The organism is Streptomyces sp. NPDC001927 (assembly GCF_053594455.1).
Window position 1 is genome coordinate 279,852 of the sequence record NZ_JBSFEN010000007.1, and the last position, 208,847, is coordinate 488,698.

Here is a 208,847-nt window from a genome sequence, read left to right on the forward strand (position 1 = left end):
ACCAGTTCCTCCGCGGTCCGGCAGCGGTCCAGGAGTTCCTTGACGTGGTTCCTGGTGCCCCGCAGGGGCTCCAGGGTGGGGACGCGCTGGAGGGAGTCGCGGCCCGGGAGGTCGAAGATGACCGAGTCCCAGGACGCGGCCGCCACGTCGTCGGCGTACTGCTCCAGACAGCGGCCCCGGAAGTAGGCCCTGGTGTCCTCCGGGGGCTTCGTCTCGGCCCTCTCGACCTCGGTCTCGTCCAGGAGCCGCTTCATGCGCCCTCGGGCCACCAGACGGTTGTACAGGCCCTTCTCGGGGCGTACGTCCGCGTACTGGAGGTCCACGAGGTGCAGGCGGGCGGCGTCCCACTCGAGGCCGTCGCGGCGCCGGTAGCCCTCCATGAGCTCCCGCTTGGCGATCCAGTCCAGTTCGCCGGCGAGGCTCATCGGGTCGTTCTCGAGCCGGTTGAGGGTGTCCTCCCAGCGGATCAGGACGTCCTTGGTCTGCTCGTCGGCGTCCGCGCCGTAGCGTTCCTCCACGTACTTCCTGGCCAGCTCGAAGTACTCCATCTGGAGCTGGACCGCGGTGAGTGTGCGGCCGCTGCGGAGCGTGACGAGGTGCTGGAGTCCGGGGTCGTGGGAGACCTGGTGGAGGGTGCGGACGGGCTGGTCGACGGCGAGGTCGACGTTGATGAAGGAGTCCTCGATCATGGACAGGACCAGCGCCGTCGTGCCCAGCTTGAGGTACGTGGAGATCTCTGAGAGGTTCGCGTCGCCGATGATCACGTGGAGCCTGCGGTACTTCTCCGCGTCCGCGTGCGGTTCGTCGCGGGTGTTGATGATGGGGCGCTTCAGGGTCGTCTCCAGACCCACCTCGACCTCGAAGTAGTCGGCGCGCTGGCTGATCTGGAAGCCGTGCTCGCGGCCGTCCTGGCCGATGCCGACGCGCCCCGCGCCGGTGACGACCTGGCGGGAGACGAAGAACGGGGTGAGGTGGCGGACGATGTCCGAGAAGGGCGTCTCCCGCTTCATCAGGTAGTTCTCGTGGGTGCCGTAGGAGGCACCCTTGTTGTCGGTGTTGTTCTTGTACAGATGGATGGGCTGGGCCCCGGGCAGCTGGGCTGCCCGCTCGGCGGCCTCCGCCATGATCCGCTCGCCGGCCTTGTCCCAGAGGACGGCGTCGCGGGGGTTGGTGACCTCGGGGGCGCTGTACTCGGGGTGGGCGTGGTCGACGTAGAGCCGGGCTCCATTGGTCAGGATCACGTTGGCGAGGCCGATGTCCTCGTCGGTGAGCTGGCTGGAGTCGGCGGCCTCGCGGGCGAGGTCGAAGCCGCGGGCGTCCCGCAGCGGGTTCTCCTCCTCGAAGTCCCAGCGGGCGCGGCGCGCCCGGTGCATCGCCGCCGCGTAGGCGTTGACGATCTGGGACGAGGTGAGCATGGCATTGGCGTTGGGATGGCCCGGAACGGAGATCCCGTACTCCGTCTCGATGCCCATTACTCGCCGTACGGTCATGCGGCCCTCCTTGCCCGGCGGCGCTCCCCATCGGGTGCGGCGCTACAAGTACCGACGAGCCTAGAGCGACTCCGCGCCGGTGGGGAGATCGATTGCGTCATTCCCGCGGGATGTCGCGGGGAAAAGCGTCCGGCTGCGGAGGTCCGAGGGTCCGGACCTCCGCAGCCGGTGTGCGATCTACAGGTACTGACCGGTGTTGGCCACCGTGTCGATGGAGCGTCCGGTGTCCGCGCCCTGCTTTCCGGTGACGAGGGTGCGGATGAAGACGATCCGCTCGCCCTTCTTGCCGGAGATCCGGGCCCAGTCGTCGGGGTTGGTGGTGTTGGGCAGGTCCTCGTTCTCCTTGAACTCGTCCACGCAGGCCTGGAGGAGGTGGGAGACGCGGATGCCCTTCTGGTTGTGGTCGAGGAAGGCCTTGATGGCCATCTTCTTGGCCCGGTCGACGATGTTCTGGATCATCGCTCCGGAGTTGAAGTCCTTGAAGTAGAGGACTTCCTTGTCGCCGTTGGCGTACGTGACCTCGAGGAAGCGGTTCTCCTCGGTTTCGGCGTACATCTGCTCGACCACGGACTGGATCATTCCGTGGGCCGCGGCCTCCTTGGACCCGTGGTGCTCGGAGAGGTCGTCGGAGTGCAGCGGGAGCGTGGCGGTGAGGTACTTCGCGAAGATGTCCTTGGCGGCCTCCGCGTCCGGGCGCTCGATCTTGATCTTGACGTCGAGCCGGCCGGGCCGCAGGATCGCGGGGTCGATCATGTCCTCGCGGTTGGAGGCGCCGATGACGATGACGTTCTCCAGGCCTTCCACGCCGTCGATCTCGGCGAGCAGCTGGGGGACGATCGTGTTCTCGACGTCCGAGCTGACTCCGGATCCACGGGTGCGGAAGAGGGATTCCATCTCGTCGAAGAAGACGATGACGGGGGTGCCCTCGCTCGCCTTCTCCCGGGCACGCTGGAAGACGAGGCGGATGTGCCGCTCGGTCTCGCCGACGTACTTGTTGAGGAGCTCGGGGCCCTTGATGTTCAGGAAGTAGGACTTCCCGGCGGGCTGCCCGGTCACCTCGGCGACCTTCTTGGCAAGGGAGTTGGCGACGGCCTTCGCGATCAGCGTCTTGCCGCAGCCGGGCGGGCCGTAGAGCAGGATGCCCTTCGGGGGCCGGAGCTCGTGTTCCTTGAAGAGGTCCGGGTAGAGGTACGGGAGCTCGACGGCGTCGCGGATCATTTCGATCTGGCCGCCGAGGCCGCCGATCTTGTCGTAGTCGACGTCGGGGACCTCTTCGAGGACGAGTTCCTCGACCTCGCTCTTGGGGACCACCTCGTAGACGTAGCCGGAGCGGGGTTCGAGCAGGAGGGCGTCGCCGGGGCGGATGGTGATGTCCAGCAGCGGCTCGGCGAGCCTGACCACCCGTTCCTCGTCGGTGTGCCCGACCACCAGGGCGCGCTCGCCGTCCTCGAGGATCTCCTTGAGGGTGACGATGTCCCCGGCGCGCTCGAATTCCATGGCCTCGACCACGTTGAGCGCTTCGTTGAGCATGACTTCCTGGCCGCGCCGGAGCTCTTCGAGCTCGACGCTGGGGCTGACGTTCACCCGGAGCTTGCGGCCGCCGGTGAAGATGTCGCAGGTTCCGTCCTCGACGGCCTGCAGGAAGACTCCGAAGCCGGCCGGCGGCTGCGCGAGCCGGTCGACTTCCTCCTTGAGAGCCACGATCTGGTCGCGGGCCTCACGGAGTGTGTTGGCGAGCCGCTCGTTCTGTGCGGACACGCCGGCCAGGTTTGTCTGCAGCTCGACGATCCGCTCTTCGAGAATCCTCGTATGACGCGGAGAGTCGGCGAGCTTGCGGCGCAGGACGGCGATTTCCTGCTCGAGATAGGCAACCTGGCCGGCGGGGTCTTCAGACCCCCGCCCCGGCCGGATGCCGCGGTTGATGTCGTCGTCGTGGGCTGCCACGGTCCTCACCTCCTCCAAGGGGAGCTGGACGCTTCCTGACCCTACCTGCGTGGGTGTCGATTGAAACCCCTAGATCAATAAAGACTGTCGGGGTGTGTCCGATCTTCACCCTTGCGCTTCCCCTCACGCCAGGTGAATACCCACCCATCAACATCGGAAAGCGGGCGGTTGTATCGTCATCAGTGGTCAACACCCGTCAGGCTTGGCCGGACTTAGAAGAACGATCTTTTTTCGACGCTCAGGAACGGCAGGGGACATGACGGTGCGGAACGAGGCCCCGACGGAGGGCGCCGGCGAGGCGCTGGAGGTCTGGATCGACCAGGATCTCTGCACCGGGGACGGGATCTGCGCGCAGTACGCTCCCGAGGTCTTCGAGCTGGACATCGACGGGCTCGCGTATGTGAAGAGCGCGGACGACGAGCTGTTGCAGGACGTGGGGGCGTCGACCCCGGTGCCGCTGCCGCTGCTGCAGGACGTCGTGGACTCCGCGAAGGAGTGCCCGGGCGACTGCATCCACGTGCGCCGGGTTTCGGACAGGGTCGAGGTCTACGGCCCTGACGCCGAGTGACCGATCACACACTCCGCGCGTCGGCGCCGGCGGTGCGTACGAAGCTTCCGCCCTGCCAGCGCCAGCTGACGTCCTCGCGCTCGTCGGGGCAGCAACTGGGCACCTCGGGGGACGAGTAGCCGAGCAGGGTGGCGGTGACCGCCCTGTCGCGTACGACGAGGCCGGTGACGTTCTTCTGCTGGGTGGGCTCGACGAGCGTGGCGACCACGCGCGCGTGCGGGCCCGTCTTGGCGTGGGTGAGGACGTAGACGGCGTGCGGGGGTGTGCCCGAGCCGGCTTCGCAGTGTACGACTGCGACGGTTTCGGGTTGTCCGTCGCCGTCGAGGTCCCCGCTCGCGCGCTGCGCGACCTTGACGGGGGCTCCCCCGCACTCCAGCGGATAGTCGGCCGACGACGCGTCGGGGGCCGGGCGCGTGGTGGCGGGTTCGCCGCCGGGGGCGGCGGAGGTGGCGGTGGCCGCGCCGGGTTGCAGCAGGCCTGCGGCGGCGACGACGGCGGCCATGGCGGTCGCGGTGGCCAGCCAGTGCACCGGCCGGGCGTGGGTGTGCGCGAGGTCCGGGACGGCGGGGTGCTGCACGCGGGCTGTCTCCTGTGAGGATGGCGCGGAAGGAGTTGCGGGCATCGTGCCACACGTCACAGGCGGGTGGAACAGGTGGGGTGCGGGGTGTACCGCAAAGATGCCGAACGTGAAGGTGCCGCCGTCGAGTTCCCTGCCCTGGGGCCGGAACTCGACGGCGGCACGCGTTCGTTGTCGGGGCGTCAGCCCTTGTTGGGGCCTTCGTAGTCCTCGCCGTAGGCGCCCTTGGCGGGGCGACGGCGGCGCATGGGGGGCTCGACACCGTCGGCGAGGCGCCGGGCGGTGACGAGGAAGCCGGTGTGCCCGATCATGCGGTGGTCGGGGCGGACGGCCAGGCCCTCCACGTGCCAGTTGCGGATCATGGATTCCCAGGGCTGCGGTTCGGCGTAGCAGCCGAACTCGCGGATGGATTCCACGGTGCGCGCGAGCTGGGTGGTGGTCGCCACGTAGCAGCAGAGGATGCCGCCGGGGACGAGGGCCTTGGAGACGGCCTCCAGGCACTCCCAGGGGGCGAGCATGTCCAGGATGACGCGGTCGACCTCGGTGTCGGACAGGTTGTCCTGGAGGTCGCCGACGGTCAGCTGCCACGCGGGGTGCGGACCGCCGAAGTACCGCTCGACGTTGCCCTTGGCGATCTCGGCGAAGTCCTCACGGCGCTCGTAGGAGTGCAGCATGCCGCTGTCTCCGATGGCGCGCAGGAGGAAGCTGCTGAGAGAGCCCGATCCGACGCCGGCTTCCACGACGCGGGCGCCGGGGAAGATGTCGGCGAATGCCAGGATCTGCCCCGCGTCCTTGGGGTAGACCACGGCGGCGCCGCGGGGCATGGACAGGACGTAGTCGGGGAGCAGGGGGCGCAGCGCGAGGTAGGCGACGTTTCCCGTGGTACGGACAACACTGCCCTCGGGAGCACCGATCAGCTCGTCGTGGGGGAAGGAACCCTTGTGGGTGTGGAAGTTCTTCCCGGCCTCGAGCGTGAACGTGTAGTGGCGTCCCTTGGGGTCGGTGAGCTGGACCTGGTCCCCGACCTTGAAGGGCCCGCGACGGCGGGCGGCACCGGTCGGTTCGGACATGTGACCAGAGTACCGGGGTTATGCGGAGGGTCTTGCCATGGCCTTGACGAAGGCGCGTTCCACGTCGGCGGTGGAGAGGACTCCGTAGATCTCGCCGGTGTCCTCGACGACCAGGTATTCGGTGGCGGGGCTGGCGCGGAGGTGGTCGAGGAGGGGCTGCCCGGTGAGTTCGGCGGGGACCCGCATGCCGTCGGTGAGGTCCTGGGCGAGGGTGCTGATGGCGACCCAGGGGCGGCGGTGCTGGGGGACGCCGGCGATGGCGCTCTCGCGGACGAGACCGGTGGGGTTGCCCTGGCCGTCGATGACGACGAGGGCGCGGGCTCCTGCTTCGTTGGCGCGGCGCAGGGCCTCGGAGAGGGGGGTGGCGGGTTCGACGGGGATGGCGCGCCGGGTGAGGGTGCGGGCGCGGAGCTCCGGGAGGTGTTCGCGCAGGCGGGCCATGCGGAGGCTGTTGCCCGCGCCGGTCCAGATGATGGCGGCGAGGATCGCGGCGAGGAGGGCGTCGGTGACGGTGTCCATGCCGCTGATGTCGTCGGTGGAGTTGCCGAGGAGACCGGTGCGGGTGAGCAGGGGGAGGCCGATGAGGACGGCGACGGCGAGAGCGCGGCCGACCCAGGCGGCGGCGATGGTGCCGCTCATCGGCTTGCCGGTGATCTTCCAGACGACGGCGCGGAGCATGCGGCCGCCGTCGAGGGGCAGTCCTGGCAGCAGGTTGAAGATCGCGACGATGAGGTTGGAGATCATCAGGCCGGCGAGGAGGACACCGGGGACGGTGCCGGGCTCGACGGCGTACATCGAGAGGTAGAAGACGCCGGCGAGGACGAGGGAGAGCAGCGGGCCGACGAAGGCGAGGACGAACTCGCGGCCCGGGGTCTCGGTCTCCTTCTCGATCTCGGAGACACCGCCGAAGAACTGGAGCTGGATACGGCGCACCGGGAGCTTGAAACGGAGCGCGGCGATGGTGTGCGCCAGTTCATGGACGAGCACGGAGGCGTAGAAGGCGATGGCGAAGAAGAGGGAGACGAGATAGCGGGCGGCGCCCAGGTCGGGCAGGACGCGCTGGATCTGGTCGCCGAAAACCCAGGTGATGAGGGCGGCGACCAGGAACCAGCTGGGGGCGACGTAGACGGGCACGCCGAAGGGGCGGCCCATGAGGATCCCTCCGCCGGGTTCCTCGCCGCGCCGTTTGCCGGAGTCGGCGCCGGGCGGCGGTTCCGCGTCGCCGGACCGCGGCCGCTGGTTCTCGCCGCGCTCGTCGTCCTGGTTCACGGGTTCCTCTCGTTGCCTTCCGCTCGACCCCTGTCGTGCGTCACTCTTCGATCATGCAGCGTGACGGGGTCTGGCGTCGATGGTATTCGGCTCGCTGTCGGTGGCGGGTCGTAGGGTCTGTGTCATGAGTACGAGCGAGCAGCCGGCGGTGGGACCCAGGGCGCCCATGTCGTTGTCGCCTTCCCGGGCGAGCGACTTCATGCAGTGTCCCCTGCTGTACCGGTTCCGGGTGATCGACCGGTTGCCGGAGAAGCCGAGCGAGGCGGCGACGCGGGGCACGCTGGTGCACGCGGTTCTGGAGCGGCTTTTCGATCATCCCGCGGTGGAGCGGACGGCGCCGCGGGCGAAGGCGCTGATTCCGGGGCAGTGGGACCGGCTTCTGGAGTCCAAGCCGGAGCTGGCCGAGCTGTTCGAGGAGGACGCGGAGGGGGAGCGTCTGGCGGGCTGGCTGGTCCAGGCCGAGCAGCTGGTGGAGCGCTGGTTCACGCTGGAGGATCCGACGCGCCTGGAGCCGGCGGAGCGTGAGCTCTTCGTGGAGACGGAGCTGGAGTCGGGGCTGCGGCTGCGCGGGGTGATCGACCGGGTGGACGTGGCGCCGACGGGCGAGGTGCGCATCGTCGACTACAAGACGGGGAAGGCGCCGCGGCCGGAGTACAGCGAGGGCGCGCTGTTCCAGATGAAGTTCTACGCGCTGGTGGTGTGGCGGCTGAAGCAGGTGGTGCCCCGCCGGCTGCAGCTGGTGTACCTCGGCAGTGGGGATGTGCTGACGTACGACCCGGTGGAGGCGGACCTGCTGCGGGTGGAGCGGAAGCTGCTGGCGCTGTGGGAGGCGATCCGGCTGGCGACGGAGACCGGTGAGTGGCGGCCCCGGCCGACGAAGCTGTGCGGCTGGTGCGACCACCAGGCGGTCTGCCCGGAGTTCGGTGGGACTCCCCCGGTGTATCCGCTGGAGATCCGGCGGGCGGACGGCGGGGAGATCAGGACGGAGAGCGGCTCGGAGATCCCGACGGACAGCGGCGCGGAGATCCGGACCGAGGGCGGCGGGGAGATCCGGGCGGAGATCGTTTCCGCGCGCCCGCCGGAGTCGGACGATTCGGGGCAGGGCAGAATGGGGCCGGTCCAGCCCGCGCCGTGAAGGAGTTCTCGTGGCTATCCGCGTCCTACTGGTCGATGACCAGCCGCTGCTGCGCACCGGTTTCCGGATGATTCTGGAGGCGGAGCAGGACATCGCGGTCGTCGGCGAGGCCGGGGACGGCCTGCAGGCGCTGGACCAGGTACGGGCGTTGCAGCCCGATGTGGTGCTGATGGACATCCGGATGCCGCGGATGGACGGCGTCGAGGCCACGCGGCAGATCACGGGTCCGGGCCGGGACGGTCCGGCGAAGGTCCTGGTGCTGACGACGTTCGACCTGGACGAGTACGTGGTGGAGGCGCTGCGGGCGGGGGCCAGTGGCTTCCTGCTGAAGGACGCGCCGGCGAACGAACTGGTGCAGGCGATCCGGGTGGTGGCGGCGGGCGAGGCGATGCTGGCGCCGTCGATCACGCGCCGGCTGCTCGACAAGTACTCGGCGCATCTGCCCTCGGGCGACGAGCAGGTCCCGGACACCCTGAACACACTGACCGAGCGTGAGGTCGAGGTGTTGAAGCTGGTGGCCCGTGGACTGTCGAACGCGGAGATCGCGGCGGATCTGTTCGTCAGCGAGACGACCGTGAAGACGCATGTCGGCCATGTGCTGACGAAGCTGGGGCTGCGGGACCGGGTCCAGGCGGCGGTCTACGCGTACGAGAGCGGTCTGGTGCGCCCCGGGGCGCAGTAGGCGCCGAAACGGAACCCGAACCGAACCCGAAACCGAAGCAAGGGGCCCGGCGCGCGTGTCGCGCGCCGGGCCCCTTCGCCGTGGGAGCGGGGTCAGCTCTTCTTCAGCTCCCAGAAGCGGAAGACGGTGGAGGCGTCGAGGGTCCAGTCGAGGCCCGTGACGCCGTCCCGGGCGACGGCGTACTGCTTGCCCTGCCAGAGCGGCAGGAGCGGCAGCTCCTCGGCCACCAGGTCCTGGATCTTGCCGAAGTCCAGGTCCGTGCTGGTGCGGTCGGCCGCGGCGGAGGTCTTCGGCAGGAGGCTGCCGGTGATGGTGGCGTTGGTGTAGTTGTTGTCGAGGACGTTGCCCTCGCCGAAGAACGGCGCGGTGAAGTTGTCGGCGTCCGGGTAGTCGGGCACCCAGCCCTTGACGTAGACGCCGTACTTGCCGGCCGCGATGTCCTTCTCGTACTGCTCGAACTCGACGGACTTCACCTCGGCCTCGAACAGGCCGCTGGTGTTGAGCTGCTCGGCTATCGCCTTGAGTTCCTGGTCGGTCGAGGGGCCGTAGCGGCTGGGCGTGGACCAGAGGGTCAGCTTCACCTTGTCGGTGATGCCGGCCTTGCGGAGCGCCTTCTTGGCCTTGGCGGCGTCGGGGCGGTCGCCGTAGGTGTCGATGAAGGCGGTGTTGTGGCCGGCGACGCCCGCGGGGACGATCGAGTACAGCGGCGTGGCAGTCGACTTGTAGACGTTCTGGACGAGCGCCTCGCGGTCCACGAGGTGGGCGATGGCCTGGCGGACGCCGAGCTTGCCGACGACCGGGTCCTTGACGTTGAAGACGAGGTGCTGGACCTCGGCGCTGGTGCCCTGGACGACCTCGACACCCTTGTCGTCGGTGCTCGCGGAGGCCTCGAGGGCGGCGATGTCGTCGGCGGCGAGGCCTCGGTAGGCGATGTCGATGTCGCCCGCGGACAGCGCCTTGGAGAGGGCGGCGCGGTCGCCGCCGTACAGCTTGAGGGTGACGCCGCCATTCTGCGCCTTGGCGCTGCCGGTGTAGCCGCCGTTGACGGAGAAGACGGCCTCGGTCTCGCTGATGGACTCGAGCTTGTACGGGCCGGAGCCGACGGCCTTGCCGTCGGTGCGCAGCGCGTCCTCGGAGTACTCGCGGTGGTCGACGATGGAGCCGGCACCGGAGGCGATCTTGCTCGGGAAGGTCGCGTCGGGGGTCTTGAGCCGGAAGACCACGGTCTTGTCGTCGGGGGCCTCGATGGACTTGATCGAGGAGAGCAGCGGCGCCGGTCCGGCCGGATCGTCGATCTTCAGCGCCCGGTCGAAGGAGAACTTGACGTCCTTGGAGGTCAGCGGGTTCCCGTTGGAGAACTTCAGGCCCTCGCGCAGGGTGCAGCGGTAGACCGTGCTGCCGCCCTCGAAGCCGCACTTCTCGGCGGCTTCCGGCTGGGGCTCGGTGCCGCCCTTGGGGAAGGCGAGCAGGGACTGGAAGACGTTGTTGAACAGCAGCCAGGAGCCGGGGTCGTAACCGGCGGCCGGGTCGGTGGCCATGACCTCGTCGGACATGCCGACGAGGACGTTGGAGCCGGCGCCGGCGCCGCCACCCTGCTGGGTTCCGCAGCCGCTGAGCAGCGCGGCGGACAGGCCCGCGGCAAGGGGTGCCGTCAGCCACTTGTTGTGCTTCACAGAACGTGCCTCTTGATCTCTTGCCGGACCGTCGCGCGCGGGTGCGCGGCCGGTGGAGCCGAACTGGGTGGAGGGGTCAGGCGTTCCTGCGGGCCAGCTCCCACAGGAGCAGGTCGGAGGAGGTGTTCAGCGCCCATTCGACGCCGGTCACGTCGTCGCGGGCGGCGACGTACTGCTTGCCCTGCCAGAGCGGCAGGACGGGGACGTCCTGGGCGACGATCTTCTGGATCTGTCCGAAGACGGGGCCGGCGGCGGTGCGGTCGGCCGAGCGGCGCGAGCGCGGGATCAGCTGGTCCCGTACCGAGGCGTTGACGTAGGGGGTGTTGAGGAAGTTGTCGGCGTCGAGGAAGGGGGCGACGTAGTTGTCCGGGTCGGGGAAGTCGGGGAACCAGCCGAGGCCGTAGACGGGGAAGTCGCCGCGCTTCTGCGCGGGCCGGAAGGTGGACCACTCGCTGCCCTCGACGGTGACCTTGAAGAGTCCGGTGGCGTTGAGCTGGTCGCGCAGCGCCTCGAACTCCTGCTTGGTGCCGGAGCCGTAGTGGTCGGTGGTGTAGTGCAGGGTGAGCGCGACCGGGTCGGTGATGCCGGCCTTGCCCAGGATGCCGGCGGCCCGGCTCTTGCTGGGCTCGCCGTAGGCGTCGAAGAAGGCCGTGGAGTGGCCGGTGACGCTGGAGGGGATCAGCGAGTAGAGCGGCTGGGCGGTGGGGCCGTAGACGGCGTTGACGATCGCGCCACGGTCGACGACGGCGGCGATGGCCTGCCGGACGGCCTTGTCCTTGACGGACGGGGCGTCGGTGTCGAAGGCGAGGTAGCGGATCTCCAGGCCGGGGACCTCGGTGAGGTCGATGCCGTCCTTGGGCTTCTCGGTGAGCGTCTTGACCTGCTCGAGCGACATGGCGCGGGTCATCATGTCGATGTCGCTCTTCTCCAGGGCCTGGCCCATGGAGTCGGCGTCGGCGAAGGAGCGCAGCTCGACCTTGTCGTTGCGGAGCTTGATGTCGCCCTTGTACGCGGGGTTCTTGGTGAAGACGGCCTTGACGAAACGGTCGCCGTCGCGCTCGGTCTTCATGGTGTACGGGCCGGAGCCGTCGACGTCGAAGCCGTCGCGGAGCTTCTTGCCGTCGTACTTGTCCTTGCTGAGGATGCCGGCGACCGGGGTGGAGAGCTTGTACGGGAAGGTCGCGTCGGGCGCCTTGAGGTGGAAGACGATGTCGCGCTCGCCGTTGGTCTCGACGGTGTCGATGTTGGCGAGGAGGGCGGCGGTTCCGTTGTCGGACTTGATCGCGAGGACGCGCTCGACGGAGAACTTGACGTCGGCGGCGGTCAGCGGCGTGCCGTCGGCGAAGGTGAGGCCTTCGCGGAGCGTGCAGCGGTAGCTCTCGCTGACCCGGTCGCTGAAGGAGCAGCTCTGGGCGGCCTCGGGGACGGGCTCGCCGCCGCCGCGCGGTACGTGCATCAGGGTCTGCACGGTCTGCCGGAGGATGTTCCAGGTACCCGTGTCGTAGGCGAAGGCCGGGTCGAGGGGGGCGGGGGCGTCGCTGGTGGCGACGAACTGGTCCGTGGTGCCGACGACGATGGCTCTGGACTCGTCCGCACCGCCGCAGGCGGTGAGCAGGGGGGCGAGCAGGCCGGCTACGGCCGGCAGGGCCAGGGTCTTGCGGCGCATCAGGGGACTTTCTCCTCATCCGGCACTGGGATACAGGCGTGTACGGACACTCCACCGCTTCCGCCCGGTCGGGGCGGGCGATCGGGCCGGGATGGTGAGCGATCGGTCCTGTGTTCGCGGCGACTTGGATGGGCCGCCGGAGCGCGGAAAGGCGCGGCGAAGTACTCGCGAAAGATTAGTGCGAGCGGCCGTGGCGGCCGACCGCCGCAGGCCCGCCTCGGATGCGGATAGTGATCATGAATACGGGGGGCTCGATAGTCATGCGCGGGTATGAATGAGCAAGGAAGGCGCGAATCGGGACAGACGTCGAGCCGCAATCCCGGCATTACGGATATCGGACGCGAGACAGCCGCCCGGGGTCCGGCACGCTGCGTGACGAAGGTCACGCGCGTGGTCCGTACCGCGGGCGGCCGCCTCTCTGCTCGGGGGGCCGCTCAGGGGCCGGTGATCAGCGTGCGCAGGAAGGGCACGTCCACGTCCTCCAGGGAACGGACCACGACCCGCCCCGGGGAGGGGGCGATCGGGGCGACGGAGGGCACGGCGACGACCCGGCAGCCCGCCGCCTCGGCGGCCGCGACGCCCGTCGCGGTGTCCTCGATGACGGCGCACAGGGCCGGCTCCGCGCCGACGCCGATCGCCGCCGTGAGGTAGGGCTCGGGGTGCGGCTTGGTGCGCTCCACCTCGTCGCCGGCCACGGTGAGCGCGAAGCGGTCGCGGCCCAGGGAGGCGAGGATCCGGTCGATGATGCGGCGGTGCGAGGCGGAGACCAGGGCGGTCGGGATGTTGTGCCGGGTCAGCTCGGCGAGGAGCCGCTCGGCGCCGGGCATCAGCGGGACGCCCCGGCCGATGCGGTGCTCGAACTTCTCGTTGAGCAGGACGGTGAGCTCGGCGAGGGTGATGTCGGCGCCGGTGGCCTCGATGAGGTAGCCCGCGCTGCGGGTCATGGGGCCGCCGACGACGATGTCGCGCCAGGACTCGTCCAGCCGGTGTCCGAGGTCGGCGAAGACCTCCACCTCCGCGTCCCACCAGAAGCCCTCGGTGTCGACCAGGGTCCCGTCCATGTCGAGGAAGACCGCTTGCAGCGCGGAGCTTCCGTTGGCGCGGACAAGGGACGCGGGGACCGTACTGGTCATCCGGCACACCTCCATGGAGGGACGAGAAGGCCGGTCACCCTCCCCGGTACGGGGGTGGGTGACCGGCCTGCACTGGACCGACCAGTGTACGTCCGTAGGACGCGAGGTGCGCTGATTTACTCCCGGGGCGGGGGTTACCGCGCGTTGAAGTACTTCGCCTCGGGGTGGTGGATCACGATGGCGTCCGTGGACTGCTCGGGGTGGAGCTGGAACTCCTCCGAGAGGTGGACGCCGATCCGCTCCGGCTGGAGCAGGTCCGCGATCTTCGCCCGGTCCTCCAGGTCCGGGCACGCTCCGTAGCCGAGGGAGAAGCGCGCGCCCCGGTACTTGAGCGCGAACATGTCCTCGACGTCGGAGGGGTCCTCGCCCGCGAAGCCGAGCTCGGCGCGGACCCGGGCGTGCCAGTACTCGGCCATGGCCTCGGCGAGCTGCACGGACAGGCCGTGGAGCTCCAGGTACTCGCGGTAGGAGTCGGAGGCGAACAGCTTGGCCGTGGCCTCGCCGATCTTCGAGCCGACGGTGACGACCTGGAGGCCGACGACATCGGTCTCGCCGGACTCCTCGGGGCGGAAGAAGTCCGCGAGGCAGAGGCGGCGGCCGCGGCGCTGGCGCGGGAAGGTGAAGCGGGTCCGCTCGTTACCGGCCTCGTCGAGGATGATCAGGTCGTCGCCCTTGGACACGCACGGGAAGTAGCCGTAGACCACGGCGGCTTCCAGGAGGTTCTCGGTGTGCAGCTTGTCCAGGAGGCCGCGCAGCCGGGGCCGGCCCTCGGTCTCGACCAGTTCCTCGTACGTCGCGCCGCCCGCGCGGGCCTGCTTCAGCCCCCACTGGCCCTTGAACAGGGCGCCCTCGTCCAGCCAGGACGCGTAGTCCTTCAGCGGGATGCCCTTGACGACGCGGGTGCCCCAGAACGGCGGGCTGGGGACCGGGTTGTCGACGGCGACGTCGGAGCGGCCGCCCGGCTCCGGCTCCTCCACCTGCAGGACGGGCGTGTCGCGCTTCGCGACCCGGCGCTGCTTGAGCTCGGGCAGGGTGGCGCCGGGGACGCCGCGCTTGACGGCGATGAGCGCGTCCATGAGCCGCAGGCCCTCGAAGGCGTCCCGGGCGTAGCGGACCTCGCCCTGGTAGATCTCGTGCAGGTCCTGCTCGACGTAGGCGCGGGTGAGCGCGGCGCCGCCGAGGATCACGGGGTACTTGGCGGCCAGCTCGCGCTGGTTGAGCTCCTCCAGGTTCTCCTTCATGATCACCGTGGACTTGACCAGCAGACCGGACATGCCGATGACGTCGGCGCTGTGCTCCTCGGCGGCCTCCAGGATCGCGGAGACCGGCTGCTTGATGCCGAGGTTGACGACGTTGTAGCCGTTGTTGGACAGGATGATGTCGACGAGGTTCTTGCCGATGTCGTGGACGTCGCCGCGCACGGTGGCGAGGACGATCGTGCCCTTGCCGTCGGCGTCCGTCTTCTCCATGTGCGGTTCGAGGTAGGCGACGGCCGTCTTCATGACCTCGGCGGACTGGAGCACGAAGGGCAGCTGCATCTGGCCCGAGCCGAAGAGCTCGCCGACGACCTTCATGCCGTCGAGGAGGGTCTCGTTGACGATGTCGAGGGCGGGGCGCTCCTGGAGGGCCTCGGCGAGGTCGGCCTCAAGGCCGTTCTTCTCGCCGTCGATGATGCGGCGCTTGAGGCGCTCCTCCAGGGGCAGGGCGAGGAGTTCCTCGGCCTTGCCGGCCTTCAGGGACTTGGTGGTGGCGCCCTCGAAGAGCGCCATCAGCTTCTGCAGCGGGTCGTAGGCCGGTTCGTCCCCCTGCTGGGCGCGTCGCCGGTCGTAGATCAGGTCGAGCGCGGTGGTGACCTGCTCGTCGTCGAAGCGGGCGATCGGCAGGATCTTGGAGGCGTGCACGATCGCCGAGTCGAGGCCCGCCTTGACGCACTCGTCGAGGAAGACGGAGTTCAGCAGGATGCGGGCGGCCGGGTTGAGGCCGAAGGAGATGTTGGACAGGCCGAGCGTGGTCTGGACGTCCGGGTGGCGGCGCTTGAGTTCGCGGATGGCCTCGATGGTGGCGATGCCGTCCTTGCGGGACTCCTCCTGCCCGGTGCAGATGGTGAAGGTGAGGGTGTCGATGAGGATGTCCGACTCGTGGATGCCCCAGTTGCCGGTCAGGTCGTCGATGATCCGCTCGGCGATGGCGACCTTGTTCTCGACGGTGCGGGCCTGGCCCTCCTCGTCGATGGTGAGCGCGATGAGCGCGGCGCCGTGCTCCTGGGCCAGCCGGGTGACCTTCGCGAACCGCGACTCCGGACCGTCGCCGTCCTCGTAGTTGACGGAGTTGATGACGGCGCGGCCGCCGAGCTTCTCCAGGCCCGCCTGGAGGACGTCGACCTCGGTGGAGTCGAGGACGATCGGCAGGGTGGAGGCGGTCGCGAAGCGGCCGGCCAGCTCCTCCATGTCGGCGACGCCGTCCCGGCCGACGTAGTCGACGCAGAGGTCGAGCATGTGCGCGCCCTCGCGGATCTGGTCACGGGCCATCTCGACGCAGTCGTCCCAGCGGCCCTCCAGCATGGCCTCGCGGAACTTCTTGGAGCCGTTGGCGTTGGTGCGCTCGCCGATCGCCATGTACGAGGTGTCCTGGCGGAACGGGACCGTCTGGTAGAGCGAGGCGGCGCCGGGCTCGGGGCGCGGGTCGCGGACGGTGGGCGTGAGGTCGCGGACCCGCTCGACGACCTGGCGCAGGTGCTCCGGGGTCGTACCGCAGCAGCCGCCGATGAGGGAGAGTCCGTACTCGCGGACGAAGGTCTCCTGGGCGTCGGCGAGCTCGGTGGCGGTCAGCGGGTAGTGCGCGCCGTTCTTGCCGAGGACGGGCAGGCCGGCATTGGGCATGCAGGAGAGCGGGATACGGGAGTGGCGGGCGAGGTAGCGCAGGTGCTCGCTCATCTCGGCCGGGCCCGTGGCGCAGTTCAGGCCGATCATGTCGATGCCCAGCGGTTCGAGCGCGGTGAGCGCGGCGCCGATCTCGGAGCCGAGGAGCATGGTGCCGGTGGTCTCGACGGTCACGGAGACGATGAGCGGCACGTCGATGCCGAGGGCGTCCAGGGCACGGCGGGCGCCGATGACGGAGGCCTTGGTCTGCAGGAGGTCCTGGGTGGTCTCGACGAGCAGCGCGTCGGCGCCGCCGGCGATCATGCCCTCGGCGTTCTGCTGGTAGGCGTCGCGCAGCAAGGTGTAGGGGGCGTGGCCGAGGGTCGGCAGCTTGGTGCCGGGGCCCATGGAGCCGAGGACCCAGCGCTGCTGTCCGGTGGAGGCGGTGAACTCGTCGGCGACCTCGCGGGCGATCCGTGCGCCGGATTCGGAGAGCTCGTACACCCGCTCGGGGATGTCGTACTCCCCCAGGGCCGCGTGGTTGGCGCCGAAGGTGTTGGTCTCGACGCAGTCGACGCCGGCGGCGAAGTACTCCTCGTGCACCGAGCGGACGATGTCGGGCCGCGTGATGTTGAGGATCTCGTTGCAGCCCTCGAGGTTCTGGAAGTCCTCGAGGCTGGGGTCCTGGGCCTGGAGCATGGTGCCCATGGCTCCGTCGGCCACCACCACACGGGTCGCGAGTGCCTCGCGGAGTGCTGCGGCGCGGGTGCGGCTGTCAACGGAAGGGGTCGGCGACGAGGCCATGGATGAGCTCCCTGGGATGCGACGGCTGTCGGCTTTGCACCCTCGGCGGAGGGTGCACGGGGCCAGCGTAACCGCGTGGACGCCGGGGTGGACATCGCGTTCCACTGGGCGGACGGCATCCTGTCTCCCGGGGACTCCCGGTCGGACCCGTTCATGACCGACACTGTGTAGGTAACGCTCGGTCGGCATCGACCGATAGTGTTCAGCATTGTCGAACAGCATGATCCACGCGATCCTGTCCTTCAGGATCCACGGGGAGACCCCGGGGTCGTGGACACATGGACAGGGAGAAAGGCCGGGCGATGGCGAAGAACATCCAGTCGCTTGAACGGGCGGCGGCGATGCTGCGACTGCTCGCGGGCGGCGAGCGCCGGCTCGGCCTCTCCGACATCGCCTCGTCCCTGGGCCTGGCCAAGGGCACGGCCCACGGCATCCTGCGCACCCTGCAGGCCGAGGGCTTCGTGGAACAGGAGGCGGCCTCGGGCCGCTACCAGCTGGGCGCGGAGCTGCTGCGCCTGGGCAACAGCTATCTGGACGTGCACGAACTGCGCGCACGAGCGCTGGTCTGGACGGACGACCTGGCCCGCTCCAGCGGCGAGAGCGTCCACCTGGGCGTGCTGCACCAGCAGGGCGTCCTGATCGTCCACCACGTCTTCCGGCCGGACGACAGCCGGCAGGTCCTGGAGGTGGGGGCCATGCAGCCGCTGCACTCCACGGCCCTCGGCAAGGTCCTCTCGGCGTACGACCCGGTGGCGCACAGCGAGGTCCTGGAGGTGCCGCGCGAGGGCTTCACGCCCCGTACGGTCACCGACCTGAAGGAGTTCGAGACGCTGCTCGACACGACGCGGGCCAAGGGCTGGGCCGCGGACGTGGAGGAGACCTGGGAGGGCGTGGCGTCGGTGGCCGCCCCGATCCACGACCGGCGCCGGATGCCGGTGGGCGCGGTGGCGATCACGGGCGCGGTGGAGCGGGTCTGCGGCGACGGCGGCGAGCTGCGCTCCGAACTCGTCGCGGCGGTACGGGACTGCGCCCGCGCCGTCTCCCGCGATCTGGGCGCGGGACGCTTCTGATCCACTGAGCCGGGGCGTCCGCCCAGGCAGGAATACCTGATCAACCCGTCGGTAACGATCCAGTTATCGGCGGGTTTTTCGTTCCCCCAGCCCTTGACGCGCTGTTAACCGGAGGGCAAAACTTCCGTGCATCGGTCGGCATTGTCGAACACCTACCGGCAATACGCGCTAGAGTGTGGCAGTGCCAAGGGCCGGCAACGCCCTCATAGGAGGGCGCGGACCACCGGAGGGACCCGGGGTTCGCCTTCCCCTGGACGAAGGACAAAGGAGTCGCGGGTGTCCAGCTCCGACATCTTCATCGGCGAGATCATTGGTACCGCCGTACTCATTCTGCTCGGCGGCGGCGTCGTCGCCGCCGTGGTGCTCAAGCGCTCGAAGGCTCAGAACGCCGGATGGCTCGCCATCACGTTCGGCTGGGGCTTCGCGGTCATGACCGCCGTGTACATGACGGGTACCCTCTCGGGTGCCCACCTGAACCCGGCCGTCACCGTCGGCATCGCCCTCAAGGACGGGGACTGGAGCAACGTTCCGGTCTACTTCGCGGGCCAGATGCTCGGCGCCATGCTCGGCGCGGTCCTGGTGTGGATCGCCTACTACGGACAGTTCCAGGCCCACCTCACGGACCAGGAGATCATCTCCTCGCCGCCGCACGAGGAGGGCATGGTCGACCAGAAGGCCGCGCCGAACGCCGGTCCGGTGCTCGGCGTCTTCTCCACCGGGCCCGAGGTCCGAGTGGTCTGGCAGAACCTGGCCACCGAGATCATCGGCACGGTCGTGCTGGTCCTCGCGGTGCTCACCCAGGGCCTCAACGACAGCGGCAAGGGTCTCGGCGTCATCGGCGCCCTGATCACCGCGTTCGTCGTGGTCGGCATCGGCCTTTCGCTCGGTGGCCCGACCGGTTACGCCATCAACCCGGCCCGTGACCTCGGCCCGCGCATCGTGCACGCCCTGCTGCCGCTGCCGAACAAGGGCGGCTCCGACTGGGGCTACGCATGGATCCCGGTCGTCGGCCCCCTGGTGGGTGGCGCGATCGCCGCGGGTATCTACAACATCGCGTTCGCCTGAGCCGTCCTTCTTCCAGACTTCTCCCTTGGAGCACACCATGACCGACGCACACACCGCCGGCCCCTTCATCGCGGCGATCGACCAGGGCACCACCTCCAGCCGCTGCATCGTCTTCGACACCGACGGCCGGATCGTCTCCGTCGACCAGAAGGAGCACGAGCAGATCTTCCCGAAGCCGGGCTGGGTCGAGCACGACGCCTCCGAGATCTGGACCAACGTCCAGGAAGTGGTCGCCGGCGCGATCAGCAAGGCCGGCATCACCGCCGCGGACGTCAAGGCCGTCGGCATCACCAACCAGCGCGAGACCACGCTGCTCTGGGACAAGAACACCGGTGAGCCCGTCCACAACGCCCTCGTCTGGCAGGACACCCGCACCGACGCGCTGTGCAAGGAGCTCGGCCGCAACGTCGGTCAGGACCGCTTCCGCCGCGAGACCGGCCTGCCCCTCGCCTCGTACTTCTCCGGCCCGAAGGTCCGCTGGCTGCTCGACAACGTCGAGGGCCTGCGCGAGCGCGCCGAGCGCGGCGACATCCTCTTCGGCACGATGGACTCCTGGGTCATCTGGAACCTCACCGGCGGCGTCGACGGCGGCCACCACGTCACCGACGTCACCAACGCCTCGCGCACCATGCTGATGAACCTGCACACCATGGCCTGGGACGACAAGATCCTGCAGTCCATGGAGATCCCGGACGCCGTGCTGCCGGAGATCCGCTCCTCCGCCGAGGTGTACGGCACCGTCAAGGGCGGCGTCCTCGACGGCATCCCGGTCGCCTCCGCGCTCGGCGACCAGCAGGCCGCCCTCTTCGGCCAGACGTGTTTCGCCGAGGGCGAGGCCAAGTCCACGTACGGCACCGGCACGTTCATGCTGATGAACACCGGCGACAAGATCATCAACTCCTACAGCGGCCTGCTGACCACCGTCGGCTACCAGATCGGCGACGCGAAGCCGGTGTACGCCCTGGAGGGCTCGATCGCCGTCACCGGTTCGCTGGTGCAGTGGATGCGCGACCAGATGGGCCTGATCAAGTCCGCCGCCGAGATCGAGACCCTCGCGTCCTCGGTCGAGGACAACGGCGGCGCCTACTTCGTGCCCGCCTTCTCCGGCCTGTTCGCCCCGTACTGGCGCTCCGACGCCCGCGGTGTGATCGCCGGCCTCACCCGCTACGTCACCAAGGCGCACATCGCCCGTGCCGTCCTGGAGGCCACCGCCTGGCAGACCCGCGAGATCACCGACGCCATGACGAAGGACTCCGGCGTCGAGCTGACCGCGCTCAAGGTCGACGGCGGCATGACCTCCAACAACCTGCTGATGCAGACCCTCTCGGACTTCCTCGACGCGCCGGTCGTGCGCCCGATGGTCGCCGAGACCACCTGCCTCGGTGCCGCCTACGCCGCCGGCCTGGCCGTCGGCTTCTGGCCCGACACCGACGCCCTGCGCGCCAACTGGCGCCGCGCGGCGGAATGGACCCCTCGCATGGACGCCGACAAGCGTGAGAGCGAGTACAAGAGCTGGCTCAAGGCCGTCGAGCGGACCATGGGCTGGATCGAGGACGAGGAGTAGATCGACATGACCACCCTGCAGAGCGTCCCCGCCCTGGGGACGCGACCGGCTGCCGGTTCCCTGCCGAGCCGCGCCGAGACTCGGGAGCAGCTTTCCAAGGCGACGTACGACCTCCTGGTGATCGGCGGCGGCATCCTGGGCATCTCCACCGCCTGGCACGCCGCGCAGTCGGGCCTGCGGGTGGCCCTGGTGGACGCCGGCGACTTCGCCGGCGCCACCTCCTCCGCCTCCTCCAAGCTGCTCCACGGCGGACTGCGCTACCTGCAGACCGGCGCGGTCAAGCTGGTCGCGGAGAACCACTTCGAGCGTCGTGCGGTCTCCCGCCAGGTCGCGCCGCACCTCGCCAACCCGCTCACCTTCTACCTGCCCGTCTACAAGGGCGGCCCGCACGGCGCCGCCAAGCTGGGCGCCGGTGTCTTCGCGTACTCCGCGCTCTCCGCCTTCGGTGACGGCGTCGGGCACCTGCTCAGCCCCGCCAAGGCCGCGCAGGACGTGCCGGAACTGCGGACGGACAACCTGAAGGCCGTGGCCGTGTACGGCGACGACCAGATGAACGACGCCCGCATGGCGCTGATGACGGTCCGCGCCGCGGTCGAGGCCGGCGCCGTCGTCCTCAACCACGCCGAGGTCACCGGGCTGCGCTTCACCCGCGGCCGGGTCACGGGCGCGGAGCTGAAGGACCGTACGAGCGGTGAGGAGTTCGGCGTCACCGCCCGCCTGGTGCTGAACGCGACCGGCCCGTGGGTCGACCACCTGCGGAAGATGGAGGACCCGAACGCGGCGCCCTCCATCCGGCTCTCCAAGGGCGCGCACCTGGTCCTGAAGCGGACCTCGCCGTGGAAGGCCGCGCTCGCGACCCCGATCGACAAGTACCGGATCACCTTCGCCCTCCCCTGGGAGGACATGCTGCTGCTCGGCACGACCGACGAGGCGTACGAGGGCGACCCGGGCCAGGTCGAGGTGACCGAGAAGGACACCGCGCAGATACTCGACGAGGCCGCGTTCTCCATCCGCGACCAGCAGCTCTCGCGCGATCTGATCACCTACGCCTTCGCGGGGCTGCGGGTGCTGCCGGGCGGTCCCGGCGACACCTCCAAGGCCAAGCGCGAGACGGTCGTGACCGAGGGCCGCGGCGGCATGCTGTCGGTGGCCGGCGGCAAGTGGACGACCTTCCGCCACATCGGCCGTACGGTCATGAAGAAGCTGGAGTCCCTGCCGGGGCACCCGCTCGGCGAGGACTACGAGTCGGTGTCGACGCTGCCGAAGCGGCTCCCGCTGCCCGGCATCGCCAACCCGAACGCGGTCGCGCACCGGCTGCTCGTCGACGGCCCGGCCCCCGGCCCGCGGATGGCCGCCGACACCGCCAAGCACCTCGCGACGCACTACGGTTCGCTCGCCTTCGACATCGCGCGGATGGCGAACGAGAACCCGGCGCTCGGCGAGCGCGTCCACCCGGACGCGCCGGAGATCTGGGCGCAGGTCGCCTACGCCCGGGACCACGAGTGGGCCGAGACGGCGGACGACGTGCTGCGCCGCCGTACGACGCTGACGATCCGGGGCCTCGCGACGGACGAGATCCGGGGCAAGGTCGACGAGATGCTGCGCAAGTGACGCGCTGATCTGATGACGTAAGGCTCGGTGTAAGGGGCGGTCTCCCTGGAGGCCGCCCCTTACGCATCCGTGTGCCGAGGCCAGTTCCTGGGTAGTCGATCAAGGCCGCGAACGGCTTTCGGTGGTGCACGAGGGCTGCGGACGGGCCCCCGGAAAGCCGTAAGGTTGGTCCGTACGACTGGAAAGACAGGAACGACAGCAACGTCGAAAAGGAGGCGCTGGGTGATCGAGCTCGAGGGGGTACCCGAGCTGATCGACCCGGTCATGGTGGCCGCGTTCGAGGGCTGGAACGACGCCGGCGACGCCGCCTCCACCGCGGTCGCCCACCTGGACCGGGAATGGAAGGGCGAGGTGTTCGCGGCGCTCGACGCCGAGGACTACTACGACTTCCAGGTCAACCGGCCCACGGTCTGGCTGGACAACGGCACCCGGAAGATCACCTGGCCGACGACCAGACTCTCCGTGGTCCGGGTCGGCGGCGAGAAGCCGCGTGACCTGGTGCTCGTGCGCGGGATCGAGCCGTCGATGCGCTGGCGCTCGTTCTGCAACGAGATCCTGGGCTTCGCCCATGAGCTGGGCGTGGAGATGGTGGTGATCCTGGGCGCGCTGCTCGGCGACACCCCGCACACCCGGCCCGTCCCGGTCAGCGGGGTCACCTCCGACCCGGACCTGGCCCGGACGATGGACCTGGAGGAGACCCGGTACGAAGGCCCCACGGGCATCGTCGGGATCCTCCAGGAGGCCTGCACGCACGCGGGCGTGCCCGCGGTCAGCCTCTGGGCCGCCGTGCCGCACTACGTCTCGCAGCCGCCCAACCCCAAGGCGACCCTGGCGCTCCTGAACCGCCTGGAGGACCTGATCGACCTGCGCATCCCGCTGGGCGAACTGCCCGAGGACGCGCGGGCCTGGCAGCTGGGCGTGGACCAACTCGCCTCCGAGGACAGCGAGGTGGCGGAGTACGTCCAGACGCTGGAGGAGGCGCGGGACACGGCGGAGCTGCCGGAGGCCTCGGGCGAGGCCATCGCCCGGGAGTTCGAGCGCTATCTGCGGCGGCGCGACGGCGGCCCGGGGCAGGGTCCGGGGCCGGCGGGACCGGGCATCGCCACGGAGGGCGGGGACACCTCGTACCTGCGGGACACCGGCGGCGGCCGGACCCGCCCGCCGAAGCCGGAGCAGCCGGGACCGGAGGCGCCGCCGGAGGCAGGGCCGGAGTCCGCGCCCGAGACTCCCCAGCCGGACGCTCCCGAGGACCGCGAAGGCGACGACCAGGACTGAGTCGTACGGGAAAGGGGGCCGCACCGATCACGGTGCGGCCCCCTTCGCGTTCCCGCTCGGCCGTCAGGCGCAGTCGAAGCGGGCGGCCGCCCAGTCTCCGTGGTCACCGCTCTTGGAGCCGTTGGTGTCGGTGATCCGCAGCCGGACGTGCCGGGCTCCGGTGACGTCCACCTGGACGGGCAGCGTCGCCGAGGCTCCGGTCAGCTTCGGTGAGGTCCACAGGACCTTGCCGTCCGCCTCGACCGAGAACGCCACCTCGCCGTAGCCGTTGATCTCGTCGTCGATGCCGACGTCGGCGGTGAAGGCGGTGCAGCGGCCGCCGAGGTAGACCTCGATGTCGGAGTCGGCGTGGGCGCCGATGCCCTTCTCGTAGGTCGTGCCCGCGAGGGTCAGAGTCCGGCCGTCGCTCGCGCCCGACTCGCCGTTGGAGCGGTCGCGTTCGGGCGGTCCCCAGCCGTTGGTGGACCTCAGCCAGGTCAGGTCGCTCGCCCAGACGTCGGCCGAGGGCGGCTCGGGCATCACCCCGACGGCGAACCGCTGGACGGCCGTGCGGTCCTGGTTGGCGGCGCGGTGGCGGACGCTCGCGGTGAGCGTGGCCTCGCCCGGCTTCGCGTCCTTGGCCGGGGTGACGGAGACCTCGACCCGCTTCGTGGTGCCCGCCGGGATACGGGCGACCGGGGCGGCCGGGGTGACCTGCCAGCCGGCGGGGGCCGTGAGCGAGACCTCGACGCCGGTGGCGTCCCTGGTGCCCGCCGTCACGTCGACGGCGACGGTGCCGGGCGCGCCCGCGCCCAGCTCCTGTCCGGCCGGGACGGCGGCGGTGGCCGCGGCGCCCGGGACGGCTCCGCCGACCGCGCTGGTGTCCTCCAGTTCGAGGGTGAAGGCGCGGTCGGTGCGCTGGGCGGGAGTCTTGACCTTCACCACTCCCCCGCGGTCGTCGCGGTCGTACCACCAGCCCTGGCCCGCGGCCTCGTAGGCGGCCTTGGAGGTGAGGCGGGGCAGTTCGCGCCCGCCGAGGGAGACCCCGCTCGGGGCGTCGCCGGTGTGGACGGTGAACTGGTAGGGCCGGGCGGTGGACTTGCCCGCGAAGGAGCCCTTGCTCGCGCCGATCCGTACGGTCACGTCGCCCGCCCCGCGCTGCGGCGCGCGGACCTCGGCGGTCTGGGTGGCGTACTGGCCGGTGCGGTGGGCGCGGGTGACGCCGTCGTCCTCGTACAGCTCGAAGGACGAGGTGCCCTGCGGGTAGATGTCCCAGGCGAGCGCGGAGCCGGGGGTGCGTTCGGTGTACGAGCGGATGCCGCCGGGCCACATCGGGACGGTGGCGCCGGCCCGGACGAAGAGCGGCAGGGTGTCGAGCGGGGCGCTGTAGTCGTCGACGGTGAGCGGGCCCTGATAGGTGCGGCCGCTCCAGTAGTCGATCCAGGTGCCCTCGGGCAGGTAGATGCCGTCGCGTTCGGTGGCGTCCTGGTAGACGGGGGCGACGAGGAAGTCCTCTCCGCTGAGGAACTCGTACTTGGCCGTGTCCGAGGCCGCCCTGGGGTCGTTCGGGTACTCCAGGACGAGCGGCCGGGCGAGGCCGACGCCGGTCTTGGTGGCGCGGTGGGCGTGCGAGTAGATGTAGGGCAGCAGCGACTCGTGGAGCTTCAGGTAGTCGCGGTTGATCGAGGTGTACGGCTCGCCGTAGCGGAAGGGCTGCTTGTCGTCGGCGGCCCAGCCGTCCATGGTCATGGTGACCGGCAGGAACATCTTCCACTGCAGGTCGCGGGTGTACGTCTTGGCGCTGCCGCCGAAGATGCCGTCGACGTCGCCGGTGGTGTACGCGAGTCCGGACATGGAGGCGCCCGCGTAAGTGGGGATCTGCCAGCGGATGTACTCCCAGGTGCCGGACTGGTCGCCGGACCACTGCACGCCGCAGCGCTGGGCGCCGGACCAGCTCTCGGGGGCCCAGGTGAAGCCGCGGGCGTCGCTGTGCGCCTCGATGCCGGCGTAGGCGTCCTTGCAGCCGTCGAGGGCGAACTTGTAGCCGGGGCCGACCCATGCGACGTCGAGCTTGGCGACCCGCTGACCGGCCTTGACCTGCTCGCCGAGCTTGTCGAGGCCGTCCTCGGTCCACAGCCCGAGCTGCATGCCGCGGTCCTTGAGGCCGTCGGCGGTCTCGGCGAGGTCCTCGTAGCCGCAGCCGTAGCCGTCGTTGACGAGCATCCAGCCGTTGGGCATGTCGTTCTGGACGTAGCCGTCGGCGACCTTCAGGGCGTCGAGGGTGTGGCGCTCGCCCCGGTTGGCGTTGTGGAGGTAGCAGTCGGCGTCGCCGATCTCCAGACCGTAGACGGGCGGCAGGAACGGTTTGCCGGTCAGGTTCGTGTACTGGCCGATGACGTCCTTGAGCGCGTCGGAGCCGGAGCCCGTGAAGTAGTAGGCGTCGAAGCGCTGTTCCTTCGCGCTGGTGGTGACGGGCTCGCCGAAGGCGTAGGTGTTGGGGGCGTAGGTGTTGCGGTAGACGCCGTAGCCGGCCGAGGAGAGGTAGAACGGCACGGAGTTGGGGTGGCCGCCGTCGTTCCAGTTGTAGTCGACGCCGACCTCGACGGTCTTGCCGCGGTGCGAGGTGTTGCCGCGCCCGTTCTGCATCCCGGCGCCGTAGAACTGCTCGTCGGCGCCGCGGGCCAGGGACTGGGTGGTGCGCTCCTGGGTCCAGCTGAGACCGGTGGTCTCGGACCAGAGCGGGGTGCCGTCGGCGCGGTACGCGGCGAAGCGGAGCGGCGACTTGTAGGCCCGCAGGGTCACCTTCGCGGAGGTGAGTTCGTAGCGGTCGCCGCGGTCGCGCCAGCGGGTCGGGGGCGGCGCGCCCTGCGACTGGACGATGTCCTGTCCGGTGGGGTCGGTGAACGTGCCGTCGGGGGCCAGTTCGATGCGGAAGGTCTCGTCGGTGACGAAGCTGACGCGGGCCTGGGCGCTGCCGGCGGTCAGCCGGTAGACGGCGCCGTCGGCCTGGAAGCCGGTGACGTCCCCGACGGTGGTCGGTGTCGGCTCGTCGGCGGACGGCTCCGCGGACTGGGCGCTGCCGGGGCCCGCGAGCACCGCGAGGAGCCCGAGCACGGCGCCGGCCAATGCAGCCTTCATGCGCAATGTTGATTGCATGGAGGGTATTTAGCGCAGAAACGAGCATCAGGGCCAGGACAAAACGGAACCGCCCCCGGACTTCGTGAGAAGTCCAAGGGCGGTTCGCGTCAAGGCAGTTGTACGGCGGGAGCTACAGGGCCACTCCGAGCAGGGCGTCCACGGTGCGGGAGACGAGACCGGGCGCGGACTCGTCCGTACCGCCCTCGGCGTGCTGCCGCTCGGCCCACCGGTCGACCGCGGCGAGCGCGGCCGGCGCGTCGAGGTCGTCGGCGAGCGCCTCGCGGACCTCCTCGACCAGCGCGTCGGCGGACGGGCCGTCGGGGCGGGAGACGGCGGCGCGCCACCGGTCCAGGCGGTCCACGGCGTCCTGGAGGACCTGGTCGGTCCACTCCCAGTCGGCGCGGTAGTGGTGCGAGAGGAGCGAGAGCCGGATGGCGGCCGGGTCGACGCCCTGGCGGCGGAGCGCCGAGACGAAGACCAGGTTGCCCTTGGACTTGGACATCTTCTCGCCGTCGAGGGCGACCATGCCGGCGTGCACGTACGCCTTGGCCATGGGGAACTCGCCGGTCAGCGCCTGCGCGTGGGAGGCGCCCATCTCGTGGTGCGGGAAGATCAGGTCGGAGCCGCCGCCCTGGACGTCGAAGCTCATGCCGAGGTGGTCGAGGGCGATCGCGACGCACTCGATGTGCCAGCCGGGGCGGCCGGGGCCGAGGCTGCCGCCGTCCCAGCTCGGCTCGCCCTCGCGGGCCGCCATCCAGAGCATCGGGTCGAGCGCGTTCTTCTTGCCCGGGCGGTCCGGGTCGCCGCCGCGCTCGGCGGACAGGTGGCGCATCAGCTCGGTGTCGTAGTTCGACACCTGCCCGAAGTGCGGGTCGGCCTCGACGGAGAAGTAGATGTCGCCGTCGAGTTCGTAGGCCGCGCCGGAGTCCCGGAGCCGCTCGACGAGCGGCACGATGCCGGGTATGGCCTCGACCGCGCCGATGTAGTGCTGCGGGGGCAGCATCCGCAGGGCGGTCATGTCCTCGCGGAAGAGGGCGGTCTCGCGCTCGGCGAGGCCGACCCAGTCGACGCCGTCGCGGATCGCGCGCTCCAGGAGCGGATCGTCGACGTCGGTGACGTTCTGGACGTAGTGAACCTGCCGCTTGGTGTCGAGCCACACGCGCTGAACGAGGTCGAACGCGTTGTAGGTCGCCGCGTGACCCATGTGGGTCGCGTCGTACGGCGTGATGCCGCAGACGTAGATACGGGCGACGGGACCGGGGGCGAGGGTCACTCGGCCACCGGTCGCGGTGTCGTGGATCCGGAGGTCGCGGCCCTTGCCGGGCAGGGCGGGGACCTCAGAAGCGGGCCAGGCATGCATGACCTGAGCGTAACCGGACACTCGTTCCGGATACGAACCGGATGCGGGATCTTGGCCGACGAGGCGCTCTTGCAGCTCGCGGCCGTTCATGCATACCCCCTGGGGGGTACGGCCCTCGGAGGGGCTTGGCCGGATTCGATCGGTCGGACGGAGCCCAGGGCGGCGCGGGCGCCCGGAGGTCAGACCGGCGGCCAGGGGATCGCCGGCCACTGCCCGGAGGGCTCCGGGTGGCGGCCGGTGGTGCGCAGGGCGCTGACACGGCGGCGCAGGGCGTCCACCTCGGCGGCCGTGAGCAGCTCCGCCAGTCGGGTGGCGAGCGGCGTCCCGGGGGCGAGGGAGCCGTCGAGCCGCTCCAGGACCGCGGTGGCCTCGGCGGGCAGCTCCTCGCCCGCCCAGCCCCACAGCAGCGTCCGCAGCTTGTCGTCCACGTGGAAGGTCACCCCGTGGTCGATGCCGTAGAGGCGGCCGTCCGGCGCGGGCAGCAGGTGCCCGCCCTTGCGGTCACCGTTGTTGATGACGGCGTCCAGGACGGCGAGCCGGCGCAATTCGGGGCGGTCGGCGTGGACGAGCAGGGCGGTGCGGTCCTCGCCGACCTGGGCGGGCCCGACGGCCTTCCACCCCTCCCCCGCCTCCTCGTCCTCGGTGAGGGCCAGCAGGCTCGCGCCCGGGTCGGCGTCGATCCACAGCTGGACCATGCCCTCGCCGTACGGGCCGTCCCGCAGCACCGTGGGCGGCACGAGGCCCCAGCCGGTGGCCTCGGAGAGCTCGTAGGCCGCGACCTCGCGCTGGGCCAGGGTGCCGTCGGGGAAGTCCCAGAGGGGCTGCTCGCCGGCGACGGGCTTGTAGACGCACTCGGCCTCGGCGCCGTCGAGGGAGACGGCACAGACGAGCACCGCGTTGGAGGCCTCGCGGACCTGGCCGCGCACGGTCAGCTCGCCCTTGGTGAGCAGGTCGACGACCGCCCGGTTGTCGAGGCCGCTCATGCTCCGCGTCGGTATCCGTTCTGGCGGGGGCACACATGGCCCTCGGGGTCGAGCGGCAGGCTGCACAGCGGGCACGGCGGGCGGCCGGCGTTGACCACGTCGAGGGCGCGCTTGGCGAAGGCCCTGGCCTGCGCCCCGGTGAGGCGGACGCGCAGCATCGGCGGCCCGTTCTCCTCGTCCTGGAGCAGCCGTTCCTCGGCGGCGGCGAGGTCCTCCTCGGACTCGGCCTCGAGTTCGACCAGCGCCTGCGCCTCGACGATCATGCGCTGCTCCTCGCCGTCCCAGGCGAGCGCCATGGTCCCGACCCGGAACTCCTCCTCGACGGGCACGTCGAGGGGCGCGGTGTCGGCGATGTCGGTCGGCGCGACGGCCGGGACGGGCGCGTTGCCGCCGGTGCGGCGGACCACCTCGTCGAGGAGTTCGTCGATGCGTTCGGCGAGCGCGGCGACCTGGGTCTTCTCCAGGGCCACGCTGGTGACCCGGCCGGCCGCGGACGCCTGCAGGAAGAACGTACGGCGGCCAGGCAGCCCGACCGTGCCGGCCACGAAACGCTCCGGTGGGTCGTAGAGGAACACCTGACGGGACACGTCCCTGACTCCCTTGGGTCTCGGCAGTGATGGAGGCCCGCGCTACAGCGGCCCGTCCACCCTACTGCGCGGATGGATCACGGTGCGCCCGCACCGCCCCCGACCTCGGCGGCCCCGTTCGGGTCGGCGCTCGCCTTGGGCGCGAGGGCCGCGAAGTCGCCGGTGTCGCCGAGGCGTACGAGGAAGGGGCGCAGCCGGGTGTAGCGGATGACGGTGACGGAGCACGGGTCGACGTGGATGCGCTGGAAGAGGTCCAGGTGCATGCCGAGGGCGTCGGCGACGATCGACTTGATGATGTCGCCGTGGGAGCACATGGCGTAGACGGCGTCCTCGCCGTGTTCGGCCTCCACGCGCGCGTTCCAGTCCCGTACGGCGTCGACGGCGCGGGCCTGCATGGCGCGCATCGACTCGCCGCCGGGGAAGGCGGCGGCGGAGGCGTGGGCCTGGACGACCTGCATGAGGGGCTCGTCGGCCAGTTCGGCGAGCTTGCGGCCCGACCAGTCGCCGTAGTCGCACTCGCTGATCCGCTCCTCGGTGTGGAGCGGCAGCCCGGGCCGGGCGTCCAGAAGGGGCCGCAGGGTCTCGCGGCAGCGCTGGAGCGGGCTGGTGACGACGGCCGCGAGCGGCACCCCGTCGAGCCGCCCGGGCAGCGCGGCGGCCTGCGCGAGCCCCCGCTCGTCGAGCGCGACCCCGGGCAGCCGCCCGGCGAGGACCCCGGAGGTATTGGCGGTGGAGCGTCCGTGCCGGACGAGAAGAAGCGTGGCCATGGCGGCAAGAGTAGGCCTACGCACGCGCGCGTGCGGGGTGTCCGCGGGTGCGGGCGGGCCTTGTACGGGGGAGAATGCGGCGCGTGATTGTGGACTCTGCCATCTACCGGGACGGGCGCCGCACGGACGGCCCCGCGGACCTGTCCGACGCCCTGGCAGAGGCGCGGGCGACCGGGAACGCCTTCCTCTGGGTCGGGCTCTACGAGCCGACGGAGGCCGAGTTCGACCATGTCTCCGACGAGTTCGCCCTCCATCCGCTGGCCGTCGAGGACGCCCTGAAGGCCCATCAGCGCCCCAAGCTGGAGATCTTCGACGATTCGCTCTTCGTCGTCCTCAAGCCCGTCGTGTACGAACCGGAGAGCGACCGGGTCTCCCTGGACGAGCTGATGCTGTTCGTGGGCGACTCCTTCGTGGTCACCGTCCGGCACGGCGAGGGCGCGCCGCTGGCGGCCGTACGGCGCCGTCTGGAGGCCGAGCCCGACGTCCTGAGGCACGGTCCGACGGCCGTCCTGTACGCGGTCAGTGACGCGGTCGTGGACCACTACATCGACGTCGCCGGTGAACTCCAGGTCGACCTGGAGGAGCTGGAGGCGGACGTGTTCGCCCCGGTGGGCGTGGGCCCGTCGAACACGGCGGAGCGGATCTACACGGCCAAGCGGCAGGTCCTGGAGTTCCGGCGCGGCACCGGGCCGCTCGCCGGCCCGATGGCCCGTCTCGCGGCCGGGGACGTGCCGTTCGTGCACGAGGGCTCGCAGCCCTTCTTCCGCGACGTCAGCGACCACCTCATCCGCGCCAACGAGCAGGTGGAGGGGCTCGACCGGCTGCTCTCGGACGTCCTTGCGGCGCACCTGGCGCAGATGGGCGTGCGGCAGAACGACGACGTGCGGAAGATCTCGGCGTGGGCCGCCATGGCCGCGGTCCCCACGATGGTCGCGGGGATCTACGGCATGAACTTCGAGCACATGCCGGAACTGACGTGGACCTGGTCCTATCCGGCCCTGATCCTCATCCTGATCGGCATCGAACTGGGCCTCTACCGGCTGTTCAAGCGCCGGGGCTGGCTGTAGTCCCCGCGGCCCCGGCGCGCATCCGGTCCGGCCGTTCTAGAACGCGGGGGCCGGGGTCGCGGGGCCGCCCAGGGCGTCCCGGCGCTCCGGCATCTTGAGGTCGACCATCTTGTGCCAGCCGGCGAGCCGTTCGTACCCGTACATGCCGTGGATCCCGGTGGCGAGCGCGCTCGCCTTGGCCTTCGGCCACTTCAGGATGCGGCCCATGTGGCTCATCACGGCGAGGCTGACGTCGCGGTAGACCTTGATCTCGGCGAGCGCCGACTCGCGCAGGGTGCGCTGGATGAGCCGGCCGTGCCCGGCGTACGCGAGGCGCAGCAGCTCCTCGTGGCAGTACGCGAGATGGTTCGCCTCGTCGTTGTCGATCATGTGGATGGCCTTGCCGAGCTCGGGATGGCTCCCGAAGTACGTGACCAGCATGTCCATCTGGTCGGCGGCCCGCTGCTCGGTGACCCGGCTGTGCGCGAGGTAGACGATGATGTCCTCCTCGCTCAGCGGCTCGTCCCGGCGGAGCTTGTCGTGGGCGAGGCCGATGCCGCCCTGTTCCAGGAGCATCGTGTAGTCGGTGTCGGGCGGCACCGGTACCGGTTCGAGGCCGCGCTTCTTCAGCAACGCGTTGAAGATCCGGCCGTGTTTGTCCTCGTCGGCGCCGTGCCGGGTGATCTTCGGGGCCAGGTCCCGCATGCCGGGGGCGACGAGGGCCGCGATCCGCGCGTTCTCCCAGCCTCCCTGGGACTCGCCGCTGGCGGCGATGGAGCAGAAGAGCTGGAAGGACTCGTCGTTGTCGATGATTTCCTGGAACAGGCTCTTGGCCGTGAGCATTGCAGCCACCTCCATGCGGGCGTCCGCACGCCGCACGTCCGCAGAGAACGAGTCAAGTGCGGTACGGCCGGGTGGGCAACAGGAGGGGCGGGCCGTTCGGCTGAAAGAAGGAGCGTTCCGCCAGTAACCGTGCGCCCCGTGGAGCGTTGTGCTGCATGACGGCCGTGGCGGGGAAGACCCCCCGAGCCCCCACCACGGCCGCAGACTTTCCGGCTAGGCCAGGCCCGCGTGCTCCAGGGCCTCGGTGCCCGCCCGCAGCGCCGCCAGCCTCTCGTCGAGGGTGAAGCCGGCCGGGGCCAGGGTCAGGGTCGTGACACCGGCCTCCGCGTAGGCCTTCATCCGGTCGGCGATCCGGTCCACGGAACCCAGCAGCGTGGTCTGGTCGATCAGCTGGCGCGGGACGGCGGCCGCGGCGCCCGTCTTGTCGCCCGACAGGTACTTGTCCTGGATCTCGGCGGCCTGCTTCTCGTAGCCCATGCGCTGGGCCAGCTGGTTGTAGAAATTCTGCTTCCGGCTGCCCATGCCGCCGACGTACAGGGCGGTGTACGGGCGGAAGATGTCGGCCAGGGCGTCGATGTCGTCACCGAGGGCGATCGGGAGGGTGGGGTGGACGTCGAAGCCCTCCATCGTCAGGCCCGCCTTCTCGCGGCCCGCGCGCAGCGGGCGCAGCGCCGTCTCCTCCAGGTGCTCGGCGGAGGGGAAGATCAGCAGCGCGCCGTCGGCGATCTCGCCGGTCTGCTCCAGGTTCTTCGGGCCGATCGCGGCGATGTAGAGCGGGATGTGCTCGCGCTGCGGGTGGACGGTGAGCTTGATGGGCTTGCCGGGGCCTTCCGGCAGCGGGAGCGTCCAGTGCTCGCCCTCGTACGTGAGCCGCTCGCGCGACATGGCCTTGCGGACGATCTCGACGTACTCGCGGGTGCGGGCCAGCGGCTTGTCGAACTTGACGCCGTACCAGCCCTCGGAGACCTGCGGGCCCGACACCCCGAGGCCGAGGCGGAACCGGCCGCCGGAGAGCGAGTCGAGGGTGGCGGCGGTCATCGCCGTCATCGCGGGCTGGCGCGCCGGGATCTGCATGATCGCCGAGCCGACGTCGATCCGCTCGGTCTTGGCGGCCACCCAGGAGAGCACCGTGGGCGCGTCGGAGCCATAGGCCTCGGCGGCCCAGCAGACGTCGTAGCCGAGGCGGTCCGCCTCCTGGGCGACGGCGAGATTGTCGCCGTCCATGCCCGCGCCCCAGTAGCCGAGGTTGATGCCGAGCCTCATGACCACACCCTCTTTACCGATCAGTAACGTCCCTTGGGCCGGACTCTAGCGCGCGGGTCACGGATCCGTCAGGGGGAGGTTGTCCACAGGCTCTCTCCGCGTGGGGTCTTGGCCAGTAATCTCGCGCCCATGGAGCAGAGGCATCTCGGACGTACCGGCCTGCGCGTGTCCCGGCTCGGGCTCGGCACCCTCACCTGGGGCCGGGACACCGACGAGCACGACGCCGCCGACCAGTTGAAGGCGTTCTGGGACGCGGGCGGCACGCTCGTGGACACGGCGGACGTGTACGGCGGGGGTGAGGCCGAGTACGTGCTCGGGCAGCTCATGGAGCGGCTGGTTCCGCGGCGGGATCTGGTCATCTCCACCAAGGCCGGCAGCGTGCCCGACCCGTACCGGCGGATGGACGGTTCGCGCGGGCATCTGCTGGCGGCGCTCGACGCGTCCCTGGCCCGGCTCGGCACGGACCACGTGGACCTGTGGCAGCTGCACGCCTTCGATCCGCACACCCCGCTGGAGGAGTCCCTCCAGGCGCTGGACATCGCCGTGAGCAGCGGCCGCGCGCGGTACGTGGGGGTGTCCAACTTCTGCGGGTGGCAGCTCGCGAAGGCCGGCACCTGGCAGCTCGGCGCGGCCGGTGCGGGGCGGACCCGGCTGGCGGCGACCCAGATGGAGTACTCGCTGCTCCAGCGGGGCGTCGAGCGGGAGGTGCTGCCCGCGGCCCTGGACCTGGGCATAGGCCTCCTGCCGTCCTCGCCGCTGGGGCGCGGGGTGCTGACGGGCAAGTACCGCACGGGCACGCCGACGGACTCGCGGGGCGGTTCGGAGACCATGGCCCCGTTCGTGGAGCCGTATCTCGACGAGGCCGCGAGCCGGATCGTCGACGCGGTCGCCACGGCGGCGGACGGCCTGGCGACGACCCCGCTCCAGGTGGCGCTCGCCTGGGTCCGCGACCGGCCCGGCGTGACCGCCCCGGTGGTCGGCGCGCGCAACGCGCAGCAGCTCACGGCCGCTCTGTCAGTGGAGAGCCTTAGTCTTCCTGACGAGATCTGCCGGGCGCTCGACGATGTGTCGGCGCCCGTGCACCGCTATCCGGACCAGGACTGGAGCACCTTGTGACCGAGCCTTCGCGGGAGACCCCGCCCGAGGCCACCGAGCCCGAGCCGGGCGAGACCGACGAGGCCGCGGCCGAGCAGGCCCCGGAGACCGCCGAGGGCGGGACGACGGGTGCCGACGGGAGTGCCGACACGGGCGCCGACGGGGAGGCGAAGGCCGCCGAGGTGTCCGAGGCGCAGGCGGAGCTGGCCGCGCAGCGGGAGCTGCGGGCCCGGATCGAGCAGCGCAAGGCCGAGAAGGCGGCGCCCGTGGAAGCGGGCGCGAAGCTGAGCGGCACGGCGGCCGATCTGCTCGCGGCGGTACGAGCGGTGGAGAGCGGTACGAAGTCGGGCAGCACGTTCTTCGAGGCACCGCAGCCCGCACCCGCCTCCGCGCCCTCTCCCGAGCCGCGCCGCACCGCGCCCGTCCCGGGGCCCGCCACGCCCGTCCCGGCCGCCCCCGCGGGGCCGGCGCCCGTGGCCGCCCCGGAGACGCTGGCGGCCGTGCGAGAGGTCCTCGCGCGCGGTGGGGCGCCGGAGTCGCTGACCGGCCAGGTCGCCGCCACCCTGGGCGAGGGCGCCGCGGAGGCGTTGCGGGAGGACCCGTGGCAACTGCTCACCGTGCCCGGAGTGCGGCCCGAGCACGCCGACGGCTTCGCCCGGGCCCTGCTCGGCGCGGAGTGCGGGCCCGACGACCCCCGCCGGGCGGTCGCCCTGGTCGCCTGGCTGCTCGAACGGGCCGCGCTGAAGGGCCACACGGCCCTGGAGGACACCGCCGTACGGACCGGGCTCACCGGCCTTTCCGTGTCCGACCCGGACGAGGCGATCCGGACGGCGGCCGCCGAGGGAGCCGTGCTGCTCTTCCAGGAGGAGCAGGCCCCCGAGGAGTACGAGGACGAGGAAGGGGCCGACGCCGAAGGCCCCGAGGGCGGCGAGCGCGCCGAGTCGCCCGAGGCCGAGGAGCCCGACCTGCCGGCCCTCCTGGGGCTCGACCGGTACGCCATGGCCGAGGAGAGCCTCGCCGACGGTCTGGCCCGGCTGGTCAAGACCGTCTCCGCGGAGGTCTGGGAGGGCCCCGAGCTGGTCCGCGCGGCCGGCGCGCACGGTCTGGTCCTGCACACCGGGGGCGAGGCGGCCCGCAGCGAGCCGGTCGCGCTCGCCGAGGCCGCCCGGGAGCGGGGCCTGCGGGTCGCCGTGGCCGCGCACAGCGAGAACGGGGTCGAGCGCCTCGGCGCGGAGGCGGTGACGGTCACCGCCCTGGTGTCCGGCGCCGCCGGTCCCGGCCGGGACGAGGAGGGCTCCCTGGCCCTGGACCTGCTGGTGGTCCTGGACGCGCCCCAGCTGGACGTCGAGAGCGCGACCACGCTCGTCGAGTCCCTGCCCGACGGCTGCCGTCTCGTGCTCAGCGGGGACCCCGGTGTCCTCGGCTCCGCGGGCGCCGGCCGGGTCTTCGGCGATGTGCTGGCGGCCCGGGTGTGCCCGACGGTCGCCTCCCGCCTCCCCGACCCCGGCCCGATCGGCGAGCTGGTCTCGGGCATCGGCATCGGCGAGCTGAACCAGGTGGAGGCGCCCGGCAAGGAGGTCGTGATCGTCCCGGTCCGGGACGCGGGCGAGGCGGTCCACCGCACGGTCCAGCTCGTCGCCGACTCGATCCCCCGCGCGTTCGACGTGCCGGCCGGGGAGACCCAGGTGATCACGGTCGGTCACGGCGGCTCGGCGGGCACGCGCGCACTCAACGGGGCGCTCAAGGAGCGGCTCAACCCCGGACCCGGCCGCTTCGGCGGCTTCGATCCGGGCGACCGCGTGGCCTTCGTGCCGGCCCCGGGGCGCACGGTGACCGGGACGGTCGTGGGCGCCGACGCCGAGGGCCTGCGCCTGGAGTGCGCGGGCGAGCCCCTCGTCGTAGCGAAGGAGCGGGTGGAGTCCGCGCTCCGGCACGGCTGGGCGCTCACGGCTCACCAGGCCGCCGGGATGCGCTGGCCCGCCGCGGTCGTGGTGCTGCCGGGCGACGCGGCGCAGGGCCTCGACCGGGCCTGGGTGTACACGGCGTTCGGCCGGGGCGAGCGCCATCTCTCGGTCGTCCACGGCGTGGACCAGGCCCTGCCCCGCGCGGTGGCCGAGGGCGTACCCCCGGAGCGCACGACGCGGCTGAGGCCGCTTCTGGAGGCCCTGTTGGCGGCCTCGGAGGACTGAGACGACGGAGGGGCGGGGCACCCCACGGTGCCCCGCCCTCCGTCGTGCTCCGCGGTACGCCTCAGGCGTCCTGCTCCTCCAGGTCGTCGTCCAGCTCGTCGTCGAAGACGGCGCTGACGTCGAAGCGGCAGACGATCCGCTCCGGATCGGCCTGCTCGAAGGGGGCGTTCAGCCACTCCCCCGCCTCGGGCAGCTCCTCCGCGGCCGTGACCCAGAGCGTGGAGTCGCCCTCCTCCAGGCCGAACTCCTTGTGCCGCGAGGCGATTTCGTCCGGTTCGTACTCCCCGAAGAGCACACCGAGCGCGGCGTGCGTGCTGACACCGGCGCCGGCGCCCGCGTCCGACCCGTCCTCGTCGCCCTCCAGATCGGTGATGCGCTGTGCCTGGGCGAGCAGCCGCTGTGGTTCGACGACGGCGTAGTCGCGACGGATCAGTACGCTCAGGGCGTGCGGCTCCTCCGGTCCGGCGTAGGGCGGGAGCGAGTCGTCGGCGCCCGGGATCTCGAACGGGGTGACCTCGTCGTAACGGTCGTAGAGCCGCTCGTCGTAGGCCTCGGCGGCCGCGGCAAGGGCGTTGAAGGCTTCATAGACGGCCGGGTCGTCGTCCCCCGAACGACGTTCGACCGCCTCAAGGTGACGGTCCAGTGCGGTTTTGACCGCCTCGGCGGCGGCGCGTACCTCGGCAGCGGTCGGCTGCGCAGCATCAGACATGGGACGCACGCTATCCGTACCGGGCCTGTGCCCGCACAATAGATGCGATGCCGGAATACGAATTTGTCGACGTGTACGTGCCGCGCGGTGTCTCCCGCAAGGAGGCGACGCGGCTTCTGACCGACCATGCCGAGTACGGCCACTGGGAGTTGGACCGCCTGGTCCTGCACCGGGACGGCAGCCGCAGGGTGCGGCTGCGCCGGCGCATCATCCGTCAGGTCCGCGCCACCTGGTGACATGAGAAGGGGCCCCGCCGTGCGGGGCCCCTCTGCGTCACGCGGTGGTTCTAGACCTGCGCGGACCGGCGGGAGCGGCGGTAGAGCACCGATCCGGCGAGCAGCATCGCGGCGCCGGCCGGGACGGCCACGCCGAGCGGACCGGAACCGGTCTGCGCCAGCTCCTCGGTCGCCTCGGGCTGCGTGATCGTGTGCGTACCGGGCGTGTTCGGGCCGTTCGGCGTCACGTTCTCGCCGGAGTCGCCCGGGCCGCCGGGGGTGCCGGGCGTGCCAGGCGTACCGGGGTTGCCGGGCGTGCCCGGGTTGCCCGGCTCACCAGGGTTCCCGGGGTTCCCCGGCTCACCGGGGTTGCCGGGCTCACCCGGGTTGCCCGGCTCACCAGGGTTGCCGGGGTTTCCAGGCTCGCCCGGGTTCCCGGGGTTCCCCGGGTTGCCCGGCTCTCCCGGGTGGCCCGGGTGCGTGGGCTCGATGCCGTTGCCGCACTCGTTGCCGAACGCCGGGTTGATGGCACCGACGACCGAGACGCTGTTCCCGCAGGCGTTCACGGGGGCGTCGACCGGCACCTGGATGGTGTTCCCGGAGGCGACGCCCGGGGAGTTGCTCGTCCCGCCCTCGGCCGAGGAGCCGCGGTGCTTGCCCGTGCCCGGCTTGGAGACGTTGGCGCACTTGTTGCCGAACGCCGGGTTCATCAGACCGACGACGTTGACGGTGTTTCCGCAGACGTTGACCGGCGCGTGCACCGGAACCTGGACGGTGTTCCCGGACGCGACGCCCGGGGAATTCGAGGCCGCGCCGTTCGCACTCGAATCGGCATTCGCATAACCACCACCGAGGGCGATGACTCCGCCCGCGGCCGCAACGGTGATCAGGCCCTTGCGTGTGACCTGTCGCATAGCTTGTTCCCTGCCTTTTCGGCTTCTGCCTTCTGGCTTCAGAAGAGGGGCCACCGAGCCCGAACGCCCGGGGCGGAATGCCCGCCGGCCCCGGAGTGCATGGCACGCACTCCGGGGCCGGCCTGGCTCAGACCCTCACGGGTCGAGGCACAACGTCAGGCGTTGACGCAGGTGTTGCCGAAGGTGGGGTTCAGCAGCCCGATCACGGAGACCGTGTTGCCGCACACGTTCACCGGGACGTGGACCGGCACCTGGACGACGTTGCCCGAGAGCACGCCGGGGGAACCGATGGCGGCACCCTGGGCACCCGAGTCGGCAACGGCCATGCCCGCACCCGCGAGAACGAGACCGCCGGTGGCAGCCGCAGCAGCGACGACCTTCTTGATCATTATTCCTCCTTGTTGGCAATGCGATCCCAGCCGCGGACCGCACCACCTGTAACGAGGGGGAAGTAATGGGGCTACGAGCCTATGAGTGCATTCACTCTTTCCGGTCTAAGGCGTACGTGCGGCCGATTATCGGAGACAGGTGAACGAGATGCGGTTCAGGAGGCGTCGATGAACCGGTCGAGCACACGGACGCCGAACTTCAGCCCGTCGACCGGCACTCGCTCGTCCACGCCGTGGAACATCCCGGCGAAGTCCAGCTCCGGCGGCAGCTGGAGCGGCGCGAAGCCGAAGCAGCGGATGCCGAGGTCGTCGAAGGACTTGGCGTCGGTGCCGCCGGAGAGCATGTACGGCACCGCCCGGGCGATCGGGTCCTCGGCGCGCAGGGCCAGCTGCATGGCGTCCACGAGGGCGCCGTCGAAGCTGGTCTCCAGGGCCTTGTCCCCGTGCACGTCCTCGCGCTTGACCCGGGGGCCGAGGATCCGGTCGAGGTCGGCCAGGAACTCCTGCTCGTAGCCCGGCAGGAACCTTCCGTCGACGTGGGCCGTGGCCTGGCCGGGGATGACGTTGACCTTGTACCCGGCGCCGAGCATGGTCGGGGCGGCGGAGTTGCGCAGGGTCGCGCCGACCATCTTGGCGATGCCGCCCAGCTTGGCGAGCGTCGCCTCCATGTCCTCGGGGTCGAGCGGGGTGCCCAGCGCGTCGGAGAGCTCGTCCAGGAAGGACCGTACGGTCTTGGTGACCCTCACCGGCCACTGGTGGCGGCCGAGGCGGCCCACGGCCTCGCAGAGCTCCGTGATGGCGTTGTCGTTGTTGGTCATCGAGCCGTGCCCGGCCGTGCCCTCGACGGTCAGCCGCATCCAGTGCATGCCCTTCTGGGCCGTCTCGACCAGATAGAGCCGCAGGTTCTCGTTGACGGTGAAGGAGAAGCCGCCGACCTCGCCGATCGCCTCCGTCACCCCGTCGAAGAGGTCCCGGTGGTGGTCGACCAGGTGCCGGGCGCCGTAGGTGCCGCCCGCCTCCTCGTCGGCGAGGAAGGCCAGGACGATGTCGCGCGGGGGCTTGCGGCCGCTGCGCATCCGGTCGCGGACGACCGCGAGGGTCATCGCGTCCATGTCCTTCATGTCGACCGCGCCCCGGCCCCAGACGCAGCCGTCGGCGACCTCGCCGGAGAAGGGGTGGTGGGTCCAGTCCTCGGCGTTGGCCGGCACGACGTCGGTGTGGCCGTGGATGAGCAGGGCCGGCCGCGACGGGTCCTCGCCCTCGATCCGGGCGACGGTGGAAGCCCGCCCCTTGTGCGACTCGATGATCTTCGGCTCGAGACCGACCTCCGCGAGCTTCTCGGCGACGTACTCCGCCGCCGCACGCTCGCCCGGGCCGGAGTGGTCGCCGTAGTTGCTGGTGTCGATGCGGATGAGGTCACGACAGAGGTCGACGACCTCGTCCTCGCCGGTGACGCTCCGGCCCGTGTTCGACTCGCTCACGCTGCTTCCTCCCACTACGTGCCCCACGTGCTTGCTGGTGGACGCCCCCATCCTCGCGCGCCCAACCCCCGGGGCCCAAGGGCGGCCGCCGGCCGACATCCGCCCGTCACACGGTTTCGGCCCGAACGGGGGTGGTGATCGACCACCTCCAATGTTTGCTATGGTTTTCCACGTCGGAACGGCCGAGCGGCCGGAAAGACAGACACCTTGTCCGGGTGGCGGAATGGCAGACGCGCTAGCTTGAGGTGCTAGTGCCCTTTATCGGGCGTGGGGGTTCAAGTCCCCCCTCGGACACCAGCGAAGGACCCCACGTCATGTGGGGTCCTTCTCGCGTTGGAGAGGCGATGGGACGGAGAACGAAGCGGCCGGTCGCGCCGCTCCCGCAGCGGGACGGGATCGACCCCGTGCGGCTGCGGCTGCCCGAGGCCGCCGAGGAGGGCTGGGCGACCGTCGGGGCGTACCTCCGGGAGCGGTACGGCGGGGCCGTCGGGGACGCCCGGGTCCGGGAGATGGTGCGGGACGGGCGGTTCGTGCGCGCGGACGGACGGCCCGTCGGCGAGGACGAGCCGTACGCGGAGGGGACGTACCTCTGGTTCCACCGGGACTTCCCCGCCGAGGAGCGGGTGCCGTTCGAGATCGGGGTCGTGCACCGGGACGAGCGGATCGTCGTCGTCGACAAGCCGCACTTCCTGGCGACGATGCCGCGCGGGCGGCATGTGACCGAGACCGCGCTCGCACGGCTGCGGCGGGAGCTGGGGGTGCCGGAGCTGCAGCCCGCGCACCGGCTCGACCGGCTGACGGCGGGGCTCGTGCTGTTCGTGGTGCGGCCGGGGGACCGGGGGGCGTACCAGACGCTGTTCCGGGACCGGCTGGTCGGCAAGGAGTACGAGGCGGTGGCGGCGTACGACCCCGGGGTCGCGCTGCCGGTGACCGTACGGAGCCGGATCGTCAAGGAGCGCGGGGTGATCGCGGCGCGGGAGGAGCCGGGCGAGCCGAACAGCGAGAGCCGGATCGAGCTGGTCGAGCGGCGGGGCGGGCTCGGTCGGTACCGGCTGCTGCCGATGACCGGGCGGACCCATCAGCTGCGGGTGCACATGGACAGCCTGGGGCTGCCGATCCTGCACGACCCGGTCTATCCGGTGGTCCGGGAGGACGGCCCCGAGGACTACACGCGGCCGCTGCAACTGCTCGCGCGGGTACTCGAGTTCACCGACCCGGTGACGGGGGTGGAGCTGCGCTTCGAGAGCGGGCTGCGGCTCGACGGGATGGACACGGACGCGTAGGGCCTGTCCGACCCTGATCCGCCGGACAGGCCCTGGACGCGGGAGACCCCCGCAGGCCGCCGCCTGCGGGGGTCTCGTCGCCCCGTGGGGGGTCTCAGTCCTGGCGCGTCGCCGCGGTCGCGCGGACCCGCTTGCGGACCAGGAACCAGCCGCCGACCAGCGCGGCCGCGATCAGCGGGAGGCAGTTGACGGTGGTGCGGCTGATGCCGCCGTCCATCCACATCAGGACCAGCACCGAGCCGAGGAAGACCAGCGTGACGATCTGGGTGTACGGGGCCCAGGGCAGCTGGTAGCCGGGGCGGGTGACCCGGCCTTCCTTGGAGCGGTTCACGAAGAGCAGCGAGCAGACCATGATCATGGCCCAGGTGCCGATGATGCCGATGGAGGCGAAGTTCAGCACGAGCTCGAAGGCCTCGCCGGGCATGACGTAGTTCAGGCCGACGCCGAGGACACCGAAGGCGGCGGTCAGCAGGATGCCGCCGTAGGGGACGCCGCCCTTGTTCATGACGCCGGTGAACTTGGGCGCGGAGCCCGACAGCGACATGGAGCGCAGGATCCGGCCGGTGGAGTACAGGCCCGAGTTGAGGCTGGAGAGCGCGGCGGTCAGGACGACCAGGTTCATGACGCCCGCGGCGCCGGGGATGCCCAGCTTGTCGAAGACGGTGACGAAGGGGCTCTGGTCGCCGGAGTACGCGGTGTACGGCAGGAGCAGCGCGAGCAGGACGACGGAGCCGACGTAGAAGAGGCCCACGCGCCACATGATCGAGTTGATCGCCTTCGGCATGATCTTCTCGGGGTTCTCGGTCTCGCCGGCGGCGACGCCGCACAGCTCGACGGAGGCGTACGCGAAGACGACACCCTGGATCAGCAGCAGCATCGGCATGACACCGCTGGGGAAGATGCCGCCGTTGTCGGTGATGGTGGAGAAGCCCGGGGTGTGGCCGCCGACCTCGTGCGAGGTCACGATCAGGAAGATGCCGATCAGCATGAAGGCGACGAGCGCGCCGACCTTGATGATCGCGAACCAGAACTCCATCTCGCCGAAGTACTTCACGGAGATGAGGTTGGCGGCGAGGACGACCGCGAGGGCGATCAGGGCGAGGATCCACTGCGGGACGTCGCTGAACATGGCCCAGAAGTGGGCGTAGGTCGCGGCCGCGGTGATGTCGGCGATGGCGGTGGTCGACCAGTTGAGGAAGTAGAGCCAGCCGGCCGTGTAGGCGCCCTTCTCGCCCATGAACTCACGGGCGTAGGAGACGAAGGCGCCGGAGGAGGGGCGGTAGAGGACCAGCTCGCCGAGGGCCCGCACCACGAAGAAGGCGAAGACGCCGCAGACGGCGTAGGCGATGAAGAGGGACGGTCCCGCGTTGGCCATGCGGCCACCGGCGCCGAGGAAGAGGCCGGTGCCGATCGCGCCGCCGATGGCGATCATGTTGATGTGCCGGGACTTGAGGTCCTTGCGGTATCCGGCGTCACCGGCGTCGACGTGGGGGGACGCTCCGGTGGCCGCCGCCGGTGGCGGCGTGGCGGACAGCGTGTCGGCCGCAGAGGGGGTGCGGTCACTCATGGAGTTGTTCGCCTTCGTGAGGGGGAGGGTCTGTGCGGTACCCGGCCGCGCGCGCGTGGAGATCGTCCACGGCTCTTACGGCCAGCGCACATCGTCACGGCACGGCGGGATTTCAGCAGTGGCCAATGTCACTGAACGCCCTTATTTGAGCTACTTCTGAGGTTGCTCGGGCGAGAATGTCCGGGGTACGCCGGACTTACGGGGCGAGAACGTCCAGTTCCTTGAGGGCGCCGACGGCGATCTGACGGGTCAGCTCCTCGGCGCGGACCGCGTCCCTCTCGCGTACCGCCTCGGCGACCTGGACGTGCAGGGTGACGGCGGCCGGGTCGGGGTCCTCGAACATCACCTGGTGGTGCGTGCGGCCGGTGAGGACCTCGGCGACGACGTCGCCGAGCCGGGCGAACATCTCGTTGCCCGAGGCGTTGAGGACGACCCGATGGAAGGCGATGTCGTGGACGAGGTACGCCTCCAGCTGCCTGCCGCGCGAGGTGGCGACCATGCCGAGGGCCTGCTCGGTCAGTTCGCGGCACTGCTCGGGGGTGGCGTGGGTGGCGGCGAGGCCCGCGGCGACGGGTTCGACGGCGGAGCGGAGCACGGTGAGCGAGCGGAGCTGGCGGGGGCGGTCGGCGCCGGCCAGGCGCCAGCGGATGACCTGGGGGTCGTACACGTTCCACTGGGCGGTCGGCAGGACGATCACGCCGACGCGGCGGCGGGACTCGACGAGATGCATGGACTCCAGGACGCGGACGACCTCGCGGACGACGGTGCGCGAGACGTCGAAGCGCTGGGCGAGTTCGTCGGTGCGCAGCACGCTGCCGGGCGGGTACTCCCCCGCGGTGATCGCGAGACCCAGGGTGGCGAGGACGTGCGGATGAAGCCCCTGGGCCGGTGTCGTCATGGGGGTCAGCCTACGCGGCGACCAAGATCGGGAACAAAAAGTATGACTTTAATGTCACAGACCCTTGAATACGTCGTACCCAATGGGTTTCATGAGCGCGACGGATCGATGTCGAAGAAGACAGCGAGGCACCACCCCATGAGCACCACCTCCCCGACGGTCCCCCGGGTCGTCGTCGTGATGGGCGTCGCCGGCACCGGCAAGACGACCATCGGCCCCCTGGTCGCGGACGCGCTCGGCGTCCCCTATGCCGAGGGCGACGACTTCCACCCGGCGGCGAACGTCGCCAAGATGTCGGCCGGCGTCCCCCTTGACGACGCCGACCGCGGCCCCTGGCTCGACGCGATCGGGCGCTGGGCGCACGGCCGGGAAGGGCTCGGCGGGGTGGTGAGCAGCTCCGCGCTCAAGCGGATCTACCGGGACCGGCTGCGCGCGGCCGCCCCGGGCGTGGTCTTCCTCCATCTGACCGGCGACCGCGAGCTGATCGAGGGGCGGATGGCCGAGCGCAAGGGTCACTTCATGCCGACGGCCCTGCTCGACTCGCAGTTCGCCACGCTCCAGCCGCTGGCCGAGGACGAGGCGGGTGTCGCCGTCGACGTCTCCGGCTCACCGGAGGAGATCGCGGCGCGCGCGGTCGCGGCCCTCGGCCGCCTCGTCGACTGACCGCGCGTCCGGTACGTCCCGGCCGGCCGCGCGTGCCGTAGGCCGGTTTGTTCGGCGTCGGCCGCGAATCCCGACTCCCTCGCACAACCCCCGTACGCCCGCATCCCCCTGCCCCTCACCCCCGTCCCCGTAAGGAACCACCGTGACCAGTCTCAGCGTCGAGATGCTGGCAGCGGACGCCGTCGAGCCGATCACCTCGGCCGGCAACGCCCAGCTGGGCTTCGCCGTGCTCGCGGGTATCGCCCTCATCGTCCTGCTCATCACCAAGTTCAAGCTGCACGCCTTCCTGGCCCTGACCATCGGCTCGCTGGCGCTCGGCGCCTTCGCCGGTGCGCCGCTCGGCGCGACCATCGACGCGTTCACCACCGGTCTCGGCAAGACCGTCGCGGGTGTGGGCGTGCTGATCGCGCTCGGCGCGATCCTCGGCAAGCTGCTCGCCGACTCCGGCGGCGCGGACCAGATCGTCGACACGATCCTCGCCAGGGCGAGCGGGCGGGCGATGCCGTGGGCGATGGTCCTGATCGCCTCCGTCATCGGGCTGCCGCTCTTCTTCGAGGTCGGCATCGTCCTGCTGATCCCGGTGGTGCTGCTGGTCGCCAAGCGCGGCAACTACTCGCTGATGCGGATCGGCATCCCCGCCCTCGCCGGTCTGTCGGTCATGCACGGGCTCATACCCCCGCACCCCGGCCCGCTGGTCGCCATCGACGCGCTCGGCGCCAACCTCGGTGTCACGCTCGCCCTGGGCGTCCTGGTCGCGATACCGACCGTGATCATCGCCGGTCCGCTGTTCTCGCGTTACGCGGCCCGCTGGGTCGACATCCCGGCCCCCGAGAACATGATCCCCACGCGTCCCTCGGAGGACCTGGAGAAGCGTCCCGGCTTCGGCGCCACCGTCGCGACCGTGCTTCTGCCCGTCGTCCTGATGCTGGTCAAGGCGCTCGTCGACATCGTCGTGGACAACCCCGACAACGGGCTGCAGAAGGTCACCGACGTCATCGGCTCGCCGCTCATCGCGCTGCTCGCGGCCGTGCTCGTCGGCCTGTTCACGCTGGGCCGCGCGGCGGGGTTCACCAAGCAGCGGCTCTCCACCACCGTCGAGAAGTCCCTCGCCCCGATCGCGGGCGTGCTGATGATCGTCGGCGCGGGCGGTGGCTTCAAGCAGACCCTGATCGACGTGGGCGTCGGCCAGATGATCCTGGACTTCTCCAAGAACTGGTCGATACCGGCGCTGCTCCTCGCCTGGCTGATCGCCGTGGCGATCCGGCTCGCGACCGGCTCCGCCACCGTGGCGACGATCTCGGCGGCCGGGCTCGTGGCCCCGCTCGCCGAGGGCATGGGCACGAGCGAGACGGCACTCCTCGTCCTTGCGATCGGCGCCGGCTCGCTCTTCTTCAGCCATGTGAACGACGCCGGTTTCTGGCTGGTGAAGGAGTACTTCGGCATGAACGTCGGCCAGACGATCAAGACCTGGTCGGTGATGGAGACGATCATCTCGGTCGTCGGCATCGTCTTCGTCCTGCTGCTGTCGCTGGTGTTGTAGCCGCACTCCCCCTCCGTACGGACCGGGTTCGGGCGCCGCTCAGGCGTTCCGGACCCGGTCCGTACGTTCCGGCCCAACTCCAGCGCCTCGTCGGGTTCGCGGACCGCCTGCTGGAAGTCGACGAAGCAGGAGTCCGCTCCGCCGGCCCGGACGCCCGCCAGGACGGCCGCGACGGCGTCGGCCGTCATGTCCGGGGTGGCGTTGAACCGGATGTGGCGGCGCAGCGCGTCGGGGTCCCGGCCGGCCTCGTCCGCGGCGCGGCGGGCGATCTCCCAGAGGCCGGCGGCGGCCTCCGGCGGCAGGACCGCGCCGACCCAGCCGGCCGCGCGCCGGCCGACCCGGCGCAGCGCGGCCGGGCTGAAGCCGCCGAGGTAGACCGGGGGCCCGGCGGGCTGGGCGGGGCGGAGGCCGACGTACGCGCGGGGGATCGTCCAGTGCGGGCCCTTGTGGCCGAACTCCTCCTCGGTCCAGATGCCCCCGAGGATGTCGAGGATCTCGTCGAGGTGGGCGCCGCGCCGCCCGAAGTCGGCGTTGACCGCGGTGTACTCGTCGCGGAGCCAGCCGATGCCCAGGCCGACGTCGAGCCGGCCGCCGCTCAGCCCGTCGAGCGAGGTGAGGCTGCGGGCGAGCAACAGGGGCGGATACCAGGGGGCGTTGAGGGTCGACATGCCGAGCCGGGCGCGCCGGGTGGCGGTGGCGGCGACCGTGAGGACGGTGAGCGGGTCGAGGAACGTCCGGTACTCCTGGGGGTACGGGTTCTCGGGGGTGTGGCCCGGGTAGATGTCGCTCGGCGCGACCGGGGTGAGCGAACGGTCCCCCACCCAGAAGGAGTCGAAGCCCGCCTCCTCGGCATCGCGGGCGAAGCCGGCGATCGTCTCGGGGCGGGCGTGCGTTCCGTACTGGGGCAGTGCGATGCCTATCTCCATGCCCCTCATGGTGAGTTGGGGGCGGCCGGCGCCACGAAGGGGTGGGCGCGTGAGCCGCGCCACACGGACGGGCGCGGACGTTCGACGACCGCGCCTCCGCCGTCGCCTACCTCAGAGCCTGGCCCGCCGCCTACCCCACCGCCCGGGCCGCCGCGCGGCCCGCCGCTCGGCCCGAGAAGATGCAGCCGCCGAGGAAGGTGCCCTCCAGGGAGCGGTAGCCGTGGACGCCTCCGCCGCCGAAGCCCGCCGCCTCGCCGGCCGCGTACACGCCCTCCAGTACCTCGCCGCCCTCCCTCAGCACGCGCGACGACAGATCGGTCTCCAGGCCGCCGAGGGACTTGCGGGTGAGGATGTTCAGGCGTACGGCGATCAGCGGACCGGCCTTGGGGTCCAGGATCCGGTGCGGGGACGCCGTACGGATCAGCTTGTCGCCCAGGTACTTGCGCGCGCCCCGGATCGCCGTGACCTGGAGGTCCTTGGTGAAGGGGTTGGCGATCTCGCGGTCCCTGGCCGTGATCTCGCGGCGCAGCTCCGCCTCGTCGATCAGCGGCTCGTCCGTGAGGGCGTTCATGCCCCGGACGAGGGCGGACAGGTCGTTCTCGACGACGAAGTCGACGCCGTGGTCCATGAACGCCTGCACCGGGCCCGGTACGTCCGCGCGGGCGCGGCCGATGACGTCCCGGATCGACTTGCCGGTGAGGTCCGGGTTCTGCTCGGAGCCCGAGAGGGCGAACTCCTTGCCGATGATGCGCCGGTCGAGCACGAACCAGGTGTGGTCGTGGCCGGTCCGCATGATGTGTTCGAGCGTGCCGAGGGTGTCGAAGCCGGGGAAGAGCGGGACGGGCAGCCGGCGGCCGCGCGCGTCCAGCCAGAGCGAGGACGGGCCGGGCAGGATGCGGATGCCGTGCTTGGCCCAGATCGGGTTCCAGTTCTCGATGCCCTCGGTGTAGTGCCACATCCGGTCGCGGTTGATGTGGCGCGCCCCGGCCTCCTCGGTGATGCCGAGCATCAGTCCGTCGACATGGGCGGGGACGCCCGAGAGCAGCTTCGCGGGCGGGGTGCCGAGGCGGTCGGGCCACTGCTTGCGTACGAGGTCGTGGTTGCCGCCGATGCCGCCCGAGGTGACGATCACCGCCTGCGCCCGGAGCGCGAAGGAGCCGGTCACCTCCCGGCTGCTCGCGGTGCCGCGCTCGGCGGTGGACGGCTCAAGGATCTCGCCGCTGACGGTGTCCACGGCGCCGGCCGTGGATCCGAGGGCGGTCACCCGGTGCCGGAAGCGGAACTGGACGAGGCCGCGGGCCACGCCCTCTCGCACGCGCTGCGCGAAGGGGGCGACGAGGCCGGGTCCCGTACCCCAGGTGATGTGGAAGCGGGGCACCGAGTTGCCGTGCCCGGTCGCGTCGTACCCGCCGCGCTCGGCCCAGCCCACCACGGGGAAGAACCGCACCCCGCGCGCGTGCAGCCAGGACCGCTTCTCGCCGGCCGCGAAGTCGACGTACGCCTCGGCCCACTTCCGCGGCCAGTGGTCCTCGGGGCGGTCGAAGCCGGCCGTGCCGAACCAGTCCTGGAGGGCGAGCTCGTGGCTGTCCTTGATCCGCAGCCGACGCTGCTCGGGCGAGTCGACGAGGAAGAGGCCGCCGAAGGACCAGTGGGCCTGGCCGCCCAGGGACTGTTCGGGCTCCTGGTCGAGCAGGATGACGCTCCGCCCGGCGTCCACGAGCTCGGCGGTGGCCACCAGGCCGGCGAGGCCGGCCCCGATCACGATCACATCAGCGTCGTACGACATGGACCGAATCTTGGATACACGGATGTATCGAGTCAACCGTCCGGACCGTCCCGACCGCGTGCACACCCCTCCCGTTTTCTAATGTCGAGCATTAATATGGTCGGCATGGCGAGGACGTCAGGGCCCGAGACCCGGGACAAACTGATCCGCGCGGCGGAGGAACTCTTCGCGGCGCAGGGCGTCGACGGCGCCCAACTGCGGGACATCGTGGCCCTCGCGGGCCAGAGCAACCCGTCGGCCGTGCAGTACCACTTCGGCTCGCGCGCGGGCCTGCTCGACGCGGTGATGGCAGGCCGCCAGAGACGTACGGAGCAGGTCCTCGAACCGCTCCTCGCCGAGGCGCCCGACGAGCCGCACGCGCTGCTCAGGGCCCTGGTCGGCGCCGAGGCGAGCGAGCTGCGCACCGAGCGCGGCCGCCGCTGTCTGCGGATCTCCGCCCAGCTCAGCCACGAGAGCGGGGTGCGCACCCGCACGCCGCACCCCACGCTCGACGGCACGGTGTACTGGCGGCTGATCGAGCGGGTCGAGGCCTGTCTGAGCGGTCTGCCCGAGCCGCTGCGGCTGGAGCGGCTCGACCTGGCGCTCACCGTCGTCGGCGCCGCCATGGCCGACCGGGCCCGGCAGTACCTCGACGGCACCGTCCCGCTGACGGACGAGCAGCTCTTCCTCGCCGACCTCGTCCAGACCACGACGGCCCTGCTGCAAGCACCGCCGCCGCCCTCGATGCCCTCGATCCGAAAGGACCTCTCATGACCGAGAACCCCCGCCTCCACGACCTCACCGGCAAGACCGTCCTCATCACCGGAGGCGCCCGCGGCCTGGGCGCCGAGGCCGCGCGGCAGGCCGTCGCCGCCGGGGCGAACGTCGTGATCACCGACGTGCTCGACGACGAGGGCAAGGCGACCGCGGCCGAGCTGGGCGAGCGGGCGCGCTTCCTCCACCACGACGTGACCTCCGAGGAGGCGTGGGCGACGGCCGTCGCGTACGCGGTCGCCGAGTTCGGCGGGCTGCACGGCCTGGTGAACAACGCCGGGATATCCAGCGGGGCCTTCCTGGAGACCGAGTCCGTGGAGAACTTCCGCCGGGTGCTCGACATCAACCTGACCGGTGTCTTCATCGGTATGAAGGCCGCGATCCCGGCGATGAAGGAGGCCGGCGGCGGCTCGATCGTCAACATCTCCTCGGCCGCCGGTCTGATGGGCCTCGCGCTCACCGCCGGCTACGGCGCCTCGAAGTGGGGCGTACGGGGGCTGACCAAGATCGGCGCGGTGGAGCTGGGCACGGCGCGGATCCGCGTCAACTCGGTCCACCCGGGCATGACGTACACCCCGATGACGGCCGTGGTCGGCATCGAGAAGGGTGAGGGGAAGTACCCCAACACCCCGATGGGGCGGGTCGGGGAGCCCGACGAGATCGCCGGCGCGGTGGTCTTCCTGCTCTCGGACGCGGCCTCCTACGTGACGGGAGCGGAGCTGGCCGTGGACGGCGGCTGGACGACCGGGCCGACGGTGAAGTACGTCATGGGTCAGTGATCCGGTCATGAGTCAGTGATCCGGTCACGGATCGGTGATCCGGGAAGGGATCAGTGATCTCGTCATGGGTCAGTGATCTGATGGGGGTATGAATCCCGCCGAAGAGGTCCTGGACGTCGTCGACGAGCGCGACGAGGTCGTCGGGCAGGCCCCGCGCGCCGAGGTGTACGCGCGGGGCCTGATCCATCGCTGCACGTTCATCCAGGTACGGGACGCCGAGGGCCGGATCTTCGTGCACCGGCGCACGCCCGGGAAGCTGGTCTACCCGTCGATGTACGACATGTTCGTCGGCGGGGTCGTCGGCGCGGGCGAGTCGTACGACGACGCGGCGCTGCGCGAGGCAGAGGAGGAGCTCGGCGTCTCCGGTCTGCCGCGCCCCGAGCCGCTGTTCCGGTTCCTGTACGACTCCGGGGGCGTCGCCGGGAAGTGGTGGTCGGCGGTCTACCAGGTGCGGTGCGAGCTGCCGGTGGACCCGCAGGTGGAGGAGGTCGCCTGGCACGCCTTCCTGCCGGAGGCGGAGGTGGTCGCGCGGCTCGGGGAGTGGGCGTGGGTTCCGGACGGTCTGGCCGCGTACGAACGGCTGCGCGCGCACCGCGGTTAAGGTGCCCGGGTGAGTGACTTCGTGCAGAGTCTGCGGCTGTGGTTCGCGCCGCAGCGGATCCGTGACGAGGGCGAGACCCCGGACTACCGGTTCTCGCTCGCCAACGAGCGCACCTTCCTCGCCTGGATCCGGACCGCGCTCGCGCTCGTGGGTGGCGGCTTCGCCGTCGACCAGTTCCTGCCGGACCTGCGCTGGGGCGTACGCGTCGGGCTCGCCCTCGCCCTGCTGGCGGCGGGCGTGCTGTGCGCGCTGCGCGCGGTGAACCACTGGGTGCGGTGCGAACGGGCGATGCGGCGCGGGGAGGACCTGCCGGTGTCGCGGTTCCCGACGGTGCTGAGCCTCGCGGTGGCCCTGGTGGCCGTGGTGATGGTGGTGGTCATCCTCTTCGGCTGGGCCGGCCGGTGACCGAGGGGGCGGCGCCCGCCCGGGATCCGGGGCTGCAGCCGGAACGGACCCGGCTCGCATGGCGCCGTACGACGCTGACCTGCACGATCGTGGCGGTGCTCGGCGCGAAGTCGGCGATCAGGGACGAGATCACGGCGGCCGGGGTGGCGGGCGCGGCGGGGGTGGCGCTGGTCTGGGTCGGTTTCCTCGCGGTCGCCCACCGGCGGATCCGCTCCCTGGACGCGGCGCGGCCGAACCCGCTCTCGCGCCGGGGCGCGCTGCTCGCGACGGCGTGCACGGTGGCGCTCGCCGCCTTCGCGGTGGCCGTGGTGCTGTAGGCGGTCCTGTGGTGAGGGCCTTCAGTCCGACCAGGCCACCGTGACGACGACCTTGCCCTGGAGGCCGCCCTCCTGGTTGGCGCGCTGGGCGTCGGCGGCCTGTTCCAGGGGGAAGGACCGGGCGACCCGTACGGAGAGCACGCCCTCGTCGACCAGACGGGCGAGCGCGGCGAGGTCCTCGGAGTTCGGGCGGACCCAGAAGTAGCGGCCGCCCAGGCCGATCACCTCACCGTCCGCGATGGAGGCGAGGCGGCCCTCGGGGGCCAGGACGTCCGCGGTCTTCTTGAGGAAGGTGCCGCCGATGGTGTCGAAGGCCGCGTCCACGCCGTCGGGCGCGAGGGAGCGGACCTGCTGGACGAAGGTGTGCTCGTCGTAGACGACGGGCTCGCCGCCCAGCTCCTCGACCCGCTCCTGGCCTCCCTCGCGCACCGCGCCGATGACCCGGCAGCCGACGTGGCGGGCGATCTGGACGGCCATGGAGCCGACGCCGCCGGCCGCCGCGTGCACCAGGACCGTGTCGCCCTCGCGGACGGCGAGGGCCTGGTGGAGCACCTGGTAGGCGGTGAGCCCGGCCAGCGGGAGGGCGGCGGACTCCTCGAAGCCCACGGTGCGGGGCTTGCGGGCGAGCGTACGGACGGGGGCGGCGACGTACTCCGCGAAGGTGCCGCGGGAGAGGAAGTCCTCGCGGACGTAGCCCATGACCTCGTCACCGACCGTGAACTCGGTGACGGAGACGCCGGGCTGGACGACGACGCCGGAGACGTCCCAGCCGGGGATCACCGGGAAGACGGCGTCGATCATCCCGTCCAGGTAGCCGGCCTGGGCCTTCCAGTCGACGGGGTTCACGGCCGCCGCCCGTACCTTCACGAGGACGTCGTCCGGGCCGACCTTCGGGTCGGGCCGTTCGCCGTACTCGAGCACCTCGGGGCCGCCGTACCGGCTGTAGCTGATCGCCTTCATACCCCGAACGATCACGGCGGCCCCCGTCCCCCGCAAGCCGGATACCCCCGGCAGAGCGGTAGCGCGCCTGGTCAGCCGCCCAGCGCCGCCGGCGGAGGGAGCAGGGTGCGCGGGTCGTGGCCGGCGTGCCAGAGGCCGATCAGGAAGGCGGTGGCGGCCTCCAGGAGGTCGGCGCGGCCGAGCGGGCCCGCGACGAGCGGGACGCAGCCCAGGTCCTTCACCAGCGTGGCGACGAGGGCCAGGGCCTTCTCGTCGTCGCCGCAGAGGGGGACGGTGAGCGGCCCGTCGGCGAAGACGGGTGGCGTACGGGCCCAGACGGCGGGCGTGACGTGGTTGAAGGCCTTCACCACGCGGGCGCCGGTGGCGGCCGCGATGGTCCGGGCGGCGCCGGGGCCCTGGCCGGTGGTGAGCACGAGGCCGGGTCCGATCGCGTTGGTGCAGTCGATGAGGACCGGGTCGTCCGGCAGCGCGCCGACGCCCGCGAGGACGTCGAGCACGGCGTCGTACGGGAGGGCGAGGAGGGCCGCGTCGCCGAACCGGGCCGCGTCGCCGAGGCTGCCCGCGCGGGCGCCGATCCGGGCGGCGAGCGCGTCCGCCCCGGCCGCCGTCCGTCCGCCGACGAGGATCTCGTGGCCGGCCCGGGCCCACTGTCCGCCGAGTGCCTCGGCCATGTTCCCCGTACCGAGAATTCCGATGCGCATGTCCGCCTCCCTGTGGTCGTGTTGAGCGATGCGAACGACGCTAGAGGGGCCCTCGGTTACCGAACGGTGCGTGGGGCGGAGGCCGCGGTGACCGACCGGCTGCTCGCCGACTGCCGGGCCCGGCTCGGGTTCGATCTGCTCGCGAATACCTGGAACGCCGTGGTCCTCTACGCCCTGGCCGACGGGCCGCGGCGCCCGCGTGAGCTGCGGGCCGGGATCGGCGGGATCAGCGCCAAGGTGCTCACCGAGACGCTGCGTCGGCTGGAGGGGTACGCCCTGGTGGAGCGGCGGGCCTACGACGAGTCGCCACCCCGTGTGGAGTACGCGCTGACCGGCCTCGGGCGGACGCTCCTCGGGCCGATCGAGGCGTTGGGGCGGTGGGCGGCGGAGTACGGCGAGGCGTTCGCCGACGCACAGGGGTGGAACCAGGACGAGTCCGACATTCAGGGCTAACCTGAACCACGTCACATCACACCCCCACAGAGGCGATGTCATGACCCTTCTCCACCAAGAGCACCCCACCCACGAGCACGACCACGGCCCGGCCTGCGGCCATCCGGCCGTCGAGCACGAGGGGCACGTGGACTACGCCCACGACGGGCATCTCCACCGGGAGCACGACGGCCACTGGGACGAGTGCGAGCGGACGCAGCACCAGTCGCACGACGGGCACACGCACCAGCACGGGCCCGCGTGCGGGCACGAGGCGGTGTCCCACGGCGACCACGTCGACTACATGCACGACGGGCACCGCCACGCGGCGCACGACGGGCACTGGGACGACCACTGAGTTTTCCCCGGACCGGGCCCGACTGGCAGGCTGCCACCTGTCAGTCGGGCCCGTTCTCGTCGTCCGGGGGTCTCCTTGTCCGCCAACGCCAACGCCAACGCCAACACCCACGCCAACACCGGCGCCAGTGCCAACGCCGGCGCCGCACCCTCCCAGCCGTACGTCGTCGCGCTCGCGCCGGACGTGTTCGCCTTCGTCCAGCCCGACGGCGGCTGGTGCCTGAACAACGCCGGGTTCCTGGGCGACGCCCGCGAGACCCTGCTCGTGGACACGGCCGCCACCGAGCGCCGGGCCCGCCTGCTGCGCGCGGCAGTGCTCGCGGAGGAGCTGCCGCTCCCCCGGACGATCGTCTCGACCCACCACCACGGCGACCACACCTACGGCAACGGGGTGTTCGCGCCCGAGGCGCGGGTCGTCGGCCACGACAGCTGCCGGACCGAGCAGATCGCCGCCGGGCGCCAGCTCCATCTGCTGTGGCCGCAGACGGACTTCGGCGCGGTGGAGGTGACCCCGCCCTCCCTCACGTACAGCGAGCGGCTGACCCTGTACGTCGGTGAGCTGGAGGTGCGGGTCCTGCACCCCGGTCCCGCGCACACCACCGGCGACTCGATCGTCCATGTCCCGGAGCGGGGCGTGGTGTTCACCGGGGACCTGGTCTTCGAGGGCGGGACGCCGTTCCTGCCGATGGGTTCGCTGGCGGGCTCGCTGCGCGCCCTCGACCTGCTGCGCTCGCTCGACGCGCCGACGGTGGTGCCGGGGCACGGGCCCGTGACGGACCCGTCGGCGTACGACGCGACGGAGCGGTATCTGCGCTGGGTGGCCGAACTGGCCCGCGAGGGGTACGCGAAGGGCGCGACACCCCTGGAGACGGCGGGCGGGGCGCAGCTCGGGGAGTTCGCCGCCTGGCGGGAGAGCGAGCGTCTGGTGGCCAACCTGCACCGCGCGTACGCGGAGTTGAGCGGCCTGCCGGAAGGTTCGCCGCTGAATCCGGTGACGGTCTTCGGGGACATGGCGGCGATGAACGGCGGCGTACCGGTGGCCTGCCACGCGTAACCCCGGCCCGGGTGCGCGCTCCCGGAGGGCCTTTCGGGCCGCGTCGGCCGTCCCCAGGGGCCGGACACTCTGCCCCGCCGTACCTGGCGGGGCGTCACCGCCCGCGGGTATACCGGGAAGCAGACGTCCGGCGCCCGAAGGGACCTTCATGTACGACCGAGCGAGCAGCCGAGCGAAGCAGCGGCGGGACGCCTCGGCGGACCGCACCTCCCTCGACCCGGGCCCGGCGGCGGCGCCCTCCGAGTCCCTGCTCGACCTCCAGCGCTCGGTCGGCAACGCGGCCGTGGTCCAGATGCTGCGCCGCGCCGGCGCCGGCCAGGACGAGCACCGGCACGGGGCGGGCTGCGGCCACGAGGAGGAGCAGCCGGCGGTGCAGCGCTCGGCGGTGCACGACGTCCTGCGCAGTGGCGGCCGGCCGCTCGACAAGGGGAGCCGCTCGGACATGGAGGCGCGCTTCGGGGCCGATTTCTCCGACGTCCGCATCCACACCGACTCCGCCGCCCAGGCCTCCGCCGCCGAACTCGGCGCCGCCGCCTACACCTCCGGCAGCCACATCGTCGCCGGGCCGTCCGGCATCGACCGGCACACGCTCGCCCACGAGCTGACCCACGTCCTCCAGCAGCGCAAGGGGCCTGTGGCCGGGACGGACCGGGGCGACGGGCTGAGCGTCAGCGATCCGTCGGACCGGTTCGAGCGCGAGGCGGAGGCCAACGCGCACCGGGTGATGAGCCGCCCGGCGCCGGCGGCCGCCGCTGCCGGGGAAGCGCAGGCCGCGCCGACGTCCGCCGGGACCGGAAACGTCCAGCGCGCCCCCCAGCACCCGGGCAAGATCGACGACGAGGTGGTGCGGCTGGTCGCCCAGGTGGAGCCCCTGCTCGACGAGTACCTCGCCGAGTACGACAACTGGGAGGCGAATCACACCAGCGGGAAATGGGTCATGCTCAACGGGGATCTCAACGACGCCGTCGAGTACGTCCAGAGCCTGGTGGGTGCGCCGCAGGGGCGTGACAAGGCCACCGTCCTCGCGGACTTCGAGGCGAAGACCCGGACCAAGGTGGAGACCACCTCGTCGGAGACGATGGCGACCAGCCGGGCGACGGCGCTCATCGCGAAGCACAAGCTCGTCCTCGGCCGCACCACCGACACCGGTCCGTGGGCCGCGTACCAGCAGCAGAAGCCGCAGGTCGGTGACCGGCTGCCGCAGGACGCGCGGATGGGCCGGCGGCTGAACACCGGCGCGTGGTCCGTCCCCGTCAACTACGCCTTCATGGACGGCGGCATCGCGGAGCACGCGGTGTTCAAGATCGTCACGTCCCTCGGCGCGCAGATCGAGGGCATGCTCATCGGCGGGCAGCTCACCGCGGCCAACTTCTGGCAGGAGATCGAGAGCCTGGGCGACAGCGCGCTCTGGGACAGCAACAAGTCGGCCGACGAAGGCGGGCCCCAGGCGATGCTGGGACACGAGATCCTCCAGCTCATCGAGTCCGGCTACCAGTTCTTCGGCCGGGAGAGCGGCTACGCGCAGGGCAACGCCCGGTTGGTCGCCGTCCATCCGGCCCGGCCTGCGCCCGCGCCCGGGGACAAGACGCAGCCGCTCACGCTTCCCAGCCCCTAGGTCGCAGCCGTCGCAGCGCCGCCGCGTCGTCGCGGTCGCGGTGGGTGCCGTCGTCGTCGAGCCAGCGGCGGTGCAGGGCGGCGAGTGCGGCGCGGTCCAGTTCGACGCCGAGGCCCGGCGCGTCGGAGACCGCGAGGTGCCCGTCCCGGAACGCGGGGCGGGTGGTGACGACGTCCTCGGTCTGCCACGGGTAGTGGGTGTCGCAGGCGTGGTCGAGGTGGGGCAGCGTCGCGGCCACCTGGGTCATGGCCGCGAGGCTGATGCCGAGGTGGGTGTTGGAGTGCATGGAGAGCCCGACGCCGTACGTGCGGCAGAGCGCGGCCAGTTCGCGGGTGCGGTGCAGCCCGCCCCAGTAGTGGTGGTCGCAGAGGACGATCCGTACCGCGTCCCGGGCGAAGGCCTCGGGGACCTCCTCGAAGGTCGTCACGCACATGTTGGTCGCGAGCGGCACGTCCGTGCGGGCCGCGATGTGGGCCATCGCGTCCGTGCCGGTCGCCGGGTCCTCCAGGTACTCCAGGAGGTCCTTCAGTTCGCGCGCCACGTCGAGCGAGGTCTCCGTGGACCAGGCGCCGTTGGGGTCGAGCCGGAGCGGCCGGCCGGGGAACTCCTCGGCGAGGGCCCGGATCGCGGCGATCTCCTGGTCGGGCGGGAAGACCCCGCCCTTGAGCTTGAAGGACCGGAAGCCGTACGCGCGGTCGAAGCGGCGGGCCTGCGCCACGATGCCGGCCGGGTCGAGCGCCGGGCCCCAGTCGTCGGTCCCGGCGTACTTGTAGAAGAGGTACGCGCTGTACTCGACGGAGTCGCGGACCTTGCCGCCGAGCAGCGCGTGCACGGGCAGGCCGAGGCTCTTGCCGAGCGCGTCCAGACAGGCGACCTCGAAGGCCGAGACGACGGAGAGGCGGAGCTTGTCGGCGGTCTGGACCCCGCGCAGGCCGCCCGCGTCGACCCGCTCGTCCACGGCCCCCGAGTCCCCGCACACCCGCTCGGCAAGCGCGAACAGGCCGTTCACGTCCGTGACCGGCTGCCCGGGGAGCGCCTCGGCCAGCGGCCGGGCGAGCTCCAGGTACTTCCCGTCGCCGTACGTCTCGCCAAGGCCGACCACTCCGCCCCGCGTCACCACCTCGACGATCAGGCGGGGCGTGAAGGGCTGATGCACGCCCTGGGTGTTGAGCAGCGGCGGGTCGGCGATCAGGATCGGGGTCAGCCGGACGTCCTCGACAAGCAGCTCTGGATTCATATGTGAACCATATTCATGGTTCCGATCCGTCGCCAGACCGCGCGCGCCGCTTTCCCTCGCGAACCCTGGACGACATACCGACTGGTCGGTCATCATGAACGCCGACCGGTCCACCACCCCCGTCCCCGGAGGTACGCACGATGAGTTCAGCCCCGCCACCAGGTCTCGACCCCGAGCAGCTGCGCGGATTCCTCGACCGGGAACGGCCGGGACTCGTGCGCGGCCCCCTCGACGCCCGGCTGATCGAGGGCGGCCGGTCGAACCTGACGTACGTCGTCTCCGACGGCACCGACCGCTGGGTGGTCCGCCGGCCTCCGCTCGGCCATGTCCTCGCCACCGCGCACGACATGAAGCGCGAGCACCGGGTGATCAGCGCCCTGCACACGACGGCCGTGCCCGTCCCGGAGACCGTGCTCCTCTGCGAGGACGAGTCCGTTCTCGGGGCGCCCTTCTACGTCATGGAGTTCGTCGACGGCACCCCGTACCGCTCCGCCGAGCAGCTCGCCCCGCTCGGCCCCGAGCGCACCCGCGAGGCCGTCCTCGGCCTGGTCGACACGCTCGTCGAGCTGCACGCCGTGGACCCGGCCGCGGTGGGGCTCGGCGACTTCGGGCGGCCCGAGGGCTTCCTCGACCGGCAGCTGCGCCGCTGGGGCAAGCAGCTCGACGCCTCCCGCAACCGGGAGCTCGCGGGCATCGACGAGCTGCACGCGGCGCTCGGCCGCGCCCTCCCGGCCTCCGCCGCCCCGGCCGTCGTCCACGGCGACTACCGCCTGGACAACGTCCTGATCGGCGCGGACGACCGGATCAAGGCCGTCCTGGACTGGGAGATGTCCACGCTCGGGGACCCGCTGACGGACCTCGGCCTGCTCGCGATGTACAGCGCGAAGCTCGACCTCCCGCACTCCCCCGTCTCCACGACCGCGGGTGCCGCCGGGCACCCGGACCCCGCCGAGCTGATCGAGCGGTACGCCGTCCGTTCCGGCCGCGACACCTCCGCCATCTCCTGGTACACGGCCTTCGCCTGGTTCAAGCTCGCCGTGATCCTGGAGGGCATCCACTACCGCTACACCCTCGGCCAGACCGTCGGCGCGGGCTTCGACCGCATCGGCGACCTCGTCCCCGTCTTCATCGAGCACGGCCTCACCACCCTCCAGGAAGGCTGATCCGCCATGGACTTCGCATTCGACGCGCGCACCGAGGAGCTGCGGGAGAAGCTGCTCGCCTTCATGGACGAGCACGTCTACCCGGCGGAGCAGACCGCCCACGAGCAGCGGGCGCTGCTCGCCTCGCCGTGGGACACCCCGGCCGTCGTGGAGGAGCTGAAGGCCGAGGCCCGCCGCCAGGGCCTGTGGAACCTCTTCCTGCCCGACGCCGAGCACGGGGCCGGCCTCACCAACCTCCAGTACGCGCCGCTCGCCGAGATCACCGGCCGCAGCCCGCAGTTGGCCCCGACCGCCCTCAACTGCGCGGCGCCCGACACCGGGAACATGGAGGTGCTCGCCCAGTTCGGCGACGAGGCGCAGAAGAAGCAGTGGCTGGAGCCGCTGCTCGCCGGGGAGATCCGCTCGGCATTCGCGATGACGGAGCCCGAGGTGGCCTCCTCGGACGCGACCAACATCGAGACGCGGATCCTGCGCGACGGCGAGGACTATGTCGTCAACGGGCGCAAGTGGTACATCTCCGGGGCGATGAACCCCGACTGCAAGATCTTCATCGTCATGGGCAAGACCGACCCCGACGGCACGGACATCCGCCGCCAGCAGTCGATGATCCTCGTGCCCCGCGACACCCCGGGCGTCGAGGTGCGGCGGGCGATGCAGGTGTACGGCTACGAGGACCACTCGCACGGCGGGCACGCCGAGGTCCTCTTCCACGACGTCCGCGTGCCGGCGACGAACCTGATCGGCGAGGAGGGCGGCGGCTTCGCCATCGCCCAGGCCCGGCTCGGCCCCGGCCGGATCCACCACTGCATGCGGCTGATCGGCATGGCCGAGCGGGCGATCGAGCTGATGTGCCGCCGGGCCGTCTCCCGTACCGCCTTCGGCAAGCCCATCGCCCAGCAGGGTGTGGTGCAGAACTGGATCGCGGACGCCCGGGTGACGGTCGAGCAGCTGCGCCTGCTCGTCCTCAAGACCGCCTGGCTGATGGACACCGTGGGCAACCGGGGTGCGCACACGGAGATCCAGGCCATCAAGATCGCGACCCCGCGCGCGGTGGTCGACATCCTCGACAGGGCCGTCCAGGTGCACGGCGCGGGCGGCGTGTCCCAGGACTTCCCGCTCGCCGAGCTCTGGGCCGGCGCGCGGACGCTGATGATCGCGGACGGGCCGGACGAGGTGCACCAGCGGTCGCTGGCGCGGCGGGAGCTGAAGAAGTACCTGTAGGGCGCGTTACGGCCGCAGGGCGCGCAGCAGCAGGTCGGCGAGCTGGTCGGCGACCTGCTGGGGCGTCATCGGGCCGTCCGGGCGGTACCAGGTGGACAGGTGGTGGACGGAGCCGAAGTGGTAGTCCACCACCAGGTCCGCCGGGGTCGCCGACGAGAAGACCCCGGACCGCTGGCCCTCCTCGATGAGGGCACGGAAGCGCTCGTGGTACCGCCGCCGCTCGGCGCGGACCTGCTTGTTCTTCTCCGGGCTGAGGTGGTGCATCGAGCGGAAGAAGATCGAGGCGTCGTCGAGGTTGTCGATGGTGGTCACCACGACGTCGGCGGCCGCGTCCCGCAGCCGCTGCTCCACCGGCGCGTCGGCGTCCGCGAACGCGTCGAGCCGCTCCTGCTGGAGCCGCAGCACGCGCGCGTAGACCTCCTGGAGGAGGTCCTCCTTGGAGCCGAAGTAGTGGTAGAGCGCGCCCTTGGTGACGCCCGCCGCCTCCACGATCTCCTGGACGGAGGTGCGGTCGTAGCCCTGCTCCGCGAAGAGCCGGGTGGCGGCGGCCAGCAGCCTCTGGGGGACGGGGGTGCCGCTCCCGTCCGTCGTCCTGGCCATGCGCCGCCGCCTTTCCCTGGTGATCACCGTGGGTGTCGTGAGGTGTGTCGTGTCTACCGGTGGGAACGGAGTTCCCTCCGGAGGATCTTCCCACTTGTCGTCTTGGGCAGCTCCGCCAGGATCTCGACCTCGCGCGGGTACTTGTACGCGGCGAGCCGCTGCTCGCAGTACGCGGACAGCTCCGCCGGCTCGACGGCGGAGCCCGGGCGCAGGCTCACGTACGCCTTGACCGTCTCGCCCCGGTAGGCGTCCGGGACGCCGACGACGGCGGCCTCGCGGACGGCCGGGTGGGTGTAGAGGACGTCCTCCACCTCCCTGGGCCAGACCTTGAACCCGGAGGCGTTGATCATGTCCTTCTTGCGGTCGACGACGTAGAGCCAGCCGTCCGCGTCCATGAAGCCGATGTCCCCGGTCCGCAGTTCCCCTTCGGGGAACGTGGTGGCGGTGGCCTCGGGGAGCCGCCAGTAGCCGGGGACGACCTGAGGGCCGCGCACGGCGATCTCGCCGTGCGCGCCGAAGGGCACCTCGGCGCCGGTCTCGTCGAGGATCCGAACGAGCGTGTCGGGTCCGGGGACGCCGACGGAGAGGGTGCCGGAGGCGGGGTCGACCGGGGCCTCCTTCTCGGGCGGCACGGCGGCGCAGGGGGCGGTGCACTCGGTGAGCCCGTAGCCGTTGCGGATGTACGGGCCGAAGCCCGCGCGGAACTTCTCCACCAGGGCCGGCGGGACGGGGGCGCCGCCCGAGGAGACGACCAGGAAGGAGGCGAAGTGGTCGCGGGTCGCGCCGGGGTGCGCCGCGAGGGCCATGAAGGCGGTGGAGGGGCCGACCGTGTAGGCGGGACGGTGCTCCAGAAAGGCGTCGAGGACGACGCCGGCGTCGAAGCGGTAGGCGAGGACGAGGGTGCCGGCGTTGCCGAAGCAGGCGGCCAGTTCGCAGACGAGGCCGGTGATGTGGAAGAGCGGGGCGAGCGCGAAGTACCCCGCGCCTTCCGGTACGGGGTGGCCGGTGCGCTGGCGTTCGGCGTTGTGGGCGATGCCCCGGTGGAGGTTGAGGGCGCCCTTGGGGGTGCCGCTGGTGCCCGAGGTGTAGCTGATCAGGGCCACGTCCTCGGCGGTGAGCTCACGGCCCCCGGGGGCGGGGTGTCCGGCGCGGGCGACGGCGAGGAGGTCCTCGGCCTCCGTCTCCACCCGGTCGAAAGCGAGGACGCGCGGGTCGTCGCGGGTCTGGAGGTCGCGTTCGCAGGCCGTGAGGGAAATCCGTACGCCGGCGTCGGCGGCGGTCTCCCGCAGGAAGCTCGCCCAGGCGCGGTCGGAGCAGACCAGGGCGGTGGCCCCGGAGTCCCGCAGGGCGTGCCCGACCTCGCCCGCCTTGTACATGGGGTTGAGCGGGACGACGGTCGCGCCCGCCTTCCAGGCGCCGAGCAGGGCGAGGACGAAGTGCGGGCTGTTCTGGAGCATGATCGCGACCCGGTCGCCCTTGGCGAGACCGCGCGCGGCGAGATGCCCGGCGACGGAGTCGGAGAGCGCGTCGGTCTCGCGGTAGGTCAGCCGGCCGTCGAAGTAGGCGAGAGCCGGGTGTTCGGGGGCCCGGGCGACGGCGGCACGGAAGGCGTGCAGCGGGGTGGCGGGCGGGGCTATCGGCGCGCGCTGGGCCTCGGAGAGCTGGGAGAGCCAGGGCATGGCGGCGTAGAGGGACTCGGTCGGGTGGGCGGGCTGCTCGGCCGGGGAGCCGGACTCGGTCGCCGTCATGCGCGGGCACCTTCCCACTTCCGCTGGATGTGGTTCATGTTCCCGAGCCAGCGCTCGGGGTCGGCGGCGCGGGCCTGATAGAAGTCGGCGACCTCGGGGTGCGGGAGGACCAGGAAGCGGTCGGCCTCGATGGCGTCGAGGAGGGAGTCGGCGACGTCCTCGGGCTCGATCGCGGTCGGGGCGAGGACGAGTTCGCCGGCCGATCCGGCGGCGGTGAGCATGCCCGTACGTACACCCTGCGGGCAGATCGCGTGGACCTTGAGGCCCCGGTGGCGGTAGGTGAGGGAGAGCCATTCGGCGAAGGCGTACGCGCCGTGCTTGGAGACGCTGTACGGGGCCGCGCCGACCATGGTGAGCAGCCCGGCGGCGGAGACGGTCGAGACGAAGCGGCCGCTGCCGCGCTCGAGCCAGTCGGGCAGCAGGGCGCGGGCCGCGCGGACATGGGCCATGACGTTGACGTCCCAGGCGGCGGCCCAGACGGCCTCGTCGGCGAAGGCGTCGCCGCCCGAGGCGAGTCCGGCGTTGGCGCACCACACGTCCACGGTGCCGCCGAGGGCCTCGCGGGCCTCCTCGACGATCTCCGACGCGTCGCCCGGGACGGCGGTGGCGCCGATCTCCTCGGCGACGGCCTTGGTGCGGTCGGGGTCGAGGTCGTTGACGACGACCCGGGCGCCCTCGGCGGCGAACCGGCGGGCGAGCGCGGCTCCGATCCCGCCGCCCGCACCCGTGACGACCACTCCAGAACCCTGCACCGTACTCATCGGGACCCGCCTCTCCGTTGCGACAGTACGAGCAGACTAACCAGTCGGTATGTCGTGGCGAAAGTCCCCTGCGGTCCCCTGTGCACGCCTCGTTCCCAGGGGCGGTCAGGAGCGCTAGCGTGCGTGGCCATGTCGGGGAAGGCGATCAAGGAGGATTCCGCATGAGCCTGTCGAGCCCGTCCAGCCTGTCGAGACGCGGTCTGCTGGCCGCCGGCGGCGCCCTCGGGATCGGTGCGATGGCCGCCCCCGCGGCCGAGGCGCACGACGGCGGCGGCGGCCGGCGGGTCCGTACCGGATTCGAGCGGCTTGCCGCCGACGGGTACCGGGCGCTCGCCGGGGAGCGCGTCGGCGTCGTCACCAACCCGACCGGGATCACCGCCGACGTCCGCCACATCGTCGACGTCATGCATGCCGACGACCGGGTGGACCTGGTGGCGGTCTTCGGCCCCGAGCACGGCTTCCGGGGCACGGCGCAGGCCGGCGGCTCCGAGGGCCGGTACGACGACCCGGCGACCGGGCTGCCCGTCTACGACACGTACCTGAAGAGCGGGCAGCCGCTCGCGGACGTCTTCACGGCCTCGGGCGTGGACACCGTCGTCTTCGACATCCAGGACGTCGGCGCCCGGTTCTACACGTACATCTGGACCCTCTACGACTGCATGGTGGCGGCCGAGCTGGCGGGGAAACGGTTCGTCGTCCTGGACCGGCCGAACCCGGTGACCGGGCGGGCCGCGCTCGGCCCGGTCCTCGACCGCGCGTTCGCGACCTTCGTGGGACGCGAGCCGATCGCACAGGCGCACGGGATGACGGTCGCGGAGCTGGCGCAGCTGTTCAACGCGGAGTTCCTGGCCCGGCCGGTGGAGCTGGAGACCGTACGGATGTCGGGGTGGCGGCGCTCGGACTTCTTCGACGCGACCGGGCTGCCGTGGGTGCCGCCGAGCCCGAACATGCCGACGGCCGACACCGCGCTCGTCTACTCCGGCACCTGCCTCTTCGAGGGCACCAACCTCTCCGAGGGACGCGGCACCACCCGCCCCTTCGAGCTGCTCGGCGCGGAGGGGATCGACCGGCGGTGGGCGGAGGCCGCGAACGGACTCGGGCTCGCCGGGGTGCGGTTCCGGGAGGCGTACTTCGCCCCGACGTTCTCCAAGTTCCAGGGGAAGACGGTCGGCGGGGTCCAGGTGCAGGTGCACGACCGGGCCGCCTTCGACCCCGTACGGACCGGGATCGGGCTCCTCGTGAGCGCCACGCGCGCGTGGAGCGGTTTCGCCTGGCGCCCGGACAACTGGATCGACAAGCTGACGGGCTCGACGCGGGTACGGACCCTGATCGACGCGGGCGCGGACGTGGACGAGGTGGTGGGGGCGTGGGACGCGGACCTGGCCGCGTTCCGGGCGGTACGGAGGGAGTACCTGCTGTACCGGTGACGGGGGCTCCGACGGGCCCTGCGACGGGGGCCGGTGACGAGCCTGGCGACGGGGGATATCCCCCGGTTCGGTCGGGGTGTGGGCAGGTTGGCGGCGGGCGGTGCACCGCCGCCAGGCTTGCCCCATGAAAACGATCACTCGACACCGCTTACCGCTGGTGGGCGCGGCCGTCGCCCTCTGCCTCGCCGCGCTCGCCCCGGCCGGAGCCGCGCGGGCGGACGCCCCGGCGGCCACGTCCGACCCCGCCCGTGAACTCGCCCACAGCGCCCGCCCCTTGACCGACCTGCGCCCGCTGGACCGGATGATCGGCTCGGCCAAGGTCGTCGGGATCGGCGAGGCGACGCACAGCTCGGCCGAGTTCTTCGAGACCAAGCACCGGATCTTCGAGCACCTGGTGGAGCGGCAGGGCTTCACGACCTTCGCCCTGGAGGCCAACTGGTCCGCCGGGCTGCGCATCGACGACTACGTACGGTTCGGCAAGGGCGACCCGAAGCGGATCCTGGACGAGGAGTTCCAGAACGCGTACCGCTTCTGGAACACCGAGGAGTACCTTGACCTGATCGTCTGGATGCGGCAGCACAATGTGCGCCACCCGGACCACCCGGTGCGGTTCATGGGCAACGACCTGGGCTACGCGGGGCCGGAGCTCTTCGACGAGGTCACCGGCTATGTGGCGGCCGCGTATCCCCGGCTGCTGCCGCGCTTCCAGGAGCTGTACCGGACCTCGCGGCCGGTCGGTTCCGTCGACGCCTGGATGAACGCGTACATGGCCAGGCCGCTGGAGGAGCGGCGCCGGATGGCGGCGGACGTGAACCGCGCGCTGGCCCTGCTCGAGCGTCAGAAGCCGGGCCGGGACCGCGAGAAGCACACCTGGATGGTGCAGAACGCCCGCGCGATCGCCCAGGTCGGCACCGAGATGGCGCACGACTTCTCCAGTGCCGGCGGGGTCGCCGAGGCGATGCTGTACCGCGACCGGATCATGGCCGAGAACACCGTGTGGTGGCAGCGGGCGACCGGCGACCGGATGGTGCTCTCCGCGCACAACGGGCACGTCGGCTACGAGACGACGAAGCCGGACCAGTACCCGCGTCTTCAGGGCGCCTTCCTGCGCGACGCGCTGGGCCGGGACTATGTGAGCGTGGGCGCTTCGTTCGGGAAGGGCTCGTTCAACGCGCACGACACGGGGGCGCCGGGCGAACCGATCAAGCGCTTCACCGTCGGGCTGCCTGGTGCCGGGGACAGCAGCGCCGAGACCCTGGACCGCGTCTCCCCGCGCCCCTTCTACCTGGACCTGCGGACGACGACGCCCGCCGCCCGGAGCTGGCTGAACGTGCACCGGCCGGCCTGGCTGGTCGGCACCGCGTACCCGTGGCCGGGCAACCAGAGTGCGGTGCGGCTCGCCACCGCGTACGACGTGCTCGTCCACTTCCCCGAAGTCTCGGCGGCGCGCCTGCGCTGAAAACCTGGCCGTCCCTCCGTGCGCGCAGGATGCTGACGCGGGAGAAGTCACCCCAGGGGCTTCCTGGGAATGCTTCCTCAGAGTGCTTCCTCGACGCGGAGGGACGGGCAGACGATGGCCGGGATGAGTGTGGAGCCGTACCGCGAGATCACCTTCGACAAGGACGGCGACGGTCGGGCGGGCGGGCGCGAGGCGCTCGCCGGCCTGGCCTCCCAAGGGGTCACGGATCTGGTGGTGTTCGCCCACGGGTGGAACAACACCCCTTCCGTGGCGAACGGGTTGTACTCCCGGTTCTTCGCCCCGTTCCCGGACGCCGTGGGACGGGGCGCTCGCGTCGGGTACGCGGGGGTGGTGTGGCCGTCGATGATGTTCTCGGACGAGCCGATCCCCGACTTCGAGTCCGTGGCGGCCGTGCACCCCGGCAAGGAGGCGGTGGTGGGGCGGATCGCCACGCTGCTGGCCGAACAGCCGGACGACGAGGCGGGGTTCGCCGAGTTCGGGACGCTGCTCCGGGCACTGACCGACACCACCGGCGCGCAGGGCTTCCTCGACAGCGGTCGGACCGTGCCCGACTTCCTGCTCGCGGACACGGTGGCGGTCTGCGCGATGTTCACCGACGCGCTGGAGGAGGCGGCGGGTCCTGGCTCCGTACCGACCCCGCGCGAGGCGTTCGGCGGGAGACTGGCGCGGTACTGGAAGGGCGCGAAGGAGGCGCTGCGCCAGGCCACGTACTACACGATGAAGCGACGGGCCGGCGTGGTCGGCGAGCGCGGCCTCGGCCCGCTCCTCGGCGAGGTCGCCCGCTCCTCCCCCGGTCTACGGTTCCACCTCGTCGGCCACAGCTTCGGCGCCCGCCTCGTCGCGTACGCCCTGCGGGGCCTGCCCTCCGGGGCCCGGAACGTGGCGTCGATGACGCTCCTCCAAGGCGCCTTCTCCCACTACGCGTTCGCGGCGCGCCTGCCGCACGACCCGGGGCGGGGCGGCTCCCTGCGCGACCTCCAGCAGCGGGTCCGGGGCCCGGTGGTGGCCTGCTACTCCCGGCACGACACCGCGCTGCGCGTCTTCTACCCCCTGGCCTCCCGCCTGGCCAGGGACGCCGACTCCCTGCTCGGCACGGACAAACGCTGGATGGCCGTCGGCCACGACGGTATCCAGGCCGTCCCGAACACCCCCGCCCTCCCCCTGCCCCGCGCCTTGCGTGACGGCCTCCCGACCTCGGGCTGCGTGAGCGTGGACGCGGCGGACGTGGTCGGCGAGCACAGTGACATCTGCCACCCGGAGCTGGCCCGGCTCGTGGTGTCGGCGGGACGGATCGGGGGGCGGTAGGTCGGGTCTCGCGTGGGTCGGGTCTCGTGTGAGTCGGCGCTCGCGTCGGCCGGCTCCCGCCTGGCTCAGCTCTCGGGCGCGCGGGCGAGCAGCCGCTCCATCGTCGCCACGGGCAGCGCGGGGTGCGCCGCGGCCGATCGGACGACCCTCGGGTCCGGGTGCGTGAGCAGGTCCTCGGCGACGTCGGGCGGCAGGGCGGGGTGCGCCGCGATCGGGCGGACGGCCTTGCGCGCGGGGCCCGCGACCCCGGCCATCCGGCGCAGCAGCGCGCCGGGGCAGCCGGGGTTCCCCGCGACGGCCGCGTAAACGGGCGGCCCGTGGCGTTCGACCAGGTCCGTGAGCCGGTCCTCGGTGAGCCCGGGGTGTGGCGCGATGCGCTGGACGACCCCGAGGTCGGCGTCGGCGGCGAGCCGGTCGACGAGGGCGGGCGGAAGGTCGGGGCGGGCGGCGACGAGCGCCCGGACCTGGGCCACCCGGCTCGCCGCCAGCTTCGTGAGCTCGGCGTCGGTGGCGGCGAGGATCCGGGGCAGCGCCTCACGCGGGAGCCGCCGGCGGCCCGCGTCCGCGGTGAGCAGGGCGAGCGGGACGGCCGGGTTCTCCGAGACCGCCCGGCGGACGACGGGCTCCGGGTCGTCGGCGAGCCGGAGGAGCAGGGGCGCACCGATGCTCGGGTTGCGGGCGAGGGCCTGCCGTACGAACGCGTCCGGATGGGCCGCCAGGCGCGCGTGCAGGGAGACCGGGAGGTCGGTCCGCTCCGCGATCTCGGCGTGCAGCCAGGCGATCTCGACTGCCTCGACCTTCCCGGCTTCCTCGGCTTCCTCGACGTCCTCGGCCTCCTCGGCCGCCTTCGCGTCGAGGAAGGCCTCCAGGGCGGCGGGCGGTACGGAGGGGTTGGCGGCCGCTTTGAGCCGGATGCGGCGGACGCCCGGCGTGTGGTCGGCGCAGCCCTCGGCCCGCCGCCGGCAGGCCCCGCAGCTGGTGGGTGCGGGCCGGCCGCCGTCGGCGAGGAGGGCGGCGAGGAGGGAGGGCGGGACGCGGTCGTTTTCCGCGAGGGCCACGCGCACCGGCACGAGGGGGTGGCGGGCGAGTTCCGCGGCGAGGTCGGCGGGCAGCTCGAGAGCCTCCGCGGCCCGCTCGACGACGGTCGGGTCGGGGTCCCGGGCGAGGGCGACCAGGACCTCGGGCGGGAGGCCGGCGTCGAAGGAGGCGAGTTCCCAGCGGACCTCGGGATCCGGGTGACGGGCGAGCTCCCGTATCGCCGCCTCCGGTGCCGTCCCGGCCCTGGCGGCGGCGAGCAGCAGGGTGGGGTCGTCGCGTGGCACCTCGGCCCAGGGGACCTTGCCGTGCTCGACGAGGGTCCAGAGGTCCACGTCGTCGTACGCGCGGAGGGTGCGGGCCTGGGCCTCGGTCAGGTCGTCGCGCCAGGTCAGGGTGAACCGCACGTCCTCGTCGCCGACCGCGGCGAGGCGTTCGAACAGGTGCTCAGGCAGCGCCGGATTGGCCGCCAGGCCCTCCCGTACGTTCTGCATCAGACTCCCCCCGCGCGCCTCTGATGGGCCCCATCGAATTTTCGATGGAACACGAAGGGCCGGTCGTTCGTCCATTCCATAACGTCCTTGACGCCGAAGTACGAGCGACGGAGGTGCGGAGCGATGGCGGGTTTCCGGAGTCTTGCGAGACAGGTGCGCGATACCGGGAGTGACACGGCGCTGCGGAGGTATTCGCTGCGCAAGTGCCTGGAGCGGTTCGCGCCGTACGGGCACCGAGCGACCTGGGACCACTTGTGCCACCGGCACAGGTTCGGGCCCGAGGACCGGGAGCTCGATCCGGGGCGGCTGGTGGCCGCACTGGAGGAGCTGGAGGAGGCGCGGGCGGTGTGGCTCGCGTACGAGAAGGAGTTCGCGGCGCGACGGCGGCGCGAGAAGCACGAGGGGCTGCGCCGGCCGGGCGCGCTCGACGACTGGCACCGGCGGACGTGGGGTGGCAACGGGGTCGCGCGCTGCGACGACCCGGCGGTGCATCCCTCGGAGCCGCTGGCCGAGGTGTTGAAGCGGCTGATCGCCGCCCTGGAGTCCGCGCCCGGGGAGCACTGCCCGGTGTGCGCGGGGGACCGTATCGAGTGGCGGCCGGATCTGGTCGACGAGCCGTGGTTCGGCCCCGTGTGCGGGGCGTGCGGCGTGGTCGTGCCGCGGGCGGTCCTGACGACCGGGGCGCTGGCACGCGCCCGGGGCGGCAGCGGGGTCGAGTCCCGGCTGGCTTCGGTGGCATGAGGAACGGTGCGTGACGCTTGGTGACGAGCGACCGTGAGGGACGAGCTACGGGGCAACGGGGGACACGGGGGAACATCGTGATCCAGGTCTGTCTGAACGGGACGCGCGGGCCCGGGGATTCGGCCGCCGTGCCGATGTCGCCCGGTGCGATGGCGGAGGAGGCCGCGCGGGCGGTCGCGGCGGGGGCGCGGGACGTCCATGTGCACCCCAGGACGCCGTGCGGGAGCGACACGCTGTCGCCCCGGGTGCTCGCGGAGACCCTGACGGCGATCCGGGGAGCCGTCGAGGTGCCGGTGGGCGTGACGACGGGCGCCTGGGCCGAGCCCGATCCCGTACGGCGGGTGGAGCGCGTCCGGGCCTGGACGGTCCTGCCCGACCACGCGTCCGTGAACTGGCACGAGCCGGGCGCCGAGGAGCTCGCTGCCGCGCTCCTGGAGCGGGGCGTGGGCGTCGAGGCGGGCCTGTGGTCCGGTACGGAAGGCCCCGCGCGGTTCCTCGGCTCACCGCTGGCGCCCCGGGTGCTGCGGATCCTGGCGGAGGTGACCGACCCGGACGCCGCGACCGCCGAGTCCACGGCCCTCGCGCTCCTGGCGACCCTGGCCGACTCCGCCCACGGAAGGCCGGTCCTCCTCCACGGCGAGGACGCCGGCGCCTGGCCCGTCCTGCGGCTGGCCCGCCGCCTCGGCCTGGACACCCGGATCGGACTCGAGGACACGCTGCTGCTGCCCGACGGCAGCCGCGCGGGCTCCAACGCCCAGCTCGTCACGGCCGCGGTCGCGGCCGGCTCGACCGGCTGAAGGGGCCACGGAGCGCAAACCATTGGCCCGGGACCGTTCCGTTCCCGCAGAGTGTCCTGCGACGAGAACGCCAACCGAGTCTCCGGAGCCCTGACATGTCGACGCTGCGCGTCACCGCCGAAACCCTGGCCGTCCACGCCCATCCGAACGCCGATGCGCTGGAGCTCGCCCAAGTGGGCCTCTACCGCGCCGTCGTGGCGAAGGGCGCGTACCGCAGTGGCGATGTCGCCGTCTACATTCCGGAGCAGGCCGTGCTGCCCGCCTCGCTCGTCGACGAACTCGGCCTGACCGGGCGGCTCGCCGGGAAGGCCTCGGACCGCGTCAAGGCGGTGCGGCTTCGCGGTGAGGTGTCGCAGGGCATCGTGTGCCGCCCGAAGGCGCTGGCGGACGTGGACCTGGTCGCGGCGGCCGCCGAGGGGACCGACTTCGCCGAACTGCTCGGGATCACGAAGTGGGTGCCGCCCATCCCGCCGACGATGAGCGGGGACGTGGAGGTCGCGCCCGACCTGCTGCCGTGGGTCGACATCGAGAACCTCCAGCGGTATCCGGGCATCTTCGAGCCCGGTGAGCCGGTGGTCCTGACGGAGAAGCTGCACGGTTCGGCCTGCCTCGCCACGTACTTCGCGGAGGACGGGCGCGTCCAGGTCTCCTCGAAGGGCTTCGGCTCGAAGGGCCTGGCGCTCCAGGAGGACCCGCGGAACCTGTACTGGCGGGCCGTCCTCGGCCACGGCGTCCCCGAGGTCGCCGCGCGGCTCGCCGAGCGCCTGGGCGCCCGCCGGGTCGGGCTGTTCGGCGAGGTCTACGGAGCGGGGGTGCAGGACCTCGGCTACGGCGCCAACGCCCGCGGCGAGGACCTCGGTTACGCGGTCTTCGACGTGTCGGCCGAGATCGACGGCCAGGTGCGGTGGCTGGACCCGGCCGAGGTCCTGGAGGCCGGCGAACTGCCCCTCGTACCGCGGCTCTACACCGGTCCGTACGACCCGGCGACCGTGCTGGAACTGGCGAGCGGGCGGGAGACCGTGTCCGGGCGCGAGCTGCACCTGCGGGAGGGGGTCGTGATCCGCCCCGTCACGGAGCGGTACAGCCCGATCCTCGGCGGCCGCGCCATCGCCAAGGCGGTCAGCCCGGCGTACCTGACCCGCAAGGGCGGCACCGAGTACGAGTGACCGGCAGGGAGCCGACGAGACCGAGGGGCCCGTCCACGGGGGTGGCGGGCCCCTCTTCGTCGTCTCCGAACGAGCGGGTCTACGCCTTGCGGCGCTCCCCCATCAGGCGCGAGCCGGTGAGCTGTTCACCGATCACGTCGTCGGGGTTGGACAGGACGCACTTCCGCAGGGAGAGACACCCGCAGCCGATGCAGTCGCTCAGATGGTCCCTCAGCCGGCCGAGCTGCTTGATCCGCTCGTCCAGTTCCGTGCGCCACGCCGCCGAGAGCCGTGCCCAGTCCTCGTTGGTGGGCGTCCGCTCCTCGGGGAGTTCGGCGAGCGCCGTACGGATGGTCGCGAGCGGGATGCCGACGCGCTGCGCGGCCCGGATGAAGGCGACCCGGCGGAGGGTGTCACGGTGGTAGCGGCGCTGATTGCCGCTCGTCCGGCGGCTGCAGATCAGACCCTTGGTCTCGTAGAAGTGCAGGGCGGACACCGCGGCTCCGCTACGGGCGGACAGCTGGCCGACGGTGAGTTCGTGAATCTTCTCGGGAATCTGGGGCACCCTTCGCACCCTACTGTCCGTTGACAGCGGGCCCCCCGCCCCACATGCTGAGCAAGCGCTTAGAAACATCGTACGCAGGAGTCACAGGTCCACGAAGGGACGAGGGAAACATGGCTGAGCCGAGGATCTTCACCTCCGCCGAGGAGCTGCGTGCCGCCGTCGGCGAGCAGCTGGGACACAGCGACTGGCTGGAGATCGAGCAGAAGCGGATCGATCTGTTCGCCGACGCGACCGGTGACCACCAGTGGATCCACGTGGACCCGGATCGGGCGGCCGGCGGGCCGTTCGGGAAGACCATCGCGCACGGCTATCTGACGCTCTCGCTGCTGCCCACCCTGGTCCCGCAGATCATGCGCGTCGAGGGCATGAAGATGGGCCTCAACTACGGCACCAACAAGGTCCGTTTCCCCGCCCCCGTACCCGTCGGCTCGCGGCTGCGCGCCGGGGCCGTCCTGACCGAGGTGACGGAGGCCGGCGGCGGCGTCCAGGTGACCGCGACCGTGACGGTGGAGCGCGAGGGCGGCGACAAGCCGGTCTGCGTCGCCGAGTCGGTCTCGCGCTACTACTTCTGAGCGCCGACCATCCGCAGCACGAGGTCGGCGTAGAGCGCGCCGACCTCGTCCGGCGTCCGGCGGCCCTGGGTGTTGAACCAGCGCGAGACGTCGATGCAGAGCGACAGCACCGCGACGGTGGTGCCCGCGACGTCCGGTACGTCGAACTCCCTCGCCGCCACGCCCTCGTTGATGATCCGGCGCACGGTGGCGTCGGACTCCCGGCGCAGCGCCACGATCTCGGTGCGGTGCTCGGGCCCGAGGGCGTCGAGCTCGTACTGGACGACCCGCGCCGTGGTGTGCCGCTCGGCGTGCCAGCGCACGAAGGACCGTACGGCGTCGGCGAGCCGCTCGCCCGCTGTGCCCTCGCCGTCGGCGGCGGCCGTGAGGATCTCGAGGGCCTTGTCGTGGCCGATGCGGCTGATCCGGTGGAGCAGCTCTTCCTTGGTCTTGTAGTGGATGTAGAGCGCGGCCGGGCTCATGCCGGCGCGGCCGGCGATGTCCCGGGTCGTGGTGGCGTGGTAGCCGCGCTCGGCGAACGCCTCGACGGCCGCGACGAGCAGCCGCCGGGCCGCCTCGGGCGTGACCTCGCCCCACGGCGCGTCCTCGCCGCCGGGCGTCTCCTCAGCGACGCTCATGGTTCGCCCCTTCTCCAGCCGTCAGGACGAACACCATACAACGAAGCTGAGCAAGCGCTTAGCCTCAGAGCTTCTGGAACGGGTCGTGCTCGGCGAGGAGCTTCTCCAGCCGGGCCTGGTCGACCCGGCTCACGATCTGCCCCGCCTCCTGCCGGTCGCGGACGACCTTGGCGAGGGTGAAGGCGGAGGTCGTGAGATAGAGGACGGCGATGGCGAGGAAGGACCGCACCCAGGCGTCCGCCTCCAGATTGAAGATGCCGATGCCCACGGCCGCGAGCGCGAGCCCGAAGGAGATGACGGCCTGCATGTAGTAGGCGGCCGTGTTCTGCTGCTTGACCGGTGTGTCGCTCATGGACCAAGGATCCGGCGGATGTGGCGCGGGCCACATCCGTCCGGATACTCAGCCGCGCTCCGCGAGGTACTCAGAACGCGGACACGCCCGTCAGCGCCCGCCCGATGATCAGCTTCTGGATCTGGCTCGTGCCCTCGTACAGCGTCATCACGCGCGCGTCGCGCAGCAGCTTGCCGACCGGGTACTCGTCGATGTAGCCGTAACCGCCGAAGACCTGGAGGGCGTTGTTCGCCGCGCGCACGGCGGCCTCGGAGGCGTACAGCTTGGCCTTGGAGGCGGCGGTGGCGAAGTCCTGGCCCCGGTCGATCAGGTCGGCGACCCGCCAGGTCAGCAGCCGGGCGGCGTCCACGTCGACGGCGATGTCGCTGATCAGCTCCTGCACCAGCTGGTACGAGGCGATGGGCTTGCCGAACTGCTCGCGCTCCCCCGCGTATCGCACGGCGGCGTCGAGGGCGGCCTGCGCGATGCCGACGCAGCCGGCGGCGACCGACATCCGCCCCTTGGCGAGGGCGGACATGGCGACGGAGAAGCCCTTGCCCTCGGGGCCGAGCATCGCGGAGGCGGGGACGCGTACGTCCTCCAGGACCAGTTCGGCGGTCGCCTGGCCGCGCAGCCCGAGCTTGCCGTGGATCGTGCGGCGGGTGAGGCCGGGGGTGTCGGTGGGGACGAGGAAGGCGGAGACGCCCTTGTGGCCGGGGGCGTCCCCCGTACGGGCGAAGAGCAGGACCACGTCGGCCCAGGTGCCGTTGGTGATGAACATCTTCGAGCCGTTGACGACGTACGCGTCCCCGTCGCGTACGGCCCTGGTGGCGAGGTTGCCGGCGTCCGAGCCGGTGCCGGGCTCGGTCAGACCGAAGCAGCCGATCGCCTCGCCGGAGGCGAGCCGGGGCAGCCAGCTCCGCTTCTGCTCCTCGTCGCCCCAGGAGGCGATGGTCTTGGCGACGAGGCCGAGGGAGACGGAGACGATGCCGCGCACGGAGGAGTCGCCGCGGCCGAGCTCCTCGGTGACGAGGCAGTAGGAGAGGTGGTCGCCGCCCGAACCGCCGTACTCCTCCGGGATCGTCAGGCCGAGGAAGCCGACGGCCCCCAGCTTCTTCACGATCGACCGGTCCACGTTCTCGGCCCGGTCCCACGCGACCACGTGCGGGGCGACCTCGCGGGCGACGAAGTCCTCGGCGAGCTGCCGCACGGCTTCCTGTTCCTCGCTGAGCTCCAGGTTCACGACGCCACCGACCTTCGGGGAAGACTTTAATTAGCACTGCTAGTTTCTGCTGCGCAGGCCTACTATGTGCGCCATGGCCCGACCGCGCAAGCCCCTCCTGAGCAGAGAACGCATCGTCGAGACGGCGAGCGCGCTCGTGGACGCCGAGGGCCTCGCGGCGCTCTCGACCCGGCGGCTCGCGGCCGAACTCGGAGTGAGCGGACCGTCCCTGTACAACCACTTCCGCACCAAGGACGAGATCCTGGACGCGGTCGCCGACGCGGTCAGCGCGAAAGTCGACCTGTCGATGTTCGAGGAGGGCGACGACCGAGACTGGCGTACGGCCCTGCACGACTGGGCGGCCTCCTACCGCGCCGCCCTCGCCGACCACCCGAACATCGTCCCCGTCCTCGCCCAGGGCCCGGGCCGCCGACCGGCGGGCCTGCGGGTCGCCGACGCGGTCTTCGGCGCGATGGTCCGGGCCGGCTGGCCCCCGGCGCAGGCGACGTACATCGGCGCGCTGATGCGCTACTTCGTGACCGGTTCGGCCCTGGGCTCCTTCGCCCGCGGCTTCGTCGACGACGAGACGGCCTACGACCCGGCCGACTACCCCCACCTCGGCCAGGCGCACCTGCTCGCGGAACACCGCCAGAAGGTCGACGAGGGCGCCTTCGACACGGGCCTGCGGGCGCTCCTCGACGGACTGGCGATGCAGTACGAGGCGGGAGTGGCCCGGGGGGCCCGCGTAGAGGACGGTTCGGCCGTCGCCGAACCGTAGTCGCGCGATCCTGGACGCATGGCATCCAAAGACCTGGCCGCGCTCGCGGCGCTCTTCGCCGACGAGACCCGTGCCGCCTTCGTGCTCGCGCTGCTCGACGGGCGGGCCTGGACCGCCGGGGAGTTGGCGCGCCACGCGCGCGTGGCGCCGTCGACCGCCAGTGAGCACCTCGGGAAGCTCGTCGCGGGCGGGGTGCTCGCGGAGGAGCGGCAGGGGCGGCACCGGTACGTCCGGCTCGCCGACCCGGGGATCGCCCATCTCGTGGAGGACCTCGCCGCCCGCTCCGAACCGGCAGGCACAGCACCGCCGCCGACGCTCGGCGCGGCGGGGGCCGGGCGGGCGATGGCCCGGGGGCGTACCTGTTACGACCATCTCGCGGGGCGGCTCGGGATCACGATCACCGAGGCCATGACCGCGCGCGGACTGCTGCGCCAGGACACCGGGTTCGCGCTCACCGACCGGGGCGTGGAGTGGTTCGGGGAGCACGGCATCCCGCTGGCGCCCCGGGGCCGGCGGCCGCTCGCCCGCGGCTGTCTCGACTGGACCGAACGCAAGCCGCATCTCGCGGGCATCGCCGGCGCGACGCTCTGCGCCCATGCCCTGGACAGCGGCTGGTGCGTACGGATCGGCTCGCAGCGCGCGGTGAAGGTGACCCCCGTCGGGGAGCGCGCGCTCCAGGAGGCGCTGGGCATCGACCCGGCGATATTGCGGTGAGCGCCGAAGGGTCGGGGGCCTACGGTCACCCCATGACCGACTCCCCCGCCACGTCCGCCGCCTCCCCCACGTCCCACGCCGGCTCACGCCTGGCGCTCGCCGCCGCCGGTGTCACCGTCGTCCTGTGGGCCTCCGCCTTCGTCTCGATCCGCAGCGCCGGGGAGGCCTACTCCCCCGGCGCGCTCGCCCTCGGCCGGCTCCTCTCCGGGGCCCTGGTCCTCGGCGTGGTCCTGCTGGTCCGCCGGGAGGGTCTGCCGCCCCGGGCGGCGTGGCCGGGGATCGCGGTCTCCGGGGTCCTGTGGTTCGGCGCGTACATGGTGGCGCTCAACTGGGGCGAGCAGGAGGTCGACGCGGGCACGGCCGCGATGGTCGTGAACATCGGGCCGATCCTGATCGCCCTGCTCGGTGCCCGGTTCCTCGGCGAGAAGCTGCCGCCCCGGCTGGTCGCGGGCATGGCGGTGTCCTTCGCGGGCGCGGTGGCGGTCGGGCTCTCCATGTCGGGCGAGGGGCACGCCTCCGTGCTCGGCGTCGTGCTCTGCCTGGTCGCGGCGATCGCGTACGCGGGCGGTGTCGTCGCCCAGAAGCCCGCCCTCGCCCACGGCAGCGCCCTGCAGGTCACGACCTTCGGGTGCCTCGTCGGCGCGGTCGCGTGCCTGCCCTTCGCCGGGCAGCTGGTCGACGAGGCGGCCCGGGCGCCGCTCTCGGCGACCCTGAACATGGTGTACCTCGGAGTGTTCCCGACCGCGCTCGCCTTCACGACCTGGGCCTACGCCCTGGCCCGTACGACCGCGGGCCGGATGGGCGCGACGACGTACGCCGTGCCGGCGCTCGTGGTCCTCATGGCGTGGGTGTTCCTCGGGGAGCTGCCCGGGCTGCTGACGCTCGCGGGCGGTGCGCTGTGCCTGGCGGGTGTGGCGGTCTCGCGCTCCCGGCCGAAGCCTGCGTCGAAGCCGGCGGCGCCGGCCGAGAGCGTCGATTCCGCCGAAGGCCGCTAGAAGACGACGAGCGCCCGGCCGCCCTTGCCCGCGAGCATGTTGTCGAAGGCGCCCGGGATGCCGTCCAGGGTGATGCGTTCGGTGACGAGCCCGCCCAGGTCGAGGCGGCCGGCCCGGATGTGCTCGGCGAGCACGGGCAGGTCCTTGGCCGGGTCGGAGTTCCCGTACACGCAGCCGGAGAGCGTCCGGCCCCAGTGGAAGAGCTCCAGGGCGTGGAAGGTGACCTCCTGGTCCTTGCCGCCGATGCCGACGACCGTGGTGCGGCCGCCGCGCCGGGTGGAGTCCCAGGCGGTACGGATGGTGGTGGCGCGGCCCACGCACTCGACGGCCACGTCGGCGCCCTGGCCGCCCGTCAGCTTCCGGACCTCCTTGGCGGTGGTCGCGGAGGCGACGACGTACTCGGTCGCCCCGGCGGCCCGCGCCAGGGCCTCCTTCTCGGGCGAGACGTCCACGGCGACGATCGTCGAGGCGCCCGCGATCCGTGCGGCCTGGATCGTGGCGAGGCCGACGCCGCCGACGCCGTACACGACGACGGTCTCGCCCTGCCGGACCCGCGCCGAGTGGTGGATCGCGCCCCAGCCGGTGAGGACGGCGCAGCCGAGGAGGGCCGCGTCGGTGAGCGGGACGCCGTCGGGGACGGGCAGGACGCACTTCGCCGCGACGACGGTCTCCTCGGCGAAGGCGGCCACATTGAGCCCGGGGTGGAGGTCGGTGCCGTCCTCGGTGGTGGCGTGGATGTTCCCGGCGCCGGTCAGCGCGTCGGCGCAGAGCCAGACCTCGCCGAGCGAGCACGGGTGGCAGGCGCCGCAGGACGGCGCCCAGTTGAGGACCACGCCGTCGCCGACGGCGACGTGCGTGACGCCCTCGCCGACGGCGACGACCGTCCCGGCGCCCTCGTGGCCGAGGACGGCGGGGACGGGCACGCGCATGGTGCCGTTGGAGAGGGAGAGGTCGGAGTGGCAGACCCCGGCGGCGGCGAGGCGGACCCTGACCTGGCCGGGGCCGGGCTCGGGCAGCCGTATCCCGGCGATCTCCAGGGGAGAGCCGACGGCGGGCAGGAAGGCGGCGCGGACCACGCTCATGACGCGTCTTACTCCTCAGGTCCAGGGGAGAGTCGGAAGGGTCGGAATTGGCAGAACTGGCCGAACGGTCGGAACTGTCAGAACTGGAGGGACTTGGTCTGGAGGTACTCGGAGAGGCCGTGCGCCCCGAGTTCGCGCCCCACACCCGACTGCTTGTAGCCGCCGAACGGGGCCAGCGGGTTGAAGCGGCCGCCGTTGATGTCGACCTGACCGGTGTCCATGCGGCGGGCGAAGGCGACGGCCGCCTCCGGCTCGCCCCAGACGGCGCCCCCGAGTCCGTACACGGTCCCGTTGGCGATGGCGAGAGCGTCGTCCTCGTCCTCGTACCGCAGGATCGAGACGACCGGGCCGAAGATCTCCTCCTGGGCGATGGTCATGTCCGGGGTGACGTCGGCGAAGACCGTCGGGGAGACGTAGTAGCCGGTCTCGCGCGGGGCCTCGGGGCCGCCCGCGACGATCCGGGCCCCCTCCTCGACGCCCTTCTCGATGTAGCCGCGCACCCGCTGCTGCTGCTTGGCGTTGACGAGCGGGCCGACGCGCTCGCCGGGAACGTACTTCGCGACGGCCTCGGCGGCCAGCGCCACAGCCTCGTCGTACTGGTCGCGGTGGACCAGCATCCGGGTCCAGGCGCTGCACGTCTGGCCCGAGTTGGCCATGACGTTGGCGATGCCGACGGCGACGGCCTTGCCGAGATCGGCGCTCGGCAGGATGACGTTGGCGGACTTGCCGCCGAGCTCCAGGGCGACCCGCTTGACCGCGCCGCCCGCGAGGGCGCCGATCCGGCGGCCGACGGCGGTCGAGCCGGTGAAGGAGACGAGGTCGACGTCCGGGTGCTCGGCGAGCGCCTGCCCGGCGACCGGGCCGAGGCCGGTGACCAGGTTGAAGACCCCGGCCGGGAGGCCCGCGCCGTGGACCGCCTCAGCGAAGAGCTGGGCGGTCAGCGGGGTGTCCTCGGCGGGCTTCAGGACGACGGTGCAGCCGGCCGCGAGTGCGGGGGCGACCTTGGCGACGATCTGGTGGAGCGGGTAGTTCCACGGGGTGATCGCGCCGACGACGCCGACCGGCTCGGAGTAGACGGTCGAGTTGCCGACCTTCTCCTCGAAGGAGTGGGCGGCGGCGAGTTCGGCGTACGTACCCGCCACGGCGATCGGCAGGCCCGCGTGGACGGCGGACGCGAGCTGCGGCGGCGCGCCGAGCTCGGCCGTGACCGTGGCGGCGATCTCCTCGGCGCGGGCGGCGAGGCCGTCGCGGAGGGCGCCGATCAGCTTGGCGCGCTCGGCGGGCGGGGTGGCGGCCCAGCCGGGGAAGGCCGCGCGGGCGGCCCGTACGGCCGTGTCGACATCCTCGGCGTTGCCGGCCGGCACATGGGCGATGACCTGCTCGTCCGCCGGGTTGACGACCGGGAGGGTGTCCTGGGAGGCGGCGGGCCGCCACTCCCCGCCGATGTACATCGCGTCGTGGCTCTTCATCCGCTGCTCCTTCGGTTCCTGGGTTCTTCCGTCTTCGTCAGCGGCCGGTACGGCACGCGCCATCCGGCACCAAACTAGCGCTGTTAGTTTTTCAGCGCCAGAGCCGCCCTCCCCCGCTCAGAAGTCGGCCACCGTCGGCTCGTCGAGCCGGGCCACCGACTCCTGCCCGAATGCCTTCCGGTACGCCTCCCTGACCTCCTCGATCCGCGGATCGTGCACCCGCGCCTCCGACGCCGGGTAGAGCAGGATCAGCTCGTACGAGCGCTCCCGCTCGATGGTCCCGTTCTTGTCGCGCCACTGTCCACGCCCGTTCTGGACAGTAAGACCGGCCGGAAAGTCAGGGGTCACCTCGGCGTCGACGAAGGCCATGAACTGCTCGTCGGTGACGGCCGGGCCGCCGTCGGGGCGCTCGGTCCCGAAGAAGAGCCGGGTCTCGACGTACGCCTTGCCCCGCGCCTGCGCGGTGACGGCGGCCCGCGCCGGCGTCTCCGCGCCGAGGGTGGCGTACGCGGTGGGGGCGCCGGCGGCGATCAGGAGTCCGGCGGTGGCGAAGGCGACACGCGTACGGGTGGTCAGCGGGCGCAGCGGCATGGACACGTCCTTCGTGGTTCGGGTTCGGAGCCGGTACCGGGGCCGAGTTCGGCCCCGGGCGGTCCGGGGCTCAGTAATTCCTCAGTAACGGACCAGTTCTAGCGTCCCGGCCGAGCCCGCCCCGCCACCTCCGCGCTCCCACCCCCGGGAACGACGGGGAGGCGGGGCGTCGGCTTCCCCCGTACCAGCGATGGAGGAGCCACCCACATGCATCGCAGATCCACCGCCTGGGCCGCGGTCGCCGTCACGGCGGCGGCCCTGCTCGGCGCGCCGTCCGCGGCGGCCGCCCCAGGGAAGACCACCGCATCCCCCGGGTCGACGGCCGTCGCGCAGGTCGATCCGGGCGTGACAGCAACCGTCGACTCCGGCCGGGACGCCACCTTCTTCGTCGTCCTCGCCGACCGCGCCGACCTCTCGGGCGCGCGGAAGCAGCGCGGGCACGAGAAGAAGGCCGCCGCCGCGTTCGCGTCGCTGCGCGCCGGGGCCGCCCGCAGCCAGTCCTCCCTGACCCGCTATCTGGACCGGGCGAAGGTCGGGTACGAGGCGTACTGGATCGCCAACGCCGTGAAGGTGACGGGCGGCAAGGACCTCGTCGAGAAGCTCGCCGCCCGCCCCGACGTGGCGTCCATCCGCCAGGAGCGGCACTACGCGCTCGACACCGTCGCCCAGGGCGCGGTCACCGCCGAGGCCGCCGTCACCGCGGAGTGGGGCGTCAAGGACATCAAGGCCGACCAGGTCTGGGAGCGGTACGACAACCGCGGCGAGGGCATCGTCGTCGCGAACATCGACTCGGGCGTGCAGTACGACCACCCGGACCTGAAGGGCAATTACCGGGGCAACCTCGGGGACGGCACCTTCAGCCACGACTACAACTGGTACGACCCGACCGGCCAGTGCACGGGCGGCGCGCCCTGCGACAACAACGGCCACGGCACCCACACCATGGGCACGATCGCGGGAGCGGGCGGCGTCGGCGTCGCCCCGGGCGCGACGTGGATCGCCGCCAAGGGCTGCGAGGCCCGCAGCTGTTCGGACTCCTCGCTGCTGAAGTCCGGGCAGTGGATCCTCGCGCCGACGGACCGCAACGGCGAGAACCCGCGCCCCGACCTCGCCCCGGACATCGTCAACAACTCCTGGGGCGGCGGGAACACCACCTTCTACCAGGACATCATCGAGTCCTGGAACGCCGCCGGCATCTTCGAGGCCTTCGCCGCCGGCAACGCGGGCAACGGCACCACCTGTTCGACCACGGAGGCCCCCGGCGCCCAGGCCCCGGCCTACGGCGTCGGCGCCTACGACGTGAACGGGAAGATCGCGGCCTTCTCCGGCTTCGGCCCCTCCCGGGTCGACGGCTCGATGAAGCCGAACATCTCCGCCCCCGGTGTCGACGTCCGCTCCACCTGGCCGGGCAGCGGCTATCGCGCCATCTCGGGTACGTCGATGGCCACCCCGCACGTCGCGGGCGCCGTCGCGCTGCTCTGGTCCTCGGCCCCGTCCCTCGTCGGGAACATCGACGCCACCCGGGCCGCCCTGAACACCACCGCGCGGGACGTCGACGACACCCACTGCGGCGGCACCGCCGGCGCCAACAACGTCTGGGGCGAGGGCAAGCTGGACATCCTCGCCGCCGTCGACCGGGCCCCGCACAGCGCGGCCACCGTCACCGGCACGGTCACCGACCGCGCGACCGGCGCCCCGCTCGCCGGTGTCACCCTGACCGCCCGCGCCGGGGACGGCCGACGTTCGGTGACCACCGACGCGTCGGGCGCCTACCGGCTCACCCTGGCGGCGGGGACGTACACCCTCACCGCCACCGGATACGGCTACCGGCCCGCCACCGAGGAGAACCTGACCGTCACCACCGGCCAGAGCCTGGGCCACGACGTCGCCCTGGACGCCGTACCGGCGCACGCCGTCTCCGGCACGGTCCTCGACGTCACGGGCAAGCCGCTGAAGGGCGCCACCGTCCGCTTCACCGACGCCCCGCTCGCGCCGGTCGTGACCGACGCCGCCGGAGCGTTCCGCTTCCCGGCGGTCGCCGAGGGCGCCTTCACCCTCACCGCGACCCCGGCCGCGCCCGTCCTCTGCAACGGCACGCACACGGCAGCCCTGACCGTGGACGGCGCCGAGAACGTGACCGCCGCACTGCCCGCCCGTAGCGACGCCTTCGGCAACAGCTGCCGGCCGACCGCGTACGCCTGGGTCGACGGGAGGACCAAGGTCGCCCTCTCCGGTGACGAGAACGCGAAGACGATCGCCCTGCCCTTCCCGGTCTCGTTCTACGGAGTCCCGTACAGCCAGGCGAGCGTGACCACCAACGGTCTGGTCAACTTCCTCGCCCCGCGCCTCGGCGACTACGCCAACACCGCGCTGCCCTCGCCGGGCCAGCCCAACGGCATCCTCGCCGCGTACTGGGACGACCTCACGGTCGACGCCAAGTCCGCGGTGAAGACGACGACCACGGGCGCGACCGGACAGCGGCGGTTCGCGATCGTCTGGGAGAACGCGGCCTTCGCCGCCGACACCGGCCGGCGCGTCACCTTCGAGGCCGTCTTCGAGGAGGCCACCGGCGCGATCGTCCTCCAGTACCAGTCGATCGGCGCCGGATCGGCCTTGGAGGCGGGCGGCAAGGCGACCGTCGGCATCGAGAACCAGGCCGGCACCGACGCCCTCCCAATCTCCGTCAACGAGCCCGTGATCGCCGACAGGTCCGCGATCCGCATCACCCCGAAGGCGGTCCGATGACTTCCCCGACGCACCCGGCTTCCACCTCCCGTTCCCGGCGGGCGGTGCGCCTCGCCTCCGCCCTGGTCGCGGCCGGTCTCGCGCTCACCGCGCTGCCCGCCACCACCGCGTACGCCGAGGCCGAACCGTCCCCACGGGTCCTGACCGACGCCCAGGCCGACGCCCTGGAGCAGCGCGCTCTCGAGGCCGCCGATCCGCAGCGGGTCACGCCGGAGACGGCCGCTCCGGAAGACGGTGGCCGGGCGGCCCTCAACGCGGACCCAGCGGCCGGAGGCGTCACCCTCACCCAGGCCTCCGCCCTGGAGACCTACCGCGGTCAGGCCGAGACCGCCCAACTCGGTGGCGGGCGGGGTGACTTCCTCGCCGTGCACAGCCTCGGTACGGTCACCCGGCTCACCGCCTCCGGCCGGACGGTGTGGAAGCGGGACAACGACTCCCTCTACGCCGACTGGCAGGTCAAGAACATCCGCCCCTGGCAGGGCCAGGCGGTCCCGGCGCGGATCACGCTCGGGTACCACGCGAACAGCCCGTTCGCGGACAACGCCGACCGGGGCTGGTCGCAGGGCGACCTGACGGGCGACGGGGTCGCGGACATCGTCTTCACGGCGGACGTCGGCACCAGCCCGTACCGCCCGTTCACCTCCCCCGGTTCGCCGCTGTCCACCGGTACGTTCGTGACCGTCCTCGACGGCCGCACCGGCGCCACCCTCTGGAGCCGGCTCTTCGCCGACGCCCAGCAGGTGGTCCTCGCGGGCGACACCCTGCTCGTCGCCGACCAGCCCTCGACCAACCTGAACGCGGACAAGGCGGCCACGACCGCCCTGCACGCCTTCCGCTTCGGGTACGCGGAGGGGAAGCTGACCCCGACGGCGACCTGGACGTACGAGACGGGGCAGCGCGACGGCCGGTGGTCCTCGGTCACGCCGCTGACCGGTGGGACGGCGGCCGTGTCCTGGCACGTCCGCAAGACGCCGACGGCGCCTGCCGAGAGCCACACGCTCGTGCTGAACACGTCCGACGGCTCGGTGCGTTGGCGGACGGACGGGAGCCTGTACGGCCGTGAGGCTCTGCACGACTCCTCCCGTGGCCGCCTGGTGGCCCTGGAGCAGTCCGACTACCGCGACGGGCTGCGGTACGAGATCGCCTCGTACGACCTCGCCGACGGCACCCGGACCGTCCTGGACGAGCGGATCAACGCCGTCGGCACCGAACTGGCGATCGGCGAGCTGCGGGACGGCGGCGGTGTCGAGTACGCGGTCGCCGAGGCCACCCTCGACGAGTACCTCTTCGTCAACGCGGCCACCGTGCGCGCCCTGCGGGGCACGGACGCGACCGAGCTGTGGTCGCAGACGGTCAAGCGCGCCGAGGACAACGCCAAGGACGGCGATTCGGCGCTCGGCCTGGAGATCGCGGACGGCACGGTGCTCGCCTCGTACGTGACGACCGAGGGCGCCGAGACCGCCGCCAACCCGGGCGGCACCCGCTACGGCACGCTGACCGCGCTGAACGGCCGTGACGGTGGGCTCCGTTGGTCGAAGACGGGCGTCGCGGCGTCGCCGCTGTACTCCCAGCCGTACCGCTCGGGCGGCGACTGGCTGGTGCGGACGGTCGACAACGAGCAGAACATCCGCTCGTACCGGCTCGGCAACGGGCGTGCGAGCGCGCTCACTCCGCTCCCGGCCGATCTGTCCACGGGTATCGCGGTGGACGTGAACGGCGACGGCCGCAAGGACGTCGTGGCGGCCGGTCAGTCGCAGGGGATGTGGGCGTTCGACGGGCCGTCGCTCGCGGCCGGGAAGCCTCGGGTGTTGTGGCAGGCCACGCTGCCGGGCTCGGTGACCGGGGACATCGTGCTCGGTGACACGGACGGCGACGGGCGCGAGGACGACCTGGTGGTCGCGGCCGACGCGGCGGCGGTGATCGTGGACGCCCGGACGGGCGCGGTGCGCGAGGAGATCGACGGGCACGGGCGGTTCGTCCGCTCGGTGGCGGTCGCCGACCTCGACGGGGACCGGGACGACGAGGTGCTGGTGCCCACGGACGCGGTACGGGCGTACAGCGGCGGCGGGCGGCTCCTGTGGTCGTACGCCCCCGCGGGCGCGGGCCCGGTCGTCTTCTCGGACCTGGCGGTGGCCGACGGCCGGGTGATGGGCTCGTACCAGACCCCGGGTTCCCTCGACACCGGCGGGATCGTCAACGGCATGGCGCTCGAGGCCCGGACGGGCCGGCTCGCCTGGACCGCCGACCCGACCTGGACGGGCGACGCCGACACCCGGATCTACGCGGCGCAGCTCTACCACGGGGTCTACGCCTCACCCCGCATCCCGTACGCCGACGGGCACGCGGTGGTGCACTCCTGGCTCGTGAGGGAGGGCGAGTCCCTGACCACGTTCTTCGAGTTCCGGGACGTACGGACGGGCAAGGTCGTGGGGACGGCCACGGGGGGCGGGCCCTGGACCCTCGGTAACTGGTTCACCGGCGACGAGGGCCTGGTCCTCGCCGGCACGGCGTCCTTCCGCACCTACGCGGCGGACGGCGGCCAGCACCTCACCCTGGTCCTGCCGCCCGTGCACCGGGGCGCGTTCGCGACCGGGCCCGGCGGGCGTCGGCTGCTGGTCGGCGGGACGGAGGGCTCGATGTCCGTCTGGGACCCGGCGGTGCTGACGGGCGGCCGCAACTACCCGAGCCAGCTGACGAGTCTGTCGCGGTACGCCTCGCAGAACCTGATCGTGGCGGACCTGACCGGTGACGGGGTGGACGAGGTCGTCGGCCTGGACAAGGACGACACCGGATTCGACCGGACGATCGAGCTGTCCGGCGGCCGCTACCTGCTGTCGGACAACAACCTGCATGGGATGGTGACGGGTGTTCTGACCGCTTCCTGACGGGCGGAAGCACTCGCTCCGGTCCTGGGGGCGCCCACTAGAGTGGGCGCCCTCATGGGCGATGACATATCAGCGGACGCGCCCCCGTCGCTGCGGGTGCGCCTCCTCGGCGGGTTCGGTGTCGACCGGGACGGCGGGCCGCCGCTGGCCGAGCGGTGGCCGCGCCCGAGCGCCCGGACGCTGGTGAAGCTGCTCGCCGTCTCGCCGGGCCATCGGCTCCACCGTGAGCAGGCCATGGAGATCTGCTGGCCGGAGGCGGATCCGCAGGCGGCGCTCGGCAGTCTGCGGGTCGCGCTGCACGCGGCCCGCCGGGCGCTCGAACCCGAACTGCCGCCCCGCTCGGCCTCCTCCTATCTGACCGGCGAGGGTTCCCTGCTGTGGCTCGATCCGAGGACGGTACGGATCGACGCCGACGAGGCCGAGGCGCTGGCGGAGGCCGCCCTCGCCGACGGCGGTCGCGCCGCACTGGCCGCGGCCCTCGACGCGTTCACGGGCGAACTGCTCCCGGAGGACCGCTACGCCCCCTGGGCCGAGGCACGCAGGGCCCGCCTCTCCGCCCTGCGCGAGCGCACCCTCCTGGCGCTCGCGGAGGCCCATCTGACCGCCGGGGCACCGGAGGAGGCGGTACCGGCGGCCGAGCGGGTCCTGGCCTCGGCCCCGGCGGAGGAGGGCGCGCACCGGATCCTCATCGCGGCGTATCTCCGGCAGGGGTTGCGGCGGCGGGCGGTGGCCCAGTACCACCTGTGCCGGGAGGCGCTGGACGCGGAGTTCGGCGTACGGCCCGGTGGAGAGACGGAGCGGCTGCACCGGGAGGCCCTCGCCGCGCCCGCGCCGTCCTCCCGGACGGTGCGTCCCACGCTGCCCGCCGTGGTGCGCCGCCCGCCCGCCTCGCCCCTGCGCGGCCGCGACGAGGTCCTTGCCGGGCTGCTCGCCCCCGCCGCACCGCCCGTGCTCCTGGTCACCGGTGAGGCGGGCCTGGGCAAGACCCGCCTCGTCGGCGACGCGGCCCGCAGGGCGGCCGAGGAGGGGACGGCCGTCCTGTGGGGGGCGGGCCACGACGCGGAGGGGCACACTCCGTACGGTCCGTTCGCCGAGGCCCTGGACGGCTGGCTGGCGGACCGGCCGGCGTCGGAGCGGGCCCGTGCGGGCGCCGAGTATCCCGAACTGGCCGCGCTCCTGCCCTCCTTGGGCCGGGTGCGACCGGTGTCGGGACGCAGTCCCGAGGAGGAGCGGGACCGGCTGTTCCGGGCGGCTGCGGGGCTGCTCGGGGAACTGGCGGCCGAGCGGCCCGTGATGCTGGTGCTGGACGACCTCCACGCGGCGGACGCGGGCTCGTTCCAGCTCCTCAGCCATCTTGCGCGCCGGGCCCGCGAGGCCGGAAGGGGTTGGCGATTCCTCGCCACCGTCCGCCCCGAGGAGCTTCCGGCCTCCGATCCCCGCCGCCACACGCTCGACGCGCTGGCCCGCCAGTCGCTCGCGGTCACGGTGGAGCTGCCCCGGCTGAGCCGCGAGGCCTGCCTCGCCCTGACGGCGGACGTGCTCGCGGACCCGGCGCAGGATTCCGGGGCGGACGATGCCGGCGCCGGACCCGGGGCCGTACCGGCGGACGATGCCGGTGCCGCACCTGGCGCCGGGGCCGTACCGGAGCGGGTGTGGGCGCTGTCGCTCGGCAATCCGCTCTTCGCCCTCGAACTGGCCCGCGCGGTACGGGAGGGCGGCGACGGCCGGGCCGGCGCCCCCGAGACCGTACGGCAGTTGGTCGCGGAGCGCCTCGGGCGGCTCGGCGGCGCGGCCCGCCGCGTGGTCGAGGTGGTCGCCGTGGCCGGCCAGGACGCGGCGCTCGCGGAGGTCCTCGACGTGGCCCGGCAGGGCGGCCACCCCCGCCTTTCGGCCGCCGAGGCCACCGAGGCGGTGGACGCGGCCGTCGCCGCGTCCGTGGTCGAGGAACGGGTCGTCGTCGCCGAGGGCAGGCGGGCCGCCGGGCTCGCCTTCCGCCATCCCCTGGTCCGGCTGACCTGCTACGAAGGGCTGTCCACGGCCCGCCGCAGGCTGCTGCACTCGGCGTACGCGGAGGCGGTGCTGCGCCGCAGGCCGGAGGCGGTCGACACGCTCGCCGCCCATCTGACCCGCGCCGACGACCCGCGCGCCACCGGCTATCTGCGCCAGGCCGCCGAACGGGCCGCCGCCCTGTACGCCAACGACACCGCCGACCGTTACTACGCCGAACTCACCGAGCGCCTCGACGCCCTGGCCGCGGAGTCGGCGCGGGCGCGGATCGACCGCAGCGCCGTCCTGCGCCGGATGGGCCGCTTCGAGGAGGCGGCCCGGCTCCTCACCGAGGCGCGCGCGGAGCTGCGGCGGCGCGGCGACCGGGACGGCGAGGTCCTGGCGACCGCCAGGCTGGCCGAGTTGATGACGAAGACCCGGAGCACCGACGAGGGGCTGCGGCTGCTCGACTCCTGCCCGCCCGGGCCCGGCACGCCGGCGGCGACGGCGAGCGCGCACCATCTGGCGCGCGGGGTGCTGTGTTTCGTCGCGGGGCGGTACGAGGACGGGGTGGCGGCCGCACGGGCCGCCGAGGAATCGGCGCAGGAGGTGGACGCCCCGGAGCGGCGCGCTCTGCTGGCCCGCGCGCTGGCGGCGCGGGCGACCTCGCTCGGTCTCGCGGGCCGGTTCGGGGAGGCGGGGCCGGTCGCCGACGAGGCGCTGCCGCACGCCGAGGCGTACGGCGACGCCCAGCTGCTCGCCTCGGTCCTCTCGGTGCTGCGGGAGACCGCGCGCCGGGCCGGGCGGCTGCGGGAGGCGATCGCGACGGGCCGGCGTGCCCTGGACCTCGCCGAACGCTCGGGCGACCCGACGGCGTCGGTCTTCGAGCGGGCCAACCTCGCCGAGCTGCACCTGCTGGTGGAGGAGACCGCCGAGGCGCGGGAGTTGGCGGAGACGGCGGTACGGGACGCGGAGCCGGGCAGCGTGTGGTGCGCCCCGTACGCGCGCGTGGCGCTGGCGCGCGTACGGATGCGGATGGCGGAGCCGGGGGCGGTCGCGCTCCTGGACGCCGCCGAGCGGACGGCGCGGGCGCAGGGCGACCACCAGGCGCGGCAGGAGGTGCGTTCGGCACGCGCCGAGTGGGCGATCCGGGAGGACCGGCCGCGTGAGGCCCTCGCTCTCCTGGCGGAGAGCCGGGAGCCCGGCACCGCGCATCTGACGGCCTGGGCCCACCTGGCGTGCGGGCGCGCCGGGGAGGCGGCCGCGGTGGCCGGCGCGGAGGTGGCGCGGGCGGAGCGGGCCGGGGAGCGGCTCTCGGAGACGGAGGCTCGCGCCGCGCACGCCGCCGCCCTGGCTGCCCTCGGCCGCGCGGCCGAGGCGGCGGAGGGGTTCGACAGGGCGGCGGCGTTGGCGGCGGAACTGCCGTATCCGGCGGGTGCGCTCCGGGTGGCGCGGGCGCGCGGGAAGGCGGGCGGCGCGTCGCTCAGATCGTCCGGGCGACGTCCGTGAGATGCGCGAAGACGACGATGTTCGACGCGTAGCCCTTCTTGGCGTCGAAGGAACCGCCGCAGGTGAGCAGCCGCAGTTCGGGGCGGCCCGTGGAGCCGTAGACCTCCTGGTCGGGGAACTCCTCCTTCGTGTAGGTCTGCACCTTGTCGACCTTGAAGACGGCGACCTTCCCGTCCGCACGGGCGATCCGGACGGTGTTGCCGGGGGCGAGCGAGTCGAGGTTGAGGAAGATCGCGGGCCCCGTGCGCGTGTCGCGGTGGCCGACGACGACCGCGGTGCCGAGCTCGCCGGGGGCCGGACCGCGCGCGTACCAGCCGACGATCCGCGGGTTCTCGATCGGCGGTGAGCCGAGCTGCCCGGCACCGTCGAGGCCCAAATCCATGACGGGGGCCTCGATGGTGATCGCCGGGATGGCGAGGTTGGTGGCGCGCGAGCGGGTCAGGGGCGCGGGCGACGGCGCGGGCCTGGCCGGGGCCGGCTTGGGCCGCGCCTCGGCCGACGCGCGCGTGTCCCGGTCCTTCGCCCGACCGTCGGACCCCGTCTCGGCCTTCGGCTTCTGGTCGCGCGCACGCCCGGCTTCGCCGCCGGGCGCGCCCTGGTCCACCGCGCGCGTGGCCGCGGCGGCGGCCGCCGACGGGTCGGACGGTTCGTCGTCCGAGGCCCACCAGATGCCGCCGCCGACCAGTGACAGGGTCACCACCACGGTCCGCGCGAGCCGGAGGAGGCGCCGCTGCCTGCGCGTGGTGCGGGACCTACGACTCGCCATGCGTACGGCGTCGGTTCCGACGTACGAGGATCAGGCCCGCCGTGCCCGCGAGGCCCGCGGCGAGGGCCGCTCCGACTCCGAAGGCGGAGCCGTCGTCGGAGGGCGTCGCGTCCGCCGCGCCGCCGCCGCCGGCGCCGACCGGACCCTGCGGGGGCTTGTGCCAGGGCTTCTGGGTGGTGCCGTTGCCGCCGGTCTCGGTTCCGCTGTTGCCGGTCTCGGTGCCGCTATTGCCGCCGTTCCAGCCGCTGCCGCCGCTGCTGCCGTTCCCTCCGTTACCGCCGTTTCCGCCTCCGTTGCTTCCGCCTCCGTTGCCTCCGTTGTTGTTCGGTGGGGGCGCGGTGGCGCTGGGGCTGGCGGTGCTGCCGTTGCCACCGTTGCCGTTCCCGCCGTTCTCACCGCCGCCGTTCGGTGGCGGGTTGGTGACGTCGCCGAGGCAGTTGACGGTGAAGTTCTTGCTCTTCTTGGCGCCGAGCTGGCCCACCCAGCTCCATTCGAGCCGGTACCTGCCGTCCGGCAGCTCCATGTCCGCGGTGAAGCCGTCGCCTTCGGCGTTGATGGCGATGTCGCCTTCCTTGACCGGGCTGACCTTGTTCTCGGGGACGATCTCCCAGTGGACCGAGAGCAGGTCGTCGAAGTTGAAGGCCGCGAAGTGGAACCTGCACACTCTGGGGTGGTTGCTCTGATTGGGTTCGGCCGTGCCCTCACGGTGGACCTTGATGTCGCCGTTGTCGCCGGGTGCCGCGTAGGCGGCGGGTGCGCCGGCCAGAGCGACGGATCCGAGGGCGATCGACGCGGCGGCGACGGACAGCAGGGGACGTACTGCCAGAGCGGTCATGCGGGGGTTCCTCCAGTCATGAAGACACAGACGATCAACCGATAATCGGACTATGTGTCATAACGGGAATACGGAGAGTGGCAACAACGCCGTGCCACCCTCCTTTTTTCACTCCCCCAGCGGAGGCCGGGTCACCCTGCGTGCCCCTCACCCCAGGGCCATCGCGGGCTAGATGATCCCGAAGAGGATCCCCGCGGCCAGGACCACCAGCGAGGTGAGCGCCGCCCACTTCACGGTGAACCGGGTGTGGTCGCCGAACTCGACCTTCGCCATGCCGACCAGCACGTACACCGCCGGGACCAGCGGGCTGGACATGTGCAGCGCCTGGCCGACGATCGAGGCCCGGGCGATCTCCAGCGGCGACACGCCGTGCGCCGCGCCCGCCTCGGCGAGGACCGGCAGGACGCCGAAGTAGAAGCCGTCGTTCGACATGAAGTACGTGAGCGGGAGGCTCAGCACGCCGGTGACCAGCGCCATGTGCGGGCCCATGCCCTCCGGGATCGCGCCCACGAGCCAGTCGGCCATGTGCTTGACCATGCCCGTACCGGTGAGGACTCCGGTGAAGACGGCGGCGGCGAAGACCATGCCGGCCACATTGAGCACGTTCTCGGCGTGGGCCGCGATCCGGGCCTTCTGGTCGGCCATCTTCGGATAGTTGACCGAGAGCGCGAGGGCGGCGCCGAGGAGGAAGAGGACCGGGATCGGCAGCAGTTCGAGGATCATCGCGGTCAGCAGCGCGACGGTGAGGCCGGCGTTGAACCAGTACAGCTTGGGCCGGAGCGTCGGCCGGTCCGGGTCGAGCCCCTGGAAGCCCCCGTCGGCCGCCTCGGAGCCGGTCGCCTCGGAGCCGGGCGCACCGGAACCGGAAGCGGAACCGGACGACTCCACCGCACCCGCGCCCGTACCGCCGCCGCCCGCCTTGACCAGCACGGTCTCCGTCTGCGGTTCGAGGACCTCGTCCAGGGTGAGGTAGCCGATGCGCTTGCGCTCGCGCAGGCCGAGGACGTACGCGAGGCCGAAGACGAAGAGCAGGCCCACGCCGAGCGCCGGGATCATCGGGACGAAGATGTCGGCGGCGTCCACCTTGAGGGCGGTCGCGGCGCGGGCGGTCGGGCCGCCCCAGGGCAGGGTGTTCATGACGCCGTTGGCGGTGGCCGCGACGCCGGTCATGACGACCAGGCTCATCCCGAGCCGCTTGTAGAGCGGGTACATCGCCGAGACGGTGATCATGAAGGTGGTGGAGCCGTCGCCGTCGAGCGAGACGATCGCGGCGAGCACCGCCGTACCGACCACGACCCGCACCGGGTCGGCCTTGCAGAAGCGCAGGATGCCCCGGACGATCGGGTCGAAGAGGCCGACGTCGATCATCACGCCGAAGTAGACGATGGCGAACATGAGCATCGCGGCGGTGGGCGCGAGCTTCTCCACGCCGTCGATGACGTAGTCGCCGAGTTGGGCGCCCTGCCCGACGGCCACGCAGAACAGCGCGGGGATCAGCACGAGCGCCGCGATCGGCGACATCTTCTTCGTCATGATCAGGACCAGGAAGGTCGCGATCATGGCGAAGCCGAGGACGGTCAGCATGGGAGGACACCTCACGTTCACCCTTGAACTCACACCGGGGCGGCTCGCTCCGGTGCGGCGGTCCGGATGACGTTAGGTGGCCTCTTCTGCCGTTAACAAGACGTTGACGCGTGAGCAATACGAGCAAAAGCCCAGGTCAACGACGGGCTATGAACGCCGGGCTAGGACAGAGGCGCCAGCTCCACGGGGAATCCGTTGAGCACGGCCGTGCCGGAGAGCGGGTCGAGCCGGGAGCCGTCGAGGAGCTGGTTGACGTTGACGCCGGGGCGGGCGGCGGCCACCGCCAGCCGGGTGCCGGACCGGTCGTGGCCCCAGCCGTGCGGCAGGCTCACCACCCCGCTCCGTACGGCGTCGGTGATCTCCACCTCGACCTCCAGGGCGCCGCCCTCCGCCGCGATCCGGGCGGGCTTGCCGTCGGCGAGGCCGAGACGGTCGGCGTCGGCGGGGTGGACCTGGAGGGTGCACCGGTTCGAACCGCTGTTGAGGGACGGCGCGTTGTGCAGCCAGCTGTTGTTGGAGCGCAGGTGGCGGCGGCCGACCAGGACGAGGCCGCCCGGCTCGGCGTCGAGGGCGGCGCGCAGCCGGGGCAGGTCGGCCGCGATCGGGGCGGGGAGCAGCTCCACGCGCCCGCTGCGGGTCTTGAGGAGCCCGGGGAGCCGGGGCCGCAGGGGGCCGAGGTCGATGCCGTGCGGCGCCGCGCGCAGGTCGTCGAGGGTGAGGTCGTACGGGCCGAGGCGGAGCATCAGGTCGAGGCGCCGTTCGGGCCCCGTCGCGCCGCTCAGCCCGGCGGCGACGGCCTTGGGGTCGGCGCCGTGGACGGGCGAGTGCGGTTGGGTGACGGCCTTGGCGAGGGTGCTGTCGATGGCGAGGTCGTCGACGGCGGAGGGCGGGGCGCCCAGCATCCCGGAGACGGCGAGGATCAACCGGGCGTGGATCTCGCACTCGTCCATGCGTCCCTCTTCCAGAGGGACGGCGGCCGGGGTGAAACGGGCCTGGTTGCGGACGGCGAAACCGTTGAAGGCGAAGTCGAAGTGGGCGCTCCGCGAGGGCGGCGGCGGGGGCAGGACGACGTCGGCGTGACGGGTGGTCTCGTTGAGGTACGGGTCGACGGCGACCATGAAGTCGAGGGTGCCGAGCGCCCGGTCGAGGCGGAGCCCGTCGGGGGCGGACAGGACGGGGTTGGCGGCGAGCGTGATGACCGCGCGGATGCGCCCGGCGTCCTCCGTCGCGCCCTCCGTCTCGATCTCCTCGGCGAGCGCCGCCATGGGGAGTTCGCCCTTGGCCTCGGGGTGGCCGGAGACCCTGCTGGTCCAGCGGCCGAGCGCGAAGCCCTTGCCGGGGCCGGCCGGTCGAGGTGCCGGGGCTGTGGCGGAGAGCGGGAAGAGCGCGCCGCCGGGCCGGTCGAGGTTGCCGGTGAGGACGTTGAGGACGTCGACCAGCCAGTTGGCCAGGGTGCCGTACGCGACGGTGGAGCTGCCCATCCGGCCGTAGACGGCCGCCGTGGGCGCGGCAGCGAGCTCGCGGGCGACGGTACGGATCGTGGCGGCGTCCACGTCGCACGCGGCGGCGACGGCCTCGGGAGTGAACTCCCGTACCGCCTCCCGTACCGCCTCGATCCCCTCGACGTGGTCGGCGAGCGGGCCGGGGTCGGCGAGGCCCTCGGCGAAGAGGGTGTGCACGAGCGCGGCGAGGAAGAGGGCGTCGGCGCCGGGGCGGATGGCGAGGTGGCGGTCGGCGAGCCGGGCGGTGCGCGTGCGACGCGGGTCGACGACGGTGAGGGTGCCGCCGCGCTTGCGCAGCGCCTTGAGCTTGCCCGGGAAGTCGGGGGCGGTGCAGAGGCTGCCGTTGGAGTCCAGCGGGTTGGCGCCGAGCATCAGCAGGTGGTCCGTGTGGTCCAGGTCGGGGACCGGGATGGCGAAAGGGTCGCCGTAGAGCAGCCCGCTGGAGACGTGCTTGGGCATCTGGTCGAGCGTGGAGGCGGTGAACAGGTTGCGGGTGCGCAGGGCGCCGATCAGCAGCGGTGGGTAGAGGGCGCCGGCCATGGTGTGGACGTTCGGGTTGCCGAGCACGAGACCCACCGCGTTCGGACCGTACGTCTCGATCAGGGGCCGGATCCGGGCGGCGATGGTCTCGAACGCCTCGTCCCAGGTGGCCTCCTGGAGCCTGCCGTCCTTGCGGACGAGGGGCCCGGCGAGCCGGTCGGGGTCCGCGTCGACCTCGCCGAAGGAGGCGCCCTTGGGGCAGATGAAGCCCTGGCTGAAGACGTCGTCACGGTCACCGCGTGCGCCGGTGATCGTGGTTCCGTCGAGGGTCAGGGTCAGCCCGCAGGTGGCTTCGCAGAGGGGGCAGATGCGCAGGGCGGTGGACATGGCGGACTCCCTGGAGCGGCGACGGTGGCGCGCGGGCACCTGCGAGCATACCGACCGGTAGGGACGGCGGGGAGGGTCCGTCGGGGCGCAGGTCTGCCGGACGGTACCGCCGGTGCGTAGGCCCGCCGAGCCGTCAGCTCAGGGAGGGCGCGAGGTAGGCGTAGAGGAGTTGCCGCGTCTCGGCGATGAGCGCGGGGTCGCCGGACGGGGCGGCGCGGAAGGCGAGTTGGAGCAGGGCGTCGGCCGCCTCGACCCCGACCAGGACCTTGCGGCGCAGCGCCTCGTCGGCGGTGCGGCCGAGATGGTCGGCGAGGAGACCGCAGAGCCGGTCGGCGACGAGGTGGTTGGCGTCGCCCGATTCCCCCTCGGCGGCACCCTCGTCGACGGTGGGCGCAGGGACACCGAAGTCGACGAGCGCGAAGCCCGGGACGGTGCGCTTCATCGCGATGTACTCGTCCAGGACGCCGTCGATCGCGCTGTACGCGTCGACCCGGCCGGTCGCGGCGAGGCGGGCGGAGATCCGCTCGGCGTAGCGGTCGAGGTTGCGGTGGGCGAGGGCGTCGGCCATCGCGCGCTTGTTGCCGAAGAAGCGGTAGACGGAGCCGATGGGGACGCCCGCGCGCACGGCGACCGCGCGGGTGCTCAGCTGCTCGTAGCCGGTCTCGTCGAGGAGTTCGGCGCAGGCGTCGAGGATCCGGGCGAGGCGCTCGGCGCTGCGCTGCTGGACGGGGGTGCGGCGGAGGGATGGCTGGGGCACGGGGTCCATGATGCCGCTCCGTTCCCGATCGGGTCAGGCGGTGGGCGGGGGCGCGCGACGAGTGGGACAGGCGGCGGGCGGGTGCGCGCGGGTCAGGCGATGAGCAGGCCGATGCCGCCGAGGGTGTACGCGATCATCAGCGCGAACAGGGGAAGTTGGCCGGCCACGGCCCGGGCGGGCGGGAAGAGGCGCACGGCGCGGTCGTGGGCGGCCACGACGCCCAGGACGTGGCCGGTGACGATGGCGCCGACCTGGAGGGTGGCGAGGGCGCCGGGGCCCAGTGGTGGGGCGGGTGCGGGTGCGTTGTCAGTGCCCACTGCCATCATGACGGTACGTGGTCCTTCGGTGACGAAGAGTGTGAAGTAGTGGGCGACGAGATAGCCGAGGGCGATGGGCAGGAGGGAGTGGGCGAAGGAGGTGAGCGGAGTGGTGAGTGCGCGGGACATCAGGCGGAGGGTGCCCGCGCAGAGGCCGTAGAGGGCGGCCACCAGGGCGACGGCGGCGAGGAGGCCGAGGGTGGCGGTGACGGTCGGCCCGAGGGGGGAGGTCTGGAGGGTGGTGATCCAGCGGGGGTTGTCGGAGAAGCCGTCGTAGGCGGTCGAGCCGAGCAGGACGCAGACGGTGGCGACGAGGCCGGGGACCTGAGGGGTGGAGTCGAGGCTGTTGAAGGGGGAGCGCAGGACGAGTCGGCCGTCGGCCCGGCGGCCGAGCGGGGAGAGCCGGGCGAGGAGGGCGGAGTAGACCTCGAAGGGGTCGGCGTGGGCGAACCAGTCGGGGCCGTGGCGGGCGGCGCCGAGGAGGCCCGCGGCCGTGAGGACGGCGAGGAAGGTCAGGAGGGTGGTGGTGGACGCGGGGTCGGGGGCGGCGAGTTCGAGCCAGGCGAAGAGAAGGAGGCCCCCGGCGGCGGGGCGGATACCGAGAGCGGCGGGCAGGGGGCGGGGTGCGCGGGGAGCGGGGAGCAGCGCGTGGAGGGCGCGCAGGGGGTTGAGGAGGCGCCAGACGGGCCCGAGGAGAAGGGAGGCGGGGACGAGGCCCACCCAGAGCAGGACGTAGACGGCGCCGGGTGCGGGGTTGCGGTCGGGGTCGTCGGGACCGAGGAGGAGGTACAGGAGGACGGCGGTGGCGGCGGCCGCGCCGACGACGCGCAGTGCGGTACGGGTGGCCGGGGCGTCGGCGAGGCGCTGGACGGCGGCGGGCAGCGGGCGGCCCGCCCGGTCGCCCCGGAACCGGGAGGTGGGCCAGAGCAGGCCGAGGGCCAGGAAGGAGACGAAGAGCGCGGCGAAGGCTCCCGCGTAGGCGTAGAAGGGCGAGAGCGGGAGGTCGTGCTGGGAGCCGATGCCGTGGGCGAGGAGGTGGGCGGGGGTCGGCGGGTGCGCGGTGTCGGTCACCGGACGACGAGCTGGGTCAGGAGGAGGCCCGAGCCGTGGGTCTCGACCTCGAAGAGGCCCGTGCGGTCGGCGGTGAAGGTGAGGGTGCCGGGTTCGCCCGGGGTGAGGGGCAGTTCGCGGTCGTAGCCGTGGACGTGGAGGGTGTCGGCGCGGTCGGCGGTGACGCGGAGGGTGAGCTGCTCGCCCTTCTTCAACTCGACGCGGGAAGGGGGTGGTTGGACGGACTTTCCGGTGACGGTGATCTCGACGGTCCGGCCGGGGACAGGCGTGGTGGTCCGGGGCGTGGTGGTCCGGGGCGCGGCGGTCGTGGGGGCCGCGGTCGCCGTCGGAGCGGTGCCGGCCCCGGCGGCCGTGGGGGTGGCGCCGATCGTGAGGGGGACGGTGGCCTCGATCGGCTTGCCCGCGACCGCCCAGACGGTGTGGTCGTCGGCGTGGAGCCGGACGGTGACCGAGCGGGCGCCGGGCGGGACGTGGTGCCAGGGGCCGTAGACCCGGCCGGCCTCCTTGCCGTCGGCGAGGAGCCGGGCGTGGCCCCGGCCCGGGATGGCCGCGCCGCCGACGCTCTCCGGAGTGAAGCGGAACCTCTCCACGGTGAGGTGGATGTTCCAACCGCCCTCGGAGTCGGGCCGCGCCTCCACGCGTACGGCGGGGGCTCCTTCGGCCGGCACCTCCCGCAGCCGGTGCCCCGCCTCGTCCGTCGCCGCGAGCAGGGTGCCACTGCCGCCGGTGGCCTCCTGGTGGCTGGTCCCCGGCTTGTGGTGGGTCGTCGCCCGCCCACCGCACCCGGTGGCGGCCAGGGCGAGGGCGAGGACCACCCCCGCCAGAGCAGCCGCCCGCCTCACGCGGCACCCCCGTCGCCGGCCCCGTCGTTCGCCTGGCGCGCCGCCGCGGTCACCGGCGTCGGTGCCGGCTCCGGGGCGGGTTCGTGGTCGCCCGCTTCCCCGGGGGCGCGGCGGCCGGCGGCGATCACGGCCCACAGGACCCAGACCACCGCGAGGAGCCCGCGCAGCCAGGCGGGGCTGAGGGGGATCCAGGGGATCATCAGGACGGCCTTGTCGAAGGCGTCGAGGAGGGTGAGGGCGCCGAGCGCGAGGGTGGTCCAGGCGAAGGCGGGGCGGGTCGGGCGCAGCGCGAGGCCGACCACGGTCCACCAGGCGCCGATCAGGAGGAGCGCGAGCGCCGGAAGCGGGCCGGAGGCGAGGCCGAGGGTGGAGCCGGCCACGTCCAGGGCCAGGCCCACGAGCCCCAGGAGGGTCGCGATCCCCGCCAGCCGGTGGCCGCGGAGCCTGCGCCACCACAGGGCGCCGCCCACGAGGGCGAGGACGACGGCGACCCCCAGGGCGAGCTGGGTCTCGACGCGCTGGACGCCCCGGGCGCCGTACCAGTCGCAGCCGGCGGGCAGTCGGCGCGCCTGGACGTTGTAGTCGGCGCACACCAGGAGGTGGGCGAGCTTGGCCGGTTCGCCGACGAGCCGGTCGGTGTTCCCGGAGACCTCGCCGCGCCGCTTCCCGCACTCGGGCAGGGCGCCGGGGCTGGAGGCCCCCGCCGGCTTGCCCTCGGCCTGCCAGCAGTTGCCGCCGCCCTGCCCGTCCCACCACACGTCCGTGCGGTTGGGCCGGGAGGCGCCGGAGCGGTCCACGCCCAGGTGGTTGCCGGCGTAGCGGTTGTGGTGGGAGGTGTCGGTCTGCTTGCCCCAGGCCGACTCGCCCCGGATGAAGGCGGGGACGGCGCTCAGGAAGAAGGCGGCGCGCTGGTGTCCGTACACCCAGTTGTTCTCGTACAGGTTCCAGTTGCCGCCCGCCGTGATGATGCCGGTGCCCGGCGGCATCGAGATCTGGGGGCAGACGACGCCCTGTTCGTAGCCGCGCTCGACCGGGGGCTTGGCGCAGGTGCCGTCGGCGACGTACCGGTAGTAGTTCTGGTTGTTGTCGTGGATCAGGTTCCGCTCGAAACGGGCGTGGTTCTGCGGGAGTCCGGGGTGGCCGGGGAAGGCGGAGTCCATGGAGGCGCCGCCCATGTTGTGGTCGAACTCGTTGTCGTGGACGTAGACGGAGTCTCCGGCCGTGCCGCTGTAGCCGACCATGTTGTGGTGGCTGCGGCAGCCGGTGATCTCGATCGAGTAGCGCGGGACGTCGTAGCCGCGGCCGTCGTTGATGTCGGAGGCCGAGCCGGGGTAGATGCCGGAGTCGCCGTTGCCGTACGACTCGCAGTTCTTGTACAGGCCGTGGTCGGAGGCGAAGGTCAGGAAGCCGTACTCGTCGTTCCACCGGGTGAGCACGTTGTCGATCACGAAGCCGTCGGCGGCGAGGACGTACAGCGAGTTGAAGGTGGTGCGCTGGGCGGTGAAGTTGCGGAAGTAGACACCGTCGGAGGCGTCGGCGCGCAGCGCGTTGAGCTTGGTGTACTTCGCGTCGAAGACGACGTCCAGGCGGGAGGCGCCGGTGCCCTCGATCTGGAGGTTCTTCTTGCCGAGGATCGCGACCAGGTTCTGGTTGTGCGGGCACTGCTTCTGCTGCTCGTACGACAGGATCTGGTAGCCGAGCGCCGACTTGGGGGCCTTCAGCGCGGCGCAGGCGCCGGTCGGCGCGGGCTGCGAGGGCTCCTCCTCGTACAGGCCGGGCAGGACGGCGATGGTCATACCGGGCCGGTCGACGGCGTCGACGGCCTCCTGGAGATGGCGGTAGCCGCCGCGCGCGCAGCGGTCGAAGAGGGCCAGGTTCCGGGCCTTCAGCTCGGCCGGGAAGCCGGAGATCCGGCGGTCGAAGTCGGCCCGGTCGGTCTTGCAGACCAGGAGATCGGGCTCCCCGGTACGGAGCGTCGGCACGCTGCCGGTGCCGTCGGGGAAGGTGACGGGCCGCTCCTCGTGGGCCTGGGCCCCGGGGGCGGTGACAAGGGCGGCGACGAGCGCCGCGAGAACGACCGAGAGCGCGACAAGGAGCCTGCGGGTCCACGACATGCGCGCGAGAGTAGAGCATTGTTCATCTTTTGGAACCCCTCATGCACACATCACGTCGAACCGAGACCTCGGAGACCCTCGGAGACCCTCGGAGCCCTCCGGAGCCCTCCGGAGATCCCCGGAGACCCCTGGCGCCCCGTTGACGTGAGCGGGCGCGGAATCCTACGGTCATGCATAGGATTGTTTTGGGCGTCAGGACAGGAGCGTGCGATGACCACGGAGAACACCGAGCGGGCGAGAAAGACGGCCGACGGACTCCAGTACTCCACCGGCTTCGGCAACGAGCACACCTCCGAGGCGGTCCCCGGCGCGCTGCCGCACGGCCGCAACGCGCCGCAGCGCGCGCCCCTCGGCCTCTACGCGGAGCAGCTGAGCGGCAGCGCGTTCACCGAGCCGCGCGCCCACAACCACCGCTCGTGGCTGTACCGGATCCGCCCCTCGGCCGCGCACCCCCCGTTCACCCGGATCGAGAACGGCGCCGTCCGCTCCGCGCCGTTCACCGAGACCGTCCCCGACCCGAACCGGCTGCGGTGGAACCCGCTCCCCGACCCGGCGCCCGGCACGGACTGGCTGGCCGGCCTCTGGACGCTCGGCGGCAACGGCGACGCCACGCAGCGCACGGGCATGGCGGTGCACCTCTACCACGCGAACGCCTCCATGGAGCGGGTCTTCAGCGACGCCGACGGCGAGCTGCTGATCGTCCCCGAGCGCGGCGGCCTGCTCCTCCGTACCGAACTCGGCCTGCTCGCCGTCCACCCCGGCGAGATCGCCCTGATCCCCCGGGGCGTCCGCTTCCGCGTCGAGCTCCTCGACGCGACCGCCCGCGGCTACGTCTGCGAGAACTACGGCGCGCCCTTCCAGCTCCCCGACCTCGGCCCGATCGGCGCCAACGGCCTGGCGAACGCCCGCGACTTCCGCGCGCCCGTCGCCGCGTACGAGGACGTGGAGGGCCCGGTCGAGGTCGTCAACAAGTTCTGCGGCAACCTCTGGTCCGCGACGTACGACCACTCCCCGCTCGATGTCGTCGCCTGGCACGGCAACCACAGCCCGTACGTCTACGACCTGCGCACCTTCAATGTCATCGGGTCGATCTCGTACGACCACCCGGACCCGTCGATCTTCACGGTCCTCACCTCGCCGACCGACACCCCCGGTCTCGCGGGCGTCGACTTCGTCGTCTTCGCCCCGCGCTGGCTGGTGGGCGAGGACACCTTCCGGCCGCCGTACTTCCACCGCAACGTGATGAGCGAGTACATGGGCCTCATCGAGGGCGCGTACGACGCGAAGGCCGAAGGCTTCGTCCCGGGCGGCGGGTCCCTCCACAACATGATGTCCGCGCACGGCCCCGACCGGGAGACCTTCGACAGGGCGAGCGCCGCCGAGCTGAAGCCGCAGAAGATCGACGACGGTCTTGCCTTCATGTTCGAGACCCGCTGGCCGGTGACCGCCACCGCCCAGGCGGCCGGCGCCGACCACCTGCAGAACGCATATGACAACGTATGGCAGGGTCTTCAGCGCCACTTCCGGCCGTAGAGTCTCGCTGTCGTCGTACGGAGAACGCCGTGACCGCCTTCGCTCCCGACTCGCTGGTCCTGAACCGCAAGCTGCCGCTCTGGTATCAGGTCTCGCAGTCGCTGCGCGCCTCCATATTGGGCCGCACGCCCGACGCGTCGCTGCGGCTGCCCACCGAGGAGCAGCTCGCCGCGCACTACGGCGTGAGCGTGCTGACGATGCGGCAGGCCCTGAAGGAGCTGGAGCAGGAGGGCCTGATCAGCCGGCACCGGCGGCGCGGCACCTTCATCGAGCCGGGCGCCCGGCGCGCCTCCCCGCGCCGGCTGCTCGGTTCGATCGACGCGATCGTGGCCCAGCAGTCCGGCGAACGGACCACCGTTCTCGACCACGGCACCGAGCCGGTGCCGGGTGAGCTCGCCGAGTTCTTCCCCGATGTGGCGGAGGTGGTCGCGTACAAGCGGCTGCGGCGCGACGGGGAGAGCGGGGAGCCCACCAACTGGGCGGAGAACGCGGTACGTCCGGACGTGGCGGCCGGGCTCGACCCGGCCGATCTGGAGCGCTGGCCGATGACGAAGGTGCTGCGGGACGTGGTGGGGGTCCGGATCAGCCGGATCACGGACACGGTCGAGGCCCGGCTCGCCGACCCGGAGACGGCGGCCCTCCTCCAGGTGCCGCTGCTCTCGCCGATCCTGCACTACACGGGCGTCACGTACGACAAGGACGGCCGGGTCGTGGACGTGGCCCGGATCCGGTACCGGGGCGACCGCTTCTCCTTCACGGTGACGGTCGAGGCGCAGTGAGCCACCGGGACGGTGATGGAGGCGTCGCACCGAGCCTGAGCCACCGGTCACCGTGACGGTCAAGGCACTCTGGAGGCGCACGGAGCCCGCTCGCTAGCATCCGAGGGTGACCCGAGACGTACCGCTGGACGACGCGCCCCTCCTGGACGAGCTGATGCCGTGGTCCGTCGCGCCCCTGCGGCTCGGCCGCTCCTGGGTCGTGGCGCCGGACGTCCGCACCCTGCGCGAGCGCTGGAACCGGCTGGTCGCCGCGGGCCCCGAGGAGCGCGAGGAGCTGTTCCGGCCCAGCCGGGCGCGTACGCCGTCGAGTTCGGTGGCCGCACTGCCCGGGCAGCGGACCGGCACGGTCCGGTTCGCCCGTGAGACCGGCCCGTCCCCCGAGCCGGTGCGGCTCGCCCACGGGCCCTTCGACGAGCAGTGGCTGCTCCCCGACCACCGGCTCATCGACACCGCGCGCCCCGAGCTGTGGCGGGTCGCGGACGAGCGGCAGCTCTTCGCCGTCGAGCAGGGGTACGTGCCGGGCGCGGCCGGCCCCGCGCTGCTCGTGACGGCCGCGCTCCCGGCCGGCCGCTCCCCCGCAGGACGCCCGGGCCGGATCCGCCCGCTGTTCCGCCGCCCCGGTGGCGAGGAGCCGAACCTCGCGCCCGGTCTGCTGCCCTGGCTGAGCCAGCGGTACGGGACCCGGGTCACCGCCCCCGACGTGCTCGCCTGGGCCGTGGCGGCCGCCCGCCCCTCCCCCGCGGGCTGTCGCGTCCCGCTCCCGGCGGACCCGGACGTCTGGGCGGCGGGCGTGGAACTCGGCCGCAGGCTCAGGGACATCCAGCTGCGGGGCGCCCGGGGCGGCGAGCGCCCCCGGCTGCCCGGCGGCCGCCGCCCCTACGTCCGGGCACCGATCCCGGCCCGGCCGGCCACGCTCGCGTACGAGCCCGGGGAGGAGACCCTGACCCTCGACGACGGCAGGATCTCCCCCGTACCGGCGGAGGCCTGGGACTTCCAGGTGGGGGGCGTACGGATGCTGGAGCAGTGGTTCGCGCACCGCACCGCGCCCGCCGAGCCCGGCTCCCTGGAGGCGATCGGCCCGGCGGCCTGGCCGCAGGAATGGACCTCCGAACTCCTGGAGCTCATCACCGTGCTCGCCCTGCTCGCCGCCCGGGACGCGGAGCGCACGGAGCTCCTCGCGGAGGCGCCGCTCCTGCCCCGGACGGCGCTGCGCGACGCGGGCGTCCTGCCCGTACCGGCCACGGCCCGCCGCCCCGCCTCCGTACTGGACCACCAGGAGGAGGGCCCGGAGGGCCAGTTCGCCCTGCTCTAGGACGATCTACCCCCGGACGAACGAGTCGATCGCGCGCCCCAGCGTGCGGTCGAAGATCTCCTCGGGGTCGAGCCGCTCGACCCCGGCCTCGCCGATCACCGCCGCCAGCCTGGGGTAGTCGCCGCCCGCGAGACGCCCCGCGAGGTAGGCCCCGCGTACGGCCTGTTCCTGTTCCTCGGACCAGGGCAGGCCGCGGGCGCGTTCGGCGAGGGCGAGTTCATTGGCGACGATGGTCATCACGGTGCCGTTGACGGTCGCGATCAGCTCCATCTTCGTGCCGCCGGGCAGATCCAGACCGTCCAGGCAGGCCAGGCAGGCCTCCAGGAAACGCAGGGCGTTCGGGCCGAAGGCGTACCCGGTCGTCATCAGCCTGATGACCCACGGGTGGCGGCGCAGGATGCCCCGCGCCTGCCGGCCCACCTGGAGCATGTCCGCGCGCCAGTCCCCGCTGGGAGGGTCGGGGAGTTCGTACTCGCCGCTGACGGCGTCGACCATCAGCTCGTACAGATCCTCCTTGCGCGGCACGTAGTTGTAGAGCGACATCGTGCCGCAGCCGATGTCGGCCGCGATCCGTCGCATGGAGAGCGCCTCGATGCCGTCGGCGTCAGCGATGCGCACGGCGGCCGCCACGATGTCGGCCCTGCTGTACGCCGGTTTGGGGCCGCGGCCCGTGCGCTCGGGGCGCGCCCAGATCACTTCCGGTTCGGCCGCTCGGCCCGCCATGGATCATCACCTCGCCCACCATCCTAGTTACGTACACCGTACGTAGTGCGGTATGGTCGCGCCATGACTACTACGTACGCTGTACTTAGTGAGGGTCTGCAGAAGCGATACGGCGACGTCCATGCCCTGCGCGGGCTCGATCTGGCGGTCCCCGAGGGCACCGTCTGCGGGGTCCTCGGCCCCAACGGCGCGGGCAAGACGACCGCCGTGCGGGTGTTGACCACGCTGGTCGTCCCGGACGCGGGCAGCGCGCGGGTCGCCGGGTGCGACGTGGTGCGCGACCCGGCGGGGGTACGGAAGCGCATCGCGGTCACCGGGCAGTCCGCCTCGGTCGACGGCGACCTCTCGGGCGCCGAGAACCTCCGGCTCTTCGCACGGCTGCTGCGCGCCCCGCGCGCCCGCGCCGACGAACTCCTCGACCAGTTCGGGCTCACCGAGGCGGCCGGCCGGCCCGCGCGCACCTACTCGGGCGGGATGCGACGCCGGCTCGACCTCGCGGCGAGCCTGCTCGTACCGCCGCGGGTCCTCTTCCTCGACGAGCCGACGACCGGGCTCGACCCGCACAGCCGGAACGGGATCTGGGACGCCGTACGGGGGTTGGCGTCCCAGGGCACGACCGTGCTGCTGACCACGCAGTACCTGGAGGAGGCCGATCAGCTCGCCGACGACATCGTGCTGATCGACGAGGGCCGGGCCGCCCATCGCGGCACCCCGGCCGAGCTCAAGGCGCTGATCGGGAGCTGGGCGGAGGTCGTGGTCGCCGATGTCCGGCACCTCGACGCGGCGGCGGCCGTCCTCGACCAGCTGACCGGCTCGGCCCCGGCGCTCGACGCCGAGCGCCGCACGGTCGGCGCGGTCACCACGGACACCACGCTCACCCTCCCCCGGATCGTCCGCGAGATCGACGCGGCCGGGGTCCCGCTCATCGACGCGTCCCTGCGTCCGCCCACCCTCGACGAGGTGTTCCTCCGCCTCACCGACCGGAAGGAGCTCGTCGCATGAGCGCGCTCGCCCACGACGGTGCCGCAATCCTGGGCCGGCACCTGCAGAAGGTCCGCCGGGCCCCGGCGATCACCGTCATGACGCAGACGATGCCGATCGTCTTGCTGCTCTTCTTCGGGTACGTGTTCGGCAGCGCGCTCGCCATGCCCGGCGCGGAGTACCGGGCGTACCTGGTGCCGGGTCTGCTCGTGGCGACGGCGGCGGGCGGGGTGATGACGGGGATGTTCCAGGCCGCGCAGGACTCGCACCGGGGCGTCATGGACCGCTTCCGGACGATGCCGGTCAGCCGGGCGGCCGTTCCGCTCGGACAGGCCCTCGCCGATCTGCTGACCAGCGCGGTCGGCATGATCCCGCTGATCCTCGTGGGGCTCGCGATGGGCTGGCGGATCGAGGGCACGGCCCTGGAGGCGCTGACGGCGTTCGGGCTGCTGCTGCTCTTCCGGTTCGCGGCCACGTGGGTGGGGATCCTGCTCGGGCTCGCCTCGCGGAGCGAGGAGGCGGCCGGGCAGCTGGGCAGCGCCACGTTCATGCTGCCGCTGCTCTCCAACGCGTACATCCCGACCGAGAACATGGCGGGCTGGCTGCGGACGGTCGCCGAGTGGAACCCGATCTCGGCGGTCACGACGGCGGTACGGCAGCTCTTCGGCAACGCGGCCGTCCCGGCGGACGCGGCCTGGCCGGTGGCCCATCCGGTGGCCGGCTCGCTGCTCTGGTCGCTCGCGCTGATCGCCGTCTTCGCACCGCTGGCGGTACGGCGGTACGCGCGCGGGTGACGCGGGGCGCCCGCGTGACGAGCGCGACGGTGACAGCGCCCCGTCCGCAGGGTAGGCAGGGCTGTCATGAGCACTCAGCCACTCCCCCTGGCGGGGATCACGGTCGTCGCGGTCGAGCAGGCCGTCGCCGCCCCCTTCGCCACCCGCCAGCTCGCCGATCTGGGCGCCCGGGTCATCAAGATCGAGCGCCCGGACGGCGGTGATTTCGCGCGGGGTTACGACACGGCGGCCCGGGGGCTCGCCTCGCACTTCGTGTGGTGCAACCGGGGCAAGGAGTCGGTGGCCGTCGACCTGAAGGACGGGCGCGGTCTCGACCTGGTCCGCCGGCTCGTGGCCGGCGCGGACGTCTTCGTACAGAACCTGGCGCAGGGCGCGGCGGCCCGCCTCGGTCTGGACGCGGCCACCCTGTGCGCCGCGCATCCCCGGCTGATCGCCGTGGACGTGTCGGGGTACGGGCCGGGCGGGCCGTACGCGCACAAGCGGGCGTACGACATGCTCGTGCAGTGCGAGGCGGGGCTCGTGTCGGTGACCGGGACGGCGGAGCAGCCGGTGAAGTCGGGGATCCCGGCGGCCGACATCGCGGCCGGGATGTACGCGTACGCGGGTGTCCTCGCCGCGCTCGTGCGGCGCGGGACGACCGGGCGGGGCGGCCCTGTGGAGGTGTCGCTGCTCGACTCGCTGGCCGAGTGGATGGGGCATCCGCTGCACCACGGGATGCATGGAGGCACTGCCCCGGCGCGCACGGGGCTCGCGCACGCCGTCATCGCCCCGTACGACGCCTATCCGACGGCCGACGGGAGCTTGGTGCTGCTGTCGGTCCAGAACGACCGCGAGTGGCGGCGGCTGGCCGAGCAGGTCCTCGATCGGCCGGATCTGGCGGAGGATCCGGCCTTCGCGACGAACACGGCCCGGGTGGCCGGCCGCGCGGCGACGGACGCGGTGGTGGCCGGTGCGCTCGCGCCGCTGACGGCGGCGGAGGCGCTGGCGCGGCTCGACGCGGCGGGGATCGCGTGCGCGCGGTTGAACACGGTGGCGGACCTGGCGGAGCATCCGCAGCTGGCGGCGCGGGAGCGGTGGCGGGAGGTGGGGTCGCCGGTGGGGCCGTTGAGGTCGCTGGTGCCGCCGGTCACGTTCCCGGACGGGCCGGACGCACCGATGGGGCGTGTGCCGGGTCTTGGTGACGACACGGACGTCGTGCTGGGGGAACTGGGTGTCCCCCCGGAGGAGCTGCGGGCGCTACGGGCGGACGGTGTCGTGGCGTGACGCCCCACGGGGTGGGCACGCCTTGGCCCGGGGTGGGCGCGCTCGCCGGGGTGAAAGCCCACCCCGTTCCGCCTCGGCGGAACGAAGGTTCACTGACACCCCTGCCGGTCGGACCCTCTTCCTCAGCCCCGGCTGCCGAAGAGGCTTCGGCGGAGGCGGCGAAGGGGGGCGAAGAGCGAGACGCGCGCGCTCTTGTGACGGCGGGTTCGCGTGGCGTCGCGCGAGGTCAGCTCGCGCATCAGCAGCGTCGCCTCGGCCGCTTCACGCTGGGGCACGACGGGGCCGCCGAGCACCGCGAGATGACGGTCGAGCCGCGAACTGGTCGCACTGCTCCCGCATGTGATGGCAGGCACTCGCGGCCTGCTGCGCATTGCTATCTGTTCCATGACACTCCCCACCCTAACGAGGGCACCCGGCCCGGGCAGGTTAACCCTATCGCTCCGCTGTGACACTCGTGTATCCCGCCGGCGGGATTCACCACACTCGTACGGGGGTTGACGACTACTGTCCGAATCCATCTGATTTCAGGGTGAGTTGGACAGGGCTCGAACACCTGCCGAACCGTCATGAACCATCCTGCGCACAAGGCCCTCATCTGTCGCCACCTGACGGTGTGTGATCTCCGCCACCAAGATCACCCCGCGTTCTCCACGGGGTGTTCGAAGTCCGCGGACCGGGGGCAGAAATGCTCCACCGGGGCCGATCGGGACGACCGAGACAGCCGACCGGTGCCGACGACGGACGGGGACACGCCATGACCGTGATCGCGGGGCGGTACCGGCTCCTGGACGTCCTGGGGCAGGGCGGCATGGGCACGGTCTGGCGGGCCAGGGACGAGGCCCTGAACCGTGACGTGGCGGTGAAGGAGGTCCGCGCCCCGGCGGGGCTGAGCGGCGCCGACGAGCAGCGGCTGTACGCACGTCTGGAGCGCGAGGCCTGGGCGGCCGCCCGGATCACGCACCGGAACGTGGTGACCGTCTACGACGTGGCCACCGAGGACGGCCGCCCCTGGATCGTGATGGAGCTGGTCCACGGACTGACCCTCTCGGAGGTCCTGGACGCGGAGGGACCGATGCCCCCTCAGCGCGCCGCGCTCGTCGGCGCGGAGGTCCTCGCGGCGCTGCGCGCCGCGCACGAGGCCGGGGTGCTGCACCGGGACGTGAAGCCGGGCAACGTCCTGCTCGCCAACGACGGCCGGGTCGTCCTGACCGACTTCGGGATCGCGGCGGTGGAGGGGACCTCCCCGCTGACGATGACGGGCGAGCTGATCGGATCGCCCGAATTCCTCGCCCCTGAGCGGGCATTGGGCCGCACGCCCGGCCCTGCCTCGGACCTGTGGTCGCTCGGGGTGCTGCTCTACGCGGCGGTGGAGGGCGGTTCGCCGTTCCGCCAGGACACACCGCTCGCCACACTGCGGGCCGTCGTGGACGAGGAACTCCCGCCGCCGCGCCGCGCGGGGGCGCTCGCGCCGGTCATCGAGGGCCTGTTGCGGAAGGAGCCGGGCGAACGGCTCCAAGCGGAGGTGGCCGAGCGGCAGTTGAGGCTGGTGGGTGCGGGCGGCTCGCCCCGGTCGGGGCCGGTGAGCTCGGAGCCGTACGGCGCGAACGGCGCGAGCGGCGGCGCATCGGAGGCAGAACAGGACCGGCCCGCGCCCCGGAGCGCATCCCCGAGCCCGACTCCGCCCCTTCCGCTCCCGGTTCCGGCTCCGCGTGATCCGGCGCCGGAGGATCGCTCCGGGCGGGCGGTCGCCGTTCTCGCGACGGGGGTGGTTCTGCTGCTGCTCGCCGTGGGCGGGCTGACGTACGCGCTGCTGCGGAACCAGGACGACGGCGGCAAGGACGGTGGCCCGGTGACGAGTTCTCCGGCGACGGGCGCGCCCACGACCGGCTCCCCCACGACGGCGACCACCACGGCACCTACGCCGACCCGCACGACGCCCTCGGCCACCACCGCACCGCCGGTGCCGACGGTCCTGGTGTACGTGCGGGCTGTGCGCGGCAGCTACAGCGGCGCGTGTCCGCCGGCCAAGGACCGGGCCCCGGCCTTCGCCGCCACGCTCACGGTGGGCCGGACGCCCGCCTCGGTTGAGTACCGCTGGGTCACGGAGAGCGGGGAGAGCTCGGCCGAGAAGGGCTGGCGGACGCTGGAGTTCCCGGCGGGCGGCCCCCAGGAGAAGAACGTCGAGCACACGGAGCTGACGTACCGGGCGGACGACACCTGGCGCGACCGGATCCGGATGGAGGTGCGCGCTCCGGTGGAGAAGAGTTCGAACTGGGTGGAGTTCTCGGTGACCTGCGAGCAGGTGACCCCGACCGGCGGGGCCACCCACCCGAGTGGTTCGACTACGCCTACCGCTGCGGCTACGGCTACGCCACAGCCCTGAAGCTGGGCAGGTAGCCACCGGACTGGCCGGCGGCGGTGGGGTGGTACGACTCGCCGATGTTGAGCCAGTTGACGCTGTGCAGCCAGGCTGCGCTGGAGCAGATCTCGTGGTTGGTGAAGGCGGGGACCACGCTGGCGAAGGTGTAGCCGTGGTCGGCCGCGCGCTTGGCGGTGGCCTCGTTGAGGATGTCCGAGCCCTCGTTGATGGCGCGCCGCTCGTTCTCGCTCAGGCCGGCGACGCAGCTGCCGCCGAGCTTGTAGAAGCGGGGGTAGCCGAGGACGACGACCCGGGCGTTCGGGGCCTTGGCTCTGATGGCCGAGTACACCGAGTCGAGGTTGCCGGGCAGGGTGCTGGCGACGTACGCCTTGGCTTGATTCACACGGTTGATGCAGGCGGACTCCGACTGGAGGACGCAGGTGGTCATGACGTCGGCGAAGCCGGCGTCGTTGCCCCCGATGGTGATGGAGACCAGGTCGGTGGCGGTGGAGAGGGGTCCGAGCTGACCGCTCGTGACATCACCCGTTCGGGCGCCCGAGCATGCCGTGAACGCGAACGACGAGGGTGAGTTCGCGTTCTTCCAGAGGACGGGGAAGGCCTTCGTGGAGCGCTTGCAGTCGCCGCTGGCGCTGTCGTAGCTCCCGGCTCCGACGCCGGAGGAGTACGAGTCGCCGAGCGCCACATAGTCGAGAGCGGCGGTTTCGGCGGCCTGTGCGGCTCCCGCCCCGGTGAGGGCGAGGACGGCACCGAGCAGGAGTGAGGACGAGAATGCCGCGAATCGGGACAGTTTCATGGAACCTCCCTGTAGCAGGATCACTGCGTTACTAGGTAGTAGCAGTTGATCCGGCCATGTTGGAAGTGTCCATGCCAAGAAGATTTGGCGAGATCTTGCCGACACCCCGTCAGCGACCTCCGTGCAGCCCTCAGCGCCCGTCAGCGACCGTCGAGATCCGGCCACCTGATGGATCATCCGTCGAAAAGAATTCGCACAACAATGCGCAGGAGTTCAATTCGACCTCAACAACACCACCAGAAAAGTGGATTGCGAAAAACCGATCGGGACGCTTCCACATCTGACCGACCAAGCCCGCCAATTACCGGAAACGGGAGCATCAGATCCAGGGCTTGCCATACAGTCGCATTCATCAATACCGTCGTACATCTCACCCGCATCGACCCGTCGCGCTACAGCTCAGGGGAGGGCTCAAGCGACGCGACGGTCTCGGGGCGGGGCGCGGTAGGGGGGTGCTGGTCTCGGCGTGCGCATATGCCTGCGCCGAGTCGCGTGCCGCGCGGTTGAGATGCCGACCCACCCATGCCCGAACGGCGATCGATGCTGCTCGGACGGGGTGGGGACCCCCCTTTCGTAACCGGACAGACCACCGGACAGCCCGGGGGCGGGCGGTCCACCGGACGAGAGGGATACACCACCATGAGCTCATTCCTGCGCCCGGCCGTCAGCGGCCACGAAGCGATGGAGCAGAGCGATCAGCGCCGAATAGCGGCGCAATACAAGGCGATCACCTCGCATTTGGCGATCACGCCACCGGTGAGCGTCGTCATCCCCGCGATGAACGAGGCGGAAAATCTGCCTTACGTCTTCAAGTCCCTGCCGGACTGGATCCACGAAGTCGTTCTGGTCGACGGAAACTCCACCGACGACACCGTGCACGTGGCCAGGGAACTCCGGCCCGACGTCAAGGTCGTCAAGCAGGTCGGCAAGGGCAAGGGCGACGCGCTCATCAGCGGCTTCGCCGCCTGCACCGGCGACATCATCGTGATGGTCGACGCGGACGGCTCGGCCGACGGCCAGGAGATCGTCTCCTATGTCTCCGCGCTCGTCGGCGGCGCCGACTTCGCCAAGGGCTCGCGCTTCGCCAACGGCGGCGGTACGGACGACATGACGCCGATCCGCCGGCTCGGCAACTGGGCGCTGTGCGCCCTGGTCAACCGCAAGTTCGGGGCCCGCTACACCGACCTCTGCTACGGCTACAACGCCTTCTGGCGGCACTGCCTCGACAAGGTCACCCTGGACTGCACCGGCTTCGAGATCGAGACCCTGATCAACATCCGGGTCGTCAAGGCCGGCCTCAAGGTCCAGGAGGTGCCGAGCCACGAGTACCTGCGCATCCACGGCGTCAGCAACCTCAACGCCGTGCGCGACGGCATCCGGGTGCTCAAGGTCATCCTCAAGGAGAAGGGCGTGAGACGCGCGGCCCGCCGCCGGCCGACCGCCTTCTCCGTCAACGTTCCCCGGGGAGAGGCATCTTGAATGGTCGTCAGTTCTCCGTCGTGATCTGCGTCTACACGGAGGAGCGCTGGGAGGACATCCTCGCGGCGGTCGACTCCGTACGGAACCAGTCGCGGCCGGCCCGGGAGATCCTGCTCGTGGTCGACCACAACGACCGGCTCCTGGCGCGGCTGACGAAACGGTTCACGGACGAGGAGGAGGTGCGGGTGCTCGCCAACGCGGGCCCCCGCGGCCTGTCCTCCGGACGCAACACCGGGATCGCCGTCTCCCGTACCGAGTTCGTGGCCTTCCTCGACGACGACGCCGTGGCCGAGCGGGACTGGCTGCGGTACCTCGCCTCGGGCTACGACGACCCGCGGGTCATGGCGGTCGGCGGCCGGACCCTGCCCGCCTGGGCCTCGGGCCGGCGGCCCGACTGGTTCCCCGAGGAGTTCGACTGGGTCGTCGGCTGCACGTACCGCGGCCTCCCGCCCGGCCGGGTCCGGGTGCGGAACGTGCTCGGCGGCAACGCCTCCTTCCGGCGCACGGCCTTCGACGCCGCGGGCGGCTTCGCCACCGGCATCGGGCGGGACGGCGACCGGCGGCCGCTCGGCTGCGAGGAGACCGAGCTCTGCATCCGGCTCTCCCAAGTCCTCCCGGACGCGGTCCTGTTGATCGACGACCGGGCCGTCATCCACCACAAGGTCCCGGCCGTGCGCGAGCGCTTCGGCTACTTCCGTACCCGGACGTACGCCGAAGGTCTGTCGAAGGCGCTCGTCTCCCGGAGCGTCGGCGCGGGCAAGGGTCTGGAGGCCGAACGGCGGTACACCACCCGGGTGTTGCCGGCCGGTGTCGTGCGCGGTCTGCGCGACGCGCTGCTCGGGCGACCGGGCGGCGCGGGCCGGGCGGGTGCGATCGTGGCGGGCGTGGCGATCGCGGCGGGCGGCTACGTGCGGGCGGCGGTGCGGGCGCGCGGCGGCGGGGCGACGTTCTCCTCGGGCCCGATCCCGAGCCTGCCGGAGGCGCAGAAGCCCGCTCCCGAGGTGGCCGCGTGAACGGACCCGTACCGATCCTGATGTACCACGCCGTCGGCCACGAGCCCGCTCCGGCCGCGCACCGGCTGTCCGTCTCCCCCGAGGCGTTCGCCGCGCAGATGGAGGTGGTCGCCGACCACGGGCTCACCCCGCTGACCACGGCGGAGCTGGCCGCGGCCTGGCGCTCGGGCGGGCCGCTGCCCGCGCGCCCCGTCCTGATCACCTTCGACGACGGCTACGAAGGCGTGCACCGGCACGCGCTGCCCGTGCTCGCCAAGCACGGCTTCGCGTCGACGGTGTTCGTCTCGACCGGCTGGCTGCGCGGAACGTACGACGAGGGCGAGGCCCTGGACACCATGCTCGACTGGGACCAGGTCCGCGAACTGGCCGCCGCCGGTGCGGAGATCGGCGGCCACAGCCACAGTCACCCGCAGCTCGACCAGGTCGACGACCGGCGGCTCTGGTACGAGACCCTGCGCTGCAAGGAGATCCTCCGCGAGGAGCTGGGCCGGGCGCCGGTCTCGTTCGCCTACCCGTACGGCTACTCCGACCGCCGCGTCCGCCGTACGGTCCGGGCGGCCGGCTACGCCCAGGCCCTCGCGGTGGGCAACACCGTCGCACGCCGCCGCCAGGGACCGTACGCCCTGGAACGGCTGACCGTGCGGCGCTCCACCGGCATCGAGGAGTTCACCCGGCTCGTCGAGGGCCGGGCGATCGGCCGGACGTTCGCGGCGGACCGGGCGCTGACCAAGGGGTACGCCATGGTCCGCCGCACCCGGGGCGCGGTGCGGGCGGCCGCCAGGCTCGCTGTCTGAGGCACAGGGCCAAAGCGCTGGAGGCCGTACCGGAGCGGTCTCCGGTACGGCCTCCGGTGCGCGGGCCGTCAGCGACGGCGGCCCAGGGCGCCGAGCAGGCGCGCCCCCAGGCGCAGGCGGGTCGTGCCCGCCGCCACGAAGGCGCCGATCAGGATCGCCCCCCAGGTGGGGACCGCGGTGAACGCGCGCAGGGAGAGTGCGACCACCGTCAGGGCGGCGACCAGGACCAGCAGGTCGACCAGGGCGGCCGGCCTGCCGCCGGAGGCGGGGTCCCCGGTCCAGCCGAGGGCGTGGCGCCGGTCCTGCCCGCGGGTCATGACAGCTGTCCCATCAGGCAGCCCGCGGCCGCCACCGAGACATAGCCCCAGGGACCGCCCGCGAACTTCACCATCCGCAGTCCGGCGCGGGCGCGCTGGATGTTGACGGAGACGTGGTGCGACTGGACGGGCACGTAGGCGGCGAGGGCGCCCACGCCGCACTTCTTGGCGGCGTTCTTGACGACCCTGCCGATCTTCTTCCACTTCCAGCTGAACGGGTTCCACCACGGGTCCGCGACGACGGGGAACGCGGTGTTCGCGTCGAAGGAGACCGTCTGGATCAGGGTCTGGCCCTCCAGACGGTACGAGGTGGGCACCGGCTTGCCGTGCGCGTCCTTCGCCCAGGGGGCGTTGATCGCCGCGACCGGCTCGTTCGGGTTGGCCGAGATGATCACGATGGAGCCGTCCGGCTGCTGGCGCAGGCTCGAACCCGGAGCGAGGCTGAGCGGAACCCGGTACTCGCGCGGCGCGGTGGCGTTCTTGATGACCTGAAGGGTCCGGCTGCCGCCGTCGAGCGTGGGCTGGACGACGGTGTCGACCGGGGAGGTCGCGGAGGCGTGCACCACGCTGCCGTTGACGTTGACCCCGCGCTGCGGGCCCGCGCCGGATCCGATGCCGACCGCGGCGATGTCGTCCGGCTTGACCTCGATGCGGCCCTGGGAGTCCCACGGCACGGTCACGGTGCCGGTCGCCGTCTCGGCGATGGCGGCGAACCGGGCGTCACTGGTGCCGGCGGGCGTGATGTCGGCGGCGTCGAGGGCCGCGTTGGCCACCCCGAACGCGTCGATGGCAGGGCCCGGCCGCCAGGAGGTGTCCACGGTGAAGGTCACCGGGTCCGACCAGCCGTTGGCATAGTGCTGGCCGTCGTAGGTGGTCGTACGGAAGGTGTACGCGCGGCCCGTGGCCAGCTTGCCGGCCGGGACCTTCGCGGAGGCCGTCTCGCCGGAGCGCACGAACGGGGCGTTGAAGAGGGCGACGACCTCGCCGGTCGCCTTGTCCTTGACCTCGAAGGTGCCCTGGACCTGGTCGTCCTCGTTGACGTCCTCGGTGGTGAAACGGAGCGTGGGGGTCAGGCTGTTGACCTTGTAGACACCGCCCTCGCTGTAGAACGGGGTGCCGGCCTGGAGGTTCGCGCCGTTCTTGGGGCGGTAGTTGAAGGTGACCGTGAGCTGCGGGACCTTGTCCTCCGTGGTCTCGGAGGAGTAGAAGCGCTTCCAGGCGTACGTGTCCGACTCGTCGACGGCCTTGAGGCCCACCGAGCCGGTCGCCGCCTTGGCGCTCGCCCAGGTCTTCGCCAGCTCGGTGACGTCGGCGGTCACCCGGCCCTCGTTGCCGCAGGGGCCGCTGCGGGTCTCGGTGGAGGTGGCGAACTTCTGGCGCAGCGCGGGCTGCTTGGTCCAGCGGCTGGAGGTGTCGGCCGGGTCGGCCGCCCAGACCTCCCAGCCGCGCTTCTCGCAGGACCAGGAGTGGTAGTTGTACAGGGAGAGCTTGGCGTCGGTGACCAGCGCGTCGGCGAACTGGCCGGTCTCCCACGTGAGGAAGGAGCGGGCGGTGCGCTTCGTGCTGCCCGCGTAGTCGCCGGGCCAGCCGATCTTCAGGTCCGTGGACGCCGACTGGTCGGTGGTGTCGCCGCCCTGGACGAAGGTGTCGAAGAGGACCGAGAGGGTGTCGGTGGCCGGGTCGATGGTCACCGGGTACGTCGTCGCCGGGTCGGCGAGGAACGTCCGGTCCGGGGTGAGCCGCAGCTCGACCGTGTCCCCGTCCTGGACGACCGTCATCGGTACCCGGGCGGTGTGCTTGCGCTCCCCGGAGCGCTCGTCCACCTGGGCGTCCCACATGACGGGCGCCGGCATCGTGGCGACCGGCTCACCGCTCTCGCGGTCGGCGAACACCACGGAGTCGTCCGGCTGTTGGGTGGCGGTCAGGCCCGGGATCCGCAGCGGCAGGGTCATCGGGGCGGTCCCGTCGGCCGGCCGCTTCTTGAGGCTGAGGAACTGCTCGAAGCCGGTGCGGGTGGCGTCGACGACGAGGTCTGCGCCCGGGACGGCGTCGGGGTACGTGGCCTTCGGCCCGTCGAGGACCGGGGCGGGCAGGCCGCCCTTCCACTGGACGCCGATCGACTGGTCCCCGGTGCCGAGGGTGATCAGGTCGCGGGCGGCGGAGGCGGGCGCGTCGGCCGCGGCGCGCGCCGAGCGGGCCCGGGCACCGCCGGGTCCGGCCAGCTTCAGCTCGCCGGGGTGCGCCTCGGCCTCGACGGTGCCGTCGGCCTGGCGGCGCAGCGTGGCGTCCACGTCGGTCCACGTGCCGTCCTTCAGCATGCGGACGGGGCCGCCGGAGACCGTGCTGGTCAGGGTGCCGTCGGGGTTGGCCCAGGTGGTGGAGGTCTCGGTCCGCCGGTCGAGGACCTCGATCCGACGGTCGTACACCTGGGCGGCGAGCAGGGCCGATTCGGCGGTGACGGCCTCGGTCACGGCCCCGCCGAGCGGGTTCTTCGCGCGTACGGCGTCCCGTACCGCCTGGTCCTGTGCTGCCTGGTCCGTGGGCTCCGCCGCGAGGGCCGGGGTGGCCGCGCCGAGCAGAGCGAGCGCTGTCAGCGCCGAAACGCCCCCCACCGCGATGGATCCGGTAAATCTACGCCGTATCGACGACATGCAGGTCCTTGCTTGAACGACAGGTCCACGCGTGCCGTTCCAGCAGGGCGCGGGCCTGATCAACTTTGGTTGACCTGCAAGATCCAAACAGAGGTAAAGACTCCGTAAGCAGGGTCGAAAGTCCCTCTTTGGGGGGCCGACAGACCTTTGACCATAAAGTCCGATCAGCCCTTTCCTTCCTTTCAAAAGGTGGTGCGGGGCCTGCCCGGTTGCCGGATCATGGTCGCCATGTCAGCCACGCCAGTCGAGGGGCCCGTCCTGTCCGACCCGACCGCGCCGTCCGCGCCGCCCGCCCCGTCCGAGCCGCACCGGGCGCTGCCCGTCCGGCTCACCGTCGACGACAGCGACTCGCCCTCGGACGTCATCGACGCGCTCTTCCTCGGCCGGTTCACGACCGGCGAGCAGCCGCACTCCCGGAGCACGACCCTCGACCGGGTGAAGCCCGACGCGACGCTGCTGCCCGCCGGGGCGACGGTGCTGCGCGCCGCCAAGGACGACGACCGCGCCGCGCTGCTCGCCGAGGGCGAGGGCTGGACGCTGCTCGTCTCGCGCTGGAACCGCGGCGCGGACGTCACCGTCACCGCGACGGATTCCGACCTGGCGGAGCGGATCCTCGAGGAGGCGACGGACGGGGCGAAGGACGAGCCCGAGCCGCAGCCCGAGAACGTCACGATGGGCTTCTGGTACGTGTCGCCCCGGCGCGGCCCGCACCGCACGACCCGGCAGATCAGCGCCGGCACGTGGGAGGAGATCCGGCCCAACTACACGGCGCCGGTGGCCGATGCGATGGACCGGCTGATGAAGGTCACCCCGGACGACATCGCCGGCCGGCTGCTGCTGCTCCACGGGCCGCCGGGGACCGGCAAGACCTCCGCGCTGCGCACCCTCGCCCGCTCCTGGCGGGACTGGTGCCAGGTGGACTGTGTCCTGGACCCGGAGCGGCTCTTCAACGACGTCGGCTATCTGATGGACATCGCGATCGGCGAGGACGAGGGCACGGCGAAGGGGCGGTGGCGGCTGCTGCTCCTGGAGGACTGCGACGAGCTGATCCGCGGCGAGGCGAAGAACACGGCGGGACAGGCGCTGTCCCGGCTCCTGAACCTCACGGACGGGCTGCTCGGTCAGGGCCGCAACGTCCTCGTCGGCGTCACCACCAACGAGGACCTGGAGCGGCTCCACCCCGCCGTGGTCCGCCCCGGCCGGTGCCTGGCCCGGCTCGAAGTGGGCGGGCTCACGCGGGCCGAGGCCGTGGGGTGGCTGGGGACGGAGGAGGGCGTGGGGCGCGACGGCGCGACGCTCGCCGAGCTGTACGCCCTGCGCCGCGGCACGTCGCCGGCCGGCATCCCGGAGTCCCGGGCCCCGGAGTCGGGGCTGTACCTGTAGGGGCTACGGGGACGCCGGCCGGTAGGACCCCCGATCAGCTCTCGTACGTCGCCCGCAAGGCGTCCGAGATCGCCGCCGTCGCCGCCTCCCGGCTCAGGCCCAGGCGCTTCGCCTCCGCCGCGTACGTCGCCGCCGCGCTCGCCGCGAGGCGGGCCGCCGCGTCGCCGGCGGCGGCGACGAACGTGCCGAGGCGGCCGCGCCCCTCGATGACGCCGTCCGCCTCCAGCGACTTGTACGCCTTGGCGACCGTGTTCGCCGCCAGGCCGAGGTCCTCCGCCAGGCCCCGTACCGTCGGGAGCTTGTAGCCGACCGGCAGGGCTCCCGAGCGGGCGCGTTCCGCGATCTGGGCGCGCAGTTGTTCGTACGGGGCGGTCGAGGAAGCCGTGTCCACGGTGATTCGCAATGTCACCCGCCGATTCTCCCCCCGCCCCGGGGGAAAATGGGAGGCGGCCGCGCCACTCCCCCGCATAGCGTGCGGCACCATGACTGTGATCGTCCGAGATGTACGCCCCGAGGACGCCGAGGCCTTCGCCCGCGTCCGCCGTGCCGCGCTCCCCTACATGCTCGCCAGCGGCACCCAGGTCGCGTTCGACTGGGCGCACGCCCATCCCGACGCCCACGCGCGCCCCCTGGTCGCCGAGGTCGACGGGGAGATCGTCGGCACGGCCCAGCTCCGTATCGCGCACGACGCGCCCGAGCCCGGGGTCGGTTCGGTCAACGTCTACGTCCACCCGGAGAAGCGGGGCCTCGGCGCGGGCACGCTCCTCGTGCGCGCCGCCGAGGAGCACCTCGCGCAGTCCGGCGCGACCACGCTCTACAGCTGGGTGCTCGACGAGCCGGAGTTCCGCGGCTTCGCCGAGCGGCACGGCTACGAGGCCCGCCGCTCCGCGCACTTCCTCCGCCTCGACCTCACCTCCGCCGAGCTGCCGCCGCTCCAGGAGCCCCCGGCCGGTGTCGAGCTGCGGACCGCCGCCGACTTCGCCGCCGATCCCCGTCCGCTGTTCGTGCTCGACGCGGTGACGACGGCCGACGAGCCCGGTGACGTCGGCGCCGAACTCACGGACTACGAGCACTGGCTGGCGACCACGTGGAACCACCCGCTCTTCAACCCGGCGCTGACCATGGTCGCGGTGGTCGACGGCCGCCCCGCCGCGTTCAGCGCCGCCCAGACCGACGGCCTGGGGCGGTACAGCACGGGGATGACCGGTACCGACCCGGCGTTCCGGGGCCGGGGCCTGGCCAAGCTGGCCAAGAACGCCTCCCTGCACCGGGCGCGTGCGGCGGGCTGCACGGAGGCGTTCACCGGGAACGACGCCGGGAACGGGCCCATGCTGGCGATCAACGAATGGTTCGGCTACGCGATCTGTGCGACGGAGGTGCGCCATGTCAGGGCGCTCGGTTGAGGTGGTGCTCGTGAAGGCGGGCCGGACGAAGATCCGGTACCCCGCCGAGGTCGTCGCCGAGGACGGCGCGCGGCTGACCGTGCGCGCGCCCTGGGCCGCCGAGGGGGTGCGGGACTTCGGCTTCGTACGGTTCGAGCCGGGCGATGTGTTCGTGGAGCACTACTGGCGCGACCGCTGGTACGCGGTCAAGGAGGTCCGGTCCTCGGACGGGGCGCTCAAGGGCTGGTACTGCGACATCACCCGGCCGGCCGCGGTCGACGGTTCCGAGGTCGTGGTCGAGGACCTGGACCTGGATCTGTGGGTGTCGGCGGACGGCAGCGAGGTGTTGCGGCTCGACGAGGACGAGTTCGCGGCGAGCGGCCTTTCCGCCGCCGACCCGGAGGCGGCGGCCCGCGCCGTCACGGCCCTCGACGAGCTCGAACACCTCGGCCGCGAGGGCCTGGTCCGGCTGCTGGGGAGCGCCGGACCTCGACCGCACGGCCTCGGCGTCAGCCGAGGATGACGTCGGCCTCCTCCGCCGCGAGGAAGCCGGGCAGCGGTACGCCGAGCGGGCCCGAGGGCGTGAACTGCATCAGGGTGGCCTTCACCTGGGCGGCGCCGAGGCGGTAGGCGGGCTCCTTCACGACGCCCGAGTTGGACCAGTCGTGGAGCCGGCCGTCGCAGACGGCCCGGGTGCCGCCGATGCCGGCCGAGCTGTCCCGCTGGACGAGCGTGCTGGTGACGAAGACCGGGCCCGCGCTGTCGTCGAGGCAGCGGTACGTACCCGAGAGGGTGACCGTGCCGTCGGCAGCGACGGTTCCGTACGCGTCGACCGTGAGGGTGTCGGTGGGGCCGGCGTGGGCGGTGCCGGCCGCGGCCGCGACGAGCAGCGTGCCGGCGGAGAGGGCGAGGCGGAGACGCATGAGGGGTGATCCCTTCGGGGGTGGGGGGTGTATCGCCCGCCAGGGATATCGGATCACGCCATGAGCTGGCCGAAACTCACTCTATCGGGGGCGAGTTGAGGCGCTTGCGGTAGTGCATACGATCGTACGGTCCGTCCACGCGCCGCTCGACGAACTCGTAGCCGTACCGCTCGTACAGCTTCTGGTTCTCCCACATCAGCGCGTTGGTGAGCAGCCGGACCTCGGGCAGGCCGAGTGCGCGGGCGCGGGACTCCACGAAGGCGAGCAGGCGGCGGCCGAGCCCCGTGCCCTGGGCATCGGGGTGGACGGCGATGTTGTCGAGATACAGGTGGTCGGCCTCGGTCCTGAGGACCACGAGGCCGACCACCGGGTCACCGGCGACGAACACCCTCCCCGCGGCCACGTCCGCCGCGTGGTCCGCCTCCATCGGGGCCGGCACGAGGCCGATCCGTTCGATGTAGTGGTGATAGGCCGCGTCGGTCACGGCCTTCACACGCGGGACTTCGGAGGTCTGCGCCGGTCGGATGTCGTCGGTCATACCGACACGTTACGGCGGCGGACGATCACCTTCTTGAGCAGGGGCCAGGCCAGCAGGAGGGCGATCACGGCGTAGACCGTGACCGAGAACGGGGTGTTCACCAGGCCGGTCAGCGAGCCGTCGCTGATCTGCAGGGCGCGCCGCAGCTGCTGTTCGGCGGCCGGGCCGAGGATGACGCCGATGACGGCGGGCAGGACGGGCAGTCCGTACCGCCGCATGCCGAGGCCGATCAGGCCGATGATCAGCAGGATGACCAGGTCGAGCGCCTCGCCGCCGACCGCGTACGCGCCGACGGCGGCGAAGAAGAGGATGCCGGCGTAGAGGTACGGGCGCGGGATGCGCAGCAGCTTGGCCCAGACGGGCGCGAGCGGCAGGTTGAGCGCGAGCAGCAGGACCATGCCGACGAAGAGCGAGGCGATCAGGCCCCAGACCAGGTCGGGTTCGCGTTCGAAGAGCAGCGGTCCCGGCTGAATGCCGTACTGCTGGAAGGCGGCGAGCATCACGGCGGCGACGGCGGTCGTCGGCAGGCCCAGGGTCAGCATGGAGACGAGCGTGCCGGCGGCGGAGGCCGAGGCGGCGGACTCGGGGCCCGCGACGCCCTCGATGGCGCCCTTGCCGAACTGGTCCTTGTGCCGGGAGAGCCGCTTCTCGGTGACGTACGAGAGGAAGGTCGGGATCTCCGCGCCGCCGGCCGGGATCGCGCCGAACGGGAAGCCGATGACCGGGCCGCGCAGCCAGGACTTCCAGGTGCGCCGCACGTCGTCCTTGCCGAGCCACGGCCGTCCGACCGGGATGGCCTCGCCGGAGGTGCGGCGCAGGTGCGCGGCGACCCAGAGGGCCTCGCCGATGGCGAAGAGGCCGACCGCGACGATGACGACGTCGATGCCGTCGGCGAGTTGGAGCGAGCCGAAGGTGAGGCGCTGCTGCCCGGTCATCTGGTCGAGGCCGACCAGGCCCAGGGTGAGGCCGATGAGCAGCGAGGCGAGGCCCCGGATCCGGGAGGAGCCGAGGACGGAGGTCACCGCGATGAAGGCGAGGACCATGATGGCGAAGTAGTCGGGCGCGCCGATGTCGACGGCGAGCGCGGCGACGGTCGGAGCGAGGGCGACGAGCAGCAGGGTGCCGATCATGCCGCCGGTGAAGTGGCCTATCGCGGCCGCCGCGAGCGCCTGCGCGCCCCGGCCGGCCTTGGCCATCGGGTTGCCCTCCAGGGCGGCGACGACGGCCGCGCTCTCACCGGGGGTGTTGAGCAGGATCGAGGTGGTGGAGCCGCCGAACATGGCGCCGTAGTAGATGCCGGCGAACATGATGAAGGCGCCGGTCGGTTCGAGTCCGTACGTCACCGGGAGCAGCAGGGCGACCGCCATGGCGGGGCCGATGCCGGGCAGGACGCCGATGGCGGTGCCGAGGAGCACGCCGATCGCGGCCCACAGCAGGTTGATCGGGGTGAGGGCCGTACCGAAGCCGTCGATCAGGGAGTTCAGTGAGTCCATGGGTCAGAGCACTCCCATCAGCGGGCCGCCGGGCAGCGGAACTCCGAGCAGGTTGTTGAAGACGACGTAGGTGAGGAGGGAGAGTCCGGCGGCGATCAGCGGGTCGCGGTGGAGGTGCCGGCTGCCGAGCGCGTAGGCCGCGCCCCAGAAGAGCAGGGCTCCGGAGACGGGGAAGCCGACGGGTCCGATGAGGACGGCGAAGCCGAGGAAGACCCCGGTCAGGAGCAGGACCGTGCGCCAGTCGCTGGGCTCGGAGAGGTCGACGTCCTCGCCGCCCTCGGACTCGCCCCGGCCGCCGCGCAGGACGTCGACCGCGAGGAGGACGGCGACGACGAGCAGGCCGGTGCCGACGACCACGGGGACGGTCTTGGGGCCGACGGGGCCGCGCTGGGCGATGTCGACGGTCATGGTGAGGGCGTCGGTGAGGACGAGGACGCCGATGACGAAGAGGAGGAGGCTGACGCCGAGTTCGGAGTGGTCGCGCAGCCAGGAGGCGCGTTTGCCGGTCGCGGGAGGGGTGGTCGCGGTCGTCGTGGTCACAGTCCCAGCTCCTTCAGTACGGAGGCGACCTGCTTGTCCTGTTCGGCGAGGAAGGCGCCGAACTGCTCGCCGGGCAGGAAGGCGTCGTTCCAGCCGTTCTTCTTCAGCGACTCGCGCCACTGCGGGGAGCCGTGCAGCTCCTTGGCGAGGCCGACGAGCTTGTCGCGCTCGGCGTCGGAGAGGCCGGGCGGGGCGACAATCCCGCGCCAGTTGATGAACTCGGTGTCGAGCCCGGCCTCGCGCAGGGTGGGGGCGTCCAGGCCGGGGACCCGCTCCGGTCCGGTGACCGCGAGCAGGCGCAGCTCGCCGGACTCGATCTGGTCGAGGTACTCGCCGACGCCCGAGACGCCGAAGGCGACCTTGTCGCCGAGGATGGAGGCGAGGAGCTCGCCGCCGCCGTCGAAGGGGATGTAGTTGACGCTCTTCGGCGCGATGCCGGCGGCCTGGGCCATCAGCATCGGGGCGAGGTGGTCGGGGCCGCCGGGCGAGGAGCCGCCGCCGACGGGCAGCTTGCCCGGGTCCTTCTTCCAGGCGGCGAGCAGGTCCTGGATGGTCTTGTACGGGGAGTTCTTGCCGACCACGACGATGTCGGGCTCCATGGTGAGCCGGGCGATCGGGGTGGTGTCGGCGAGCGTCTTCGGGGTCTTGTTGGTGTGGACGGCGCCGACGACGCCGAGGCCCATGGACATGGCGAGCTTGCCGTTGCCGTGCTCGCCGACGAGCCGGGTCAGGCCGACGGTGCCGCCGGCGCCGGGCAGGTTGAAGACCTCGATGTCCGTGGTCAGACCGGCGTCCTCGGCGTTCTTCGCGGCGGTGCGGGCGGTGATGTCGTAGCCGCCGCCGGGTGTGTTGGGGACCATGAAGCGCAGTCCGGGGATCTGGGTGCCGGTGTCGGAGCCGCTGCCGGCGGAGAGCAGGGGCGGCCCCACCAACACCAGCAGCGCGGCCCCGAGCAGGGCGAGGGGGGTGCGCAGACGCACGTGTGCCGCCTCTCGATAGGTGTGTGAAGTGGCCCACATGTTGCCCGCGCGTTAAGAACCTGTCTCTCTTCCGCAATCAACGGACGTTGTGGTCCTTGTGGTCGCGGCCTAGCGTGTCGGCGTGACGAAGGTGCTGGTGGTCGACGACGACTTCATGGTCGCGAAGCTGCACAGCCGTTATGTGGCGACTGTGGACGGTTTCTCCGTCGTCGGGGTCGCGCACAACGGCGGTGACGCGCTGCGCCTCGCCGACCGGCTGCGCCCCGATCTCGTCCTGCTCGACATCTACCTGCCGGACATGGACGGCATCTCCGTCCTGCGCGAGCTGCGCGGGTCCGGTCTCGCGGTCGACGCCCTGTTCATCACGGCGGCGCGGGACGCGGGCATGATCCGCTCGGCGCTGCGCGCGGGGGCGCTGCACTATCTGATCAAGCCGTTCAACCAGGCCGCGCTCCAGGAGCAGCTGCGGCACGTGGCCGGCCTGCGGACCAGGCTCGACGCGCTGGACGAGGCGCGCCAGGAGGACGTGGACCAGATCTTCGGCACCCGCCCGCCGGGCTCGCGCGAACTCCCCAAGGGCCTCGCGGCCCACACGGCGGACCTGGTGGACGGCATCCTGCGGGCCCACCCGGAGGGCCTGTCGGCGACGGAGTGCGCGGAGGCGGGCGCGCTCTCCCGGGTCAGCGCGCGGCGCTACCTGGAGTACTTCGCGGAGACGGGCCGCGCGGAGATCACCCTGCGGTACGGCGGCACGGGCCGCCCGGAGCGCCGCTACCGCCGTCTGGGCTGAGGGGCCCTCCGAGGGGCCGTTCGCGGCGGTGTCCGAGGGGTCCCCCGAGTCGGTGTCTGAGGGGCCGCTTAGCGGCTCCTTAAAGCGACCATAAGGATCGCCATCAGCCGCTTCTCGCAGGCGATTTCGCGGTTTCCGGGGGCTAGCTTGCTGATCGAACCCCAGGCGTCCCCCCTCCAAGGAGTTGTTCAGCATGACCGCTCGCCGTACCGCTTCCGCCGTCCTCGCGCTCGGTGTCGCGCCGCTCGCGCTCGCCGGGCTCGCCGCTTCGCCGGCCGTGGCGCACGGATCGATGACGGATCCGGTGAGCCGGGTGTCCGCGTGTTACGCGGAGGGTCCCGAGAGCCCGAAGTCGGCCGCGTGCAAGGCGGCCGTGGCGGCCAGCGGGACGCAGGCGTTCTACGACTGGAACGCGGTGAACATCGCCAACGCCGCCGGCAAGCACCGTGACCTGATCGCGGACGGCAAGCTCTGCAGCGCCGGCAACGACAAGTACCGGGGCCTGGACCTGGCGCGCGGCGACTGGCCCGCCAGCACGCTCGCCTCCGGCAAGCACACCTTCCGCTACAAGGGGACCGCCCCGCACCGGGGCTCCTTCGAGCTGTACGTGACGAAGGACGGCTACGACCCCTCGAAGCCGCTGAAGTGGTCGGACCTGGAGGCCAAGCCGTTCGCGACGGTCACCGACCCGCGGATGGAGAACGGCGACTACGTCTTCGACGGCACGATCCCGAACAAGTCCGGCCGCCACCTGATCTACTCGATCTGGCAGCGCTCCGACTCCCCCGAGGCGTTCTACACCTGCTCCGACGTCGTCTTCGGCAAGGACAACGGCACCACCGGCGGCGCGCCCGCCCCGACGGCCTCCGCGCCGACCGACGAGGAGATCGAGGCGGGCACGGACGAGTCCTCCGTGGAGCACGGCGGCCACGGCGACCAGCACGCCGGGACCGGCGCGGAGGCGACGGCCGCCGCGCCGGCCACCTCGCAGCCCGCGACGACCCCGTCGGAGCCCGCCGCCTCGGAGCCGGCCGCCTCGACCGCGCCCAACGCGCCGGCGGCCGCCGGTGAGGGCGAGCGGCTCGCCGAGACCGGGGGCGACGCCACCACCTCGTACCTGGCGATGAGTGGCGCCGCCGTCCTGGCGCTCGGCGCGGCTGTGCTCTTCGGCGCAACCCGCCGGGGCCGAGGCCGCCGCGCAGCGCGCTAAGCGCTAAGCGCTAAGCGCTAGCCGATCACGGAAAGGCAGGTGGTCGGGGTCGCGTGGGCCGGGTCGAGGGCGTTGACCACCTCGTGGAACGTCACCCGGTCCAGCGTCCCGATCGCCACATGCTCCGAGAGGTCGAGCGCGCACTTGTCCTGGATGACGATGTTGGTGACGTTCGGACCGTCGAGGAAGCCCGAGCGGTACGGGGTCACCACCTCGTCGTACTTGGTCGTGATGACCGTGTACGTGACCCCCGGGACCGTGTCCCCGCCGGCGTTGAGCCGGGTGATGAACGGGGAGCCGGCGATCTGGTCGGCGAGGCCCGGGGTCTTCTCGCTGATGAGCGCCTCGGCGCCGGGGAAGTACGGCAGCAGCTTGGTGAGGCCGTTGAGGGTCGTGCCGTGGTTGTCGGGGGCGATCCCGACGAGGGCGTTGACCTTCGCCGCCCCGCCGAGGAACTTCAGGTAGTGACGGGGCATCATCCCGCCCTGCGAGTGCCCGACGAGGTCGGCCTCGGGCGCGCCGGTGGCGGCCAGGACCTTGTCGACGTAGACCTTGAGCTGTTCGGCGGACTTGTCGATCGGGCCGAGCCCGTGGAAGAAGGGCACGTTCGGCAGCTGGCCGTAGTCGAGCGAGAAGACGCAGTAGCCCCGGTTGACGAGGTACGGCGCGAGGCCCAGCCAGTTGTCGATGGAGTTCCCGAGGGTGCCGTGGACCAGCACGACGGGGCGCGGGTGGTCGGCCGAGGGCTTGCAGGAGAAGTCGTTCCAGCCCCGACTGGTGGCCGCGGTCTGAGCGGGAGCGGCCTGGGCCGAGGCGGTGGGGGCGAAGGTCGCGGCGGCGGTCAGCAGCAGGACCGAGAGGGTTCTGAGCGCGTGTTTCCAGGGCAGCATCGTGCGATCTCCTTGCGGCTCAAGGGAAATCAGAAACGAACGACGGCAGTAAGCCCTGCGGCCCGGACCACAAGTGGGGATGCTCTGCTTCAGGCCAAGCTACGCACGAGTAGCCATCACTGGGAAGTTACGCGTCGGTAAAAATTGACTTCTCGTCAACACGGAGTACAGGCGTACCACTTCGGCGCACCCTTCCCAGGGTGGCCGGACGGACGGCCTCCGGGCCGAAGCGGCAGCGGGCCCGGTCGGCGGCGGCCTCGGCCGCGCGGGCACGGGTGTCGCCGGGGTCCAGGGAGAGCTGTCGGTAGGCGCCGCCGGCCGGCAGCAGGTCGTCGGCGCGGAGCGCGAACGCGCGGAGCGCGAACGCGCGGACGCGGGCCCGCTGCAGGCCGAGCGCGGCAAGCAGCCCGAGGGCGGTCGCGGCGAGGGCCGGCGAGTGGCCGGTGGATTCCGGCAGGGCGCGCGTACGGGTGGTGGAGCTGCGGTCCGCGTACCGCACCGTGAGGGTGAGCCGCCCGGCGACCAGGCCCTCGCCGCGCAGGCGCTGCCCGATCCGGTCGGCGAGCCCCAGGACCGCGCGGTGCTGCTGGGCCGGGTCGAGGCAGTCCCGTTCCAGGACCAGGTCAGCGCTCAGGTGCGTGGCGGGCTCGGACGGGGTGACCGGGCGCGGGTCGTGGCCGCGGGCGCGCTCCGCGAGGAGCCGGGCGGGGCCGACCCCGAGGAGCCGCTGCAGGGTCGCCGGGGGCAGTTCGACGACCTGGCCGATGGTGTGGAGCCCGTACCGGTGGAGCGAGTCCGCGGTGGCCCGCCCGATCCCGGGCAACGCGGTGACCGGCCGCGGGTGCAGCCATTCCTCCGCCCGGTCGGCGGGGACCCAGGTGGTCTCGCCGGGCGCCGACGCGTCGGCCGCCATGGCGGCGAGCATGCGGTTGCCCGCGAGTCCGGCGCTGCTGTCGATGTCGTAGAGCGCCTTCAGCCGGAGCTTCGCCAGCTGGACGACGTCGTAGGGGGACAGGCCGAAGTAGCGGAGCGCCGAGGTCAGGTCCAACTGGACGGCCTGGGGCGGGACGGCCTGGACGTGCGGCGTGATACCGGACACCAGTTCGATTATGTCTCCGTACTGCTCCCCGGTCGGAACCGTATGCAGGTGGAGGTGGGCGATGTGCCGGCGCGACGAGGCCATAACTCGACACTCCTCTCGGGCTCGGGTTCCGCTTGTCCCACCGTAACGCTTGTTCGAATATCTGTGCGAATCCATTTGGGACAGGCGAAGGGGGCGCGGTTGCCCGCGCCCCCTCCGGCCGTGCCGGGTCGGTGAGTGGGTTCACGTGAGGAACCACAGGAGCTGGACCAGGATGTCGAGGTCCTCGTGCCACTTCGATTCCACGCGGACCGCCACCTTCTTCCCGTCCATGGGCACCAGGTTGTGCAGGGTGATGACCGCGTCTCCCATGACGGGCTTGCCGCTGGCTCGGTTGTACTCCGTGACGCTGCCGACCACGAAGGCGTGGGCGCCCAGGAAGCCGGGCACGTCCAGAACCTTTTGGAAGACACCGTGGCCCCGGAGCGGGAAGTCCTGGGCGGCCATCTCCGGATTCAGCAGTGCATGGCCCCCGCTGACGCTTGCCGTGCTGGTCATGTCCGTTTCCCTTCGGTGTGCGGCCTCGCTGTGCGAACCGACCGCGGATGTTCCGATCTCCCTTCTCATGCTGGGCGGGATCCGTGTCGCCGCGACCCCCTGATTTCAGGGATGGACAGACCGCGGACCGGATGGCAGCGGATCAGCGGATCAGCGGGTCAGCGCGGCACTGAGTTCCTCGCGCCCGTCCGCTCCGGTCTTGCGGAAGACCGCCTTGAGATGGTCGTTGACCGTGTACGCGGACAGGTCGAGGCGGCGGGCGATCTGCTTGACGGACGCCCCCGTGCGGAGCTGCGTGACGACATCGCGCTCTCGGGGGGTGATGCCGTACCACGCGCACAACGACGGCAGGACCAGGTCCCAGGTGGCCCCCTGGACGACGAGGGCGACATCGCCTGTGGCCGCCTCGTCGAGCACCTGCCCCTGGCAGGTGGTCCAGCGGCCGGAGGCGGCCGGGGGCGCGCACACCAGGGGCATCGCCCCGCCCTGGCGGCGGGCTTCCGCCCGGGCGACGAGGGAGAGCGAGACGAAGAACGCTCCCGGTACCCACGAGGGGATGGCGTGCGCCGACCACTGGTCCAGCCACAGCCGCGCCTGGGGGCTGACGGCCTTGATCCGGTGGTCGGGACCGACGGTGATCACTCCCGCCGACAGCGGCGGAACCTCGGGGCAGAGCGGACCGGCCGTCGCGTACCGGCGCAGGGCGGCCAGCAGCGCCGGTACGAGCCGGGTCGCCCGCTGGGCGTCGTCCTGGCCGAACGGCGCGGCGCCTTCGCAGCGGAGTAGCCCGAGAGCCCCCCAGACGCCGCGCCTGTCCTGGAGAAGCAGACGCAGCTCGGAACTCGCCCCGTGGGCGGTGAGGATCTCCCGTACACGCGGGTCGGACACGGGCGACCCGTCGGTGCCCGCGCCCACGACGACAGCGGGGGTCCGCAGGAGAGTCGGGATCGCCGGCCGCGGGTCGCTCCCCAGGTGCCGGTGCATGACGAGCTCTCCGACCAGCGCGGGGTCGTACTGGTGCCAGAAACTGAAACTGCCGAGACCGGGGCCGGTCGCCGGGTCGGTTCCCACCAGGCTCAGCGCGTCGTGGGCCACGATGGGGGCGAGCACGCGCGAGATCCCCGCTCCGACCTGTTCGGGGCCGGTGTTCTGGCTCGCCGCGGCATAGAGGTCGGACGCCAGACGCCTGTCATCGAAGAACCTCAGGCTCATATCCCCCCATTGTCCCCTGGCCTCGCGTGGTCAGCCCGCGGAACCGGGGCTGGTGTAGCCGAACTTCTTCAGGTCCGCCGAACGGCTGCCGGCCGGTTGCAGGTCGGCGTACGGATGGAGACGGGCGCCGGTGGTGCCGTTGACCAGGACGCGGTGCGGCTGGGCGGGCGTCGGGTGCGGCCGGTCGGCGCCGAGCAGGGCGAGCGCGGCCTCGGGGCCCCGGTCGCGGCGGGCGGCGGCGATCTCGTCCAGGTCCCAGGCCATGGTGCCGACGACGGTGCGGCGGGTGCCGCGCACCTGGACCGTGCCGCGCACGAGCAGCAGCCCGCTGTGGAAGACGGTGTGCGCGCAGGCCGGGTGGGAGTCCTCGAAGAAGGCCAGGTCGACCAGGCCGGAGCCGTCCTCCAGGGTGACGAAGATGATCCGCTTGCCGCTGGCGATCGGCGGGGTCTGGGTGGAGGCCCGGACGCCCGCGACGAGCACCTGCTGACCGGCCCGCATCCCGGCCAGGTGGGCCGCGTCGGTCGCGCCGATCTCGCGCAGCAGCCGGTGGTGGTGCTCCATCAGGTGCTTGGAGACGTCGATGCCGAGGGTGTTCAGCTCGGCGCTCAGGGCCTCGCGGCCGGTCATCTCCGGCAGCCCGCTCGGCTCCGCCCCGCCGACGGCGCCCGCGTCGAGGGGCAGTTGGCCCTTGCCCGCGGAGCGGGTGCGGGACTGCCGGTGGAGTTCGGCGATCTGCAGCAGCAGGTCGCGGCGGGTGAGGCCGTCCTCGTGGAGACAGGCCAGGGCGCCGATCTCGGCGAGGCGTTCGGCGACGGGCCGGCTGGGGCGGGCCCGCTGCCAGAAGTCCGACAGCGATCCGTAGGGCTGCCCCTGTTCGATCCGCGCGCACTCCTCCTCGCTGATGCCGTGTACGGCGGACAGGGCGAGCCGTACGCCCCACCGGTCCCCGTCGGTCTTCTCCACGGTGTGCTGCACCCGGGAGTCGTTGACGTCGACCTGGAGGATCGGCACGCCACGGCGGCGGGCGTCGGAGACGAGGACCCGTTTGGGCCACATGCCGGGGTCGTGTTCGAGGAGACCGGCAAGCAGGAACGCCGGACGGTGCGCCTTGAGCCAGGCGCTCTGCAGCGCCGGTACGGCGAAGGCGACCGCGTGCGCCCGGCAGAAGCCGTAGGCTCCGAAGGCCTCGACCGTCTTCCAGACCTGCTCGCGCACGGCCGCGTCGTACCCCCGGGCGCCGGCCAGGCGGTGGAACCAGCCCTCGATCCGGGGCAGTCGCTTCTTGTCGCCGAGCGCCCGCCGGGCGACCTCGGCGAGCGCGCGGTCGCAGCCGGTCATCACCGACAGCGTCTCGATGATCTGCTCGTGCCAGATGGTCACGCCGTAGGTGTCGGCGAGCACCGGCTCCAGGTCGGGATGGGCGTACACCGGTGTGCCGCCGTGCCGTGCGGCGATGTACCGCTCGGGCATGCCGCCGGCGACCGGCCCGGGACGGAAGAGGCTGATGTCGGCGATGACGTCCTGCGGGTCGCGGGGCTGGAGCCGGGAGAGCAGGTCCTGCTGGCCGGGCGATTCGAGCTGGAACAGGCCGAGGGTCTGGCTCTCCTGGATGAGCTTGAACGCGAAGACGTCGTCGAGCGGCACCTGCGCCGGGTCGTCCAGGTCGATGCGTTCACCGGTGGCCCGTTCGATCTCGGCGACCGCGTGGGTCATCGAGGACAGCATCCGGACGCCGAGGACGTCCAGCTTGATGTTGCCCAGCGCCTCGATCTCCTCCTTCGCCGCCATCGCCATGGGGTACTCGCCCTGGGGGGTCGGCTGGACCGGCAGCCGGTCCAGGAGCGTCGCGTCGCTGATGACCACGCCGCAGGGGTGCATGGCCATGCCGTGGACCAGGGAGTCGAGCCCCTCGGCCAGCTCCCAGAGCGGCCCGTAGCGGTGCGCCTCGGCCGCGAGGCCCCGCAGCTCGGGCAGTTCGGCGAGGGCGCCCTTGATGTCGGAGGCCCGCAGGTGCGGGAAGCTCTTGGCGATCCGGTCGATGTCCGCCGGCGCGACGCCGAGGGCGAGGCCGGTGTCGCGCAGGGCGCGGCGGGCCCGGTAGGTCTCGGGCATGGCGGTGACCGCGACCCGCTCCTTGCCGAAGCGGTCGAAGATCGTGTCGTAGCACTCCAGGCGCCGGGCGGACTCGACGTCGATGTCGATGTCGGGCAGCGACCTCCGGCGCACGCTCAGGAAGCGTTCGAACAGCAGACGGTGGTCGAGCGGGTTGGCCGTGGCGATGCCCAGCGCGTGGCAGACCATCGATCCGGCGCCGGAGCCGCGGGCCGCGACCCGGATGCCCTTCTCCCGGATGTCGGCCACGACCTGGCCGACGGCGAGGAAGTACGAGTCGTAGCCCATCCGGGAGATCACCGCGAGCTCGTCGTCGAGCCGGTCGAGCGCGGCGCGGTCCCGGTCAAGGCCGCGCCGGACGAGGCCGGCCTCGCTCCGCTCGCGCAGCAGCCGCGCCGCACCGCCGGCTCCGGGTTCCGCGCCGAGCACGCCGGGCTCGGGGAAGTGGGGTGTGCCGAGCCCCAGGTCGGCGACGGGGTCGAGGGCGCAGGCGGCCGCCGCGGAGGCGGTGTCGGCCAGCAGCCGGCGGGCTCGCGCGGGGTCCGCGCCCGCGCACTCGGCGATCAGCCGCGCGATGCTCGTCATCTTCCCCTCGCCCTTGAGCCAGCGCTGCCCGCTGTCCAGGCGGCGCCGGTCGATCGGCCGCAGCAGCCGCGCGGAGTCCAGGACGTCGGCGAGCCGGTGCTGGTCCTTGTCGGCGTAGCGCACGGCGTTGGTGAGCACGGCGGTGGTACGGGTGCGGTCGGCGAGCGCCAGCGTCCTGGCGGCCAGCCGGAGCGATCCGGGGCCGGTGCCGGAGGGCTTGTACGCCACCGTCTCCAGGCCGAGTCCGCCGCCGAAGATCTCCTGCCAGGGGACGAGGAGCCTGGTCGCGACGGACTCGCGCCCCGCCGCCAGGGCCCGTACCGGCTCCGAGAGCGGTCCGAGCAGCGCGATCAGGCCGGGGCCGCCGTGCGCGCGCAACGCCTCCCACGGCACCACCGGCGGCGTACCGCCGAGAGCGTCGGCGTGGGCGGCCGAGGTGATGCGGCACAGCCGCGCCCACCCCTCCCGGTCCCGCGCGAGCAGCGTGAACCGCAGCGGCGGCTCGACGACGTGCGCGCCTCCGCGCGCCGGGGTGCGGCGGCGTGCCTCCGGTGGCGGGGGCGCGAGGGCCTCCACCGCCAGGTCGACGCCGAAGACCGGCCGGACACCGGTCTCGGCGCAGGCCTGGGCGAACCGGACGGCGCCGGTGACGGTGTCCCGGTCGGTGAGCGCGAGCACGGGTACGTCCCGCTCGGCGGCCCGCCGGACGAGGTGTTCGGGGTGGGCGGCGCCGTAGCGGACGGAGTAACCGGACGCGACGTGCAGATGGGCGAAGCCCGCCATGCCGCACCTCCATCACTCCACCCCTTTTCGACGATTCACCCGATATGTTCATCGTACGCTCGTTCGATTACTGTACCCCCTCATCGACCTTGGTCGGCGACCCGATTCGAACACATCAGCGATTCCCGCGGGAGGGGTCACGCACGCCTCATCCGTTCGGCCGCACCCCGCCTGCGTGATCACTCCCCTCCCCGGAGCGTGGGGGCATGAGCCTCGTCGACGAACTGAAGAGTGCCGTCACGCCCCGCGCCGCCCTGCTGGTCGTCGGCGTCTTCGCCCTCCAGCTGCTGTTCATCGCCTCGTACGTCGGGGCGCTCCACAACCCGAAGCCGCGGGACGTCCCCTTCGGCGTGGTCGCGCCCCCGGCGGTCTCCGCCCAGCTCGTCGGGCGCCTCGACCAGCTCCCCGGCGGGCCGCTCGACCCGCGGACGGTCTCCGACCAGGCCGAGGCCCGCGCGCAGATCCTGAACCGGGACATCGACGGCGCCCTGCTCGTGAACCCGGCCGGGACCACCGACACCCTGCTCGTCGCCTCCGGCGGCGGCACCGTGCTCGCCTCCTCCCTGAACAGGCTCTTCACCACGGTCGAGGCCGCGAACGGACGCACCATCAGGACCGTCGACGTGGCCCCCGCCTCACCCCAGGACTTCGACGGCCTCTCCGCCTTCTACCTGGTCGTCGGCTGGTGCGTCGGCGGCTACATCTGCGCCGCGATCCTCGCCATCAGCGCCGGTTCCCGCCCCGCGAACCGGGAGCGCGCGATCATCCGGCTCGGCGCCCTCGCGCTCTACGCGATCCTCGGCGGCCTCGGCGGCGCGATCATCGTCGGCCCGATCCTCGGCGCCCTGCCGGGCAGCGTCTTCGCCCTGTGGGGCCTGGGCGCCCTGGTGGTCTTCGCGGTCGGCGCCGCCACCCTCGCCCTCCAGTCCGTCTTCGGCATCGTCGGCATCGGCCTGGCGATCCTGCTGATCGTCGTGGCCGGCAATCCGAGCGCGGGCGGCGCGTTCCCGCTGCCGATGCTGCCGCCGTTCTGGAACGCGATCGGCCCCGCCCTGCCCCCGGGCGCCGGCACCTGGGTCGCGCGCTCCATCGCGTACTTCAAGGGCAACGACGTCACCGCCTCGCTCCTGGTGCTCTCCGCCTGGGCGGTCGTCGGGACCGTGGTCACGCTGGTCATGGCCTCGATCGGGCGCAAGCCCGGCACCGAGCCGATCGCCGAGGAACTCGGCGCGGCGGGCGGTGCCGCCGCGTGAGCCTGCGTACGACGACGAGGCCGCCCCGCGCTTCCTCGCGCGGGGCGGCCTGCTGCCTGAGAAGGGGTCAGGCGCCGTAGTACGCCCGGGTCATCAGCTCCTTCATCTCCTCGATCATCGGCATCCGCGGGTTGGCCGGTGCGCACTGGTCGGCGTACGCGTTCATCGCCTGCTGCGGCAGGGCCTCCAGGAAGGCCGCCTCCTCGACGCCCTCCTCCTGGAAGGAGGCCGGGATCCCGCACTTCGCGCGCAGTTCCTCGACGGCCTTCGCGTACGACTCCACGCCCTCCTCCGGCGTCCCGGCCGGCAGGCCCAGCATCTTCGCGATCTCCTGGAACCGCTCCGGAGCCCGGTAGACCTCCGCCTTCGGCCACGGCGTGGCCTTGCCGCTGACCTGGCCGTTGTGCCGGATGACGTGCGGCAGGAGCAGGGCGTTGGTGCGGCCGTGGGCGACGTGGAAGGTGTTGCCGAGGGTGTGCGCCATGGCATGGACGAGGCCGAGGAAGGCGTTGGCGAAGGCCATGCCGGCGACGGTCGAGGCGTTGTGCATCTTCTCGCGCGCCTCGGGGTCCTTCGCCCCGTTCACCACGCACCGCTCCAGGTTCTCGAAGATGAGCTTGATCGCCTGGAGGCAGAGCCCGTCGGTGTAGTCGTTGGAGTAGACCGAGACGTACGCCTCGGTGGCGTGGGTCAGGGCGTCGAAGCCGGAGTCGGCGGTGACGCTCGCCGGGAGCCCCATGGGGAGGACCGGGTCGACGATGGCGACGTTCGGGGTGAGCGCGTAGTCGGCGAGCGGGTACTTCTGGGCGGCCGCCGGGTCGGAGATGACGGCGAAGGGGGTGACCTCGCTGCCGGTGCCGGAGGTGGTCGGGACGGCCACCATCTGCGCCTTCTTCCCGAGGCCCGGGAACTTGTAGGCGCGCTTGCGGATGTCGAAGAACTTCTCCTTCGTGTCCGCGAACTCGACCTCCGGGTGCTCGTACATCAGCCACATGATCTTGGCCGCGTCCATCACCGAGCCGCCGCCGAGCGCGACGATCGTGTCGGGCCCGAAGTCCCGCATCAGCGCGGCGCCGGCCTGGACGGTCGCCAGCTCGGGGTTGGGCTCGACGTTGTCGACGACCTGGAGAACGACCGCCGAGGGGCGGGCCCGGAGGATGTCGGTGACCTTCTGGACGAAGCCGAGCGTGCCCATGGTCTTGTCGGTGACGATCGTGACCCGCTTGAGGCCGTCCATCTCGCCGAGGTAGCGCAGGGAGTTGCGCTCGAAGTAGATCTTCGGCGGGACCTTGAACCACTGCATGTTGGTGTTGCGCCGTCCGATCCGCTTGACGTTGATCAGGTTGACCGCGGTCACGTTGTCGGAGACCGAGTTGTGTCCGTACGAGCCGCAGCCGAGGGTCAGGGAGGGCAGGAAGGAGTTGTAGACGTCGCCGATCCCGCCGAAGGTGGAGGGGGCGTTGACGATGACCCGGATCGCCTTGACCCGCTTGCCGAACTCCTCGGCGAGCTCCTCGTCCTCCGTGTGGATCGCGGCGCTGTGCCCGAGCCCGTGGAACTCGACCATCCGCGCGGCGAGTTCGAGGCCGTGCTCGGTGGTGTCGGCCTTGAGGGCGGCCAGGATCGGGGAGAGCTTCTCGCGGGTGAGCGGCTCGCCCTCGCCGACCTCGTGGCACTCGGCGAGCAGCAGGGTGGTGCCGTCGGGGACCTCGAAGCCGGCCTGTTCGGCGATCCACCGCGGCGACTTCCCGACGACGGCCGCGTTCAGCTTGGCGCCGGAGCAGGTGGTGGCGTAGGCGGTGGTCCCGAAGACGTACTCCTCCAGCTTGGTCTTCTCGGCGGCGGTGACGACGTACGCGCCGAGCCGCTCGAACTCGGCGATGCCCTGCTCGTACACCTCCTGGTCGAGGATGACGGCCTGCTCGGAGGCGCAGATCATGCCGTTGTCGAAGGCCTTGGAGAGCACGATGTCGTGGACGGCCCGCTGGAGCTTGCCGCTCCTGGTGACGTACGCGGGAACGTTTCCGGCGCCGACGCCGAGGGCGGGCTTGCCGCAGGAGTAGGCGGCCTTGACCATCGCGTTGCCGCCGGTGGCGAGGATGGTGGAGACGCCGTCGTGGTGCATGAGGAGGCCGGTGGCCTCCATGGAGGGCTCCTCGATCCACTGCACGCAGCCGGCGGGCGCGCCTGCGGCGACGGCGGCGTCGCGGACGATCCGGGCGGCCTCGGCGGAGCACTTCTGCGCGGAGGGGTGGAAGGCGAAGACGATGGGGTTACGGGTCTTCAGGGCGATCAGCGCCTTGAAGAGGGTGGTCGAGGTGGGGTTGGTGACGGGGGTCATCGCGCAGATGACGCCGACGGGTTCGGCGATCTCGGTGATGCCGTTCAGTTCGTCGCGGCGGATCACTCCGGCGGTCTTCAGACCGGCCATCGAGTGCGTCACGTGCTCGCAGGCGAAGAGGTTCTTGACCGCCTTGTCCTCGAAGAGGCCGCGGCCGGTCTCCTCCACGGCCAGCTTCGCGAGCTCGCCGTGGGCGCTCAGCGCCGCGAGCGACGCCTTCTTGACGATGTGGTCGACCTGCTCCTGGTCGAACTCCTCGAACCGCCCGAGCGCCGCGAGAGCTCCCTGGACGAGTCCGTCCACCATCTCCTTGGCCTCCATGGCAGGTACTCCTTCTTCGATCCCTTTTTCCGATGACTCCATTCGACACCCGGGATATACCGAAAAGGGTCGGACAAAGCCCTGATCGGGCGGGCCGAAAGCCCCTTCAAGATCACAGAGAACACTCGCAAAGCCCACTTGACCTGGGCGAACACCGCAGGACTTTAGACCCTTGCGAGCTTGTGAAAACTTTCACAAGAATTTCCCCGGTAGGCTCCCCGACCATGGGAAAGCATGTGCGCACCGATGACGGCCGCCTGCTGCTGGCCGAGGAATGGGGAAATCCCGCCGGGACCCCCGTACTGCTCCTGCACGGCACACCCGGCAGTCGGCTGGGGACCGCGCTGCCCGACCTCCCCGAGCGCCGCCCCGACCTGCGCTTCTTCGCCTACGACCGGCCCGGGTACGGCGGCTCCGACCGGCACCCCGGCCGCCGGGTCGCCGACGCGGCCGGGGACGCCGCCGCCGTCGCCGACGCGCTCGGCATCGACCGGTTCGCCGTCGTCGGGCGCTCCGGCGGCGCCCCGCACGCGCTCGCCTGTGCGGCCCTGCTGCCCGAGCGGGTCCGGGCGGCGGCGGCGCTGGTGAGCATCGCGCCCCGGGACGCGGCCGGGCTCGACTGGTTCGCCGGCATGACCCCGTTCAACGTGCGCGAGTTCGGCCTGGCCGACGAGGCGCCCGAGCTGCTCGACGCGGACCTGGCCGCCCGGGCGGCGGCCATCAGAAGGGACCCGGAGCGGCTCGTCGAGGACCTGCGCGCCGAACTCTCCGACCACGACCTGCCGATCGTCTCCGACCCCGCCGTACGCGCCACCCTCCTGCGCTCCTACCGCGAGGCGCTCGGCGCCACGCACCACGGCTGGACCGACGACAGCCTCGCCTTCACTCGCCCCTGGGGCTTCGACGTCTCCGCCGTCACCGCCCCCGTCCTGCTCTGGCACGGCCTCGACGACGCCTTCTCCCCACCGGCCCACACCCGCTGGCTGGCCGGCCGGATCCCCGGGGCGACCCTCGAACTCGTCCCCGACGCGGGCCACTTCGCCGCCCAGTACGCCCTGCCGGCGGTCCTGGAGTGGCTCCGGGAGCGAGGAAGTCAGGAAGGCGGCGGCAGGTAGCCCTCCGAGCGGGCTCCCTTGAGGCAGTTCATGATCCGCTCATGGGTGTCGCCCACGGTGTCCACGACCCGCAGGCGGACGTAGAAGGCGTCGACCTCGGCGACGAAGCGCCGGGAGAAGGACCCCATCTCGACGGTCTCGTACGTCCCCGTGCCCACCAGCGGGAAGTTGCCGAAGAGGCGGATCTGGAAGTCCTCGCCCGCGGCCAGACCGGCACCGGTCAGGATCGCCACGGCCCCCGGCAGGTCCGTCCACGGGGTCGACGCCGGATCGCTCTCCCCCGCCAGGACGACCCGGCAGTCGTACCTCTCGATCACCGCCGAGTACTGGCCGCCGTTGTAGACCGCCGCCCGCCACTCGACTCCGCCCCCTCGCAGCCGCCCCGTCGTCCAGTCGCTCTTCCAGCCCAGTAAGGGCCGTACGGTGCGGGCGTACTGCGCCCGCGCGAGGACGGCGGCGGCCGCGACCGCGAGCAGGCTGCCCAGCGGCTCCATGTCCAGCAACTGCAGCCGCCACGGCCAGTCGGTCCTGGCCTGCTCGGTCATGTTGGCGCGGACGATCTCCCAGCCGAGGACGGCCGTCAGCAGGCAGAGCAGCACGATCGGGGCCGTGTAGAGCAGCGGGCTGCGCCGGACCCTGCGTTGCGCGTCGGAGGCGGGTATCGGTCCACCGGGCCGGACGGTCACACATTTCTCCCCACCACGAGTCCACGCGTCGGGTCCCCCGGCCCACGAGGGGGCCGGGGGACCCGACTTCCGTTCGGATCATGGTGCCCGATCGGACGCTCTAGTACACGCTGACCCCGTACGCGCTCAGCGCCTCGGTGACCGGCTGGAAGAACGTCGTACCGCCGCTGGAGCAGTTGCCGCTGCCGCCGGAGGTGAGGCCGATCGCGCGGCTGCCGGAGTACAGCGGGCCGCCGGAGTCACCGGGCTCGGCGCAGACGTTGGTGCGGATCATGCCGTACACGATGTCGCCGCCGCCGTAGTTGACGGTGGCGTTGAGGCCGGTCACCGAGCCGCTGTGGGTGCCGGTGGTGGAGCCGCGACGGGTCACGGACATGCCCACGGTGGCGTTGGCGGCGCTGGTGATGTCGACGCTGCCGACCGTGCCGGACTTGGTGACACTGGAGTTCGTGTACCGGACGATGCCGTAGTCGTTGGTCGGGAAGCTGGATCCCGAGGTGGAGCCGAGGACGGTCGCGCGGCCCGAGTCGGCGTACCAGGTGCCCGCGCCGTCGGTGCAGTGCCCGGCGGTCAGGAAGAAGTAGTTGCCCGCGCTGTCACGGACGTTGAAGCCGAGGGAGCAACGCCAACTGGTGGCGTAGGTGGCGTCGCCGCCGGAGATCAGCTTGTTGAACTTGCCGGGGGTGCGCTCGACCCGGATCGCCTTGGCGTTGGCGCCGGCCTCGCGCTTGATCTCGGCTATCTCGGCCTTGGACACCGTGGAGTCGGCGGTGACGACCAGGGTGTTCGTGGCCTGGTCGACGTGCCAGGCGGTACCGGCCACGTCGGCGGCGAGGACGGCGTCGCCCGCGGCGGTGAGCTGCGACGCGCTGAAGGTCTGCGCCGTGTCGGCGTTCGCGGCGGGGACCGCGACGGCCGCGGCGGCGGCCAGACCGGTGGCGACGGCGAGCAGACGGATGGTTCTCGTGGGGGTGGTGCGCTTGATCCTCACTTGACGTTCCTCCAGAGGGGAATCGGGGGTCCACAGTGGGGTGTCGGACCCGTGAGGCGCGGCCAGGGGCCGGCGCTGTGGGGGAGTCTCGGGCTCCCCGACCGACCGCCGCAAGGGCGCCTTTCGGCCGTACGAAGCTCAACTACCTGATGCCACAAAGGAGTTGATCACACGCGTGCCGCGGACGACGCTCCCCACCGCTCCCCACCGTCCACGGCACCCCCGGCCCCGTCCCCCGCCTCAGCCCTCCACCAGCCGCCGCTCCCCCGCCGGCACGGCGGTGTCGAGGGTGTTCCCGGGCGGCGGGAACGGACAGATGAAGTGGTCCGCGAAGGCGCACGGCGGCAGCAGCGCCCGGTTGAAGTCGACGGTCACCGAGCCGTCCTGGGCGGGCGCGGCGGGACGCAGGAAGCGGAAGCGGTAGCTGTCCCTTCCGCTGGTCGCGTCGGCGAAGACCGCCCACAGCGTGCCGTCGTCCTCCACCGCGACCTGCAGGGTGTGCTCGACACCGCGCAGTTCGAACGAGAGCACGCCCGCGAGCCCGAGCCCCCGCTCCCTCCCGTCCGCGTTCTCCACCCGGACGCTCCGGGACTCCTCGTACGCGCGGAAGGTGCCGGGCACCGCCCAGCTCTCGTCGTACGGGGTGGCCTCGATGCCCCGGAAGGCGCGCCGCGCCGGGGACTCGGGGTCGAAGTCCCGTACCGCCCACAGCCCTTCGCGGCGCAGCACGACAAGGCGCCGCCCGGCGGACTCGGCCCGGGACTCGTGGATCGGGGCGTGGTCGGCGGTGAGCCGAACGCTGCCGATCAGGGGCTTGCCGTCGACGGTCACGGCGTCCTCGGCACCGGCCGTGAGGACCACCTCGTCGCCCTCGTCCCGCCACCGCCCGGGAACGGCCGGAATTCGACCCTCCGGGTAGTCGGAGAGCCAGTACGTGCCGGTGAGGGAGAGCGGACCGTACGACGAGGCGACCGCCGCCGTGCGCTGCTCGTGCCAGTGCTCCCAGTCCTGCCGGGCCTGGGGATCGGTGCTATCCGTGCTCATGGTGATCCACCCTTCCATACGGGTCCGAAAAGGCCCGGACGCGACGCTTCGGGTGATGCGGTCAGGCCCGGCGGGGCCCGGGCAGGTCGCGCAGGAGGGCGAGGACGGTCCGCGCGGTCGCGTCGTTCTGCCGCAGCGCGAGGCCGTTGCCGCCGGGCCGGGTGAACCCGCCGGGCCCGCGCGCGTCGGTGTGCGGACCGAGCGCGAACCGCCGGGGGTACGGCACGCCCGTCCGGTCCAGGACGCGCCCGTCGGCGGGGTCGACGGCGAGGAGCCCGGCCGGGGTCGCGGCCGCGCCGTCGGCGTACAGCGCCCGCAGCAGCGGGTCCCGGGTGGTGGTGACCGTGGGCTCCGGGAGCCGGGCCTCGACGAGGGCGCGGGCCTCGGTGACGTGCCCCGGCAGCGTGGGGCTGTGGGCCCGGAACACCCCGTCCTCGGCGGCGATCCGGAGGTCCGCGCCGAGGAACCGCACGACACCCGCGCGGGAGAGCGCGAGCAGGTTCCGCAGCCGCGGGTCCGGCGGCCCGGACGCCAGGGAGCTGTAGAAGCCGTGCCACCACGGACCGAGGTCGCCGAGCCGCGCCAGCTGCCCGTAGACGGCGAGCAGCGCGTGGGAGAGGGCCAGGTCGGTGCTGCGCTCCGGGTCGCGGCGGCGTGCGACGTCGGCGGAGATGTACGTCCGCAAGTGCGCCTGGAGCGCTTCGGCGGAGGCGTGGCGCACCCCGGCGAGCGGCCGGTCGAGCGCGCCGAGATCGAGCCGGTCGGCGGGGTCGGGCACGGCTGAGGCGACGAGGGCGTCGAGTTCGGGGCCGCCGCCGGGCGGGCAGGCGGCGTGGGCGCGCTCGAACTCCGCCCAGGGGACGCGGGTGCGTTCGGGGTGCGCGGTGAAGAGGCGGTGGTAGTGGGCGAAGCCGAGCTCCTTCGCGACCAGCGGCCAGACGTCCCGCCGGAAGTCGGCCCCGCCGGGCAGGGCGAGGAGCCGGTCGATGGCGGCGGGACCCAGGTGGTGTGGCAGCGGCGGCCGTTCGCCGAGGAGCGGGTACGCGATCTTCGCGTGGTACGGAACGCCCCGCCGCGACCCGACGTACAGGACCGGCTCGCGCCCCGAGGGTACGTACGCCCCGTCCTCGTACCGGCCGCCGCGCCCCTCGGTGAGGAGCACCATGAGGTCGACGAAGGCGAGGCCGAGGCCGCGCACGAGAACGGGCGCGCCGGGCGCGAGCCGCGCCGGGGAGAGGTCGCTGTCGGCGGTGAACTCGGGCGGCAGGTGCACCAGACCGTGCCGCGCGGCGAAGTCGGCCAGGCGGATCTGCTCGGCGTCGGGTTCGGCGTCCAGGTGCCCCTGGGCGAGGACGACGGCGTCGGCGGCGAGCGGGGCGTCGAGGCCCTCGAGCCGGACCGTCTGGCGGCCGTGCCGCGCTCCGGCGACGTGGAGCGCCCGGCGCGGGTGGTGGTGGACGGCGATCCCGGGCGGCAGGGCGGCGACGGCCCGCTCGTACACCCAGCGCAGATAGCCGCTGTGCGTGCGGCGGCTGACGAAGGCCCGCCCGTCCCCGCCGGCCCACGCGTGCACGGTGGGCCCGGCGAGGACGGGACCGGCCATCTCCACGCTGGCGTCGGTGAACATCGTGACGTCCCGCGCCTGCGAGTTCATCCGGAGCAGCGGCGACTGGTCGTGGCGCCAGATCCGCCCGCCGCCCGGCGGGTACGGGTCGACGACATGGACGTCGAGGCCGGAACCGTCGTACAGCTCGGGCACGTTGGCGGCGATCCGCTCGAGCACCCCGGTCCCGCGCGGCCCGGCACCGACGATCACCAGCGAGCGGGCCACCTCGCCCCGTCCGCCCCGCCGCCCGGGCTCAGCAGTCGCATCCGCAGTCGCAGCAGTCGCACGCGCAGTCGCCGGCGTCGGCCACGTCGTCCGCGTTCCGGCAGGCGCCCTTGCGCTTCTTCCGGGACCACGGGCCCTCGTACCGCTTCGCACAGCACAGCTGGCAGGTGCAGCACAGCCAGGTGAACGCGGCGCATCCGGCCAGGAATCCGCGCGGCTTCGGCCGCTGCGGCCCCTCGCCCCCGAACTGCGGCGGCAGCCCACCGGGACCGCCGGGGCCGCCGGGCCCGCCACCGCCGTACGGGTTCCCGCCGCCGCCCCCGTAGGGATTGCCGCCGTTCCCGTACGGGTTCCCGCCCCCGCCCGCGTAGGGGTTCCCCGGCACCGGCCCCTGGCCGGGACCCGGCGTCCCGTGGGAGCAGGTCGTGCCGAAGGCGCGGTCGACCGAGACCCGCAGCTCGTGCGCGAGCAGCATGTGCACGAGCCGGCCGTCGACGAACTCCGCGTCCCGCAGGGCCAGGCGGATGCCGTGGAGCGCGTCGTCCGCGAGCCGGCGGGCCTCGACGAGCGAGGTGCCGGTCGCGGCGAGCGGGTTCCACGCGCCCGAAGCGGCGTCGGCCTCCCGGTCCTCCACGGCGTCCAGCAGGTGCGCGAGCCGCCCGAAGAGCCGGCCGGCCTCGGCGAGCGGCTCGACGTTGCCGGGTCGCCCGGCGAGGACGGCGGTGTGCGCGAAGGCCGCCGCCGTCGCGGTCTCGGTCGGCTCGGTCACGACGAGGAGCGGCGTGCCGGGTCCGGCGAGCGTCTCGATCCCGGTCTGCCGGTCCACGGCGTCCACGAGGAGGGCGGTGTCGAAGCCGAGCGCGCGCCCGGTCCGCTCGCCCGCCCGGTCCCAGGACCTGGCGACCCGGCGGGCCGCGGCGGCGACCGGGCGGCGGGCCAACAGGCCGTCCCGGTCGGCGACGTGGTCCCGGACCTTCGCCGAGGCGAGGACCAGCGAGACGGCCGCCGCGAGCCGCGCGCCCTCGCCCTGGGCGACGGGCGCGGTCCGCATCCCGCGCAGCGGGCAGGGGCCCGCCGTGCGGCGTATGCCGTCGAGCGGGCCGGTCTGAGCCTCCGTCAGAACCGAGACGATGAGCCCGTCGTAGTTGGTGACCACCCGGGCGAACTGCCCGTGATCGGCCCGAAGTGCCAGACAGAGGCCGCAGAGATGAGCCATCCACTCGGTCCTGAGGCCCTCGGTGAGCCGGTGCGTGCAGGGCCTGACTATTCCGAACAAGAGACTCCCCCGTGAGTCGCGCGCATGTGCGGCTGGTGCGTGTGCCGGGCATCGTATCGAGCGTCCCGTTCACCCGGACGCTCCGACCGTCACCCTTCTGGCCCGACTTTCATATTTTAAGTTGCACAGCTCCTGCGGAACCTCCGTCAGGCCCCGCATACCGCAAGATTCCTGACGAATCGCCAGAAACAGGGCCTCACGTTCTGCACCAGTACCGTCACGAAACACGCGCGCGCCGACTATCCACTTGGCGCGCGATCCGCATCATGGACGACGATAGGGATTGCGGAACCACAAGTGACCGCGCTGAAAGGAGGCGTCCATGGGATCGGTGCGCAAGGCGAGCGCCTGGCTTGGACTCGTCGAGGACAACGACGAGCGTTACTACGACGACGAGTACGCCGAGGGTAACGAGAGCGGCGACGCCTGGGTGACGGACCCCCGGGTCCGGGTGGCGTCCGACTCGGCCCAGGAGCAGGGCCGCCGGATCGCGACCGTCTCCCCGGACGGGTTCCGGGACGCCCGGGGCATCGGCGAGCTCTTCCGGGACGGCGTCCCGGTCATCGTGAACCTCACCGCCATGGAGCCCTCCGACGCCAAGCGCGTGGTGGACTTCGCCGCCGGACTCGCCTTCGGTCTGCGCGGCTCGATCGAGCGGGTGGCCACCCGGGTCTTCCTGCTGACCCCGGCCGACACGCAGATCATCAGCGGGGACCCGGCCGGGCGTGCGCAGGACGGTTTCTTCAACCAGAGCTGAGCGGTGGGCGCCCCTTCCGGCGACGGCGCCGGAAGACGCCCACCGAACACCGGCCACACCGAACACCGCCCACACCGCACGCACCGGCCCGTGAGCCGGCGCCTCGGAACCCCGCCCGTGCCCCGGCGCCTCAGCGCGCCGGGCGGCCGGAACGAGCGGGCTCGACCGCCTCACGCTCGGCCGGCTCGCGGCGGCCCGGCACCCGCACCTCCTCGGGGACCGGCGCCACCAGGTCCTCCGGATCCACCGTGCACTCCATGACGCGCGGCAGCCGCAGCGCCATCACCGCCCCGACGAGCAGCAGCCCCGCGCTGACGAACAGGGTGACGTGCAGTCCGTCCACGAAAGCGTGCCGGGCCGCGTGGTACAGCGCCGCGCCGGCCGTGCCGCCGAGCTGGTCGGCGACCTGGTAGGCCTCGCCGAGCGAGTTCGCGGCGGCCTTGCTCGCGGCGGCCGGGACCTCGGGGACGGAGGCGAGACCGGGGGCGTACGCCGCGTTCATCACGCTGCCGAGCAGCGCGATGCCCATGCCCGCGCCGAGCTGGTACGAGGTCTCGCCGATGGCCGCCGCGCCGCCCGCGCCCTCCGGCGGTGCCTCGCTGAGCATCGACTCGTAGGCGGAGAAGAGGGTGGTCTGCAGGCCGAAGCCGAGCAGCACGAAGCCGCAGGTGAGCAGGAGCGGCCGGTCGGTCTGGCCCATCATGACGAGCAGCAGCACGGCGGCGGCGGTGAGGACGAAGCCCCAGCCGACCATCCGGCGCGGCCCGATCCGGCGCAGGGTGTACGAGCCGGTGGCGCCGGCCGCCATGGCGGCGAAGGTGAGCGGCAGCAGCCTGAGCCCGGTCTCCAGGGGGCTGAGCCCGAGGACGAGCTGGAGGTACTGGACGGCGATCAGCTCCAGGCCGACCAGGGCCAGCATGGCGAGCACGATGCAGCCGACGGAGGTGGTGAAGGCGGGCCGGGAGAACAGCCGCATGTCGATCAGCGGGTGCGCCCGGCGCTTCTGCCGCCGCACGAAGAGGATCAGCAGCGCGGCGCCGACGAGCAGCGGGCCGCAGGTCGCCGGGGCGAACAGGTTCTCGCCCGCGCCGATCCGCTTCACGCCGAGGACCATGCCGAGCACGCCGGCCGCGGCCATCAGCGCGCCGACGACGTCCCAGGGGCCGTCGTCGCGGCCCTTGGACTCGGGCAGCAGCCAGCGGCCGAGCGGCAGGATCAGCGCCATCAGCGGGATGTTGATCAGGAAGACCGAGCCCCACCAGTAGTGCTCGACCAGGAAGCCGCCGAGCACCGGTCCCGTGGCGGCGCCGACCGCGGCGACCGCCGTCCAGATGCCGATGGCGGTGGCCCGCTCGCGCCGGTCGGGGAAGACCGCCCGGAGGATCGAGAGGGTGGCGGGCATGATCATCGCGCCGCCGACGCCGAGGAGGGCGCGGGCGCCGATGAGGACCTCGGGGGTGGTGGCGAGGGCGGCGACCGCGGAGGCGACGCCGAACAGCGCGTAACCGAGGAGCAGGACCCGCCGCCGGCCGACCCGGTCACCGAGCGTGCCGAAGAGGATCAGCAGCGAGGCGCAGATCAGCGGATAGGCGTCGACGATCCAGAGCAGCTCGGTGGCGCCGGGGCGCAGGTCCTCGGTGAGGGAGGGGACGGCGACGTGGAGCACGGTGGCGTCGAGCGCCACGAGCAGCAGGCTGACGCAGAGGACGACGAGGACGACCCAGCGGTTGGCGCCGCCGCCGTCGGCGCGGAGCCGTGCTCCGGCCGTGCTCGTCCGCTGCATGTACGTACCTCCCAGTGAAGCCCTCGCACTCGGCGGGCGCCGGCCGGGGGTTCGGGTCCTCGGGGCGGCCCGGCATCGACGGGCGAGTGAGCCGTCAGCGTACGCGAGTTCACGGCACGAGCGCGTGGCGCACCTCTCACCCCGGCGGGCCGCCCGGTGTGGCGTACGCCACTCCAGCAGGGCCGCGCGTCGCGCCGAATTCCTCCCGTACAACCGTTTGAGAAATTTCCGTGACGTACAAACAGACTTCCGGAAAGCCGACTTCGCCCAATAGGGCACAAGGTCATCGGATTCTCAGACAGTAGCCAGGAATAAACCCCGGTCTGAGACCTACTCCACATCACATCGTCATCACGAAGAGACCGGAACGACCAAGGTCGACACTCACTCCCTGTAACGTCGATTGGGTGCGTACCGACATCTTTGCCCGGCTGGACCGGGAGCCGGAACCGCCGAAGATAGAGGTCCCGCGGATGACCCGTACGCGTCTCGCCCTCTTCGGCGGGACGCTGGCGTTCTATCTCGCCATCGTCGTGGCCGTGCTGCTCTCGACGTGGCTGGTGACCCTCGACTGGAAGATCATGCTCTTCCGGCCCTATCAGCAGTGGCCGGACCTGCACCCCTTCCTCGACTACTACGTCGTCCTCGGCCAGCGCGGCCCGACGGCCGTCATGGTGGCGGCCTGGCTGGGCTGGCGCTCCTGGCGCCAGCACACCCTGCGCCCCCTGCTCACCCTCGGCGCCGCCCTGCTCCTGCTCAATGTCACCGTCGGCGCGGTCAAGCTCGGACTCGGCCGCCTCGGTCCCCACTACGCGACGCAGATCGGCTCGGCCGAGCTCTTCGCGGGCGGCGATATATTTCCGTCCGGACACACCGCCAACGCGGTCGTGACCTGGGGCATCCTGGCCTATCTGGCGACCACTCCGCGCGCCCGCCGCTACCTCTCGGCGCTCTCCGCCGTGGTCGCGCTCGGCGTCGGCCTGACGACCGTCTACATCGGCACGCACTGGCTGAGCGACGTGCTGCTCGGCTGGGCCGCCGGGCTGCTCATCCTGCTCGCGCTGCCCTGGTGCGAGCCGCTGATCAGCCGTGTGGAGGCCGTCGTCCTCAGCGCCCGCGACCGGCTGCGCGAGCAGCTGCGGGCCCGTCGCCGGCTGGTCCCCTCGCTGCCCGTGGCGGCCGGTGGTCCGCGGCCGACGCTGTACCCGCCGCGTCCGGTCGCGTCCGACGAGCCGGTCAGGGAGACCGTCGGCGCCCGCAGCGGACGGGCCTCGTCCGCCGCGCGCGGGGACGGCCGTCTCGCGCCGCCGCTCACCACCCCCCGGGGGCACGCGGCCCACGCCGGGCACGCGGGGCACTCCACGCGCCCGGAGCGGACGCAGATCACGCCGGCCGGCGGCCGCAGGCCGTCGCGCTCGCGGCCGCTCACCGGCGGCTGACCCGCACGACCGCACGAGGAAGGGCCCCGGCAGCGCGCCGGGGCCCTTCCTCGTGCGTGACCGTCAGCCCAGCCAGCAGCGCGTGACGGTACCGTCCGTCACCTCGAAGTTGATGCGGCCCTCCAGGTACTCCATCGTGATGATCGAGCCCGGTGGCAGTGAACGGACCACGCTCCAGCCGTGGTTACGGGCGAGTCCTTCGGCCTGCTCGCGGTCGAGACCCACATAGTCTTCCGGCGGTACGGGTGAGGTCGGCTTGGGTGTCATGCGCCTCACGTTAGTCCCTTACCGGTCACGCTTGTGTCACAGCTTCTCGACATATGTTTGACACGAGCGCTGTCACTCGGAAGGGCAGTTTCCGGCCGAATCCCCGGCAATTCCAGACCCCTTCCGCTTCTTCCCGCAAGCGCTTCCTGAATTCCGCCGCGCAGTCCGGTCAGGCGAATTCGGAGGACCACCGCCACCTCGCGGTTTTCACCCTTTCCCCGCAGAACGCGCACACGTTCGGCCGACCGGAGCAGCCCGGCGGCCCGCCTCCCGTGTCCCCGCCGCCGGGGCGCGCATCATGACCGGACGATCGGACGCACCGGAGGCATCGATGGGCACCGACACCGCGACCGCGGCCGTCGAATCACCTCGGGAGCGGCATGGGCGGGTCCTGATCGACTGGCTCACCACGACCGACCACAAGAAGATCGGCCACCTCTACCTGGTGACCTCGTTCGTCTTCTTCCTGGCCGCCGGGGTGATGGCGATGCTGATGCGGGCGGAGCTGGCCCGGCCGGGGATCCAGATCCTCGACAACCAGCAGTTCAACCAGGCGTTCACGCTGCACGGCACGATCATGCTGCTGCTCTTCGCGACGCCCACCTTCGCCGGCTTCGCCAACGAGCTGGTGCCGCTCCAGATCGGCTCCCCCGACGTCGCCTTCCCGCGGCTGAACATGTTCTCGTACTGGCTGTTCCTCTTCGGCGGCCTGATGGTGATCGGCTCGCTGCTCGTGCCGAGCGGGCCCGCCGCCTTCGGCTGGACCGCCTACGCGCCGCTGAACGATCTGGAGCGCTCTCCCGGGATCGGCGCCGACCTGTGGATCATGGGGCTCGCGCTCTCCGGCTTCGGCACGATCCTCACCTCGGTGAACTTCCTGGCGACGATCATCGGGATGCGGGCGCCCGGCATGACGATGTTCCGGATGCCGATCTTCACCTGGAACATCCTCTTCACCGCGATCCTGGTGCTGATGGCCTTCCCGGTCCTCGCCGCCGGGCTGCTCGTCCTGGAGTCGGACCGGCGGTTCGGCTCGGTGGTCTTCCAGCCCGAGAACGGCGGGGCACTGCTGTGGCAGCACCTGTTCTGGTTCTTCGGGCACCCCGAGGTCTACATCATCGCGCTGCCGTTCTTCGGCATCGTCAGCGAGATCATCCCGGTCTTCGCCCGCAAGCCGATCTTCGGCTACGCGACGCTGATCGCCGCGACGATGGCGATCACCGGGCTCTCGGTGGTCGTGTGGGCGCACCACATGTTCGCGACCGGGGCGGTGCTCCTGCCGTTCTTCTCGCTGCTCTCGTTCCTGATCGCCGTGCCGACCGGGGTGAAGTTCTTCAACTGGACCGGCACCATGCTCAAGGGCTCGCTCTCCTTCGAGACCCCCATGCTCTGGTCGGTCGGCTTCCTGGTCTCGTTCCTCTTCGGCGGCCTCACCGGCGTCATCCTCGCCTCGCCGCCGATGGACTTCGCCGTCACCGACTCGTACTTCGTCGTGGCCCACTTCCACTACACGGTCTTCGGCACGGTGGTCTTCGCGACCTTCGCCGGCTTCTACTTCTGGTGGCCCAAGTTCACCGGCAGGATGCTCGACGAGCGCCTGGGCAAGGTCCACTTCTGGACCCTCTTCGTCGGCTTCCACCTCACGTTCCTCGTGCAGCACTGGCTCGGCGCGGAGGGCATGCCCCGGCGGTACGCCGACTATCTGGACGCCGACGGGTTCACCGCGCTCAACACGGTCTCCTCCATCGGCGCGTTCCTGCTCGGCGCCTCCACGCTGCCGTTCCTCTACAACGTCTGGCGCACCGCCCGGTACGCGCCGCTGGTCGAGGTGGACGACCCGTGGGGGTTCGGCCGCTCGCTGGAGTGGGCGACGTCCTGCCCGCCGCCCCGCCACAACTTCGACGCGGTCCCGCGCATCCGCTCCGAGGCGCCGGCCTTCGACCTGCACCACCCGGAGTTCGCGACCTACGAACGGATGCGGATCACCGCTCCGAGCGCTCCGACCGGTCCACGGCCCGAGAAAGCCGGTCCCTGAGCAACCGGACCCGGTCGTCGAGCTCGCGCGGCGCGACCACCTCGAACTCGACGCCCAGCATCAGCACATGGACGACCATGCCCGCCAGGCTGCCCGCGCCCGCGCGCAGCAGACAGGCGCCGTCCCCGTCCGGCTCCAGGACGCCGTCCATCGGGCCGACGGTCGCGGCCGCCTCGGCGAGCGGGACGTGCAGCCTGATGATCGCCTCGGCCGCGTAGGCCGCCCCCGAGATGCCCTTCGCGACATAGCCCGCCAGGTCCTCGGCGGGCGGTTCGCGGGGCGGGAAGCGGGGGCCGTGCGGCGGCTTCGGCTCGATCCGGTCGGCCCGGAACGTACGCCAGTCGGCCCGGTCCACGTCCCAGGCGACCAGGTACCAGCGGCGTTCGGTGCAGACCAGGCGGTGCGGCTCGACCGTGCGGCGGGTGGTCGAGCCGCCGTGGTCGCGGTACGCGAAGCGGAGCCGCTCGCTGTCCCGGCAGGCGTTCGCGAGCTCGGTCAGGACGGCCGGGTCGACCTGGCTCACCGGGGTGCGCAGCATCGGCACGGTGAAGGCGTTGAGGGTGCTCACCCGGCGCCGCAGCCGGCCCGGCAGCACCTGCTCCAGCTTGGCCAGGGCGCGTACGGAGGCCTCGCCGATGCCCTCGACGCCCTGCCCGGCGGCCGTCCGCAGCCCGACCGCGACGGCGACGGCCTCGTCGTCGTCGAGCAGCAGCGGCGGCAGTTCGGCACCGGCGCCCAGCTGGTAGCCGCCGCCCGTGCCGGGGCTGGCGTTGACCGGGTAGCCGAGTTCGCGCAGCCGGTCGACGTCCCGGCGCACGGTACGGGTGGTCACCCCGAGCCGGTCGGCGAGATCGGCGCCGGACCACTCGCGGTGGGCCTGCAGCAGCGAGAGCAGGCGGAGCAGCCGTGCGGAGGTCTCCAACATGGGGCCGAGTCTGCCAGCCGTCGCGGACGGATCCGGTCCTCAATGGCTCCCCGGATTCCGGGCGAACGGCTCCTCAGCGGAAGCGGCGGACGAGCACCCCGACCCGGCGCTTCAGCTCGTACACGGCGTCGACCGCCGCGCCGACCGCGCGGTGCCGGGTCTCGCTCAGCCGGCCGTGGGCCCGGCCGCTCGTGCCCCGGGCGACGAGCTCGGTCCAGATCTCCTCGTGGCGGGCCGCGATCCGGACCGGGTCGAACCGTTCCGACGCCGCGAGGGCCGCCTTCGCGGTCCTGGCGCGCAGTTCGTCGTCCTCGATGAGTTCGAGCAGGGCCCCGGCCACGGCGGAGACGTCGTCCACGGGCACGAGACGGCCGTCGACGCCGTCCTCGATGATCTCGCGGGGGCCGTACGGGCAGTCGGTGGAGACGACCGGAAGCCCGCACCGCATCGCCTCGACGAGGGTCATGCCGAAGGACTCGCGCCGCGAGGTGACGGCGGCGAGGGAGCCCTTGGCCCACTCCGGCTCCATCGGGTTGGCCGTGCCCATGAGGAAGACGTTCTCCCCGAGGCCGAGCTTCTCGATCTGCCGGGTCAGCGCGGGCCTCGTGTTGCCGCCCTGGTCGCCCTCGCCGTAGATGCGGAGCTTCCAGTCCGGGCGGGCCGCGGCCACCTCGGCGAAGGCCTCGACCAGCACGTCGTACCGCTTGACCGGGGTCAGCCGGCCCGCCGCGACGACGACCTTCGAGGCGGGGTCGGCGGGCGGAAGGCCGGGCGCGGGCACGCTGTTGGGCACCGCGTCGATCCGTACGCCCGGCAGCCGCAGCCGGGTCCGGTACGAGCGGGCGTCGGCCTCGGTGACCGTGGTGACGGCGTCAAGGACCGCGTACCGGTGGGCGATCTCGCGCCGCAGCCGGTAGGTGTGGCCGTCGAGGATCAGGTGCTCCTGGCCGACCAGGACCGGGCCGCGCCGGGTCTGCCGGGCGAGGTGGACGTTGAGCCCGGGCCGGGTGGAGACCACCACGTCGGCCTCGACGGACGCCAGGTGCGCGCCGATCCGGGCGTCGGTGAGCGCGCTGTACTGCTTCCAGCGGCCGTCGCCGCGCGGGAAGACCCGGGCGGGCCGGGAGAGGTCCGGGTGCTTCTGGTCGGCGCTGTCCTTGCGCAGGTCCACGAGGTGACGCAGGGTCACACCGGAGGGGAGGCCGAGGACGGGCTCGTCGCGGTGCCGGAAGACCGAGACGATCTCGACCTCGTGCCGTGCGGCGAGCACCTCGGCGAGGGTGAACGTCGTCCGGATGGTGCCGCCGATGTGGTAGGCGTTGTGGAGCAGGAACGAGATGCGCATCGGGTCGCCGATTCCCCCGTCGGTGTGGTCGGTAGGGGGCGACTTTACTCTTCACGGCCGGTAGCCGATCTGGGGGACGGTGGCGCAGTCGCTGTTCATGTCGCCCTGCGAGACCCAGCCGCGTCCGTCCTGCCAGCGGGCCACGGAGAGACAGGTCTCCCGGGTCTTCGGCGGCTCGGGGAGCTGCTCGAAGCGGACGGGCAGCAGGAGCCCGCGCGCGGTGTACGGCTCGGCCCGGTTGACGTACTCCTCGACGCAGGCGCGGGTGAGCCGGTCGCCGCAGGAGAGCGCCGCGTCCGTGAACCACATGGCGGCCGCCCAGCCCTCCAACTGCCACTGCGACAGCGGCCGGTCGCCCATCGCCGCCCGGAACTCGCGGACCGCCGGGTGCCCGGTGTCCTCGTAGTTGCGGCTGGATCCGGTGACGAAGAGCGAGGCCCGGCAGGAGGGGGAGCCGGCGTAGTCGCGCGGCACGGTCGAGGACCAGTTCTGCACGTTGGTCACCTTGGCGGTGACCTTGACGCCGAGTGTCTCCATCGCCTCGCAGAGCTGGGCGTTGCCGTGCGTGTCCAGGGCGTCGAAGACGAGGTCGGCGCCCTGCGCCCGCAGATCGGCCGCGACGGCGCGGAAGTTGGGCAGGGCGAAGTCGACCTGCTCGTCGACGACCCGGTACCCCTCGGCGCGCAGCCCGTCGGAGATCAGCCGGGCGTACGCCGTCGACGCGGCCTGGTTGTAGGCGACGACGGCCGCGGTACGGGCGGAGTGCTCGCGCTTGAACCAGCGGTAGACCTCGGTCCCGCCGTAGAGGACGCCGTTCCAGCCGGGCGCCTCTCCGGTGCGCGGGGCGAGGCTGCCGTAGATCCCGTACAGATGCGGATAGGTCTCGTACGCGGCGGTGAGCGGCTGGCCCCCGATGTCGGGGACACCGGCCTTGGAGACGAGCGGGGCGCCGGCGTAGTCGAGCGCGGTGGTGGCGACGAGGGCGAACACCTTGCGTTCGTCGACGAGTCGGTGCACGCACTCGTTGTTGCCGACGCCGCTGCCGCCGTCGTCGCAGGTGACGACCTCGACCCGGCGTCCGTTCAGGCCGCCCCTGGCGTTGAGCGCGTCGAACCAGGCGCGGGCGCCGTCGCGCGGTCCGGTGAAGGCGTCGCCGCCGACGGGGCTGGTGGCGCTGGTGATGATGCCGACGCGGAGCGGCTCACCGCCGGAGGGGAAAGTGGCGGTGGGCCGCGTCTCGAACGCGTCCTCCGGGAGCCGGCTGCCGCACGCCGTGGTCAGGGCGAGCAGCGCGGCGAGGAGCAGCGCCCCGCCGGCCTCAACAACCCGGAACGCTCGCACCGCTGAGCTGCGCCAGGCCGCAGAGGGTCTTCGCGGACACCTTCCAGGTGTCGTCCTGGAGGACCGACGTGCCCTTCGCGTTCGGCACGGCCGTGGACCCGGCGACCAGCAGGTCGTACGTCACGTTCGCGTCGTTCGGCGAGGTGAACTCGATCCCCTTGACCTTCGCCGTGGCCTGCGACGCGGCGTCGTTGGTGAGCAGGGCCTCCAGGGCGGGCCCCAACTGGTCGCCGTTCTCGAGCAGCTTCGTCCGCTCCGCGGCCGGGGTGTTCGGGTCGAAGAAGGCCGTCCAGTTCTTGGTGATCTCGGCCTTGGCGGCGACGGGGTCGGAGGGACGGTCACTCGCGACCGAGCGCGTTCCCGTGGCGATCGGGTCACCGGCGACGTCGTCGTCCCCGCAGCCCGCGAGGACGGGGGCCAGCACGAGGGCCGAGGCGGCGGCCAGAGCCGCGAAGGACGTACGCGAGTGTCGACCGCGTCGCTTGAGAACCATCTGGCTCACCACCGGGTGTCCGTCGGGGCCGGGCGGACTGATGATTCCAGGGTGGGCCGATTCCCGACATAGCGCAAGGAAGAGAATATTCAGCATGAAATGGGTGGGGGCCCGAGCCGAGGGAGGTCCCGTGCCGACATCCCGCGTTCTGCTGTGGGGCGGCCTCGCTGCGGTCGCCGGGGGCGCGGTGCTCTGCGTCCTGGGCTGGTACGGGATCTCCGGCGAGCGCTTCGCGGAGCGCCAGCTGCCCTACCTCGCCTCGTGCACGGTGCCGGGGGCGGCCCTGATCGTGGCGGGCGCGGTGTGGGTGGCCGGGGCGCTGCTCGGGGCGGGGTCGGCGGGCGGCGACCGGGCTCCGACGCCGTCGGCCCTTCCGGGCGGGGCGGAGGCCGAAACCGATCCCCCGCCCTCCTCCACCGCACCCCCGGTCCGGGTGCCGGGCGGAACCCTCGCACACCGCCCCGACTGCCCGTTGGTGGCGGGCCGGGCGGACGCCGAACCGGCCGGGGAGGCGGAGCTCGACCCCTGTCCGGTGTGTGAGCCGTGGCCTCGCTGACGTACGACCTCACCCTCGCCGGACTCGCGGTCGGCAGCGCCGCCGCGCTCACCGGCATCGGTCTGATCGTCACCTACCGGGCGACCGGGGTGCTCAATCTGGCGCACGGCGCGATCGCCATGGTCTGCGCGTACGTCCTGCGGCAGTTGGTGGTCGAGTGGGGCTGGCCGCTCCCGCCGGCCGCGCTGGTGACGCTCCTTGTGGTCGCGCCCGGGATCGGCCTTGTCCTGGACCGGGCGGTGTTCCGCCCGCTCGCGCTGCTCGGCTCGAACCCGGCGCAGACCCTGGTCGCCTCCATCGGGGTCTTCGTGCTTCTGGTGGGCGGCGCGGCGCTGTTGTGGGGCACGGGAGCGCGGGCGGACGCGCCGGTGCTCCTCGGCGACGATCCGTGGACGCAGCTCGCGGCGGTGGTGCTGCTTGCGGTGGCGGTGGGCGCGGTGACCCGGTGGACCCGGTTCGGGCGGGAGCTGCGGGCGGTCGTGGACAACCGGCCGCTGGCGATGCTCGGCGGGATCGACGCGGACCGGGTCGCGGCGGGCGGCTGGGCGTTCGGCGCGTTCACGGCGGGGCTCACAGGGGTGCTGCTGGCCCCGTACGTACGGCTCGACCCGTACGGGATGCCGCTCCTGGTCGTCGAGGTGATCGCGGTCGCGGTGGTGGCCCGGATGCGCAGCCTGCCGGTCGCCATCGTGACGGCCCTCGCGCTGGGCGTGGCCCAGGCGCAGATGACCCGCCTCCACCCGGAGGGCTGGGCGGGACCGCTGGTCCAGGCGGTGGGGACGAACCTGTTCGTGGTGGCGCTGCTCGTGGCCGCCCTGGTCGTACCGGGGGTGGGCGGGCGGGGAAGGGACTCGCTGCCGCCGCCCGCGGTCGCGCCCAGGACCCCTACAGGGGTGTGGTTCACGGTCGGGGTGCTCTTCCTGCTCCCGCTGGGCTTCGCCGGGACGGACCTGCACACGGCGATCCAGGTGCCCGCGCTCGCGATCGTGCTGCTCTCGCTGGTGGTGGTGACGGGCCGGGGCGGGCAGATCGCGCTGGGCCAGGCGGCGTACGCGGGCCTGGGCGCCCTCTTCACGGCGCTGCTCGCGGCCGGCGGCCTGCCGGAGCTCCTGGCCCTGGCGCTCGCGGTGCTCCTGGTCGCCCCGCTGGGCCTGGTGACGGGGTGGCCGGCGATCCGGCGGCACGGGCTCGCCCTGGCGCTCGTGACGCTGGCGGTCGGGGTGGCGGTGAGCCGGTTCGTGTTCGTCCAGCCGTACGCGACGGCGGGCCTGGAGCTCGGCCGCCCGGCGGGCTTCGCGGACGACCGCCGCTACTACGCCCTGGAGCTGGTGGTCCTGGCCGGCTGCCTGGTCCTGGTCGCGGCCCTGCGCCGGGGCCGCACGGGCCGCGCGCTCGCCGCCCTCCGCGACCACGAGGCGGGCGCGGAGGCGTCCGGGGTACGGGTCAGCCGGCTCAAGCTCCTGGCCTTCGTCCTGGGCGCCGCCCTCGCGGCCCTGGGCGGCGGCCTCCTGGGCATGGGCCTGCGCGCCTTCGACCCGGAGGCCTACGACCCGGTCCGCGGCCTCCTCTGGTTCGCCGCGATCGTCGTCCTGGGCGCCGACAGCCTCCTCTCGCCCCTGGCGGCCGCGGCGCTCCTGGTGGGCCTGGACGCAGGCACGAGAGGCGGCGTGGCGGCGGCCACGATCGGCATCCTGGCAGCCCTGACAGGCAGAATCCCCCCACTGACGTCCTGGCTCCCGAAATCGGGGCGACCCCCCGCACCCGCCGACGGCGAACGACCACCCACAGGTGGACCCGCAGACGAATCCCCTCCTCGCACGGGTGGTGCGGGTGGGAACCCCAGCCCGGCCGAAGGCCGGGCGCACCCCCACCGGCGCGCCCCCGCGCCCACCGCACCCGCACCCGCACCCGCCCCCGCGAGGCTGCGCGCGCACGACCTCACCCTCACCCACCCCGGCGGCCTCACCGCCCTCTCCCACGTCACCCTCGCCCTCACCCCCGGCCGCGTCACCGCCCTCGTCGGCCCCAACGGCGCCGGCAAGAGCACCCTCTTCGACTGCCTCGCCGGCACCCTCCGCCCCACCGCCGGGCACGTCACCCTCGACGGCGCCGACATCACCGCCCGCCCCGCCCACGTCCGCACGCGCCTCGGCGTCGTCCGCTCCTTCCAGCAGTTCGCCGTCTTCCCGTCCCTCACCGTCGAGGACAACGTCCGCCTCGGCGCCGAGCAGGGCCACCACCGCTCCCCCGCCCACACCGAACAGGCCCTCCGTCTTCTCGGCCTCGCCGGCCCCGTCCGCCACCACCCGGCCGCCGACCTCCCCACCGGCACCCTGCGCCGGGTCGAGCTGGCCCGGGCCCTCGCCGGCCGCCCGCACACGCTCCTCCTGGACGAGCCGTCCGCCGGTCTGGACGCCGCCGAGACCGAGGCCCTCGCCCGGATCCTGGCCGCCCTCGCCGCCGACGGCCTCACCGTGCTCGTCGTCGAGCACGACCCGGACCTGGTCGCCGGCCTCGCCCATACCGTGCACACCATGGAAGGGGGCCGGATCGTGTCATGAGCGTCGAGATCGCCCTGCGGGCCGCCCACGTCCGCTACGGCCCCCTGGAGGCCCTGCACGGCCTCGACCTGCCCGTCCCGGCCGCGACCGTCACCGTCCTCGTCGGCCGCAACGGCTCCGGCCGCACGACCGCTCTGCGCGCCCTCGCGGGCACGGTGCCCCTCTCCTCCGGCCGGGTCCTGTGGCGCGGCGCGGACGTGACCCGCCTCCACGCCCACGCCCGGGCGCGCCGCGGACTCTGCTTCGTACCGGACCTCCGAGCGGTGTACGCGACGCTCACGGTGGCCGAGAACCTGGACCTGGCCCCCGGGGACCGGGATCAGGCCCTCGCCGCGTACCCCGAACTCACCGCCCTCCTCCCCCGCACCGCCGGCACCCTCTCCGGCGGCGAGCGCCGGATGCTCGCGCTCTCCCGGGCCCTCCTGACCCCCGCCCGCGTGGTCCTGGTCGACGAGCCGTCCCTCGGCCTGTCGCCCGAGGTCTCCTCCCGTACGTACGGGCTGCTCATCGCCCTCGCCCGGCCGGGCGGCGCCGCCGTCGTCCTCGCCGAGCAGCGCCCTCCCCCCGGTCTCCCACCCGGCACGCTCCTCCACGAACTCCGCCGCGGCTCCCTCGCGTTCAGCGGCGAGGCGGCGGAGTTCACCTCAGCAGGGTGAGCTCAGCCCCGCGAGTTCACCCCAGCACGGTGAGCGGCGAGATCCGCAGCATCGTGCCGACCATCAGCCGGTTCGGATCCGCCCCCACCACGCTCCGGTTCGCCTTGTACAGCGCCTGCCAGCCGCCCGCGATCCCGAACCGCTTCGCGACCTTGCTGAGCGTGTCGCCCTGCTGCACCACATGGGCCCGCCCACTGAGCCCGTACCGCTTCGAGCAGACCGGCCAGGCCCCCCAGCCCTGGGTGCGCAGCACCTCCTCCGCGATGGTGATCTGCTGCTGACGGGTCGCCAGGTCGGCGCGCCTGGCGTACTTCAGGCCGCCGTGCTCCTCCCAGGTCGGCTGCCAGAACTGGAGTCCGCCGTAGAAACCGTTGCCGGTGTTGATGTGCCAGCGGCCGCTGCTCTCGCACTCGGCGACGCAGCCCCACGGCCATTGGTCCTTGGCGCAGGCGTACGCGGGCGCCGCCTTCACCGACAGCCCGCCCGCGGCCCGCGCCGACGCCGGCGTCGGTGCGAGGGCCGACGAAGGGGCCGGAACGAGCGCCATGAGCGAAACCGCCGACGCGCCCACTGCCCACAATCTGATCTTCGACATCGCGGCAGGCTAGGCAGCACACCCCCGTGCCGGCGCCGTGCCGCGCGGGAGGACGCGCGTCCCCCACCCGGTCGGAGTCACACAAGTTGCCGCACCCGGACGCGTGACCCCGGCCGATCCTTCCCCGTTGAACTCGTCATGAGACGAGCCGGGATCCGCCCGGCGTCGCACGTACCGAGTCCAGGGAGCCCCCCGTGCCGCGCATGCTCGACGTCAGCGAGGACGTACGCGCCGAGATCGGCGACGAAGAAGCGGACCGGCTGCTCGCCGGCGACAACGCCCCGGGCAGCTACGACTGCACCTCCTGTCGCACGCCGGGCGACTCCGACCAGGAGCGCACGAGCACGGTGCTGTTCGTCGGCGAGGAGACCGCCGTCCTGGCGTTCGCCCACGCCAGCTGCATTCCGTCCCAGGTCGTCAAGGTAGCCGAGGAGCAGCTCCAGGGCGCCGTCCGCTCCATCGCCGCCACCGACGCGGCGGACGAGCTCAGCGCCGCCCACCCCGAGCAGGCGGTCCTGGGTGTCACCAGCGGTCTCGTCCTGATCGAGGGCGAGCTGCACCCGGCGCTCGTGGTCGAACCGACCGCGCCGGTCGCCCGCCCGGGCACCGACGGGCTGAGTGACGAGTTCCTGCCGCTCCTGGTCGAGCAGGGCTTCCAGCCGATCGGGGACGTGAACCAGAAGCCGGGCACGCTGCCGGGCTGGTCCGTGCTCGTCGCCATGGGCCAGCTGCACTCGGTGCTCCAGCCGGGTACGGGCGGCACCGGCCAGGCGGCCTGGTGGCAGGCGCACCAGCCGCTCCAGGTCACCGAGGGCTGGCGCGCGGCGGCCAACAAGTCGCACACGGTCCTGGTCTTCGCGGCGCCGGTGGGCTCGATCGGCCAGCAGCCGCGCGAGGACCTGCTCCGCGACGCCCTGGAGAAGGCCGCGGCCAACGGCCGTCTGGTGGCCGCCGCGATGCCGCTGGCCGGCACGTGACGGAGCACGGGCGCCCCGCCATAGGACGGCCGTACGTCCCTGGTGGTCATGGGGTTCCGACCGTGCCCCGGCAGCGGCAGCCTCCTCTTTCCGAGAGCCGCCCGCATCCGACGGAGGGCGGGGTCGTTGGCACATACGTGCACACATACGACCCACTCCGCCAGCCCGTTCCCGGTTCGATCCCCTCCATGCGCCCTGCGCAGGACCTCGTGGGAGGCCAGTCGACGACGCCGATCTACGACGCGCTGTACTCGGAGTACCGCAGGTCCTTTCGCACGCTGCCGGGTGATCGCAGCGGCGAGGAGGACCTCGGCTTCCGGGCCTTCGGGACGCAGGTGAGCACGGGTCTGTACGGAGTCCAGGTCCAGGGACACGGACACCACCGGTACACGGCGCAACCGGCGGCGTGGTCGGCGCAGCACCACGTCCCGGCGGCACTCCCGCCGGGGCCCCGCAGGGGGCTGTAGGCCCGAGCGGTACGGACGGGAAGCGATACGGCGGAGGGCCGGGGCAGATCGCCCCGGCCCTCCGCCGTATGCGTGCTCGTCGCCGCGCCGGCTACTTCTTACGGCTGCGCTTCTCGCGGACCCGCACCGAGATGTGGATCGGCGTGCCCTCGAAGCCGAACTCCTCGCGCAGCCGACGCTCGACGAAGCGGCGGTAGCCGGCCTCCAGGAAGCCGGAGGCGAAGAGGACGAACCGGGGCGGCTTGGTGCCCGCCTGCGTACCGAAGAGGATGCGGGGCTGCTTGCCGCCGCGGACCGGGTGCGGGTGGGCGGCGACCAGCTCGCCGAGGAAGGCGTTGAGGCGGCCGGTGGGGACGCGGGTCTCCCAGCCGGCGAGCGCGGTCTCGATCGCCGGGACGAGCTTGTCCATGTGGCGGCCGGTCTTGGCGGAGACGTTGACCCGGGGCGCCCAGGCGACCTGCTGCATCTCGGTCTCGATCTCGCGCTCCAGGTAGTAGCGCCGCTCCTCGTCCAGCTCGTCCCACTTGTTGTAGGCGATGACGAGTGCGCGGCCCGACTCCACGGCCATCGTGATGATGCGCTGGTCCTGGACCGAGATGTTGTCGGTGGTGTCGATCAGGACGACGGCGACCTCGGCCTTCTCGACCGCGGCGGCGGTGCGCAGGGAGGCGTAGTAGTCCGCGCCCTCCTGGAGGTGGACCTTCTTGCGGATGCCGGCGGTGTCGACGAACTTCCAGACCTTGCCGCCGAGCTCGATCAGCTCGTCGACCGGGTCGCGGGTGGTGCCGGCCAGCTCGTTGACGACGACGCGGTCCTCGTTGGCGACCTTGTTCAGGAGCGAGGACTTGCCGACGTTCGGGCGGCCGATGAGCGCGACGCGGCGGGGGCCGCCGATCGCGTTGCCGAAGGTCTGCGCGGGGGCCTCGGGCAGAGCCTCCAGGACGGCGTCGAGCATGTCGCCCGTACCGCGGCCGTGCAGCGAGGAGACCGGGTACGGCTCGCCGAGGCCCAGCGACCACAGGGCGGTGGCGTCGGCCTCGCCGGAGGGGCCGTCGACCTTGTTGGCGCAGAGGACGACGGGCTTGCCGGCGCGGCGCAGCAGCTTGACGACGGCCTCGTCGGTGTCGGTGGCGCCGACGGTGGCGTCCACGACGAAGACACAGGCGTCGGCGGCCTCGATGGCGTACTCCGCCTGGGCGGCGACGGAGGCGTCGATGCCGAGGACGTCCTGCTCCCAGCCGCCGGTGTCGACGACCTTGAAGCGGCGGCCGGCCCATTCGGCCTCGTAGGTGACGCGGTCGCGGGTGACGCCGGGCTTGTCCTCGACGACGGCCTCGCGGCGGCCGATGATCCGGTTCACCAGGGTCGACTTGCCGACATTGGGGCGGCCGACGACGGCGAGGACGGGGAGCGGGCCGTGCCCGGCCTCCTCGATCGCGCCTTCGACCTCCTCGACGTCGAAGCCCTCTCCCGCGGCGAGCTCCATGAACTCCGCGTACTCGGCGTCGCCAAGTGCCCCGTGGTCGTGCTGGTCGTTCATGAAGTCCGTTCCTTGATCATTCGTGGTCGGTGGGTACTCGACGGGTCTGAGCCCGGGAGCCCACTACTGAGAGTGTCGCTCAGCGCCCGGTGAGGCGCCTGGCGTTTTTCAGGTGGGCGGTCAGCCGCTCCTGAATACGTACGGTGGCCTCGTCCAGGGCCTTGCGGGTGCGGCGGCCGGTGCCGTCACCGGCCTCGAAGGCCTCACCGAAGACGACGTCGACGCGGCTGCGCAGCGGAGGCAGTGCCTTGACCAACCGTCCGCGCCGCTCGGAACTTCCCAGCACGGCGACGGGGACGATCGGCGCGCCGCTGCGGACGGCGAAGTACGCGAGGCCGGCGCGCAGGGAGGCGAAGTCGCCCTCGCCGCGGGTGCCCTCGGGGAAGATCCCGAGGACTCCGCCGTGCTCCAGGACCGCGAGGGCGTTGCCTATCGCGTTCCGGTCGGTGCTGTCCCGGTCGACCTTGACCTGCCCGATGCGCTCCAGGAAGGGCCCGAGGGGTCCCACGAAGGCTTCCTTCTTGATCAGGAAGTGCACCGGCCGGGGAGCCGTGCCCTGGACCATGGGGCCGTCGACGTTGTGCGCGTGATTGATGGCGAGGATGACGGGGCCGGCGGCCGGCACCCGCCAGGCGCCGAGGACGCGCGGCCTCCACAGGCCGTGCATCAGCCCGATGCCGATGCCGTGCCCGACGGCGGCGCCCCGCTTGGAGGGCTGGGTCACTTCGATGCCGCCCTCTTCTCCTCGACAAGGGTCACGACACACTCGATGACCTGGTCCAGGGTGAGGTCGGTGGTGTCGACCTCGACGGCGTCGTCGGCCTTGGCGAGCGGGGAGGTCTTGCGGCTGGAGTCCGCCGCGTCCCGCTTGATCAGGGCCTGCTGGGTGGCGGCCACGTCGGCGCCCTTGAGCTCGCCGGAGCGGCGGGCGGCACGGGCCTCGGGGGACGCGGTGAGAAAGATCTTGAGGTCGGCGTCCGGGAGGACGGTGGTGCCGATGTCCCGGCCCTCGACGACGATGCCGCCCTCGGCGTTCCGGGCGATGGTCCGCTGCAGCTCGGTGATCAGGGCCCGTACCTCGGGGACGGCGCTGACCGCGCTGACCTTGGAGGTGACCTCTTCGGTACGGATGGGCCCGGCGGCGTCGGCGCCGTCGACGGTGATCGTCGGGCGGGACGGGTCCGTGCCGGAGACGATCACGGGCTTCGAGGAGGCGTTGGCGACGGCGTCGGTGTCGTGCACGTCGACGCCGTTGCTGATCATCCACCAGGTAATCGCCCGGTACTGCGCGCCGGTGTCGAGGTAGCTCAGCCCCAGCTTGGCGGCAACCGCCTTCGAGGTGCTCGACTTGCCCGTGCCGGAGGGCCCGTCGATGGCGACGATCACGGTTTCCACGGTGGGGAACACCTTCCTGGGGTGAGCGGAGAGGCCGCGCGGAACGCGGGGGGCCACCCCAAGGTTACCGAGTCCCGGCCACCCGTCTGGCCGAGCACCCTCCGCGGGCCCCCTGTCACCCCGCCCGCAGGGCCCAGCCCCGTTCCCGCAGCGCCGCGCCGAGCGTGGGCGCGGCCGACGGCTCGACCATGAGCTGGACCAGACCCGCCTGCTGCCCCGTCGCGTGCTCGATGCGGACGTCCTCGATGTTGACGCCCGCGCGGCCCGCGTCCGCGAAGATCCGGGCCAGCTCGCCCGGCTGGTCGCTGATGAGGACGGCGACGGTCTCGTACTGCGTCGGCGCCGCGCCGTGCTTGCCCGGGACCCGGGCGCGCCCCGCGTTGCCCCGGCGCAGGACGTCCTCGACGCCGTCGGTGCCCTCGCGGCGCTTGTCCTCGTCGGAGGACTGCAGGGAGCGGAGCGCCCGCACCGTCTCGTCCAGGTCGGCCGCGACGCCGGAGAGGACGTCGGCGACGGGACCGGGGTTCGCCGACAGGATCTCGACCCACATGCGCGGGTCGGAGGCCGCGATCCGGGTGACGTCGCGGATGCCCTGCCCACAGAGCCGTACCGCCGTCTCGTCGGCCTCCTGCAGGCGGGCGGCGACCATCGAGGAGACCAGCTGCGGGGTGTGCGAGACGAGCGCGACCGCGCGGTCGTGGGCGTCGGCGTCCATGACGACCGGGACGGCGCGGCAGAGCGCGACCAGCTCCAGGGCCAGGTTCAGGACCTCGGTGTCGGTGTCGCGGGTCGGGGTGAGGACCCAGGGGCGGCCCTCGAAGAGGTCGGCGGTGCCGGCCAGCGGTCCCGAGCGCTCCTTGCCGGACATCGGGTGCGTGCCGATGTAGGCGGTGAGGTCGAGCCCCAGCGCCTCCAGCTCGCGCTTCGGGCCGCCCTTGACGCTCGCGACGTCCAGGTAGCCGCGCGCGACGCCCTCGCGCATGGCGGTGGCGAGCGTGGTGGCCACGTGCGCCGGGGGTACGGCGACGATCGCGAGGTCGACGGGCCCCTCGGGCGCCTCGTCGGTGCCGGCGCCGAGCGCCGCGGCCGTGCGGGCGCGGGCGGGGTCGTGGTCGCGGAGGTGGACGGCGATGCCGCGTCCGGCGAGCGCGAGCGCCGCCGAGGTGCCGATCAGGCCGGTTCCGATGACGAGCGCGGTTCTCACTGGGCGATGTCCTTGCGCAGGGCGGCCGCGGCACCGAGGTACACGTGCGCGATCGCGGACTTGGGCAGCTCCGACTCGATGTGCGCGAGGAGTCGTACGACCCTCGGCATGGCGCCCTCGATGTCCAGTTCCTGCGCGCAGATCAACGGCACGTCGACGATGCCGATCCGGCGCGCGGCGGCGGCCGGGAAGTCGCTGTGCAGATCGGGGGTGGCGGTGAACCAGATGCTGATCAGGTCGTCGGGGGTGAGGCCGTTGCGTTCCAGGACGGCGGTGAGCAGCTCCTCGACCTGCTCACTCATGTGTCCGGCCTCGTCCCGTTCCAGCTGGACGGCGCCTCGGACCGCTCGTACCGCCACGTCGTGCTCCTTACCTGACCCGCGTCTTTCGAGAATGCTCCGATCAGCCTAGTCAGCCGGGCGGACACACCGTCGCGGCGACCGCCCTCCGAGACGAGGGGGCCGCCGCCGGGTGGGTCGGGGCTCGGGTCAGAGCTGCTGCTGCCTGATGAGGTCCTCCAGGGAGCCCGACGGCACCTGGCCCTGGGGGGTCAGCTTGTCGACGGCCTGGGGCAGGACCTGGGCGATCTCGTCGGCGGCCTGCTGGGGGCTGACTCCGGCGTCCTGGGCGACCTTCTGGAGCGTCTCGTCGGGGAGTGCCTCGGCGACCTGCTGACCGGTCACCGGCTTGTTCTCGCCGCTGCCGACCCAGGACTGGGCCTGGTCCGCGAGGCCCGACGTGGTCAGCATCTCCATGAGCCCGCCCAGCGGGTTGGAGCCGGCTGCCCCGCCCTTCCCGCCGCTCATCAGCGCGCCGAGCAGGGAGCCGAGGATGTTGCCCCCGCCGCCCGCGCCCTGCTGACCGCTGCCGCCCAGGAGTCCGCCGAGCAGACTGCCGAGATCGTTTCCAGCCATGGTCCTGCCTTTCACTCCGGTACGGAACACGGTCAATGTCACCCAGACTGGACCATTCCGCCACTCGGGGTATCCGGCGGTCGCGGGGCGCGCGGTACAACTGTCGGCATGCTGCTGCATGTCGTACCGCTGGACGAATGGTCCGCCGATCCCGAACTCCCCTACGCCCCGCCCTCGCTGGCCTCGGAGGGGTTCGTGCACTGCTCGCCGGACGAGAGCGCGGCGCTGACGGTCGCGGACGCGCACTACCGGGACGTGGCCGGTCCGCTGCTCGTCCTGGTCGTCGACGAGGCGAGGTTGGGCGCCGAGGTGCGCTGGGAGGGCTCGGAGGACGCGCTCTTCCCGCACGTCTACGGGCCGATCGAGCGGGCGGCCGTCACGGGCGTCCTGGAGGTGCGCCGGGACTCCGACGGCCGTGCGAGGGAGCTGACGCCCTGGATCTAGGCGTGTTGCCCCCAGGGGGCCGGGCGCGCGGGCAGGCTGTACGGCATGAATCCTGAAGCCACGAACCGCCGTACCGTGCTGATGGCCGGTGCGGGTTCCGTCGCCGTGCTCGCCACCGGCTGCGGCTCCGACGGCGACAACGGCGGTACGACCGACAGCCCGACGCCCACGGGCCCGGCCACGACGGCCGAGCCGACCACGTCGGCGCCGGAAACCTCCTCGCCGGAGGCCCCGAGCTCGGCGCCGGCCGGGGACGCCCTCACCACGAAGGGCGACGTCCCGGTCGGCGGCGGCACGATCTTCAAGGAGGAGAAGGTCGTCGTCACCCAGCCCACCGCCGGTGACTTCAAGGCGTTCTCGGCGATCTGCACGCACCAGGGCTGCATCGTCGCCAAGGTCGAGAACGGCACGATCGACTGCGCCTGCCACGGCTCCAAGTTCCGTATCACGGACGGCTCGGTGGTCAACGGACCGGCCACGCGCCCGCTCCCGGCCGAGGAGATCACCGTGTCCGGGGAGTCCATCACCCTCGCGTAGCCTGACCCGCATGACTCCGGCAGACCTGGTGCGCGACCACACGATCTACTCCTGCGTCATGGGGTCGCGTGCCTTCGGTCTGGACACCGAGGACAGCGACACCGACCGCCGGGGTGTCTTCCTCGCCCCGACGCCGCTGTTCTGGCGCTTCGACAAGCCGCCGGCGCATGTGGAGGGGCCCGCGGAGGAGCAGTTCAGCTGGGAGCTGGAGCGGTTCTGCGAGCTGGCCCTTCGGGCCAACCCGAACGTCCTGGAGTGCCTGCACTCCCCTGTCGTCGAGCACATCGACGACACCGGCCGCGAACTGATCGCGCTCCGCGAGGCGTTCCTCTCCCGCCAGGCGCACCAGACCTTCGTCCGGTACGCGGGCGGGCAGCGCAGGAAGCTCGACGCGGACGTCCGCCAGTACGGTCACCCGCGCTGGAAGCACGCGATGCATCTGCTGCGCCTCCTGATGAGCTGCCGCGACCTGCTGCGCACCGGCGAACTGACCATCCACGTCGGCACCGACCGCGACCGCCTCCTCGCGGTGAAGCGCGGCGAGGTCCCGTGGACGGAGGTCGAGTCCTGGATGACCCGCCTGACGGAGGAGGCCGACGCGGCGGCGACCACCTCCCCCCTCCCGGCATCCCCGGACCACGCCCGCGTCGAGGACTTCCTGATCCGCGCCCGCCGCGCGTCAGCCCTGCACGCGCTGAACGCCTCGGCCGCCTCGAACGTCTAGGACGCCCTCCAGCCGCACCCGCACGACGAAGTCGTGCAGCGCGTCGAGGGCTTTCGGCGCCTCCCCGAGCGCCGTCGCCGCGTGCGCGGCGTCCAGCACCCCGTGCAGCGCCTCCACGTCCTCGCGGACCCGCGCCAGGTCCACCTCGGCCGCCCCGTGCTCGGCCTCGGCCTTCGCCACGATCAGCTCCGCCCCGTACGCGGGCGCCTCGGCGACCTCCCCGAGCAGCGTGGGCAGATGCGCCTGGACCTCGCCGGAGCGCATCAGGTGGATGCCGGTGAGCAGCGCCCGGAGGGTGTAGAGGAGCGGCTTCAGCTCCTCCGTCTTCTCGAAGAGCCGCCACTGTGTCGCGGCGAAGCCACGGTAGTGATGCGCGTGGTGGTGCGTGAGCACATCGGGTGCGAGGGAGACGAGTTCGGCGTGCGCCTGCGATGTGTGGGCCACCAACGGGGAGAGCAGCTGCTCCAGTACGTATCCGTTGCGGCGCAGCATGAGCCGGACGAACTTCCGCAGGTCGTGCGTGACGAGGTCCATCTCCACGCCGTCCCGGTCCCACATGCGACTGCGGGTCTCCTCGGGCTCGCGCAGCCCGATCAGCCCCTCCACCGGCAGCAGGTGCACACCGCGCAGGTCCACGTCCGAGTCCCGGGACGGGAATCCGTACAGGTGCGCCCCCGAGACGGTGGCGAAGACGAGCGGATCGGGCTGTTCCGCGACCACGGCGGAGAGGTCGACTTCCGGTATGAGAGCTACGGTCATGGCCTCAGCTTCCCAGCCCGCGCTCACGCGTCCCAGAGGGCGCCCAGGGTGAGGAGTTCGGAGCGGTGCTCGATCGGGTTCGTCCATGCCTCGGGCCAGGCCGCCGCGCCCAGGTGGGCGCCGGCGAAGGCTCCCGCGAGGCAGGCGATGGAGTCCGAGTCGCCTCGGGTGCAGGCGGCGCGGCGGAGGGCGGTGAGGGGCTCCTCGGGGAAGAGCAGGAAGCAGAGCAGACCGGTCGCGAAGGCCTCCTCGGCGATCCAGCCGTCGCCCGTGTACGTGCAGGGGTCCAGCTCCGGGTCCGCCGTGCGCTGCACGGCGTCCAGCCGCTCCAGGACCGCCAGGCACTCGTCCCAGCCGCGCTCGACGAAGTGCCGGGCCGACGGGTCCTGGGAGCGGGTCCACAGGTCGCCGAGCCAGGCCTCGCGGTAGACGGAGCGGTTCTCGTACGCGTACGAGCGCAGGTGACCGACGAGGCCCGTCGGGTCGACGCCCTGGGCGAGCAGGTACACCGCGCGGGCGGTCAGGTCGGAGGCGGCGAGCGCGGTGGGGTGGCCGTGGGTGAGGGCCGCCTGGAACTGGGCCGCGCCGGCCCGCTGCTCCTCGCTCAGACCGGGCACGAGCCCGAGCGGCGCCACGCGCATATTGGCGCCGCACCCCTTGGAGTGGATCTGGCTGGCGTCCTGCCACACACGGTCGCTGTCGAGGAGGTCACAGGCGCTCAGGCAGGTGTTGCCGGGCGCCCTGTTGTTCTCCGGGGAGTGGTACCAGGCCACGAACTCCTCGCGGACCGGCGGCTCCATCGATTGCGGGGCGAGCACGCCCCGGTCCATGGCGGTCCGGATGCCGCGCGCCAGGGCGAGCGTCATCTGCGTGTCGTCCGTGATGTACGCCGTGCCCCGCTGCACCGGCAGCTCCATGGCCCGCCAGGGGCCGCACTTCGCCAGGATCGCCGGCACGTCGTTGAACTCGGTCGGGAAGCCGAGCGCGTCCCCGAGCGCGAGGCCGATCAACGCGCCCGTGGCGCCCTGCTTCGTCGCGTGACGCGTCATGGGGTGGGTCATGTGGATCGTCCTTCCGGTCGCAGCAACGGCGGGTGGAGGGCCGTGGCCTCTCCCGCCCGGTAGAGAGCGGCCGGTTTCCCCCGTCCGCCGGTGAGGCGCGGCGGCCCCTCCACGGCCCGGACGAAGCCGGGCGTGGTGAGGACCTTGCGCCGAAAGTTGGGGCGGTCGAGTTCGACGCCCCAGACCGTCTCGTACACCTGCCGCAGCTCGCCGATGGTGAACTCGGGCGGGCAGAAGGCGGTGGCGAGACACGTGTACTCGAGCTTGGCGCCGACCCGGTCGTGCGCGTCGGCGAGGATCCGGTCGTGGTCGAAGGCGAGCCCGCCGTGCTCGCCGTACGGCATCCAGCGGGCCCGCACCGCGTCGCCGCCGCCGCGCGGCTCCGGGGCGTCCGGGACGAGCGCGGCGAAGGCGACGGAGACGACCCGCATCCTGGGGTCCCGGTCCGGTTCGCTGTACGTCCGCAGCTGTTCCAGGTGCAGTCCGGAGACGGTGTCCTCGGACAGGCCGGTCTCCTCGGCCAGTTCGCGGCGGGCGGCGGACTCGGCGGACTCGAGGGGCAGGACGAAGCCGCCGGGGAGCGCCCAGGTCCCTTCGTACGGCCGCTGTCCCCGCTCGACGAGCAGGACGTTCAGCCGGTCGGCGCGGATCGTGAAGACGGCGAGGTCGACGGTGACGGCGAAGGGCTCGAAGGAGCCGGCGTCGTAGCCGTCGACGGCCGAGGACGGAAACGGAGGCGGGGACGGGTTCATCGGCGCTCCGGAAGGGGATCGGCGAGGTTCCAGCCCTCGGCGAGCAGCGCGTCCACGGCGGCGACCGCCGCCGCGAGGCGTTCCTCGTGCGGTCCGGTCAGCAGGGCCGCTCGGCGCCCGGTGTGGGCCAGCTGGGTGTGGAAGCGGGCGGTCATCCAGGGCCGCAGGTGCTCCCCGTCGCGCAGCCCGTCGTCCTCGAAGGCGACGCCCCGGTGGTCGGTGAGGAGCCACAGGTGCTGCCGGCCGCGCGCGGCGATCTCGCCGGTCGCGGGGCTCGCGGTGCCCATGTACCGCTCGTGCCAGATGGTGGTGGCGAAGGCGTCGGTGTCGCAGAAGAGCACCGGCGAACCGCTCCGCGCCGCCGCTTCCTCCGACTCGGCCTGGCGCAGCGCGATGAGCGGGAAGTCCTCGGAGTGGAAGGCCACGTCCTCCCAGGTGGCCTCGGGGCGCAGCGCGCGCAGCTCGGCGAGCTTGAGTTCGCTGAACTCCCGCCCGAACTCCGGCACCCAGCGCGTACGGGCCCAGACCCCGCCCCGGGCCCGGTAGTGCTCGGCGAGGGCCCGGGCCATCGTGGTCGTCCCGGTGGACTCCGCGCCGAGGACGACCACGCGTCGGGTGAGCGCGGCGCGCACGGGCGCTTCGAGGAAGTCCCAGGATCCGACGGGGTCCTTGCGGACGGCGGTGCCGGAGACGGGGAAGAGCGTACGGTCCGGGTCGACGCAGACGGCGTCGGCGCCGAAGCGGCGGCCCAGCTCCTCCCCGTACGGCTCCGAGGTGAAGACGGCGTCGACCGGCTCGCGCACCGCGCCCCGGAAGACGGCCATGTGGGCGGACCACACATCGGGGTCGTGGAGGTCGACGGGGATGTCGTCGACGGCCCCCACGACCAGCGCGTCGGGATGGACCTCCCGCATCCAGGCGACCCGCTCGTCCAGGGTCAGGGTCTCCACGGAGGAGGCGCAGACCAGCACGGTGAGGCGCTCGCAGCGCTCGCGGGCGGTGCGGACGAGATGGTGGTGGCCGGCGTGCGGCGGATAGAACTTGCCGAGGACCAGGCCGTGTCCGTAGCGCTTCATGCGACCGCCTCCCTCTCGACCGTACGGCTCCGGGCGTCGAGGTCGCGGCTCCAGCCGCGCAGGCCGAGCACGCAGAGCGTCATGAAGCCGACGTACAGCAGGGCGGTCAGGTACAGCTCCTTGTACGCGTACAGGGGCACGTACACGATGTCGGCGGCGATCCAGAGCCACCAGGACTCGAGGCGCTTGCGGCACTGGCCGTAGGTCGCCATGAGGGAGAGCGCGGTCGTCAGGGCGTCCCAGAACGGGACGGTCGAGTCGGTCGCGCGGTCGAGCAGCAGCGTGAGGCCGAGGGTCCCCACCACCCCCGCCGTGAGCAGCCAGGTCCACTCCGTGCGCGTGGTGCGGCGCACCGGGAGGGTGTCGGAGCCTGGTCCACCCCCGTGGGTCCAGGTCCACCAGCCGTACACGGCGAGGGTGATGAAGACGATCTGGAGGCCGGCGTCGGCGTAGAGCCCCGCCTGCGTGAAGAGCAGGACGAAGAAGAGGTTGTTGGCGATGCCGATGGGCCAGTTGGCGAGGTGCTGGCGGGCGACGAGCCAGACGCAGAGCGCCCCGCTGCCGAAGCCGAGGACCTCGGTCCAGCTGACCGGGGTGTCGAGCAGGGTGAAGAGCGGCTGTTGCAGGGGTTCGAGTACGTCCGCGAGGCTCACACCCACCTCCTTAAGAGTCATGTTGACTATAAAGGGCCGCGGGCTTCGCCCACAAGTACGAAAAAGCCCGCGACCGCAGGGCGGTCACGGGCTTCTCGTCGTAGAGGTACGGCTTACATGCCGACTTCCTTCATCAGCATGCCGACCTCGGTGTTGGTCAGGCGGCGCAGCCAGCCGGACTTCTGGTCGCCCAGGCCGATCGGGCCGAAGGAGGTGCGGACCAGCTTCTCGACCGGGAAGCCCGCCTCGGCGAGCATCCGGCGCACGATGTGCTTGCGGCCCTCGTGCAGCGTGACCTCGACCAGGTAGTTCTTGCCGACCTGCTCCACGACGCGGAAGTGGTCGGCGCGGGCGTAGCCGTCCTCCAGCTGGATGCCGTCCTTGAGCATCCGGCCGACCTCGCGGGGCAGCGGACCGGTGATGGCCGCCAGGTAGGTCTTCTTCACGCCGTACTTGGGGTGCGTGAGGCGGTGGGCCAGCTCACCGTGGTTGGTGAGGAGGATGATGCCCTCGGTCTCGGTGTCGAGCCGGCCGACGTGGAAGAGCCGGGTCTCGCGGTTGTTGACGTAGTCGCCGAGGCACTGGCGGCCGTCGGGGTCCTCCATCGTGGAGACGACACCGGCCGGCTTGTTCAGCGCGAAGAAGATGTACGACTGGGTCGCGACGGTCAGACCGTCGACCTTGATCTCGTCCTTCTCCGGGTCCACGCGCATGCCCTGCTCGAGCACGATCTCGCCGTTGACCTCGACCCTGGCCTGCTCGATCAGCTCCTCGCAGGCGCGTCGCGAGCCCATGCCGGCGCGGGCGAGCACCTTCTGCAGCCGCTCGCCCTCCTGCTCGGCGCCGGGGAACGTCTTCGGGGTCTTGATCTCGGGCCGGTTCTCGTACCGCTCGCGGTTGCGCTGCTCGATCCTGGCGTCGAGCTCGCGCGAGCGGGCCGGGGACTGCCGCTGCCCGTGCGGGCCACGACGAGGCGGGGTGCCGCCCTGGGGCGACTTCGGGCCGCCCTTGGCGCCACCGCGGGCCGCAGCCCCGCGGCCCTTCTTCGGGGCCTCGGACGCGCTGCCCACGTCGTAGCGGCGCTCCTCGGGGCGCGGGTTGCGCGGCCGGTCGCCGCCCTGCCTGTCGTCGCGGCCACCGCCGCCACCGGCACCCCGGTAACCGCCACCGCCACCGGTGCCACCGCCGCCCCGGTAACCGCCACCGCCTCCGCTGCCGCCCGCGCGGCCGCCGCCGCTGCCGCCGCGGCCACCGCTGTTGCCACCACGGCTCCCGCCGTTGTTTCCGCTGTTCCTGCCGCTGCTGCTTCGCATCAAATGTCCGTCGTCTTGTCGTCTGCGTCTTCGCGATCCGGGAGATCCGGATCGAACGACGGGACCCCTTCCAGCGTGTCCGCCTCGATCGCGTCCGCCTCGGGGAGGAAGGGCGCGAGCTCCGGGAGCTCCTCCAGGCCGCGCAGGCCCATCCGCTCCAGGAAGTAGTTCGTCGTCCTGTACAGGATCGCACCTGTTTCGGGTTCCGCGCCCGCCTCCTCCACAAGACCGCGCTGGAGGAGGGTCCGCATGACCCCGTCACAGTTCACTCCGCGTACGGCGGAGACCCGGGAACGGCTGACCGGCTGGCGGTACGCGACGACGGCGAGGGTCTCCAGGGCCGCCTGGGTGAGGCGCGCCTGCTGCCCGTCGAGGACGAAGGCCTCGACGGCGGCGGCGTGCTCCGGGCGGGAGTAGAAGCGCCAGCCGCCCGCGACGAGGCGCAGCTCGAAACCGCGGCGCTGCACGGTGTACTCGTCGGCGAGCTCGCGCAGGGCGTCGGCGACCTCGCGCGGGGTCCGCTCCAGGACCTTGGCGAGGTGGACCTCGGTGGCCGGCTCGTCGACGACCATGAGGACGGCTTCGAGGGCGGGCTTGAGGTCGTGTTCGAGGTCGCTCATGCCTTCTCCTCCACTACTTGATCGAACTCGTCGGTCACCTGCGTCTCCTGCTCCCCGCCGACCCAGGTGACGGTCAGCTCGCCGAGGGCGTCCTCCTGGTCGAGGGAGACCGCCTTCTCGCGGTAGAGCTCCAGGAGGGCGAGGAAGCGGGCGACGACGGTGAGGGTGTCGGCGGCGCCCTCGGCGAGCTCCCGGAAGCTGACGCTGCCGCGCTCGCGCAGCAGGGCGACGACGAGACCGGCCTGCTCGCGGACGCTGACGAGCGGGGCGTGGATGTGGTCGACGTACACCTGCGGCTTGGCCTTGGGCTGCATCGCCTTCACGGCGAGCTTGGCGAAGCCCTCGGCGCCGATGGAGATGACGACCTCGGGCAGCAGCTCGGCGTGGTGGGCCTCCAGGCCGACGGTACGGGGGTGGCGCCGCCCCTCGGTCTCCCAGCGGTCCTCGAAGATCGAGGCGATCTGCTTGTACGCGCGGTACTGGAGCAGCCGCGCGAAGAGCAGGTCCCGCGCCTCCAGGAGCGCGAGGTCGGCCTCGTCCTCCACCTCGGCGGCGGGCAGCAGCCGGGCGGCCTTGAGGTCGAGCAGGGTCGCTGCGACGACGAGGAACTCGGTGGTCTGGTCGAGGTCCCAGTCGGGGCCCATGGCGCGGATGTGCACCATGAACTCGTCGGTGACCTTGGAGAGGGCGACCTCGGTGACGTCGAGCTTGTGCTTGGAGATGAGCTGGAGGAGCAGGTCGAACGGCCCCTCGAAGTTCGCGAGCCGAACGGTGAACCGCCCGTCGTCGGGCAGCGCTGCGTCGGCAGCTGCCGGGGTTTCCCCGGGCACGCCCGAGCCGGCGCCCCCGACCGCGGACGCCTCGCCCTCCGAGGGCAGGGGCTCGGGGGCCGGTGGCGTCGCGGGCTCGTCCGGCGGGACAGCCGGGTGGGGCTCCAGCACCTCCACAGGCTCCACGGGCTCCGGAACCTCGACGGTCTCCGGGGCCTCCGCAGGCTCCGTGGACTCCACGGCGTCCCGGGCCTCCATCGGCTCCTCCGGGGCCGGGCCGGGGGCCTCAGGCCCCCTGGACGGGGGCGTGCCCGTGCCTGGGCCCTGGCCCAGGGCGCGGCGGCGCGGTGGGCGGGACGTTTCGGCAGGGGGTGGGGGCATCGGGGTCCAGAGAGGGGCAGAGGGCTTCGCAGCCCGCAGGCTACCCTCAGCGACCGCGCAGGCGGCGCACGAGAATGCTCGCGTCGCCCCGGGACTCCAGGTCTGCCAGGACCACCGCGACCGCCTCACGGACGATCCGGCCCCGGTCCACGGCCAGGCCGTGCTCGCCCCGGAGCACGAGGCGGGCGTGCTCCAGGTCCATCAGCTCCTCGGCGGAGACGTAGACCGTGATCTTCTCGTCGTGCCGCTCGCGCCCGCTCGGCCGCCGGTTCGGCGACCGGCCGCGCCTGCGCGCCTGGGCGGCGGGCGCCGGGGCCGGCGCGGGACCCTGGGACTCCGCGCCACGCGACCTCGGCTCCGACTGCTCCGCGGGCTGCGCCGCCGAGTGCTCGGCCGAACCGGAGCCCGAGCCGGGACCTGAGCCGGTACCGCTGCCCGCACCCGATCCGGGCCCGGACGCGGAGCCGCCCTCCGCCGCCTCCGTGTCGCTCTCGCCGGCCGGAGCCGGTACCCGGCCACGGGGCGAGGAGGACTGGAGCGCCATCCCCCCGGTCGTACGGAACAGTTCGTCGGCGCCGGGCAGACTCACTCGGCGTGACACCGGGCGAGCACCTCCCTGGCGAGCTGACGATAGGCGGCGGCACCCACCGAGTTCGACGCGTACGTCGTGATCGGCTCACCGGCGACCGTGGTCTCCGGGAAGCGCACGGTACGGCCGATGACGGTGTGGTAGACGTGGTCGTCGAAGGCTTCGACCACGCGCGCGAGCACCTCACGGCTGTGCACCGTACGGGAGTCGTACATCGTGGCGAGGATCCCGTCGAGCTCCAGCTCCGGGTTGAGCCGCTCCTGGACCTTCTCGATCGTCTCGGTCAGCAGCGCCACACCGCGGAGCGCGAAGAACTCGCATTCCAGCGGCACGATGACCTTGTGAGCCGCCGTCAGGGCGTTCACGGTCAGCAGGCCGAGCGAGGGCTGACAGTCGATCACGATGTAGTCGTAGTCGTTCATCAGCGGCTTCAGGGCGCGCTGCAGCGTCGACTCGCGCGCGACCTCGCTGACCAACTGCACCTCGGCCGCCGAGAGGTCGATGTTGCTCGGCAGCAGGTCCATGTTGGGCACGGCGGTCTTGAGGAGCACCTCGTCCGCCGACATGCCCCGCTCCATGAGCAGGTTGTAGACGGTGAGGTCGAGCTCCATCGGGTTCACACCGAGACCGACCGACAGGGCTCCCTGCGGGTCGAAGTCGACGAGCAGCACCCGCCGTCCGTACTCCGCGAGCGCGGCACCCAGGTTGATGGTCGACGTGGTCTTGCCGACGCCGCCCTTCTGGTTGCACATCGCGATGATCTTCGCGGGGCCGTGGTCGGTCAGCGGACCCGGGATCGGGAAGTACGGCAGGGGCCGTCCGGTGGGGCCGATCCGCTCGCGGCGCTGACGGGCAGCGTCGGGTGCGAGGGTGGCCGCGTACTCCGGGTCGGGCTCGTACTCGGCGTCAGGGTCGTAGAAGTGCCCCTCGGGCACCTCGTCGTAGGCGGCGAAGTGGGTGGACTCTCGGCCACTCTCGTTGCCGGCCGTGGCGTTCACGTGTAGGCCGTCCATCATCTTCATCGTGTGGGCTGTCGTCACGGGCTGATGCGTCGCGTGGGTCGCGTGGTTCGCGGCGGTCGCGAACGTCCGGACGGCGACGGAGCCGACAGGGATTCCTGGCTGTCCGCCCCCGGGAGTAAATGTCGACTCATTCACAAGTCGTCTTACCTCCTTGGATGTGACCAGGAACATTTATCGATAGGTCAGCGTGGCACCATGCCGACGGTTGGCGACTCTATGGCGTGTCACCGCTCCGCAGCAACACAATCCGCCGGACCCGGCCCGATGTGTCGGCAACCGAACACCCCTCTGTCAAGGGTGCGCGGCCACGCATCCACACGTTTCGGGGGTGCGCGAAACGGTTAAAGGGTTACGTTCGAGGCGAGTTGCACGGCGCCCCGGACGTGGCCGGATGCGTGAGGTTGACGGCGCGCCTTGACGCGACGCCGGGGAAGGTCAGCCCAGGAGGGTGTTCAGCTCGACGTGCTCGAGGCCGTGCGCCTCGGCAACCTCCTTGTAAACCACCTTGCCGTCATGGGTGTTGAGGCCCAGGGCCAGCGCGGCGTCGCGGCGCAGCGCCTCGACCCAGCCGTTGTTCGCCAGCGACACGATGTAGGGCAGCGTGGCGTTGGTGAGGGCGTACGTGGAGGTGTTCGGCACCGCGCCCGGCATGTTGGCGACGCAGTAGAAGACCGAGTTGTGGACCTGGAAGGTCGGCTCGGCGTGGGTGGTCGCGTGCGAGTCCTCGAAGCAGCCGCCCTGGTCGATCGCGATGTCGACAAGGACACTTCCGGGCTTCATCTTGGCGACGAGCTCGTTGGTGACCAGCTTCGGGGCCTTGGCGCCCGGGATGAGGACGGCGCCGATGACGAGGTCGGCCTCGATGACGGCCTTCTCCAGCTCGTAGGCGTTGGAGACGATCGTCTTCACCTTGGTGCCGAAGATCTTGTCGGCCTCGCGGAGCTTGTTGATGTCGCGGTCGAGCAGGGTCACGTGGAAGCCCATGCCGACGGCGATCTGGGTGGCGTTCCAGCCGGAGACGCCGCCGCCGATGACGACGCACTCGCCGGCGTGGGTGCCGGGGACGCCGCCGGGGAGCACGCCGCGGCCGCCGACCGAGCGCATCAGGTGGTAGGCGCCGACCTGCGGGGCCAGGCGGCCCGCGACCTCGGACATCGGGGCGAGCAGCGGCAGGGCGCGGTTCGCGGTCTCGACGGTCTCGTAGGCGATGGCGGTGGTGCCGGACTCGAGGAGCGCGTCCGTGCACTCGCGCGAGGCGGCGAGGTGCAGGTACGTGAAGAGGGTCTGGTCCTTGCGGAGGCGGTGGTACTCCTCCGCGATGGGCTCCTTGACCTTGAGGAGCAGGTCGGCCGTGGCCCAGACCTCGTCGGCGGTGGGCAGGATCTGCGCACCGGCGGAGACGTACTCCTCGTCCGTGATCGAGGAGCCCACACCGGCGTTCTGCTCGATGAAGACCTGGTGGCCGTTGCGGACGAGCTCGTGGACACCGGCGGGGGTGATGGCCACGCGGAACTCGTTGTTCTTGACCTCGCGGGGGATGCCGACCTTCATCGTCGATCACGGTCCTTGAATCAGGGGAAACGGGGGGTGCACTGCGATACATACCCGGATGCAAGGGGGCGCACCGGGGCAGACCGCGGTCGATCGCGGCGCACCCAGTCTAATGAAGGAGTTCCCCGTGTCTAGCCTTGCAAAGCATTATTCTTCGACGGAAGCACTACGGATTTCGTAGGCGGAAGGTTCGCCTCCGAGGAGTCTTTCGGCCGCGGACCGGTGCAAACGGGCCGCCGCGGGGTCACCGAGCCGGTCGAGGGTGTCCGCGAGCCGCAGCTGGAGCGCGGCCTGAAGCCGCACGTCCTGGGCCCGCCGGGCCCACTCCACCGCCTCCTCGCAGGTCCGCAGCGACTCCTCGGGCCGTCCGGCGTACTCCTGGACCCGGGCCGCCTCGCTCAACGCCCGCGCGTGGCCGGGGAGATCGGCCAGGCGCCGGTAGCCCGCGGCGGCGGCGCGCCAGTTCCGCAGGGCCTCGCCGTAGCGGCCGGCGTAGGTCTGCACCGCGCCCAGCCGGGCGTACAGCCGGGCCTGGTCGGCGCGCTCGTCCCGGGCGAGGCGCTGGGCGAGGGCCCGCCCGTACCAGTCGGCGGCCCGCTGCCAGTCCCCCAGCTCCTGGTGGGAACCGCCTACGGATTCCATCGCGCGGCCGATCGCGTACGGGTCGTTCGCGGCCCGTCCGGCGTCCAGAGCGGCCCGGTAGCGGGCCAGGGCGTCCTGGGTGCGGCCGGTCCTCGCGTCGAGGTCGGCGAGATTGAGCAGCGCGGCGGCCCGCTCCCGGTGCAGTCCGCGCCGCTCGGCCACGTCCAGGACCAGCTGGTGCAGCCCGTAGAGCTCGGGCGCCGCGGCCTCGGCGCCCCGGTGCGCGGTCTCGGCCCTGACCAGGGCGGCGACCAGCCGGCGGGCCAGGGTGTCGAGCTCGCCGTCGGCGACGGCGAGACGGGCGGAGGCGAGCAGCACGGGCCGGCGGCTCTCCAGCCAGTCGGCGGCGGCCGGCACGCTGGGGAAGCGCAGGGCGCGGGGCAGTCCGGCGAGCTTCTTGTGGGCCGTGGACCCCTCGGGCTCGGTGACCGCGCGGCAGGACTGGAGGAGCCGTACGGTCCGCTCCAGCATCCGGGCGCGGGCGAGCTGCACCTCGGCGGGCCGGTCGCGCTCCTCCATCCGCTCGCGGAGCGCCGGGACGAGATGGCCGGGCAGCTCGTACTGGCCGTCCTCGCCCTCGGTGACGAGACCGAGGCCGACGAAGTCGGCCAGGGTCGTCGCCGCCGCCGAGACGGAGCAGCCGGCCAGGGCGGAGGCGGTGTGGGCGTCGGCCCGGCCGAGCGGGGCGAGGGTGAGGTAGCGCAGTATCCGCGCGGCCGGCTGCGCCAGGGACTCGTGGACCAGCTGGAACGCGCGGGAGAGCGGGTCGCCGGAGAGGGCCCGCAGCCGCTTGGCGAGGTCGGCGACGGAGGCCTTGGGGCGGGCGGCGAGCCAGCCGCCGGCCAGGACGACGGCGGCGGGCTGCCCGCCGCACTCCTCCGCGAGGCTCTCGGCGGCCTGCGGGTCGACCGTGACGCGTACGGAGCCGGTGTAGCCGGTGAGCATCTCGATCGCCGACTTGGGGTCGAGGCCGCCGAGGGTGCAGGGCCGGACGTCGGGGATGCCGGTGAGCGGCCCCTTGGCGACGGCGACGACGAGGGCGTCGGGGTTGTCCGGGATCAGCGGGTCGACCTGTTCGGCGTCGACGGAGTCGTCGAGGACGAGGACCGCCCGGCGCTCGGCGAGGGCGTCGCGGACGAGTTCGGTCAGCTCGTCCTCGCCCGCGCCGGGCGGCTCCTGGACGCCGAGGTCCTTCAGCAGGGCCTGGGCGGCCCGCGCGGTGGGGACCGGGTCGCCGCCGGGTTCGGTGAGCCGGGCGCGGAACACCCCGTCGGGGTAGGCGGTGGCGAGTCCGGCGACGAGCTCCGCGGCGAGCGCGGTCCGCCCGGAGCCGGGGCGTCCGGCGATCAGGAGGACGCGCGCGCGGGGTGCCTTGTGGCCGGCGAGGGTGTCGAGTCCGGTCCGTTCGATGTCGGCGCGCAGGGCCTTCAACTCGCGCTGTCGGCCGTAGAAGTTCCGCACCCCGCCCGCCGCTGCCACCGCCTGATCCGTCACGGGCCACGCTCCCGTCCACCTGCGCACGAGCCGATCCCGCGGGGGTCTCCGCACGGGTGATCCCGAGCGTAGTTCAGGCGGTGCACCGGTCCCGGCGGAGCGCGGCGGGACTATCCCCCGATCGGATCAGCAGATCGTCAGACCAGCACTCCGGTCGGCGGAGACGGGGCGGCTACGACTCGAACAGCCGGGCGGTCACGCCTCGAACGGCCGGGCAGGCCACTCCGCGTCGGCCGGGCGCAGCGCGTCGATGCCGTCGCCCCCGCGCGCGGCGAACAGCGAAAGGACGCCCAGGACCAGGCAGTTGTTGTGCAGCTCGCCCGCGAGCGCGCCGCGCACGACCTCGGCGAGCGGGACCCGGGCCAGTTCCATGTCGGCCTCCTCGTCGGAGACCTCGTACCGTTCGCCCTGCGCCTCGGACAGGTCCCGCGCCAGGAAGATCCGTACCGCCTCGTCGCTGCCGCCGGGCGAGGTGTAGACGTCGGTCAGGACCCGCCAGTCCTCGGCCTTGACGTGCGCCTCCTCGTACAGCTCGCGCTGCGCGGCGTGCAGCGGGTTCTCCCCGGGTACGTCGAGGAGGCCGGCCGGGATCTCCCAGAGCTTCTGCCGCACGGGGTGCCGGTACTGCTTCAGGAGCAGCACCCGGTCCTCGTCGTCGAGGGCGACGACCGCCACCGAGCCGGGGTGGACCTGGTAGTCGCGGTGCGCGACGGAACCGTCGGGCATGACCACCTCGTCCGTGCGGACGCTCGTCTTCTTTCCCTGGAACGGGGTCGTCGTGCCGACGACCCGCCACTCCTCCGGGGTGTCCTGCAACTCCATCTGCGTCCTTCCACCCTCACCCACACACGAAAGCCGGGGCACCGGCCCTCGAAAGGCCTGCGTACCCCGGCAACGTTAACTCCTGGTCCTACTTGCCCGTCTTCCGCTCGACGGCCGCCTTGACCAGGCCGGCGAAGAGCGGGTGCGGACGCGTCGGACGCGAGCGCAGCTCCGGGTGGGCCTGGGTCGCGACCAGGTAGGGGTGCACCTCGCGCGGGTACTCGACGTACTCGACGAGCTTGTTGTCCGGGGAGGTGCCGGAGAAGACCAGACCGGCCTTCTTCTCCAGCTCGGCGCGGTAGGCGTTGTTCACCTCGTAGCGGTGGCGGTGGCGCTCGTCCACGTACGGCTGGTCGTCGTAGACCTCGCGCACGATGGAGCCCTCGGCGAGCTTCGCCGGGTACAGGCCCAGGCGCATCGTTCCGCCGAGGTCGCCGGCGCCCTCGACGTACGCGAGCTGCTCCTCCATGGTCGAGATGACCGGGTGGGCGGTGCCCGCGTCGAACTCGGTGGAGTTGGCGTCCGGGATGTCGGCCAGGTTGCGGGCGGCCTCGATGACGATGCACTGCAGGCCCAGGCAGATGCCGAGCAGCGGCACCTTGTTCTCGCGGGCGTACTGGATCGCGCCGATCTTGCCGTTGACACCGCGGTCGCCGAAGCCACCGGGGATCAGGATCGCGTCGACGTCGCCGAGCTGCTTCTTCGCGCCGGCCGCGGTCTTGCAGTCGTCGGAGGTGACCCACTTGACCTTGACCCGCGCCTTGTTGGCGAAGCCGCCGGCCCGCATGGCCTCGGTGATCGAGAGGTACGCGTCGGGCAGGTCGATGTACTTGCCGACGAGCGCGACGGTGACCTCGTGCTCCGGGTTGTGGACGCGGTCGAGCAGGTCGTCCCAGGTCGTCCAGTCCACGTCGCGGAACGGCAGGTCGAGCTTGCGGACGACGTAGGCGTCCAGGCCCTCGGTGTGCAGCACCTTGGGGATGTCGTAGATCGACTTGGCGTCGATGGCGGCGACGACGGCGGCCTCGTCCACGTCGCACATCAGCGAGATCTTGCGCTTGATGGCGGTGGGGACGTCACGGTCGGCGCGCAGCACGATGGCGTCCGGCTGGATACCGATGTTGCGCAGCGCGGCGACGGAGTGCTGGGTCGGCTTGGTCTTCAGCTCGCCGGACGGGCCGATGTAGGGCAGCAGCGAGATGTGCACGACGAAGACGTTGTCGCGGCCGACCTCGTGGCGGACCTGACGGACGGTCTCCAGGAACGGCAGCGACTCGATGTCGCCGACGGTTCCGCCGACCTCGGTGATGACCACGTCGACGTCGTCGGTCGCCATACGGCGGATCCGCGACTTGATCTCGTTGGTGATGTGCGGGATGACCTGGACAGTGTCGCCGAGGTACTCGCCGCGCCGCTCCTTGGCGATGACCTGCGAGTAGACCTGGCCGGTGGTGACGTTGGCCGAGCCGTCGAGGTCGACGTCGAGGAAGCGCTCGTAGTGGCCGATGTCCAGGTCGGTCTCGGCACCGTCGTTGGTGACGAAGACCTCGCCGTGCTGGAACGGGTTCATCGTGCCGGGGTCGACGTTCAGGTACGGGTCGAGCTTCTGCATCGTGACCCGCAGGCCCCGCGCCTTGAGGAGCGCACCCAGGCTGGAGGCGGTCAGGCCCTTCCCGAGGGAGGAGGCGACACCCCCGGTGACGAAGATGTGCTTGGTCGTCGTGGTTTTGGGCGGCATCGCCAAGAGGGGGCTCCCGTGGTCGCGTTCTGGAGGTGCGTTCCGGCGTGCCCTCCGGAAGAATCGGGGGGTGCCGTCGCTGCGGTTGCGGGGGCTCGGCTGTCGCCGTTTCCCACCGGTCCACGGGGTACCAGGGTATCAGCGACATCGGGAGACCGCTTCCGGCCACACGGGGCAGTCGGGCGCGCACGGACGGCTACGCGCCCTCCGGGTGCGCGGGCTGCGCCGGGTGGGAGCGGCGTCAAGAGGTGCGTCGGGAATGCTCACCCGATCGGCGCAACGGCGTTACGAGAGCGTGCCGAAACGCGTCGTATCCTGCTCGGACAATTGCCGCCGATCGTCAACATCTGTTGACCGCTGATCTGTAGTAACCGTCCTTCGGGGCGGACGTGGCCGTTCGATCTGGAGAGAGCACGTGGCCGGGCGCATCGAGGATTACGCACTCATCGGAGACATGCAGACCGCCGCCCTGGTCTGCCGGGACGGCAGTGTCGACTGGCTCTGCCTGCCCCGCTTCGATTCGCACGCCGTCTTCGCGGGACTCCTCGGGACCGAGGAACACGGCTTCTGGCGGGTCGGCCCCGCCGTCCCCAACGGCGCCACCCCGCCGCCCGCCGACCGCCGCCGCTACCGGGGCGACTCGCTCATCCTGGAGTCCGAGTGGGACACCCCGCGCGGCACGGTCCGGGTGATCGACTTCATGCCCCCGCGCGACGGGGCGCCGCAGCTGATCCGGATCGTGGAGGGCGTCTCCGGCCGGGTGCCGATGCACTCCGCGCTGCGGATGCGGTTCAGCTACGGACGCGTGGTGCCGTGGGTCCACAAGGTCGGTGACCGCACGGTCGCCGTCGCCGGTCCCGACTCGGTGTGGCTGGACATGGACGCCGAGACGCACGGCAAGGACCTCACGACGTACTCGGACTTCACCGTCACCCCCGGCGACCGGGTCACCTTCACCATCAGCTGGCAGCCCTCGCACAAGGAGGCGCCCGCCCTGCCGGACCCGGAGGGTTCGCTGGAGGCGACCGAGGACTTCTGGCGGGAGTGGGTGGAGCACTGCACGTACCACGGCCCGTACCGCGAGGCGGTCGTCCGCTCGCTGATCACCCTGAAGGCCCTGACGTACGCCCCGACCGGCGGCATCGTCGCCGCGCCGACCACGTCCCTCCCCGAGGAGATCGGCGGCGTACGGAACTGGGACTACCGCTACACCTGGCTGCGCGACGCGGCGATCACCCTCTCCTCGATGCTCCGCACCGGCTACCGCGAGGAGGCCCGCGCCTGGCGGGACTGGCTGCTCCGCGCGGTCGCGGGCGACCCGGAGAACCTGCAGATCATGTACGGGATCGCGGGCGAGCGCGAGCTCGGCGAGGCGGAGCTGGACTGGCTGCCGGGGTACGAGAACTCCGGCCCGGTCCGGGTCGGCAACGGCGCCGCCAACCAGCTCCAGCTGGACGTCTACGGCGAGGTCACCGAGGCGCTGCACCTGGCGCACATGACGGGCCTGTCCCGCAACGACTACGCCTCGCTCCTCCAGCTCAAGCTGATCCGCTACCTGGAGACCCACTGGGACCAGCCCGACGAGGGCATCTGGGAGGTGCGCGGCCCGCGCCGGCACTTCGTGCACTCGAAGGTCATGGCCTGGGTGGCGGTCGACCGCACGATCAAGCTGATCGAGTCCGGGGACGCCGACGGCCCGCTGGAGCGCTGGCGCACGCTGCGCGACGACATCCACCGGGACGTCTGCGAGAAGGGCTACGACAAGGAGCGGAACACCTTCACGCAGTCGTACGGCTCCAAGGAGCTGGACGCCTCGCTGCTGCTGATCCCGCAGATGGGCTTCCTGCCGCCGGACGACAAGCGGGTCATCGGCACGATCGAGGCGATCCAGCGCGAGCTGTCCACCGAGGACGGCTTCGTCCTGCGCTACCCCACGGCGGGCGAGGAGGCCGGCGTGGACGGCCTGGAGGGCGACGAGGGCGCGTTCCTCGCCTGCTCGTTCTGGCTCGCCGACGACCTGGCGATGATCGGCCGCGTCGACGAGGCCCGCCAGCTCTTCGAACGCCTCCTGGCCCTCCGCAACGACCTGGGCCTCCTGGCGGAGGAGTGGGACCCCCGCCTCCAGCGCCAGGTGGGCAACTTCCCCCAGGCCTTCAGCCACGTCCCCCTGATCGACACGGCCCTGCGGCTGACGGCGAGCGGGGCGTACGGGGGTTGAGGGTGTGGGATCCCGTTCTCCGCGTCGGATTCCGCGCGGGTGTGCCGATGCCCCCCAATTCAGTTGAGCCCGCACCCCGCCATCGTGTTGGCTAGCGGGACGGAACTGGACCGAACTGTAAGTACCGCAGTCTCCGCTTGGACGTAGCAGGGAGTCAAACGTGGAGGACATCGTTGTCGACCCCGTTGCCCACAATCGGGCAGCCTGGGACAGGTACGTCCAAGAGGGCAACGAGTGGTCGAGGCCGGTGAGCACCGAGGATGTCGAACGCGCCCGCAAGGGCGACTGGTCGATCGTCCTCATCGGGCGTGAGCCGGTCGACCGCTCCTGGCTGCCGGCGGACCTGACCGGCAAGGACGTGCTGTGCCTGGCCTCCGGCGGTGGCCAGCAGGGTCCGATCCTCGCCGCAGCGGGGGCGCGGGTCACCGTGTTCGACAACTCACCCCGCCAGCTCGGCCAGGACCAGATGGTGGCGGCGCGCGACGGACTCGAGCTGCGCACCCTCCTGGGCGACATGCGCGACCTCAGCGCCTTCGGCGACGCAACATTCGACGTCGTGTTCCATCCGGTCTCCAACCTGTTCGTACCAGACCTGGCACCGGTGTGGCGTGAGTGCTTCCGCGTTCTGCGACCGGGCGGAACTCTGCTCGCGGGGTTCCTCAACCCTGATGCGTACTTGTTCGACCACGAGGCGCTCGACGAGCGCGGCGAGCTGATCGTCGTGCACAAGCTGCCCTACAGCGATGTCACGCATTACTCCGCCGAAGAACGCGCCACGAAGTTCGGCGCGGATGCCGCTCTTGAATACGGCCACACCCTCACCAACCAAATCAGCGGACAACTCGCCTCGGGGTTCGTCCTCACCGGCTTCGCGGAAGCGCCGCACCAATCCAACGCATCCGCTCAATACATGTCGAACTATTTTGCGACGCTGGCGGTCAAGCCGGCCTGACCCGGCCGCGGGACCGGCCTGCGGGCTCAGTCCTCGGGCGGGTACGGAAATTCGACGGCGTCACCGAAGAAGTAGTCGTACGCCTTCGCGAGAAACGCGTACAGGTCGTCCTCGCTGGAGAAGGAGAAGATCTCCTCCGTAATTTCCCCCCACTCGCCGAGCGACATCTCGCGGGTGCGGAGCAACTCGGCGAATCCGTCGCGCTGAATCACGGTCGTTTCCGTGAAGCGTCCGGGATTGGCGAGGCTGTGCCGGACACCTCTCCTCAGGTCTTCGGGCTCGTTCGCATAGTCCGGGCCGAAGGCGCTGCCGATGAAGCTTTTGGTTTTCGCGTCCACGCTCATGTCCTTAGGGGTGTCGCCCCTGCTCGGGGTTGGGATACATCGTTTTCAGACCGTCTGTTTCCCGGTCGTAGACGGCATTGATGTAACCGTCTTCGAAATTCACGGGGAGATGGTTCACAGAACCGTCTGCGGCCGTCGGACTGTTCGGGTCGACATAGTATCCCTCGAACCTGGCCGAGTGGTCTCCCGGGCCGAATATCTCCTCGATGCTTGCGGTGACCTTGGGGTCTCCGGTCTCGATCATCTTGTCGCGCAGATATTCCTCGGCGCGCACATAGTCTTCCGGATTCGTGAATTTGGTCGCGTAGTCACCGCAGAAGTGCGCCTTGGACTTACCATCCGGGGTGACATCCTCAGTCTTACCCGTCTCCGGGTTCACATGGTTTTCGGTCTTCACGTGGCCGTTGCCCTTGAGCAGCACATTGTCGTCCGCGTCGGTCTTCGGCTCGCCCTTGCGGTCCTTGAGGGCTTCCGTGGTCGGGTGCAGATGCCTCTGGGGCCCGTGCCCCTGCTTCTCGAGTACGGCGATCTTCGCGTCGGTCTCGGCGGTGTCCTCCGCGTCGTCCTCGACCTCGGCCGGATCGTCCGCGCCGTCTTCGGCACCGGCCTCGGCCTCGGCAGGTTCCTCCGCCTCGTTCCTGACCTCGGCGGCCTCGTCCACACCGCCGCCGACCTCGGCAGGTTCCTGCGCCTCACCGTCGGTCTCGGCCGGTTCCTGCACCTCGTACGGCTCAAGGGGCTCGTCCGGCTCCCGTGGCTCCAGCGAGCCGACGCCGGTGTCTCCCGTCTCGTCGTCGACGTCCTGCGCGTCCGTCGGTTCGACAGGGTCCGCGTCGTCGTCCGTCTCCGAGAGTCCCGGTATCTCCGGTGGCGGCGAGGACTCCTCGACACCGGATTCTCCGCCCCCGTAGAGCTCGCCCATCCCCGTCCCCCCCGCGGCAAGTCCCGCATGGATATGGAGTGTTGCGTCGACCGCGGGATGTTCGCGTCTCATCCTAGCGTGATCATGAACCTGCTCGGCAGGGGGCGGAGCGGTGGGCTACAAGGCGACGGAAGCCGCGCCCCGGAATACGCTGAAAGGGTCCTGTCCCCCCTCAGGAAGGGGGGCTCACCCATGGCTCCCCAGATCGACGTTCCGGCGACGGCGTTGGCCGGGCTCCGTGAGGATCTGGCCGGTGAGGTGTTCGTGGCCGGCGATCCGGGTTACGACGAGGCCCGGAAGATCCACAACGGCATGATCGACCGGCGTCCCGCCGTCATCGCCCAGTGCGCGACCTCCGAGGACGTCGCCAACGCGGTCCTCTTCGGCCGGGAGACCGGGCTGCCCATCGCCGTGCGCGGCGGCGGGCACAGCGTCGCCGGCACGTGCGTCGTCGACGACGGTCTCGTCGTCGACCTGCGCCGGATGCACGCGGTCGTCGCCGACCCCGAGCACCTGACGGCCCGGGTCGAGGGCGGCGCGACCATGAGCCACCTCGACCACGCGACCCAGCCCTTCCACCTGGCCACCACCGGCGGCCGGGTCTCCACCACCGGCGTCGGCGGCTTCACGCTCGGCGGCGGTTCGGGCTGGCTGGAGCGGAAGTTCGGGCTCGCCTGCGACAACCTCCTCGCCGCCGAGCTCATCACCGCCGAGGGCAAGCACGTCCACACCGACGCCGAGACGCACCCGGAGCTGTTCTGGGCGCTGCACGGCGGCGGCGGGAACTTCGGGGTGGCGACCTCCCTCACCCTGCGGCTCCACGAGCTGCCCCGGATGAGCTTCGCGATGCTCTTCTTCCTTCCGGAGTCCGCCCCCGAGGTGGTCCGCACCTTCCGGGACCTGGCGGCCGACGCCCCCGACGCGGCGGGCGGCGGGATCATCTACCTGCCCGCTCCCCCGGAGCCGTTCGTCCCCGAACACCTCGTCGGCAAGCTGCTCTGCGGCACCCTCCTCACGTACGCGGGACCGGTCGCCGAGGTCCGCGAGCTGGCGGCGCCGCTGATCGCCCTGAAGCCGGCGATCGAGATGGTCACGGACATCCCGTACGCCGAGCTCCAGTGCATGCTCGACGACCCGCCGGGCCTGCGGAACTACTGGTCGGCGGAGTACCTGAACGCGCTCCCGGACGAGGCCGTGGACGCCTTCTGCGCGCGGGGCGCCCTGATCCCGCTGCCGACCGCCACCCAGCACGTGCTCTTCATGCTGGGTGGCGCGGTGGCCTCCGGTCCGGCCGACTACCCCATCCCGTGGCGCTCGGCGCCCTGGGTCGTCCACCCCTTCGCGACCTGGGAGAACCCGGCCGACGACGAGCGGGCGCGGCAGTGGGTACGGGACGTGCGGGCCGACGCCCGGCCGTGGTCCACCGGAGCCGTGTACCTCAACTTCATCGGCTCCGAGGGCGACGAGCGGGTCGTCGCGGGCTTCGGCGAGGAGAACTACCGCAGGCTCGCCGCCGTGAAGGCGACGTACGACCCCGACAACGTCTTCCGCTTCAACCACAACATCACCCCGGCGGCCTGACTCACCTCAGCGCGTCGATCACCTCCCGCGCGGCCCGCTCGCCCTCGGTGGCGCCGCCTTCCATAAAGCCCTGGAAGTCGTAGCTGCAGTGCTCGCCGCCGATGTGGACGTTGCCCTGGGCGGTGCCCTCGTACCCCGCGTACCGGTGCAGATAGCCGACCGGCCAGCAGGAGTACGCGCCCAGGGTGTACGGATCACGGTGCCAGGCGGAGAGCTGGGCTCGGCCGGTGTACGCCGTGGAGGTGCCCGGGAAGAAGGCGTCGACGCCGCCCAGATACCGGGTGACCAGGCTCCGTACGTACGGGTCGGACTGGGTGGAGAACGGCCCCGCGGGCGTCAGGGACCGGGCCAGGTTTCCGCCGCCGTACTGGATGAGGATGCCTCCCGTGCCGCCCTGGATCTTGGTGGTGTCCCAGGTCTGCTGGACCTCGGTGTCGGTGAAGCAGTCACCGGCCGAGACGCCGGGCCAGGCGCCCGTGCCGCGCCACGGGCGGGTGCCGAACTGCATGTTGAGCTTGGTGCAGTACCCCATCCGGGCGTCCCTGAGCAGGTTCCTCATCAGGGGGTCGAACCCCGCCAGACTCAGGTCGAGCTGCTTGAGGATCGGCAGGGGCAGGCACAGGACGGTGTGGTCGGCGGTGACCGTCCGGGTGGCGCCCGCCTCGGTGAACGTGAGCGTCTGGGTGCCGTCGGCGTTGGCCCGTACGGCGGTCAGGGACCAGCCCTGGCGCAGGGTGCCGGGGGCGAGGGCGCCCGCGATGGCGTTCGGGAGCCGGTCGTTGCCGCCGGTGATGTGGTACCGCTCGTTGGAGAGGCCCCAGATGTTGAAGTGGCCCGGATTGGTCTGGTAGCCCATGAGCAGGACGAGGGCGAGCGAGGACTGTTCGGTGGTGTCGGCGCCGTACTCGACGTTGTAGGCGACGTCGATGAACCGGCCCAGCGGCGAGGAGTGGCCGCCGGGGACACGGGACTCGATCCATTCGTATATCGACATGTTGTCGAGCGCGGTGCCGGTGGGCGTGGTCTGGTTCCACAGCACCTCGCCCGCCTCGGACAGGTCACGGCGCAGCGCCTGGTAGACCGCCTTGAAGTCCTCGTCGGCCTGGTGGCGCGGGTAGTAGGAGCCGTTGAACCAGAGGACTTCCTCGGCGCCGGTGGGGCCGCCGCCGAGGAAGTCCTCCACGGGGAGGTCGAATCGGCGGCAGAGCTCCAGGATCTTCTTGTGGCTGGTGTCGATCAGCTCTCCGCCGATCTCGGAGGTCTGCCCGTACGCCCAGTGGTTCCGCTGGGTCCACATGCGTCCGCCGACGCGCGCGGGGTTGGCCTCGTACAGCGTCGGCCTCACGCCCGCGTCCTGGAGGGTGAGGGCGGCGGTGAGGCCGGAGATGCCGGCACCGACGACGGCGACGCGGGCGGGGGTGACCGCGCGGGCCGCGGCAGGTGCGGAGACGGCCGCCCCCGTGCCGACGGCGACTCCCGCGGCGGCGGCGTACTTCAGCAGGGAACGCCGTCCGAGGGCGTCGGACCGCATCCCTCTCAGCTCGTCCACGGGCAGGTTCAGCCGTCGGGCATCGGCGTGCTCGGCGGCGAGGCGGTTCAGGAGGTGCATCGGGTTGGTGCGTGCCATGGGGCGCTCCTGGGTCCTTGGAGGGGTGAGGGTTCAGCTCTGCGATACCGGGGCGGGTGCCTTCGGTCGCTCGTCGTCGTCGCGCTCGGTCGCGTCCTCCAGGACGATCCGGCCGATGATCGCGTACCGCTCGGGCTGCCGGGCCTTGAGGTAGAGGCCGAGGCCCAGGCCGCCGAAGAAGACCGCTCCGACGATCCACGGGATCGCCTTGAAAAGGAGGGAGTCGGCGGCGAGCCCCGCCGCGGTCTCCATGTTCATGACGAGCAGGACGACCACGGCGGTCATCCCGATCCCGCCGAGCAGCGGCGCGGTGAACGTCCTGAACCAGTGCCGGTCCTCGGGGTGGTTGGTGCGGAAGTAGCCGATGACGGCGAAGGAGCAGAGGGTCTGCACGATGAGGATCGCCATCGTGCCGAGGATCGCGAGCAGCGTGTAGAGGTGGATGTACGGGTCCTGTCCGGTGACCCAGAAGGCGCCGACGAGGAGGACCGCGATGGCGCTCTGGACGTACGAGGCGATGTACGGGGAGCCGTGCCGGGCGTGGGTCCGGCCGAGGGCCGGGTGGAGGAAGCCCTCGCGGCCGATGGCGTACAGGTAGCGGGAAGCGCACTGGTGGAAGGCCATGCCGCAGGCGAAGGAGCCGGTGAGCAGCAGCCACTGGAAGGCGTCGACCGCCCAGGCGCCGATGAAGGACTGGGTGGGCGCGAAGAACAGGTCGAGGGGCGAGGCGGAGGAGGACAGCTTCACGGAACCGGAGAGCCCGTTGCCGGCGATCGTCATCCAGGAGACGTAGATGTAGAAGAGTCCGACTCCCACGACGGAGACGAGGGTCGCCCGGGGGATGACGCGCTTGGGATCGCGGGACTCCTCTCCGTACATCGCCGTCGACTCGAAGCCGACCCATGACCAGAAGGCGAAGAAGAGACCGAGCCCGGCGGAGGCGCCGGTGAAGGCGTTCTTGGGGTTGATCGGCTCGACGGGGATGCCGTCGGGGCCGCCGCCGGCGATCAGGACGGCGGTGGCGACGGCGAACAGGACCGCGATCTCGGCGACCAGCATCACGCCGAGCGCCTTGGCGGTGAGGTTGATGTCGAAGTACGCGAGGACGGCGGTGACGGCGAGCATCGCCGCCGCGTAGACGATCCACGGCAGGTCCCAGCCGAGCTGGTCGGCGACCGTCGTCTTGGTGAAGTAGGCGAACACGCCGACGATGGAGGCCTCGAAGACGATGTACGCGAGCACGGCGAGCATCCCGGAGGCCATGCCGGCGATCCGGCCGAGGCCGTGCGAGATGTAGCCGTAGAAGGCGCCGGCGGCGGTGATCCGCCTGGCCATGGCGACGTAGCCGACCGAGAAGACGGTCAGGACCAGCGTTGCGAAAAGGTAGCCGGCGGGGGCGCCGGTGCCGTTGCCGAAGCCGACGGCGATGGGGAGGTTGCCGGTCATCGCCGTGATCGGGGCGGCGGTGGCGACGGCCATGAAGACGACGCCGACGACACCGACCGAGTTCGCCTTGAGGCGCTGCACCTCGCGGGTGGGGTTGTTTGCCATGGCCGGAGAGGATCCTCCGGGGTGACGTACGCCACAATCGACATGCGGTCGCACAATTGGCCTATGGGAGCGACGAGTTGTCGACGGAATGGACGATCTGTCGGCCCGTGTGACCGTGGTGTGATGTCGCCGCAACATGGACACCGGTAGCGTCCGGCCATGGACAATCAGGGCGGGATCACCGTGCAGCGGGCGCTGGAGCTGCCCGGGCTCCGCAGCGGCCTCCCGGAGGTGGTCGCGGGCGCGGACCGGCTGAACCGGACCGTGCGCTGGGTGCACGCGGGCGAGGTCCCGAACATCGCGTCGCTGCTCAAGGGCGGCGAGCTGCTGCTCACGACGGGCCTCGGCCTGGGGACGCGCCCGGCGGAGCAGCGCGCGTTCGTACGCCGACTGGCGGACCGCGGCATCGCGGCCCTGGTCGTGGAACTCGGCCCCCGCTTCTCCCGCCTGCCGGCCACGATCGTGGAGACGGCACGCGCGGCGGGCCTCCCCCTGGTGCAGCTGCACCGCGAGGTCCCCTTCGTGGCGGTGACCGAGGAGATCCACACCGAGATCGTGAACGGCCACTACGCGCTGCTGCGGCAGGCGGAGGAGGTCCACCGCCAGTGCACGGAGGCGCTGCTCGGCGGGGGCGGGGTGCCTCAGGTCCTGCGGATCCTGGCCGACTTCACGGCGAACCCGGTCTTCCTGGAGACGGCGGACGGCCAGCTGCTCTACGCGGCGGGTACGGAGTCGGGACCTGCGGACCCGCTCCAGGTCTGGGACGGGCTGCGCGGCCAGCGCGCGGCGCGCGAGTCGGGCCCGCCGACGGGCGCGGTGCTGGTGGACGTACCCGGAGGCGGACCGGGCACCGGATCGGTCCGCGCCCGCCTGGTCCTCCTGGCGGTCGACGGCCCGCTGTCCCAGGTCCACCGCATGGCGGCGGAACGGGCGGCGGGCATCCTGGCGGTCGTCCTGATGCAGGCGAGGCAGGAGGAGGAGCTGGCGGCGCGGGGCCGCGGCGACTTCCTGACGGACCTGGCGGAGGGCAGGATCACGCCGGAGGACGCCCCGGCACAGGCCAGGGTCCTGGGCTTCCGCCCGGGCGAAGGCCCCCTCCTCCCCGTGGTGATGCGCCTGGCTTCGGACCTGTCCCCCTCGGGCAACTGGTCCCTGCTGGCGAGGGCGGTCCTGGAGGAGCTGTCCTCGGTGGGCGTCCCGGTCCTGCTGGGCGTACGCCCGGTGGAGGGCCGGGTGCCGCTCCTGCTCGGCCTGCGCTCGGAGTCGGAGCGTACGGCGGTGGCGGACCGGGTCGCGGCGGCGCTGCGGGCGGGCGTGGAGCGGGCCGGCCTGGAACGCGGGAGCGGCCACCCGCCGGTGGTCGTGGTGGGCGTCGCGGGCGGCTGGGCGGCGGCGTCGGCGTCCCTGCGGCACGCGGGCGAGACGGCGACGGCGGCGCAGGGCCTCTCGGACCGCCCCTGGTACGACGCCCGCCGCCTGGACATCGACCTCCTCCTGTGGCGCCTGCGCGAACACCCGGACCTCGCGGCCTTCGTGGACCGCGCGATCGGCCCCCTGCGGGACCACGACCGCACGTCCCGCCCCCCACTGCTCCCCACCCTCGAGACCTACCTGGCCCACGCGGGCCGCAAGGCGGAAACAGCCCGCGAACTCCACCTCAACCGCCAGACCCTCTACAACCGCCTGGCCCGAATCTCCGAACTCCTGGGCACCGACCTGGACGACCCCCAGACAGTCCTGGCCCTCTCCCTGGCCCTCCGAGCCAGACGCCACACCCCGTAACCGACCAAGCCCGCCCCCGGAGCACGAGCGCCCACCTGCGGCGCGAAGCCGCCGCCCTCGGGGCCCGGGGCCCGGGGCCCCAGAGCGTCCCCGCGGCGCGAAGCCGCCGCACCCGAGGCAGGGGCGAAGCCCCGTCCCCAAACCCGCCCCACCGGGGCACAGGGCCACGCGCCCACCTCCGCGGCGCGAAGCCGCCGCGTCCGGGGGCAAGCCCCACCCCGACCCACCCACGGCGCGAAGCCGCCGCCCTCGGGGCCCGGGGCCCGGGGCCCCAGAGCGTCCCCGCGGCGCGAAGCCGCCGCGCCCGGGGGTACGGGGGCGGAGCCCCCGGTCTCGTCAGGGTTTCGGGGAGGGGCGGGGTGGGGGAATCCGCCCCACCCCCGTCACACCGTCAGCGTCGGCCCGACAGCTCGTCGTACACGCTCAACACATGCGCGATCGTCTCGTCCTCCGTCGGCCACGTCCGCGCCTGTACCCGCCCCGCCGCCGCCAGGTCCATCCGGCGGTCCGTGTCCTCCAAGAGGCCCCGCACCGCCGCCGCCAGCGCCGCCGCGTCGCCCCACGGGACCAACTCCGCCGCGTCACCGACCAGTTCCGGCACCCCGCCCACCGCCGTCGCGACCAGCGGTACGCCCAGCCGCAGGGCCTCCTGCGCCAGCAGGGAACGGGCCTCCCAGCGCGACGGGAGCACCGCCACGTCCGCCGCCGCCAGCAGCTCCGCCACGTCGTCCCGGCGCCCGATCAGCCGGACCGCCAGCCCCTCCGCCTCGACCCGCCGCTGCAACGCCGCCCGCTCGCGCCCCTCCCCCGCGATCACCAGCAACGGCTGCGGATCGAGATCCCGCCACTCCCGCGCCGCGTCGAGCAGCAGCCCGTACCCCCGCTCCGGCACCAGCGCCCCGACCGCCATCAACAACGGCCGGTCCACCGCCCCCAGTTCCGCCCGCGCCTTGCCGTCGTGCAGGCAGACCGGCGCGCGCGACGCGGGCACCGTGACCGGAGCGAGCCGCGCGTCCCGCGCCCCGCGCCGCCGCGCCCGGTCGACCAGCTCCGACGAGGTCCCGAGGACGACGGCCGCCGCCCGCGCCGTGCGTCGTTCGAGCAGCCGCAACAGCCCGCCCCGCGCCCCGTCCACATGGTTGCGGGTGTGCCAGGTCGTCACGAGCGCCGGCCCCCGCACCCCTCCCGACCCCGACAGCGCGAGCGTCGCCCGTACCGCGGCGTGCAGCCCGTGCGCGTGCACCACGTCCGCGCCGATGCAGGCGTTGCGGAGCTGCGCGACCGTCGCGGGGTCGTTGCGGCGCGGGACGGGCACGAAGTGCGCGCCGGCGCCGATGAAGTCGTAGGCGCGGTCGAGTTCGGCCGGGGCGCACACGGTCACCCGCACGCCCCTCGCCACCAGCCCCGAGGCAAGTGATCGGACGTGAGCGCTACTGCCCGCGCTGCCGCCGCCCAGCACTTGGACCGTACGGAGCTGTGTCACGGCCCCAAGGATGCCAGCCCGTACGCACGTTCCGGCACCGAAGCCCCCTCATGGCCGTGTCGTGGCCGTCGCCAAGGCCTCAACTCGCCGCGCGCTTTCACTCACACGGGTGAACGCGCGAGGTCGCTGACCTGGTCTCCGTACACCGCCGCCGCGACGAGCCCCGCCGCGTGGACCGCGAGTCCGAACCGACCGTTCCCGGCGGCGATCGCACTGCCGACGGCCGCTCCGAGCGCGTGCGCGCCCGTGTCACCGAGCATGGTCCGCTCACCGAGGTCGTCCACGAGGACGGCGGCCGCGGCGCCCATCGGCGCGGCGGCGAGCGCTCCACGCAGCAGCCCGGGGGCCCCGAGCCCGAGGACCGTCAACGCGGCGCGCCCCGGGGCGACATCCACGAGGTTGACGAAATGCGCGGTGCCGGCGATCACCACACCCGCGAGGACCTTGTCGACGGGGCGTTCCTTCAGCAGCGCCCCGGCGACGAGCCCGGCCGCGCCGATCCCGAAGAGCTTCACGGCCCCGCTGGTGACCTCGCCGTCGCGCAGGGCCTCCAGGTGCGCCCGGAAGCCGCGGCGGTGGTCGCCCTTCCAGTCGTCGTACGCCCCGCACGCCCCGGCGGCGAGCACGGCGAAGGCGGCCGGCCCGCTCCCGGCCGCGACGGCGGCACCGGCGGCTCCTACGGCGGTGGCGGGCCCGGCCCACAGGTCGACGCTCCGCCCGGCGTGGTTCTCACGTCGCCATCGCGCGTCCCCGCGCCCCCGCAACGCCACGTACGCGGCCCGACCGACCCCGGCGGCCACGACGAACGCCCCGACCCTGCCCCAATTCCCACTCATGCGGCCCAGCGTAGGCACCACCCGCACGAGCCCTACGAGCACCCTGCAAAGACCGGGCCGTCAGCCGCGAGTCGCCAGCCCGTCAGCCCGTCAGCCACCAACCCTCAGCCGTCCGCCCGCGCCGTGGCCAGCAGCTCCTCCGCGTGCGCCCGCGCCGTCTCCGAGTCCTCCTGGCCCGCCAGCATCCGCGACAGCTCGCGCACGCGGTCCTCGCCCTCCAGGACGGTGACGCCGGACCGGGTCACGGAGCCGTCGTTGGTCTTCTCGACCAGCAGCTGCCGGTCGGCGAACGCCGCCACCTGCGGAAGGTGGGTGACCACGACGACCTGCGCCGACTTGGCGAGCTTCGCGAGGCGACGGCCGATCTCCACGGCCGCCTTGCCGCCGACGCCCGCGTCGACCTCGTCGAAGAGGTACGTCGGCACCGGGTCCGTACCCGCGAAGACGACCTCGACCGCGAGCATCACCCGGGACAGCTCACCACCGGACGCGCCCTTCGCGATCGGCCGCGGCGGTGCGCCCGGGTGCGGGGCGAGCAGCAGCTCGACCTCGTCGGCACCGGACGGCGAGTACGCGACCGGGCGGCCGCCGACCTCGACCCCGTCCGGGTCCTCGGTCTGACTGATCGCGAACGACACGCGCGCGTGGGGCATGGCGAGGGAGGCCAGTTCGGCGGTCACGGCCTCGGCGAACCGGGCCGCCGCCTCCGTACGGGCGTCGGTGAGCGCCTGCGCCAGGACGGACAGCTCGGCCCGCAGCGCGTCCCGCTCGGCCGTCAGCTCGCCGACCCGGTCGTCGTCGCCCTCCAGTTCGGTGAGCCGCGCCGCGCTCTCCTGCGCCCACGCAAGCACGGCCGCGATGTCCGCGCCGTACTTCCGGGTGAGCTGCGTCAGCGCCGCGCGCCGCTCCTCGACGACGGCGAGCCGTCGCGGGTCGGCGTCCAGGTTGTCGGCGTACCCGGCCAGTTCCCCGGCCACGTCGGAGAGCAGGATCGAGATCTCGCCCATCCGGTCCGCGAGCGCGGCGAGCGCCGGGTCGTGCGACCGTACGGCCTCCAGGGCGCGCCCGGCCCCCGCGACCAGGGTCGTCGCGTCGACGGCCTCCGGGTCCTCGGGCTGGCCCGCGAGGGCGGCGTGCGCGAGCGCGGCGGCGGAGGCGAGGGCCTCGGCGTGCCCGAGCCGCTCCGCTTCGGCCGCCAGCTCGACGTCCTCACCGGCCAGCGGCTCGACGGCCTCGATCTCGCCGAGCCCGAAACGCAGCAGGTCGGCCTCCTGGGCCCGCTCGCGCGCCCGGGTGGTGATCTCGTCCAGCTCGGCGACGACGGCCCGCAGCCGCCGGTACGCCTCCGCGTACGCGGCCAGCGGTACGGAGACGGCCTCGCCCGCGTACCGGTCGAGCGCGCCGCGCTGCCGGGCGGGCTTGAGCAGGCCCTGCTGGTCGGTCTGGCCGTGCACGGCGACGAGTTCGTCGGCGAGTTCGGCGAGCAGCCCGACCGGCACCGAACGTCCGCCGAGATGGGCCCGCGAACGGCCCTCGGCGGAGATCGTCCGGCTCACGAGCAGCGCGCCGTCGTCCAGCTCGGCGCCCGCCTCCGCGGCGCGCACGGCGGCGCTGGCGCCCTCGGGCAGCGTGATCCGCCCCTCGACGACGGCCGAGCCGGCGCCGATCCGCACCAGGGCGGGGTCGGCGCGCCCGCCGAGCAGCAGCCCCAGGCTGGTCACGACCATGGTCTTGCCCGCACCGGTCTCGCCCGTCACCGCGGTGAAACCGGGCGACAGCTCGACTACCGCGTCGTCGATGACCCCGAGCGACCGTATCCGCATCTCCTCCAACACGGAGAAGACCTTACGAGGTCCGGCCCCACCTGTGCGACGGCCCCTGCCGGAACGGGGTGAACCCGCAGGTCGGACGCACCCCTGGTCACCCGTGGGGGTGGGCACCACGCCGACGGCACCACGCCGAGGACGCCATGCCGACAGCGCCACCCCCGGCGCCACGCCGACCGCGCCACCCCTGCCGCTCAGTGCGGCGCGCCCCGCCACCCCGACACCGGCAGCGCGAACTTCGCCACCAGCCGGTCCGTGAACGAGGCGTGGTGCAGCCGGGCGAGCCGTACCGGCACCTCGCCGCGCCGGACCTCGACCCGCGCGCCCGCCGGGAGTTCGACCGTCCGGCGGCCGTCGCACCACAGCACGCCGTTGGGCGTGTGCGGCTCGACCTCCACCGCGAGCACCGACTCCGGGGTCGTCACGAGCGGCTTGGCGAACAGCGCGTGCGCCCCGATCGGCACCATGAGCAGCGCCTCGACCTCGGGCCAGATCACCGGCCCGCCGGCCGAGAAGGCGTACGCCGTCGAGCCGGTCGGGGTCGCGCAGATCACCCCGTCGCAGCCGAAGCCGGTGACCGGACGGCCGTCGATGGCGAGCACGACCTCCAGCATCCGTTCCGGGGAGACCTTCTGCACGGCCGCCTCGTTCAGCGCCCAGTCCCGGTGCAGCACGTCGCCGTTCTCGTACACGACGACGTCGAGGGTCATGCGCTCCTCGACCTCGTACGCCCGTGTCACGACCCGGTCGACGACCTTGTCGAGGTCGTCGCGCTCGGCCTCCGCGAGGAAGCCGACCCGGCCCAGGTTGACGCCGAGCATCGGCACGCCGGACGCCCGCGAGAACTCCGAGCCGCGCAGCAGCGTCCCGTCACCGCCGAGGACGACGAGCAGCTCGCAGCCCTCCAGCGCCTCGGCGCAGGCCTCCGGCACCGTCTCCACGGACGGCGGCAGCGGCAGATCGGCCGCCTCCGCCTCCAGGACACGGACGCCGATCCCGCTGCGCAGCAGCCCGAGGACGACGAGTTCGGCGCTGCGCACGGCGGCCGGGCGGCCGGTGTGCGCGAGCAGGAAGACGGTACGCGTACCCGTACCGGTACCAGGTGGTGCGGTCGTTGAGCTCAACGAGGTCCCTCCGCCACGGCGCGGTCGACATCCGCCGGATCGAGCGCGGGCGCCCCTGCCCGCAGCCACAGAAAGTACTCGACGTTGCCGGAGGGGCCGGGCAGCGGGCTGGCCGTCACGCCCAGGACCCCGAGCCCGAGCTCGCCGGCCTGGCGCGCCACATTCTTCACCGCGTCGCCGCGCAGCTGCGTGCTGCGCACCACACCGCGCGTACCGAGGCGTTCCTTGCCGACCTCGAACTGCGGCTTGACCATGAGCACGAGGTCCGCGTCGGGCGCGGTGCAGCGCACCAGGGCAGGGAGGACGAGGCCGAGCGGGATGAAGGAGAGGTCGCCGACGACGAGGTCGACGGGGGCGCCGTCGATGGCGTCGAGGGTCAGCTCGCGTACGTTCGTCCGGTCCTTGACGGTGACCCGGTCGTCGCTCTGCAGGGACCAGGCGAGCTGGCCGTAGCCGACGTCGACGGCGACGACGTGCGCGGCGCCCGCCCGCAGCAGGACGTCCGTGAACCCGCCGGTCGACGCGCCCGCGTCGAGCGCCCGCCGGCCCTCGACCGTCAGCCCTTGGGGTACGAAGGCGGCGAAGGCACCGGCCAGCTTGTGGCCGCCGCGCGAGACGTAGGACGGGTCGCTGTCGTCCGCGGCGACGACGATGGCCGCGGCCGTCTCGACCTGGGTGGCGGGCTTGGTCGCGACCGTCTTGCCGACGGTCACCCGCCCCGCCGCGATCAGCTGGCTGGCGTGCTCGCGCGAGCGGGCGAGCTCACGGCGTACCAGCTCGGCGTCCAGACGGCGGCGTGCCACTCCTGCCACGTTCGGTTCAGCTCCTGAGGTCGTACGGCGGTGTCGGTCCGGGACCGTGCGTCGGTCCAGGGCCGGGCGTCGGCCCGGAACCGGGTGTCGGTCCGGGGCGGACGGCGTCGAGCGAGGTCAGCTCGTCGCGCAGTCCACGGTGTACATCCTCGTACACCTCCAGGTGTCCGTCCGCCGGAAGGCTGTCGGCATCGGCAAGCCGCTCCAGGAGGGCGTCCACGACGGGCCGCCCGGTGGGGACGCGCACGACGCCGAGCGGCGCGGGCCCGACGGGCTCGAACCCCGCCTCCTCGACCGCACCTGGGTCTCGCCCGTCCCGGGCCTCGGCCTCCGGCGCTGCGTCCGTCACGTCACTCATGCGCCCGACGCTATCGCGAAGCCCTGGGGTACGGTCGACGGCGATGGCCACGATCGAGGAGTGCCGCAGCGCACTCGACAAACTTTCGGACAATCTCACGCGCGCCGACGGCGAGGTCCGCAGCGCCGCCGCGCTCGACCGCAGCCTGAGCTGCCACATCACGGACCTGGACACCACGTTCACCGGCCGCCTCATGGACGGCCGGATCCAGGTCCAGGACACGGTGCCGGGCCCGCCGCCCGCCAAGGCGCAGATCCGCCTGGCGATGACGGGCGACGACCTGGTGGCGATGGTGGAAGGCGAGCTGAACTTCGCGAAGGCCTGGGCCTCCGGCCGGGTCAGGCTGGAGGCCGGCTTCCGCGATCTGCTGAAGCTGCGCTCACTTCTGTAGCGACCGGTCGGCGGGCCGCCCGTTCGCCCGTGCCTTGCGCCCCGCGGGCACGACCAGCGGCGTTCCCGTCTCCGGGTCCTCGATGACCTGGCAGCGCACCCCGAAGACCCGCTCGACGAGCTCGGCCGTGACGACCTCGGCGGGCGGTCCCTCCGCGACGACCTCGCCGTCCCGACAGGCGATCAGGTGGGTGGCGTACCGGGCCGCGTGGTTGAGGTCGTGGAGGACGGCGACGAGCGTCCGGCCCTGGGTCTCGTGCAGCTCGGCGCAGAGGTCGAGGACGTCGATCTGGTGCTGGATGTCGAGGAAGGTCGTGGGCTCGTCGAGGAGCAGCAGCGGGGTCTGCTGCGCGAGCGCCATCGCGATCCACACCCGCTGACGCTGGCCGCCGGACAGCTCGTCGACGTACCGCTCGGCCAGTTCCGCGACGCCCGTCGACTCCATCGACTCCTGGACGATCCGCTCGTCCTCGGGCGACCACTGGCGCAGCAGTCCCTGGTGCGGGTAGCGGCCGCGGGCCACCAGGTCGGCGACCGTGATGCCGTCGGGGGCGATCGAGGACTGCGGCAGCAGACCGAGGGTCCTGGCGACCTTTTTCGCCGGCATGCTGTGGATGCTCTGCCCGTCGAGGAGCACCCGGCCCTGGGAGGGCTTGAGCATCCGGGAGAGGGCGCGCAGGAGGGTCGACTTGCCGCACGCGTTGGGCCCGACGATGACGGTGAACGAGTTGTCGGGGATCGCGACGGACAGCTCGCGGGCGATGACCCGCTGGTCGTAGGCGAGGGTGACCGACTCGGCGCTGAGCCGCTGGGCCTGACGGTCCATGGAGGTGCTCCTGAGTTTCCTGTCGTGTGAAACGTACGAATCCGTCATGCGGGCCGTGGGCGTCATATGCGCCCCGCCTTCCGCTCCGTGACGAGCAGCCACAGCAGATAGCAGCCGCCGAGCACTCCGGTGACGACGCCCACCGGCAGCTGCCGGTCGCCGAAGGCGTTGGTCGCGGTCCAGTCGGCGACGAGCAGCAGCGCGGAGCCCATGAGGGCGGAGGCGGCGAGGTTGGGTCCTGGCGCGCGGGTCAGCCGGCGGGCCAGCTGCGGGGCGCTCAGGGAGACGAAGACGATGGGCCCGGCGGCGGCGGTGGCCACGGCGACGAGCACGACGGCGGAGGACATCAGCACGATCCGGGTCCGCTCGACCCGCACCCCGAGCGCGTACGCGGAGTCGTCGCCCATCTCCAGCATCCGCAGCGCCCGCCCGTGCCCGAGGACCAGCGGGACGAGGACACAGCAGACGGCGAACAGCGGCCAGAACTGCGCCCAGTCCCGCCCTTCCAGCGAGCCGGTCATCCAGACCGTGGCGCGGGTCGCGTCGACCAGGTTGGCCTTGGTGATGAGGTAGTGGATGAGGGCGGTGAGCATCGCGGCCGCGCCGATGCCGACGAGGACGAGCCGGTAGCCGTGGATCCCGCGCTTCCAGGCGAGGAGGTAGATCACGGCGCCCGTGATCAGGCCGCCGACGACCGCGCCCCCGGCGGCGGCCATGGCGCTGCCCTGGAAGAGCACGATGACGCCCAGCGCGCCGACGGTGGCGCCCTGGCCGAAGCCGATGACGTCGGGGCTGCCGAGCGGGTTGCGGGAGATCGACTGGAAGACGGCGCCGCCGATGCCGAGCGCCGCGCCGACGAAGACGGCGACGAGGACGCGCGGCAGCCGCAGGTCCATCACGGCGAACTCCTGTACGGGAGTTCCGTCGCCGAGCAGCGTGGCGAGGACGTCGCCCGGGGCGATGGGGAAGTCCCCGCTGCCGATGAGGACGACCCCGGCCGCGAGGGTGGCCACGACCAGCAGTAGCGCGGAGAGCGCGGCGCGGGGGTCGTACCGTACGGAGAACCCGCCACCGGTCCGTATCGACTTCACAGCTGGGCCATCCTCTTGCGGCGGACGAGGTGGATGAAGACGGGCCCGCCGACGAGCGCGGTGACGATGCCGACCTGAAGCTCGGAGGGGCGGGCCACGAGCCGGCCGATCACGTCGGAGCCGAGCAGGAGGGCCGGCGCGAGGACGGCCGCGTACGGGAGGATCCAGCGCATGTCCGGGCCGGTGAGGGCGCGGACGAGGTACGGGACCATCAGCCCGAGGAACACGATGGGCCCGCAGGCGGCGGTCGCGGCGCCGCACAGCAGCGTGACGGCGACCATCGCGAGGACCCGGGTGCGGTTGAGGTTCGCGCCCAGCGCGCGGGCGGTGTCGTCGCCCATCTCCATGGCGTTGAGCGGCCGGGCGATCAGCAGGGCGACGACGACCCCGACGAGGATGAACGGCGCGACGCGCCGCACGGTGTCCATGTCGGCGGAGGCCAGCGAGCCGACGGTCCAGAAGCGGAGCCGGTCGAGTGCGGCCGAGTTCAGGAGCTGGACGGCGTTGACGTAGCCGTAGAGCGCGGCGGTGGCGGCGGTTCCGGCGAGCGCCAGGCGCACGGGCGTGGCGCTGCGGCTGCCGCCGAGGACGTACACGACGACGGAGACGACGGCGGCCCCGAGGAACGCGAACCAGACGTAGGCGTCGACGTCGGTGATCCCGAGGAACGCGATCGCGGAGACGACGGCGGCGGCGGCCCCGGCGTTCACGCCGAGCAGCCCGGGCTCGGCGAGCGGGTTGCGGGTGAGGCCCTGCATGACGGCTCCGGAGAGCCCGAGGGCGACGCCGACGAGCAGCCCCAGGACGGTCCGGGGGACGCGGACGTCACGGATGATGACGTCGTTGCCAGTACCGGTGTTGTGGAACAGCCCGTGCCACACATCGCCGAGCGGCACGGGTTTGGCACCGATCATGATGCTCAGGACACAGACCAGCAGCAGCACCACGACGCCCACGACAAGCCCGAACGCCCGCACGGAATGCCTGCGGCCCGTCGCCTGGGGGGATTTCGTAGCCTCCGCGCTCGCTCGGGAGGAACTCTCGACCAACACGAGGTTAGGCTAACCTACCCTACCTTTCCCCCACCCCAACGGCCCCAAGGCTCCCATCGTCACAGGGGCCACAGCGGCCACAGAAGCCACAGGGGCCACACAGGTCACAAGCACCCCAGCGGCCCCACCGACCGTCACATCCCCAACCGCTCCAACGCCTTCCCCGCGTCCAGCCCACAGGCCCCGGCCCCCGCCTCCGACCACGCCGCCCCGCACAGCGCCCGCACCCCGTCCATGACGTCGAGCGCGCCCGGCTCCCCGGCCGCCCCCGCGCCCTCAAGCAGCAGCGCGCCCCCGCTCACGGACGCCCGCCACCCCCCGCACGCGAACGCCCCACCCGTCTCCACGACCTCCGGCTGCCCCACCAGGAGCCCCCGCAGGTCCGCCGAGACGTACGTCGGCCGGTGCTCCGGCACCGCCGCGAGCAGCTGCGCCACGTCCGTCACCCCGGTGAACACCAACAACGAGTCCACGCCCCCGTTGAACGCGCCCTCGATGTCCGTGTCCAGCCGGTCCCCGACCACCAGCGGCCGCCGCGCCCCCGTCCGCAGCACGGTCTCCCGGTGCATCGGCGGCAGCGGCTTCCCCGCCACCTTCGGCTCCACGACACCGCCCGTGGCGATCCGTACGACCTCCACCGCGGCCCCGTTCCCCGGCCCGATCCCCCGCGCGCCGGGAATCGTCAGATCGGTGTTGGACGCGTACCACGGCACACCCCGCGCCACGGCGTACCCGGCCTCCGCGAACCGCGCCCACGGCATGTCCGGCCCGCCGTACCCCTGGACCACCGCCGCGAGGCCCGGCACGTCCGCCGAATCCACCGGCTCCAGGCCCCGCTCGCGCAGCGCCACGCGAAGCCCCTCCCCGCCGACGACGAGCACCGGCGAACCGGCGGGCACGTCGTCGGCGATGAGCCGCGCCACCGCCTGCGCCGAGGTGATGACGTCGCCCGCCTCCGCCGGCACCCCCAGCTCGGTGAGGTGCCCGGCCACCGCGTCCGGCGTCCGCAGCGCGTTGTTGGTGACGTACGCGAGGTGCATCCCGCCGGCCCGGGCGACCGTCAGCGCGTCGACGGCGTGCGCGATCGCCTCACCGCCCGCGTAGACGACACCGTCCAGATCGAGCAGCGCCGTGTCGTACGCCTCGCTCAGCGCGACCGCACTGCCGTCGAGCACCGTCCTGGGCCGCCCGCCCTGGCCACCGTCACCCATACCCACCACACACTCCTCGTCTGAAAGCCGTCCCCGCTCCCCCGATCATCGCTCATTGCCACCGCGCACTTACGATTGCTCAATGAACACCAGTGGTCCTGCGGCCGACGACGGTCTGCACCTGGTCCCGTTCCGGGGACTCCGCTACGTCCCCGAACGGGTCGGCAGCCTGGCCGCCGTGACCTCGCCCCCGTACGACGTCGTCGTCCGGCCCGACGGTCTCCACCATCTGGAGTCCGCCGACCCGCACAACATCGTCCGGCTGATCCTTCCGCAGGCCATCAGCCCGGGCACCCGCCACCGCAAGGCCGCCGTCACCCTCGACCGCTGGCTCGCCGACGGCGTCCTCGCGCCGGACCCCGAGCCCGCGCTCTACGTGTACGAGCAGAGCAGCGGCGACATCCTCCAGCGCGGCATCATCGGTGCCCTGGAGCTCACCACCCCGGCCGAGGGCATCGTCCTCCCTCACGAGGACGTCATGCCGCACGTCGTCGAGGACCGCGCCGACCTGATGCGGACCACGGCCGCCAACCTGGAGCCGCTCCTCCTCACCTACCGGGGCAACGGCGGCGGACCGGCCGACGTCATCGAACGCACCGTCCGGCGCACCCCGCTCCTCGCCACGACCACGGAGGACGGCTTCAGCCACCGCCTCTGGGCGATCACGGACCCGGCCGAACTCGCGGCGGTCTCCGCCGGCCTGGCCGAGCACCAGGCGCTGATCGCCGACGGCCACCACCGCTGGGCGACGTACCTCCGCCTCCGCGAAGAGCACCCCCAGCCCGGCCCCTGGAACTACGGCCTCGTCCTCCTCATCGACACGGCCCGCTACCCCCTCCGCGTCCGCGCGATCCACCGCCTGCTCAACCGCCTCCCCGTGGCGGACGCCCTCGCGGCCCTCGGCGACCAATTCCGGATCCGCCGCCTCGACGCCATACTCCCGGACGCCATGGCATCCCTCGCGGCCGCAGCGACGGACGGCAACGCCTTCCTCCTGGCCGGCGACGGTACGTTCCACCTCGTGGACCGCCCCGCCCCGGAGCTCCTCGCCCGCACGATCCCCGAGGACCGCCCGCAGGCCTGGCGCACCCTGGACGCGACGGTCCTGCACGCCACGCTCCTGGACCACCTCTGGCACATCCCGGACGCGCCGGAGGACATCAGCTACATCCACGACACGGAGGCGGCCGTGGAGCAGGCGGAGCGCCGGGGCGGTACGGCGGTACTGATGCACCCGGTACGGGAGGACGTCGTACGGGACCTGGCACAGCAGGGCGTCACGATGCCCCGCAAGTCGACGTCCTTCGGCCCGAAGCCGGCCACGGGCCTGGTGCTGAGAAGCCTGGCGCTCGACTGAGGACATGCGAAAGGGCGGTACCCCCGAGGGGGTACCGCCCTTTCGTCACGCGTCAGCCCCGGTCGTCGGGCTGGTCCTCGTCGGCCTCATCGGCATCTTCGGCCTCGTCGGCGACATCGACGCTCCCGGACGGCTCCCCGTCCCGGCCCCCGTCCACGTCGTCGTTCTCGTCCTCGTCGATGGCGTCCACGAACTCGACACCGTCCAGCTCGGCGAGCCGGTCGGAGGCGTCCGTGGCCCCGTCCTTGTCCGCCTCGAGCGCCTTGGCGAACCACTCCCGCGCCTCGGTCTCCCGCTCGGCCGCGAGCAGCGCGTCGGCGTAGGCGTACCGCAGGCGCGCGGTCCACGGGTGAACGGCGCTGGACGCGAGCTCGGGGCTCTGCAGCGTCACGATGGCGGCCTCCAGCTGCCCCATGTCGCGACGGGCGCCGGCGGCGACGAGCCGCATCTCGACCTGCCCGGCCTTGTCCAGCTTCTGCACCTCGGGCTCACCGGCCATGGCGAGCGCCCGCTCGGGCCGGCCCATGCCGCGCTCGCAGTCGGCCATCACGGGCCACAGCTCGACACCACCGGTCATCCGCCGCGCGGCCCGGAACTCGGCCAGCGCCTCGGAGTACTTCTGCGTGGCGTACGCGGCGAAACCGGCGGCCTCACGGACGGCGGCGACGCGCGAGGCGAGCCGCAGGGCGATGCGCGAGTACGCGTACGCCTGCTCCGGGTCCTCGTCGATCAGGTCGGCGACCATGACGAGGTTACGAGCGACGTCCTCGGCGAGCCCCTTGGGCAGGCTCATGAGCTCCTGGCGCACATCGTCGTCGATCTCGTCACCGGTGACCTCCGGCGGGATCGGCAGCCGCTTGATCGGCGCCCGGTCGGTCCGGTCACGGTCGTCACGCCCGCGGTACCCACCGCCACGGTTGTCGTCACGCCCGCGGTACCCGCCACCACGGCTGTCGTCGCGCCGGTCGTCACGAGGCCGGTCGTCGCGACGGAAGCCACCGCCACGGTTGTCGTCCCGACGGGGCCCACGGGGCCGGTCGTCCCGCCCACGGAACCCGCCACCACGGCTGTCGTCCCGACGGTCGTCGCGCGGCCGCTCGTCACGCCGGTCATCCCGACGGAACGACGGACGCTCGTCACGGCGGTCATCACGGGGCCGGTCGTCACGGCGGAACGAAGGACGGTCATCACGACGGTCATCACGCGGACGGTCGTCACGCCGGAAACCGCCACCACGGCTGTCATCGCGCCGGTCGTCGCGGCGGAAGCCACCACCACGGTTGTCGTCACGGCGGTCGTCCCGGCGGAACGACGGACGCTCGTCACGGCGGTCGTCACGGGGCCGGTCATCGCGACGGAACGACGGACGGTCGTCGCGACGGTCGTCACGGGGCCGGTCGTCACGGCGGAAGGAGGGACGGTCATCACGGCGGTCATCACGCGGCCGGTCGTCGCGACGGAAACCGCCACCACGGTTGTCATCACGGCGGTCGTCGCGGCGGAAGCCACCACCACGGTTGTCGTCACGGCGGAACGACGGACGCTCGTCACGCCGATCGTCACGCGGCCGGTCATCGCGACGGAATCCACCGCCACGGTTGTCGTCGCGGCGGTCGTCGCGCGGCCGGTCGTCGCGGCGGAAGGACGGACGGTCATCACGGCGGTCATCACGCCGGAAACCGCCACCACGGTTGTCGCCGCGGCTGTCGTCACGGCGGAAGCCACCGCCACGGTTGTCGCCGCGGCTGTCAGGGCGACGGTCATCACGGGGACGGTCGTCACGGCGGTCGTCACGCGGACGGTCGTCACGACGGAACGAAGGACGGTCGTCGCGACGGTCGTCACGCGGCCGGTCGTCACGGCGGAAACCGCCACCGCGGTTGTCGTCACGACGGTCATCGCGGCGGAAGCCGCCGCCACCCCGGTTGTCATCACGACGCGGGCCACGGAAGCCGCCCCGCTCGCCACCGTCCCTGCGACGCGGCTCGCGCTCCGGACGGTCGTCGGGAGAGTTGGTGGACATCGACGTGACTCCTGTCTTCGGGTACTGCAGTCATTCTCGCGCAGCCGGCAGCCCGACGCGCTTCGGAAAAAATCAAGAAAAACAAAAGGACCCTTGGTCCCAGCGTGAACGCTGGGACCAAGGGTCCTGAAAGATTGTTCGGCGGCGTCCTACTCTCCCACAGGGTCCCCCCTGCAGTACCATCGGCGCTGAAAGGCTTAGCTTCCGGGTTCGGAATGTAACCGGGCGTTT

At 72.3% G+C, this 208,847-nt stretch carries 183 protein-coding genes, 1 tRNA gene, 1 rRNA gene and 1 pseudogene (1 of these 186 only partly in view); 74 read left to right on the forward strand and 112 right to left on the reverse strand.

Features of this window, described 5'->3' with window-relative positions; translation table 11 throughout:
- Together dop and arc are read right to left on the reverse strand one after the other, a co-directional pair.
- Positions 1-1,490, reverse strand: the 5' portion of a protein-coding gene (dop, locus tag ACWCO8_RS21130) for a depupylase/deamidase Dop (RefSeq protein WP_451033500.1). Its footprint begins 22 nt before the window's first position; 1,490 of the gene's 1,512 nt are visible here — the first part of the coding sequence; the start codon lies at positions 1,488-1,490; the stop codon falls past the left edge of the window.
- Between the two features lie 177 nt (positions 1,491-1,667).
- Positions 1,668-3,434: a proteasome ATPase gene (arc, locus tag ACWCO8_RS21135; RefSeq protein WP_362004462.1), complete on the reverse strand. Its 1,767-nt coding sequence runs from the start codon at positions 3,432-3,434 to the stop codon at positions 1,668-1,670.
- A gap of 256 nt (positions 3,435-3,690) precedes the next feature.
- On the opposite strand from arc, the gene ACWCO8_RS21140 reads away from it, so the two are divergent.
- Positions 3,691-4,002 carry a ferredoxin gene (locus ACWCO8_RS21140; RefSeq protein WP_451033501.1) on the forward strand — a complete coding sequence of 104 codons (312 nt, stop codon included), beginning with the start codon at positions 3,691-3,693 and terminating at the stop codon, positions 4,000-4,002.
- A 4-nt stretch (positions 4,003-4,006) separates the two neighbouring features.
- On the opposite strand, the gene ACWCO8_RS21145 is transcribed toward ACWCO8_RS21140, so the two are convergent.
- The 3 genes from ACWCO8_RS21145 to ACWCO8_RS21155 form a co-directional block, all read right to left on the reverse strand.
- A complete protein-coding gene (locus ACWCO8_RS21145) occupies positions 4,007-4,579 on the reverse strand; it encodes a hypothetical protein (protein ID WP_451033502.1) in 573 nt (190 codons plus the stop codon).
- A 182-nt stretch (positions 4,580-4,761) separates the two neighbouring features.
- A complete protein-coding gene (locus ACWCO8_RS21150) occupies positions 4,762-5,649 on the reverse strand; it encodes a tRNA (adenine-N1)-methyltransferase (protein WP_351792286.1) in 888 nt (295 codons plus the stop codon).
- An 18-nt stretch (positions 5,650-5,667) separates the two neighbouring features.
- Positions 5,668-6,801 carry a site-2 protease family protein gene (locus ACWCO8_RS21155; RefSeq protein WP_451033635.1) on the reverse strand — a complete coding sequence of 378 codons (1,134 nt, stop codon included), beginning with the start codon at positions 6,799-6,801 and terminating at the stop codon, positions 5,668-5,670.
- A gap of 241 nt (positions 6,802-7,042) precedes the next feature.
- Between ACWCO8_RS21155 and ACWCO8_RS21160 the strand changes: the two genes are divergently transcribed.
- Together ACWCO8_RS21160 and ACWCO8_RS21165 are read left to right on the forward strand one after the other, a co-directional pair.
- The gene (locus ACWCO8_RS21160; RefSeq protein ID WP_451033503.1) at positions 7,043-8,053 is read left to right on the forward strand and encodes a RecB family exonuclease; all 1,011 of its coding nucleotides are present in this window, start codon (positions 7,043-7,045) and stop codon (positions 8,051-8,053) included.
- Between the two features lie 10 nt (positions 8,054-8,063).
- Positions 8,064-8,735 carry a response regulator gene (locus ACWCO8_RS21165; RefSeq protein WP_137990365.1) on the forward strand — a complete coding sequence of 224 codons (672 nt, stop codon included), beginning with the start codon at positions 8,064-8,066 and terminating at the stop codon, positions 8,733-8,735.
- Positions 8,736-8,827: 92 nt separating this feature from the next.
- Here the strand turns inward: ACWCO8_RS21165 and ACWCO8_RS21170 are convergent, their stop codons facing one another.
- The 4 genes from ACWCO8_RS21170 to metH form a co-directional block, all read right to left on the reverse strand.
- Complete coding sequence (locus ACWCO8_RS21170; RefSeq protein WP_362004446.1) at positions 8,828-10,408, reverse strand: ABC transporter substrate-binding protein; 1,581 nt, start codon at positions 10,406-10,408, stop codon at positions 8,828-8,830.
- Positions 10,409-10,484: 76 nt separating this feature from the next.
- A complete protein-coding gene (locus ACWCO8_RS21175; protein WP_362004444.1) occupies positions 10,485-12,074 on the reverse strand; it encodes an ABC transporter substrate-binding protein in 1,590 nt (529 codons plus the stop codon).
- 434 nt (positions 12,075-12,508) lie between these two features.
- Positions 12,509-13,207, reverse strand: a complete 699-nt coding sequence (locus tag ACWCO8_RS21180; protein ID WP_362004441.1) for an HAD family hydrolase — start codon at positions 13,205-13,207, stop codon at positions 12,509-12,511.
- 134 nt (positions 13,208-13,341) lie between these two features.
- On the reverse strand, positions 13,342-16,869 hold the full coding sequence (gene metH / locus ACWCO8_RS21185; RefSeq protein ID WP_451033504.1) for a methionine synthase: 3,528 nt from the start codon (positions 16,867-16,869) through the stop codon (positions 13,342-13,344).
- Between the two features lie 302 nt (positions 16,870-17,171).
- Between metH and ACWCO8_RS21190 the strand changes: the two genes are divergently transcribed.
- From ACWCO8_RS21190 to ACWCO8_RS21210, 5 genes are all read left to right on the forward strand, one after another.
- Positions 17,172-17,939: an IclR family transcriptional regulator gene (locus tag ACWCO8_RS21190; RefSeq protein ID WP_362005096.1), complete on the forward strand. Its 768-nt coding sequence runs from the start codon at positions 17,172-17,174 to the stop codon at positions 17,937-17,939.
- 276 nt (positions 17,940-18,215) lie between these two features.
- Positions 18,216-19,004 (forward strand): MIP/aquaporin family protein, encoded by a 789-nt coding sequence (locus ACWCO8_RS21195; RefSeq protein ID WP_392093416.1) that lies wholly within the window; start codon positions 18,216-18,218, stop codon positions 19,002-19,004.
- 37 nt (positions 19,005-19,041) lie between these two features.
- A complete protein-coding gene (glpK, locus tag ACWCO8_RS21200) occupies positions 19,042-20,568 on the forward strand; it encodes a glycerol kinase GlpK (RefSeq protein WP_451033505.1) in 1,527 nt (508 codons plus the stop codon).
- Between the two features lie 6 nt (positions 20,569-20,574).
- Positions 20,575-22,179, forward strand: coding sequence for a glycerol-3-phosphate dehydrogenase/oxidase (locus ACWCO8_RS21205; RefSeq protein ID WP_362004430.1), 1,605 nt, complete (start codon positions 20,575-20,577; stop codon positions 22,177-22,179).
- A 222-nt stretch (positions 22,180-22,401) separates the two neighbouring features.
- The gene (locus tag ACWCO8_RS21210) at positions 22,402-23,454 is read left to right on the forward strand and encodes a PAC2 family protein (protein WP_451033506.1); all 1,053 of its coding nucleotides are present in this window, start codon (positions 22,402-22,404) and stop codon (positions 23,452-23,454) included.
- A 63-nt stretch (positions 23,455-23,517) separates the two neighbouring features.
- Here ACWCO8_RS21210 and ACWCO8_RS21215 read toward each other — a convergent pair whose 3' ends face one another.
- The 5 genes from ACWCO8_RS21215 to ACWCO8_RS21235 all read right to left on the reverse strand — a co-directional run bounded on the left by ACWCO8_RS21215 (position 23,518) and on the right by ACWCO8_RS21235 (position 30,268).
- Entirely contained in the window at positions 23,518-26,571 is a 3,054-nt protein-coding gene (locus ACWCO8_RS21215; protein ID WP_451033507.1) for an NPCBM/NEW2 domain-containing protein, read from the reverse strand.
- A 130-nt stretch (positions 26,572-26,701) separates the two neighbouring features.
- The gene (gene mshC, locus ACWCO8_RS21220; protein WP_362004422.1) at positions 26,702-27,931 is read right to left on the reverse strand and encodes a cysteine--1-D-myo-inosityl 2-amino-2-deoxy-alpha-D-glucopyranoside ligase; all 1,230 of its coding nucleotides are present in this window, start codon (positions 27,929-27,931) and stop codon (positions 26,702-26,704) included.
- A 179-nt stretch (positions 27,932-28,110) separates the two neighbouring features.
- Positions 28,111-28,947: an SCO1664 family protein gene (locus tag ACWCO8_RS21225; protein WP_451033508.1), complete on the reverse strand. Its 837-nt coding sequence runs from the start codon at positions 28,945-28,947 to the stop codon at positions 28,111-28,113.
- Positions 28,911-29,501 carry a DUF3090 domain-containing protein gene (locus tag ACWCO8_RS21230; protein WP_362004417.1) on the reverse strand — a complete coding sequence of 197 codons (591 nt, stop codon included), beginning with the start codon at positions 29,499-29,501 and terminating at the stop codon, positions 28,911-28,913. Before ACWCO8_RS21230 ends, ACWCO8_RS21225 begins: the two co-directional genes overlap by 37 nt.
- A gap of 77 nt (positions 29,502-29,578) precedes the next feature.
- Positions 29,579-30,268, reverse strand: a complete 690-nt coding sequence (locus tag ACWCO8_RS21235; RefSeq protein ID WP_451033509.1) for a histidine phosphatase family protein — start codon at positions 30,266-30,268, stop codon at positions 29,579-29,581.
- Between the two features lie 74 nt (positions 30,269-30,342).
- Here ACWCO8_RS21235 and ACWCO8_RS21240 point away from each other — a divergent pair, with 74 nt between their 5' ends.
- Entirely contained in the window at positions 30,343-31,335 is a 993-nt protein-coding gene (locus ACWCO8_RS21240) for a magnesium and cobalt transport protein CorA (protein WP_362004411.1), read from the forward strand.
- 36 nt (positions 31,336-31,371) lie between these two features.
- Here ACWCO8_RS21240 and ACWCO8_RS21245 read toward each other — a convergent pair whose 3' ends face one another.
- Both ACWCO8_RS21245 and ACWCO8_RS21250 read right to left on the reverse strand, forming a co-directional pair.
- A complete protein-coding gene (locus ACWCO8_RS21245; RefSeq protein WP_451033510.1) occupies positions 31,372-32,157 on the reverse strand; it encodes a ferritin-like domain-containing protein in 786 nt (261 codons plus the stop codon).
- A 213-nt stretch (positions 32,158-32,370) separates the two neighbouring features.
- The gene (locus ACWCO8_RS21250; RefSeq protein WP_451033511.1) at positions 32,371-33,420 is read right to left on the reverse strand and encodes an LLM class F420-dependent oxidoreductase; all 1,050 of its coding nucleotides are present in this window, start codon (positions 33,418-33,420) and stop codon (positions 32,371-32,373) included.
- Between the two features lie 129 nt (positions 33,421-33,549).
- Here ACWCO8_RS21250 and ACWCO8_RS21255 point away from each other — a divergent pair, with 129 nt between their 5' ends.
- A complete protein-coding gene (locus ACWCO8_RS21255; protein WP_384509378.1) occupies positions 33,550-34,536 on the forward strand; it encodes an aldo/keto reductase in 987 nt (328 codons plus the stop codon).
- Positions 34,533-36,704 carry a helix-hairpin-helix domain-containing protein gene (locus tag ACWCO8_RS21260; protein ID WP_451033512.1) on the forward strand — a complete coding sequence of 724 codons (2,172 nt, stop codon included), beginning with the start codon at positions 34,533-34,535 and terminating at the stop codon, positions 36,702-36,704. Before ACWCO8_RS21255 ends, ACWCO8_RS21260 begins: the two co-directional genes overlap by 4 nt.
- Positions 36,705-36,765: 61 nt before the next feature.
- On the opposite strand, the gene ACWCO8_RS21265 is transcribed toward ACWCO8_RS21260, so the two are convergent.
- Positions 36,766-37,413 carry a hypothetical protein gene (locus ACWCO8_RS21265; RefSeq protein WP_362004398.1) on the reverse strand — a complete coding sequence of 216 codons (648 nt, stop codon included), beginning with the start codon at positions 37,411-37,413 and terminating at the stop codon, positions 36,766-36,768.
- 47 nt (positions 37,414-37,460) lie between these two features.
- Here ACWCO8_RS21265 and ACWCO8_RS21270 point away from each other — a divergent pair, with 47 nt between their 5' ends.
- Positions 37,461-37,649: a DUF5703 family protein gene (locus tag ACWCO8_RS21270; RefSeq protein WP_362004395.1), complete on the forward strand. Its 189-nt coding sequence runs from the start codon at positions 37,461-37,463 to the stop codon at positions 37,647-37,649.
- A 50-nt stretch (positions 37,650-37,699) separates the two neighbouring features.
- Here the strand turns inward: ACWCO8_RS21270 and ACWCO8_RS21275 are convergent, their stop codons facing one another.
- The 3 genes from ACWCO8_RS21275 to ACWCO8_RS21285 all read right to left on the reverse strand — a co-directional run bounded on the left by ACWCO8_RS21275 (position 37,700) and on the right by ACWCO8_RS21285 (position 40,412).
- A complete protein-coding gene (locus ACWCO8_RS21275; RefSeq protein WP_451033513.1) occupies positions 37,700-38,542 on the reverse strand; it encodes a chaplin in 843 nt (280 codons plus the stop codon).
- A 155-nt stretch (positions 38,543-38,697) separates the two neighbouring features.
- On the reverse strand, positions 38,698-38,931 hold the full coding sequence (gene chpH, locus ACWCO8_RS21280; RefSeq protein ID WP_362004389.1) for a chaplin ChpH: 234 nt from the start codon (positions 38,929-38,931) through the stop codon (positions 38,698-38,700).
- A 155-nt stretch (positions 38,932-39,086) separates the two neighbouring features.
- Positions 39,087-40,412: a M20/M25/M40 family metallo-hydrolase gene (locus ACWCO8_RS21285; protein ID WP_362004387.1), complete on the reverse strand. Its 1,326-nt coding sequence runs from the start codon at positions 40,410-40,412 to the stop codon at positions 39,087-39,089.
- A gap of 209 nt (positions 40,413-40,621) precedes the next feature.
- Here ACWCO8_RS21285 and ACWCO8_RS21290 point away from each other — a divergent pair.
- Positions 40,622-40,709 (forward strand) — tRNA-Leu (locus ACWCO8_RS21290).
- Positions 40,710-40,756: 47 nt separating this feature from the next.
- Complete coding sequence (locus tag ACWCO8_RS21295) at positions 40,757-41,695, forward strand: RluA family pseudouridine synthase (protein WP_451033514.1); 939 nt, start codon at positions 40,757-40,759, stop codon at positions 41,693-41,695.
- Positions 41,696-41,789: 94 nt separating this feature from the next.
- Here ACWCO8_RS21295 and ACWCO8_RS21300 read toward each other — a convergent pair whose 3' ends face one another.
- Positions 41,790-43,262 carry an amino acid permease gene (locus ACWCO8_RS21300; RefSeq protein ID WP_362004381.1) on the reverse strand — a complete coding sequence of 491 codons (1,473 nt, stop codon included), beginning with the start codon at positions 43,260-43,262 and terminating at the stop codon, positions 41,790-41,792.
- Positions 43,263-43,458: 196 nt separating this feature from the next.
- A complete protein-coding gene (locus tag ACWCO8_RS21305; protein WP_362004379.1) occupies positions 43,459-44,160 on the reverse strand; it encodes a FadR/GntR family transcriptional regulator in 702 nt (233 codons plus the stop codon).
- Between the two features lie 138 nt (positions 44,161-44,298).
- Between ACWCO8_RS21305 and ACWCO8_RS21310 the strand changes: the two genes are divergently transcribed.
- On the forward strand, positions 44,299-44,823 hold the full coding sequence (locus tag ACWCO8_RS21310; protein WP_451033515.1) for a gluconokinase: 525 nt from the start codon (positions 44,299-44,301) through the stop codon (positions 44,821-44,823).
- Between the two features lie 142 nt (positions 44,824-44,965).
- Positions 44,966-46,363 carry a GntT/GntP/DsdX family permease gene (locus tag ACWCO8_RS21315; protein WP_451033516.1) on the forward strand — a complete coding sequence of 466 codons (1,398 nt, stop codon included), beginning with the start codon at positions 44,966-44,968 and terminating at the stop codon, positions 46,361-46,363.
- Positions 46,364-46,425: 62 nt separating this feature from the next.
- Here ACWCO8_RS21315 and ACWCO8_RS21320 read toward each other — a convergent pair.
- Positions 46,426-47,289, reverse strand: a pseudogene (locus ACWCO8_RS21320) (TIGR03619 family F420-dependent LLM class oxidoreductase); the annotation flags it as partial.
- A gap of 130 nt (positions 47,290-47,419) precedes the next feature.
- Positions 47,420-49,075, reverse strand: coding sequence for an FAD-binding dehydrogenase (locus ACWCO8_RS21325; protein ID WP_451033517.1), 1,656 nt, complete (start codon positions 49,073-49,075; stop codon positions 47,420-47,422).
- Positions 49,076-49,180: 105 nt separating this feature from the next.
- On the opposite strand from ACWCO8_RS21325, the gene ACWCO8_RS21330 reads away from it, so the two are divergent.
- The 5 genes from ACWCO8_RS21330 to ACWCO8_RS21350 all read left to right on the forward strand — a co-directional run bounded on the left by ACWCO8_RS21330 (position 49,181) and on the right by ACWCO8_RS21350 (position 51,930).
- Positions 49,181-49,828, forward strand: coding sequence for a TetR/AcrR family transcriptional regulator (locus ACWCO8_RS21330; protein ID WP_451033518.1), 648 nt, complete (start codon positions 49,181-49,183; stop codon positions 49,826-49,828).
- The gene (locus ACWCO8_RS21335; RefSeq protein ID WP_451033519.1) at positions 49,825-50,607 is read left to right on the forward strand and encodes a glucose 1-dehydrogenase; all 783 of its coding nucleotides are present in this window, start codon (positions 49,825-49,827) and stop codon (positions 50,605-50,607) included. Before ACWCO8_RS21330 ends, ACWCO8_RS21335 begins: the two co-directional genes overlap by 4 nt.
- An 88-nt stretch (positions 50,608-50,695) precedes the next feature.
- Positions 50,696-51,208 (forward strand): NUDIX hydrolase, encoded by a 513-nt coding sequence (locus ACWCO8_RS21340; protein ID WP_362004362.1) that lies wholly within the window; start codon positions 50,696-50,698, stop codon positions 51,206-51,208.
- 9 nt (positions 51,209-51,217) lie between these two features.
- Positions 51,218-51,613 carry a YidH family protein gene (locus ACWCO8_RS21345; protein WP_362004361.1) on the forward strand — a complete coding sequence of 132 codons (396 nt, stop codon included), beginning with the start codon at positions 51,218-51,220 and terminating at the stop codon, positions 51,611-51,613.
- Positions 51,610-51,930: a DUF202 domain-containing protein gene (locus tag ACWCO8_RS21350; protein WP_451033520.1), complete on the forward strand. Its 321-nt coding sequence runs from the start codon at positions 51,610-51,612 to the stop codon at positions 51,928-51,930. The genes ACWCO8_RS21345 and ACWCO8_RS21350 overlap by 4 nt, the downstream gene beginning before the upstream one ends.
- A 21-nt stretch (positions 51,931-51,951) precedes the next feature.
- Here ACWCO8_RS21350 and ACWCO8_RS21355 read toward each other — a convergent pair whose 3' ends face one another.
- Positions 51,952-52,890 (reverse strand): NADP-dependent oxidoreductase, encoded by a 939-nt coding sequence (locus tag ACWCO8_RS21355; RefSeq protein ID WP_451033521.1) that lies wholly within the window; start codon positions 52,888-52,890, stop codon positions 51,952-51,954.
- 71 nt (positions 52,891-52,961) lie between these two features.
- Entirely contained in the window at positions 52,962-53,591 is a 630-nt protein-coding gene (locus ACWCO8_RS21360; protein ID WP_451033522.1) for an NADPH-dependent F420 reductase, read from the reverse strand.
- Positions 53,592-53,678: 87 nt separating this feature from the next.
- Here ACWCO8_RS21360 and ACWCO8_RS21365 point away from each other — a divergent pair, with 87 nt between their 5' ends.
- From ACWCO8_RS21365 to ACWCO8_RS21380, 4 genes are all read left to right on the forward strand, one after another.
- Complete coding sequence (locus ACWCO8_RS21365) at positions 53,679-54,044, forward strand: winged helix-turn-helix transcriptional regulator (protein WP_362004353.1); 366 nt, start codon at positions 53,679-53,681, stop codon at positions 54,042-54,044.
- Between the two features lie 40 nt (positions 54,045-54,084).
- Complete coding sequence (locus ACWCO8_RS21370) at positions 54,085-54,381, forward strand: hypothetical protein (protein ID WP_451033523.1); 297 nt, start codon at positions 54,085-54,087, stop codon at positions 54,379-54,381.
- A 183-nt stretch (positions 54,382-54,564) separates the two neighbouring features.
- Positions 54,565-55,434, forward strand: coding sequence for an MBL fold metallo-hydrolase (locus ACWCO8_RS21375; RefSeq protein WP_451033636.1), 870 nt, complete (start codon positions 54,565-54,567; stop codon positions 55,432-55,434).
- Positions 55,435-55,582: 148 nt separating this feature from the next.
- Complete coding sequence (locus ACWCO8_RS21380) at positions 55,583-57,049, forward strand: eCIS core domain-containing protein (protein ID WP_451033524.1); 1,467 nt, start codon at positions 55,583-55,585, stop codon at positions 57,047-57,049.
- Here the strand turns inward: ACWCO8_RS21380 and ACWCO8_RS21385 are convergent.
- Positions 57,030-58,286 carry a glucarate dehydratase family protein gene (locus ACWCO8_RS21385; RefSeq protein ID WP_451033525.1) on the reverse strand — a complete coding sequence of 419 codons (1,257 nt, stop codon included), beginning with the start codon at positions 58,284-58,286 and terminating at the stop codon, positions 57,030-57,032. The two genes, ACWCO8_RS21380 and ACWCO8_RS21385, sit on opposite strands and share 20 nt — an antisense overlap.
- Before the next feature lie 140 nt (positions 58,287-58,426).
- Here ACWCO8_RS21385 and ACWCO8_RS21390 point away from each other — a divergent pair, with 140 nt between their 5' ends.
- Both ACWCO8_RS21390 and ACWCO8_RS21395 read left to right on the forward strand, forming a co-directional pair.
- On the forward strand, positions 58,427-59,449 hold the full coding sequence (locus tag ACWCO8_RS21390) for a phosphotransferase family protein (protein ID WP_362004339.1): 1,023 nt from the start codon (positions 58,427-58,429) through the stop codon (positions 59,447-59,449).
- A gap of 6 nt (positions 59,450-59,455) precedes the next feature.
- Positions 59,456-60,670, forward strand: coding sequence for an acyl-CoA dehydrogenase family protein (locus ACWCO8_RS21395; protein WP_451033526.1), 1,215 nt, complete (start codon positions 59,456-59,458; stop codon positions 60,668-60,670).
- 6 nt (positions 60,671-60,676) lie between these two features.
- On the opposite strand, the gene ACWCO8_RS21400 is transcribed toward ACWCO8_RS21395, so the two are convergent.
- The 3 genes from ACWCO8_RS21400 to ACWCO8_RS21410 are packed head-to-tail and all read right to left on the reverse strand — an operon-like array spanning position 60,677 to position 63,779.
- A complete protein-coding gene (locus ACWCO8_RS21400) occupies positions 60,677-61,270 on the reverse strand; it encodes a TetR/AcrR family transcriptional regulator (RefSeq protein ID WP_362004335.1) in 594 nt (197 codons plus the stop codon).
- 53 nt (positions 61,271-61,323) lie between these two features.
- Complete coding sequence (locus tag ACWCO8_RS21405; RefSeq protein ID WP_451033527.1) at positions 61,324-63,018, reverse strand: AMP-binding protein; 1,695 nt, start codon at positions 63,016-63,018, stop codon at positions 61,324-61,326.
- Positions 63,015-63,779: an SDR family oxidoreductase gene (locus ACWCO8_RS21410; RefSeq protein ID WP_451033528.1), complete on the reverse strand. Its 765-nt coding sequence runs from the start codon at positions 63,777-63,779 to the stop codon at positions 63,015-63,017. Before ACWCO8_RS21410 ends, ACWCO8_RS21405 begins: the two co-directional genes overlap by 4 nt.
- Positions 63,780-63,940: 161 nt before the next feature.
- Here ACWCO8_RS21410 and ACWCO8_RS21415 point away from each other — a divergent pair, with 161 nt between their 5' ends.
- The 3 genes from ACWCO8_RS21415 to ACWCO8_RS21425 all read left to right on the forward strand — a co-directional run bounded on the left by ACWCO8_RS21415 (position 63,941) and on the right by ACWCO8_RS21425 (position 67,991).
- On the forward strand, positions 63,941-65,206 hold the full coding sequence (locus ACWCO8_RS21415) for an exo-beta-N-acetylmuramidase NamZ family protein (RefSeq protein ID WP_451033529.1): 1,266 nt from the start codon (positions 63,941-63,943) through the stop codon (positions 65,204-65,206).
- Between the two features lie 124 nt (positions 65,207-65,330).
- Positions 65,331-66,665, forward strand: coding sequence for an erythromycin esterase family protein (locus ACWCO8_RS21420; RefSeq protein ID WP_451033530.1), 1,335 nt, complete (start codon positions 65,331-65,333; stop codon positions 66,663-66,665).
- A 114-nt stretch (positions 66,666-66,779) separates the two neighbouring features.
- The gene (locus ACWCO8_RS21425; protein WP_451033531.1) at positions 66,780-67,991 is read left to right on the forward strand and encodes a serine-threonine protein kinase; all 1,212 of its coding nucleotides are present in this window, start codon (positions 66,780-66,782) and stop codon (positions 67,989-67,991) included.
- Between the two features lie 65 nt (positions 67,992-68,056).
- On the opposite strand, the gene ACWCO8_RS21430 is transcribed toward ACWCO8_RS21425, so the two are convergent.
- Positions 68,057-69,520 (reverse strand): hypothetical protein, encoded by a 1,464-nt coding sequence (locus tag ACWCO8_RS21430; RefSeq protein ID WP_451033532.1) that lies wholly within the window; start codon positions 69,518-69,520, stop codon positions 68,057-68,059.
- Between the two features lie 123 nt (positions 69,521-69,643).
- Here ACWCO8_RS21430 and ACWCO8_RS21435 point away from each other — a divergent pair, with 123 nt between their 5' ends.
- The 3 genes from ACWCO8_RS21435 to ACWCO8_RS21445 all read left to right on the forward strand — a co-directional run bounded on the left by ACWCO8_RS21435 (position 69,644) and on the right by ACWCO8_RS21445 (position 72,224).
- A complete protein-coding gene (locus tag ACWCO8_RS21435; protein ID WP_451033533.1) occupies positions 69,644-70,261 on the forward strand; it encodes a hypothetical protein in 618 nt (205 codons plus the stop codon).
- A 77-nt stretch (positions 70,262-70,338) separates the two neighbouring features.
- Positions 70,339-71,058, forward strand: coding sequence for a 3-keto-5-aminohexanoate cleavage protein (locus ACWCO8_RS21440; protein ID WP_451033534.1), 720 nt, complete (start codon positions 70,339-70,341; stop codon positions 71,056-71,058).
- A gap of 95 nt (positions 71,059-71,153) precedes the next feature.
- On the forward strand, positions 71,154-72,224 hold the full coding sequence (locus ACWCO8_RS21445) for an RNA ligase (ATP) (RefSeq protein ID WP_451033535.1): 1,071 nt from the start codon (positions 71,154-71,156) through the stop codon (positions 72,222-72,224).
- 79 nt (positions 72,225-72,303) lie between these two features.
- Here ACWCO8_RS21445 and soxR read toward each other — a convergent pair whose 3' ends face one another.
- The gene (gene soxR / locus ACWCO8_RS21450; RefSeq protein ID WP_362004310.1) at positions 72,304-72,768 is read right to left on the reverse strand and encodes a redox-sensitive transcriptional activator SoxR; all 465 of its coding nucleotides are present in this window, start codon (positions 72,766-72,768) and stop codon (positions 72,304-72,306) included.
- Between the two features lie 110 nt (positions 72,769-72,878).
- Here soxR and ACWCO8_RS21455 point away from each other — a divergent pair, with 110 nt between their 5' ends.
- Positions 72,879-73,340 carry a MaoC family dehydratase gene (locus ACWCO8_RS21455; protein WP_451033536.1) on the forward strand — a complete coding sequence of 154 codons (462 nt, stop codon included), beginning with the start codon at positions 72,879-72,881 and terminating at the stop codon, positions 73,338-73,340.
- Here the strand turns inward: ACWCO8_RS21455 and ACWCO8_RS21460 are convergent.
- From ACWCO8_RS21460 to ACWCO8_RS21470, 3 genes are all read right to left on the reverse strand, one after another.
- Positions 73,331-73,957 (reverse strand): TetR/AcrR family transcriptional regulator, encoded by a 627-nt coding sequence (locus ACWCO8_RS21460; protein ID WP_451033537.1) that lies wholly within the window; start codon positions 73,955-73,957, stop codon positions 73,331-73,333. The two genes, ACWCO8_RS21455 and ACWCO8_RS21460, sit on opposite strands and share 10 nt — an antisense overlap.
- Before the next feature lie 64 nt (positions 73,958-74,021).
- Positions 74,022-74,309, reverse strand: a complete 288-nt coding sequence (locus ACWCO8_RS21465; protein ID WP_362004302.1) for a YiaA/YiaB family inner membrane protein — start codon at positions 74,307-74,309, stop codon at positions 74,022-74,024.
- 70 nt (positions 74,310-74,379) lie between these two features.
- Positions 74,380-75,531: an acyl-CoA dehydrogenase family protein gene (locus ACWCO8_RS21470; RefSeq protein WP_451033538.1), complete on the reverse strand. Its 1,152-nt coding sequence runs from the start codon at positions 75,529-75,531 to the stop codon at positions 74,380-74,382.
- Between the two features lie 73 nt (positions 75,532-75,604).
- On the opposite strand from ACWCO8_RS21470, the gene ACWCO8_RS21475 reads away from it, so the two are divergent.
- The 3 genes from ACWCO8_RS21475 to ACWCO8_RS21485 are packed head-to-tail and all read left to right on the forward strand — an operon-like array spanning position 75,605 to position 77,997.
- A complete protein-coding gene (locus ACWCO8_RS21475) occupies positions 75,605-76,288 on the forward strand; it encodes a TetR/AcrR family transcriptional regulator (protein WP_451033539.1) in 684 nt (227 codons plus the stop codon).
- Between the two features lie 18 nt (positions 76,289-76,306).
- Positions 76,307-77,002 carry an ArsR/SmtB family transcription factor gene (locus ACWCO8_RS21480; protein WP_451033540.1) on the forward strand — a complete coding sequence of 232 codons (696 nt, stop codon included), beginning with the start codon at positions 76,307-76,309 and terminating at the stop codon, positions 77,000-77,002.
- Positions 77,003-77,034: 32 nt separating this feature from the next.
- Positions 77,035-77,997: a DMT family transporter gene (locus ACWCO8_RS21485; protein ID WP_451033541.1), complete on the forward strand. Its 963-nt coding sequence runs from the start codon at positions 77,035-77,037 to the stop codon at positions 77,995-77,997.
- On the opposite strand, the gene ACWCO8_RS21490 is transcribed toward ACWCO8_RS21485, so the two are convergent.
- The 3 genes from ACWCO8_RS21490 to ACWCO8_RS21500 form a co-directional block, all read right to left on the reverse strand.
- On the reverse strand, positions 77,994-79,079 hold the full coding sequence (locus ACWCO8_RS21490; RefSeq protein ID WP_451033542.1) for a zinc-binding dehydrogenase: 1,086 nt from the start codon (positions 79,077-79,079) through the stop codon (positions 77,994-77,996). The two genes, ACWCO8_RS21485 and ACWCO8_RS21490, sit on opposite strands and share 4 nt — an antisense overlap.
- Before the next feature lie 77 nt (positions 79,080-79,156).
- Positions 79,157-80,548 (reverse strand): aldehyde dehydrogenase family protein, encoded by a 1,392-nt coding sequence (locus ACWCO8_RS21495; protein ID WP_451033543.1) that lies wholly within the window; start codon positions 80,546-80,548, stop codon positions 79,157-79,159.
- Between the two features lie 117 nt (positions 80,549-80,665).
- Complete coding sequence (locus ACWCO8_RS21500) at positions 80,666-81,139, reverse strand: DUF3574 domain-containing protein (protein ID WP_451033544.1); 474 nt, start codon at positions 81,137-81,139, stop codon at positions 80,666-80,668.
- Between the two features lie 207 nt (positions 81,140-81,346).
- Between ACWCO8_RS21500 and ACWCO8_RS21505 the strand changes: the two genes are divergently transcribed.
- From ACWCO8_RS21505 to ACWCO8_RS21515, 3 genes are read left to right on the forward strand one after another with little or no spacing between them, the layout of a single operon-like run.
- On the forward strand, positions 81,347-83,884 hold the full coding sequence (locus ACWCO8_RS21505; protein WP_451033545.1) for a S8 family serine peptidase: 2,538 nt from the start codon (positions 81,347-81,349) through the stop codon (positions 83,882-83,884).
- Positions 83,881-86,769 (forward strand): FG-GAP repeat domain-containing protein, encoded by a 2,889-nt coding sequence (locus tag ACWCO8_RS21510; RefSeq protein ID WP_451033546.1) that lies wholly within the window; start codon positions 83,881-83,883, stop codon positions 86,767-86,769. The genes ACWCO8_RS21505 and ACWCO8_RS21510 overlap by 4 nt, the downstream gene beginning before the upstream one ends.
- Positions 86,770-86,823: 54 nt before the next feature.
- A complete protein-coding gene (locus tag ACWCO8_RS21515; protein WP_451033547.1) occupies positions 86,824-90,264 on the forward strand; it encodes an ATP-binding protein in 3,441 nt (1,146 codons plus the stop codon).
- Here ACWCO8_RS21515 and ACWCO8_RS21520 read toward each other — a convergent pair.
- The 8 genes from ACWCO8_RS21520 to ACWCO8_RS21555 form a co-directional block, all read right to left on the reverse strand.
- Positions 90,239-91,030 (reverse strand): class F sortase, encoded by a 792-nt coding sequence (locus tag ACWCO8_RS21520; RefSeq protein ID WP_451033548.1) that lies wholly within the window; start codon positions 91,028-91,030, stop codon positions 90,239-90,241. The two genes, ACWCO8_RS21515 and ACWCO8_RS21520, sit on opposite strands and share 26 nt — an antisense overlap.
- A complete protein-coding gene (locus ACWCO8_RS21525) occupies positions 91,017-91,865 on the reverse strand; it encodes a hypothetical protein (RefSeq protein ID WP_451033549.1) in 849 nt (282 codons plus the stop codon). The genes ACWCO8_RS21520 and ACWCO8_RS21525 overlap by 14 nt, the downstream gene beginning before the upstream one ends.
- Before the next feature lie 168 nt (positions 91,866-92,033).
- Positions 92,034-93,449: a CitMHS family transporter gene (locus tag ACWCO8_RS21530; protein ID WP_451033550.1), complete on the reverse strand. Its 1,416-nt coding sequence runs from the start codon at positions 93,447-93,449 to the stop codon at positions 92,034-92,036.
- 161 nt (positions 93,450-93,610) lie between these two features.
- Entirely contained in the window at positions 93,611-95,818 is a 2,208-nt protein-coding gene (locus ACWCO8_RS21535) for a molybdopterin oxidoreductase family protein (protein ID WP_451033551.1), read from the reverse strand.
- Positions 95,819-95,951: 133 nt separating this feature from the next.
- Positions 95,952-96,584 (reverse strand): TetR family transcriptional regulator, encoded by a 633-nt coding sequence (locus ACWCO8_RS21540; protein ID WP_451033552.1) that lies wholly within the window; start codon positions 96,582-96,584, stop codon positions 95,952-95,954.
- 83 nt (positions 96,585-96,667) lie between these two features.
- Positions 96,668-97,963, reverse strand: a complete 1,296-nt coding sequence (locus tag ACWCO8_RS21545) for a hypothetical protein (RefSeq protein ID WP_451033553.1) — start codon at positions 97,961-97,963, stop codon at positions 96,668-96,670.
- Entirely contained in the window at positions 97,960-98,805 is an 846-nt protein-coding gene (locus ACWCO8_RS21550) for a hypothetical protein (RefSeq protein ID WP_451033554.1), read from the reverse strand. Before ACWCO8_RS21550 ends, ACWCO8_RS21545 begins: the two co-directional genes overlap by 4 nt.
- Positions 98,802-100,919, reverse strand: a complete 2,118-nt coding sequence (locus tag ACWCO8_RS21555; RefSeq protein WP_451033555.1) for a right-handed parallel beta-helix repeat-containing protein — start codon at positions 100,917-100,919, stop codon at positions 98,802-98,804. The genes ACWCO8_RS21550 and ACWCO8_RS21555 overlap by 4 nt, the downstream gene beginning before the upstream one ends.
- Positions 100,920-101,129: 210 nt before the next feature.
- On the opposite strand from ACWCO8_RS21555, the gene hmgA reads away from it, so the two are divergent.
- The 3 genes from hmgA to ACWCO8_RS21570 all read left to right on the forward strand — a co-directional run bounded on the left by hmgA (position 101,130) and on the right by ACWCO8_RS21570 (position 104,543).
- The gene (gene hmgA / locus ACWCO8_RS21560; RefSeq protein ID WP_451033556.1) at positions 101,130-102,452 is read left to right on the forward strand and encodes a homogentisate 1,2-dioxygenase; all 1,323 of its coding nucleotides are present in this window, start codon (positions 101,130-101,132) and stop codon (positions 102,450-102,452) included.
- A 29-nt stretch (positions 102,453-102,481) separates the two neighbouring features.
- A complete protein-coding gene (locus ACWCO8_RS21565; RefSeq protein ID WP_362004254.1) occupies positions 102,482-103,231 on the forward strand; it encodes a GntR family transcriptional regulator in 750 nt (249 codons plus the stop codon).
- Between the two features lie 154 nt (positions 103,232-103,385).
- Positions 103,386-104,543 carry a type ISP restriction/modification enzyme gene (locus ACWCO8_RS21570; RefSeq protein WP_451033637.1) on the forward strand — a complete coding sequence of 386 codons (1,158 nt, stop codon included), beginning with the start codon at positions 103,386-103,388 and terminating at the stop codon, positions 104,541-104,543.
- 6 nt (positions 104,544-104,549) lie between these two features.
- On the opposite strand, the gene ACWCO8_RS21575 is transcribed toward ACWCO8_RS21570, so the two are convergent.
- The gene (locus tag ACWCO8_RS21575) at positions 104,550-105,266 is read right to left on the reverse strand and encodes a TetR/AcrR family transcriptional regulator (RefSeq protein WP_451033557.1); all 717 of its coding nucleotides are present in this window, start codon (positions 105,264-105,266) and stop codon (positions 104,550-104,552) included.
- 63 nt (positions 105,267-105,329) lie between these two features.
- Here ACWCO8_RS21575 and ACWCO8_RS21580 point away from each other — a divergent pair, with 63 nt between their 5' ends.
- The 3 genes from ACWCO8_RS21580 to ACWCO8_RS21590 all read left to right on the forward strand — a co-directional run bounded on the left by ACWCO8_RS21580 (position 105,330) and on the right by ACWCO8_RS21590 (position 108,304).
- Entirely contained in the window at positions 105,330-106,268 is a 939-nt protein-coding gene (locus ACWCO8_RS21580) for an ATP-binding cassette domain-containing protein (protein WP_451033558.1), read from the forward strand.
- Entirely contained in the window at positions 106,265-107,041 is a 777-nt protein-coding gene (locus ACWCO8_RS21585) for an ABC transporter permease (protein WP_451033559.1), read from the forward strand. The genes ACWCO8_RS21580 and ACWCO8_RS21585 overlap by 4 nt, the downstream gene beginning before the upstream one ends.
- A 66-nt stretch (positions 107,042-107,107) precedes the next feature.
- On the forward strand, positions 107,108-108,304 hold the full coding sequence (locus tag ACWCO8_RS21590; RefSeq protein ID WP_451033560.1) for a CaiB/BaiF CoA transferase family protein: 1,197 nt from the start codon (positions 107,108-107,110) through the stop codon (positions 108,302-108,304).
- A gap of 122 nt (positions 108,305-108,426) precedes the next feature.
- Here the strand turns inward: ACWCO8_RS21590 and ACWCO8_RS21595 are convergent, their stop codons facing one another.
- Complete coding sequence (locus tag ACWCO8_RS21595; protein WP_362004244.1) at positions 108,427-108,690, reverse strand: hypothetical protein; 264 nt, start codon at positions 108,688-108,690, stop codon at positions 108,427-108,429.
- 368 nt (positions 108,691-109,058) lie between these two features.
- On the opposite strand from ACWCO8_RS21595, the gene ACWCO8_RS21600 reads away from it, so the two are divergent.
- Positions 109,059-110,687 carry a serine/threonine-protein kinase gene (locus tag ACWCO8_RS21600; RefSeq protein ID WP_451033561.1) on the forward strand — a complete coding sequence of 543 codons (1,629 nt, stop codon included), beginning with the start codon at positions 109,059-109,061 and terminating at the stop codon, positions 110,685-110,687.
- Here ACWCO8_RS21600 and ACWCO8_RS21605 read toward each other — a convergent pair.
- Positions 110,671-111,477, reverse strand: coding sequence for an SGNH/GDSL hydrolase family protein (locus ACWCO8_RS21605; protein ID WP_451033562.1), 807 nt, complete (start codon positions 111,475-111,477; stop codon positions 110,671-110,673). The two genes, ACWCO8_RS21600 and ACWCO8_RS21605, sit on opposite strands and share 17 nt — an antisense overlap.
- A 639-nt stretch (positions 111,478-112,116) precedes the next feature.
- On the opposite strand from ACWCO8_RS21605, the gene ACWCO8_RS21610 reads away from it, so the two are divergent.
- The 3 genes from ACWCO8_RS21610 to ACWCO8_RS21620 are packed head-to-tail and all read left to right on the forward strand — an operon-like array spanning position 112,117 to position 114,763.
- On the forward strand, positions 112,117-112,956 hold the full coding sequence (locus ACWCO8_RS21610) for a glycosyltransferase family 2 protein (RefSeq protein ID WP_451033563.1): 840 nt from the start codon (positions 112,117-112,119) through the stop codon (positions 112,954-112,956).
- Complete coding sequence (locus ACWCO8_RS21615) at positions 112,953-113,969, forward strand: glycosyltransferase family 2 protein (RefSeq protein ID WP_451033564.1); 1,017 nt, start codon at positions 112,953-112,955, stop codon at positions 113,967-113,969. The genes ACWCO8_RS21610 and ACWCO8_RS21615 overlap by 4 nt, the downstream gene beginning before the upstream one ends.
- Before the next feature lie 20 nt (positions 113,970-113,989).
- Entirely contained in the window at positions 113,990-114,763 is a 774-nt protein-coding gene (locus tag ACWCO8_RS21620) for a polysaccharide deacetylase family protein (protein WP_451033638.1), read from the forward strand.
- A 68-nt stretch (positions 114,764-114,831) separates the two neighbouring features.
- Here the strand turns inward: ACWCO8_RS21620 and ACWCO8_RS21625 are convergent, their stop codons facing one another.
- Positions 114,832-115,080, reverse strand: coding sequence for a hypothetical protein (locus ACWCO8_RS21625; RefSeq protein WP_451033565.1), 249 nt, complete (start codon positions 115,078-115,080; stop codon positions 114,832-114,834).
- A complete protein-coding gene (locus tag ACWCO8_RS21630; protein ID WP_451033566.1) occupies positions 115,077-117,692 on the reverse strand; it encodes a DNRLRE domain-containing protein in 2,616 nt (871 codons plus the stop codon). The genes ACWCO8_RS21625 and ACWCO8_RS21630 overlap by 4 nt, the downstream gene beginning before the upstream one ends.
- Before the next feature lie 267 nt (positions 117,693-117,959).
- On the opposite strand from ACWCO8_RS21630, the gene ACWCO8_RS21635 reads away from it, so the two are divergent.
- Entirely contained in the window at positions 117,960-119,114 is a 1,155-nt protein-coding gene (locus ACWCO8_RS21635; RefSeq protein ID WP_362004225.1) for a DUF5925 domain-containing protein, read from the forward strand.
- Positions 119,115-119,148: 34 nt separating this feature from the next.
- Here ACWCO8_RS21635 and ACWCO8_RS21640 read toward each other — a convergent pair whose 3' ends face one another.
- Positions 119,149-119,523: a GntR family transcriptional regulator gene (locus tag ACWCO8_RS21640; protein ID WP_362004223.1), complete on the reverse strand. Its 375-nt coding sequence runs from the start codon at positions 119,521-119,523 to the stop codon at positions 119,149-119,151.
- A 73-nt stretch (positions 119,524-119,596) separates the two neighbouring features.
- On the opposite strand from ACWCO8_RS21640, the gene ACWCO8_RS21645 reads away from it, so the two are divergent.
- Entirely contained in the window at positions 119,597-120,517 is a 921-nt protein-coding gene (locus ACWCO8_RS21645; protein WP_451033567.1) for an N-acetyltransferase family protein, read from the forward strand.
- Positions 120,498-121,019, forward strand: coding sequence for a DUF402 domain-containing protein (locus ACWCO8_RS21650; protein WP_451033568.1), 522 nt, complete (start codon positions 120,498-120,500; stop codon positions 121,017-121,019). The genes ACWCO8_RS21645 and ACWCO8_RS21650 overlap by 20 nt, the downstream gene beginning before the upstream one ends.
- Here the strand turns inward: ACWCO8_RS21650 and ACWCO8_RS21655 are convergent.
- The 5 genes from ACWCO8_RS21655 to ACWCO8_RS21675 form a co-directional block, all read right to left on the reverse strand.
- Positions 121,006-121,419 carry a DUF6299 family protein gene (locus tag ACWCO8_RS21655; protein WP_451033569.1) on the reverse strand — a complete coding sequence of 138 codons (414 nt, stop codon included), beginning with the start codon at positions 121,417-121,419 and terminating at the stop codon, positions 121,006-121,008. The two genes, ACWCO8_RS21650 and ACWCO8_RS21655, sit on opposite strands and share 14 nt — an antisense overlap.
- Positions 121,420-121,495: 76 nt before the next feature.
- The gene (locus ACWCO8_RS21660) at positions 121,496-121,957 is read right to left on the reverse strand and encodes a GNAT family N-acetyltransferase (RefSeq protein WP_451033570.1); all 462 of its coding nucleotides are present in this window, start codon (positions 121,955-121,957) and stop codon (positions 121,496-121,498) included.
- Complete coding sequence (locus ACWCO8_RS21665; protein ID WP_451033571.1) at positions 121,954-123,450, reverse strand: tripartite tricarboxylate transporter permease; 1,497 nt, start codon at positions 123,448-123,450, stop codon at positions 121,954-121,956. The genes ACWCO8_RS21660 and ACWCO8_RS21665 overlap by 4 nt, the downstream gene beginning before the upstream one ends.
- A 3-nt stretch (positions 123,451-123,453) precedes the next feature.
- On the reverse strand, positions 123,454-123,990 hold the full coding sequence (locus ACWCO8_RS21670) for a tripartite tricarboxylate transporter TctB family protein (protein WP_451033572.1): 537 nt from the start codon (positions 123,988-123,990) through the stop codon (positions 123,454-123,456).
- Complete coding sequence (locus tag ACWCO8_RS21675; protein ID WP_451033573.1) at positions 123,987-124,970, reverse strand: Bug family tripartite tricarboxylate transporter substrate binding protein; 984 nt, start codon at positions 124,968-124,970, stop codon at positions 123,987-123,989. The genes ACWCO8_RS21670 and ACWCO8_RS21675 overlap by 4 nt, the downstream gene beginning before the upstream one ends.
- A gap of 121 nt (positions 124,971-125,091) precedes the next feature.
- On the opposite strand from ACWCO8_RS21675, the gene ACWCO8_RS21680 reads away from it, so the two are divergent.
- A complete protein-coding gene (locus tag ACWCO8_RS21680) occupies positions 125,092-125,760 on the forward strand; it encodes a response regulator (RefSeq protein ID WP_362004202.1) in 669 nt (222 codons plus the stop codon).
- 193 nt (positions 125,761-125,953) lie between these two features.
- Complete coding sequence (locus ACWCO8_RS21685) at positions 125,954-126,970, forward strand: lytic polysaccharide monooxygenase auxiliary activity family 9 protein (RefSeq protein WP_451033574.1); 1,017 nt, start codon at positions 125,954-125,956, stop codon at positions 126,968-126,970.
- A 17-nt stretch (positions 126,971-126,987) separates the two neighbouring features.
- On the opposite strand, the gene ACWCO8_RS21690 is transcribed toward ACWCO8_RS21685, so the two are convergent.
- From ACWCO8_RS21690 to ACWCO8_RS21710, 5 genes are all read right to left on the reverse strand, one after another.
- Positions 126,988-127,860 (reverse strand): esterase/lipase family protein, encoded by an 873-nt coding sequence (locus ACWCO8_RS21690; RefSeq protein ID WP_451033575.1) that lies wholly within the window; start codon positions 127,858-127,860, stop codon positions 126,988-126,990.
- 127 nt (positions 127,861-127,987) lie between these two features.
- Positions 127,988-129,043, reverse strand: coding sequence for a DNA polymerase Y family protein (locus ACWCO8_RS21695; protein WP_451033576.1), 1,056 nt, complete (start codon positions 129,041-129,043; stop codon positions 127,988-127,990).
- 141 nt (positions 129,044-129,184) lie between these two features.
- Positions 129,185-129,499, reverse strand: a complete 315-nt coding sequence (locus ACWCO8_RS21700) for a hypothetical protein (RefSeq protein ID WP_451033577.1) — start codon at positions 129,497-129,499, stop codon at positions 129,185-129,187.
- A 150-nt stretch (positions 129,500-129,649) separates the two neighbouring features.
- Positions 129,650-130,711, reverse strand: a complete 1,062-nt coding sequence (locus ACWCO8_RS21705) for a response regulator transcription factor (protein WP_451033578.1) — start codon at positions 130,709-130,711, stop codon at positions 129,650-129,652.
- Between the two features lie 30 nt (positions 130,712-130,741).
- Positions 130,742-134,194: a DNA polymerase III subunit alpha gene (locus ACWCO8_RS21710; protein WP_451033579.1), complete on the reverse strand. Its 3,453-nt coding sequence runs from the start codon at positions 134,192-134,194 to the stop codon at positions 130,742-130,744.
- 206 nt (positions 134,195-134,400) lie between these two features.
- Between ACWCO8_RS21710 and ACWCO8_RS21715 the strand changes: the two genes are divergently transcribed.
- On the forward strand, positions 134,401-135,447 hold the full coding sequence (locus ACWCO8_RS21715) for a DUF3533 domain-containing protein (protein WP_451033580.1): 1,047 nt from the start codon (positions 134,401-134,403) through the stop codon (positions 135,445-135,447).
- Positions 135,448-135,514: 67 nt separating this feature from the next.
- Here ACWCO8_RS21715 and adhE read toward each other — a convergent pair whose 3' ends face one another.
- The gene (gene adhE / locus ACWCO8_RS21720) at positions 135,515-138,109 is read right to left on the reverse strand and encodes a bifunctional acetaldehyde-CoA/alcohol dehydrogenase (RefSeq protein ID WP_451033581.1); all 2,595 of its coding nucleotides are present in this window, start codon (positions 138,107-138,109) and stop codon (positions 135,515-135,517) included.
- A 224-nt stretch (positions 138,110-138,333) separates the two neighbouring features.
- On the opposite strand from adhE, the gene ACWCO8_RS21725 reads away from it, so the two are divergent.
- Positions 138,334-139,224, forward strand: coding sequence for an alpha/beta fold hydrolase (locus tag ACWCO8_RS21725; RefSeq protein ID WP_451033582.1), 891 nt, complete (start codon positions 138,334-138,336; stop codon positions 139,222-139,224).
- Here ACWCO8_RS21725 and ACWCO8_RS21730 read toward each other — a convergent pair.
- The 5 genes from ACWCO8_RS21730 to ACWCO8_RS21750 all read right to left on the reverse strand — a co-directional run bounded on the left by ACWCO8_RS21730 (position 139,203) and on the right by ACWCO8_RS21750 (position 145,052).
- Entirely contained in the window at positions 139,203-139,910 is a 708-nt protein-coding gene (locus ACWCO8_RS21730; protein WP_362004179.1) for a hypothetical protein, read from the reverse strand. The two genes, ACWCO8_RS21725 and ACWCO8_RS21730, sit on opposite strands and share 22 nt — an antisense overlap.
- 100 nt (positions 139,911-140,010) lie before the next feature.
- Positions 140,011-140,901, reverse strand: a complete 891-nt coding sequence (locus ACWCO8_RS21735; protein ID WP_451033583.1) for a S1 family peptidase — start codon at positions 140,899-140,901, stop codon at positions 140,011-140,013.
- A 240-nt stretch (positions 140,902-141,141) separates the two neighbouring features.
- On the reverse strand, positions 141,142-141,945 hold the full coding sequence (locus tag ACWCO8_RS21740) for a DUF1684 domain-containing protein (protein ID WP_362004173.1): 804 nt from the start codon (positions 141,943-141,945) through the stop codon (positions 141,142-141,144).
- Positions 141,946-142,006: 61 nt separating this feature from the next.
- Complete coding sequence (locus ACWCO8_RS21745) at positions 142,007-143,776, reverse strand: FAD/NAD(P)-binding protein (protein ID WP_451033584.1); 1,770 nt, start codon at positions 143,774-143,776, stop codon at positions 142,007-142,009.
- 28 nt (positions 143,777-143,804) lie between these two features.
- Positions 143,805-145,052 (reverse strand): DUF5685 family protein, encoded by a 1,248-nt coding sequence (locus ACWCO8_RS21750; RefSeq protein WP_451033585.1) that lies wholly within the window; start codon positions 145,050-145,052, stop codon positions 143,805-143,807.
- A gap of 322 nt (positions 145,053-145,374) precedes the next feature.
- Between ACWCO8_RS21750 and ACWCO8_RS21755 the strand changes: the two genes are divergently transcribed.
- The gene (locus ACWCO8_RS21755) at positions 145,375-145,809 is read left to right on the forward strand and encodes a cell division protein SepF (protein WP_362004167.1); all 435 of its coding nucleotides are present in this window, start codon (positions 145,375-145,377) and stop codon (positions 145,807-145,809) included.
- A 130-nt stretch (positions 145,810-145,939) separates the two neighbouring features.
- Here ACWCO8_RS21755 and ACWCO8_RS21760 read toward each other — a convergent pair whose 3' ends face one another.
- Positions 145,940-147,592, reverse strand: a complete 1,653-nt coding sequence (locus ACWCO8_RS21760) for an MFS transporter (RefSeq protein WP_451033586.1) — start codon at positions 147,590-147,592, stop codon at positions 145,940-145,942.
- A gap of 407 nt (positions 147,593-147,999) precedes the next feature.
- Between ACWCO8_RS21760 and ACWCO8_RS21765 the strand changes: the two genes are divergently transcribed.
- Positions 148,000-149,031, forward strand: coding sequence for a phosphatase PAP2 family protein (locus tag ACWCO8_RS21765; RefSeq protein ID WP_451033587.1), 1,032 nt, complete (start codon positions 148,000-148,002; stop codon positions 149,029-149,031).
- 63 nt (positions 149,032-149,094) lie between these two features.
- On the opposite strand, the gene ACWCO8_RS21770 is transcribed toward ACWCO8_RS21765, so the two are convergent.
- The gene (locus tag ACWCO8_RS21770; RefSeq protein WP_362004158.1) at positions 149,095-149,298 is read right to left on the reverse strand and encodes a proteinase inhibitor I78; all 204 of its coding nucleotides are present in this window, start codon (positions 149,296-149,298) and stop codon (positions 149,095-149,097) included.
- Between the two features lie 331 nt (positions 149,299-149,629).
- Between ACWCO8_RS21770 and ctaD the strand changes: the two genes are divergently transcribed.
- Positions 149,630-151,333, forward strand: a complete 1,704-nt coding sequence (gene ctaD, locus ACWCO8_RS21775; protein ID WP_362005086.1) for an aa3-type cytochrome oxidase subunit I — start codon at positions 149,630-149,632, stop codon at positions 151,331-151,333.
- On the opposite strand, the gene ACWCO8_RS21780 is transcribed toward ctaD, so the two are convergent.
- The 4 genes from ACWCO8_RS21780 to ACWCO8_RS21795 form a co-directional block, all read right to left on the reverse strand.
- The gene (locus ACWCO8_RS21780) at positions 151,281-152,258 is read right to left on the reverse strand and encodes a helix-turn-helix transcriptional regulator (RefSeq protein WP_451033588.1); all 978 of its coding nucleotides are present in this window, start codon (positions 152,256-152,258) and stop codon (positions 151,281-151,283) included. The two genes, ctaD and ACWCO8_RS21780, sit on opposite strands and share 53 nt — an antisense overlap.
- A gap of 73 nt (positions 152,259-152,331) precedes the next feature.
- Positions 152,332-153,603: a glycosyltransferase gene (locus tag ACWCO8_RS21785; protein WP_451033589.1), complete on the reverse strand. Its 1,272-nt coding sequence runs from the start codon at positions 153,601-153,603 to the stop codon at positions 152,332-152,334.
- A 51-nt stretch (positions 153,604-153,654) separates the two neighbouring features.
- On the reverse strand, positions 153,655-154,944 hold the full coding sequence (locus ACWCO8_RS21790) for an ABC transporter substrate-binding protein (RefSeq protein WP_451033590.1): 1,290 nt from the start codon (positions 154,942-154,944) through the stop codon (positions 153,655-153,657).
- Complete coding sequence (locus ACWCO8_RS21795; RefSeq protein ID WP_451033591.1) at positions 154,922-155,437, reverse strand: hypothetical protein; 516 nt, start codon at positions 155,435-155,437, stop codon at positions 154,922-154,924. Before ACWCO8_RS21795 ends, ACWCO8_RS21790 begins: the two co-directional genes overlap by 23 nt.
- A gap of 130 nt (positions 155,438-155,567) precedes the next feature.
- Here ACWCO8_RS21795 and ACWCO8_RS21800 point away from each other — a divergent pair, with 130 nt between their 5' ends.
- From ACWCO8_RS21800 to ACWCO8_RS21810, 3 genes are read left to right on the forward strand one after another with little or no spacing between them, the layout of a single operon-like run.
- Positions 155,568-155,993: a hypothetical protein gene (locus ACWCO8_RS21800; protein ID WP_451033592.1), complete on the forward strand. Its 426-nt coding sequence runs from the start codon at positions 155,568-155,570 to the stop codon at positions 155,991-155,993.
- A complete protein-coding gene (locus tag ACWCO8_RS21805; protein WP_451033593.1) occupies positions 155,981-158,554 on the forward strand; it encodes an ABC transporter permease subunit in 2,574 nt (857 codons plus the stop codon). Before ACWCO8_RS21800 ends, ACWCO8_RS21805 begins: the two co-directional genes overlap by 13 nt.
- Positions 158,551-159,210: an ATP-binding cassette domain-containing protein gene (locus ACWCO8_RS21810; protein ID WP_451033594.1), complete on the forward strand. Its 660-nt coding sequence runs from the start codon at positions 158,551-158,553 to the stop codon at positions 159,208-159,210. Before ACWCO8_RS21805 ends, ACWCO8_RS21810 begins: the two co-directional genes overlap by 4 nt.
- Before the next feature lie 16 nt (positions 159,211-159,226).
- Here the strand turns inward: ACWCO8_RS21810 and ACWCO8_RS21815 are convergent, their stop codons facing one another.
- Positions 159,227-159,805, reverse strand: a complete 579-nt coding sequence (locus tag ACWCO8_RS21815) for a LysM peptidoglycan-binding domain-containing protein (protein ID WP_451033595.1) — start codon at positions 159,803-159,805, stop codon at positions 159,227-159,229.
- Positions 159,806-159,999: 194 nt separating this feature from the next.
- Here ACWCO8_RS21815 and ACWCO8_RS21820 point away from each other — a divergent pair, with 194 nt between their 5' ends.
- Both ACWCO8_RS21820 and ACWCO8_RS21825 read left to right on the forward strand, forming a co-directional pair.
- Positions 160,000-160,782 (forward strand): hypothetical protein, encoded by a 783-nt coding sequence (locus tag ACWCO8_RS21820; RefSeq protein ID WP_451033596.1) that lies wholly within the window; start codon positions 160,000-160,002, stop codon positions 160,780-160,782.
- A 188-nt stretch (positions 160,783-160,970) separates the two neighbouring features.
- The gene (locus tag ACWCO8_RS21825) at positions 160,971-161,249 is read left to right on the forward strand and encodes a hypothetical protein (protein WP_362004136.1); all 279 of its coding nucleotides are present in this window, start codon (positions 160,971-160,973) and stop codon (positions 161,247-161,249) included.
- Between the two features lie 91 nt (positions 161,250-161,340).
- On the opposite strand, the gene der is transcribed toward ACWCO8_RS21825, so the two are convergent.
- The 6 genes from der to ACWCO8_RS21855 all read right to left on the reverse strand — a co-directional run bounded on the left by der (position 161,341) and on the right by ACWCO8_RS21855 (position 166,302).
- Positions 161,341-162,789, reverse strand: coding sequence for a ribosome biogenesis GTPase Der (gene der, locus ACWCO8_RS21830; protein ID WP_362004133.1), 1,449 nt, complete (start codon positions 162,787-162,789; stop codon positions 161,341-161,343).
- A 79-nt stretch (positions 162,790-162,868) separates the two neighbouring features.
- A complete protein-coding gene (locus ACWCO8_RS21835) occupies positions 162,869-163,555 on the reverse strand; it encodes a lysophospholipid acyltransferase family protein (RefSeq protein WP_451033597.1) in 687 nt (228 codons plus the stop codon).
- Positions 163,510-164,196, reverse strand: a complete 687-nt coding sequence (gene cmk / locus ACWCO8_RS21840) for a (d)CMP kinase (RefSeq protein ID WP_451033598.1) — start codon at positions 164,194-164,196, stop codon at positions 163,510-163,512. The genes ACWCO8_RS21835 and cmk overlap by 46 nt, the downstream gene beginning before the upstream one ends.
- A gap of 103 nt (positions 164,197-164,299) precedes the next feature.
- A complete protein-coding gene (locus tag ACWCO8_RS21845; protein WP_362004128.1) occupies positions 164,300-165,388 on the reverse strand; it encodes a prephenate dehydrogenase in 1,089 nt (362 codons plus the stop codon).
- Positions 165,385-165,747: a chorismate mutase gene (gene aroH, locus ACWCO8_RS21850; RefSeq protein ID WP_362004126.1), complete on the reverse strand. Its 363-nt coding sequence runs from the start codon at positions 165,745-165,747 to the stop codon at positions 165,385-165,387. Before aroH ends, ACWCO8_RS21845 begins: the two co-directional genes overlap by 4 nt.
- A gap of 129 nt (positions 165,748-165,876) precedes the next feature.
- Positions 165,877-166,302, reverse strand: a complete 426-nt coding sequence (locus ACWCO8_RS21855; RefSeq protein WP_362004123.1) for a YidB family protein — start codon at positions 166,300-166,302, stop codon at positions 165,877-165,879.
- Between the two features lie 108 nt (positions 166,303-166,410).
- Between ACWCO8_RS21855 and ACWCO8_RS21860 the strand changes: the two genes are divergently transcribed.
- The 3 genes from ACWCO8_RS21860 to ACWCO8_RS21870 are packed head-to-tail and all read left to right on the forward strand — an operon-like array spanning position 166,411 to position 168,007.
- On the forward strand, positions 166,411-166,746 hold the full coding sequence (locus tag ACWCO8_RS21860; RefSeq protein WP_451033599.1) for a DUF952 domain-containing protein: 336 nt from the start codon (positions 166,411-166,413) through the stop codon (positions 166,744-166,746).
- A gap of 45 nt (positions 166,747-166,791) precedes the next feature.
- Positions 166,792-167,283, forward strand: coding sequence for a Rieske (2Fe-2S) protein (locus ACWCO8_RS21865; protein ID WP_451033600.1), 492 nt, complete (start codon positions 166,792-166,794; stop codon positions 167,281-167,283).
- A gap of 10 nt (positions 167,284-167,293) precedes the next feature.
- Entirely contained in the window at positions 167,294-168,007 is a 714-nt protein-coding gene (locus tag ACWCO8_RS21870; RefSeq protein WP_451033601.1) for a nucleotidyltransferase domain-containing protein, read from the forward strand.
- Here ACWCO8_RS21870 and ACWCO8_RS21875 read toward each other — a convergent pair.
- From ACWCO8_RS21875 to ACWCO8_RS21940, 14 genes are all read right to left on the reverse strand, one after another.
- The gene (locus ACWCO8_RS21875) at positions 167,963-168,766 is read right to left on the reverse strand and encodes a nucleotidyltransferase domain-containing protein (protein ID WP_451033602.1); all 804 of its coding nucleotides are present in this window, start codon (positions 168,764-168,766) and stop codon (positions 167,963-167,965) included. The genes ACWCO8_RS21870 and ACWCO8_RS21875 overlap by 45 nt on opposite strands.
- A gap of 23 nt (positions 168,767-168,789) precedes the next feature.
- Positions 168,790-169,815, reverse strand: coding sequence for an ADP-ribosylglycohydrolase family protein (locus ACWCO8_RS21880; protein ID WP_451033639.1), 1,026 nt, complete (start codon positions 169,813-169,815; stop codon positions 168,790-168,792).
- A gap of 8 nt (positions 169,816-169,823) precedes the next feature.
- Positions 169,824-170,579 carry an NUDIX hydrolase gene (locus ACWCO8_RS21885; RefSeq protein ID WP_451033603.1) on the reverse strand — a complete coding sequence of 252 codons (756 nt, stop codon included), beginning with the start codon at positions 170,577-170,579 and terminating at the stop codon, positions 169,824-169,826.
- Positions 170,576-171,655, reverse strand: a complete 1,080-nt coding sequence (locus ACWCO8_RS21890) for an AAA family ATPase (RefSeq protein ID WP_451033604.1) — start codon at positions 171,653-171,655, stop codon at positions 170,576-170,578. The genes ACWCO8_RS21885 and ACWCO8_RS21890 overlap by 4 nt, the downstream gene beginning before the upstream one ends.
- Complete coding sequence (gene pnuC, locus ACWCO8_RS21895) at positions 171,652-172,308, reverse strand: nicotinamide riboside transporter PnuC (protein ID WP_451033605.1); 657 nt, start codon at positions 172,306-172,308, stop codon at positions 171,652-171,654. The genes ACWCO8_RS21890 and pnuC overlap by 4 nt, the downstream gene beginning before the upstream one ends.
- Before the next feature lie 113 nt (positions 172,309-172,421).
- On the reverse strand, positions 172,422-173,621 hold the full coding sequence (locus ACWCO8_RS21900; RefSeq protein WP_451033606.1) for a pseudouridine synthase: 1,200 nt from the start codon (positions 173,619-173,621) through the stop codon (positions 172,422-172,424).
- Complete coding sequence (scpB, locus tag ACWCO8_RS21905; protein WP_451033607.1) at positions 173,621-174,241, reverse strand: SMC-Scp complex subunit ScpB; 621 nt, start codon at positions 174,239-174,241, stop codon at positions 173,621-173,623. The genes ACWCO8_RS21900 and scpB overlap by 1 nt, the downstream gene beginning before the upstream one ends.
- Positions 174,238-175,392 (reverse strand): segregation and condensation protein A, encoded by a 1,155-nt coding sequence (locus ACWCO8_RS21910; protein ID WP_451033608.1) that lies wholly within the window; start codon positions 175,390-175,392, stop codon positions 174,238-174,240. The genes scpB and ACWCO8_RS21910 overlap by 4 nt, the downstream gene beginning before the upstream one ends.
- Before the next feature lie 46 nt (positions 175,393-175,438).
- Positions 175,439-175,981 carry a hypothetical protein gene (locus ACWCO8_RS21915; protein ID WP_451033640.1) on the reverse strand — a complete coding sequence of 181 codons (543 nt, stop codon included), beginning with the start codon at positions 175,979-175,981 and terminating at the stop codon, positions 175,439-175,441.
- Positions 175,978-177,003: a ParA family protein gene (locus ACWCO8_RS21920; protein ID WP_329125763.1), complete on the reverse strand. Its 1,026-nt coding sequence runs from the start codon at positions 177,001-177,003 to the stop codon at positions 175,978-175,980. The genes ACWCO8_RS21915 and ACWCO8_RS21920 overlap by 4 nt, the downstream gene beginning before the upstream one ends.
- Positions 177,004-177,438: 435 nt before the next feature.
- Positions 177,439-178,554 (reverse strand): alanine dehydrogenase, encoded by a 1,116-nt coding sequence (ald, locus tag ACWCO8_RS21925; protein WP_362004097.1) that lies wholly within the window; start codon positions 178,552-178,554, stop codon positions 177,439-177,441.
- A 147-nt stretch (positions 178,555-178,701) separates the two neighbouring features.
- A complete protein-coding gene (locus tag ACWCO8_RS21930) occupies positions 178,702-180,690 on the reverse strand; it encodes a tetratricopeptide repeat protein (RefSeq protein WP_451033609.1) in 1,989 nt (662 codons plus the stop codon).
- A 195-nt stretch (positions 180,691-180,885) separates the two neighbouring features.
- Positions 180,886-181,512 carry an NUDIX domain-containing protein gene (locus ACWCO8_RS21935; RefSeq protein ID WP_451033610.1) on the reverse strand — a complete coding sequence of 209 codons (627 nt, stop codon included), beginning with the start codon at positions 181,510-181,512 and terminating at the stop codon, positions 180,886-180,888.
- Positions 181,513-181,600: 88 nt separating this feature from the next.
- Complete coding sequence (locus ACWCO8_RS21940) at positions 181,601-183,250, reverse strand: CTP synthase (RefSeq protein WP_361769618.1); 1,650 nt, start codon at positions 183,248-183,250, stop codon at positions 181,601-181,603.
- Positions 183,251-183,665: 415 nt separating this feature from the next.
- Here ACWCO8_RS21940 and ACWCO8_RS21945 point away from each other — a divergent pair, with 415 nt between their 5' ends.
- Together ACWCO8_RS21945 and ACWCO8_RS21950 are read left to right on the forward strand one after the other, a co-directional pair.
- Positions 183,666-185,468 (forward strand): glycoside hydrolase family 15 protein, encoded by a 1,803-nt coding sequence (locus ACWCO8_RS21945; RefSeq protein ID WP_451033611.1) that lies wholly within the window; start codon positions 183,666-183,668, stop codon positions 185,466-185,468.
- A gap of 160 nt (positions 185,469-185,628) precedes the next feature.
- Positions 185,629-186,420: a class I SAM-dependent methyltransferase gene (locus ACWCO8_RS21950; protein ID WP_451033612.1), complete on the forward strand. Its 792-nt coding sequence runs from the start codon at positions 185,629-185,631 to the stop codon at positions 186,418-186,420.
- A 26-nt stretch (positions 186,421-186,446) separates the two neighbouring features.
- Here ACWCO8_RS21950 and ACWCO8_RS21955 read toward each other — a convergent pair whose 3' ends face one another.
- Both ACWCO8_RS21955 and ACWCO8_RS21960 read right to left on the reverse strand, forming a co-directional pair.
- Positions 186,447-186,764 carry a hypothetical protein gene (locus ACWCO8_RS21955; RefSeq protein WP_451033613.1) on the reverse strand — a complete coding sequence of 106 codons (318 nt, stop codon included), beginning with the start codon at positions 186,762-186,764 and terminating at the stop codon, positions 186,447-186,449.
- A 4-nt stretch (positions 186,765-186,768) separates the two neighbouring features.
- A complete protein-coding gene (locus ACWCO8_RS21960) occupies positions 186,769-187,686 on the reverse strand; it encodes a hypothetical protein (RefSeq protein ID WP_451033614.1) in 918 nt (305 codons plus the stop codon).
- A gap of 192 nt (positions 187,687-187,878) precedes the next feature.
- On the opposite strand from ACWCO8_RS21960, the gene ACWCO8_RS21965 reads away from it, so the two are divergent.
- Positions 187,879-189,267 carry an FAD-binding oxidoreductase gene (locus ACWCO8_RS21965; RefSeq protein WP_451033615.1) on the forward strand — a complete coding sequence of 463 codons (1,389 nt, stop codon included), beginning with the start codon at positions 187,879-187,881 and terminating at the stop codon, positions 189,265-189,267.
- 1 nt (position 189,268) lies between these two features.
- Here ACWCO8_RS21965 and ACWCO8_RS21970 read toward each other — a convergent pair whose 3' ends face one another.
- Both ACWCO8_RS21970 and ACWCO8_RS21975 read right to left on the reverse strand, forming a co-directional pair.
- Positions 189,269-190,894 (reverse strand): flavin monoamine oxidase family protein, encoded by a 1,626-nt coding sequence (locus ACWCO8_RS21970; RefSeq protein ID WP_451033616.1) that lies wholly within the window; start codon positions 190,892-190,894, stop codon positions 189,269-189,271.
- Positions 190,895-190,927: 33 nt separating this feature from the next.
- A complete protein-coding gene (locus ACWCO8_RS21975) occupies positions 190,928-192,445 on the reverse strand; it encodes an APC family permease (protein ID WP_362004080.1) in 1,518 nt (505 codons plus the stop codon).
- A gap of 159 nt (positions 192,446-192,604) precedes the next feature.
- Here ACWCO8_RS21975 and ACWCO8_RS21980 point away from each other — a divergent pair, with 159 nt between their 5' ends.
- Positions 192,605-194,227, forward strand: a complete 1,623-nt coding sequence (locus ACWCO8_RS21980; protein WP_451033617.1) for a PucR family transcriptional regulator — start codon at positions 192,605-192,607, stop codon at positions 194,225-194,227.
- Between the two features lie 391 nt (positions 194,228-194,618).
- Here ACWCO8_RS21980 and ACWCO8_RS21985 read toward each other — a convergent pair whose 3' ends face one another.
- From ACWCO8_RS21985 to ACWCO8_RS22010, 6 genes are all read right to left on the reverse strand, one after another.
- The gene (locus ACWCO8_RS21985; RefSeq protein ID WP_451033618.1) at positions 194,619-195,710 is read right to left on the reverse strand and encodes a glycosyltransferase family 4 protein; all 1,092 of its coding nucleotides are present in this window, start codon (positions 195,708-195,710) and stop codon (positions 194,619-194,621) included.
- 101 nt (positions 195,711-195,811) lie between these two features.
- Positions 195,812-196,546 (reverse strand): hypothetical protein, encoded by a 735-nt coding sequence (locus tag ACWCO8_RS21990; RefSeq protein ID WP_451033619.1) that lies wholly within the window; start codon positions 196,544-196,546, stop codon positions 195,812-195,814.
- A gap of 104 nt (positions 196,547-196,650) precedes the next feature.
- Entirely contained in the window at positions 196,651-198,369 is a 1,719-nt protein-coding gene (recN, locus tag ACWCO8_RS21995) for a DNA repair protein RecN (protein WP_451033641.1), read from the reverse strand.
- Positions 198,370-198,566: 197 nt separating this feature from the next.
- A complete protein-coding gene (locus ACWCO8_RS22000) occupies positions 198,567-199,496 on the reverse strand; it encodes an NAD kinase (protein WP_362004070.1) in 930 nt (309 codons plus the stop codon).
- On the reverse strand, positions 199,493-200,308 hold the full coding sequence (locus ACWCO8_RS22005) for a TlyA family RNA methyltransferase (protein ID WP_451033620.1): 816 nt from the start codon (positions 200,306-200,308) through the stop codon (positions 199,493-199,495). The genes ACWCO8_RS22000 and ACWCO8_RS22005 overlap by 4 nt, the downstream gene beginning before the upstream one ends.
- A gap of 7 nt (positions 200,309-200,315) precedes the next feature.
- Positions 200,316-200,666: a hypothetical protein gene (locus ACWCO8_RS22010; protein WP_451033621.1), complete on the reverse strand. Its 351-nt coding sequence runs from the start codon at positions 200,664-200,666 to the stop codon at positions 200,316-200,318.
- A 43-nt stretch (positions 200,667-200,709) separates the two neighbouring features.
- On the opposite strand from ACWCO8_RS22010, the gene ACWCO8_RS22015 reads away from it, so the two are divergent.
- Positions 200,710-201,057, forward strand: a complete 348-nt coding sequence (locus ACWCO8_RS22015; protein WP_451033622.1) for an SCP2 sterol-binding domain-containing protein — start codon at positions 200,710-200,712, stop codon at positions 201,055-201,057.
- On the opposite strand, the gene ACWCO8_RS22020 is transcribed toward ACWCO8_RS22015, so the two are convergent.
- The 4 genes from ACWCO8_RS22020 to ACWCO8_RS22035 all read right to left on the reverse strand — a co-directional run bounded on the left by ACWCO8_RS22020 (position 201,046) and on the right by ACWCO8_RS22035 (position 205,236).
- Positions 201,046-201,882, reverse strand: coding sequence for an ABC transporter ATP-binding protein (locus ACWCO8_RS22020; protein ID WP_451033623.1), 837 nt, complete (start codon positions 201,880-201,882; stop codon positions 201,046-201,048). The genes ACWCO8_RS22015 and ACWCO8_RS22020 overlap by 12 nt on opposite strands.
- A gap of 62 nt (positions 201,883-201,944) precedes the next feature.
- Complete coding sequence (locus ACWCO8_RS22025; protein ID WP_451033624.1) at positions 201,945-202,973, reverse strand: FecCD family ABC transporter permease; 1,029 nt, start codon at positions 202,971-202,973, stop codon at positions 201,945-201,947.
- On the reverse strand, positions 202,970-203,929 hold the full coding sequence (locus tag ACWCO8_RS22030) for a FecCD family ABC transporter permease (RefSeq protein ID WP_451033642.1): 960 nt from the start codon (positions 203,927-203,929) through the stop codon (positions 202,970-202,972). Before ACWCO8_RS22030 ends, ACWCO8_RS22025 begins: the two co-directional genes overlap by 4 nt.
- A gap of 230 nt (positions 203,930-204,159) precedes the next feature.
- Positions 204,160-205,236, reverse strand: coding sequence for an HAD hydrolase-like protein (locus tag ACWCO8_RS22035; protein ID WP_451033643.1), 1,077 nt, complete (start codon positions 205,234-205,236; stop codon positions 204,160-204,162).
- Between the two features lie 82 nt (positions 205,237-205,318).
- Between ACWCO8_RS22035 and ACWCO8_RS22040 the strand changes: the two genes are divergently transcribed.
- Positions 205,319-206,593, forward strand: a complete 1,275-nt coding sequence (locus ACWCO8_RS22040; RefSeq protein ID WP_451033625.1) for a DUF1015 domain-containing protein — start codon at positions 205,319-205,321, stop codon at positions 206,591-206,593.
- Positions 206,594-206,645: 52 nt separating this feature from the next.
- Here ACWCO8_RS22040 and ACWCO8_RS22045 read toward each other — a convergent pair whose 3' ends face one another.
- The 3 genes from ACWCO8_RS22045 to rrf all read right to left on the reverse strand — a co-directional run.
- Positions 206,646-207,386: a hypothetical protein gene (locus tag ACWCO8_RS22045; RefSeq protein ID WP_451033626.1), complete on the reverse strand. Its 741-nt coding sequence runs from the start codon at positions 207,384-207,386 to the stop codon at positions 206,646-206,648.
- Positions 207,383-208,483, reverse strand: a complete 1,101-nt coding sequence (locus tag ACWCO8_RS22050) for a hypothetical protein (protein ID WP_451033627.1) — start codon at positions 208,481-208,483, stop codon at positions 207,383-207,385. Before ACWCO8_RS22050 ends, ACWCO8_RS22045 begins: the two co-directional genes overlap by 4 nt.
- Before the next feature lie 269 nt (positions 208,484-208,752).
- Positions 208,753-208,847, reverse strand: a 5S ribosomal RNA gene (rrf, locus tag ACWCO8_RS22055); the annotation flags it as partial.

What these genes read in the sequence shown, in the direction of transcription:
- chpH (WP_362004389.1), bottom strand. Translation starts at nt 38,931, where the DNA reads ATGATCAAGAAGGTCGTCGCTGCTGCGGCTGCCACCGGCGGTCTCGTT.
- ACWCO8_RS21150 (WP_351792286.1), bottom strand. Translation starts at nt 5,649, where the DNA reads ATGTCCGAACCGACCGGTGCCGCCCGCCGTCGCGGGCCCTTCAAGGTC.
- ACWCO8_RS21650 (WP_451033568.1), top strand. Translation starts at nt 120,498, where the DNA reads ATGTCAGGGCGCTCGGTTGAGGTGGTGCTCGTGAAGGCGGGCCGGACG.
- ACWCO8_RS21385 (WP_451033525.1), bottom strand. Translation starts at nt 58,286, where the DNA reads ATGAATCCAGAGCTGCTTGTCGAGGACGTCCGGCTGACCCCGATCCTG.
- ACWCO8_RS21390 (WP_362004339.1), top strand. Translation starts at nt 58,427, where the DNA reads ATGAGTTCAGCCCCGCCACCAGGTCTCGACCCCGAGCAGCTGCGCGGA.
- ACWCO8_RS21570 (WP_451033637.1), top strand. Translation starts at nt 103,386, where the DNA reads ATGCCGTGGTCCGTCGCGCCCCTGCGGCTCGGCCGCTCCTGGGTCGTG.
- ACWCO8_RS21780 (WP_451033588.1), bottom strand. Translation starts at nt 152,258, where the DNA reads ATGTTGGAGACCTCCGCACGGCTGCTCCGCCTGCTCTCGCTGCTGCAG.
- ACWCO8_RS21300 (WP_362004381.1), bottom strand. Translation starts at nt 43,262, where the DNA reads ATGAGTGACCGCACCCCCTCTGCGGCCGACACGCTGTCCGCCACGCCG.
- ACWCO8_RS21825 (WP_362004136.1), top strand. Translation starts at nt 160,971, where the DNA reads ATGCGCCCTGCGCAGGACCTCGTGGGAGGCCAGTCGACGACGCCGATC.
- ACWCO8_RS21505 (WP_451033545.1), top strand. Translation starts at nt 81,347, where the DNA reads ATGCATCGCAGATCCACCGCCTGGGCCGCGGTCGCCGTCACGGCGGCG.
- ACWCO8_RS21770 (WP_362004158.1), bottom strand. Translation starts at nt 149,298, where the DNA reads ATGACACCCAAGCCGACCTCACCCGTACCGCCGGAAGACTATGTGGGT.
- ACWCO8_RS21455 (WP_451033536.1), top strand. Translation starts at nt 72,879, where the DNA reads ATGGCTGAGCCGAGGATCTTCACCTCCGCCGAGGAGCTGCGTGCCGCC.
- ACWCO8_RS21715 (WP_451033580.1), top strand. Translation starts at nt 134,401, where the DNA reads ATGAGCCTCGTCGACGAACTGAAGAGTGCCGTCACGCCCCGCGCCGCC.
- ACWCO8_RS21585 (WP_451033559.1), top strand. Translation starts at nt 106,265, where the DNA reads ATGAGCGCGCTCGCCCACGACGGTGCCGCAATCCTGGGCCGGCACCTG.
- ACWCO8_RS21370 (WP_451033523.1), top strand. Translation starts at nt 54,085, where the DNA reads ATGACCCTTCTCCACCAAGAGCACCCCACCCACGAGCACGACCACGGC.
- ACWCO8_RS21435 (WP_451033533.1), top strand. Translation starts at nt 69,644, where the DNA reads ATGGCGGGTTTCCGGAGTCTTGCGAGACAGGTGCGCGATACCGGGAGT.
- ACWCO8_RS21515 (WP_451033547.1), top strand. Translation starts at nt 86,824, where the DNA reads ATGGGCGATGACATATCAGCGGACGCGCCCCCGTCGCTGCGGGTGCGC.
- hmgA (WP_451033556.1), top strand. Translation starts at nt 101,130, where the DNA reads ATGACCACGGAGAACACCGAGCGGGCGAGAAAGACGGCCGACGGACTC.
- ACWCO8_RS21270 (WP_362004395.1), top strand. Translation starts at nt 37,461, where the DNA reads ATGCCGGAATACGAATTTGTCGACGTGTACGTGCCGCGCGGTGTCTCC.
- ACWCO8_RS22020 (WP_451033623.1), bottom strand. Translation starts at nt 201,882, where the DNA reads ATGGACCGTCAGGCCCAGCGGCTCAGCGCCGAGTCGGTCACCCTCGCC.
- ACWCO8_RS21725 (WP_451033582.1), top strand. Translation starts at nt 138,334, where the DNA reads ATGGGAAAGCATGTGCGCACCGATGACGGCCGCCTGCTGCTGGCCGAG.
- ACWCO8_RS21960 (WP_451033614.1), bottom strand. Translation starts at nt 187,686, where the DNA reads ATGGGCGAGCTCTACGGGGGCGGAGAATCCGGTGTCGAGGAGTCCTCG.
- ACWCO8_RS21400 (WP_362004335.1), bottom strand. Translation starts at nt 61,270, where the DNA reads ATGGCCAGGACGACGGACGGGAGCGGCACCCCCGTCCCCCAGAGGCTG.
- ACWCO8_RS21705 (WP_451033578.1), bottom strand. Translation starts at nt 130,711, where the DNA reads ATGAGCCTGAGGTTCTTCGATGACAGGCGTCTGGCGTCCGACCTCTAT.
- ACWCO8_RS21810 (WP_451033594.1), top strand. Translation starts at nt 158,551, where the DNA reads ATGAGCGTCGAGATCGCCCTGCGGGCCGCCCACGTCCGCTACGGCCCC.
- ACWCO8_RS21555 (WP_451033555.1), bottom strand. Translation starts at nt 100,919, where the DNA reads ATGTCGTGGACCCGCAGGCTCCTTGTCGCGCTCTCGGTCGTTCTCGCG.
- ACWCO8_RS21700 (WP_451033577.1), bottom strand. Translation starts at nt 129,499, where the DNA reads ATGACCAGCACGGCAAGCGTCAGCGGGGGCCATGCACTGCTGAATCCG.
- ACWCO8_RS21665 (WP_451033571.1), bottom strand. Translation starts at nt 123,450, where the DNA reads ATGGACTCACTGAACTCCCTGATCGACGGCTTCGGTACGGCCCTCACC.
- ACWCO8_RS21415 (WP_451033529.1), top strand. Translation starts at nt 63,941, where the DNA reads ATGAGCCTGTCGAGCCCGTCCAGCCTGTCGAGACGCGGTCTGCTGGCC.
- ACWCO8_RS21535 (WP_451033551.1), bottom strand. Translation starts at nt 95,818, where the DNA reads ATGTCCACCGCCCTGCGCATCTGCCCCCTCTGCGAAGCCACCTGCGGG.
- ACWCO8_RS21465 (WP_362004302.1), bottom strand. Translation starts at nt 74,309, where the DNA reads ATGAGCGACACACCGGTCAAGCAGCAGAACACGGCCGCCTACTACATG.
- ACWCO8_RS21940 (WP_361769618.1), bottom strand. Translation starts at nt 183,250, where the DNA reads ATGCCGCCCAAAACCACGACGACCAAGCACATCTTCGTCACCGGGGGT.
- ACWCO8_RS21965 (WP_451033615.1), top strand. Translation starts at nt 187,879, where the DNA reads ATGGCTCCCCAGATCGACGTTCCGGCGACGGCGTTGGCCGGGCTCCGT.
- ACWCO8_RS21395 (WP_451033526.1), top strand. Translation starts at nt 59,456, where the DNA reads ATGGACTTCGCATTCGACGCGCGCACCGAGGAGCTGCGGGAGAAGCTG.
- ACWCO8_RS21900 (WP_451033606.1), bottom strand. Translation starts at nt 173,621, where the DNA reads ATGCGAAGCAGCAGCGGCAGGAACAGCGGAAACAACGGCGGGAGCCGT.
- ACWCO8_RS21890 (WP_451033604.1), bottom strand. Translation starts at nt 171,655, where the DNA reads ATGAAGCGCTACGGACACGGCCTGGTCCTCGGCAAGTTCTATCCGCCG.
- ACWCO8_RS22010 (WP_451033621.1), bottom strand. Translation starts at nt 200,666, where the DNA reads ATGAGTGACGTGACGGACGCAGCGCCGGAGGCCGAGGCCCGGGACGGG.
- adhE (WP_451033581.1), bottom strand. Translation starts at nt 138,109, where the DNA reads ATGGAGGCCAAGGAGATGGTGGACGGACTCGTCCAGGGAGCTCTCGCG.
- ACWCO8_RS21275 (WP_451033513.1), bottom strand. Translation starts at nt 38,542, where the DNA reads ATGCGACAGGTCACACGCAAGGGCCTGATCACCGTTGCGGCCGCGGGC.
- ACWCO8_RS21140 (WP_451033501.1), top strand. Translation starts at nt 3,691, where the DNA reads ATGACGGTGCGGAACGAGGCCCCGACGGAGGGCGCCGGCGAGGCGCTG.
- ACWCO8_RS21305 (WP_362004379.1), bottom strand. Translation starts at nt 44,160, where the DNA reads ATGACGACACCGGCCCAGGGGCTTCATCCGCACGTCCTCGCCACCCTG.
- ACWCO8_RS21475 (WP_451033539.1), top strand. Translation starts at nt 75,605, where the DNA reads ATGGCCCGACCGCGCAAGCCCCTCCTGAGCAGAGAACGCATCGTCGAG.
- ald (WP_362004097.1), bottom strand. Translation starts at nt 178,554, where the DNA reads ATGAAGGTCGGCATCCCCCGCGAGGTCAAGAACAACGAGTTCCGCGTG.
- ACWCO8_RS21245 (WP_451033510.1), bottom strand. Translation starts at nt 32,157, where the DNA reads ATGCTCACGGCCAAGAGCCTGTTCCAGGAAATCATCGACAACGACGAG.
- ACWCO8_RS21525 (WP_451033549.1), bottom strand. Translation starts at nt 91,865, where the DNA reads ATGACCGCTCTGGCAGTACGTCCCCTGCTGTCCGTCGCCGCCGCGTCG.
- ACWCO8_RS21785 (WP_451033589.1), bottom strand. Translation starts at nt 153,603, where the DNA reads ATGCGCATCTCGTTCCTGCTCCACAACGCCTACCACATCGGCGGCACC.
- ACWCO8_RS21970 (WP_451033616.1), bottom strand. Translation starts at nt 190,894, where the DNA reads ATGGCACGCACCAACCCGATGCACCTCCTGAACCGCCTCGCCGCCGAG.
- ACWCO8_RS21175 (WP_362004444.1), bottom strand. Translation starts at nt 12,074, where the DNA reads ATGCGCCGCAAGACCCTGGCCCTGCCGGCCGTAGCCGGCCTGCTCGCC.
- ACWCO8_RS21645 (WP_451033567.1), top strand. Translation starts at nt 119,597, where the DNA reads ATGACTGTGATCGTCCGAGATGTACGCCCCGAGGACGCCGAGGCCTTC.
- ACWCO8_RS21490 (WP_451033542.1), bottom strand. Translation starts at nt 79,079, where the DNA reads ATGAGCGTGGTCCGCGCCGCCTTCCTGCCCGCCGTCGGCTCTCCCCTG.
- ACWCO8_RS21620 (WP_451033638.1), top strand. Translation starts at nt 113,990, where the DNA reads ATGTACCACGCCGTCGGCCACGAGCCCGCTCCGGCCGCGCACCGGCTG.
- ACWCO8_RS21240 (WP_362004411.1), top strand. Translation starts at nt 30,343, where the DNA reads ATGCGGCGCGTGATTGTGGACTCTGCCATCTACCGGGACGGGCGCCGC.
- ACWCO8_RS22040 (WP_451033625.1), top strand. Translation starts at nt 205,319, where the DNA reads ATGAACACCAGTGGTCCTGCGGCCGACGACGGTCTGCACCTGGTCCCG.
- ACWCO8_RS21295 (WP_451033514.1), top strand. Translation starts at nt 40,757, where the DNA reads ATGGGACGGAGAACGAAGCGGCCGGTCGCGCCGCTCCCGCAGCGGGAC.
- ACWCO8_RS21990 (WP_451033619.1), bottom strand. Translation starts at nt 196,546, where the DNA reads ATGAGTGGGAATTGGGGCAGGGTCGGGGCGTTCGTCGTGGCCGCCGGG.
- ACWCO8_RS21445 (WP_451033535.1), top strand. Translation starts at nt 71,154, where the DNA reads ATGTCGACGCTGCGCGTCACCGCCGAAACCCTGGCCGTCCACGCCCAT.
- ACWCO8_RS21740 (WP_362004173.1), bottom strand. Translation starts at nt 141,945, where the DNA reads ATGAGCACGGATAGCACCGATCCCCAGGCCCGGCAGGACTGGGAGCAC.
- ACWCO8_RS21710 (WP_451033579.1), bottom strand. Translation starts at nt 134,194, where the DNA reads ATGGCGGGCTTCGCCCATCTGCACGTCGCGTCCGGTTACTCCGTCCGC.
- ACWCO8_RS21235 (WP_451033509.1), bottom strand. Translation starts at nt 30,268, where the DNA reads ATGGCCACGCTTCTTCTCGTCCGGCACGGACGCTCCACCGCCAATACC.
- ACWCO8_RS21250 (WP_451033511.1), bottom strand. Translation starts at nt 33,420, where the DNA reads ATGAGGCTCGGCATCAACCTCGGCTACTGGGGCGCGGGCATGGACGGC.
- ACWCO8_RS22035 (WP_451033643.1), bottom strand. Translation starts at nt 205,236, where the DNA reads ATGGGTGACGGTGGCCAGGGCGGGCGGCCCAGGACGGTGCTCGACGGC.
- ACWCO8_RS21935 (WP_451033610.1), bottom strand. Translation starts at nt 181,512, where the DNA reads ATGGAGTTGCAGGACACCCCGGAGGAGTGGCGGGTCGTCGGCACGACG.
- ACWCO8_RS21795 (WP_451033591.1), bottom strand. Translation starts at nt 155,437, where the DNA reads ATGGTTCTCAAGCGACGCGGTCGACACTCGCGTACGTCCTTCGCGGCT.
- ACWCO8_RS21755 (WP_362004167.1), top strand. Translation starts at nt 145,375, where the DNA reads ATGGGATCGGTGCGCAAGGCGAGCGCCTGGCTTGGACTCGTCGAGGAC.
- ACWCO8_RS21760 (WP_451033586.1), bottom strand. Translation starts at nt 147,592, where the DNA reads ATGCAGCGGACGAGCACGGCCGGAGCACGGCTCCGCGCCGACGGCGGC.
- ACWCO8_RS21160 (WP_451033503.1), top strand. Translation starts at nt 7,043, where the DNA reads ATGAGTACGAGCGAGCAGCCGGCGGTGGGACCCAGGGCGCCCATGTCG.
- ACWCO8_RS21605 (WP_451033562.1), bottom strand. Translation starts at nt 111,477, where the DNA reads ATGAAACTGTCCCGATTCGCGGCATTCTCGTCCTCACTCCTGCTCGGT.
- ACWCO8_RS21155 (WP_451033635.1), bottom strand. Translation starts at nt 6,801, where the DNA reads ATGGGCCGCCCCTTCGGCGTGCCCGTCTACGTCGCCCCCAGCTGGTTC.
- ctaD (WP_362005086.1), top strand. Translation starts at nt 149,630, where the DNA reads ATGGGCACCGACACCGCGACCGCGGCCGTCGAATCACCTCGGGAGCGG.
- ACWCO8_RS21215 (WP_451033507.1), bottom strand. Translation starts at nt 26,571, where the DNA reads ATGAAGGCTGCATTGGCCGGCGCCGTGCTCGGGCTCCTCGCGGTGCTC.
- ACWCO8_RS21975 (WP_362004080.1), bottom strand. Translation starts at nt 192,445, where the DNA reads ATGGCAAACAACCCCACCCGCGAGGTGCAGCGCCTCAAGGCGAACTCG.
- ACWCO8_RS21380 (WP_451033524.1), top strand. Translation starts at nt 55,583, where the DNA reads ATGTACGACCGAGCGAGCAGCCGAGCGAAGCAGCGGCGGGACGCCTCG.
- ACWCO8_RS22045 (WP_451033626.1), bottom strand. Translation starts at nt 207,386, where the DNA reads ATGAGCCTGCCCAAGGGGCTCGCCGAGGACGTCGCTCGTAACCTCGTC.
- ACWCO8_RS21330 (WP_451033518.1), top strand. Translation starts at nt 49,181, where the DNA reads ATGGCGAGGACGTCAGGGCCCGAGACCCGGGACAAACTGATCCGCGCG.
- ACWCO8_RS21495 (WP_451033543.1), bottom strand. Translation starts at nt 80,548, where the DNA reads ATGAAGAGCCACGACGCGATGTACATCGGCGGGGAGTGGCGGCCCGCC.
- ACWCO8_RS22015 (WP_451033622.1), top strand. Translation starts at nt 200,710, where the DNA reads ATGGCCACGATCGAGGAGTGCCGCAGCGCACTCGACAAACTTTCGGAC.
- ACWCO8_RS21355 (WP_451033521.1), bottom strand. Translation starts at nt 52,890, where the DNA reads ATGAAGGCGATCAGCTACAGCCGGTACGGCGGCCCCGAGGTGCTCGAG.
- ACWCO8_RS21420 (WP_451033530.1), top strand. Translation starts at nt 65,331, where the DNA reads ATGAAAACGATCACTCGACACCGCTTACCGCTGGTGGGCGCGGCCGTC.
- ACWCO8_RS21660 (WP_451033570.1), bottom strand. Translation starts at nt 121,957, where the DNA reads ATGACCGACGACATCCGACCGGCGCAGACCTCCGAAGTCCCGCGTGTG.
- ACWCO8_RS21205 (WP_362004430.1), top strand. Translation starts at nt 20,575, where the DNA reads ATGACCACCCTGCAGAGCGTCCCCGCCCTGGGGACGCGACCGGCTGCC.
- ACWCO8_RS21325 (WP_451033517.1), bottom strand. Translation starts at nt 49,075, where the DNA reads ATGTCGTACGACGCTGATGTGATCGTGATCGGGGCCGGCCTCGCCGGC.
- ACWCO8_RS21485 (WP_451033541.1), top strand. Translation starts at nt 77,035, where the DNA reads ATGACCGACTCCCCCGCCACGTCCGCCGCCTCCCCCACGTCCCACGCC.
- ACWCO8_RS21655 (WP_451033569.1), bottom strand. Translation starts at nt 121,419, where the DNA reads ATGCGTCTCCGCCTCGCCCTCTCCGCCGGCACGCTGCTCGTCGCGGCC.
- ACWCO8_RS21875 (WP_451033602.1), bottom strand. Translation starts at nt 168,766, where the DNA reads ATGACCGTAGCTCTCATACCGGAAGTCGACCTCTCCGCCGTGGTCGCG.
- ACWCO8_RS21180 (WP_362004441.1), bottom strand. Translation starts at nt 13,207, where the DNA reads ATGACCAGTACGGTCCCCGCGTCCCTTGTCCGCGCCAACGGAAGCTCC.
- ACWCO8_RS21540 (WP_451033552.1), bottom strand. Translation starts at nt 96,584, where the DNA reads ATGGACCCCGTGCCCCAGCCATCCCTCCGCCGCACCCCCGTCCAGCAG.
- ACWCO8_RS21980 (WP_451033617.1), top strand. Translation starts at nt 192,605, where the DNA reads ATGGACAATCAGGGCGGGATCACCGTGCAGCGGGCGCTGGAGCTGCCC.
- ACWCO8_RS21885 (WP_451033603.1), bottom strand. Translation starts at nt 170,579, where the DNA reads ATGAACCCGTCCCCGCCTCCGTTTCCGTCCTCGGCCGTCGACGGCTAC.
- ACWCO8_RS21460 (WP_451033537.1), bottom strand. Translation starts at nt 73,957, where the DNA reads ATGAGCGTCGCTGAGGAGACGCCCGGCGGCGAGGACGCGCCGTGGGGC.
- mshC (WP_362004422.1), bottom strand. Translation starts at nt 27,931, where the DNA reads ATGCATGCCTGGCCCGCTTCTGAGGTCCCCGCCCTGCCCGGCAAGGGC.
- ACWCO8_RS21575 (WP_451033557.1), bottom strand. Translation starts at nt 105,266, where the DNA reads ATGGCGGGCCGAGCGGCCGAACCGGAAGTGATCTGGGCGCGCCCCGAG.
- ACWCO8_RS21335 (WP_451033519.1), top strand. Translation starts at nt 49,825, where the DNA reads ATGACCGAGAACCCCCGCCTCCACGACCTCACCGGCAAGACCGTCCTC.
- ACWCO8_RS21340 (WP_362004362.1), top strand. Translation starts at nt 50,696, where the DNA reads ATGAATCCCGCCGAAGAGGTCCTGGACGTCGTCGACGAGCGCGACGAG.
- ACWCO8_RS21530 (WP_451033550.1), bottom strand. Translation starts at nt 93,449, where the DNA reads ATGCTGACCGTCCTCGGCTTCGCCATGATCGCGACCTTCCTGGTCCTG.
- glpK (WP_451033505.1), top strand. Translation starts at nt 19,042, where the DNA reads ATGACCGACGCACACACCGCCGGCCCCTTCATCGCGGCGATCGACCAG.
- ACWCO8_RS21190 (WP_362005096.1), top strand. Translation starts at nt 17,172, where the DNA reads ATGGCGAAGAACATCCAGTCGCTTGAACGGGCGGCGGCGATGCTGCGA.
- ACWCO8_RS21625 (WP_451033565.1), bottom strand. Translation starts at nt 115,080, where the DNA reads ATGACCCGCGGGCAGGACCGGCGCCACGCCCTCGGCTGGACCGGGGAC.
- ACWCO8_RS21635 (WP_362004225.1), top strand. Translation starts at nt 117,960, where the DNA reads ATGTCAGCCACGCCAGTCGAGGGGCCCGTCCTGTCCGACCCGACCGCG.
- ACWCO8_RS21520 (WP_451033548.1), bottom strand. Translation starts at nt 91,030, where the DNA reads ATGGCGAGTCGTAGGTCCCGCACCACGCGCAGGCAGCGGCGCCTCCTC.
- ACWCO8_RS21265 (WP_362004398.1), bottom strand. Translation starts at nt 37,413, where the DNA reads ATGTCTGATGCTGCGCAGCCGACCGCTGCCGAGGTACGCGCCGCCGCC.
- ACWCO8_RS21255 (WP_384509378.1), top strand. Translation starts at nt 33,550, where the DNA reads ATGGAGCAGAGGCATCTCGGACGTACCGGCCTGCGCGTGTCCCGGCTC.
- metH (WP_451033504.1), bottom strand. Translation starts at nt 16,869, where the DNA reads ATGGCCTCGTCGCCGACCCCTTCCGTTGACAGCCGCACCCGCGCCGCA.
- recN (WP_451033641.1), bottom strand. Translation starts at nt 198,369, where the DNA reads ATGCGGATACGGTCGCTCGGGGTCATCGACGACGCGGTAGTCGAGCTG.
- ACWCO8_RS21695 (WP_451033576.1), bottom strand. Translation starts at nt 129,043, where the DNA reads ATGGCCTCGTCGCGCCGGCACATCGCCCACCTCCACCTGCATACGGTT.
- der (WP_362004133.1), bottom strand. Translation starts at nt 162,789, where the DNA reads ATGAACGACCAGCACGACCACGGGGCACTTGGCGACGCCGAGTACGCG.
- ACWCO8_RS21425 (WP_451033531.1), top strand. Translation starts at nt 66,780, where the DNA reads ATGGCCGGGATGAGTGTGGAGCCGTACCGCGAGATCACCTTCGACAAG.
- ACWCO8_RS21600 (WP_451033561.1), top strand. Translation starts at nt 109,059, where the DNA reads ATGACCGTGATCGCGGGGCGGTACCGGCTCCTGGACGTCCTGGGGCAG.
- ACWCO8_RS21690 (WP_451033575.1), bottom strand. Translation starts at nt 127,860, where the DNA reads ATGCTGCCCTGGAAACACGCGCTCAGAACCCTCTCGGTCCTGCTGCTG.
- ACWCO8_RS21920 (WP_329125763.1), bottom strand. Translation starts at nt 177,003, where the DNA reads ATGAAGATGATGGACGGCCTACACGTGAACGCCACGGCCGGCAACGAG.
- ACWCO8_RS21880 (WP_451033639.1), bottom strand. Translation starts at nt 169,815, where the DNA reads ATGACGCGTCACGCGACGAAGCAGGGCGCCACGGGCGCGTTGATCGGC.
- ACWCO8_RS21855 (WP_362004123.1), bottom strand. Translation starts at nt 166,302, where the DNA reads ATGGCTGGAAACGATCTCGGCAGTCTGCTCGGCGGACTCCTGGGCGGC.
- ACWCO8_RS21405 (WP_451033527.1), bottom strand. Translation starts at nt 63,018, where the DNA reads ATGACGGCGACCGAGTCCGGCTCCCCGGCCGAGCAGCCCGCCCACCCG.
- scpB (WP_451033607.1), bottom strand. Translation starts at nt 174,241, where the DNA reads ATGAGCGACCTCGAACACGACCTCAAGCCCGCCCTCGAAGCCGTCCTC.
- ACWCO8_RS21870 (WP_451033601.1), top strand. Translation starts at nt 167,294, where the DNA reads ATGACTCCGGCAGACCTGGTGCGCGACCACACGATCTACTCCTGCGTC.
- ACWCO8_RS21500 (WP_451033544.1), bottom strand. Translation starts at nt 81,139, where the DNA reads ATGCCGCTGCGCCCGCTGACCACCCGTACGCGTGTCGCCTTCGCCACC.
- ACWCO8_RS21815 (WP_451033595.1), bottom strand. Translation starts at nt 159,805, where the DNA reads ATGTCGAAGATCAGATTGTGGGCAGTGGGCGCGTCGGCGGTTTCGCTC.
- ACWCO8_RS21910 (WP_451033608.1), bottom strand. Translation starts at nt 175,392, where the DNA reads ATGCCCCCACCCCCTGCCGAAACGTCCCGCCCACCGCGCCGCCGCGCC.
- ACWCO8_RS21510 (WP_451033546.1), top strand. Translation starts at nt 83,881, where the DNA reads ATGACTTCCCCGACGCACCCGGCTTCCACCTCCCGTTCCCGGCGGGCG.
- ACWCO8_RS21610 (WP_451033563.1), top strand. Translation starts at nt 112,117, where the DNA reads ATGAGCTCATTCCTGCGCCCGGCCGTCAGCGGCCACGAAGCGATGGAG.
- ACWCO8_RS21595 (WP_362004244.1), bottom strand. Translation starts at nt 108,690, where the DNA reads ATGGAACAGATAGCAATGCGCAGCAGGCCGCGAGTGCCTGCCATCACA.
- ACWCO8_RS21410 (WP_451033528.1), bottom strand. Translation starts at nt 63,779, where the DNA reads ATGAGTACGGTGCAGGGTTCTGGAGTGGTCGTCACGGGTGCGGGCGGC.
- ACWCO8_RS21860 (WP_451033599.1), top strand. Translation starts at nt 166,411, where the DNA reads ATGCTGCTGCATGTCGTACCGCTGGACGAATGGTCCGCCGATCCCGAA.
- ACWCO8_RS21590 (WP_451033560.1), top strand. Translation starts at nt 107,108, where the DNA reads ATGAGCACTCAGCCACTCCCCCTGGCGGGGATCACGGTCGTCGCGGTC.
- ACWCO8_RS21430 (WP_451033532.1), bottom strand. Translation starts at nt 69,520, where the DNA reads ATGCAGAACGTACGGGAGGGCCTGGCGGCCAATCCGGCGCTGCCTGAG.
- ACWCO8_RS21865 (WP_451033600.1), top strand. Translation starts at nt 166,792, where the DNA reads ATGAATCCTGAAGCCACGAACCGCCGTACCGTGCTGATGGCCGGTGCG.
- ACWCO8_RS21580 (WP_451033558.1), top strand. Translation starts at nt 105,330, where the DNA reads ATGACTACTACGTACGCTGTACTTAGTGAGGGTCTGCAGAAGCGATAC.
- ACWCO8_RS21480 (WP_451033540.1), top strand. Translation starts at nt 76,307, where the DNA reads ATGGCATCCAAAGACCTGGCCGCGCTCGCGGCGCTCTTCGCCGACGAG.
- ACWCO8_RS21310 (WP_451033515.1), top strand. Translation starts at nt 44,299, where the DNA reads ATGAGCACCACCTCCCCGACGGTCCCCCGGGTCGTCGTCGTGATGGGC.
- ACWCO8_RS21685 (WP_451033574.1), top strand. Translation starts at nt 125,954, where the DNA reads ATGACCGCTCGCCGTACCGCTTCCGCCGTCCTCGCGCTCGGTGTCGCG.
- ACWCO8_RS21360 (WP_451033522.1), bottom strand. Translation starts at nt 53,591, where the DNA reads ATGCGCATCGGAATTCTCGGTACGGGGAACATGGCCGAGGCACTCGGC.
- ACWCO8_RS21955 (WP_451033613.1), bottom strand. Translation starts at nt 186,764, where the DNA reads ATGAGCGTGGACGCGAAAACCAAAAGCTTCATCGGCAGCGCCTTCGGC.